Source organism: Ralstonia sp. R-29 (assembly GCF_049913345.1).
Taxonomy (GTDB): Bacteria; Pseudomonadota; Gammaproteobacteria; order Burkholderiales; family Burkholderiaceae; genus Ralstonia.
On record NZ_CP184378.1, the window covers coordinates 396,151 to 626,836 of the forward strand.

Annotated in this window: 191 protein-coding genes, 2 tRNA genes, 3 rRNA genes and 1 pseudogene (2 of these 197 running past the window's edge); 94 read left to right on the top strand and 103 right to left on the bottom strand. The window is 63.4% G+C overall.

The features are described from left to right. The 13 genes from flgC to ACN9M1_RS19065 form a co-directional block, all read left to right on the top strand. Nucleotides 1-236 carry the 3' portion of a flagellar basal body rod protein FlgC gene (gene flgC / locus ACN9M1_RS19005; RefSeq protein ID WP_426400111.1) on the top strand. 163 nt of this gene lie to the left of the window's left edge, so the window shows 236 of its 399 coding nt (coding positions 164-399); the start codon falls outside the window, past its left edge; its stop codon occupies nt 234-236. 5 nt (nt 237-241) lie between these two features. Further along, nucleotides 242-982 carry a flagellar hook capping FlgD N-terminal domain-containing protein gene (locus tag ACN9M1_RS19010; protein WP_426400112.1) on the top strand — a complete coding sequence of 247 codons (741 nt, stop codon included), beginning with the start codon at nt 242-244 and terminating at the stop codon, nt 980-982. Then, nucleotides 979-2,148 carry a flagellar hook protein FlgE gene (locus tag ACN9M1_RS19015; RefSeq protein WP_426400113.1) on the top strand — a complete coding sequence of 390 codons (1,170 nt, stop codon included), beginning with the start codon at nt 979-981 and terminating at the stop codon, nt 2,146-2,148. Before ACN9M1_RS19010 ends, ACN9M1_RS19015 begins: the two co-directional genes overlap by 4 nt. Nucleotides 2,149-2,152: 4 nt before the next feature. Then, nucleotides 2,153-2,878 carry a flagellar basal body rod protein FlgF gene (locus ACN9M1_RS19020; protein ID WP_426400114.1) on the top strand — a complete coding sequence of 242 codons (726 nt, stop codon included), beginning with the start codon at nt 2,153-2,155 and terminating at the stop codon, nt 2,876-2,878. A gap of 52 nt (nt 2,879-2,930) precedes the next feature. Further along, nucleotides 2,931-3,716, top strand: coding sequence for a flagellar basal-body rod protein FlgG (flgG, locus tag ACN9M1_RS19025; protein WP_426400115.1), 786 nt, complete (start codon nt 2,931-2,933; stop codon nt 3,714-3,716). Continuing rightward, nucleotides 3,716-4,384, top strand: a complete 669-nt coding sequence (flgH, locus tag ACN9M1_RS19030; RefSeq protein ID WP_426400116.1) for a flagellar basal body L-ring protein FlgH — start codon at nt 3,716-3,718, stop codon at nt 4,382-4,384. Before flgG ends, flgH begins: the two co-directional genes overlap by 1 nt. Nucleotides 4,385-4,394: 10 nt before the next feature. After that, nucleotides 4,395-5,528 (top strand): flagellar basal body P-ring protein FlgI, encoded by a 1,134-nt coding sequence (locus tag ACN9M1_RS19035; RefSeq protein ID WP_426400117.1) that lies wholly within the window; start codon nt 4,395-4,397, stop codon nt 5,526-5,528. 17 nt (nt 5,529-5,545) lie between these two features. After that, the gene (locus ACN9M1_RS19040; RefSeq protein ID WP_426400118.1) at nt 5,546-5,905 is read left to right on the top strand and encodes a rod-binding protein; all 360 of its coding nucleotides are present in this window, start codon (nt 5,546-5,548) and stop codon (nt 5,903-5,905) included. 38 nt (nt 5,906-5,943) lie between these two features. Further along, nucleotides 5,944-7,284, top strand: a complete 1,341-nt coding sequence (gene flgK / locus ACN9M1_RS19045) for a flagellar hook-associated protein FlgK (RefSeq protein ID WP_426400119.1) — start codon at nt 5,944-5,946, stop codon at nt 7,282-7,284. A 10-nt stretch (nt 7,285-7,294) separates the two neighbouring features. After that, nucleotides 7,295-8,209 carry a flagellar hook-associated protein FlgL gene (gene flgL / locus ACN9M1_RS19050; RefSeq protein WP_426400120.1) on the top strand — a complete coding sequence of 305 codons (915 nt, stop codon included), beginning with the start codon at nt 7,295-7,297 and terminating at the stop codon, nt 8,207-8,209. A 10-nt stretch (nt 8,210-8,219) separates the two neighbouring features. After that, complete coding sequence (locus ACN9M1_RS19055; RefSeq protein ID WP_426400121.1) at nt 8,220-9,296, top strand: hypothetical protein; 1,077 nt, start codon at nt 8,220-8,222, stop codon at nt 9,294-9,296. Nucleotides 9,297-9,423: 127 nt separating this feature from the next. Beyond that, complete coding sequence (locus tag ACN9M1_RS19060) at nt 9,424-10,659, top strand: dicarboxylate/amino acid:cation symporter (protein ID WP_426400122.1); 1,236 nt, start codon at nt 9,424-9,426, stop codon at nt 10,657-10,659. Nucleotides 10,660-10,875: 216 nt separating this feature from the next. Then, nucleotides 10,876-11,088: an EF-hand domain-containing protein gene (locus tag ACN9M1_RS19065; RefSeq protein ID WP_426400123.1), complete on the top strand. Its 213-nt coding sequence runs from the start codon at nt 10,876-10,878 to the stop codon at nt 11,086-11,088. Nucleotides 11,089-11,239: 151 nt separating this feature from the next. Here ACN9M1_RS19065 and ACN9M1_RS19070 read toward each other — a convergent pair whose 3' ends face one another. From ACN9M1_RS19070 to ACN9M1_RS19105, 8 genes are all read right to left on the bottom strand, one after another. Continuing rightward, nucleotides 11,240-13,330, bottom strand: coding sequence for a flagellar biosynthesis protein FlhA (locus tag ACN9M1_RS19070; RefSeq protein ID WP_426400124.1), 2,091 nt, complete (start codon nt 13,328-13,330; stop codon nt 11,240-11,242). Then, nucleotides 13,327-14,469, bottom strand: coding sequence for a flagellar type III secretion system protein FlhB (gene flhB, locus ACN9M1_RS19075; RefSeq protein ID WP_426400125.1), 1,143 nt, complete (start codon nt 14,467-14,469; stop codon nt 13,327-13,329). The genes ACN9M1_RS19070 and flhB overlap by 4 nt, the downstream gene beginning before the upstream one ends. A 505-nt stretch (nt 14,470-14,974) precedes the next feature. Beyond that, nucleotides 14,975-15,766, bottom strand: a complete 792-nt coding sequence (fliR, locus tag ACN9M1_RS19080; RefSeq protein ID WP_426400126.1) for a flagellar biosynthetic protein FliR — start codon at nt 15,764-15,766, stop codon at nt 14,975-14,977. Nucleotides 15,767-15,776: 10 nt separating this feature from the next. Further along, complete coding sequence (locus ACN9M1_RS19085) at nt 15,777-16,049, bottom strand: flagellar biosynthetic protein FliQ (RefSeq protein WP_104654340.1); 273 nt, start codon at nt 16,047-16,049, stop codon at nt 15,777-15,779. Nucleotides 16,050-16,065: 16 nt separating this feature from the next. Next, nucleotides 16,066-16,830, bottom strand: coding sequence for a flagellar type III secretion system pore protein FliP (gene fliP / locus ACN9M1_RS19090; protein WP_426400127.1), 765 nt, complete (start codon nt 16,828-16,830; stop codon nt 16,066-16,068). After that, complete coding sequence (gene fliN, locus ACN9M1_RS19095; protein WP_366171225.1) at nt 16,827-17,168, bottom strand: flagellar motor switch protein FliN; 342 nt, start codon at nt 17,166-17,168, stop codon at nt 16,827-16,829. The genes fliP and fliN overlap by 4 nt, the downstream gene beginning before the upstream one ends. A gap of 6 nt (nt 17,169-17,174) precedes the next feature. After that, nucleotides 17,175-18,020: a FliM/FliN family flagellar motor C-terminal domain-containing protein gene (locus ACN9M1_RS19100; RefSeq protein WP_426400128.1), complete on the bottom strand. Its 846-nt coding sequence runs from the start codon at nt 18,018-18,020 to the stop codon at nt 17,175-17,177. A 145-nt stretch (nt 18,021-18,165) separates the two neighbouring features. Continuing rightward, a complete protein-coding gene (locus ACN9M1_RS19105) occupies nt 18,166-19,026 on the bottom strand; it encodes a flagellin (protein ID WP_426400129.1) in 861 nt (286 codons plus the stop codon). Nucleotides 19,027-19,251: 225 nt separating this feature from the next. Here ACN9M1_RS19105 and ACN9M1_RS19110 point away from each other — a divergent pair, with 225 nt between their 5' ends. The 3 genes from ACN9M1_RS19110 to ACN9M1_RS19120 all read left to right on the top strand — a co-directional run bounded on the left by ACN9M1_RS19110 (nt 19,252) and on the right by ACN9M1_RS19120 (nt 23,148). Continuing rightward, a complete protein-coding gene (locus ACN9M1_RS19110) occupies nt 19,252-19,995 on the top strand; it encodes a response regulator transcription factor (protein WP_426400130.1) in 744 nt (247 codons plus the stop codon). 27 nt (nt 19,996-20,022) lie between these two features. Continuing rightward, nucleotides 20,023-22,308: an ATP-binding protein gene (locus ACN9M1_RS19115; protein WP_426400131.1), complete on the top strand. Its 2,286-nt coding sequence runs from the start codon at nt 20,023-20,025 to the stop codon at nt 22,306-22,308. Between the two features lie 72 nt (nt 22,309-22,380). After that, nucleotides 22,381-23,148, top strand: coding sequence for a Mut7-C RNAse domain-containing protein (locus ACN9M1_RS19120; RefSeq protein ID WP_426400132.1), 768 nt, complete (start codon nt 22,381-22,383; stop codon nt 23,146-23,148). Here the strand turns inward: ACN9M1_RS19120 and otsA are convergent, their stop codons facing one another. From otsA to ACN9M1_RS19140, 4 genes are all read right to left on the bottom strand, one after another. Next, a complete protein-coding gene (gene otsA, locus ACN9M1_RS19125) occupies nt 23,149-24,552 on the bottom strand; it encodes an alpha,alpha-trehalose-phosphate synthase (UDP-forming) (RefSeq protein ID WP_426400133.1) in 1,404 nt (467 codons plus the stop codon). Then, complete coding sequence (gene otsB / locus ACN9M1_RS19130; RefSeq protein WP_426400134.1) at nt 24,549-25,349, bottom strand: trehalose-phosphatase; 801 nt, start codon at nt 25,347-25,349, stop codon at nt 24,549-24,551. The genes otsA and otsB overlap by 4 nt, the downstream gene beginning before the upstream one ends. A gap of 183 nt (nt 25,350-25,532) precedes the next feature. Then, nucleotides 25,533-27,569: an FAD-dependent oxidoreductase gene (locus ACN9M1_RS19135; RefSeq protein WP_426400135.1), complete on the bottom strand. Its 2,037-nt coding sequence runs from the start codon at nt 27,567-27,569 to the stop codon at nt 25,533-25,535. A gap of 104 nt (nt 27,570-27,673) precedes the next feature. After that, a complete protein-coding gene (locus ACN9M1_RS19140; protein WP_426400136.1) occupies nt 27,674-27,850 on the bottom strand; it encodes a hypothetical protein in 177 nt (58 codons plus the stop codon). 72 nt (nt 27,851-27,922) lie between these two features. Between ACN9M1_RS19140 and ACN9M1_RS19145 the strand changes: the two genes are divergently transcribed. The 4 genes from ACN9M1_RS19145 to ACN9M1_RS19160 all read left to right on the top strand — a co-directional run bounded on the left by ACN9M1_RS19145 (nt 27,923) and on the right by ACN9M1_RS19160 (nt 33,329). After that, nucleotides 27,923-28,924 carry a tyrosine-type recombinase/integrase gene (locus ACN9M1_RS19145; protein WP_426400137.1) on the top strand — a complete coding sequence of 334 codons (1,002 nt, stop codon included), beginning with the start codon at nt 27,923-27,925 and terminating at the stop codon, nt 28,922-28,924. Between the two features lie 219 nt (nt 28,925-29,143). Further along, on the top strand, nt 29,144-30,169 hold the full coding sequence (gene galE / locus ACN9M1_RS19150) for a UDP-glucose 4-epimerase GalE (protein ID WP_426400138.1): 1,026 nt from the start codon (nt 29,144-29,146) through the stop codon (nt 30,167-30,169). Nucleotides 30,170-30,212: 43 nt separating this feature from the next. Beyond that, nucleotides 30,213-31,631 (top strand): PAS domain-containing protein, encoded by a 1,419-nt coding sequence (locus ACN9M1_RS19155; RefSeq protein ID WP_426400139.1) that lies wholly within the window; start codon nt 30,213-30,215, stop codon nt 31,629-31,631. Nucleotides 31,632-31,787: 156 nt separating this feature from the next. Next, nucleotides 31,788-33,329, top strand: a complete 1,542-nt coding sequence (locus tag ACN9M1_RS19160) for a methyl-accepting chemotaxis protein (RefSeq protein ID WP_426400140.1) — start codon at nt 31,788-31,790, stop codon at nt 33,327-33,329. 107 nt (nt 33,330-33,436) lie between these two features. On the opposite strand, the gene ACN9M1_RS19165 is transcribed toward ACN9M1_RS19160, so the two are convergent. The 5 genes from ACN9M1_RS19165 to ACN9M1_RS19185 form a co-directional block, all read right to left on the bottom strand. Then, nucleotides 33,437-33,745, bottom strand: a complete 309-nt coding sequence (locus tag ACN9M1_RS19165) for an H-NS family nucleoid-associated regulatory protein (protein ID WP_426400141.1) — start codon at nt 33,743-33,745, stop codon at nt 33,437-33,439. 399 nt (nt 33,746-34,144) lie between these two features. Further along, nucleotides 34,145-36,232, bottom strand: coding sequence for a putative bifunctional diguanylate cyclase/phosphodiesterase (locus ACN9M1_RS19170; RefSeq protein ID WP_426400142.1), 2,088 nt, complete (start codon nt 36,230-36,232; stop codon nt 34,145-34,147). 274 nt (nt 36,233-36,506) lie between these two features. Then, the gene (locus tag ACN9M1_RS19175) at nt 36,507-37,766 is read right to left on the bottom strand and encodes a helix-turn-helix transcriptional regulator (protein ID WP_426400143.1); all 1,260 of its coding nucleotides are present in this window, start codon (nt 37,764-37,766) and stop codon (nt 36,507-36,509) included. 125 nt (nt 37,767-37,891) lie between these two features. Beyond that, on the bottom strand, nt 37,892-39,565 hold the full coding sequence (locus tag ACN9M1_RS19180; RefSeq protein ID WP_426400144.1) for a ShlB/FhaC/HecB family hemolysin secretion/activation protein: 1,674 nt from the start codon (nt 39,563-39,565) through the stop codon (nt 37,892-37,894). 275 nt (nt 39,566-39,840) lie between these two features. Continuing rightward, entirely contained in the window at nt 39,841-41,202 is a 1,362-nt protein-coding gene (locus ACN9M1_RS19185; RefSeq protein WP_426400145.1) for a collagen-like triple helix repeat-containing protein, read from the bottom strand. 491 nt (nt 41,203-41,693) lie between these two features. On the opposite strand from ACN9M1_RS19185, the gene ACN9M1_RS19190 reads away from it, so the two are divergent. The 18 genes from ACN9M1_RS19190 to ACN9M1_RS19275 all read left to right on the top strand — a co-directional run bounded on the left by ACN9M1_RS19190 (nt 41,694) and on the right by ACN9M1_RS19275 (nt 61,055). Beyond that, entirely contained in the window at nt 41,694-42,776 is a 1,083-nt protein-coding gene (locus ACN9M1_RS19190; protein WP_426400146.1) for a collagen-like triple helix repeat-containing protein, read from the top strand. 358 nt (nt 42,777-43,134) lie between these two features. Continuing rightward, nucleotides 43,135-43,317 (top strand): Flp family type IVb pilin, encoded by a 183-nt coding sequence (locus ACN9M1_RS19195; protein ID WP_426400147.1) that lies wholly within the window; start codon nt 43,135-43,137, stop codon nt 43,315-43,317. 54 nt (nt 43,318-43,371) lie between these two features. After that, on the top strand, nt 43,372-43,548 hold the full coding sequence (locus ACN9M1_RS19200) for a Flp family type IVb pilin (protein ID WP_426400148.1): 177 nt from the start codon (nt 43,372-43,374) through the stop codon (nt 43,546-43,548). 96 nt (nt 43,549-43,644) lie between these two features. Next, on the top strand, nt 43,645-44,076 hold the full coding sequence (locus ACN9M1_RS19205; RefSeq protein WP_426400686.1) for an A24 family peptidase: 432 nt from the start codon (nt 43,645-43,647) through the stop codon (nt 44,074-44,076). A 133-nt stretch (nt 44,077-44,209) separates the two neighbouring features. Further along, nucleotides 44,210-44,677, top strand: coding sequence for a TadE/TadG family type IV pilus assembly protein (locus tag ACN9M1_RS19210; protein WP_426400149.1), 468 nt, complete (start codon nt 44,210-44,212; stop codon nt 44,675-44,677). A gap of 60 nt (nt 44,678-44,737) precedes the next feature. Beyond that, the gene (gene cpaB, locus ACN9M1_RS19215; protein WP_426400150.1) at nt 44,738-45,664 is read left to right on the top strand and encodes a Flp pilus assembly protein CpaB; all 927 of its coding nucleotides are present in this window, start codon (nt 44,738-44,740) and stop codon (nt 45,662-45,664) included. Continuing rightward, complete coding sequence (locus ACN9M1_RS19220) at nt 45,657-47,042, top strand: type II and III secretion system protein family protein (RefSeq protein WP_426400151.1); 1,386 nt, start codon at nt 45,657-45,659, stop codon at nt 47,040-47,042. The genes cpaB and ACN9M1_RS19220 overlap by 8 nt, the downstream gene beginning before the upstream one ends. A 9-nt stretch (nt 47,043-47,051) precedes the next feature. Next, nucleotides 47,052-48,398: a pilus assembly protein gene (locus ACN9M1_RS19225; RefSeq protein WP_426400152.1), complete on the top strand. Its 1,347-nt coding sequence runs from the start codon at nt 47,052-47,054 to the stop codon at nt 48,396-48,398. Further along, nucleotides 48,395-49,756 (top strand): CpaF family protein, encoded by a 1,362-nt coding sequence (locus ACN9M1_RS19230; RefSeq protein ID WP_426400153.1) that lies wholly within the window; start codon nt 48,395-48,397, stop codon nt 49,754-49,756. Before ACN9M1_RS19225 ends, ACN9M1_RS19230 begins: the two co-directional genes overlap by 4 nt. Then, a complete protein-coding gene (locus ACN9M1_RS19235) occupies nt 49,749-50,675 on the top strand; it encodes a type II secretion system F family protein (protein ID WP_426400154.1) in 927 nt (308 codons plus the stop codon). Before ACN9M1_RS19230 ends, ACN9M1_RS19235 begins: the two co-directional genes overlap by 8 nt. Nucleotides 50,676-50,683: 8 nt before the next feature. Further along, nucleotides 50,684-51,673, top strand: a complete 990-nt coding sequence (locus ACN9M1_RS19240; RefSeq protein ID WP_426400155.1) for a type II secretion system F family protein — start codon at nt 50,684-50,686, stop codon at nt 51,671-51,673. 22 nt (nt 51,674-51,695) lie between these two features. Further along, nucleotides 51,696-52,619, top strand: coding sequence for a hypothetical protein (locus tag ACN9M1_RS19245; RefSeq protein ID WP_426400687.1), 924 nt, complete (start codon nt 51,696-51,698; stop codon nt 52,617-52,619). Beyond that, the gene (locus tag ACN9M1_RS19250) at nt 52,616-52,948 is read left to right on the top strand and encodes a DUF3613 domain-containing protein (protein WP_426400156.1); all 333 of its coding nucleotides are present in this window, start codon (nt 52,616-52,618) and stop codon (nt 52,946-52,948) included. Before ACN9M1_RS19245 ends, ACN9M1_RS19250 begins: the two co-directional genes overlap by 4 nt. Nucleotides 52,949-52,957: 9 nt before the next feature. Continuing rightward, a complete protein-coding gene (locus ACN9M1_RS19255) occupies nt 52,958-54,751 on the top strand; it encodes a TadG family pilus assembly protein (protein WP_426400157.1) in 1,794 nt (597 codons plus the stop codon). Between the two features lie 15 nt (nt 54,752-54,766). Next, entirely contained in the window at nt 54,767-56,167 is a 1,401-nt protein-coding gene (locus ACN9M1_RS19260; RefSeq protein WP_426400158.1) for a sigma 54-interacting transcriptional regulator, read from the top strand. A gap of 235 nt (nt 56,168-56,402) precedes the next feature. Continuing rightward, on the top strand, nt 56,403-57,194 hold the full coding sequence (locus ACN9M1_RS19265) for a DUF2968 domain-containing protein (protein ID WP_426400159.1): 792 nt from the start codon (nt 56,403-56,405) through the stop codon (nt 57,192-57,194). Between the two features lie 152 nt (nt 57,195-57,346). Further along, nucleotides 57,347-60,607, top strand: a complete 3,261-nt coding sequence (locus tag ACN9M1_RS19270) for a bifunctional cytochrome P450/NADPH--P450 reductase (RefSeq protein ID WP_426400160.1) — start codon at nt 57,347-57,349, stop codon at nt 60,605-60,607. A gap of 154 nt (nt 60,608-60,761) precedes the next feature. Then, nucleotides 60,762-61,055, top strand: coding sequence for a hypothetical protein (locus ACN9M1_RS19275; protein ID WP_366171151.1), 294 nt, complete (start codon nt 60,762-60,764; stop codon nt 61,053-61,055). Between the two features lie 66 nt (nt 61,056-61,121). Here ACN9M1_RS19275 and ACN9M1_RS19280 read toward each other — a convergent pair whose 3' ends face one another. The 3 genes from ACN9M1_RS19280 to ACN9M1_RS19290 all read right to left on the bottom strand — a co-directional run bounded on the left by ACN9M1_RS19280 (nt 61,122) and on the right by ACN9M1_RS19290 (nt 63,915). After that, a complete protein-coding gene (locus tag ACN9M1_RS19280) occupies nt 61,122-62,276 on the bottom strand; it encodes a Gfo/Idh/MocA family protein (RefSeq protein WP_426400161.1) in 1,155 nt (384 codons plus the stop codon). A gap of 140 nt (nt 62,277-62,416) precedes the next feature. Further along, nucleotides 62,417-62,761 (bottom strand): antibiotic biosynthesis monooxygenase family protein, encoded by a 345-nt coding sequence (locus ACN9M1_RS19285; RefSeq protein WP_426400162.1) that lies wholly within the window; start codon nt 62,759-62,761, stop codon nt 62,417-62,419. A gap of 23 nt (nt 62,762-62,784) precedes the next feature. After that, entirely contained in the window at nt 62,785-63,915 is a 1,131-nt protein-coding gene (locus ACN9M1_RS19290; RefSeq protein WP_426400163.1) for a cytochrome P450, read from the bottom strand. A gap of 95 nt (nt 63,916-64,010) precedes the next feature. Here ACN9M1_RS19290 and ACN9M1_RS19295 point away from each other — a divergent pair, with 95 nt between their 5' ends. Continuing rightward, a complete protein-coding gene (locus tag ACN9M1_RS19295; RefSeq protein WP_426400164.1) occupies nt 64,011-64,727 on the top strand; it encodes an ArsR/SmtB family transcription factor in 717 nt (238 codons plus the stop codon). A gap of 4 nt (nt 64,728-64,731) precedes the next feature. Here the strand turns inward: ACN9M1_RS19295 and ACN9M1_RS19300 are convergent, their stop codons facing one another. Both ACN9M1_RS19300 and ACN9M1_RS19305 read right to left on the bottom strand, forming a co-directional pair. Further along, complete coding sequence (locus tag ACN9M1_RS19300) at nt 64,732-65,877, bottom strand: PepSY-associated TM helix domain-containing protein (RefSeq protein WP_426400165.1); 1,146 nt, start codon at nt 65,875-65,877, stop codon at nt 64,732-64,734. 14 nt (nt 65,878-65,891) lie between these two features. Further along, a complete protein-coding gene (locus ACN9M1_RS19305) occupies nt 65,892-68,024 on the bottom strand; it encodes a TonB-dependent receptor (protein WP_426400166.1) in 2,133 nt (710 codons plus the stop codon). 258 nt (nt 68,025-68,282) lie between these two features. Between ACN9M1_RS19305 and ACN9M1_RS19310 the strand changes: the two genes are divergently transcribed. From ACN9M1_RS19310 to ACN9M1_RS19320, 3 genes are all read left to right on the top strand, one after another. Then, nucleotides 68,283-69,395 (top strand): oxidoreductase, encoded by a 1,113-nt coding sequence (locus ACN9M1_RS19310; RefSeq protein ID WP_426400167.1) that lies wholly within the window; start codon nt 68,283-68,285, stop codon nt 69,393-69,395. Next, the gene (locus tag ACN9M1_RS19315) at nt 69,392-71,494 is read left to right on the top strand and encodes a cation:proton antiporter (RefSeq protein ID WP_426400168.1); all 2,103 of its coding nucleotides are present in this window, start codon (nt 69,392-69,394) and stop codon (nt 71,492-71,494) included. Before ACN9M1_RS19310 ends, ACN9M1_RS19315 begins: the two co-directional genes overlap by 4 nt. Nucleotides 71,495-71,570: 76 nt before the next feature. Beyond that, a complete protein-coding gene (locus tag ACN9M1_RS19320; RefSeq protein WP_426400169.1) occupies nt 71,571-72,341 on the top strand; it encodes a M15 family metallopeptidase in 771 nt (256 codons plus the stop codon). A gap of 23 nt (nt 72,342-72,364) precedes the next feature. Here ACN9M1_RS19320 and ACN9M1_RS19325 read toward each other — a convergent pair whose 3' ends face one another. From ACN9M1_RS19325 to ACN9M1_RS19340, 4 genes are all read right to left on the bottom strand, one after another. Further along, nucleotides 72,365-73,627 carry a DUF3734 domain-containing protein gene (locus ACN9M1_RS19325; RefSeq protein ID WP_426400170.1) on the bottom strand — a complete coding sequence of 421 codons (1,263 nt, stop codon included), beginning with the start codon at nt 73,625-73,627 and terminating at the stop codon, nt 72,365-72,367. 37 nt (nt 73,628-73,664) lie between these two features. Continuing rightward, on the bottom strand, nt 73,665-74,450 hold the full coding sequence (locus ACN9M1_RS19330; protein ID WP_048935923.1) for a 3-hydroxybutyrate dehydrogenase: 786 nt from the start codon (nt 74,448-74,450) through the stop codon (nt 73,665-73,667). Nucleotides 74,451-74,489: 39 nt separating this feature from the next. Beyond that, on the bottom strand, nt 74,490-75,233 hold the full coding sequence (locus tag ACN9M1_RS19335; protein WP_426400171.1) for an acetoacetate decarboxylase: 744 nt from the start codon (nt 75,231-75,233) through the stop codon (nt 74,490-74,492). Between the two features lie 205 nt (nt 75,234-75,438). Then, nucleotides 75,439-76,848 carry a PLP-dependent aminotransferase family protein gene (locus tag ACN9M1_RS19340; protein WP_426400172.1) on the bottom strand — a complete coding sequence of 470 codons (1,410 nt, stop codon included), beginning with the start codon at nt 76,846-76,848 and terminating at the stop codon, nt 75,439-75,441. Between the two features lie 156 nt (nt 76,849-77,004). On the opposite strand from ACN9M1_RS19340, the gene ACN9M1_RS19345 reads away from it, so the two are divergent. Continuing rightward, nucleotides 77,005-78,342 carry an aspartate aminotransferase family protein gene (locus tag ACN9M1_RS19345; protein ID WP_426400173.1) on the top strand — a complete coding sequence of 446 codons (1,338 nt, stop codon included), beginning with the start codon at nt 77,005-77,007 and terminating at the stop codon, nt 78,340-78,342. A gap of 1 nt (nt 78,343) precedes the next feature. Beyond that, nucleotides 78,344-79,867, top strand: coding sequence for a CoA-acylating methylmalonate-semialdehyde dehydrogenase (locus ACN9M1_RS19350; RefSeq protein WP_426400174.1), 1,524 nt, complete (start codon nt 78,344-78,346; stop codon nt 79,865-79,867). Between the two features lie 64 nt (nt 79,868-79,931). On the opposite strand, the gene ACN9M1_RS19355 is transcribed toward ACN9M1_RS19350, so the two are convergent. The 3 genes from ACN9M1_RS19355 to ACN9M1_RS19365 form a co-directional block, all read right to left on the bottom strand. Then, the gene (locus tag ACN9M1_RS19355; protein WP_426400175.1) at nt 79,932-80,135 is read right to left on the bottom strand and encodes a cold-shock protein; all 204 of its coding nucleotides are present in this window, start codon (nt 80,133-80,135) and stop codon (nt 79,932-79,934) included. A 134-nt stretch (nt 80,136-80,269) separates the two neighbouring features. Next, entirely contained in the window at nt 80,270-80,476 is a 207-nt protein-coding gene (locus ACN9M1_RS19360) for a cold-shock protein (protein WP_426400176.1), read from the bottom strand. 217 nt (nt 80,477-80,693) lie between these two features. Further along, a complete protein-coding gene (locus ACN9M1_RS19365) occupies nt 80,694-80,897 on the bottom strand; it encodes a cold-shock protein (RefSeq protein WP_366171314.1) in 204 nt (67 codons plus the stop codon). A 355-nt stretch (nt 80,898-81,252) separates the two neighbouring features. Between ACN9M1_RS19365 and ACN9M1_RS19370 the strand changes: the two genes are divergently transcribed. Next, on the top strand, nt 81,253-83,148 hold the full coding sequence (locus ACN9M1_RS19370; protein WP_426400177.1) for a potassium transporter Kup: 1,896 nt from the start codon (nt 81,253-81,255) through the stop codon (nt 83,146-83,148). A 92-nt stretch (nt 83,149-83,240) separates the two neighbouring features. Here the strand turns inward: ACN9M1_RS19370 and ACN9M1_RS19375 are convergent, their stop codons facing one another. Further along, nucleotides 83,241-83,819, bottom strand: coding sequence for a TetR/AcrR family transcriptional regulator (locus ACN9M1_RS19375; RefSeq protein ID WP_426400178.1), 579 nt, complete (start codon nt 83,817-83,819; stop codon nt 83,241-83,243). A 141-nt stretch (nt 83,820-83,960) separates the two neighbouring features. Here ACN9M1_RS19375 and ACN9M1_RS19380 point away from each other — a divergent pair, with 141 nt between their 5' ends. Together ACN9M1_RS19380 and ACN9M1_RS19385 are read left to right on the top strand one after the other, a co-directional pair. Next, nucleotides 83,961-84,362: a 4-oxalocrotonate tautomerase gene (locus ACN9M1_RS19380; RefSeq protein WP_426400179.1), complete on the top strand. Its 402-nt coding sequence runs from the start codon at nt 83,961-83,963 to the stop codon at nt 84,360-84,362. Between the two features lie 61 nt (nt 84,363-84,423). Next, nucleotides 84,424-84,861 carry a VOC family protein gene (locus tag ACN9M1_RS19385; protein ID WP_426400180.1) on the top strand — a complete coding sequence of 146 codons (438 nt, stop codon included), beginning with the start codon at nt 84,424-84,426 and terminating at the stop codon, nt 84,859-84,861. Between the two features lie 165 nt (nt 84,862-85,026). Here the strand turns inward: ACN9M1_RS19385 and fdhD are convergent, their stop codons facing one another. From fdhD to ACN9M1_RS19405, 4 genes are read right to left on the bottom strand one after another with little or no spacing between them, the layout of a single operon-like run. Then, nucleotides 85,027-85,842: a formate dehydrogenase accessory sulfurtransferase FdhD gene (gene fdhD / locus ACN9M1_RS19390; protein ID WP_426400181.1), complete on the bottom strand. Its 816-nt coding sequence runs from the start codon at nt 85,840-85,842 to the stop codon at nt 85,027-85,029. Then, the gene (locus tag ACN9M1_RS19395; protein ID WP_426400182.1) at nt 85,839-86,084 is read right to left on the bottom strand and encodes a MarR family transcriptional regulator; all 246 of its coding nucleotides are present in this window, start codon (nt 86,082-86,084) and stop codon (nt 85,839-85,841) included. The genes fdhD and ACN9M1_RS19395 overlap by 4 nt, the downstream gene beginning before the upstream one ends. After that, complete coding sequence (locus tag ACN9M1_RS19400; RefSeq protein WP_426400183.1) at nt 86,084-88,423, bottom strand: FdhF/YdeP family oxidoreductase; 2,340 nt, start codon at nt 88,421-88,423, stop codon at nt 86,084-86,086. Before ACN9M1_RS19400 ends, ACN9M1_RS19395 begins: the two co-directional genes overlap by 1 nt. A 27-nt stretch (nt 88,424-88,450) precedes the next feature. Continuing rightward, nucleotides 88,451-90,106: an OFA family MFS transporter gene (locus ACN9M1_RS19405; RefSeq protein WP_426400184.1), complete on the bottom strand. Its 1,656-nt coding sequence runs from the start codon at nt 90,104-90,106 to the stop codon at nt 88,451-88,453. A gap of 331 nt (nt 90,107-90,437) precedes the next feature. On the opposite strand from ACN9M1_RS19405, the gene ACN9M1_RS19410 reads away from it, so the two are divergent. Next, nucleotides 90,438-91,850 carry an APC family permease gene (locus ACN9M1_RS19410; protein ID WP_426400185.1) on the top strand — a complete coding sequence of 471 codons (1,413 nt, stop codon included), beginning with the start codon at nt 90,438-90,440 and terminating at the stop codon, nt 91,848-91,850. On the opposite strand, the gene ACN9M1_RS19415 is transcribed toward ACN9M1_RS19410, so the two are convergent. The 5 genes from ACN9M1_RS19415 to ACN9M1_RS19435 all read right to left on the bottom strand — a co-directional run bounded on the left by ACN9M1_RS19415 (nt 91,833) and on the right by ACN9M1_RS19435 (nt 98,597). Beyond that, complete coding sequence (locus ACN9M1_RS19415) at nt 91,833-92,258, bottom strand: Hpt domain-containing protein (RefSeq protein WP_426400186.1); 426 nt, start codon at nt 92,256-92,258, stop codon at nt 91,833-91,835. The genes ACN9M1_RS19410 and ACN9M1_RS19415 overlap by 18 nt on opposite strands. A 162-nt stretch (nt 92,259-92,420) precedes the next feature. After that, nucleotides 92,421-95,516: an efflux RND transporter permease subunit gene (locus ACN9M1_RS19420; protein WP_426400187.1), complete on the bottom strand. Its 3,096-nt coding sequence runs from the start codon at nt 95,514-95,516 to the stop codon at nt 92,421-92,423. Nucleotides 95,517-95,518: 2 nt separating this feature from the next. After that, nucleotides 95,519-96,676: an efflux RND transporter periplasmic adaptor subunit gene (locus tag ACN9M1_RS19425; protein WP_426400188.1), complete on the bottom strand. Its 1,158-nt coding sequence runs from the start codon at nt 96,674-96,676 to the stop codon at nt 95,519-95,521. A gap of 4 nt (nt 96,677-96,680) precedes the next feature. Continuing rightward, nucleotides 96,681-98,042, bottom strand: coding sequence for a TolC family protein (locus ACN9M1_RS19430; protein ID WP_426400189.1), 1,362 nt, complete (start codon nt 98,040-98,042; stop codon nt 96,681-96,683). A gap of 168 nt (nt 98,043-98,210) precedes the next feature. After that, nucleotides 98,211-98,597 carry a MerR family transcriptional regulator gene (locus tag ACN9M1_RS19435; RefSeq protein WP_426400190.1) on the bottom strand — a complete coding sequence of 129 codons (387 nt, stop codon included), beginning with the start codon at nt 98,595-98,597 and terminating at the stop codon, nt 98,211-98,213. A gap of 87 nt (nt 98,598-98,684) precedes the next feature. On the opposite strand from ACN9M1_RS19435, the gene ACN9M1_RS19440 reads away from it, so the two are divergent. After that, nucleotides 98,685-99,107 (top strand): hypothetical protein, encoded by a 423-nt coding sequence (locus tag ACN9M1_RS19440; protein ID WP_426400191.1) that lies wholly within the window; start codon nt 98,685-98,687, stop codon nt 99,105-99,107. On the opposite strand, the gene ACN9M1_RS19445 is transcribed toward ACN9M1_RS19440, so the two are convergent. The 8 genes from ACN9M1_RS19445 to ACN9M1_RS19480 all read right to left on the bottom strand — a co-directional run bounded on the left by ACN9M1_RS19445 (nt 99,104) and on the right by ACN9M1_RS19480 (nt 104,215). Beyond that, nucleotides 99,104-99,526, bottom strand: coding sequence for a BON domain-containing protein (locus ACN9M1_RS19445; RefSeq protein WP_426400192.1), 423 nt, complete (start codon nt 99,524-99,526; stop codon nt 99,104-99,106). The genes ACN9M1_RS19440 and ACN9M1_RS19445 overlap by 4 nt on opposite strands. 83 nt (nt 99,527-99,609) lie before the next feature. Next, complete coding sequence (locus ACN9M1_RS19450) at nt 99,610-100,092, bottom strand: DoxX family protein (RefSeq protein WP_426400193.1); 483 nt, start codon at nt 100,090-100,092, stop codon at nt 99,610-99,612. After that, on the bottom strand, nt 100,089-100,856 hold the full coding sequence (locus ACN9M1_RS19455; RefSeq protein WP_426400194.1) for a putative DNA-binding domain-containing protein: 768 nt from the start codon (nt 100,854-100,856) through the stop codon (nt 100,089-100,091). Before ACN9M1_RS19455 ends, ACN9M1_RS19450 begins: the two co-directional genes overlap by 4 nt. After that, nucleotides 100,843-101,712 (bottom strand): DUF692 domain-containing protein, encoded by an 870-nt coding sequence (locus ACN9M1_RS19460; RefSeq protein WP_426400195.1) that lies wholly within the window; start codon nt 101,710-101,712, stop codon nt 100,843-100,845. Before ACN9M1_RS19460 ends, ACN9M1_RS19455 begins: the two co-directional genes overlap by 14 nt. Before the next feature lie 28 nt (nt 101,713-101,740). After that, entirely contained in the window at nt 101,741-102,007 is a 267-nt protein-coding gene (locus tag ACN9M1_RS19465; protein WP_426400196.1) for a DUF2282 domain-containing protein, read from the bottom strand. A 227-nt stretch (nt 102,008-102,234) separates the two neighbouring features. Next, nucleotides 102,235-102,756, bottom strand: a complete 522-nt coding sequence (locus tag ACN9M1_RS19470) for a DNA-binding protein (protein ID WP_426400197.1) — start codon at nt 102,754-102,756, stop codon at nt 102,235-102,237. A 129-nt stretch (nt 102,757-102,885) separates the two neighbouring features. Then, nucleotides 102,886-103,074 carry an H-NS family nucleoid-associated regulatory protein gene (locus ACN9M1_RS19475; RefSeq protein WP_426400198.1) on the bottom strand — a complete coding sequence of 63 codons (189 nt, stop codon included), beginning with the start codon at nt 103,072-103,074 and terminating at the stop codon, nt 102,886-102,888. A 238-nt stretch (nt 103,075-103,312) separates the two neighbouring features. After that, nucleotides 103,313-104,215, bottom strand: a complete 903-nt coding sequence (locus ACN9M1_RS19480) for a DMT family transporter (protein WP_426400199.1) — start codon at nt 104,213-104,215, stop codon at nt 103,313-103,315. Between the two features lie 131 nt (nt 104,216-104,346). Between ACN9M1_RS19480 and ACN9M1_RS19485 the strand changes: the two genes are divergently transcribed. Together ACN9M1_RS19485 and ggt are read left to right on the top strand one after the other, a co-directional pair. Further along, nucleotides 104,347-104,799 (top strand): Lrp/AsnC family transcriptional regulator, encoded by a 453-nt coding sequence (locus ACN9M1_RS19485; protein WP_426400200.1) that lies wholly within the window; start codon nt 104,347-104,349, stop codon nt 104,797-104,799. Between the two features lie 166 nt (nt 104,800-104,965). Continuing rightward, a complete protein-coding gene (ggt, locus tag ACN9M1_RS19490) occupies nt 104,966-106,696 on the top strand; it encodes a gamma-glutamyltransferase (RefSeq protein WP_426400201.1) in 1,731 nt (576 codons plus the stop codon). Nucleotides 106,697-106,875: 179 nt separating this feature from the next. On the opposite strand, the gene ACN9M1_RS19495 is transcribed toward ggt, so the two are convergent. Further along, nucleotides 106,876-107,775, bottom strand: a complete 900-nt coding sequence (locus tag ACN9M1_RS19495; protein WP_426400202.1) for a LysR family transcriptional regulator — start codon at nt 107,773-107,775, stop codon at nt 106,876-106,878. A gap of 128 nt (nt 107,776-107,903) precedes the next feature. Between ACN9M1_RS19495 and ACN9M1_RS19500 the strand changes: the two genes are divergently transcribed. Beyond that, nucleotides 107,904-108,728: a DODA-type extradiol aromatic ring-opening family dioxygenase gene (locus ACN9M1_RS19500; protein WP_426400203.1), complete on the top strand. Its 825-nt coding sequence runs from the start codon at nt 107,904-107,906 to the stop codon at nt 108,726-108,728. Nucleotides 108,729-108,814: 86 nt separating this feature from the next. On the opposite strand, the gene ACN9M1_RS19505 is transcribed toward ACN9M1_RS19500, so the two are convergent. Then, nucleotides 108,815-109,468: a GntR family transcriptional regulator gene (locus tag ACN9M1_RS19505; RefSeq protein ID WP_426400204.1), complete on the bottom strand. Its 654-nt coding sequence runs from the start codon at nt 109,466-109,468 to the stop codon at nt 108,815-108,817. Between the two features lie 261 nt (nt 109,469-109,729). Then, the gene (locus tag ACN9M1_RS19510) at nt 109,730-111,742 is read right to left on the bottom strand and encodes a glycoside hydrolase family 28 protein (protein WP_426400205.1); all 2,013 of its coding nucleotides are present in this window, start codon (nt 111,740-111,742) and stop codon (nt 109,730-109,732) included. Nucleotides 111,743-112,491: 749 nt separating this feature from the next. Here ACN9M1_RS19510 and ACN9M1_RS19515 point away from each other — a divergent pair. From ACN9M1_RS19515 to rrf, 5 genes are all read left to right on the top strand, one after another. Beyond that, a 16S ribosomal RNA gene (locus tag ACN9M1_RS19515) occupies nt 112,492-114,029 on the top strand. Nucleotides 114,030-114,089: 60 nt separating this feature from the next. Then, nucleotides 114,090-114,166 (top strand) — tRNA-Ile (locus ACN9M1_RS19520). A gap of 34 nt (nt 114,167-114,200) precedes the next feature. Continuing rightward, nucleotides 114,201-114,276: transfer RNA gene (locus ACN9M1_RS19525), tRNA-Ala, on the top strand. Nucleotides 114,277-114,540: 264 nt separating this feature from the next. Further along, nucleotides 114,541-117,419 (top strand): 23S ribosomal RNA (locus ACN9M1_RS19530). A 116-nt stretch (nt 117,420-117,535) separates the two neighbouring features. Next, nucleotides 117,536-117,648: ribosomal RNA gene (gene rrf / locus ACN9M1_RS19535) — 5S ribosomal RNA — on the top strand. The 16S, 23S and 5S rRNA genes sit together here with 2 tRNA genes alongside, the layout of an rRNA operon. Before the next feature lie 290 nt (nt 117,649-117,938). Here rrf and ACN9M1_RS19540 read toward each other — a convergent pair. Then, nucleotides 117,939-119,639, bottom strand: coding sequence for a phage integrase family protein (locus ACN9M1_RS19540; RefSeq protein WP_426400206.1), 1,701 nt, complete (start codon nt 119,637-119,639; stop codon nt 117,939-117,941). A gap of 628 nt (nt 119,640-120,267) precedes the next feature. Between ACN9M1_RS19540 and ACN9M1_RS19545 the strand changes: the two genes are divergently transcribed. The 10 genes from ACN9M1_RS19545 to fliD all read left to right on the top strand — a co-directional run bounded on the left by ACN9M1_RS19545 (nt 120,268) and on the right by fliD (nt 137,592). Continuing rightward, a complete protein-coding gene (locus ACN9M1_RS19545) occupies nt 120,268-121,605 on the top strand; it encodes a lysine N(6)-hydroxylase/L-ornithine N(5)-oxygenase family protein (RefSeq protein ID WP_426400207.1) in 1,338 nt (445 codons plus the stop codon). Beyond that, on the top strand, nt 121,602-122,858 hold the full coding sequence (locus ACN9M1_RS19550) for an MFS transporter (RefSeq protein WP_426400208.1): 1,257 nt from the start codon (nt 121,602-121,604) through the stop codon (nt 122,856-122,858). The genes ACN9M1_RS19545 and ACN9M1_RS19550 overlap by 4 nt, the downstream gene beginning before the upstream one ends. Nucleotides 122,859-122,898: 40 nt before the next feature. Beyond that, on the top strand, nt 122,899-123,678 hold the full coding sequence (locus ACN9M1_RS19555; RefSeq protein WP_426400209.1) for a phytanoyl-CoA dioxygenase family protein: 780 nt from the start codon (nt 122,899-122,901) through the stop codon (nt 123,676-123,678). A gap of 26 nt (nt 123,679-123,704) precedes the next feature. Further along, nucleotides 123,705-124,034: a cupin domain-containing protein gene (locus ACN9M1_RS19560; protein ID WP_426400210.1), complete on the top strand. Its 330-nt coding sequence runs from the start codon at nt 123,705-123,707 to the stop codon at nt 124,032-124,034. Between the two features lie 10 nt (nt 124,035-124,044). Further along, entirely contained in the window at nt 124,045-125,634 is a 1,590-nt protein-coding gene (locus ACN9M1_RS19565) for a class I tRNA ligase family protein (protein ID WP_426400211.1), read from the top strand. Nucleotides 125,635-125,638: 4 nt separating this feature from the next. Further along, nucleotides 125,639-126,811 carry a PLP-dependent aminotransferase family protein gene (locus ACN9M1_RS19570; RefSeq protein ID WP_426400212.1) on the top strand — a complete coding sequence of 391 codons (1,173 nt, stop codon included), beginning with the start codon at nt 125,639-125,641 and terminating at the stop codon, nt 126,809-126,811. Between the two features lie 654 nt (nt 126,812-127,465). Continuing rightward, nucleotides 127,466-128,362, top strand: coding sequence for a mechanosensitive ion channel family protein (locus tag ACN9M1_RS19575; RefSeq protein ID WP_426400213.1), 897 nt, complete (start codon nt 127,466-127,468; stop codon nt 128,360-128,362). Between the two features lie 93 nt (nt 128,363-128,455). Next, nucleotides 128,456-129,340: a class II glutamine amidotransferase gene (locus ACN9M1_RS19580; RefSeq protein ID WP_426400214.1), complete on the top strand. Its 885-nt coding sequence runs from the start codon at nt 128,456-128,458 to the stop codon at nt 129,338-129,340. 218 nt (nt 129,341-129,558) lie between these two features. Continuing rightward, complete coding sequence (uvrA, locus tag ACN9M1_RS19585) at nt 129,559-135,384, top strand: excinuclease ABC subunit UvrA (protein ID WP_426400215.1); 5,826 nt, start codon at nt 129,559-129,561, stop codon at nt 135,382-135,384. Nucleotides 135,385-135,555: 171 nt separating this feature from the next. Next, nucleotides 135,556-137,592, top strand: coding sequence for a flagellar filament capping protein FliD (gene fliD, locus ACN9M1_RS19590; protein WP_426400216.1), 2,037 nt, complete (start codon nt 135,556-135,558; stop codon nt 137,590-137,592). Between the two features lie 23 nt (nt 137,593-137,615). Here the strand turns inward: fliD and ACN9M1_RS19595 are convergent, their stop codons facing one another. The 13 genes from ACN9M1_RS19595 to ACN9M1_RS19655 all read right to left on the bottom strand — a co-directional run bounded on the left by ACN9M1_RS19595 (nt 137,616) and on the right by ACN9M1_RS19655 (nt 151,303). Continuing rightward, nucleotides 137,616-138,518, bottom strand: a complete 903-nt coding sequence (locus ACN9M1_RS19595) for a hypothetical protein (protein ID WP_426400217.1) — start codon at nt 138,516-138,518, stop codon at nt 137,616-137,618. A gap of 17 nt (nt 138,519-138,535) precedes the next feature. After that, nucleotides 138,536-138,991, bottom strand: a complete 456-nt coding sequence (locus ACN9M1_RS19600; protein ID WP_426400218.1) for a hypothetical protein — start codon at nt 138,989-138,991, stop codon at nt 138,536-138,538. A 17-nt stretch (nt 138,992-139,008) separates the two neighbouring features. Further along, nucleotides 139,009-139,584 (bottom strand): hypothetical protein, encoded by a 576-nt coding sequence (locus ACN9M1_RS19605; protein WP_426400219.1) that lies wholly within the window; start codon nt 139,582-139,584, stop codon nt 139,009-139,011. Between the two features lie 88 nt (nt 139,585-139,672). Next, nucleotides 139,673-139,945, bottom strand: a complete 273-nt coding sequence (locus ACN9M1_RS19610) for a hypothetical protein (RefSeq protein ID WP_426400220.1) — start codon at nt 139,943-139,945, stop codon at nt 139,673-139,675. 54 nt (nt 139,946-139,999) lie between these two features. After that, nucleotides 140,000-140,980: a hypothetical protein gene (locus ACN9M1_RS19615; protein WP_426400221.1), complete on the bottom strand. Its 981-nt coding sequence runs from the start codon at nt 140,978-140,980 to the stop codon at nt 140,000-140,002. Between the two features lie 262 nt (nt 140,981-141,242). Then, entirely contained in the window at nt 141,243-141,689 is a 447-nt protein-coding gene (locus tag ACN9M1_RS19620; RefSeq protein ID WP_426400222.1) for a hypothetical protein, read from the bottom strand. Between the two features lie 70 nt (nt 141,690-141,759). Beyond that, complete coding sequence (locus ACN9M1_RS19625; RefSeq protein ID WP_426400223.1) at nt 141,760-143,187, bottom strand: lysozyme inhibitor LprI family protein; 1,428 nt, start codon at nt 143,185-143,187, stop codon at nt 141,760-141,762. 46 nt (nt 143,188-143,233) lie between these two features. Next, complete coding sequence (locus tag ACN9M1_RS19630; protein WP_426400224.1) at nt 143,234-143,689, bottom strand: hypothetical protein; 456 nt, start codon at nt 143,687-143,689, stop codon at nt 143,234-143,236. 314 nt (nt 143,690-144,003) lie between these two features. Further along, nucleotides 144,004-144,435: a hypothetical protein gene (locus ACN9M1_RS19635; RefSeq protein ID WP_426400225.1), complete on the bottom strand. Its 432-nt coding sequence runs from the start codon at nt 144,433-144,435 to the stop codon at nt 144,004-144,006. A 146-nt stretch (nt 144,436-144,581) separates the two neighbouring features. Then, on the bottom strand, nt 144,582-145,307 hold the full coding sequence (locus tag ACN9M1_RS19640; RefSeq protein WP_426400226.1) for a hypothetical protein: 726 nt from the start codon (nt 145,305-145,307) through the stop codon (nt 144,582-144,584). Beyond that, complete coding sequence (locus tag ACN9M1_RS19645) at nt 145,304-147,586, bottom strand: M23 family metallopeptidase (protein ID WP_426400227.1); 2,283 nt, start codon at nt 147,584-147,586, stop codon at nt 145,304-145,306. Before ACN9M1_RS19645 ends, ACN9M1_RS19640 begins: the two co-directional genes overlap by 4 nt. An 18-nt stretch (nt 147,587-147,604) precedes the next feature. Beyond that, the gene (locus ACN9M1_RS19650) at nt 147,605-150,454 is read right to left on the bottom strand and encodes a type VI secretion system Vgr family protein (protein ID WP_426400228.1); all 2,850 of its coding nucleotides are present in this window, start codon (nt 150,452-150,454) and stop codon (nt 147,605-147,607) included. Nucleotides 150,455-150,601: 147 nt separating this feature from the next. Continuing rightward, entirely contained in the window at nt 150,602-151,303 is a 702-nt protein-coding gene (locus ACN9M1_RS19655; protein WP_426400229.1) for a hypothetical protein, read from the bottom strand. A gap of 260 nt (nt 151,304-151,563) precedes the next feature. Here ACN9M1_RS19655 and ACN9M1_RS19660 point away from each other — a divergent pair, with 260 nt between their 5' ends. The 8 genes from ACN9M1_RS19660 to ACN9M1_RS19695 are packed head-to-tail and all read left to right on the top strand — an operon-like array spanning nt 151,564 to nt 162,649. Then, entirely contained in the window at nt 151,564-152,421 is an 858-nt protein-coding gene (locus tag ACN9M1_RS19660; RefSeq protein ID WP_426400230.1) for a M15 family metallopeptidase, read from the top strand. A gap of 31 nt (nt 152,422-152,452) precedes the next feature. Further along, entirely contained in the window at nt 152,453-152,722 is a 270-nt protein-coding gene (locus ACN9M1_RS19665) for a PAAR domain-containing protein (protein WP_426400231.1), read from the top strand. A gap of 10 nt (nt 152,723-152,732) precedes the next feature. Then, entirely contained in the window at nt 152,733-154,202 is a 1,470-nt protein-coding gene (locus tag ACN9M1_RS19670; protein WP_426400232.1) for a hypothetical protein, read from the top strand. 55 nt (nt 154,203-154,257) lie between these two features. Continuing rightward, nucleotides 154,258-158,205, top strand: a complete 3,948-nt coding sequence (tssM, locus tag ACN9M1_RS19675; RefSeq protein ID WP_426400233.1) for a type VI secretion system membrane subunit TssM — start codon at nt 154,258-154,260, stop codon at nt 158,203-158,205. Next, nucleotides 158,202-159,197 (top strand): type VI secretion system-associated protein TagF, encoded by a 996-nt coding sequence (tagF, locus tag ACN9M1_RS19680; protein ID WP_426400234.1) that lies wholly within the window; start codon nt 158,202-158,204, stop codon nt 159,195-159,197. Before tssM ends, tagF begins: the two co-directional genes overlap by 4 nt. A gap of 2 nt (nt 159,198-159,199) precedes the next feature. Further along, on the top strand, nt 159,200-160,018 hold the full coding sequence (locus ACN9M1_RS19685; RefSeq protein WP_426400235.1) for an OmpA family protein: 819 nt from the start codon (nt 159,200-159,202) through the stop codon (nt 160,016-160,018). Beyond that, nucleotides 160,015-161,016 (top strand): hypothetical protein, encoded by a 1,002-nt coding sequence (locus ACN9M1_RS19690; protein WP_426400236.1) that lies wholly within the window; start codon nt 160,015-160,017, stop codon nt 161,014-161,016. The genes ACN9M1_RS19685 and ACN9M1_RS19690 overlap by 4 nt, the downstream gene beginning before the upstream one ends. Further along, complete coding sequence (locus tag ACN9M1_RS19695; protein WP_426400237.1) at nt 160,967-162,649, top strand: TIGR04222 domain-containing membrane protein; 1,683 nt, start codon at nt 160,967-160,969, stop codon at nt 162,647-162,649. The genes ACN9M1_RS19690 and ACN9M1_RS19695 overlap by 50 nt, the downstream gene beginning before the upstream one ends. A gap of 12 nt (nt 162,650-162,661) precedes the next feature. On the opposite strand, the gene tssA is transcribed toward ACN9M1_RS19695, so the two are convergent. From tssA to ACN9M1_RS19715, 4 genes are all read right to left on the bottom strand, one after another. Next, nucleotides 162,662-163,741 carry a type VI secretion system protein TssA gene (tssA, locus tag ACN9M1_RS19700; protein ID WP_426400238.1) on the bottom strand — a complete coding sequence of 360 codons (1,080 nt, stop codon included), beginning with the start codon at nt 163,739-163,741 and terminating at the stop codon, nt 162,662-162,664. Nucleotides 163,742-163,776: 35 nt separating this feature from the next. After that, nucleotides 163,777-164,184 carry a hypothetical protein gene (locus tag ACN9M1_RS19705; RefSeq protein WP_426400239.1) on the bottom strand — a complete coding sequence of 136 codons (408 nt, stop codon included), beginning with the start codon at nt 164,182-164,184 and terminating at the stop codon, nt 163,777-163,779. 126 nt (nt 164,185-164,310) lie between these two features. After that, on the bottom strand, nt 164,311-164,910 hold the full coding sequence (locus ACN9M1_RS19710; RefSeq protein WP_426400240.1) for a hypothetical protein: 600 nt from the start codon (nt 164,908-164,910) through the stop codon (nt 164,311-164,313). Then, nucleotides 164,903-166,393 (bottom strand): hypothetical protein, encoded by a 1,491-nt coding sequence (locus ACN9M1_RS19715; RefSeq protein ID WP_426400241.1) that lies wholly within the window; start codon nt 166,391-166,393, stop codon nt 164,903-164,905. The genes ACN9M1_RS19710 and ACN9M1_RS19715 overlap by 8 nt, the downstream gene beginning before the upstream one ends. Before the next feature lie 465 nt (nt 166,394-166,858). On the opposite strand from ACN9M1_RS19715, the gene ACN9M1_RS19720 reads away from it, so the two are divergent. After that, complete coding sequence (locus tag ACN9M1_RS19720) at nt 166,859-167,095, top strand: hypothetical protein (RefSeq protein ID WP_426400242.1); 237 nt, start codon at nt 166,859-166,861, stop codon at nt 167,093-167,095. 93 nt (nt 167,096-167,188) lie between these two features. Here ACN9M1_RS19720 and ACN9M1_RS19725 read toward each other — a convergent pair whose 3' ends face one another. The 13 genes from ACN9M1_RS19725 to ACN9M1_RS19785 form a co-directional block, all read right to left on the bottom strand. After that, a complete protein-coding gene (locus tag ACN9M1_RS19725; protein ID WP_426400243.1) occupies nt 167,189-168,079 on the bottom strand; it encodes a DUF6708 domain-containing protein in 891 nt (296 codons plus the stop codon). Nucleotides 168,080-168,281: 202 nt separating this feature from the next. Further along, entirely contained in the window at nt 168,282-169,211 is a 930-nt protein-coding gene (locus ACN9M1_RS19730; protein WP_426400244.1) for a DUF6708 domain-containing protein, read from the bottom strand. Nucleotides 169,212-169,222: 11 nt separating this feature from the next. Continuing rightward, the gene (locus ACN9M1_RS19735; RefSeq protein ID WP_426400245.1) at nt 169,223-172,552 is read right to left on the bottom strand and encodes a T6SS effector BTH_I2691 family protein; all 3,330 of its coding nucleotides are present in this window, start codon (nt 172,550-172,552) and stop codon (nt 169,223-169,225) included. A gap of 20 nt (nt 172,553-172,572) precedes the next feature. Then, a complete protein-coding gene (locus tag ACN9M1_RS19740; RefSeq protein WP_426400246.1) occupies nt 172,573-173,499 on the bottom strand; it encodes a DUF4123 domain-containing protein in 927 nt (308 codons plus the stop codon). An 8-nt stretch (nt 173,500-173,507) separates the two neighbouring features. After that, complete coding sequence (locus tag ACN9M1_RS19745; RefSeq protein ID WP_426400247.1) at nt 173,508-176,282, bottom strand: type VI secretion system Vgr family protein; 2,775 nt, start codon at nt 176,280-176,282, stop codon at nt 173,508-173,510. 11 nt (nt 176,283-176,293) lie between these two features. Beyond that, the gene (tssH, locus tag ACN9M1_RS19750) at nt 176,294-179,017 is read right to left on the bottom strand and encodes a type VI secretion system ATPase TssH (protein ID WP_426400248.1); all 2,724 of its coding nucleotides are present in this window, start codon (nt 179,015-179,017) and stop codon (nt 176,294-176,296) included. A gap of 61 nt (nt 179,018-179,078) precedes the next feature. Next, nucleotides 179,079-180,182: a type VI secretion system baseplate subunit TssG gene (gene tssG / locus ACN9M1_RS19755; protein ID WP_426400249.1), complete on the bottom strand. Its 1,104-nt coding sequence runs from the start codon at nt 180,180-180,182 to the stop codon at nt 179,079-179,081. Then, entirely contained in the window at nt 180,146-181,996 is a 1,851-nt protein-coding gene (gene tssF / locus ACN9M1_RS19760) for a type VI secretion system baseplate subunit TssF (RefSeq protein ID WP_426400250.1), read from the bottom strand. The genes tssG and tssF overlap by 37 nt, the downstream gene beginning before the upstream one ends. 50 nt (nt 181,997-182,046) lie before the next feature. Next, nucleotides 182,047-182,520, bottom strand: coding sequence for a type VI secretion system baseplate subunit TssE (gene tssE / locus ACN9M1_RS19765; protein WP_426400251.1), 474 nt, complete (start codon nt 182,518-182,520; stop codon nt 182,047-182,049). A gap of 68 nt (nt 182,521-182,588) precedes the next feature. Then, nucleotides 182,589-183,092, bottom strand: a complete 504-nt coding sequence (locus ACN9M1_RS19770) for an Hcp family type VI secretion system effector (RefSeq protein ID WP_426400252.1) — start codon at nt 183,090-183,092, stop codon at nt 182,589-182,591. Between the two features lie 106 nt (nt 183,093-183,198). Further along, nucleotides 183,199-184,683, bottom strand: a complete 1,485-nt coding sequence (tssC, locus tag ACN9M1_RS19775) for a type VI secretion system contractile sheath large subunit (RefSeq protein WP_426400253.1) — start codon at nt 184,681-184,683, stop codon at nt 183,199-183,201. Next, a complete protein-coding gene (gene tssB / locus ACN9M1_RS19780) occupies nt 184,676-185,188 on the bottom strand; it encodes a type VI secretion system contractile sheath small subunit (RefSeq protein WP_426400254.1) in 513 nt (170 codons plus the stop codon). Before tssB ends, tssC begins: the two co-directional genes overlap by 8 nt. Nucleotides 185,189-185,223: 35 nt before the next feature. Next, nucleotides 185,224-185,871, bottom strand: a complete 648-nt coding sequence (locus ACN9M1_RS19785) for a hypothetical protein (protein WP_426400255.1) — start codon at nt 185,869-185,871, stop codon at nt 185,224-185,226. A 412-nt stretch (nt 185,872-186,283) separates the two neighbouring features. On the opposite strand from ACN9M1_RS19785, the gene tssJ reads away from it, so the two are divergent. The 10 genes from tssJ to ACN9M1_RS19835 all read left to right on the top strand — a co-directional run bounded on the left by tssJ (nt 186,284) and on the right by ACN9M1_RS19835 (nt 197,064). Continuing rightward, nucleotides 186,284-186,889, top strand: a complete 606-nt coding sequence (gene tssJ / locus ACN9M1_RS19790) for a type VI secretion system lipoprotein TssJ (protein ID WP_426400689.1) — start codon at nt 186,284-186,286, stop codon at nt 186,887-186,889. A 48-nt stretch (nt 186,890-186,937) separates the two neighbouring features. After that, a complete protein-coding gene (gene tssK, locus ACN9M1_RS19795; protein WP_426400256.1) occupies nt 186,938-188,284 on the top strand; it encodes a type VI secretion system baseplate subunit TssK in 1,347 nt (448 codons plus the stop codon). Further along, on the top strand, nt 188,281-189,072 hold the full coding sequence (icmH, locus tag ACN9M1_RS19800; protein ID WP_426400257.1) for a type IVB secretion system protein IcmH/DotU: 792 nt from the start codon (nt 188,281-188,283) through the stop codon (nt 189,070-189,072). The genes tssK and icmH overlap by 4 nt, the downstream gene beginning before the upstream one ends. A gap of 107 nt (nt 189,073-189,179) precedes the next feature. Further along, nucleotides 189,180-191,903 (top strand): type VI secretion system Vgr family protein, encoded by a 2,724-nt coding sequence (locus tag ACN9M1_RS19805; RefSeq protein ID WP_426400258.1) that lies wholly within the window; start codon nt 189,180-189,182, stop codon nt 191,901-191,903. A gap of 18 nt (nt 191,904-191,921) precedes the next feature. Then, nucleotides 191,922-193,337, top strand: coding sequence for a DUF2515 family protein (locus tag ACN9M1_RS19810; RefSeq protein ID WP_426400259.1), 1,416 nt, complete (start codon nt 191,922-191,924; stop codon nt 193,335-193,337). 88 nt (nt 193,338-193,425) lie between these two features. Next, complete coding sequence (locus ACN9M1_RS19815; RefSeq protein WP_426400260.1) at nt 193,426-194,202, top strand: hypothetical protein; 777 nt, start codon at nt 193,426-193,428, stop codon at nt 194,200-194,202. Between the two features lie 221 nt (nt 194,203-194,423). After that, entirely contained in the window at nt 194,424-195,290 is an 867-nt protein-coding gene (locus ACN9M1_RS19820) for a hypothetical protein (RefSeq protein WP_426400261.1), read from the top strand. Nucleotides 195,291-195,315: 25 nt separating this feature from the next. Beyond that, nucleotides 195,316-196,035: a hypothetical protein gene (locus tag ACN9M1_RS19825; RefSeq protein WP_426400262.1), complete on the top strand. Its 720-nt coding sequence runs from the start codon at nt 195,316-195,318 to the stop codon at nt 196,033-196,035. A gap of 23 nt (nt 196,036-196,058) precedes the next feature. Continuing rightward, nucleotides 196,059-196,832: a hypothetical protein gene (locus ACN9M1_RS19830; protein ID WP_426400263.1), complete on the top strand. Its 774-nt coding sequence runs from the start codon at nt 196,059-196,061 to the stop codon at nt 196,830-196,832. 55 nt (nt 196,833-196,887) lie between these two features. Continuing rightward, nucleotides 196,888-197,064 carry a hypothetical protein gene (locus ACN9M1_RS19835; protein WP_426400264.1) on the top strand — a complete coding sequence of 59 codons (177 nt, stop codon included), beginning with the start codon at nt 196,888-196,890 and terminating at the stop codon, nt 197,062-197,064. A gap of 23 nt (nt 197,065-197,087) precedes the next feature. On the opposite strand, the gene ACN9M1_RS19840 is transcribed toward ACN9M1_RS19835, so the two are convergent. Together ACN9M1_RS19840 and ACN9M1_RS19845 are read right to left on the bottom strand one after the other, a co-directional pair. After that, on the bottom strand, nt 197,088-199,841 hold the full coding sequence (locus ACN9M1_RS19840) for a DNA translocase FtsK 4TM domain-containing protein (RefSeq protein ID WP_426400265.1): 2,754 nt from the start codon (nt 199,839-199,841) through the stop codon (nt 197,088-197,090). 119 nt (nt 199,842-199,960) lie between these two features. Further along, a complete protein-coding gene (locus ACN9M1_RS19845) occupies nt 199,961-200,734 on the bottom strand; it encodes an MHYT domain-containing protein (protein WP_426400266.1) in 774 nt (257 codons plus the stop codon). Nucleotides 200,735-200,993: 259 nt separating this feature from the next. Here ACN9M1_RS19845 and ACN9M1_RS19850 point away from each other — a divergent pair, with 259 nt between their 5' ends. After that, nucleotides 200,994-201,575: a hypothetical protein gene (locus ACN9M1_RS19850; protein ID WP_426400267.1), complete on the top strand. Its 582-nt coding sequence runs from the start codon at nt 200,994-200,996 to the stop codon at nt 201,573-201,575. Nucleotides 201,576-201,590: 15 nt separating this feature from the next. Here the strand turns inward: ACN9M1_RS19850 and ACN9M1_RS19855 are convergent, their stop codons facing one another. The 8 genes from ACN9M1_RS19855 to kdgD all read right to left on the bottom strand — a co-directional run bounded on the left by ACN9M1_RS19855 (nt 201,591) and on the right by kdgD (nt 211,791). Beyond that, nucleotides 201,591-202,892, bottom strand: coding sequence for an MFS transporter (locus tag ACN9M1_RS19855; RefSeq protein WP_426400268.1), 1,302 nt, complete (start codon nt 202,890-202,892; stop codon nt 201,591-201,593). Nucleotides 202,893-202,962: 70 nt separating this feature from the next. Further along, the gene (locus ACN9M1_RS19860; protein WP_426400269.1) at nt 202,963-203,862 is read right to left on the bottom strand and encodes an SMP-30/gluconolactonase/LRE family protein; all 900 of its coding nucleotides are present in this window, start codon (nt 203,860-203,862) and stop codon (nt 202,963-202,965) included. Nucleotides 203,863-203,866: 4 nt separating this feature from the next. Beyond that, the gene (locus tag ACN9M1_RS19865) at nt 203,867-204,712 is read right to left on the bottom strand and encodes an NAD-dependent epimerase/dehydratase family protein (protein WP_426400270.1); all 846 of its coding nucleotides are present in this window, start codon (nt 204,710-204,712) and stop codon (nt 203,867-203,869) included. 14 nt (nt 204,713-204,726) lie between these two features. Then, nucleotides 204,727-206,325 (bottom strand): galactarate dehydratase, encoded by a 1,599-nt coding sequence (gene garD, locus ACN9M1_RS19870; RefSeq protein WP_426400271.1) that lies wholly within the window; start codon nt 206,323-206,325, stop codon nt 204,727-204,729. Between the two features lie 42 nt (nt 206,326-206,367). Beyond that, on the bottom strand, nt 206,368-207,786 hold the full coding sequence (locus tag ACN9M1_RS19875) for an enolase C-terminal domain-like protein (RefSeq protein ID WP_426400272.1): 1,419 nt from the start codon (nt 207,784-207,786) through the stop codon (nt 206,368-206,370). A 12-nt stretch (nt 207,787-207,798) separates the two neighbouring features. Further along, complete coding sequence (locus tag ACN9M1_RS19880; RefSeq protein ID WP_426400273.1) at nt 207,799-209,163, bottom strand: MFS transporter; 1,365 nt, start codon at nt 209,161-209,163, stop codon at nt 207,799-207,801. A 91-nt stretch (nt 209,164-209,254) separates the two neighbouring features. Next, nucleotides 209,255-210,826 carry an aldehyde dehydrogenase (NADP(+)) gene (locus tag ACN9M1_RS19885; protein ID WP_426400274.1) on the bottom strand — a complete coding sequence of 524 codons (1,572 nt, stop codon included), beginning with the start codon at nt 210,824-210,826 and terminating at the stop codon, nt 209,255-209,257. A gap of 26 nt (nt 210,827-210,852) precedes the next feature. Beyond that, on the bottom strand, nt 210,853-211,791 hold the full coding sequence (kdgD, locus tag ACN9M1_RS19890; RefSeq protein WP_426400275.1) for a 5-dehydro-4-deoxyglucarate dehydratase: 939 nt from the start codon (nt 211,789-211,791) through the stop codon (nt 210,853-210,855). Between the two features lie 301 nt (nt 211,792-212,092). Between kdgD and ACN9M1_RS19895 the strand changes: the two genes are divergently transcribed. Further along, nucleotides 212,093-212,992 (top strand): LysR substrate-binding domain-containing protein, encoded by a 900-nt coding sequence (locus tag ACN9M1_RS19895; protein ID WP_426400276.1) that lies wholly within the window; start codon nt 212,093-212,095, stop codon nt 212,990-212,992. A 54-nt stretch (nt 212,993-213,046) separates the two neighbouring features. Then, nucleotides 213,047-213,409: a hypothetical protein gene (locus ACN9M1_RS19900; protein ID WP_426400277.1), complete on the top strand. Its 363-nt coding sequence runs from the start codon at nt 213,047-213,049 to the stop codon at nt 213,407-213,409. Here the strand turns inward: ACN9M1_RS19900 and ACN9M1_RS19905 are convergent. Both ACN9M1_RS19905 and ACN9M1_RS19910 read right to left on the bottom strand, forming a co-directional pair. Further along, nucleotides 213,406-214,356: an ABC transporter substrate-binding protein gene (locus tag ACN9M1_RS19905; protein WP_426400278.1), complete on the bottom strand. Its 951-nt coding sequence runs from the start codon at nt 214,354-214,356 to the stop codon at nt 213,406-213,408. The genes ACN9M1_RS19900 and ACN9M1_RS19905 overlap by 4 nt on opposite strands. Before the next feature lie 13 nt (nt 214,357-214,369). After that, nucleotides 214,370-215,545 (bottom strand): c-type cytochrome, encoded by a 1,176-nt coding sequence (locus ACN9M1_RS19910; protein ID WP_426400279.1) that lies wholly within the window; start codon nt 215,543-215,545, stop codon nt 214,370-214,372. Nucleotides 215,546-215,631: 86 nt separating this feature from the next. Here ACN9M1_RS19910 and ACN9M1_RS19915 point away from each other — a divergent pair, with 86 nt between their 5' ends. Continuing rightward, entirely contained in the window at nt 215,632-215,757 is a 126-nt protein-coding gene (locus ACN9M1_RS19915) for a hypothetical protein (RefSeq protein ID WP_426400691.1), read from the top strand. Nucleotides 215,758-215,889: 132 nt separating this feature from the next. Here ACN9M1_RS19915 and ACN9M1_RS19920 read toward each other — a convergent pair. The 5 genes and pseudogenes from ACN9M1_RS19920 to ACN9M1_RS19940 form a co-directional block, all read right to left on the bottom strand. After that, nucleotides 215,890-216,369 (bottom strand): annotated as a pseudogene (locus tag ACN9M1_RS19920) (ABC transporter ATP-binding protein); the annotation flags it as partial. Further along, a complete protein-coding gene (locus tag ACN9M1_RS19925; protein WP_426400280.1) occupies nt 216,363-217,400 on the bottom strand; it encodes an ABC transporter permease in 1,038 nt (345 codons plus the stop codon). The gene ACN9M1_RS19925 and the pseudogene ACN9M1_RS19920, both read right to left, overlap by 7 nt. Before the next feature lie 46 nt (nt 217,401-217,446). Then, on the bottom strand, nt 217,447-218,454 hold the full coding sequence (locus ACN9M1_RS19930) for an ABC transporter substrate-binding protein (protein WP_426400281.1): 1,008 nt from the start codon (nt 218,452-218,454) through the stop codon (nt 217,447-217,449). A gap of 38 nt (nt 218,455-218,492) precedes the next feature. Further along, nucleotides 218,493-219,332, bottom strand: a complete 840-nt coding sequence (locus ACN9M1_RS19935) for a class II aldolase/adducin family protein (protein WP_426400282.1) — start codon at nt 219,330-219,332, stop codon at nt 218,493-218,495. 9 nt (nt 219,333-219,341) lie between these two features. Beyond that, nucleotides 219,342-220,433 (bottom strand): LLM class flavin-dependent oxidoreductase, encoded by a 1,092-nt coding sequence (locus ACN9M1_RS19940; protein WP_426400283.1) that lies wholly within the window; start codon nt 220,431-220,433, stop codon nt 219,342-219,344. 219 nt (nt 220,434-220,652) lie between these two features. Between ACN9M1_RS19940 and ACN9M1_RS19945 the strand changes: the two genes are divergently transcribed. From ACN9M1_RS19945 to ACN9M1_RS19960, 4 genes are all read left to right on the top strand, one after another. Beyond that, on the top strand, nt 220,653-221,861 hold the full coding sequence (locus ACN9M1_RS19945) for an acyl-CoA dehydrogenase family protein (protein ID WP_426400692.1): 1,209 nt from the start codon (nt 220,653-220,655) through the stop codon (nt 221,859-221,861). Between the two features lie 60 nt (nt 221,862-221,921). Further along, on the top strand, nt 221,922-222,557 hold the full coding sequence (locus ACN9M1_RS19950; RefSeq protein WP_426400284.1) for a cysteine dioxygenase: 636 nt from the start codon (nt 221,922-221,924) through the stop codon (nt 222,555-222,557). After that, nucleotides 222,554-224,203, top strand: a complete 1,650-nt coding sequence (locus ACN9M1_RS19955) for a rhodanese-related sulfurtransferase (RefSeq protein WP_426400285.1) — start codon at nt 222,554-222,556, stop codon at nt 224,201-224,203. Before ACN9M1_RS19950 ends, ACN9M1_RS19955 begins: the two co-directional genes overlap by 4 nt. A gap of 143 nt (nt 224,204-224,346) precedes the next feature. Further along, nucleotides 224,347-225,222, top strand: coding sequence for an EamA family transporter (locus ACN9M1_RS19960; RefSeq protein WP_426400286.1), 876 nt, complete (start codon nt 224,347-224,349; stop codon nt 225,220-225,222). Between the two features lie 4 nt (nt 225,223-225,226). On the opposite strand, the gene ACN9M1_RS19965 is transcribed toward ACN9M1_RS19960, so the two are convergent. The 5 genes from ACN9M1_RS19965 to ACN9M1_RS19985 form a co-directional block, all read right to left on the bottom strand. Beyond that, nucleotides 225,227-227,212 carry a putative bifunctional diguanylate cyclase/phosphodiesterase gene (locus tag ACN9M1_RS19965; RefSeq protein WP_426400287.1) on the bottom strand — a complete coding sequence of 662 codons (1,986 nt, stop codon included), beginning with the start codon at nt 227,210-227,212 and terminating at the stop codon, nt 225,227-225,229. Beyond that, complete coding sequence (locus ACN9M1_RS19970; RefSeq protein ID WP_426400288.1) at nt 227,209-227,781, bottom strand: YfiR family protein; 573 nt, start codon at nt 227,779-227,781, stop codon at nt 227,209-227,211. The genes ACN9M1_RS19965 and ACN9M1_RS19970 overlap by 4 nt, the downstream gene beginning before the upstream one ends. Continuing rightward, nucleotides 227,778-229,748: a TonB-dependent receptor plug domain-containing protein gene (locus tag ACN9M1_RS19975; RefSeq protein ID WP_426400289.1), complete on the bottom strand. Its 1,971-nt coding sequence runs from the start codon at nt 229,746-229,748 to the stop codon at nt 227,778-227,780. The genes ACN9M1_RS19970 and ACN9M1_RS19975 overlap by 4 nt, the downstream gene beginning before the upstream one ends. Nucleotides 229,749-229,984: 236 nt before the next feature. Beyond that, a complete protein-coding gene (locus tag ACN9M1_RS19980; protein ID WP_426400290.1) occupies nt 229,985-230,404 on the bottom strand; it encodes a F0F1 ATP synthase subunit epsilon in 420 nt (139 codons plus the stop codon). Between the two features lie 100 nt (nt 230,405-230,504). Continuing rightward, nucleotides 230,505-230,686, bottom strand: partial view of a TIGR03364 family FAD-dependent oxidoreductase gene (locus tag ACN9M1_RS19985; RefSeq protein ID WP_426400291.1) — the 3' portion only. 1,039 nt of this gene lie beyond the right edge of the window; only the last 182 of its 1,221 coding nucleotides appear in the window; its start codon lies beyond the right edge, outside the window; its stop codon occupies nt 230,505-230,507.

The window sequence follows — 230,686 nt, forward strand, 5'->3', positions numbered from 1 at the left end:
GCGGTGCGCGCGTGCAGGTGCTGGACGTGATCTCCACCGACGACGCACTCAGCGCGCGCCACGAACCGGGCCACCCGCTGGCCGATGAAGACGGCATGGTCTTCTACTCCAACGTGAGCGCCGTCGAAGAAATGACCGACATGATGGCTGCGTCGCGTGCCTTCTCCACCAACGCCGAGGTGCTCACGCGCATCAAAGGCATGCAGCAAGACCTGCTGCGCATGGGCGAGGCCTGAACCCGATGAACATCAACAACAACGTCAACAACAACGGTTCGGGTATCGGTGACCAGATCACCCCGCCGGGCGCCAACAACAACGATGGCGGCGGCATCTCGGACATGTTCACCAAGCTGCTGATCGCGCAGATCCAGAACCAGGATCCGCTGGCGCCCATGGAGGCCAGCCAGTTCGTGACGCAGTTCTCGCAGATGAGCCAGGTGGAAGCGCTGCACACGCTGGCCAACCTGAGCGCCGCCACCGCCGCCATGCAGGAAAGCATGCTGGTGGTCACGCTGGGCTCGCAAGTGGGCTCGCTGGTGCGTGTGCGTGCGGATGCGGTCGAGCTGGATGGCGACGTCGTCAAGGGCGGTTTCAACCTGGAGTCGTCGGCGTCTGACGTGGAAGTCATCCTGACCGGCCCCGATGGCACCGAGCACAAGATCTCGCTGGGTGCGCAGCAAGCGGGCGATGTCGATTTCGAGATCGATCCGGAAGCGCACGGTCTGCCCCCCGGCAACTACAAGGTGCGTGTGGCCACCGACACCGGCGAGAAGCCGAATGTCGAGCTGATCGGCGAGCTGCAAAGCGTGCGCCTGGGTGCCGATGGCCGCGTGATCCTGTCGATCGCCGGTATTGGCGAAGCAGACACCGGCGACATCACCCGTTTCCTGGGCCGCGCGAACGGTGGCGGCAACGGCACCACGCCTCCTGAATCCACTCCTCCCCAGATCCTTCCCATTCCGAAGAGGTACCAGTCATGAGTTTCAACATCGCACTTGCCGGCATCAACGCCATCAACGGTCAGCTCAACCAGATCAGCAACAACATCGCCAACAGCGGTACGGTGGGCTTCAAGTCGGGCCGCGCCAACTTCGCGTCGAACTACATCAACGCCATGCCTTCGGGCGTGTCGATCGGCTCGACCTCGCAGTCGATGGATATCAGCGGCAACTTCCTGGCCACCGGCCGCGGCATGGACGCCGCCATCTCGGGCAAGGGCTTCTTCGTCTCGCGTGATACGGATGGCTCGATGGTGTATTCGCGTGCCGGCGTGTTCGGCACGGACGCCAACGGTAACGTGGTGGATTTCATGGGCCGCATGGTGCAAGGCTATGGCGCGGATGGCGCGCTGGGCAGCCTGAAGGTGCCCACCGGCGCGATTCCGGCCGAGGCCAGCAGCTCGCTGGAATACGTCGGCAACATGTCCGCCGACTGGGAAGAGCCGAGCGTGACGCCGTTCGACAAGGACAACCCGCAGTCGTACAACGGCATGTCGGCCACCACCGTGATCGACTCGATGGGCCGCGAGCACACCGTGACGCAGTACTTCGTCAAAGGCGCCGGCAACGACATGCAGGTCTACTACGCCATGGATGGCGAAGACGTTGGCCTGCCCACGTTCCTGAGCTTTGATGAGAAGGGCACGATGGTGATGCCGATCGGCTCCGTGAAGCTGGACCTCGGCAAACCGGACGGTGCAGAGCCGATGTCGATCGCCATCAGCTACGCCGGCACGACCATGTTCGGCGGCGACCAGAGCACGGCCAAGAACCGCGCGGACGGCTTCAAGTCCGGCACCGTGACGGGCGTGTCGCTGGCGGAAGACGGCTCGGTCGAGGTGCAGTACAGCAACGGCAAGAAGCTGTCGGCAGGCCAACTGGCCATCGCCACGTTCCAGAACGAAAACGGCCTGACACCGGTGGATGGCTCGGCCTGGCAGGCCAGCGCCGCCACAGGTGAGCCGCTGCTGGGCACAGCAGGCACGGGTATGGCCGGCAAGCTGGCCGTGGGCGCGGTGGAGCAGTCGAACGTCGACATGACCTCCGAACTGGTGCACCTGATGGGCGCACAGCAAAACTACCAGGCCAACTCGAAGGTGCTGTCCACCGAAAACGAAATGATGCGCACGCTGATGCAGGCGCTGTAACGCGATGGACGCCTTCATCTACACCGCCATGACGGGCGCAGACCACTCGCTGCGCGCGCTCAACGTGCGAGCCAACAACCTGGCCAACGCACAGACCACGGGTTTTCGCGCCGACATGGCCAGTGTCACCAGCCAGGCCGCCAGCGGCTATGGCTACGACTCGCGCCATCACGCGGCGCTCACGTCCACCCATGTCGACCACACCCCGGGCAAGACCAGCGAAACCGGCCGCACGCTCGACGTGGCGATCGACGGCCCTGGCTACCTGGCCATTGAAACCGACAGCGGCGTGGCTTACACGCGCGCCGGCGCCATGGTGATGGATGGCGAGGGCAACCTCACGCTGGGCGGCCACTCGGTCCTCGGTGACGGCGGCCCCATCGTGCTGCCCGAGCATGACGCGCTGACGATTGGTGCAGACGGCACGATCTCTGTCGTGCTGGCCGGTGAGAAGGGCACCCAAGACGTGGGCCGCCTGCTGCTGGTGAACCCCGAGCCGGCAGACCTGATGAAGAACGAGCAGGGCCTGATCGTCTCGCGCAGCGGCGCGGACTACGCGGCCGATGGCAACGTCACCGTCAAGGGTGGGCACTTGGAGAGCAGCAACGTCTCGGCCGTCGAAGAAATGATGCACACGATGTCGCTCACGCGATCGTTCGAGATGCAGATGAAGCTCTACAAGGTGGCCGATGAAATGGCCGATGTCGGCAACCGGCTTATCCGCGGCTAAGCGGTTGCGCCAAACGTAAAGAACGCAAGGAACGCAGGAGAAAGGGGCAACCATGAATCACGCAATGTGGATCAGCAAGACGGGCATCCAGGCCCAGGACGCGAAGCTGCAGGCGATCGCCAACAACCTCGCCAACGTCAACACGGTCGGCTTCAAGCGTGACCGCGCGGTGTTTGAAGACCTGTTCTACCGCGCTGAACGCCAGCCGGGCGCACAGGTGTCGGACAACGCCACCGGCCCGGGCGTGCAGCTCGGCAACGGCACACGCATTGCCGGCACGCAAAAGGTATTCACCACCGGCGCGATGCAGAACACTGGGCAAGCGCTGGATCTGGCCATCAATGGCAACGGCTTCTTGCAAGTGGAAATGGCCAATGGCGAAACGGGTTACACCCGCGCCGGCCAGTTGCGTTTGAACGATCAGGGCCGCCTGACCAACGCGCAGGGCCTGCCGATTGCACCGGGTATCGATATTCCGCAAGACGCCACGGGCATCACGATCGGTGAGAACGGTGTGGTGTCTGTGACCACGGGTTCCAGCACGACGCCGACCGAAGTGGGTCAGCTGCAGCTCGCGCACTTCGTCAACCCGGCCGGTCTGCTGGCGCTGGGTGACAACCTGTATGGCGAAACCACGGCCAGCGGCGCTCCCACGGAAGGCGAACCCGGCCAGAACGGTCTGGGCACCATCAAGCAAGGCGCGCTGGAAGGCTCCAACGTGCTGGCCGTGGAAGAAATGGTCGAGATGATTGCCGCGCAGCGCACCTATGAGATGAACACCAAGGTGCTGTCGGCAGCCGACAACATGATGCAGTACCTCTCGCAGGCGGCACGCTGATGAGGGCCGCCCGCTTTCTCGCCGTATGCGGTGCACTGGCCTTGCTGGCCGGTTGCGCAACCGGGCCGCTCGATCGTCCGCTGCCGGACTTCGACGACAACGCCATGCCCGAGACCGCGTTTGAAGTCCGTCGCGGCACGGCGGGCGGCGTCATGGTGCCGGATCAGGCATGGTCGCTCACGTCAGACGTGCGCGCATTCCGCGCCGGCGATGTGCTGACGGTCGAGCTGGAAGAGTCTACCCAGGCCAGCAAGAAGAGCGGCACGCAGATGGGCAAGGACAGCAGCCTGAGTGCCAAGAAGCCGTCCTTGTTCGGCAGAACATTGCCCATCGATGCCGAGATCGGCCTCAAGAGCGGCTTCAACGGCTCGGGCTCCACCTCGCAGCAGAACACCCTGCGCGGCTCTGTCACGGTGGTGGTGCAGCGCGTGATGCCCAACGGCCTGCTGCAGGTGCGCGGCGAAAAGCGCCTTGTGCTGAACCAGGGCGAGGAGAACGTGCGCGTGGCGGGCTATGTGCGCGCCGCAGATATTGATTCGAACAACCGCGTGTCGTCGCAGCGTGTGGCGAATGCGCGTATCACTTACGCGGGTAGCGGCTCGCTGGCCGATGCCAACCAGCCCGGCTGGCTCGCCCGGTTCTTCAACAGCCCCTGGATGCCGTTCTAAGGATGACACCATGAAATTGAAGCTGAAGCGATTCGCCACCTTTGCCGCCACGTGCGCAGTGGTCGTTGTCGCGGCGCTGCTCGGTGCCGTGCCCGGCGCCCGTGCGCAATCCGTCGGCAGCCTGGTCGACGTGGAAGGCGTGCGCGAAAACGCGCTCGTCGGCTACGGCATCGTCGTCGGCCTGGCCGGTTCGGGCGATGGCACGCAAGCAAAATACACCACGCAATCGCTGCAGAACATGCTCAAGCAGTTCGGCACGCGCCTGCCCGAGAATGTCAACCTGCGCTCGCGCAACGCGGCGGCCGTGATGGTGAGCGCGACCTTTCCGCCGGGCTACCGTCGTGGCCAGAAGGTGGACGTGACCGTCTCGTCGCTGGGCGATGCCAAGAGCCTGCGTGGTGGCACGCTGCTGATGACGCCGCTGCGCGCGGCCGATGGCGAAACCTATGCGCTGGCGCAGGGCAACCTCGTGATCCCGGGGCTCAACGCCACGGGCCGCAGCGGATCGAGCGTCACCATCAACACGCCCACCACGGGCCGCATTCCGAAGGGCGCGACGATCGAGCAAGAGATCGTGACCGACTTTGCCAGCACGCCCACGGTGCGCCTGAACCTCAAGCGCCCGGATTTCTCCACCGCATCGCAGATTGTCGACGCCATCAACACGAAGTTTGGCAACGACGTTGCCAGCACGGCAGATGCAACGTCCGTAGACGTGCTTGCCCCCGAAGGGCCGAGCCAGCGCGTGGCGTTTGTTGCCCGCCTGAAGAGCCTGCAAGTCAAGCAGGGTAGCGAGGCGCCGCGCATCGTCTTTAACTCGCGTACCGGCACGGTCGTTATCAGTCAGGGTGTGACGGTGAAACCGGCGGTGGTTTCGCACGGCGCGCTGAAGGTCACGATTGCCGAAGGCACGATGGTCAGCCAGCCGAATGAATTTGCGAATGGTTCGACCGTGGCCGCACCCATCAGCGAGATCGGCGTCGAGCAAGCCGGTGGCAATGCTTTCCAGTGGAAGTCGGGCGCAAGCCTGCAAGCGATCGTGGACACGATCAACCGCACGGGCGCCACGCCGGACGACCTGATGGCCATCCTGCAAGCGCTGTCTGAAGCCGGTGCCCTTACGGGTGAGCTGGTGGTGATCTAAGACCAAGGAGCGCGACCATGACACTGGAACCGATGCACCTGATACAACCGATGCAAACGCCGGGCGGCGCGCCCGCCGGCGAGGCAGTCAAGCCCGCCGACCCGGCATACCGCAAACGCGTGGAAGAGGCCGCCGTGCAGTTTGAAGGCCTGTTCATCGCGCAGATGCTGAACGAGATGAAAAAGGCGACCGACCAGCTCAAGAGCGACGACAGCGGCACCGACCGCACGAGCGACGCGATGCTGGACTACGCCAACCGCGCGGTGGCCGATGCGATTGCGCATCAGCGTGCGTTTGGGATTGCCGACACGCTGGTGGCGCAGATGTTGCCGCCTGAGGCTGCATCTGCTGCCGCATCCGCACCTGCACAAGACTGACGCGTGCCACCCCATTTTTAGCCTACTGGAACCCCATCATGAGCATCTCCCGAATCGGCCTGTCTGGTTTGCTTGCCGCACAAACGAACCTCAACATGACGGCGCGCAACATCGCCAACGTGGCAACGCCCGGCTATACACGCCAGGGCGTGCTGCTGACCGCGCGCGTGGGCGGTGGCGTTGATGTTGGGGCTCTGATCCGCTTTGGCGACAACTACAAGATCCAGCAGAAGTGGCTGTCGCAAGGCCCGGTGGGGCAGCACAGCGCGGCGGAATCGTATTTCCGCCAACTGGAAGAGGTGATGGGGCTGGAAGACGGCAGCGTCAAGGCCGGGATGGACAAGTTCTTCGGCGCGCTGGATGAAGCCAGCGCCGACGTGACCAACCCCGCGCTGCGCCAGCAAGTGCTGATGGCCGCCGGTGGCTTGGCCACCAGCTTCAACAACCTGCAGCAGATGATGCGCGGCCAGCTCGATACGCTGCGCCAGCAGAGCGCAGCCACGGCCGACCAGATCAATGGTCTGTCGGAATCCATTGCCGACCTGAACCGCCGCATTGCAGATGCCGAAGCCACCGGCGGCGCGCCGTCGGAACTGATTGACCAGCGCGACATCGCCATCGACCAACTGGCCGCGTTGGCGGAAATCCGCACCGTGCGCCAGCCGGACGGCACCATCGACGTGAACCTCGCCAGCGGTACGCCGCTGGTGGCTGGCAACCAGGTCGGCAAGGTCAATGTGGAAACGAAGGCCAATGGCGAGTTCGCGCTGAACATCGAGTTTGGCGGCACGACGTACCCGATTGACGGCGCCAAGGTGGGCGGCACGCTGGGTGGTCTCTACACGTTTGCGCAAGACACGCTGCTGCCGCAAATGGAAGCCATCCGCTCGTTGGCCGGTGAGATTGCCGACAACTTCAACAAACAGCTTCAAGCGGGCTACGGCATGGATGGATCGCCGGGCAAGCCGTTGTTCACGTTCGATCCGGCAACGGGCCGCCTGACGCTCAACGATATGAAGCCCGAGGAACTGGGCTTTTCCGGGGATCCGAACACCCCAGGCAATAGCGACAACCTGCTCAAGCTGATCGAACTGCGCAATCAGCGCGTTGATCTGCCGGGCTTTGGTGAAACATCGCTGGGCGACGCTTACACGCTGCTGGTGGGCAAGCTGGGCTCGCAGAGCCAGCAGAACCAATCGGCGCTCGCCATGGCGGGTGAGATGCGCAAGCAGGCCGAAGAGGCGTGGCTGTCGTCGGCAGGCATCAACGGCGACGAAGAAGCGCTCAACCTTCAAGAGTTCGCGCAGGTCTACCAGGCCAACATGAAAGTCATTTCGGTGGCGGCCGAGCTGTTCGACGCCACGCTCAAGAGCTTCTAAGGAGAACACCATGCGCGTGACCAATCAGCAACTCAGCATGACCGTGCTCAGCACGCTGCGCAACTCGAACAACAAGACGGCCGACCTGCTGACCAAGATTGCCTCCGGCCAGCGCGTACAGCGTGCCTCCGACGACCCGATCGCCGCCGTGCGGCTTCTGATGCTGGAGCGCGACACGTCGGTGCTTGAGCGCTTTCAAAAGAACATCGACACGCTGACGGTGCGCTTGCAGAAGAACGAAGCGCATATGGACGGCATGCTCGACACTGTGATGTCTGCACACGACATGCTGCTGGCGGCAGCCGATGGCAGCCACAGCGCCGCCGACCTGAACGCCATGGCCGGCCCGCTGCGCACCATGCTCGACAACCTCAAGCAGGCCGCCAACGCCAAGGATGGCGACGGCAACTACCTGTTCTCCGGCACGCAAACCGACACCCCGCCCATTGCATACGACCCGACCGCCCCCGCAGGCAGCCGCTACAGCTTTGCCGGCAACCACGAGCAACAAGAAGTGGTGATCGGTCATGGCGTAACGCAAACCGCCAACGTGACGGTAGACCACCTGGCCGACGTGCTCAACAAGCTGGAAGTGGCCGTGGATGCCATGGCGGACCCCGCAGTGGACCCGAATGACCCGGCCGTGCGCGCGCTGCTGACCGCAGGCATCGACTCGCTCAAGAACAACGGCATCAACGCGCTGAGCGCCAAGATTTCGCACCTGGGCGGTGCGCAGAACACGCTCACCCTGATGAGCGACAACCATGCGGCGCAGCTCATCGCCAACGGCCAGGCTGCCAGCCTGGTGGGCGAGCTCGATCAAGCCGAGGCGTACGACCAACTCAGTAACTACATGGTGGCGATGAAGGGCACGTATGAGGTCTACGGCCGCATGAAGCAGATGTCCTTGTTCGACGTCATCTGAGGCCACGCTCATGGAGATGCGACTCACTGCGCCGCTGGGTAGTCAGCCGGTATCCCGGCGCGACGAGAACACCGCTACCGCGCAGACCCGACGTGGCGCCGCTGCGGAGGTCGCGCACGCGGCCCCAGCCAAGCCGGCGGTTGCGCAGCAGGCCGCAACCTCGGCAGGTGCGGCGCGCGCGCCGGGCGCCACCGCCGTCTTCACCGCGCGGCAAGCCCAACTCAACGCCGACGTGACGGGCACGCAGCGTGCCCTCGCGTTTGTGGATACGGCGGCAGTCCAGTTGCGTGGGCTGAAAGCGGCACTGAGTGCCACGCTGGGCGGCGCCGCCCGCTGCAGTGATGAGCTGACGCAACGGGTTGCCCGTTTTGACGGGCTGTGGAGCCACCGCGCAGCATCAACGGGCGGCGTGCTCGACGCACAGTTGGGCGTGCATCTGGGGGGTGATGCCACACGGACTTTCCGCGTTCGCGCGCTCGATACCGAGCAATGGCGCAGCCAGGGTGCCGAAACGTTGACCTTTCACCCGATGGGCCTCGGCAAGCAGGCGGCATCCATCACGTTCGACGGTAAGCCGCTTGAGCCGACGGCGCTTGCAAAGCGGCTAGACCGGGCGCTGGCCGCCACCGGCGTACGCGCGTCGCTGGCTGCAGATGGTCAGGTGGATTTCGCCGTGGCCGAATCGCGCTGGCCCGCCGTGCGAGACCAAATGATGGTGCAAGGCGGTGGCAAGCGCTTCCCAGGTGGGCGCCCGAGCCGCGCACAAGCGGATGCCGCAGCCGAGGCCATTGCACCAGCACGCTGGCAAGTGGGGGACCGGACCGGGCAACGTGCAACGCTGCGTGATGTGGTCCGTGCGCTCGATGGGCTCACTCAGGCGGATCGCACACTACGCGGCCACCTGGAGGCCGCCACCAGCCGCCTGCGTGGCGGCATGGGCGACGCAACCGGCCCGCAGGCTGCACGTGCTACCCGTTCGATGGCCGATACGCTGGGCGGCTCGACGGACTTCAACGTGCTGACCACCGTCACAGCCACGCTGTCGGGTCTCAGCCGTGCCCGCGTTGAGACGCTGCTCAAGCGCTAAGGCGTGAAGCGCAGCCGTCTGCGCGGATTCTGTTGAATCATCAAGAATCTGTTGAACCTTGTTCAGCGCCGCCGGAGATTCAGCGAGGCTAGGGAAGATCCACCGCTTTAAAAGGAGCCCCCAGCCGATGACGTCATCCTCCCGCCTCCCACGCTTGCGCTTTACTCCGGGCACGCAGATCTTCCTCGCCATCGTACTGGGCATTGCCGCCGGTCACTTCATTGGCGAGCCAGCCAAGCTGCTCCAACCGCTGGGCGACATCTTCATGTCGTTGATCCGGATGTGTGTGATTCCGGTCGTGTTTGTTTCTCTCGTCTGCGGCATCACCTCGCTCTCTGATTTGGCCGCGATGCGCCGCATCGCATGGAAGTCGGTTGCCATCTACATGCTGCTGATGTCTCTGACCGCCGTGCTGGCGATGATGGCCACCGGCATGTTCGATATCGGCAAGGGCTTCAACCTGCCGGCGCAGCTCGATACCTCCATGCTGGTAGAGCCGACCAGCCTGAAAGACGCACTGCTCGCGGCCATTCCGTCCAACCCGTTCAAATCGTTTTCCGAAGGCGCGCTGCTGCCGACCATCGTGTTCGCCATCTTTTTTGGGCTGGCCATCAATCTGTCTGGCCAGGCAGGTGAGCCGGTGCGCGGGTTCTTCAATAGCTTGTCGGCCGTGGTGTTCAAGCTGATCGGCATGGTGCTCAAGTTCGCGCCCGCGGGCGTGTTCGGCCTCATGGCGTATGTGACGGCGGACCATGGGTTCTCCGCACTCGGCCACCTGGGTGCGCTGGTGGGGGTGATCTATGTGGTGCTCGCGCTGGTGGTGTTTGGGCTGTGCAGTGTGCTGCTGGCCGTGTTTGGCCTGAACCCGCTGCCGTTCCTGCGCAAGATGCTGCCGGTGCAGTTGTTTGCGTACTCCTGCGCCAGCAGCGCCGCCACGCTGCCGCTGAACATGGAAACCTGTAAGGCTCGTCTTGGCGTGGATGGCCGTGTCGCGAGCTTTGTGCTGCCGCTGGGCTCCACCATCAACATGGCGGGCTTGGCGTGCTACCTCGGCGCGGTGGCCATCTTTGCCAGCAATGCGTACGGCATTGAACTGTCGATGGCGCAAATGGGGATGGTGGTGCTGACCACCACATTGGCATCGATTGGCGCGGCGGGCATTCCGGGCGTTGGGCTGGTGGTGATGAGTCTGGTGCTCTCCGCAGTGGGCCTGCCGCTGGAGGTGATTGCCGTGATTGCCGCTGTAGACCGCCTGATCGACATGGGCTGCACGTCGGCCAACGTGACGGGTGACACCGTGACCGCCGTGGTGGTGGCGCGGGCCGAAGGTGCATTGGATCTGGAGCGTTATCGCGCAGCGTAACCGCATCGCCGCACCGTCACCGTCAACGTCAATCGCCGAGCCTAGGGCTGCCACGTCCGAGGCTTGGCGATTTTTTTGAGGTCTAGGAAGTGCTTGCAGGACATGCAGCCCAGCGCGACCTAGCGCCGTGGCTAGGCCGGATTGCGCTGCCTCGCGTTCGCGCCAACGCCGTTGGCAAGCAGCGCTGGCCATTCTCTGTTACCTGTCGGGGCGCACATGGCCACCTATGCTGAGATGTTCAAGGAAGCGGAGACCGATGCAGATGGTTTCCTCTCGCTTGACCAGTTCACGACTCTATTCAAAAAGCAGAATCCCGGCGCCAGCGACAGAATCATTCCCACCATTTTTCAGGACACCGATGCTAATCGCAACGGGAAAACCAGCTTTGCTGAGTTCCAACACGCGATGACTCCCAAGGCAGAGCGCTAACGCGGCCAAAAGCGGGACAAACGTCCCAACATCCAGAGGTTCAAGGCTTCAGAAAAAATGGCGCCACGTGGCGCCATTTTGATGTTCGCGTGCTGTTCAGCGCGCCGGCCAGTGGTCAGTGAGGCCAAGCTTCGTGTCCACGCGCTGCCCTTTAGCCGAGCGTCCCCACAATGCTCACTTCCTTGTTCTCTGGAATCTCGTTGTACGACAGCACCGCCAGCCCCGGCGCAAACAGCTTGGCGTAGCGCGCCAGCATCGGTCGCACACGCGGCACGACCATCAGCACAGGCGTGGAACCCATCTGCTTCATCTGCTCGGCAACGGCGGGCATGTGGGTCTGCAATTGCGAAAGCACGTTCGGCTCCACCGGGAAGTTATCGAGCGGCGCACGCGTGCCGGATTGCTCCGCACGGCTCAGTGCGCCGAGCAGGATGTTCTCCAGCTCCACCGTCAGGCTGAAGCCCTTCAGCGCGCCCTGCGGATTGCCCAGCCCCGACACGATCTGCCGGCGCAGCGCGCAGCGCACTTCGGCCACGAGCAGCAGCGGGTCCTTGGTGGTCTCGGCGGCTTCCACCAGCGTGGAGGCCACGGTTTCGATGTCCTTGATCGATACGTTCTCGGCCAGCAGCGTACGGAACACCTTGCGCAACTGGCTGTGCGATAGGCACTTGCCCAGCGCATCGGCCAGCACGGGGGCAATGCCCGTCAGGCGTTCGATGATGGCGGTGACGTTGTCGTAGCTGAACAGCTCGGGCAGGGTCTCGCGCACCAGTTTGGCGGCATGCGTGGCGATGACGGTGGCGCAGTCGACCACCTGGTAGCCAAGCCCCAGCGCGTGGGCTTTCTGCTCGGGTTCGATCCAGGTGATAGGCATGCCGTACGCGGGGTCCACGCCTGGCGTTCCGTCCAGCTCGCCGTACACGGTGGGCGACGGAATCGCCATCAGCTTGCCGGGCTGCACTTGCGCCTGGGCGAGCGCCGTGCCGTTGAGCATGATCGCGTAACCGGCGGGCGGCAGGCTCATGTCGTCGCGCGCGCCAATGGGCGGCAGCAGAAAGCCGAGCGATTCCGACAGGCTCTGGCGCGTGCCCTGCAGACGGCGCACGAGCGGCGCGCCCTGCGCGCGGTCCACCATCTGCACCAGCTTGTAGCCCAGCGACACCGACAGCGCATCCACATACGGCAGGCTCGTCCAGTCGAGTGCCTCTTCACGCGGGGCGGCCAGCGTGGCCTCAACGGCGCGGGCGGTGTCTTCTGCATCAGCGGCTTCAGCGGGCGATGGCCGTTGCGACATGCGCCAGCCCACATAGCCAAGCACGGCTGCAAAGCAAAGGAACACCAGCGTCGGCATGCCCGGGATTAGGCCCAGCGCGGCCATCAGTGCGGCGGCGCTGAACAGCACCACCGGCGAGGCGAGCAACTGCTGGCCCACCTGTTCTTCAAAGTCGCGCGAGTCGTTGATCCGCGTGACGATGACCGCCGCGGCGGCAGAGAGCAGCAGTGCCGGAATCTGCGCGACCAGGCCGTCACCGATGGCCAGCAGCGCGTACTTGTGGAACGCCTCGCCCGTGGGCAGGCCGTGCATCATCACGCCGATCACCACGCCGCCGATCAGGTTGATGATCAGCACCAGAATGCCCGCGATGGCATCGCCGCGCACGAACTTCGATGCACCGTCCATGGCGCCGTAGAAGTCGGCTTCGGTGGTGACTTCCTTGCGGCGCTTCTGGGCTTGCTCTTGCGTGATGACGCCGGCGTTCAGGTCGGCATCGATGGCCATCTGCTTGCCGGGTAGCGCATCCAGCGTAAAGCGTGCCGACACTTCCGAGATCCGCTCCGCGCCCTTGGTGACCACCACAAAGTTGATGATCATCAGGATCACGAACACCACCAGGCCGACCACGAAGTTGCTGCCGATCACCACATTGGCGAACGACTCGATCACCTGACCGGCCGCACTCCCGCCGGTATGGCCGTTGAGCAGCACCACGCGCGTAGAGGCGACGTTCAGCGTCAGCCGCATCAGCGTGGCGGCCAGGATGATGGTCGGGAACGCCGAGAAATCCAGCGGCCGCTTCACCGTCACCGCCACCATGACCACCACGATGGAGAGCACGATGTTGAACGTGAACATCATGTCCAGCGCCATCGGCGGCAATGGCAGGATCACCATCGCCAGGATGGCGAACAGGGCGAGCGGCGCGGCAAACTTCGCGCGCTTGAGCATGGCTATCAAGTTCATGGGGATGGAGCCTTTTGTAGATGTTCAGGAATATCGAAACCCGTGGGCAATGACGGCGAGACACCACGGCCGCCGTTGCGGAATGCTTTGATCTGCAGCACGTAAGACAACACCTGCGCCACCGCGCGATACAGCGCGGCCGGAATCTGCTGGTTGACCTGGCTGGTGTGATAGATGGCGCGGGCAAGCGGCGGAATCTCCAGCACTTCCACGCCGCGCTCCTTCGCCAGATCACGAATGAACAGCGCCACCTCGTCGATGCCCTTGGCGACCACATACGGCGCTTGCGCGCGCGATTCGTCGTATTTGAGTGCGACGGCGTAGTGGGTTGGGTTCATGACCACCACGTCGGCAGTCGGCACGGTCTTGCGCATGCCATTGCGCGCCATCTGGCGCTGGATCTGGCGGATGCGGCTCTTCACCTCGGGCTTGCCCTCGGACTGCTTCATCTCGTCCTTGATGTCGCGCTTGCTCATGCGTTGTTCGCGCATGAACGTCATCCATTGGATGGGCACGTCGATCAGCGCAAACGCGGCAATCACCCCCGCCAGCGTGAGCGCGGAGGTGAGGAACAGATCAGCGCCGCCAGCCAGCGCATCCATGAGCGGTGCGCCCTGCAGGCGGATAAAGCCATCCAGGTTGATGCGGCAGACCACGTAGAGCGTGACCATCAACGTGATGGCCTTAAGCACCGTCGTGCCGAACTGGATGTAATGCTTGCGGGAGACCAGCCGCTTGAGCCCGGCGATCGGGTTCAGCTTGCTGAACTTCGGCATGAAATTCTTGCGGCTCATCACCCAGCCACCGGGCACCAACGATGCGATGACGATGCCCGCCGGCACCGCCGCCAGCGGCGCGAGCATCTTGCCGATCAGCAGCAGGGTGGCCGGAAACAGCATCGACCCGGCATTGCCAAGAGCACCATCACCATGCAGGTCGGCAAACGACAGCGCGAAGATGCGTTTGAGATCCACGGACCAACCCGGCGCGAGCACGATGATCAGCTTGAGCGCCACCAGAATCCCCACGGCGGTACCGATGTCGCGCGAGCGCGCGACCTGGCCTTCCTGCTTCGCTTTGCGCAGCTTCTGCGGGGTGGCCTTTTCGGTCTTGTCGCCGTTGTTGGATTGCTGGCTCATGGGCGAGCCACCTTGGCCAACAGGGCGGGTGCGTCAGACACGTCAAACGCAACGGGCACGGTGAACACGATCAATCGCCTCCTCGGGTGAGTTGCGGCCATTGTCGGCAAGTCGTTGCGAGGTGTTGAGAAGGTTGAACAGACCTTGAACGGCCCGCGCAACTGCGGCATTGGGCCTGCGAGGCCCGTGCATGGTGTTCAGAACCCCGGATTCGATACTTTTTCGTCCGTGAACGGACCTCCGATGCACCGTTAATGCATAAAAAAGCAGCATTAACGAGGCTCGGAGATGCGTTCACGACCCTCGGAGGCCCGTTAATGCTGCTTTTTGGAGCGTCAATGCCGCTTTTTTAAGCGTTCACGATGCTTCGAGACGCGTGAACGGACCCCAAGAGGTCCGGATTCGAAACTTTTAGTGCGGAAGTCGGAGCTTTGAGGTGCGCCGTCGGCCCCCTGAGGTCCGCCCGGGAAGCGTAGCGGTGCGCACACCGCCTGTGTCGGGCGCGTCACACCTTGCCGGGCGCGGGCGGTAGAGCCAGTTGGTCATACACCTCCAGCACGTGCTCCACCATGCGGCCGTAGTGGTCGGGCAGCGAGGGCAGCAGCAGCGTCAGCAGCAACAGCCCGAACATCGTCGTCACCGAAAAGCCCAGCGCGAACAGGTTCAACGCGGGCGCAGCGCGGTTCAGCAGGCCCAGGCCGACTTGCACGACCAGCGTGGCAAACATCACCGGCAAGGCCAGCGCCACGGCCGCCGAGAAAATCCAGCCCACCGCAAACGCCAGGTGTTTGAGTGCCGCCAGGTCAAACGCAAAGCTGCCCACTGGCCACACCGTAAAGCTGCGCGCCAGCACGTGCGTGAGGATCAGGTGCCCATCCACCGCAAAGAACAGCAGGATGAACACCACGTACATCACGCTGGTCAGCACGTCGGCCATCTGGCCGTTCATTGGGTCGTTGATCTGCGCCATCGACAGGCCCATCTGCGACGAGGCGATGGTGCCGAAAATCTGCAGCGCAGAGAGCACGAGGTGGAACATGAAGCCGAGCAGCCCGCCGATCAGTACCTGCTCGGCCATGGCCGCCACGCCTTGCAGCGAGATCGGGTCAATGGTCGGTGGTGTCGGTATGCCCGGCTGCACGACGAGTGCGAGGATGAGCGCCACCAGCAACCGAATGCGCATCGGCACCATCACCTCACCCAGGATCGGTGCTGCGGCCAGCGCAGCGGCGATCCGGCAGAACGGCCAGACGATCGCGTTGGCGAGTGGCAGTAGCTGGATGAGGACGTCTTCCATGCGTGCTTGATCAGCCGGCCAGTTGTGCGGCACGGCCGAAAATCTCAACCGTGTAGTGCATCACGCGGTCAGCTACCCATGGGCCGGCCAGCGCCAGCGCGATGAGCGTGGTGACCAGGCGCGGCAGAAAGCTCATCGTCTGTTCGTTGATCTGCGTAGCGGCCTGGAAGATGGCGACCAGCACGCCGGTAATCAGCCCCGGCGTGATGAGCACGAGGATGATGACGAGCACGAGGCGCAGCGCATCAATGGCGAGGCTGGCGGCAAGGTCTGGGGTCAGCATCAGAAGGCCCTTATGTTCACTTCACACTGGTGATGAGGGTGTTCACCGTCAACGACCAGCCATCCACCAGCACGAACAACAGCAGCTTGAGCGGCAATGAGATGACCAGCGGTGACAGCATCATCATCCCCATCGCCATCAGCACGGAGGCGACGATGATGTCGATGATCAGGAACGGGATGAACAGCATCGCGCCCACCTGGAACGCGGTCTTCAGCTCGCTGAGCACGAAGGCGGACAGCTTGACCAGGAAGGGTTGGTCTTCGGCTTTCTCGATCTTCTCGGTGCCCGAGAGCTTGGCCATTTGCGCGAGCGTGGCCTTGTTGGTTTGCGCGAGCATGAAGTTGGAGAGCGGCTTCTCTGCCGTCTGGAGCGCGACTTGCATGCTCACCTTGCCTTGGTCATACGGCACGAAGGCCTTCTGCCAGATCTCCTCGCCAATCGGGCGCATCGTCAGCATCGTGAGCACCAGCGCGACGCCGGTGACGATGCGCGCGGGCAGCCCTTGCTGCAGGCCCAGCGCCTGTTTCAGCAGCGACAGCACGACCACGTAGCGCAGGAAGCTCGTCATCGTCATCAGCAGCGCGGGCAGCAACCCGAGCAGCGTCATCAGCACGAGGATCTGCGTCTTGACGGTAAAGCCTTCACCCTTCGGGCCGCTGGAGGCGAGCGTCAGCGTGTCGGCATGCGCGAGTGCGGGCACGGCCAGCGTGGCCAGCGCCAAGCCGGCAAACACGAGCAGCCAGGTGCCGAGGCGGACGAGGAGGGCGCGGTGTTTCATGACGTGAGCGAGCTCAGGTCGTCCAGTTCAATGATGCGCAGGCCGTAGTGCTCGCCCGAGACCACGACTTCCGCCGTGCCGATGGCGGTGCCGTTGACCTTGATGACGAGCGGCTCGCCGGCCAGGCGGTTGAGTTCTACCGTGGAGCCGGCTTCGTACGACAGCAGATCGGCCAGCGGCACGGTGGCTTCGCCCACTTCCAGCGTCAGGCGCACGGGGATGCGGCGCAGCATGCGCATCGGGTCGCGCGGGGCGGCAGCTTCGGCGGTGGCCTGAGGCTCGTCGCCCAGGTCCAGGTCGTCCAGCGCGGAGAGGTCGATATCGTTGATGGCAGTCATGTCGTGTTACTCCACAAGTTCGAAAGAGGTGATCCACATGGCGCCTTGCTGCTCGGCCAGGGCCGCGCGGTAGAGGCGCACGTTGTCGACGAGCACGTCGGCGGTATCGGGCAGCCGGACGGGCAGGATGTCGCCGGGGCCCATGCGCAGCAGGTCTTCCAGGCGCATGTCCTTGGTCAGCATGCGCACCGACAGCGTGATGGGGATGCGCACATTGGCGGGCGTGCCGTCCGAGGCGGACGGCGTCGGGCGCAGACGTTGCGCATCGAGGCGGGCAAACAGGTGCGCAAGCCACGCTTCGTCCAGTGCAAATTCCAGTTCGCCGCGCAAGTGGCGGCTGCGGTCTTCAATGGTGATGCGCAGTGTGCGAGCCGTGGGCGACGGCAGCGCGTCGGCCAGGGGCGGAAAGGCTTGGGTCTGCTCGCCGATCACCGCTGTGGCGAAGGCGCTGAGCACCGTGGCGTCCAACTGGGCGGCAAAGCGGCGTTCCGTGCCGGTTTCCGGGCCGGGCGCGGCCAGCGTGGCTTCATCGAGCGGTGTGTTGTAGTGGCAAGCCAGCAGCGCCAGCAGCAGCGTGCGATTGCAGCGCACGGCAATCTGGCCGTGCTCCGATGCGTAAGTGCGCCAGTCGGCGGCGTCCCGCGGGCGGATCGCCGCAATGGCGATGTGAGAGGTGACGAAGTTCGTGCCACGGCGCAGGTTGAAGCGTTCGTGGAAGGTGTGATCAATTCTGCGCTTGATGTCTTGCAGAACTTCGTCGAGCAAGTGATACGGACGCCCCAGCGTGCACGGATCGAGCACCACTGGGGTGGCGGCTCGGGCGTTACGGGAAGGAGTGGAAAGTGCCGACACGTTTGGGGTTCCGTTTGAAGAGTTGGCGCCATTGTCGGCAGTGGACGCCACATCACGGAGAAGGTTGTACAAACCTTGAACGCATAAAAAAACCGGCCCGCTTGTGGCGGACCGGCCAGTCAATCTCAATCTAGAGCGGAATCGCTTACTGGATGAGCGACAGCACCATCTGGTTCATGCTGCTGGTTTGCTTGAGCATGGCCATGCCGGCTTGCATCAGCACTTGCTGCGAGCTCATCTTGGCGCTTTCCGTGGCCATGTCGGCGTCCATGATGCGGCCTTCAGCGTCAGCCGTGTTCATCGACATGTTGCCCAGGTTGTTGTAGACGTGGCCGAGGCGGTTTTCGCCCGCACCGATGGCCGAGCGCATTGCGCCGACGGAGGACAGTGCCGCTTCGAGCTTGCCGATCATGTCGTTGGCGCCCGTGCCAGCGGTCAGGTCGTCGCCGGTGGCACCGCCGAACGCCTTGGAGGCCGCTTTCAGGTCGGTGTGCACCTTGCCCAGTTCGGTCGACACGTTAAATTCCATCTTTTCGCTGGCGGAAGCACCGATCTGGAACGTCACGGCTGCCGCCAGCTTGCTGCCGGTTTCGCCGATCAGCTTGGCACCACCATACGACGTGTTGCCCATGATGTTGGCGAGTTCCTTGCCCAGTGCATCGTACTCAGCCTGCATGGCCTTCTTGTCTTCGTCGTTGGACGAACCGTCGGCGGCTTGCGTCGCCAGATCCTTCATGCGGTACAGCACGTTGGTGACTTCGTTGAACGCGCCGTCGGCCGTTTGCAGCATCGACGAGGCGTTCTGGGTGTTTTGCATGGCCACGCCCATGCCGCGCGTTTGTGCTTGCAGGCGAACAGCGATCTGCAGGCCAGCGGCGTCGTCCTTGGCCGAGTTGATGCGCATGCCAGTACCCAGGCGGGTCATGGTGGTGTTCAGGTTGGCACGGTTGTTACCGATGGCCTTCTGGATGTTCATCGCAGCGGCGTTGGTGTGCAGGCTCAGCATGGTACGGCTCCTTGACTCTAAGTTGGGGGGTATCTGCTGCCGCCTGTTCATCAGACGGCCACGTCTGCTCAAGACGGCACGCAAGGAGGCGGTGTTAAATCGATTCGGATATTCGTGCCCCGACAAGGCGCTCGAACGCTGGATTTAGGGGGCAAGACTGCTACCATTGACGGAATGTGACGATTAGCACGTCCCTCAAAAACGCCTCCAAGCACTCCGCACACCATGTCGACGGCCACGCCCACCGATTCCGAGAAGAAGCGCATCGCTGTCCTGGAAGACAACGTCGCGCAAGCAGAAGCCGTCCAGCGGTGGCTCCAGAAGGCGGGCTATGACGTCATCGTTGAGCACGACGGTCCTGCCTTCATGGCGCGCATCGACCAGGAAAAGGTCGACATGCTGCTGCTCGACTGGGATGTACCGGGCATGAACGGCATTGATGTGCTGATCGCCACGCGCAAGCGCATCCACTACGAGCTGCCCATCGTGCTGCTCACCCAGCACGACGACGAGCGCGACATCCTGCACGGCCTGGCCAGCGGCGCCGACGACTACCTTGTCAAGCCCGCCAGCGAGCGCATGCTCGTTGCCCGTGTCGTCGCGCAACTGCGCAAGTACTACCCCGAGACGCAGCGCAAGCAGCAGGTGGGGTTCGACGGCTACGTGCTCGACGAGACTGCGCGCACCGCAACGCTGCCCGATGGTGAGCAGATCGCGCTGCCCGAGCGCGAGTTCGCCATCGCCTTGTACCTGCTCAACCACGCGGGCCGCGTTGTGAGCCGCGATGCGCTGCTCAAGCATGTGTGGGGCGAGACGGATGCCTCGCAGGTCGGTACGCTGGCGACCTACATCACCCGGGTGCGCAACACGCTGCGCCTGCGTGCGCATGGGTTGCGGATTTCAAGCGTGTATCGGCATGGCTATCGCCTCGAGCGTCTTGTAGACGCGGCCGATAGCGATCTCGACTGACGGCCCAGAGCGCGCTCTTTTCGCCTGATGCCCTCGCTCATCCGCCGTCTGCTGTCGCTCGGCCCCTGGCGGGGCCTGTTCGTTGTCGTCATGGTGATGCTGGCTGCCGCCAGCGGGCATCCGGGAAGCGGCGTGGTATCAGGGGCGCTGGATCGCGTCCTGTTCGATGCGATGGCGCAGGTGGTGGCGCATCGCTCCACTGGGCAGGTTGTCGTCGTCAACATTGATGAGGCGACGGTGGCCGAGTTGGACCCTCGTCGCATAGCGGGGTACTCGGCGCAGTTGCTCGATGCGCTGAGCGAGGCGCGCAGTGTCGCGCTCGATTTACCACTGCTGCCGGGGCTGGATTATTCGGCGCTCCAGGCGGGCATGCGTGCCTATCCGCGTACGCTGTTGATCGTGCCGAGCGTGGCGGAAGATGCAACGGGCGGCTCCAACCTGATGCTGCCGCAATCCCTCAGTTCGCTGGCGGCTGCGCGCAGCCATCGGGTCATCACGGTGGGCCATTACGGCGTGGTGACGGGGTTCGTGCCTTATCGCGCGTCGGCGGGTTTCAACTATGGCAGCGTCTCGCTCGACGCACTGCGCGTTGCCGGCGTTGAGCCGCGATTGCCCATCGCCAAGTTCATGCAGCCGTATGCGCAGTCCATTAGCGACGAGCGCACGCAAGCCGTGATGACGATGCTGCCGAGGGCGATGAACCTTCCGCAGTATTCGTATATCGACGTGCTGCATCAGCGCGTGCCCAAAGAGACCTTTGCGGGGAAGGTGGTCTTTGTTGGCAACCAGGCGTGGCGTGGCGAGGGAACATTCCAGATCTCGTCACTCAACGCGCACGAGGTCACGCGGACGCAGCTCGATGCCCTGATTGCCGATGCGATTGCTTCGGGCAACGTGGCGCGGGAGGCGCCGATTGGGCTTGAGGTGGCGATCTATCTGGCGTTGGCGTTCGGCATCGTGCTCATCTGTGTGCTGGTGCCAGGGCGCGCCGTGCACCTGGCCGCGCTCGGCTGGGGCGTGGTGATCTTTGCCGTGCCGCTGGTCATGCTGGCCTTCCACATCTGGCTGCCGCTGGGCTTGCTGCCGGTGGTCTGTTTGCTCATCTACGGCTTCTTTGCGTGGGAGCGGCATGCGCGGATGCTGTCGATGCTGCGTAGCGAGCTGTCTGAGTGGCGTGGGATCGCCGCGTCGATCCGGCCGTTGGAACGTGCGGCCGATGCCGAGGTGGCGCCCGGCGGGGAACTGAGCAGCATCAAGGCGACCCTGCAACAGGTGCGTGGCTGGCAGAAGCTCTACGTCGACATGATCAACCAGATGCCGTACCCGGTCTTCCTTGCGATGGATGGCCGCGTTGCGGTCTGGAACGCGAAAGCGGCGGCGCTGATGGAAAGCGGCGCACAAGGCGACGGTGCTGCGCCGGCGCTGGCCCAGGTGGAGCAGCTCGTCGCGGAAAGCGTGCAACAAGGCAGCGATACCATCCGAGAAATCGATTGGGGTGGCCGTACCCACATGCTCATGTGCGATGCGCTCTCGCCCGAGGGGGAGGGCGGGGATGGACTCGCGCAAACATCGCACCTTGTTTGCCTGATCGACATCACCGAGGTGAAAGACCTCGTCTCGCACGACAAGCGCATGCTGCGCCACATCGCACACGACCTGCGTAGTCCGCTGACGGCCATCCTCTCGCTGATCGACCGCCGTGGCGGCGCGCATGGCGACGATGCGGATACGGTGTCGGACCGCACCTTTCTGAACGATCTGCGCCAGCAGGCTTCGTACTCCCTACGCATTGCCAAGGACTTCATGCAGTTAAGCCGTGCGGAGCGGCTCGACCGGGCCGAGTTTGAACCTGTGGCGTTGAGCGAAGTGGCCGAAGAGGCGGTCGACCAGAGCTGGCTTGCGGCCGAACAGAAGGGCATCGTCTTGCACGCGCCGATGTTCAACGTGGAAGACACCATCGTCAGCGGCAATGCCGACATGCTCATGCGTGCCGTCGTCAATGTGGTGGACAACGCGATCAAGTATTCGCCCGCAGGCACTGCGGTGCGGCTCACCATTGATGCCGGCGCTGAAGGTGCACTGGTGCTGAGCGTGATTGACGAGGGGATTGGCATGGACGAGGAAACCGTGCGCCGCTTGTTCGAGCCCTTCTTTCAGGCCGAGCACAAACCCGACGGCAGCGGCGGTGTGGGGCTGGGGCTGCCGTTCGTCAAGGCGGTGATCGAGCGGCACGGCGGCATGGTTGACGTTCGCAGTGCACCGGGGCGCGGCACCGTGTTTGCGCTGATCCTGCCGCGGCCATCCAACGCCTGATCCCGGGTCACTCCAAACGTTGATGCCACTGCCGATTCGCTGTTTTCCCGGCTGCGGAGTATCGTGGCAGGCATGCCGCTCGTTTCCCTCACGTTCGATGCCGACCTGACGCCGCTTCTGCCGCTGGCGCTGCGCGGGCACACCATTGCACGCGCCTGGGCCGAGGGCGCCACGCTCAAGCACGCCATCGAGGCGCTTGGCGTGCCGCATACCGAGGTCGGCCGGGTACTGGTGGACGGCGAGCCCGCCCCCGTGGAGCGCATGCTGCCGCCTAACGGTCACATTGCGGTGGCCGGTGTGGAACCTGCGTGGCCGGCGGCGCCGTTGCATTTTCTGTGCGATGCCCACCTTGGCGCGACTGCACGCCTGTTGCGCATGGCCGGCTTTGATACCGCCTACGACAACAACTACGCCGACGCGGCCATTGAAGCGCTGGCGCAGGCGGAAGACTGGATCGTTCTCTCGCGCGATCGCGAATTGCTCAAGCGGCGCGGCATTCGCCGTGGTGCGTTCATCCGTGCGCGGGAGCCGCAGGGGCAGATGCGCGAGATCGTCATGCGCTTTCGGTTGGCAGAGGGGGCTAAACCTTTCTCGCGCTGCCTGGAGTGCAACGTGCCACTGCGCATGCTGAGCGTGGAAGAGGCCGCCGCCAGCGTGCCGCCGCGCGTGCGGGAGCGGCAGCACATGTTCAGTACCTGCGATGTCTGCCGACGCGTGTACTGGCCGGGTTCGCATTGGTCGCGCATGCGCTCGGTTCTGGATGCCATGCTTGCGGCAGACGCCGATGATGGCGTCGAAGCTGGCGAGAGCATCCTGCACAGCGGCAGTGCTGGCGCGTGACTACCGCGCCGGGCTGTTACGCAGGTCTTCGATAAAACGCTCCCGCCAGACCGTGAGATTCGCCACACGCAGCCGATCCATCATGTGGGCGTAGCGCGCCTTGCGTTCTTCCAGCGGCATCGTCAACGCGCGGTTCAGCGCCTCGGCCATACCGCGCGTGTCGTACGGATTGACGATGAGCGCGGCATCGAGCTCGCGCGCCGCACCGGCAAAGCGCGAGAGCACCAGCACGCCGGGGTCTTCCGGGTCTTGCGCGGCCACGTATTCCTTGGCGACGAGGTTCATCCCATCGCGCAGCGGCGTCACGTAGCCGATCTGCGAGCTGCGGAACAGCGCCATCAGCACGCGGCGTTCGTATTGCTTGTTGATATAGCGAATGGGCGCCCAGTCCAACTCCGAATGCTTGCCGTTGATCCGGCCCGATTCCGCTTCCAGCCGCTGGCGGATCTGCTGGTAGCTCTGCACATCCTGCCGCGAGGTCGGCGCAATCTGGATGAAGGTGACGTGCCGGCGGTGCTCAGGAAAATCGTCGAGCAATTGCTCAATGGCGCGGAAGCGTTCGGGCAAGCCCTTGGAGTAGTCCAACCGGTCCACGCTCATGATGAGCTTGGGCTGGCCGCCGGGCTCGGCGCGCAGGCCAGCGTGGCGCGCAAATGGATTGCGTCGCGCCAGCGAGGACACAGCCTGCTGCGCGATCTCGTCCGGATGGACACCGATGGGGTAGACCTCCGCGCGCAGCGTGTGGCCATAGGCGTGCACGGGGCCGTTCTGCTCCTTCTGCTCGATATAGCCCCGCGCCTCGCGCTCGATGTAGTCGTAGAAGGCCACGCGGTCGGTTTCGGTCTGAAAGCCGACCAGGTCATACGCGCACAGCGCGCGCATCAGGTCTTCATGCGGCGGAATGGTCGTCAGGATTTCCGGCGACGGAAACGGTATGTGCAGGAAGAACCCGATGCGGTTGGTGAGGCCCAGCGCGCGGCACTCCGCCGCAAACGGGATCAGGTGGTAGTCGTGCACCCACAGGATGTCGTCGGGCTGCACCAGCGCCTTGAGTTGATGGGCGAACTGCGCATTGACCCGCCGATAGCCGTGATACTCCTGCCGCTGATAGCGCGACAAGTCCACCCGGTAATGAAAGGTCGGCCATAGCGTGGCGTTGGCAAAGCCACGGTAGTAGTGGTCGTAATCCTTGCGGTTCAGGCCCACCGTGGCGTAAGTGATATTGCCCTTGCTGACGATATGCGGTTCGTGCGAAACCGTGGGCGCAGTCTCGCCGCTCCAGCCGAACCAGACGCCGCCGGTCTCGCGCAGCGCGTCGAACACGCCGACTGCCAGGCCGCCGGCCGTGCCTTGGCCTTCGGTCACAGGCGCCACGCGGTTGGAGACAACGATGAGCCGGCTCATGGGGCACGCTCCGCTGCACCCGCAACGAGCCCACCCAACCATGCCCGCAATGCCGCCGGGTCTCGCACGCGCCAGCGCGCTTGGCTCGGGCCCGTGCCCACCTTGATGGACCACCCACCCAGCGCATTGATGGCGTAGAAGGCGCTCTCGTCTGTCAGGTCATCCCCCGCAAACAGCACCTGGCGGCCCATGAAGGGCGGCTCCGTCATCAGTGTGTGCACCACGTCGCCCTTGCTGGCGCCACGCGGCTTGAGTTCGACGACCATCTTGCCGGCTTGTAGCCGAACGTGGTCTGCATGGCGCCGCGCGATTCGGTCTCCCAGCGCAAGCACGGCGCTTTCTGCATCCGGGGCATGGCGGTAATGCAGCGCGAACGCGATGTCTTTGTTCTCGAGCACCACACCGGGAAATTCCGCGGCCAACTGCGTGAACTCGGTATGCAGTTCGCGTGCAAGTTCGGCCAGCGCATCGGGGTTGGTGTCGAGCCGGACGAAGCGGCCATCGGCGTAGCGCCGTTCGGCGCCGTGCACACCGGCAATCACCAGCCCGGGCAGCGCGAGTTGTGTTTCGACGTCGTGCACCGTGCGCCCGCTGATGATGGCCAGCGCACCACCACTGGCGGCATGCAGACCGGCGAGCATCTCGCGCAGCGGCGCGGACACGTGGACGGCATCGGGTTGCGGCGCGATGTCGACGAGCGTGCCGTCAAAGTCGAGCAGGAATGCCGTTCGGTTGAGATCGAGCGGGGGCAGGGGCGCCGCGCTGGCGGAAGACTGGGGTGCAGCGTGTTTGGACAAACCGGTTCATGGGGGATGTGCGTGATGCGTTGTTTCACGCAAGAACCGGGCCGGCCCCACCGCGTCTTGTCAGCGCCTTGTCATGTCGCCATTCGCGGCGGGCCGGGGCGGTGCGAGGCTTGTAAAAACGGGCGCGGGGTGCAATTCCTTCACACCGCGCGCGCTGTGGGCGTCACTGCAATCTCAAAGCGATGCGGCCAGACGTGTGCCTTGGTCGATGGCGCGTTTGGCGTCGAGTTCGCGTGCCTCGTCTGCCCCGCCGATGATGTGCACCTTGGCGCCGCCCGCTTGCAGCGGCGCGACCAGTTCACGCAACGGCTCCTGGCCGGCGCAGAGCACGATGGAGTCCACCGGCAGCCATTCTGCGTCTTCGCGTTTGTCGCCGTAGCTCACCAGCAGGCCCTCGTCGCCGATGCGCTCGTAGTTGACGCCGCCCACCATGCGCACGCCCATGTTTTTCAGGCTGGTGCGATGGATCCAGCCGGTGGTCTTGCCAAGGCCGGCGCCCAGCTTGCCGGCGCGACGCTGCAGCAGCGTGATGTCGCGTGCTGGCGCCTCGGGTTGCGGGTGGACGCCATCCACACCGCCGCGCACCTGCGTCGGGTCACCGACGCCCCATTCGGTGCGCCACGTCTGCAAATCCAGCGTGGGCGAGTGGCCATCGAGCGCGAGGAACTCCGCCACGTCAAAGCCGATACCCCCCGCACCGACAATCGCCACGCGCTTGCCCACCGGCTTGCGATGGCGCAGCACGTCGATGTACGACAGCACGCTCGGATGCTCCTGCCCCGGAATCTTCGGGTTGCGCGGCAACACGCCCGTCGCGACGATGATCTCGTCGTATTGGCCTGCCAGCAGTTGCTGCGCATCCACGCGCGTGCCCAGCCGCAGCGCTACGCCCGTCGCCTCCACGCGGCGCGTGAAGTAGCGCAGCATCTCGTGAAACTCTTCCTTGCCCGGAATCGTCTTGGCCATGTTCAACTGGCCGCCGAGTTCCGGTGTGGCGTCGTACAAGTCGACAGCATGCCCGCGCTCCGCCAGCGTGATGGCCGCTGACAAGCCCGCCGGCCCTGCGCCCACCACCGCAAAGCGTCGCTTCGCAGGGGTGGGGCGAATGACAAGCTCCGTCTCATGGCATGCACGCGGGTTGACGAGGCAACTCGCAACCTTGGCCTTGAATGCGTGGTCCAGACACGCCTGATTGCAGGCGATGCAGGTGTTGATGTCCTGCGCGCGGTTCGTGGCCGCCTTGCGCACGAACTCCGCGTCGGCCAGTAGCGGGCGCGCCATCGAAACCATATCGGCGCAACCCTCCGCCAGCACAGCCTCTGCCACTTCGGGCGTGTTGATGCGGTTTGATGTGACCAGCGGAATGCCGACCTCGCCCTTCATCTGCTTCGTTACCCACGCAAAGGCCGCGCGCGGCACGCTCGTCGCGATGGTGGGGATGCGCGCCTCGTGCCAGCCGATACCGGTGTTGATGATGGTGGCGCCCGCGCGCTCCACGGCCTTGGCGAGCTGCACGACTTCTTCCCACGAGCTGCCGTCCGGGATCAAGTCGATCATCGACAGGCGATAGATGAGGATGAAGTCTTTGCCGACCGCCTCGCGCGTGCGCTGGACGATCTCCACCGGCAGGCGCATGCGGTTGGCATAGCTGCCACCCCAGTCGTCGGTGCGCTTGTTGGTATGCGTGACGAGGAACTGGTTGATGAAGTAGCCCTCGGAACCCATGATCTCTACGCCGTCATAGCCGGCTTCGCGGGCCAGTTGGGCGCAGCGCACGAATGCGCGGATCTGCCGCTCGATGCCGCGTGCCGACAACTCGCGCGGCGTGAATGGGCTGATGGGTGAGCGTAATGCCGATGGCGCCACCGCAAACGGGTGATAGCCGTAGCGGCCGGTATGCAGAATCTGCAGCGCGATCTTGCCGCCTTCCTCATGCACGGCGTGGGTGACGGCGCGGTGGCGACGTGCCGCGCCGTGTGTAGCCAGTCGGCCGGCAAACGGCTTGGTCCACCCGGCGATGTTGGGCGCAAAACCTCCGGTCACCATCAGGCCGACATCCCCACGCGCACGCTCGGCAAAGTAGGCGGCCAGGCGATCGAAGTGATTGCCGTCTTCCAGCCCGGTATGCATCGACCCCATCAGCACGCGGTTCTTGAGCGTGGTGAAGCCGAGATCGAGGGGGCTAAGCAGGTGGGGGTAGGGGGAGGGCATATCCGGCGCATCACGTGATGTGGAAACGCGCCGGACGGTAGCACCCAAGCGCCCGTTGGAACAACAGGGCAGGGTTCTAGAGATGTGGGATGCGCGTCAGGACGTCAGGACTTTTGCGAGTCGTCTTCGGCGGGCTTGCCGAGCAGCGCCTTCAGCAGTTTGTTGTTCTTGGGGATGGCCTTGCCGCTGCCCTGGCCGGGCTTGCCGGCGCGCTGGCTGTCGCGCTTGAGGTTGTTGGCGATCTTCAGGCCCTTGAGTTTTTCGAGGTCGGTTTTCTTCACGATGGGGTCAGTTAATGGCGTGTTACGCTCGGCAGGATACGCGAAACGACATCGCCCGCCCGTTTTTCCTGCATGCCGCCAGCCTTTACGCCGCCCGCCACGCCGGTTCCCGATTTGTTCCAGCCCAGCCTGCAAGACTGGGCAGACCAGCCCGCGCAAGCCTTTGAACACTGGCTGGCGGTGCGCGGTTACCGCGAGTCGTCTGCGACGGTGTACCGCGCGATGTGGGGTAAATGGCTGCGCTGGGCCGAGTCGCGCCAGCGCGCGCTGGCCGATTGGAGCGCGGGCGACATTGCCGCCTTCCTTGACGAATCAGGCCTGACCAAGCTGCACCGCTACCGGTATGCCCGGCTGATCGAGCGTGTTTTCCACCAGATCGAGCAGTTGCGCACGGGTACACACAACCCGGCCAGCTCGGTCGTGCAGCAAAAATTGGCGGAAGGCGAAAACGACCCGACCACGTTTCTTTCCGTGGCCGAGCGGGAGGCCATCGAGGTGTCGTTGGAGGTGGGTGCCGGCGGAAATGAGGCGGCAGCCAATGCCAGCGCCTTCAAGCTGGCACGCGACCGGGCCTTGGTGGCGGTGTGCCATGGCGCGGGGTTGAAGGTGGCGCAGGTGCAGTCGCTGTTGCTCCGCCAGGTGGGGGATGCACTGGAGACCATCACCGTGGAGCCCGTGCGCGGCCCGGCGTATCAGGCGCCACTGCTGGAGGCGGCGCGCCCTGCGCTGGCGGCGTGGTTGGCGGTACGTCGACATGCTGAGGTGCAAGGCGAACGCGTGTTCGTGGCCGACGCAGGGGGGCGGGTCATGCATGCGGCCTCCATCTATCGGCGGGTAGAGGCTTGGCTTGCGGCGCTGCCCGCATTGACGCACCGCAGCGAACGGCTCTCTCCGCAGACGCTGCGCAATGGCTACGCGGCCGCGTTGTTCGATGCCGGAGCCGCCCCCGCTGAAGTGGGGTACGCGCTGGGCCTGCGTGACCAGACCTCGGCCTGGCGTTTGCGTGCTGCTTATGCTGATTGGCAGGCCGCTGCTCACCCGGACGGCCGGGTGGACCTCCGATCGGGCGACTGATCGGACCGCCCATCGGGCAATCAACGGGTTGCCAGCACAGACACCGTTTCAGCGCGCCGTTTTTCTGCACGTTTTTGCGGCAAATCGCCCGCAAATCCATGCGGTGCTTTGCTATGATCGCGCTGTTTCATCGCGCCGGTGGCTATGGTGCGGTGCAACGCGATGCCGCGTTCGAACCGGCACGATAGAACTCTCTTCCTCCTCGATACCTCGCACCCAATGACCGAAACCATTCTGCTGACCGGCGCCACCGGCTATATCGCCTCGCACACCTGGGTTGAACTGCTGGATGCGGGCTATCAGGTGATTGGGCTGGACAACCTCTGCAACAGCAGCTCGACGGTGCTGTCGCGCATTGAGCAGATCACCGCCAAGACGCCGAAGTTTGTGCAAGGCGACGTGCGTGACCGCCGCCTGCTCGACGATCTATTTGCCAGCACGCGCATCTCGGCCGTCATCCATTTTGCGGCGCTCAAGTCGGTGGGCGAGTCGGTGCAGAAGCCGCTGGCTTACTACGACAACAACATGGGCGGGCTGGTGACGCTGTGCGCCGCCATGGCCCATGCGAATGTGCGCCAGCTGGTGTTCAGCTCGTCGGCCACGGTGTACGGCAATCCACATACGGTGCCGATTACTGAATCGTTTCCGCTGTCCGCCACCAACCCGTACGGCCAGACCAAGGTGATGGGCGAGCAGGTGCTGCGCGATCTGGAGATTTCCAACGCCGCGTGGCAGATCGCCCATCTGCGCTATTTCAACCCAGTGGGCGCGCACCACAGCGGGCTGATCGGCGAAGACCCGCGCGGCATTCCCAACAACCTGATGCCGTATGTGGCGCAGGTAGCCGTGGGCAAGCGCGAGAAACTGTCCGTCTACGGCGGCGATTGGCCCACGCCAGACGGCACCGGCGTGCGCGACTACATCCACGTGGTGGACCTGGCGCGCGGGCATCTCTCCGCGCTGGATGCACTGCGCCGCGATGGCCGTGGCTTCACGGTCAACCTCGGCACGGGCCGCGGCTATTCGGTGCTGGAAGTGGTGGAAGCCTATAAGCGCGCCAGCGGCCGCCCGATTCCGTATCAGATCGTCGATCGCCGCCCTGGCGATATTGCCGCCTGCTATGCCGACCCGGCCCTCGCCGCGACGCTGCTGGGCTGGCGCGCACAGTACGGCATCGAGCGCATGTGCGAAGACTCGTGGCGCTGGCAAAGCATGAACCCCGAAGGTTTTCAGACGCGCGGCTGATGCATTGGTTTTCTGACGCATCCGACACCGGAGACCTCCTGCAGTGAACGTGGCGCTTGTCGATCATCTTGATCACTTGGTTAGTGCACTGGTTGGCGCGCTGCTGCCATTGATCGTGGCATGCGGCGCGGGCAACCTGTTGCTGCGTTTGCTGGACGGTCTGCGCAGCGCGACGGCGATGCGCTCGCGCTTGCCGCTGGTCGTGACAGCGCTGTTCTCGGCGATCGCGTTGTGGACGGTGCCGTTGCTGCCGTTAATCGGCCGCTGGCCCCTGCAAGAAGACACGGCACCCTACGTGATGGCGCTGGCCGCGTTCGCCTGGAGCCTGGCAGTGGCGGCGCTGTGGTGCGTGCTGGGCGGTCGCTCGGGGACGGTGCGCGCGCTGGTGCTAGGCGTGCTGCTCAGTATGAGCGGGCCGGTGACGGTGCTGTTGCTCGCAGGTGTGGCACGCTTTGAGTCGGTTGCATTGCAGGATGCGGGGCTGTTCGGCATCGTCATGGCGCTGTCGGCCATCGCCTGTGCTGCTGCGTTGCAGTTTGCCTTCACGGCGCGTTCGGGCGCATCGGGTGTGGCGGCGCGTCGCCCGACCGTCAGCCTGTTTGTGAGCGTGCTGCTCGGCATGGGGCTGGCGGTCGGCGCCGTGTACGCCGCATCATTGGCCAACATTGCACCAGCTTCCGCGCAGAGCGCGCCGGCATGGCTGCAAGGGCTGGTGGTATTGGGTGCGGTTGCTTCCGTGCTAGCCGGTTACCTGCTGGGCTATCGGGATCGCGCGGCGGGTGATGCTGCCACTGCTGTCACCGCACGTGAAATCCGCCGGCGCAAAGAAACCATGCAGGCGCTCAACGACCTGGAGCAAAGCTATCGCCAGCGCGAGGCTGAGCTGTCGGCGCGCCATCAGCTGTTGCTGGACGGCGCCGACGTGGGCTTGTGGGAGTTCGATCTGGTGACGCGCAGCGCGCAGTTTTCTACGCGCTTTGCCGCCATGCTGGGTTACTCGCTCAAGGAGATTGGCCCGAGCACCAGCGAATATCTGCGCCTGGTGCATCCTGACGATCTGCCAATGGTGCTCAACTGTATTCAGGCCCATGTGGATGGCAGCGCGCCAGCCTACACGGCGCAGTTCCGCATGCGGCACAAGGACGGCAGCTATCGCCAGATAGTGGCGCACGGCGTGGCGTCGCGCGATGCCGGCGGTCGTGCGGTGCGCATGGCCGGCTCGCATGTCGAGCTCGTCGCCGAAAAGACTGAAAAGGCAGAAAAGCTCCCTGGGGCGGACGTTGCCTCATCACAAGTCGCCATGGCTTCGGCTGCGCCCGAGGTCGTCCGACGCCAGGGACTGTGGGAATCGTGGTCGCCGCTGGAGCAGGAGCAACAACCAACGCCAACGCGTGTTGTGACCGAACCCGCGCCCCCCGCCGACGCGGCATTGCCCAGCATCAATCCCCACGCCTTGCGCTAAAGCTGCCAAGGCTGTCAATCGCGCGCCAGAGGCCGTCAGCCCTACGCGCATTCAAGTTTCCTTTCCATCTGCCCGATAGCGCATAGAGAGCGCGTGCAATCGCGCCGGGGAGCACCGCGCACGACGCGGACACAAAAACGCATGGAGGGAAGGAAGATGAATCGACTGACGCTTCGACAGAAGCTGTGGCTGCCGCTCGTCCTGAGCTGGGCATGTCTGCTGGTGATCGCGTTGTGGAGCGCATGGAGCGCGCGCATGGTGCGCATGGAGGAGCGGCAACGCGATCTCCAGAACGTCAGCGCAACGGCATTCAGCGTGATCAAGGAGTACGCCCAACTCGCGCAGGAGGGCAAGATGTCGGTGGACGAGGCCAAGGCACAAGCCATGGCCCGCCTCAAGGACATGCGCTACGGCACCGACGGCTACTTCTCGCTGTCGCACAGCGACACCGTCTCGGTCATGCACCCGTTCAAGCCGGAGATGGTCGGCAAGAACATGTCGGCCGTCACCGACCCTGCCGGCACGCACCTGTTCGCGGATATTGCGCGCACGGCCAAGGCCGGTGGCGGGTTCGTGCGTTATCTCTGGCCGAAGCCCGGCAGCGACAAGGCTGAACCCAAGCTGACCTACGTGGCCTACTACGAGCCGTGGGATTGGTCCATGACCACCGGTCTGTATATCGACGACGTTGAGGCAGCGTTCCACGCCTCACTGGCGCAGGCGCTCGGGTTGCTGGTCGGGGTGGGGCTGCTGATGACGCTCGTGGTGGTCACGGTCACGCGTGGTGTTCAGCGTCAATTGGGTGGCGAGCCGGCTTACGCGGCGGATATTGCCACCCGCATCGCCAAAGGCGATCTCGCCATGCACGTGCAGACGCGTACGGGCGATCAGGACAGCATGCTCTACGCCATGGCACAGATGCAGCGCGAGCTGACGGGCACGATTACCCATATCAAGACCTCGGCCGATTCCATTGCCAGTGCAACCAAGCAGATCGCTGCCGGCAATGCCGACTTGTCGCAACGTACGGAGCAGCAGGCCAGCTCGCTGGAAGAAACCGCCTCCAGCATGGAAGAGCTGACCAGCATCGTGAAGCAGAACGCCGACAACGCGCGTCAGGCCAGCACGCTGGCGGTGAACGCCTCGGACATCGCCGTCAAGGGCGGCGAGGTGGTGGGCCGTGTGGTCGAGACCATGTCGGGCATCAACGAGAGCAGCAAGAAGATCGCCGACATCATCGGCGTGATCGAGGGCATCGCGTTCCAGACCAATATCCTGGCGCTCAATGCCGCCGTGGAAGCCGCCCGTGCGGGTGAGCAGGGCCGAGGTTTTGCCGTGGTGGCAGGCGAAGTGCGCAGCCTTGCACAGCGTTCGGCCGGTGCGGCCAAGGAGATCAAGGAACTGATTGGCGATTCGGTAGGCCGTGTGCAGAACGGCTCGGCGCTGGTGCAGGAAGCGGGTGCGGTGATTGAGGAGGTGGTGACCGCGGTCAAGCGCGTGACGGACATCATGGGCGAGATTTCGGCCGCGTCGGATGAGCAGAGCTCGGGCATCGAACAGGTCAACCAGGCCGTCAATCAGATGGACGAGGTGACGCAACAGAATGCGGCGTTGGTCGAACAGGCCGCAGCGGCGGCGCTGTCATTGGAGGAGCAGGCGCAAATCCTGCGCACGGCGGTGGGGCGCTTCCAGGTATAACCGCGCGTACGCCCAAAATGCACAAGGCCGGCAAATATGCCGGCCTTGTTCTTTTGTGGTTTCCGGATGCCTCTATGGGCTGTCTCGGAGGTGCAACTTGCTGCGGTTCAGGCGACCAGAAAATCTTCCACCTTGCGGCCCGCCGACAACTCCTTGACCAACCAGCCCGGACGCTTGCCACGGCCCGTCCAGGTATTGCCGTTGTTGTCGCGATAACGCACGGGCACCTTGCGGCCAGCCTTTTTCGAAACCACGCCGGCCTTGCTGCCAAAACCGAGGTCATCGGCGGTCAGGCCGTATTCCACGATCTTCTGCTTGATTTCGGCGATCACGGCCGCCTGTTCATTTGCCCGGAGTTCATCGGCCTGGCGCTGCAGTTCAGAGATCTTCTGAACAATTTCCTTGTAAGTCGACATTATGGATTCCTCAATTTTTGCCATTGAAACATGGGCACGCTCCCCGTAGCCCACGGCATTATAACGACTTTCATGTGAGCGATGAATTCCGTTAAGACCTAATGTTTACAGTTGCATTCCATGTGAGGCGCGTGGAGCCAAAACCGTGATGGCGCTTGGCTTTGTGCCGAATGCCGATTCGTGAACAGGTGAAGATTTTTCAGCCTTTGATGCATTGCTGAGACAATGGAGACAAACTGCTGCGCCTGCACAATTCGTACACAATTTTCTTATGTGATTGCTTCATTGCCCCGGCAATGCTGGCGCTTGGCACTGTAATGTTTTCAAGCGCTGAGTTGAAAGGTTGGCGAAAGGTTTTACGCCATGCATCAAAATGGCGCATTTTCTGTACCAACGCCGTCAGGCGGCCTGTAAATTCATCCAGTCTTGAAATGCTTGGGCGGGTAGCGGACGTGCCAGCAGATAGCCTTGCACCTGATCGCAATGCAGATGGATCAGGGCTTGCATTTGCGCCTCGGTTTCCACGCCTTCGGCTACGACCGTCATTTCCAAGGAGTGCGCCATTGCACAGATGGCGCGGATGATGGCGGCGGCTTCAGGTGGGTTGTCGTCGAGCGCGCTGACAAATGCCCGATCGATTTTGATCTGCTGGGCGCGGAAGCGCTGCAGATAGCTGAGGCTGGAGTAACCGGTACCGAAATCGTCGATGGCGACTTCAAAACCGAGCGATTGAATCTGCCGGATTGTGGCAATGCTCTGGCTGGCATCGCGCATGGCGGCGGTTTCCGTAATCTCGAACATCAGCCGGTGTGCCGACACGTGATAGCGGTGCAGGATCTGCGAGAGCCGCTGCACGAGGTCGGGCTGCTGAAACTGACGTGGCGAGAGATTCACGGCGATGCGCTGCGGGGCCATGCCGGCGGCATCCCAGTGCATGATCTGGCGGCAGACTTCTTCCACCACCCAGTCGCCCAATTCAACAATGGTGCCGGTGCGCTCGGCCAGCGGGATGAACTCAGCAGGCGACACCGGGCCAAGCTCCGGGTGATTCCAGCGCAGCAGTGCCTCGGCGCCGGTCATGGCCCGCGTGCGGGTATCGAACTTGGGCTGGTAGTACACCGACAGCTGCCCGTTGAGCGCCGCGTGCGAGAGCGAACGTTGAATCTGCAGCACACGGTGCGCGGTGGTGTTCAGGCGCGGTTCAAAAAAGCGGTAGGCGTTGCCGGTGGACTGCTTGCAGTCGAACATGGCAGCGTCGGCGTGTTCGAGCAGGGCATCGGCGGTGGCGCCGTTGTACGGGTGGATCACCACGCCGATGCTGGCTGTAGCGCGCACGCGGCGGCCGTCAATTTCAACGGATTCCCGCAGCCGGAACAGCAGCTTGTCGCCGATGGTGGCGGCGGCCTCTGGCAGGGCAAGGCCCTCGACCAGGATGCCGAACTCATCGCCACCGAGGCGGGCGACGGTGTCTTCACCGCGCACGGTTTGGCGCAGGCGCTCGGCAACGATCTGCAGCACGCGGTCGCCGGCGTTGTGTCCATGCTGCTCGTTGATCTGCGCGAAGTTGTCCAGGTCCAGATAGAACAGCGCGAAAGGTCGCCCGCGTCGCGTGGCGGAAACGATGGCGCCGTCGAGCGCCTGGCGCAGCTGCAAGCGGTTCGGCAGGCCGGTGAGCGCGTCGTGATGCTGCGGAATCTGCGGCTGGCTCGCCACGCGCGCCAGCGATGCGGTCAGGTGTGCCTGCGTGGAATCGACGCGGGTTTCCAACATGATCAGCACCGCATGCAAGCCCAGCGCGAGCAGCATGCCAGCGGCGCTCAGCATGATGGTCGGGATGATGTGCGCGGTCGGTTCCTCGGCTGTCCAAGCCGTCATCGACGGCCAGATCATCAGCGAGAAAACGGCAGAGGTTGCCAGCACTGCAGCGGCGCGCGCCCGCAGGCCAACCGCTTCCCGCCGCTGTGCCGGCGGCGCATGGAACGCCATCGACATGGCCAGGCACGCGCCCGCGCCCAGTATCAGCGTGCCGCCGCCGTAACTGAGCAGCATGCGCTGCAGTGTGAGCGTTGCGCCGCAGGCCCATGGGCGCGCCAGTTGAAGCTCCAACACCATGAGGCCGATGCCGAGCGCAGCTGCGCCGATGGCGAGGCCCCATCGCTGCAATGGTTGGCTGGGCGCGCTGAACGTCGCATCTGGCAACACCACGGTGAAGGCGGCCACCGAAGCGGCCAACGCCGTAAAGAGGCTGCCCAGCAACGGTGCCCCGAGCGACGCGCCAAGCGGCCGATGCAGGCCCACCTGGGCTAGCCAAAGCCCCGACCACAAGCCAATCCCAAGGATGGCGGCGCAGGCAATGCGCCAGTTGCGGCGTGTTGCGATCGTCGAGCCCCCCGGCAGACGTGTCGCGGCGTCTAGTGCGGCAAACGTGGTCAAGCCTGTGCTCACCCACGCAAACAGCAGCAGCGCAATATGGAAATCGTTATGCATGCGAGCGCATTCGGCGCGGCCCCCCGATTAGACCGACGCCTGTCTGTGTTTTGCGGCGAGGATAGCGCAATTGCCTGGTGTTTCAGGCAGCGAAAAGGCGACCTTGTTGTGCGCTATTCACAGAATGCGTCGGGATAAACCGTCGGAGTTGCATTGCATCAAGCCTGCGTGACGGCTCCGCACCTATCCAGATGCATCGGCAAGAAATGCCGGAACGTTGACCCGGGTATACGTGAATGGCAGGCGCGGGGTGATTGCGCCTAGCCCCGACGTTTCAGGCGTGCAGCCGGCCGCGACGGCGCGAAGCTGGGGTGGCTGCGCCGGCGCGCTCCAGATCGACGCTGGGCAGCAGGTGCAGCAGGCGCACTAGCTCAGACTGGCGGTGCGTGCCGGTCTTGCGCAGGATGTCGCGGATGTGTACCCGCACGGTATGCAGCGAGAGGAATTCGCGGTCGGCAATTTCCTGCAGGGTTTCGCCGGCAGCCAAGCGGGCGGCGACGATGCATTCCTTATTGGTCAGCCCGAACAGCGAGGCCAGCACGCCAGCATCCATCACCGAGCGGGTTTCGGAGTTGCCCACGAGCACCAGCGCCAGCGGCGACGCCCAGCCCGAACGCATGGCGTCGGAAGGTGCCAGCGGCGTAGCGATAAACGGCACTGGGCGCCCATCGCGTGCCAGATACATCCACGAACCCGCTGCGCCTTGCACGCCCAGGGAGCCCGCGGCCGTTTCAATCAGCGCGCGCAGCGCACTGTCGTGCGTATGGTCACCGGAATGCAATTTGCCGCCATCCAGCGACAAACGGTCGTCTTCTGCGGCCATCGCGCGCGCCCAGGCGTTGGCGTATTTCACGCGCATGGTGCGTTCGATGACCATGACGCCAAAGTCGAGCGTATCCAGCCCCGCCATGCCGAGCGCGGCGAGTTCGTTCAGTTCCTGGTTGCGTTGCTGCATGCGCGCAGCGCGCTGCAGATGCGGCAGCACGCGTTGCAGGCGCTGTTCGCGCTCGCTGGCGCTGACTTCCGAGGCGCCGTCGCGCGTACGCAGGCGCATCGTGACGCACAGGTCGGGTGTGTCGACCAGGGTCATGGCATTGGCAGGGGCGTCGTCGGCGTCGTCTGCCGGCTGCGCGTTGAGGACTTGCGGGTCCTGGCAGAAGGCGTTGCACTGGCCCGGCTGCGGGCATTGCGCGCACCAGCCTGACGACACGCCTTGGCGCGGCGTCTCGGTGTGTTTGTCCCAAACAAAATAATGTGCGCTTTCGGCCCCGGCGTAGACCGACAGGAGGGCCAGAGCGATCGGCATCTGCGCAGGTTCGAGCACCGCTTCGTAGATGGTATCGACGAGGCGGTGGAACTCTGCGTCATCTGATAGACGTTGCAGCATGATGGCCCCCGGTGCGTATTGCGATGGCTGGGGGCTGGGGCCCTCGCCAACGTTGTGTAGCGGCGTGATGCCGCTGTCGCTGTATTGATTGTTGTTGTTCTGCGCGACTTCTGTAGTAATCGGCAACTCTTTGGAGAAACTTAACATTCCGCTTGCGATGCTCCCAAATTCCGGCGGTGCTGTATCCCCCCCTCGAGAGGGGAGTATGGCCGACTTTCAGCGCTGAAAATATAAAAAATATACAAAATAGCTTAACGTGTTCAGTGCTTGCCCTAGTTGAATTGGTAGGTGTAAGCGGCGTTGAAGCGCAGCGCACGCGAGCTGCTGTTGATGGGCTTATCGCCCATCGGGCGCGCGATGGCCAAGTCCAGCGTGTAGTACTTCCGGTCTGAAAAGCGCACGCCCAGAGCTATCGAGCCGAGCTGGTCGTGCACCAGTGTGCCCGCATTCGAATACACCTTGGCCGTGTCGTACAGCACGTAGGGCTGCACAGTCTTCAGATAGTCCATCGATACTGTAAAGGCGCGGTTGAGCTCCACCGACGCGCCCCAGCCGCGGTCGCCTGCCACCTCGCCAGCCGGGTAGGCGAGACCGAAGAAGCGCCCGCCAAAGCTGATCTGTTCCGACGACGGCAGCACCGCGCCACTGTACTGCGCGGCGCCCGATACCACCACGCCAAAACCGAAGGGCAGATCGTGCGCTTCGCTGGCGGTCATGCGTGTACGCAGGAAGCCCAGGTCGACATTATTGTTGATCGACTTGCTCGCTCCAAGACCGCTGATGCCTTGATACAGGCCTAACGAGGCGCGGCGCGTCTCGCCGGGTTTCACTTCCGTATACAAGGCCTCGGCGCCGGCTACGCGCACCTTGGCATCCAGTTCGGTCTGTGGGAGGGCGGTGTTCTGGGGCGAATAGCGTTGCGTATCGTCGTTGCCGTAGAACGTGCCGGTGAGCGTGAGGCTGCGCGCGTTCGACAGCAGCACCGGGTAGCTGAGCGACAGGCCCAACCGCTGTGTATCGGTCAGATAGCGCGACTGGTAGCCGAGCTGCTCAAGCGGCAGGTTTTCGGGCATGCCGCGATAGTGCGACCAGGAGAGCTTGGCCAGCAGCCCGTCGGTACCAATGGGTTGTGCCCACGTGGCGGAGTAGAACGTTTCATGGTCAGACCCACGCGGCTGCAGCGTGGACACGGTGATCTGCTCGCCAAACGGCGTCACGCTGTTGAGCGTGCCCGTGATGACGGCGCGCACGCCAGGCTTGCGGTATTCGATGCCGGTGCCGATGGTGTACGGCTGGCGCTTGACGTTGAGCACGAGTTCGCTCGCACCATCGGTGGTGGTGGGCGGCTGCACGGTCGCGGTGATCTGCACACCGGGCTGCTGCGCGAGCACGCCGGTCACACGCTCGAAGGTCTCGCGGCGCAAGGGCTTTTCATCCATCAGGCGTTGCGAGATTTCGCGCAGGCGGCCCTCCAGCGGCCCGGGCGTGCCCTCGACGCGCATGCGCGCAACGTAGCCTTCCACCACGGTCACGCGTACCACGCCGCCTTCAAACGTCTGTGCGGGCACGAAGGCGAACGACAGCGGATACCCGCGATCGGCATACAGCTTGGTCGCATCATTGGCCGCCTGCAGCAGTTGCGCGACGGTGATGTCATGCCCGGCCAGCGGAGCAAAGTACGCGGCGATCTCGGGAAACGGCAGCGTCTTCACGCCTTCGATCTGGAACTTGGTGGGCGTGAGGTGCGTGGCGAGCAGATTTTCCAGCGCTGGGTTCGGCCGCTGCACTTCCACTTGGATCTTCTGCTGGGGCGGACGGGACGTATCGACCTTGGGCAGCGTATCGATCGGGTTGCCTTGGGTAGGGCTGCTTTGCGCCCAGCTCAGCGCCGGGTGGGCCAGGGCAACGCCCGTGGCCAGGGCCAACCGCAGGGTGGTGGTCCGCACGCCTGTCTCCTCCGTGATGGGGTGTTCGTTTGTGGTGAAGCAAAGCCGCGCATTGATCGCCGCGCGCTGCATCAAACGATAACCGCGAGACATGGTGCTTTACAACAAATCACATAGAAGCAACGTTCACGCAGCGCAACGGCCCATGGTAGATACCGATGGCACGTAGTCCCGCGTGGCTTTGTCCAGTACGGACAAGGCTTGCCGCAGCGTGGATGCGTGTTTAAAACAAGCGGCGGACCGGCTTGGCTTGAAGCGAGTCCGCCGTTTGTCGATCAGTGGTGCGTGCCGGTGCCGCCGAGTACGCCGCCCACCGTGCCAAGCAATCCGCCCACCGCGCCAGTCACCGGTGCCAACGGTGTGGTGCTGCCGGTCGACGTCACGCTCGTACCGACTGTGCTGACGACAGCGCCAACCGGCGCAGTGACTGCACTGATCGGGCTGCTGCCGCCTGTGGCGCCGCCAAGACTACCGAGCGCACCGGTGATCGGTGCCAGAGGATTGCCACTGCCGGCCGCGCCACCGAGGCCACCCAATACGCTGGTAATCGGCGCCAGCGGACTGCTGCCACCAGTGGCGCCACCCAGCCCACCGAGCGCGCCCGTGATGGGCGACAGCGGGTTGGAGCCGCCCGTAGCGCCACCCAAGCCGCCGAGGCCACCCAACAAGCCGGTGATGGGCGCAAGCGGATTGCTCGGCGACGACGTGGGCGAATACGCTACGCCGCCCAGCGCGCCAACGGTGTTGCCGACCGCGGTGACGACGCCGCCCAGCCCGCTGACCACTGGCGCGTGCGTGTTGGTGAGCGTGGTGCCGCCATTGGCTACGGCGCCGCCCAAGGTGCCCAGCAGCGTATTGCTGGGCGAGCCCAGGCCGGTGGTGGCACCTGCGGTTTGCGTGGCACTGGTGAGCTGCGATGTGAGCGGCACGATGGCCGTACTCAACTGTTGCGTGAGTTGCTCCACTGGGCCAGTCGACAGCGCGGTGCCGAGCGTACCTCCACCATTCGCCACCGCCTGGCCAACCTGCATGACCACACCGGCGAGCGGCGTCGTCACGGGGGACAGCGGCGCCAGCGGGCCAGTCCCCAGGTTGTTGACCAGCGTGCCAGCACTGGTGACGGTGTTCCCGGCGCCCGTCACGACGTTACCGAGGCTCGATACCGTCGTGCCAACCGGGTTGGAACTGTTGGGGATGTTGCCCAGACCGCTCTGCACGCCGGTGCCCAGCGCGGACACGGTCGTGCCCAGGTTGTCGACGACGCCACCCAGACCGCTTTGCACGCCGCTGAGTTGCGACGGCAGCGGGGCGCTCTTGATGGCGGAGCCCAGTCCGCTGATGGTCGAGCCGGTGGCGGTGACCACATTGCCGGCGCTATTCAATACGGCGCCGGTCGGCGTCAGCGCCGCAGGCGAAGGTGCCGGAGAGGGCGACGGCGACGGTGAGGGAGAAGGCGAGGGGGACGGAGACGGAGACGGGCTCGGCGTGGAGCCACCGCCCGTGTTGTTGTTCGACCCGCCACCGCCGGTTGAACCGCCCAGCGAGCTACCCAGATCCCCCGAGCCCGAGCTGGCGCAACCGCCCAGCACCAGCAAGCTTGCCATGGTGGCTGCCAGGCATTTGATGTTCTTGTTCATGGTTGTTCTCCCGTTTTAAAAGTCCGCTTTTTCGAAGCTGGAAAATGGTCCCAATGTCGATTTGGGTCAGCGGACTCTGCAAACGGTGTGCCATGGCAAGATTATTTCGCCATGCGTAACGGCTTATGTTGTTTTGGCGGTTTTCATGCAGAAATACGGTCTGAATTATGAAATTCTCATAAAGATCGGATTTTCTTACCCTACCAAAGTTGGGATAAAACGTTTGCGCGCCGGGGTTATGTCGAGCGCAATGTGTTCCGTGTCACGTTACACCGTAACGTCCGGAACACGGATTTTCGGGTCGTAACAGGCGTGTTCCAGGGCTGGGTTATCCCGTAGAACCGCCTGCAAACCCTCGTCAGAATGCGGTTTCCTAAAAATTGAGTGCGCGTTCTCACGCAATTGGCATGGCAATTGCAGAAACAGGCCCGCTGTCCGCATTACCGAGCTCAGACATCAGGAACACAACCATTCCAAGAAGGGGACGGACCATGACTCACACTCGACACGCCATCCGCGTCGCGCCGTTGGCCTGCGCTGTTGCCGCACTGCTGCTTGCGGCTTGTTCTTCGGGAGGCTCCGGCTCCGGCAGTTCGCCAGACCCGAGCCCGAATGATCTGACTGGCGTGACGCCGGTCGGCAAGGTCGCCAACGGCACCGGCAATACGGTGGTGGCGACGGGCCAGGCAGTCAGCAGCCTGGGGACCACACTGCAAAACGCCAATATTCCTGGCCTGTCCGACCAAGCCAAGGCTGGCCTGGGTGGCACGGTCTCTAACACCGGCCAGGCGATTAGCGACCTAGGTCTGGGCGTGCAAAACGGCGTGGGCAAGATGGGGCAGAACCCGAATCCGATCGGCACCACGGTCGCCAGCACTGGCAATGTCGTGACTGACGTGGGGCACGCTACGGTGAGCGCCGGTTCCCTCGTTCAGGGGCTGGGGCAAGGCTCCGGCGCTCCGCTGGCTCCGATTACGCAACCGGTGGGCGGTGGTGTGCAGCAGGTTGGTCAGGCGCTGATTGGCGGCGGCACGCTGCTGGGTAGCGCGCTGTCTTCCGGCGCAGTGCAGCAGGTTACGCAGCAGGCCAGCTCGGCCATCGTGCCGGTCACCACGCAGGTCACCAACGCCACGCAAATGGCCGGCGATTCCACCGGCCTGGGCGGCCAGGGGAACACGCTGCTGGGCGCGGTGGGCAACGGCGTGGCGGGCGTCGGCTCCACCATTACCGGGACGGGCGCACCTGTGGTGTCCAGCCTGGGCCCCATCGTGACTTCGGTGGGGACAACCGTGGCGCTGGCCGGCGGCGTTGGTACGGCCGGCGGCTCCAGCGGCAGCAACCCGCTGAGCAGTTTGCTGGGTGGCGTGGGTGGCGCGGGCGGTGGCAGCAATCCGTTGGCACCCGTGACCGGCCTGCTGGGTGGCTTGGGCGGGGCGACTGGCGGCTCCAACCCGCTGGCTCCCGTTACCAGCGCGCTCGGCGGCGTGAGCGGCGCAACCGGCGGAACTTCGGGCAGCAACCCCTTGGCCCCTGTAACGAACTTGCTGGGTGGTGTAGGCAACCTGGCGCACTGAGCAGTACCTGTCTGTGCTCTTGAAGGTGCGCGGGCGCGTTCCCGTCGCTCGCGCATCCTTTTTTTGACCTGGACAGAGAATGGGGAGCGTTCAGACCGACCCGGTATTCATGGATTCCCCGCCTATATAGTGGGTTTAATCTGCTGATCATTAAGGGATTTCCATGAGATTTCAGAGGGGTGGCTGGGTTTTTCATAAAAATGAATAGAGGTATTATTCTAATTCAACATAAGTACCTCACTTGAGTTATTTCCCGTTACGGGCTGCACACCTATAAAAGCGTTACGGGGTGTTACGTGACATGCGTGACACTCCGGTAACGCCATAAAGCAAAAGCAGTTTGGGTGAGGGAGCGGGCATGAAAACGATCATCACGCGTTTTTTGCGCGAAGAGGACGGGGCGACCGCCATCGAATATGGCCTGATTGCGGGGCTGATCGCGGCGGCAATTGTCGCAAATGTGGGTGGGGTTGGAACGCAGTTGGGCAGCGTTCTCAACTACGTCAGCACCAAGCTGAGCGCCATCGTGCCATCCAGCTGATCCGGCAATCCAGAACAAATACCAACAGGGCGAGTGCACAGCAGGAGAGAGATCATGAAAAAAGCCATTCTTCAGTTCATCCGCGAAGAGCAAGGTGCCACGGCGATCGAATACGGCTTGATGGCGGGCTTGATCGCCGCAGGCATCGTGACGGCTGTGGGTGGTGTCGGCACCAACCTCACCAGCGTTTTCAACTACATCAAGGGCAAGCTGGTCACCCCGGCGACTTGATCGATGGCCCTGACTCAGCTTGCGGACATCGCAGGCTGGGCGGCGGTCGCAACCTTCGCGGTTCTTGCCATCTGGTTTGATTTGCGCGCCCGGCGGGTGCCGAACTGGCTCGTCCTGACGGGTCTGGTGCTGGCGGTTGCGCTGATGGGGCTGGGGCCGGTTCGGGCCCTGGCGCCGGATTGGCGTGACGCGCTGCTGGGCGGCGCAATCGGGTTTGCCGTGTTTCTGCCGCTGTATGCACTGCGGTGGATGGGGGCTGGCGACGTCAAGTTCTTTGCCGTCGCGGGCCTGCTGTGCGGCTGGCATGGACTGCTGCCGGTGTGGGTGGTCGGCAGCCTGCTGGCTGGGCTGCACGGGCTGCTCATTGTGGTGGCGCGGCGCATGGATGCGGCAAGCCCCGCGGCGTGGTTGCTGATGCGTGCGTGCCCGGCCGTGGTTCGGTGGGACGCGGCGCAAGCGGGCCAGCGCGGTATTCCCTATGCGGCTTATATGGCGATTGGGCTATTGGCCCTGCCATGGCTGCACTAACGGGCAGAAGGGGCTGAACCCGCCCAGCAAGGAAAAACGATGGCTGAGACGGCACTGGAGACGCCGCCGCCCATGCAGACAGGTTGAATCAGAGCCGCATCAAGCGGCCATACGCTAAGAGAGGGGATCGGCCATGCCGACAGGACAACGGGAACGGGCGTGCCAGCAGGCACGCCGGCGCGGTAGCTCGGGCGCTGTCTCCATCGAGTTTGCGGTGGTGCTGCCGGTCTTGCTCACGCTGATGCTGGGCATCACGTACTACGGCCTGATCTTTGCCATGCAGCAGGTGCTGACGCTGGCCGCCGAAGAAGGTGCCCGCGCTGCCTTGCGCTACCAGCCTTCCAACACGCAACGCGTTGCCGCCGCCTATACGGCCGCCACTGCCGCGCTGCCGTCATTCATCAGTTCGCAGGTCACCACTAACCAGAGCGGCGCGCCGCTGGTGACGTGTCCGACCATCACCAGCATGCAATGCCTGAGCGTGGTGCTCACCCTGCCGGTCACCACGGGCACGAACCCGCTCTTGCCCTCCATTCCGCTGCTGCCGGTGCCGTCAGCGCTGACGGGGTCTGCGGTGGTGCAACTCGTGCCCAGCACGTAGTGCGCCGATGCGCCGCCGCCCGCCCATCTCTTCCATCGACTGCATCGACACACCGCCCCGATGACCAGCAAACACCTCCAGATCTTTGCCGCTGCGTTGCTGCTGCTTGCCGCCATTCTGGGCGCGGTGGCCTGGCGTAGCGCCCACAAGCCGCCGCCTGCACCGGTGAGCGTGCGGGAAGACGGCAAGACGCTGTACCCGGTCGTTGTCACCACCAAGCCATTGGAGGCCGGCAAGCCCATCACAGGCGATGCGGTGGAGGTAGCGTTGCTGCCGATCAACCCGACCGATTCTTTCTCTGGCGTTGCCCAGGTGATTGGCCGTGAGCCGATTGTCGCGCTGGGTGGCGGCGTACCGCTGATTGGCTCGCAACTCTCGTCGGGGTTGGCGCTACAGGTGACGCCGGGCCAGCGCGCGGTAGCGATCACGGTGGATGAAGTCATCGGCGTGGGCAACCGCGTGGAGCCCGGCGACTACGTTGACGTGTTCTTCGTGACCCGCCGCGATGGGCAGGAGATTGACGGCAGCGTCGCCAAGCTGCTGCTGCCGCATCTGCGCGTGCTGGCGTTCGGCACGCAGGCCGTGAACGAGAGCCCGCAAAAAACGCAGGAAGGCGGCGCGATGACGCGCAAGGTGGAACCGGCCAAGACGGCCGTGCTCTCGGTGCCGGTGGAGGCCGTGAGCCGGCTGGCGATGGCGCATCAATCGGGCCGCTTGCTGCTGGCATTGCGTAACCCGGCCGATGACGCCGAGCCGACCGTCAAGCCGCAGGATGCCGCGCTGCTGGCCGCAACCAACCGCAACCCGCTGGATGTGGCGCAAGCCGGCGTGTCGATCACCAGCGTGACGGGCGAGACGCGCCGACTCCAATCTGTACAAGTCCCGCCGCTTCCGGTGGTGACCGCCGCGCGCAGCACCGTGCGCAGCCCGTCTGCCGGCGGCGTTGAAATCATCCGCGCAGGAAAACGTGAGGAGCAACATGACTGAAGCCGCCGTAAATCGGGGTTGGGCGGGCGGTTGGATGGGCGCGCTTGCGTTCGGCTGCGCGGCGTTCGTGGCGACGGCGTTTGCCGAGACGGCACCGAGTGCGCCCAGTGGACAAGCCTTGCACTTGCTGACCGGCAGCCAGCGGGAGATCCGCCTGGGCAAACCGCTGGAGCGCATCGCCATCGGCAACCCCGACGTGGCCGACGCGTTGTTGCTCAAGGGCCGGGGCGCGGCCAACAGCTTGCTGATCATCGCCAAGAAACCCGGCGCCGCCAGCGTAATGGTGTGGACGCAGGGTGGGACGGCTATCACGTACAACGTGCAGGTGGATGCCGCAGCGCCCCAGCAGGGGGACCCCGATGTCAATGCGCAGGGCGATGCCGCCGTGGTGTCTGGTCAACCGAAGAACGTGTATGCACTGGCCCGCGCGCGGCGCGCGGCGGCATCGGCCAGCGGCGCGGAAAAACCGAAGGATGGCAACATCATCGACAACACGACGCTCAACGTGCCCGGCACCGTGCAGGTGGACGTGCGTGTGGTGGAGTTCAGCAAGACCGTGCTCAAGCAGGCCGGGTTCACCTTCACACGCAACCGTGGCGGCTTCACGTTCGGCAGTTTTGCGCCGACGTCGCTCACGCAGTACAGCGTGACCAACAACAGCCTGACGACGCAGTCGACCATGCCGGTCAGCTCGGCGTTCAACCTGCTGATCTCGTCGTTCAGCAAGGGCATCTTTGCCGATCTGAGCCTGATCGAATCCAACGGCATGGCGCGCGTGCTGGCCGAACCCAGCCTGGTGGCGCTGTCAGGGCAGAGCGCCAACTTCCTGGCCGGCGGCGAGATCCCGATTCCCGTGCCGCAGGCGCTCGGTACCACCACCATCGAATACAAGCCGTTCGGGATCGGGCTGACGGTGTCGCCGACCATCCTGTCGGAAAACCGCATCGCCCTGAAAGTGGCGCCCGAGGCGAGCGACCTGGACTTCAGCCGCGGCATCACGCTCAACGGCGCCACCGTGCCGGCCATCGTGACGCGCCGTGCAGACACGATGGTGGAGCTGGGCGACGGCGAGAGCTTCGTCATCGGCGGGCTGGTGAGCCGCTCCACGCTGTCGAATCTCGACAAGGTGCCATTCCTGGGCGACGTGCCGATCATCGGGACGTTCTTCAAGCGCGTGAACTACAACCAGGAGGAGCGCGAACTGGTGATCATCGTGACGCCGCATCTGGTCAAGCCGATGGCGCGCAATGCCCCCATCGACAAGATGCTGCCGGGCCAGACCGATGGGCGGGACCGCGACCGTGCGGGCGCGCCGGTGTGGCGGCCGTTTGCCCTGGGCATTGCTGATCCGGCGACCATGCCGGGCTTCTCGCGCTAAGGGGCGGGCATGGACTACTTCCTCCTGCACGGTGGCGCGCATGGTGCGCAGGGCGATGCCCAGGCCGTAGCGGCGCACCGCTGGCTGGCCGCTGCCATCCGCGAGCTTGGCGTGCTGGTGGCCGAGAGTGCGGGCCATGACGCGTTCATCGAGCAGATCGGCGCAGTGAACCCCGAAGTGGTGTTCGTGCGCTTTGCCTCGTCCCCCACGCACATTGATGTGCCCGAGCGCGACCAGAAGCTGGCCGAGGGCGCCGATGCCATTGCGGAAGCCACGCAACTGGTGGCGGAGCTGGCTCGCTTGTTTCCCGGCTTGCCGCTGGTGGCCGTCGGCGCGGCCTCCGACGGCCGGGCCATGCTGGCTGCGCTGCGTGCCGGGGTGAAGGATTTCGTGGATGTGGAAGGCGCGCCTGCCGAGGCCGTGCGCGTGGTGCGGCGGTTGCTGGCCGAGCGCGCTTCCGCCGAGCCCACGCGCCGTGGCCGTGTGGTGGCGATCCTGGGGGCGCGCCCGGGCGTGGGCGCCACCACGTTGGCCACCAACCTGGCCACGCTCGTGCGCCGCACCTCGGCCAGCGACGTGATGCTGCTCGACTTGGGCCAGCCGCTGCGCGACGGCGCGCTCTACATGAACGTGCAAGCGAACTTCCATTTTGTCGAGGCCGTGCGCAACCTGCGCCGCTTCGACCAGGTGTTCGTGCAGACTGCACTGTCGCGCCATCCGAACGGGCTGGCGGTGCTGCCGCTGCCGATTTCGCTGGCGGAGATGCGCGACATCTCGTTCTCCGAAGCACTGGGGTTGCTCAATCGCCTGCGCACGTTCTTCGACTTGCAGGTCGTGGACCTAGGCGGCTTCAACAACATCGACTTCATCGCCCAGCTGGTCAAGGCCGCCGACGACGTGATGCTGGTGACCGAGCAGAGCGTGGGCGCCATTGTGTCGGCGGCGGAGTTGATGCAGGAGCTCAAGAAGCGCGAGATCGACCGCGACCATCTGCATCTGCTGATCTCGAAGTTCGACTCGCGCCTGTCGCTGGATGCGGAGCAGATTGCCGAGCGGCTGGAGATTCCTTCCGTGCTGACCGTGCCGAGCCGCCGCCAGTCGCTGGTGGTGGCGTCCAACCAAGGCGCTGTGCTGGCGGAAACCCATCCCACCGATGCCTACGTGCGCGCGCTGGCGCAGATCGCCCAAACGATGGGCTACGCCCAGCAGAGCGAGCGTGCCGCAGGCGTTGCCAACTGGATGACCCAGGCCCGCGTCCGTTTGGGTAATCGCCTGGGCGGACGCCTCAAACGCAAGTCGGCCGACGCTGCTGAGCTGGATGTCGGCAGCGGCACACCTGAACGGAACGCGACATGACACAGCCCATCGAGTTCTCCAATCAGAAAGATGCGGGCAACGGCGTGTTTGCCGTTTCACAAACCTTTCATGACATCAAGGAAGCGGCGCACGAGCACCTGCTCACGCGCATTGAAGAGCTGGGGGCGGAGTTCGGCCGCTGGTCGCGCACGGCCATTCAGCGCTTTGTCGATCTCGAGGTCGAGGGCTTTACGCGCATGCGCCGCATCCCCGTCAACGAGACAGAGGTGCGGCAGATTGCGGAGGCCTTGACCAAGGAGCTGGCAGGCTTTGGGCCGCTGGAAGATCTGCTGGGCGACCCGGCGGTGGAAGACATCCTCGTCAACGGCCACATGGATGTGTATGTGTCGCGGCATGGCGTGCTGGAGCGGATTCCGGTGCGCTTTTCCGATGGCAACCACCTGCTGCGTATCGTGCGCCGCATTCTGGCGCCGATCGGCCGGCGGCTGGATGAGTCCAACCCGATGGTGGATGCGCGCTTGCCCGATGGTGGGCGCATCAACGTGGTCATTCCGCCGTTGGCGCTGGAAGGGCCGGTGGTGTCGATCCGCAAGTTCCGCAAAGACCCGCTCAAGCCTGAAGACCTGCTCAGCCTCGGCACCATGAACGAGGAGATCGGCGCGTTGATCGAGGCGGCGGTACGCGCGCGCTGCAACATCCTGGTGAGCGGCGGCACCAGTTCCGGCAAGACCTCGCTGCTCAACGCGATGGCGTATCACGTTCCCGTTACCGAACGCGTGATCACCATTGAGGACACGGCCGAGCTGTCGCTCAACCATCCGCACGTGGTGCGCCTGGAGAGCCGGCCCGGTGGCTTTGAAGGCACGGGCGTGGTGACGATCCGCGACCTGCTGCGCAACAGCCTGCGCATGCGCCCGGACCGCATCATCGTGGGCGAAGTGCGCGGCGGCGAAGTGCTGGAAATGCTGCAGGCCATGAGCACTGGCCACGATGGATCGATGGGCACCATCCACGCCAGCAGCCCGCGTGAATGCCTGTATCGGCTGGAAATGCTGGCAGGCTTTGCGGGCTTTCAGGGCAGCGAGGTGAGCTTGCGTCGGCAGATCACCAACGCCATCGATTTCATCGTGCAGATCGGGCGGTTGTCCAACGGCAAGCGGCGCATCCTGTCGGTCACGGAAATTACCGGGCTGGGCGACAACATCATCTCCACACAGGAGCTGTATCGCTACGAGCCGTATGTCGGCCCCGACGGCGAAGAGGTGGACCGGTGGACGGCGCTTGGCTTGCAGCCGCACTCGCCCAAGCTGGCGCGCATGCGCAACGCAGGGATGGATGGTGGGATGGGGGGCGGCATGGCTGGTGGCTTCGGCGGTGGAGGCCGGTTCCATGTCTAACCAGGCGCTCTGGCTCGGTTGCCTTGCGTTGCTGCTGCTCGGCGGCGGGCTGATGCTCTGGGCCGAGGCCGTGCGCCGCCGCGAGCGTGAGGCATCGCGCGCATTCGTGCGCGTGCAGACCGACCAGATCAACGCGCGCTACCAAACCAACGCCGAACCTGTGCCGACCGGTGTACCCGACACGCTGCACCGCGTGTGGAACGATGCCTTGCGCCGCGCCGATATCGAGCCCAATCGCCGCTTCTATACGTTGTTGATCGCGCCGGCCGTACTGCTTGCGTTGGTGGCATGGGCGGTGGCGGGGTTGCTCTCGGCTGTGACGGCGCTGGCGCTGTATGCGGTTATCGCGGGCTTCCTGTTTTGGAACCGCACCCGCCGCATCAACGAGCGCCTGCTGATGCAGTTGCCTGGTTTTCTGGACGGCGTGGTACGGCTGATGAGCATTGGCAGTGCGGTGCCGGCAGCGTTCCAGGCGGCCAGCGCCAACACCGAGCCGCCGCTGCGCAACTGCCTAGCCTCCACCACGCAGATGCAACGCGCCGGCAAGGATCTGGATGCTGCGGTGCTGGCTGTCGGCCAGCAGTACCGCGTGAACGAACTCGTGATGTTGGCCTCGGTATTGCGGCTGTCGCTGCGCTATGGCGGACGAGCCGACATCGTGATGGAGCGCACCGCCGCCTTCATGCGCGATCGCCAGCAAGCGCAGCGCGAGCTGATGGCACTGTCGGCTGAGACGCGCCTGTCCGCCTGGGTGCTAGGGCTGCTGCCGCTGGTGGTGGGCGGGCTGATCATCATGTCCAACGCGGCGTACGTGATGTCGATGTGGCACGACCCGTTCGGGCGCACGCTGATCATGGCCGCGTTTGGGCTGGAGGTGATCGGTGCGCTGGCGTTGGCCAAGTTGGCCAAGTCGGTGTAGGGGCGCATATGGACGACGTCTTTCTCACACTCAGCCTGACCGCCGCCACCGCTGGCTTGCTGCTGTTTGGCGGCATGGCAGTGCGCGCGGTGCTGATGCGCCACCGCAGCGTGCGTAAGCTCGATACGGCGTTGTCCAACGTGCGCGCCACCGCAGCCGGCGTGGTGCCCGCGGCCACGCCCGTGCCGGCGGCGCCCCTGCAACCACGGCCGCACGGCATGCGCGAAGCGCAGCAGTTGCAGCAGCAGATTGCAAAGGTGGGCCAACGCTGGATCGACACGCCGCTGGGCCAGCGCATCGTCACCGACGAAGACCGCAAGCTGCTGGAGGAATGCGGCTTCTATGGCGAGCACGCCCGCACGCTGTTTGGCGGCATCCGGATGCTGTTGCCGCCGGCGTCTGCGGTACTGGGCTTCATTCTGGCGCCCACGGCGGGGCATGCCGTGCTGTGGGCATTCATGGGTTTTGCGGAAGGGTATCTCGCGCCCAAGTGGTATCTCGGCTATCGCTCCTCAGACCGCCGCCGTCGGGTTGATGACGAGTTGCCGGTGATGGTCGACATGCTGCGCCTGCTGCAGGGCGTGGGCCTGTCGATCGACCAGAGCCTGCAGGTCATCGCCAGCGAATTCCACGGCATGTTGCCCGTGCTGGCCGGCGAGTTCGGGCGTGCCAACCAGCAGTTCGCCTCCGGCCGCCCACGCGAGCAGACGCTGCTGCGCATTGCACGCCTGTTCGACAACGAAGATTTGAAGGGCCTGATCACGCTGCTCACGCAGGTCGATCGCTTTGGTGGCGCAGTGCAGGAACCGCTGCGCCAGTTCGGCTTGCGCTTGCAGGAGAACCGCCGCGCGCGCATGAAAGACCGCATCGGCAAGCTGACCGTCAAGATGACCATGGTGATGGTCATCACGCTGCTGCCGGCACTGCTGATCATCACGGCGGGGCCGGGCTTCATGGGTGTGATGCGCAGCCTGAAACACGTCGCAGGAGGAGGTTGAGGTGACGACAATCCAGATCGCCATGCGCGCGGGCAGCGCCCTTGCCCTGGCCACATTGACGCTGCTGACCGGCTGCGGCTCGATGGCTGGCTCTGACATGAGCCGCCGCGCCGACGTCGATATCGAAATGGCCCGTCAGCGCCAGAGCGAAGAGAAGGCCGAGATCAACAACCCGGCGACGTACCTCTCTCTGATCCGCAAGATGCAGGAGCAGGGGCTGTATTACGCATCGCTGGCGCATATCGACGCGTACGAACAGCGCTATGGGCGTGCGCCCGAGGTGCTGCTGATGCGCGCGGATGCCCAGCGCGAAACGGACCAACTTGCCGCCGCTGAAGCCGGCTACCGCGCCGTCATTGCCGCTACCTCGGCCGTGGGTGCGGGCACGCAAGGCGCGCTGCTCAATGCCGGCGCATGGCGCGGCCTGGGCATCACGGCCGGCCGGCAAGGCCACTTTGCTGAAGCCGCGCGCAGCCTGCAGGTGGCCGCCCAAGCCAACCCGACCGATGCCAACACCGTGAGCGACCTCGGCTATGCGCTGATGCGTGCTGGCGAGGTAGAGCAGGCGCGCGTGCCGCTCATGCAGGCCCAGCAGATGGCCGAAGCCAACCCGAAAATCGCCGGCAACCTCGTGATCTGGCTGACCGTGAACGACCGCAAGGACGATGCCGCATCGCTGGCTGCGCATGCGCAACTGAGCTCCGCCGCACGCAAGGCCATCGACGACGACGCTGCGCGTGTGAAGAGCGCCTGGCGTGACCGCCGTATTGCCCGTGATACGGCGCCCGCCGTGTCGGCTGTGGCGCGCGCTGTCGCTGCAACGCAAGTCACCAGTGTGGCCGCCGCGTCTGCCAAGCCTGCCGCAACCACGGCGGGCCGCCCCTCTATGAACCCGCTTGCCTTGCAGCGCGGGCGTTTGCTCGACACACTGGAGAACGCGCAATGATCCATCGGATGCTGTTGACCGCCGGCATGGCGGCATGGCTCGCAAGCGGTGCAGCGGGCGCGCAGGGTTTCTCGGGCTCGGCGCAGCCAAACGCAGAACCCTCTGCGCCCAGCGTTGGCAACCATGTCGGCGATGCCACGCGCGCGCTGCTCAAGGCTCAGCGCGAGGGCACGTACGCCGGCGAGTTCGTGCCGCTGCGTGGCGAGCAGGCAGCGCTGGCGTATCAGCGCTATCTCGATTCGTTCAATAAGCCGATGCCCGGGTTGTCGCAGTCGCAGTCCGGCACGCGGCCCTCCACGTTGAACGTGGTGCAGCAGTCGGGGCGCTGAGTTTCCGCCATGCATCGATCTGCTGCCCGCCTTCGTCACTACGCTGTCTTGCGCCGCCGCGCGCAGGGCGCCATCAGCGTGATGACCGCTGTCTTTGTGACGACCATCGGGCTGGCCGTGCTGGTGTCGGTGGATATCGGTAACCTGTTTTACTCGCAGCGGGCGTTGCAGCGGGCGGCAGATTTGGCAGCGATGGCAGCGGTGCAGCAACTGGGCGCCGCCAACAATGCCGCGCAACAGAGCGTGAATCAGAACGGTTTGAGCATCACTCCTACTGTGCAGGTGGGGTTCTGGGACAACGTTTCTGGTACCCCTCCGACCTATTTCACGCCCCAGGCGGCGATGGACGGCACCACCAACGCGGCGAAAGTCACCCTGACGGAGAACGTGCCGTATTTCTTTACCGTGGGGCAGCGCAACCTGACAGCCACGGCCATTGCTGCAAACACGTCCATTGTGTCGTTCTCATTGGGCTCTGGCCTGGCCGCCACGGACGCCAACCGTAACCAGGCGCTTGGCCTGCTGCTGGGCGGCAGCGTCAATCTGGTGTCCTATAGCGGCTTGGCCAATGCCAACATCCGGCTGGGCGACTTGGCGGTGGCGTTTGGTGCCGGCAGCGTGAAGGAATTGCTGTCGCTGAACGCAAGCGCTAAAACGCTGCAGAGCTTCATTCAGACAGTGCTGAGCCTGGCAAACATCAGCGGTGTGACGGTCGGCGTGATGCCCGCCAGCGGGTCAGCGGCGAGCAACCAGATCCTGATCAACAACGGCCTCATCAACCAGTCGGTCGATTTGGTGGCGCGTACCTCCAGCGTCGGGATACTCAACGTTCTGCAGGGCGATAGTGTTGCGCAGGCGGATTTTCTATCGCAGCCAAGCAACGAGCAAGCCGCGGCGGACACGACGGTCAATGCACTCGATCTGATCATGGCCGCTGCACAGATCGCCAACGGTAATTCCGCGGTCAATGTGCCGGCACTCGCGATCAATGCGCCCGGCGTCGGTACGGTCAATGTCAGCCTGAAGGTGATTGAACCACCGGTCATCGCCATCGGGCCGGCGGGCAAGGATGCCTCAGGCAATTGGCGGACGCAGGCGAAGACAGCCCAAGTGCGTGTTGGGCTGGGCGTCAATGTGTCAGCGGCAGGGTTGCTGTCAATGAATTTGCCGATCGGCTTGTTGGTTGCAAGCGCCCAAGCCGGCGCGAAGAAAAACACCTGCGCCGTGCCCAGGTCGCAATCCACAGCCACCATCAGCGTGTTGCCGCAGCCTGTATCGGTATGCCTTGCACAGGGCGCGGATACGGCCGTGAACAGTATGACCGCTTGCGCATCGGCGAGTCCGGCCCCTGTCGCGTCGGTGACGGTGCCACTTGTGACCACCGTGACGGTGGGTCTGAAAGCCAATGTCGTGCCGTTGTCCAACACGAGTTGGACCGATGAGACGATCGCCGTTTCGCAGATCGGGAAATCTCCGCAAACCGATGTCAATGGCAATGCCCCGCCGAGGGTGTCCACGTGTGCTGTCGGGCAGTCGGCCTGCACCAACCTGGGCGGGCTGCTCGGCGGCTTGCAGCCCAGCATTTCGACCTACCCATCGACGCCATTGACTGGGGTGGTGAATGCAGTGTTAGCCCCCGTGCTGGCGCTGTTGACGTCAACCTTGAGCCTGATCGGGCCACTTCTCGATACGGTCATCATCAACACCGTGGGGCCGCTGCTGAACGCCATCGGGCTGGACATTGGCTACGCCGATGTGGCCTTGCGCTCGCTCGACTGCGACGCAGCTGACCTCGTGTACTGACATGGACGCAACACCATGAAAACCGATCGCTGGGCGTACGAAGCGCTTGAGATCTTCGTGTGGGAAGGGCGGCACGACATTGCCGAGCGCGTGACGCGGTTCATGGCGCCGTTCGGGGCCGAGGTGATCCGCGCGGGCGGCATCGACTTCCAGCCCGCCGAGCCGCGCATGAAGCCGAGCGTGGCCATTATTAGCGCGTCGGTGGTGGAAAGCGGCGGCTTTACCGTGCTGGACTGGCAGGCCGCGCAGGGGATGCCGGTCATCTGGGTGGCCGCCGATACGCTGCAAGACTCAAGCCGCTTCCCGCCTGAATACACCCACGTGCTGGGCCCGGACTTTGGCGCGGCGGAGTTGCGCGCGCAGATCGCCAAGGTGTTGCCGTCGATGACGTCCGCGCAGGACGCATCGCCCGACCAGAGCGCCCTGGTGGCCGCATCGCCGGCCATGCATGGCTTGCTGGAGCAGGTCGACACCTTTGCCGACTGCGACAGCAACGTCATGCTCTACGGCGAAACGGGCGCGGGCAAGGAGCGTATCGCGCGTCTGCTGCACGACAAAAACAGCGTCTACGGCAAGGGCCCGTTCGTGGCGGTCAACTGCGGGGCCATTCCCGATGGCTTGTTCGAATCGCAATTCTTCGGCCACGCCAAGGGGGCATTTACCGGCGCCATGTATGCGCACCGCGGCTACTTCGAGCAGGCCAATGGCGGCACGCTGTTTCTCGATGAACTGGGCGATCTGCCGCTCTATCAGCAGGTCAAGCTGCTGCGCGTGCTGGAAGACAGCGAGTGCACGCGCTTGGGCTCCACGGTGCCTGTGAAGCTGGATTTCCGCCTGGTGGCCGCCACCAACAAGAACCTGCGCGAGATGGTGGCCACGGGCAAGTTCCGCGCCGATCTGTATTTCCGTCTGGCCGTGATCGAACTGCGCATCCCCAGCCTGGAGCAGCGCGGCGCGGAAGATAAGGTGGCGCTGCTGCTGTCGTTCCTGCGCTATCTGCTGGGCGACAAAACCTACGAGAGCTTGCCGCCGGTGCCCGAATGGGTGCGTGCATCGGTGGGGCGCGCGTACTTTGCCGGCAACGTGCGTGAGCTGCGCAACCTGGCCGAGCGCATTGGCATCACACTGCGCCAGTTTGGCCGGTGGGAGGAGGCACGCATCCTGCCGCTGTTTGCCGGCCTGCAACGCGATGCGTTTGACCGCGACGGCAGTCACGGAGGGCACAACGGCTACGGAGGCAACGGCAACGGCGATGGCGCGGAAGAGCGCCGCCGCATCCTCGCCGCGCTGGATGCCAACCACTGGCGCCGCCAGGACACCGCCGCCACGCTCGGCATCAGCCGCAAGGTGCTGTGGGAAAAGATGCGCAAATACCAGATTGCCGACGGCGAAACCGAGTTGCGCGAGCTGGAGTAAGAGCCGCTAACAAAACTGTCCTGGCTAGGCGTGCCGACGCAGACAGTGCAAGTAGCACCGAGTGTTGGTCACTGCGGGAGGCGCAACGACGCCAGGGCGGTTTTGTTAGGGGCTCTAAGGCGCTGAGCCCGATACAACACCCTCCCTCCCGACGGGGCTGCGCGTACGCCACTTGGGCAGCGGATCGCGTATAGTTTTCGGCTGCAAACACCCGCGCAGAATCCACAGGGTCGAGATGACAACTACAAAACAGTCAGGGAAGGCGTCGCAACAGGCGTTTCAGAGGGGATGGGCCATCGCGGCCGCGGTGGCCATCATGGCGGGCACGTCCGCCTGCGCGCCGGTGGTGGCGCAGAGCCCGGCCGCACCACCCACGGCCATCACACCGATTGCTGCCGCGCCCGTGCCGGCATTGACTGCCACCGTGGGGCAACCGGCCACCGCCGCCGTTAGCACGCAGGCCACCGCAGCCAGCACGGCCCGGGCGGAACGTCCGGCCCCGAGCACCAGCGCCGTGCTCGAACTGCAACAGCGCATGCAGGCCCAGGAGCTGTCGGAATTGCGCACCACCTACAACGGTGCCTATGGCGCTAGCCTCCTGTTTGCGCAGAGCGATTTGACGTATTACGTGACGCTGTTCCAGCAGAAAGACCTCTGGCGCGTCATCAAGACCCCCAACGAAGCGCAGGCCGAACGCCTGTACAGCGACTTTGCCAAGCAGACGCGGACGATGGCCGACCTGGAGCTGCAGCGCATCCGCCTGGAAGCTCAGAAGGAGCGTGCCGAGCGCCGGATTGCCGCACAGCAGGAGCATCTGCGCGGCCTGAAGACGGATCTCGACATCCAGCGCCAGCAACAGGCCCAGGCCCAGGAGCGCCAGAAGGTCGCCCGTACGGAAGCCGAGGCGCTTGATATCGAACGCCGTGCCGCCCGCGCCCGCGTGGACGAGCTGCAGCGCCAGATCCGCGAGCTGGAAGCGCAGGTCAACGCACCGTTCAACGCAACGCAGCCGCAACGTCGGCGCTGACAAGCGCATTGCCTCATTCCACAACAATCGGGCGGCCCACGGGTCGCCCGATGCACTTTTAGGGGCGGTTGTTCAAACACGGCCGGGTAGTTTGATCCGTTGCGGTGCTGCGCGTAGATTGGCTGGCACTCCACTTTCGCAGTCGATCGCGCATGCGTTCTGCTTCCGAGTTGCCCGCCAATGTCTCCGCCATGGTCGATCTGGCGGCGCAGCCCCTCCCACAGCCCATTCCGCAGCCCAAAGGGTTGCCGTGGCTCGGCAACCTGCTGCAACTGCCCAAAGACCGCGTGGCCCAGACGTTTCTGGAAATCAGCCGGCAGTTCCCCCAAGGGCTCTATCAGCTGGACTTTGCCGGCCGGCGTGTGCCGTTCGTCTATGCCGCCGATCTGGTGGCCGAGTTATGTGATGAAACGCGTTTTCGCAAGCTGATTGGGCCGCCGCTGTCGTTCCTGCGGGCGGGGGCGGGCGACGGCCTTTTTACCGCGCATCCAGACGAACCCAACTGGGGCAAGGCGCACCGCATCCTGCTGCCCGCGTTCAGTCAGCGGGCCATGAAGGGCTACTTCGACGTGATGCTCGAGGTGGCCAACGCGCTGGCCGACAAGTGGGCGCGGCAAGGCCCCGACGCCGACATCCCCGTCGCCGACGACATGACGCGGCTCACGCTCGACACCATCTCGCTGGCGGGCTTTGGCTACCGCTTCGATTCGTTCAACACGCCCGAGCTGCATCCGTTCCTGTCGGCCATGGTGGGCGTGCTGTCCGAAGCCATGGGCAAGCTCACCCGGTTGCCGATCAAAGACCGCTTCATGCGCGCGCACCATCGTCAGTTCGCGCAAGATGTGGCGGCCATGCACCAACTCGTGGACGAGGTGATCCGCGCGCGCCGCCAGGCGAAGGATGGCGCCACCGGCGCGAGCGATCTGCTGGGCCTGATGCTCAACGCGCGCGACCCCGTCACGGACGAGCCGCTGGACGACACGAACATCCGCTTCCAAGTCATCACGTTCCTGATTGCGGGGCATGAAACCACCAGCGGGCTGCTGACCTTCGCGCTGTATCTGCTGTTGCGCCACCCGGCCGTGCTGGCGCAGGCGTATGCCGAAGTCGATCGCGTCCTGCCCGGCGATACCGTGCCGCAGTACGCGCACCTCGCGCAGCTTGACGTGATCGAACGCGTGCTCAAGGAAACGCTGCGCCTGTGGCCGACCGCGCCGAGCTTTGGCGTGGCCCCGTATGAAGACACGCGCATCGGCGGGCGTTACGTCATCCGCAAGGACCAGCGCGTGGTGACGGTGTTGATGGCACTGCACCGTGACCCGGCGGTGTGGGACCGCCCCGAGGTGTTCGACATCGACCGCTTCCTGCCGGAGAACGAAGCCCGCATCCACCCGCACGCCTACAAGCCCTTCGGCAATGGCGAGCGCGCCTGCATCGGCCGCCAGTTCGCGCTGACTGAAGCCAAGCTCGCCCTGGCGATCATCCTGCAGCGTTTTGCGTTGTCCGACCCGTACGACTACGCCTTCCACATCAAGGAAACGCTGACGCTCAAGCCGGAGGGTTTCCGCCTGCGCGCACGGCGGCGCAGCGCGCGTGAGCGGTTGTCGGCGCTGACGCCATCTACGGTGGATGCGAGTGCTGCCGCCAATGCGCCCATCGCACTCGCCGGCGGTGGCGAGCCGATGCAGGTGCTGTATGGCGGCAGCCTCGGCACCTGCCAGGACATCGCCGAGCAGCTGGCGGCCACCGCGTCGCGGGCCGGTTTTGATGCCAAGGTGGCGCCGCTCGACACCATGGCTGACACGCTGCCGCAAACCGGCACGTTGATCGTGGTGGCGGCCACCTACAACGGCCGTGCGCCGGACAGCGCGCGTACGTTGGAAGCGCGGCTCGATGCCAACGATGCGCCGACACGGCAAGCGCCCGGCTTGCGCTATGCAGTCTTGGGTTGCGGCAACTCACAGTGGCCAGCGTTTCAGGCGTTTCCGAAACGGGTAGACGCGATGCTGGCAGCGTTGGGCGCGCAAGCCATCGTCCCGCGCGGCGAGGCGGACGGCAACGGCGGTTTCGACGCCGCCGTCGATGCGTGGACGCGCAGCCTGTGGAGCGCGCTCGGCGCCCGCCAGTCGACGGCCGAGGTATCGCCCGTCCGCGTGGACTATCTCGCACCCGACGCCATGCGCGCCGCCACGTTGCCCGCCAACGCGCGGGCGATGCGTGTGCTCAGCAACGAAGAACTCGTCGGCGACCCCGCTGGCCTATGGGATGTCGCTCGAGAGGCGCCACGCGGCCCCACACGGCACCTCACCGTGCAACTGCCGGAAGGTGTGACCTATGCTACGGGTGACCATCTGGCCGTGTACCCACGCAATGCGGATGACCGCGTTGATACGGCTATCGCGCGACTTGGTCTGGAAGGCGAGGCACTCGTCACGCTGACGGCACAACATGCGCATGTCCGCCACTTGCCGCTCAACCAGCCCGTGACGGTGCGGCAGTTGCTGCGCGATTTTGTGGAACTGCAAGACACCGCCACGGCGCGCGACATTGCCGCGCTGCATGCGGCCACGCGCTGCCCATTCACACGAGGCCAGCTCGCGGTGTGGATGGGCGACGACGAAGCCGCCCAGCGTTTCGACCAGGAAATCCACACCGCGCACGTGAGCGTGCTGGACTTGCTGATCCGCTTTCCCGCCATTGAGCTGACGTTGGAGGGCTTTCTCGCGCGCGTGGGCGCCATGCGGCCGCGCTTCTATTCGATTGCGTCGTCGGCACGTGTATCGCCCGGGGTTGCAGCACTGACGGTGGGTACGGTGTCGGGGCCGGCGTGGTCGGGCGTGGGCACATATCGCGGCACGGCATCGCACTACCTGATGCAGTTGCCGCCCGGCGCGGAGATCGCTGCTGCGGTGCGCACGCCCAACCCGCCGTTCGCGCCGGATGCAGACCCCGGTAAGCCGATGGTGTTGATTGGCGCCGGCACCGGCATTGCACCGTTCCGTGGCTTTCTGGAGGAGCGGGCCGCGCAGCAGGCGGCGGGTGAGACCGTGGCGGCATCGCTGCTGTGCTTCGGCTGCCGCCACCCGGAACACGATTTCCTCTACCGCGACACCTTGCGCACGTGGGAGGCGGCTGGCGTGGTGCGGATCTTCCCCGCGTATTCGTGCGTCGAGGCGCATCCGCACCGCTTTGTGCAGCACGCCTTGTGGGACGCACGAGACGCTGTCTGGGCTGCGTTCGATGCCGGTGCCACGCTGTATGTATGCGGCGATGGCCGGGCCATGGCGCCTGCCGTACGTGACACGCTCATCCGCATGCACCAGGCGCGCTATGGCAGCGACCTGGCCGCCGCATCGGCCTGGCTGACCGCGCAGATGCAGGCTGGGCGGTATCGGCAGGATGTGTTCAATTGAGTTAGGGGGTCGTCACCAAGGTTGATTTGCCACAACCCTGTAAGGCGGGGGCGGGCATGTCGCATGTTAGGATTTGCCCTCCGAGTTCCGTGCTTTTGGCCTGGTGACGCCCTGTCTGACGCGTCCGGCGCGGCACTCCCGAGGAGAAATGACAATGCGACGCCGAATCAAAGCGTCCTGGACCGCGATTCTTGTATTTGCCCTGGTGGGCGCCGGTTACTTGTGGATGTACCGGTTCGAGCCGCTGCTCTCCGGAGAGGCGGGTAGCGACGTGTTCGTGTGGGACCGCTGGACCCACCGTGTCTGCGCACTGAGCGATACCGGCGCCGCCACCGAGTGGCATTGCGACAACGCCATGGAAACCGATGGTGCTGGCGGTAACACCAACAATTCCGACGTGTCCACGCGCCTGCGCATGCGCGACGCCGTGCAGCATCTCAAGCTGTAACGCTCCCGACCCTGCTGTCTTGTTCACGCCCGCCCGCCTTCGTTGCGGGCGATTTGCGTTGTTGCGTCAGCCCTTGCTCGGCTCCGCGGCATCCACCAGCTCAGGGGCGGGCACGGCGGGCAGCTTGCGCACCTGCGCGCCCTCCATGCGCCCATGGCGCTGGAACGGGCCAAGATTCTGCGGTTGCCCCGACTCCAGCGCGCGTTCAATCGCTGCCAGTACGCGCACGTCGGCCAGACCTTCTTCGCCATTGGGCTCGGGCTCGCGGTTGTGCAGGATGCAATCGGAGAAGTACTGCAGCTCGCCGCCAAACTGGTTGGTGGCTTCAAAGGCCTGCTCGCGGCTCTTGCCGCCGAGCGTGAGCCGGTGCCGCAGGCCCACCCCAAACGTAAAGCCCGGCGACACTTCCAGATCCCCCTCCGTGCCGACGATGCGGTATTGATCCACATTGGCGCTGCTGTAGCTCACGACAAACTGGGCGACGCGGTGGCTGGCAAAACGCAGCGTCACGGCCACCGTATCGTCAAAGTTGAACGGCACCCCCGACTCGCGCACGCCGATGGCGGACACCTCCACGGGCTCTTCGCCAAACAGATTGCGTACGGCGTTGATCGGATACACCCCCATGTCGGACACGGGCCCGGCCCAATAACCGTGGCTGGCGCGGTGGTTGGATGGCGCCACGGATTGGCTGAACATCGCCGAGAACGCGCGCACCTCCCCCAGCTTGCCCGCGCGCACGAGCTCGATGGCGGCCAGCGTGGCGGGCTCGAAATGCAGTCGGTACGCGATCATCAATTTGGCGTTGCCGGACCGGGCGGCGTCGATCATGGCTTCGCAGTCAGCTTCGCTGGTGGCCATGGGCTTTTCCAGCAGCACGTGCACGCCGCGTTGCAGGGCGGGCAGGGCGTATTGCCGGTGCATGTCGTTGGGCAGGGCGAGGTAGATGGCGTCGATCTCGCCGCTGGCGAGCAGCTGCTCGTAGTCGGCATAGCCGTGGATGTGCTCGATGCCGTAGCGTGCGCCGAGCGCGTGGGCCTTGACCGCATCGCCCGTCACCAGGGCTGTGACGACGGAGTTGCCGCTTTCAGCCACGCCGGGCAAAAACGCCGCCTGCGATATCCACCCGGCACCGACCACGGCGTAGCGCACCGGCTTGCGTACGGTGCGCGCGGGTGCGGCTTGCGGCTCACGCTCAACCTCATGAAAAGCGGTAGACATGACAATTCCTTTGCAATCGTTGCGCACGGTCGCACCGGCGCCATGGTGCGGCGCGCAAAACCGTGCGGGGGTCTAGAACGATTAGCAAAGGCGGTGCCCGCGACGGGTCACACCCGCTGTATCAACCCTTCGCGACGGATTCAACGGTGCTCGGCGCGGCTGTCGCCGGGGGCTTGCTCGCGTTCGTTCAGGCCGTAGTCGCGCACGACGTGGGCAATGCGCAGGCGGTAGTCGGCGAACCCGTGTTCGCGGCCGAAATGCTGGGCGGCGCGGTGCTGTTCCAGGTTGCGCCAGGCCTTGACGGCCTCTTCATCGCGGAAAAACGAGAGGGACAGCATCTTGTCGGGGTCCGTCAGGCTCTGGAAGCGCTCGACGGAGATAAAGCCGTCGACTTGCTCCAGCAGCGGCTTCAGGCGCGCGGCCACGTTGAGGTAGGCATCGCGCTGGCCCGGGGCGGGTACGACTTCGAAGATGACGGCGATCATGGGCTGGCTCCGAGTGGGAACAATCAAACGTGAAAGACAGGAATGCGTGCGTTGGGCGACGACCGATAGGTGACCTCGCCCAGGCCGGCGAGCCAGCGAGCCACCCCAGGCAAGCTCAGCAGATGCTGCACCGTTTCGCGTGCGATGACCACGGCCAGCGTTTCAGCAGGGCAGCGGTGCACGCCGCCGCCGAAGGTCCATAGGCGCGGCTGCGCGCGGCCCGTGTCGAAGCGCAGCGGGTCGGGGTTGGCTTTGGCATCCACGTTGGCGGCGGCCAGCAGCACGAGGATCTTGTCGCCGGCGCGCATGGGTTGGCCGAGCAGCGTGATGTCTTCGGCGACGAAGCGGCGCGTGTTCTGCACGGGCGCATCCAGGCGAAGGACTTCACGCACGAAGGCCTCGATCTCGGCCGGCTGCGCGCGAAGCCGATCGGTCAACGCCGGCTGCCGCGATAGCGCGACGATGCAATTGCCCAGCAAGCCCGCACAGGCGTCGTAGGTTTGGGCCAGCAGTGCGGCGAGGTTGCTGATCTGCGCATCGTCATCGTCGGTCGCAAGGGGGGAATCGGCAAAACGCTGCTGCAGGCGGCTGACCGCGGTATCGGCGTGTTGCACGGTCGAGGCATCGGCGGCAGGGCTCAATGCCGCCAAGTACGCAGCAATGTTGGCCTGGCAAGCCGCCGTATCCGCACGATCGTCGAGCAGCGTTTGCGCGATTGTGGCCAGCGGCACGCGGAAGTGGGCGTCGGCGTGCAGTGCGGTGTCGAGCTGCGCCACGTCGGGCAGGGCGGCATCGGCTTGCCGATGCGCACGGGCGGCCAGCGCGGAAGCGTCCAGCCGGCCCAATGCGGCCATCATCCTGGTCTTGCGCACGCTGTGGTCGGGGCCGTCGATCTGGCGAACGAGGCGGCTGAAGAATGCCCCCGTGGCCGATGCGGCGACGGCTTTGGGCACCGGTTCATCGGCGGGGCGGACGCGGCATGCGGCGCTGCCCAGTACAGCGTCGACGGCATCGGCGCTAGCGGCAATCCACCAGCCCAGTGCCCCGTCGAAAAACAGCGGGCGCGTGGCGGCAAGCTCCGCGTAGTAGGGCGCGGGATCGGGGTGCACGATGGCGTGCAGCGGGTCGGCAGGCGGAGCGAGGGCGGTGTCCATGGGGCAATCGCAATTTGGGCGCAGGAGTAAGATGCCCCATTGTCTGGATGGTCCCTTCGCCTGTCACGCGCCAACAGTTTGGTCTGCACCGAACCATGACTGCATCGTCCCAAGCTACCCAACCCGCCACGCAACCGGATATCGGTCGCGTGGCCGCCACCATTGGGGACCCGACCCGCATCCGCATGTTGCTGCTGCTGATGGAAGGGCGGGCCCTGACCGCCAAGGAACTTGCCTACGGCGCGGGCGTGGAGCCCGCCACGGCCAGCGCGCACCTGCGCCGGCTCGAGGGCGATGCGCTCATCACCTCACTGGCCAGCGGGCGCTACAAGTACTTCGGGCTGCGCTCGCCGGCGGTGGCGGAGATGATCGAATCGCTGATGGTGGTGGCGCCAGAAAAACCGGCCGACCCGCGCCGTTCCACCGTGCCGGAAAACCTGCGTGCCGCGCGGCTCTGCTACGACCACCTGGCCGGGCAATTGGGCATCGAGGTGTCGGCCACGCTGCTGGCGCGCGGCTGGCTGAACCCGCAGGACGAAACTCACGCCGCATACGACGTCACGCCCGACGGCGAGCGCGCCTTCGCGGCCATCGGTATCGATGTGAACGCGTTGCAAAAAAACGGCCGGCGCCGCTTTGCCTACGGCTGCATGGATTGGAGCGAGCGCCGTCCGCATCTGGCGGGCGCGCTTGGTGCCGCGGTGGCCGAGCGCTGCATCGCGCTGGGGTGGCTGGCGCGGCAGAAACACTCGCGCGCGCTGGTGGTAACGGAGGCCGGGCAGGGGAATCTGCGCGCGTGGCTCGCGCGCTAACTGCTTAGGCCGTGCGTGCGGGCACGGTTTGCTGATGTCGCCGTTGCGGTTGCGCACGCCTGCGCCGGTCCAGATACAGCCACCACCCCGTTGCCGCAAACACCGGCAGCATCAACGCCCCAATCATCACCAACACCACGCCGATCGGGCCGAAATAGCGCCCGTTGTGCAATGGCAGCATGCCGGCCAGCAAACGCTGCATCGGTGGCTTGTCGGCAAAGGGCTCGTTGCGTAGGGCTGCACCGGTGGTGACATCCAGCGTGAGTCGATTGAATGCGCGATCGTGTGGGGCATCCGCAGGCAACCAGTTGATTTCCACCTTGCCGTTGCGGGCGTCGTCGATGCGCAGTGTGGCGGTGCCGTAGTTGGGCGCGGCCGCGACGAAATGCGTCCACACACGTTCCAGTGCGGCTTCATCCAGCGGCTTGCGTGGGCCGTCCATCGCCTTGGCCTTGACGGCCACCGGCATGCCGGCCATGCGCTGCAACCCATCGCGGTACCAGTCATACGCCCAGTACAGCCCGCTGAACGCCGCCAGCACATACAGCGGCAACACCAGCGTGCCGACGACGGTGTGCACGTCCCACCAGCGGATACGCCCGGTGCGGCTCCAGCGGATGACGAGCCAGCTTCGCCAATTGGTGATGCGTTTCGGCCACCGCAGGTACAAGCCGGACAGCGCCATCAGCACCAGGGCGATGGTGCTGGCGCCGACGATCTGCTTGCCCACCTCCTCGGCCAGCAATGTACGGTGCAGCAGCTTGGTGGTGGCAAAGAACGATTGCCCACGCGCTTCGGGCAGCAGTGTGCCGGTGGCCGGATCGATGTAGCGCAATTCACCACGGCTGCTACCGCCGCGTTGGCCGGGTGGCCAGGCATACCAGACGCGCCACGGTTCTGTCGGGTCAGCCGCCGCCGTGACGAAGGTGATGGCGCGCTCGGGGATGGCGTTGCGCGCCTGCTCGGCCACCTGCGCCAAGACAGGTGCCGGGCCAGTGCGGGCGGGCAGGCTGAGCACGCCGGGATTGAGCCAGCGCAGCAGCTGATCCTCGTATGCCATCAGCGCGCCAGTGGCGCCGACCACGGCCAGCACCACGCTGGCTGACAACCCTATCAGCCAGTGCAGGCGGAAGAGCACCCGTCGCAGCATTGCCTGTTCGCCGCTTACATCTTGTACCGCACGCCTAGCAGCGCCATGCGCGGCGCACCCGGCATGTTGTAGTTCTCGGCGCCGCCGTGGGCCGAGACGTAGTACGCGCGGTTGAACAGGTTCTGCAGGTTCAGCGTCACGTCCACATGCTTGCTGCGATAACCGGCGCCCAGGTCGACAGTCATATAACCGGGCAGCGTGGTCAGGTTGTACTGCGAAGCGTAGCGCGCGCCCTCGGCACGCACGCCGCCGGCCACGTAGAAGCCGTTCGGCAGATCGTGCTTGAGCCAGAGCGAGCCGCTATGCCGCGGCGTGAGCGACGGCTGGTTGCCGTTGACGGCCACCGTGCCGCTGCGGTCGAACGGGTTCTCCAGGCGGCCGTTCAGATAGGCATAGCTGGCCATGAGCGACCATGTCTTGACGATCTCGCCCGTGAATGACAACTCCAGCCCGCGCGTGCGCTGCGTACCGATGGGCACGCCCAGCAGCGTGACCGGGTCGGCGGCCGTCAGGTTGGTCTGCTTCATGTCGAACAGCGCGGCCGTCACGCTCGCACCGGACGAAAGGTCGTACTTGGCGCCAATCTCGTAGTTGGTGGTCCGCTGCGGGGCCAGCGCGCTGCTGTTGTTGAAGAACGTAAAGCTATCCGCTAGCGGCTGGAACGAGCGGCTGTACGACGCATACAGCGACAGCGGCTCGATCGGGTGATACACCACGCCCAGGCGCGGGCTGACCGGCTTGTCGGTGCGCGCCAGATCGGCATTGCGCGGGGTCAGGTCGTCGCGGCTCTGCTTGAGGATTTCATAGCGCAAGCCCGCGAGCACCGTCCATTGCGGCGAGAACTTGATCAGGTCCTGCACATAGGCGGCGTAGGTTTCGTTGTGCGACAGGCCGTAGTTGGTCGGCGTGGCGTTGGCAGGCACCGTGGGCAACACCGGCAGCACGCGATTGAACAGGTTGACCGAGGTCGTGCCTGCGGCCGCGGCCACGCGGTCGCTCTTGTCCTGATACCCGAGTTCGATGCCGTACAGCAGCGTGTGCTCAACGCCAAAGGTATTCGCCTTCTGCGTCAGCTCGTTCTGCCAGACGGTGCCACGGTCGCTGCGGTTACGCTGGTTCACGCCCAGGCGCGCGGTCGGCACGGCGCCATCAACGATGCTGTTGACGGTCACGTAGTTGTTGCGGCCGAGCGAATACTCGTAGTTGCGCACCACGCTGTGGAACGACCATTGCTCGTTGAAGCGGTGGTCCAGCGTGCCGGTCACGCTCTTCATGGTGGAGTCGACATTGCCGGCGCCTGCATTGGCGGAGCCGTAGCGCGTTTCGATCGGTACGTCGACCGGGCGGCCACGGTACGCCGGCACGCCCTGGTCGGCAATGCGGTTGTCGTGCAGGTAGTCAAACTGCACCGTCAGCTTGGTATCGGGCGCCAGGTTGAACAGGAACGACGGCGAGATAGCCTGGCGACGCAGGAAGTAGTCGTTGCGGAAGCCGCCCGAATCTTCCACCGCGCCGGTCAAGCGCGCGCGGATGGCGTCGTCGTTGATGGATGTGTTCAGGTCGAACTCTGCGCGCTTCTGGCCCTCGGTGCCCAGGACCACGCCCACTTCTGCCAGCGGTGTGGCCAACGGTTTCTTGGTCACGCGGTTGATGATGCCGCCCGACGAACCGCGCCCGTACAGCACCGCGGCCGGCCCCTTCAGCACCTCAATGCGGTCAATGTTCGACAGGTCGCGGAAGTAGAGCGAGTCGTCGCGCAAGCCGTCGACGTACTGGTCGTTGATCGACGAGAATCCGCGAATGGTCACCTGATCGCGCTGCGCATCCCCCAACGAGGCGGACACGCCCGGCACGTTGCGCAGCGTGTCGTTGATCGACAGCGCACCCTGATCCTGGATCACCGCACGCGGCACCACGTTGACGGATTGCGGAATCTCGCGCAGCGGCACCGGGATCTTCGTGGCGGTGTTGGCGATGGGCGTGTCGTAGCTGGTGTTGCCGCGCGTGCCGGTGACGGTAGAGGTGGGCAGCGTGCCCGCGTCGGCTGCGGCAATCGTGTCGGCCGCCATCGCGGCATTCCAGAATGGCAGCGTCCCCAGAACGGCCAGAGACAGACGCAGACCCTCTCGTCGAAATTTCGGCGGCATTGCAGTTCCCGTAAAGTAAATGGCTCCGCCCTCGCGGAGGAGGCCGCCTTGCCCATCAGAGCCGGCGCGCCTTCAGAGTTTGAAGGCGCAAATACTAATGAGAACAATTCCTATTTACAAGAGGGTTAAATAATACTTTTGACGGCGGGCAAACACTGCTGAACTCAAACGCAGCAACTTTCGTTGAACCTGCCGCCGATTGTCGGCACCAAATTGCGCGTCGCGCGTCTGAACCACGGCTTTCCGCTTCCTTTTCATATGCTTTCTTCATCACGTCTGTCGTCGGCTGTGCGCGTTGCTCTCGTGGGCTATGGGTACGCCGGCAAGCTGTTTCATGCCGCCCTGGTGGATGCCACGCCGGGCCTGCAATTGGGCGTCGTTGGCTCCAACCGGCCAGAGGCGGTCCATGCGGACCGGCCCCTTGTGCGGGTCTGCACGCCCGAGACCGCTGTCACCCATGCGGACGTCGACATCGTTGTCATCGCCGCGCCCAATGACCGTCATGCGCCCTTGGCCGAAGCGGCACTGCGGGCCGGCAAGCATGTCGTTGTCGACAAGCCGTTCACCACCACGCTGGCTGAGGCGCGGCACCTCGCGCGCGTGGCACGGGAGACGGGCCGGCTGTTGTCCGTCTTCCAGAACCGCCGGTGGGACAGCGATTTCCTGGCCGTGCAGGCCGCGCTTGCCGGTGGTGCCATCGGCGAGGCCATGCACGTGGAAGCGCATTTCGATCGCTATCGGCCCCAGGTGCGCGCGCGCTGGCGCGAGCAAGCGGGGCAGGGCACGGGCATCTGGTTTGATCTCGGCCCACATCTAATCGACCAGGCATTGCTGCTGCTCGGCCTGCCGGATGCGGTGAGCGCGTCGTTCGCCCGCCAGCGCCCCGGTGCGGAAACGCCCGACTGGGCGCACGTCGTCCTGCACGTGGGCGAGCGCCGCGCCATCCTCCACGCGAGCATGCTGGTGGCCGGCGGCGCGCCGCGCTGGATCGTGCATGGCACGCGCGGCTCCTTCATCAAGCAGCGGATGGATCAGCAGGAGGCGCAGCTGCTGGCGGGCATGACGCCTGGCGCTGCGGGCTGGGGCGAGGATGACTATGCGGGTGTCCTCATCGACGGCGCAACGTCTGCCGCCACCGACGTCGCCACCCCGGCCGGTGACCAGCTCGCCTACTACGCCGCCGTACGCGATGCGGTTCTCGGCCGCCGCGCCAACCCCGTGCCGCCTGCGCAAGCCGTTGCCGTCATGGCGGTGCTCGAAGCCGCTGTGGCCGCCGCCGAAACCGGCACGGCGGTCGTGCCCGACCTCACCGACACGGAACGCATCGACTGGCATGCCGCACGCGTCTTCACGCAAGGGGCCACGGCGTGAACGGTGTGGTCATCCTGTTGCTGGTGGCGGGTGGGCTGCTTGCCGTGGTGGCGTTGGTACAGATGTTGGCCTCGCGGTTGACGCTGCCGGAGTCGACCTTGCTCGCGCTGGCGGGCATCGGCATCGGCGGCGCGTATGTGGGCTTGCAGAACAGTGCGCCGGCGTTTGCGGCGACGTTCTTCGCGCCGCTCATCGACCCGAGCTGGCCGGCGGAAGCGTATCTGTGGTTGTTCCTGCCGCCGCTGCTGTTTCAGGCGGCGCTGTCGGTGGACGTGCGCAGCATGGCGCCGGATGCGGCACCCATCCTGATGCTGGCCATCGTGGCGGTGGTCGTGGCCACGGGCGTCATTGGGCTGGCGGCGTCAGCGGTGACGCCGTTCGGCGTCGTCACGTGCCTGTTGCTGGGCGCGATGATCGCCACGACCGACCCCTCTGCCGTGATTGCCGTGTTCCGCGACGTGGGCGCGCCTGCGCGTTTGATTCGCCTGGTGGAGGGCGAAGCGCTGCTCAACGATGCGGCTGCCATTGCCATCATGGGCGTGCTGCTGGCCATGCTGACCGGGCATGGCGGGGATGCAAGCATTGGCACTGGCGTGCGTGAGCTGGCCAAGGCGTTCGGCGGTGGCGTGGTGTTCGGGCTCGTTGCCGGGCGCATTGCCGCGTTTCTGCTGCCGGCGCTGCGTGGTATCGCCCAGGCCGAGGCGGCGTGGACGCTCGCGCTACCGTATCCGCTGTATCTGGTGGCGGAAAACATGCTGGACGTATCGGGCGTGGTGTCGGTGGTGTGCGCGGGGCTGGTGATTGGCGCGCTGGGCCGCACGCGCCTGACGCCGCGCAACTGGCATCACCTGCAATTGATTTGGGAACAGATTGCCGCACTGGCGGGCGCGGTGGTCTTCTTGCTGGCGGCGGTGCGCGTGCCGGAGTTGCTGCACGGCGTGGTGTGGAAAGACGCCGCGTGGCTGGCGGTGATTGTGGTGGCGGCGCTCGTCGCGCGCCTGGCCGTGCTGTTTGGTCTGTTGCCGGCGCTAGCGTGGTTCAAGCTGTCGGCGCCTGTCAGCCATGCCTACAAGCTGGCGATTGCGTGGGGTGGCCTGCGCGGCGCCGTCACGCTGGTGCTGGCGCTGGGCGTAGCCGAGAACCAGGCCGTGCACGCGGCGGACCGCCACTTCGTCACCATCCTCGCCACCGGTTTTGTGCTCGTGAGCGTGCTCTTCAACGGGGCGACCTTGCGCTGGGTGATGCATCAACTCGGGCTCGATCAACTCTCTGCACAGGAACAGGCGCTGCAAGGGCAGGCGCTGAACATGTCGACGGAAGAAGTGGAAGCCATCATGCGCCGCATTGGCGGGCATTTCCACTTCGCGGCCGGTGCGACGGACCAAGCCGCCGCCATGTACCGGCAGGAAGTCGCGGCCGGCGCTGCCGAGCTGAACTTGGAGGAGGCGCTGACCGAGCGAGAACGCGTGACCATCGGCCTCGTTGCGCTGGCCACGCGCGAGCGCGAGCTGATTCCCGAGTACGGCAACGGGCTGGTCTCCATTCGCAACCTCGACGCGATGATGCGCAACACGGCCGACATGATCGACGCCGCGCGCGCCGAAGGCCGTGTCGGCTACAAGCGCGTGTCGCGCCAGATTCTCGCCAAGAGCGTCGCCTATCGGCTCGCGCAGTGGCTGCATCGGGTGGTGCATATCGACGGGCCGCTCGCCAAGGCGCTGGCCGATCGCTTTGAGCTGCTGGTGTGCCGCCAGACCGTGCTGGAGCGCCTGCGCGCCTACAACCGCGTATCGCTGCAGCCCGTCCTGGGCGAGCGCATGGCGGACTTGCTCGACAGTGTGCTGGTCGCTCGCATCGAAGCCGCAGAAGGCGCGCTGGCCGAGCTGCGCGAGAAGTTTGGCGACTACAGCGCCGCGCTGGAGAAACGCTTGCTGCTGCTGTTCGCCCTGCATATCGGCCAGAGCAAGATCGACACCATGCTGGCCGAAACCGTGATCTCGAAAGAGGTCTACAAGCAGATCAGCGGGGTGATCCGCCGAGCGTGGATGGCGGCGCTGCCGCGGCCGCCGTTAGAGGTGGTGCAGAAAAACGGGCTGTGAACGGGGGCGCCGGAGCGTGCAACACCATCGCGCGCTCACTACACTGACGAGGTCAAAATCTCGAGGCGCTCCCGACATGCGAATCCAATCCGCCAAGCTGTTGTTCGCGTTGCTCCCTGTGGTGTGCGCTTCGACGCTCGCTCGAGCGGCAGAAGTCGAAACCCGACGGCCCGCTGACTTTGTGAACGTGCAGCAGGCCGTTCCGCATATTCAGGCAGATGTGCGCTATTTCACGGCTCACAATTTTGTCGGGCGGAAAATCAGCGGCTATAAGGCGCCCGCCTGCCTGTTGACCAAGCCGGCGGCGCAGGCGCTGCAATCGGTGGTGGAACGCCTGGTGCCGATGGGGCTGACGCTCAAGGTCTACGACTGCTATCGGCCGCAAACCGCCGTCAACGATTTTGCCGTGTGGGCAGAAGACCTGAAGGCGACCAAGATGCGCACCGAGTTTTATCCCACCGTGGACAAGACCCGACTGTTTGCCGATGGCTATATCGCTTATCAATCCGGGCACAGTCGGGGCAGTACGGTGGATCTGACCATCGTGCCGCTGGGCAGCCAGGTTCCCGCCTATGACCCCAAGCGCAAACAGGTCAGTTGCACGGCGCCGATGTCGCAGCGTGCGCAGGACAACAGCCTGGACTTTGGCACCGGCTACGATTGCTTCAGCCCCGTTTCGCACCCAGACGATCAAACCGTTTCTGGGCAGCAGAAGGCAAATCGCCTATTGCTGCAATCCTTGATGGAGCAGGCAGGCTTTAAGCGGCTCGACACCGAATGGTGGCATTTCACCCTGGTCAACGAGCCTTACCCGAGCACGTATTTCGATTTTCCGGTGGCCGATTGAAGGGCTCAATGCGTGGCACGGTGTCATAGCCGCTTGGCCGGCCGATCCCCTTGCAGGTGGCGATGGATGTCATGTGTGACAAAGCCAGAGTCGTTGTCCGGCATCGCCAGCCACTCGGGGTGCGAGAGCGATTGGCGGATGTCCGCCAAACCCGAGGCCCAGTGGTCACGCATGGTGGACGGCCCGAACTGGATGTCCTTGCCCGGCCCTTCATGCTCCTTGGCAGCGTAGATCAGGTGGAAGACGTTGTAGTGCTTGGTGCAGGCCAATTCTTGCGCGTGCTTGTACCACGGCGTGCGTTCGAATTCCTTCGGCGGCAGATGGTCGAGCAACTTGCGCACCAGCCTGCGCGTGGATTGCGATCGTTCCATCCAATCGGTCACGAGCCGCGTGCGGCTGGAGTACTGCAGGTCTTTCTGTCGGCTGGCCACGCCGATCATCGTATCGGGCACCGGTCCCAGCGCGCTCCACAAGTCCACCTGGAACACCAGCGTGTCCTTGCGCGGCTTGGCGCCCAACACGTACGACAGCGGCGTGTTGGACACGACACCGCCGTCCCAGTAATAGTCGCCCTCGATCAACACCGGCGGGAACCCTGGCGGCAGCGCCCCGGATGCCATGAAATGCTCGGCGCTCAGGCGGCGCTCGGTGTTGTCGAAGGCTTCGAGGTTGCCGGTGCGCACGTTGACGGCGCCCACCGACACGCGGATGCCGCCATCGTTGATGCGGTCGAAATCGCACAGGCGCTCCAGCGTGGCCTTGAGCGGCGTGGTGTCGTAATAGCTGGCATCGAGCGGGTCGACCTCGTTCGCGGGCAGCGGCGGCGGAACGCGCGGTGTGAAAAAGCCGCGTTGGCCTTCGAGGAGGGTGTCGGCCGCCTGCATGGCGGTCAGCCATTTACGCAGATGCGCGTTGCCGTCAAACCAGGCGTTCTCAAGGATGTCGGGTAGTGGCGGTGAAAAACTCGGCTGCGTGATCGTCTGCCAGAACTCGCGCAATTTCGCTTGCCGATCCTTCGGGGCGTTGCCGGCAATGATGGCGGTGTTGAGCGCCCCGATGGAGATGCCCGCAATCCAGTTCGGCACGATGCCGGCCTCGTCCAACCCTTCGAACACCCCGGCCTGATAGGCGCCGAGCGCGCCGCCACCTTGCAGCACCAGCGCGATGTTTTCGTACGCCGGCAGCACGATGCGCTGTGCCGTGGTGAGCGGTGCGTCGTCCGGGCGAGAGGATTCGGCGGGGGTGGGCCGCTTGCTTGCGGCCACGCGTAGTTTGGGTGCGGGCATGTCTCCTCGACCTCCTTGGATGTGCTGAGTGCCGTGGTTACTGCATGAACCAGCCGTGGCTCACGACGAACGATTGTCCGGTGAGTGCGGCGCTCGGGAAGGTGGCCAGGAAGCGCACCGTCTCGGCCACGTCCTCCACTGTGGTGAACACGCCATCGACGGTGTCACCTAGCATGACCTTCTTCACGACTTCTTCTTCGCTGATGCCGAGTTCCTTCGCCTGCTCGGGGATCTGCTTTTCAACCAGCGGGGTGCGTACAAAGCCCGGGCATACCACGTGCGAGCGCACGTTATGCGCCGCGCCTTCCTTGGCCAGCACCTTGTTCAGCCCCAGCAGCGCGTGCTTGGCCGCCACATAGGCCGACTTGAGCGGCGAGCCCTCGTGCGAGTGCACCGAGCCCATGTAGATCACCACGCCGCCACGGTCGTCCTTGTACATGTGGCGCAGTGCGGCACGCGTGGTCAGGAAGGCGCCATCGACGTGGATGGCCTGCATCTTCTTCCAGTCGGCAAACGAGTAGCTCACGAACGGGTTGACGATCTGGATGCCGGCGTTGGAGACGAGGATGTCGACCGAACCCAATTCTTCTGCCACGCGGTCGATGCCGCTGTCGACGGCTTGCTCGTCAGTCACGTCCATGCGCAGGCCGATGGCCTTGCCGCCTGCATCGGTGATTTCTTTGGCGACGGCCTTGGCGCCGTCTTCGTTGAGGTCAACGATGGCGATGGCGGCGCCCGAGTTGGCCAATGTGAGCGCGATCTGCTTGCCGATGCCGCTGGCTGCACCCGTGACGACGGCGACTTTGCCTTTCAAATCAGACATGCTGTGTGCTCCTTGAGGGGGAATGAGGAGGGATGGGCCTTACTTGGCGAGGTAGTCGAACACGACCTCGCCCATGCCAAGGGTCAGGTCGGCAATGATGTGCCGAGCTTCGACAATCTCCAGTACCGGCAGTTCGGCCACCGGCGCCAGTGCGTGATGTGCCAGCTCCAGCGACGCAGGCCCGGTCCAGGCGCCTTTCATCTCGACATCGATCATGAAGTTGCGCGACAGCTCGCAGATGCGCGCGGTCTTGCCATCCACGTGCGGGATGATCTTGAGCAGATAGTTGGGTAGTTCCAGTCGGCGCTTCTGTTCTGACAGATCCAGCTCGCGGTACTTGTAGCCCATGGTGCCGGTGGCTACGCGCACCGGGCCGTAGTCCAGCGTGCCGATCAGGGTGTCTTTGTCGGTTTCCAGCTTCGGCGCGGCGAGCTTTTTCGGGAAGCCCCACATCTCGCGGCCGCCGGCCAGTGGCGGATGGTCATCCAGATACATCGCCAGTGTGTAGGTGCCGGGCTTGCCTTCGTAGGTGACCGGAATCACCTGGCCGCTCTCGGTGTAATCACCAAAGCCGGTGGAGTCCGCCATGCGGATGAACTCATAAGACACCAGCGGTTCAGGTACTTCCAGCGGCTCGGGCACCATGGCGCGCAATTTGGCCGGGTCGGTGCGGTACGTGATGATGAAGAACTCGCGGTTGATGAAGCGGTACGGGCCGGGCGGATAAGCCGGGCTCGTGAGCGGCATCGCGAAGGCGGTCTCGCGGACGGTTTTGATGTCCATTGGCACTCCTTGTGCATTGAGATTCAGAGGCGAACGAAAAGAACGTTAGGCGATAGACCATCCTGCCGGGGCTTGATGACAGGGTGATCGTCCCGGCCTCTGAAAATAATTGAACAGGCAACCATCCTACTGCGGCGTCGAGTGTTATTGATAAATAAGAAACAGTAGTTAACTCGATAAACGCACTGTTTCTTATTTTGATGTCTTAAGCGTGAGCGCTTGAGAGGAACGCCCACAACGCAGGGTCAGCGGAGTACGCGACGTTGAATCGCAGCCAGGGGCTGGCCTCGTCGTGTGGGCGGAAGTATTGGCCGGGCGCCAACCAGATGTTGCGGTGGATGGCCTGATCGGCCAGTGCGGACGCATCTGCATGGCGTGGCAAGCGCGCCCACAGAAACAGGCCGCGTCCCGGCGCATCAAACAGCTCGGCACCATGCTCGCGCATGATGGCGGCAACACCGGTGTGGGCGTCGCTGAGCCGCGCACTCAACCGCGCAACGTGCTCCGCATAGCCGGGCCGCGTGACGAAGGCGTGCACGATGCGCTCGGTGATCTCCGACGAAGTCAGCGCCACGGCCATCTTGGTGCGCGCCAGTTCGCGCGTGATGGCAGCATCGGCCACCACGTAGCCCGCCCGCAGTGACGGCGAGATCGTCTTGGAGAAGCCGCTGACGTACAGCGTGCGGCGCAAACCGTCGAGGGCGGCCAGCATCGGCGCGGCCGGGTCGGCGAGTTCACGGTGGAGGTCGTCTTCGACGATCCACAGGCCGTGCTGCTCGGCCAGTTGCAACACGCGGTAGGCGTTCTGCGCGGACATGGACGAGCCGGTCGGGTTTTGCAGCACGGAGCTGGTGAAGAGGGCGCGTGGGCGGTCGGGCCCGTCGGCGCGCAGGATGGCTTCCAGCACCGCCGTGTCGAGGCCATCCGGCGTGCGCGGCACGCCCACCACGCGCAGCCCGGCGAGCTTGAGCACTTGCAGGACATTGCAATAGCCGGGGTCGTCCACGGCCACCACGTCGCCGGGTTTGAACAGCGTGCGCACGATCAGGTCGAGCGCCTGGGTAGCGCCGCTGGTCAGCAGCACTTGCGAGCGTTCGACCGGGAGCCCCCGCAATGCGAGCGATTGCGCCACGTGTTCACCCAGCGGCGCATAGCCCCAGGGGTGTCCGTAGCCCGCCACGCGCAGCGCGGAAACGCGGCTCACGGCGCGCATGGCCTCTTGCACGCCGCGTTCGTCCAGCCAATCGTTGGGCAGCCAACCGCAGCCGGGTTTGATGGCGATGGAGCGATCGGCAAACACATCCGACAGCAGCCAGGCGGCATTGAGCTTGGGCGGCTCCCAGTGCGGTGCCACCGTCGCGGGCTGGGCCGGCGCGCGCGCAGCCACCAGATAGCCCGAGCGCGGCCGCGCCACGATCGCGCCCAGCGCCGCCAGGCGTGTATAGGCTTCCGCCACCGTAAAGGTGCTGATGTCGTGTGCCTGGGCCAGTTTGCGCACCGACGGCAGCCGTGTGCCGGGCAGCAGGCTATGGTCGTCCACGGCCGTACGAATTCCTTGGACGATCTGATCGACCAACGTACGCTGAGGATGATGAGGATCGAGTTGGAGTTGCATGTTGCGATGCGGCATGAGGCGCGTGACTGGCACCTATACAGTTTCTTATAGAACGGCCATCTGTGCATGTCCGCGTGGCAGGTGACTCTGTACAGTTTGCTCCAACCGCTGGCTTGCCAGTCCCACCCGCTTTCCGCTGTTTTTTCGGAGTTGCCGATGAAACCCGCCCCGCACCCGCTGGAAACCACCGATCTGTCCTACTTCTGGATGCCCTTCACGGCCAACCGCCAGTACAAGGCCGCGCCGCGCCTGCTCGTGTCCGCACAGGGCATGTACTACCGCGACGCCGACGGCCGCGAAGTGCTGGACGGCACGGCTGGCCTCTGGTGCGTGAATGCCGGCCACAGTCGCAAGGAAATCGTCGACGCCATCACCACGCAGGCCAGCACGCTGGATTACGCACCGACCTTCCAGATGGGCCATCCGCTGGCCTTCCGCGCCGCCGAGAAGGTCGCCGAGATCATGCCGGAAGGGCTGAACCGTATCTTCTTCGCCAACTCCGGTTCGGAAGCGGTGGATACGGCGCTGAAGATTGCGCTGGCGTACCACCGTGCGCGTGGCGAAGGGCAGCGCACGCGCCTGATCGGCCGCGAGCGTGGGTACCACGGCGTCGGCTTCGGCGGTATTTCGGTGGGTGGCATTTCGCCGAACCGCAAGGCGTTTTCGGGCAACCTGATCCCGGGTGTGGACCATCTGCCGCACACGCATGCGCCGGAGCACAACGCGTTCTCTAAGGGCCAACCGGCCTGGGGCGAGCATCTGGCGGATGAGCTGGAGCGCCTCGTCACGCTGCACGATGCGTCGACCATTGCCGCTGTCATCGTTGAGCCGCTGGCCGGCTCCACGGGCGTGCTGGTGCCGCCCAAGGGGTATCTACAACGCCTGCGCGCGCTGTGCGACAAGCACGGCATCCTGCTGATTTTCGACGAGGTCATCACCGGTTTTGGCCGCCTGGGCGCGGCCACCGCGGCGGAGTTCTTCGGCGTCACGCCCGACCTGCTGACGATGGCCAAGGGCATCAACAACGCTGCCGTGCCGATGGGTGCCGTGGCGGCGCGTCAATCGGTGCACGACACCATCATCGAAGCCGGTGCGCAGGGCGCGATCGAGCTGTTCCACGGCTATACGTATTCCGCGCATCCGCTGGCCGCTGCTGCGGCGGTCGCTGCCATCGATCTGTATCGCAATGAAGGGCTGTTCGAACGCGCACGTGCACTGTCGCCGGTGTTTGAGGCGGCGGCGCATTCGGTCAAGGGCGCGCCGCATGTGAAGGACATCCGCAATCTGGGGCTGGTGGCCGGCATTGAGCTGGAATCGCGCCCCGGTGCGGTTGGCGCACGTGCCTACGAAGTCTTCCTGAAGTGCCTGGAGCGCGGTGTGCTGGTGCGCTACACCGGCGACATCCTGGCGTTTTCGCCGCCGCTCATCATCGAAGAGGCGCAGATCGCGCGCATCTTTGAAACCGTCCGTACCGTTCTGCAAGAGGTAGCCTGAGATGAACCGACCGATTGATCCTGCCGTGACCGCGTCTGTGGTCAGCCACTACATCGGCGGCCAACGCCATGCCGGTACCGGCACGCACAGCGCCGATGTGTTCAACCCCGCCACGGGCGCCGTCAGCGCGCAGGTGCTGCTGGGTGGTCAGGCCGAGGTAGAGGCCGCTGTGGCTGCCGCACGTGCCGCCGCCGCGGACTGGGCGGAGACCTCGCCGCTCAAGCGCGCGCGCATCCTGTTCAACTTCAAGGCGCTGCTCGACCAGAACCACGATGCGCTGGCCGCGTGCATTACGCGCGAGCACGGCAAGGTGTTCTCCGATGCCAAGGGCGAAGTCACGCGCGGCATCGAGGTGGTGGAATTTGCCTGCGGCATCCCGAACCTGCTCAAGACGGATTTCACCGACAACATCGGTGGCGGCATCGACAACTGGAACCTGCGCCAGCCGCTGGGCGTGGTGGCCGGCATTACACCGTTCAACTTCCCGTTCATGGTGCCGATGTGGATGGCGCCCGTGGCCCTGGCGTGCGGCAACACGTTCATCCTCAAGCCGAGCGAGCGTGACCCGAGCGCCAGCCTGATGATCGCCGACCTGCTCAAGCAAGCTGGCCTGCCCGATGGCGTGTTCAACGTTGTACAAGGTGGTAAGGATGCGGTGGATGCGCTGATCGCCCACCCGGACGTGCAGGCGCTGTCCTTCGTCGGCAGCACGCCGATTGCCGAATACATCTACGCCGAGGGCACCAAGCGCGGCAAGCGCGTGCAGGCCCTGGGCGGCGCCAAGAACCACCTGGTGGTCATGCCCGATGCCGACCTCGACCAAGCCGTCGATGCGCTCATCGGTGCCGCGTATGGTTCGGCCGGCGAGCGCTGCATGGCGATCTCCGTGGCCGTGGCCGTGGGTGATGTGGCTGACAAGCTTGTGCCGCGCCTGGCCGAGCGTGCCAAGACGCTCAAGATCGGCAACGGCATGGAAGCCGCCAGTGAGATGGGCCCGCTCGTGACGGCCGCGCACAAGGCGAAAGTCGAAGGCTATATCGCCAAGGGCGTGGAAGAGGGTGCCAAGCTCGTGGTGGATGGTCGCGGCCACACCGTCGAGGGCCATGCCGAGGGCTTCTTCACGGGCGGCACGCTGTTCGATCACGTCAAGCCTGAGATGACGATCTACAAGGAAGAGATCTTCGGCCCGGTGCTGTCGGTGGTGCGCGTGCACGACTTTGCGCAAGCGGTCGACCTCATCAACGCGCATGAATTTGGCAACGGCGTGTCGTGCTACACCAGCGACGGCGGTGTGGCGCGCGCATTTGCGCGGCAGATCCAAGTGGGCATGGTCGGCATCAACGTGCCGATTCCGGTGCCGATGGCGTGGCACAGCTTTGGCGGCTGGAAACGATCGCTGTTTGGCGACCACCACGCCTATGGCGAAGAAGGTGTGCGTTTTTACACACGCTACAAGAGCGTCATGCAACGCTGGCCGGATTCGATTGCCAAGGGCGCGGAATTCGTCATGCCGACGGCCAAGTAATCGGGCCAAGCGCAAATGAGAAAGGGAGGCATGGCCTCCCTTTTTCTGTATTCGGCGATATGAGTCAGATCACCCGGATGTTTTGAGCCTGTGGACCTTTTGCACCCTGTCCCACATCAAACTCAACGTGCTGGCCTTCACTCAACTCTCGGAGGCCATTCCCGTCGATCTGGGAATAGTGGGCAAATACATCTGGGCCACCGCCATCCTGTGCAATAAAGCCGAAACCCTTTTCGCTGTTGAACCATTTAACAACGCCTGTAACCATAGCGCCAACTCCTGAAGTTGAGAAATCGGTTCGCCGTTAACGCGCTGACTCGGTTGGGGCGGCCGCTTCGTCAGGGTAGGTTTGGCCGCACCCTCCGTCAAGAATGGTCCGCAGTGACTTTGCGGACCCCGGGTTCATATGGGTTTGATGTTGACCGCGATGGGCTCCCCATCCGGCCCGATCTCCACATCGAAGCTGACGCGCTGACCCTCGCGGAATCTCTGCAAGCGTGAAAACTGGATTTCCGAATCCCGAATAAAACTCGGGGCAGCATGCATTTCTGCAGCTGCCCCGGCGGGCGGATCATATTGAACGGCGTTTTCTTCAATTCGGCTGGCCATTGCATTCTCCCGAGAGAGGATTCTTCAAAGCCGAGTGCCGCCCTTTTTAGAGGCGCCAGCCCGGCCGCTGGATGGCAAACACGTACTGAACAACCAACAACCCTTGCAACCTGATTCCTTGGGGCCCTTCGACCGGCGCACACCCTGCCCGAAAGTGTGTGCGCCGTCCTGCAATCGCGTGAGCGATCTTGGCGCTGCCTACGCCCCGGCCTACAGATTAAGCGGCCTGAATATTCGAGGCTTGCTTACCCTTCGGGCCTTGCGTGACCTCAAACGACACCTTCTGACCTTCCTTCAGGGTTTTGAAACCAGCCATGTTGATGGCGGAGAAATGTGCGAAAAGGTCCTCGCCGCCATCATCCGGAGTAATGAAGCCGAAACCCTTTGCGTCGTTGAACCACTTGACGGTACCAGTAGCCATGATCTTGAGTCGTAAAGTTGAGAAATCGATCGACTGCCAGCCGAGAAACACAGACAGCAGGCAGAACCGGCCAAAGCAGCCAAAACGATCGTTTGCTGAATATATGCTTGGCGCGTCTCCCCGTCAAAGCCTGTTTTTTTAACATCTGGCGTTAGATCAAGCATATGCGATGCCAACGGGGTGCATCAGGCTCCGTGCGCAGCCGCCATTGGTGCAAACACCCGCGCAAACCGTGGCGTTTTCACCTAAGCTTTGGTGGCGTCTGCCGCACTCCGTCGTTCTGCGCCGGGCCGCTTTGCGGGTGATGGCGCACGGAAATTGCGTGCGTCTCCCGTCGTTCCAGTCGTAGCCAACCATGTCGACAGCCGCAGCCAGCACAAGCACAAGAAAACCCGCGTTGATGGCCACCATGGTGGGCGCGATCGGCGTGGTCTTCGGGGACATCGGCACCAGCCCCCTGTATGCACTGAAAGAGTGCTTCAACCCGGAACATGGTGTTCCGTTTTCAGACCAGACGGTGTTTGGCATCCTGTCGATGCTGTTCTGGGCGATGACGCTGGTGGTGTCCATCAAGTACGTGGTGTTCGTCATGCGCGCCGACAACAACGGCGAAGGCGGCATCCTGGCGTTGACTGCGCTGGCCATGCGCGCCAGCGGCGCCGGGGCCCGCTTCAAGCGCACGCTCATGCTGCTCGGTCTGCTGGGCGCCGCCATGTTCTATGGCGATGCCGTCATCACGCCGGCCATCTCCGTCCTTTCCGCCATTGAGGGCATGGAGATCATGGCCCCCACGTTGCAGAAATGGGTGTTGCCGCTGTCCTTGGTTGTGCTGATCGGCTTGTTCTTGCTGCAGAAGCAGGGCACGCACGTGGTGGGGCGCCTGTTCGGACCGATCATGGTGATCTGGTTCGTCCTGCTGGGCGGGATCGGGCTGGTGTCGGTGATGAAGTCGCCGCAGATTCTGGTGGCGCTGAACCCCGTCTATGCGCTTGAGTTTGCCTTCCGGCACACCATCCTGGCGTTCATTGTCTTTGGCTCGGTGTTTCTCGCGCTGACCGGCGCAGAGGCGCTGTATGCCGACATGGGCCACTTTGGCGCGCGGCCGATCCGCTTTGCGTGGTTCTACATCGCCATGCCGTGTCTGCTGCTCAACTATTTTGGCCAGGGCGCGTTGCTGCTGCGCGAGCCGGCGGCTGTGCAGAACCCGTTCTTCCTGCTGATGCCGAACTGGGCCGTGGGCCCGATGGTGGTGTTGGCCACGGCAGCCACGGTGATCGCGTCGCAGGCAGTCATCTCGGGCGCGTTTTCCATGACGGCGCAGGCGGTGCATCTGGGCTATGCGCCACGCATGAAGATCCTTTACACGTCGGATGTGGAAATCGGCCAGATCTACGTGCCGGTCGTGAACTACGTGCTGTTGCTGCTGGTGGTGGCGGTGGTACTGGCGTTTGGTAAATCTGACAACCTGGCCGCCGCCTACGGCATTGCCGTGACGACGACCATGGTGCTCACGACAGGCCTGGTCACGGTGGTCATGCGCAATGCATGGAAGTGGAGCTTGCCGCTGGTGGTCTGCGTGGGTGCGGTATTTCTGGCGGCGGACTTGTCGTTCTTCGCCGCCAACCTGCTCAAGATCGCGGCCGGAGGGTGGTTCCCGCTGTTGCTGGGCGGCCTGATCTTCTTCCTGATGGTGACGTGGCACAGCGGCACGCAACTGCTGAAGGCGCGCAATGTGGAGGGCGGCATTCCGCTGGAGCCGTTCATGGAGGGCCTGCTGCGTCATCCCCCGTACCGCGTGGATGGCACGGCCGTGTATCTGACGCCGAGCATCGAGTTCGTGCCGCTGGCGTTGCTGCACAACCTCAAGCACAACCACGTGTTGCACAAGCGTGTGCTGTTCGTGCATTTCCGCACGCTGGCCGTGCCTTATGTGGAGCCGGCCAAGCGGCTGGTGCTCAAGACCATTGGCGAAGACATCTACACGGCAGTGGTGGATTTCGGCTTCAAGGAAACCCCTGCGGTCGACGAGATCGTCAAATCCGTTGGCGAGCGCCTGGGCGTGGTGTTTGAAGACATGGAAACCTCGTTCTTCATCACCCGCGCGACGGTGGTGCCATCACCACTGCCGGGCATGGCGATGTGGCGTGAGTCGCTGTTCGCCTGGATGCAGCACAACAGCGCCAAGCCGTCGGATTTCTTCCGGATCCCCGCCAACCGGTTGGTGGAACTGGGGAGCAAGGTGGAGATCTAGCGCGGTTGCTGCGCAACGCAGCCGGTTCTGCGCCGGCACCAGCAGTTGGCCAACGGTGGGCCGCCTCGGGAGGCTGCTTCCTAGAGGCGAGGCTATTTTGATCGACGTGGCCCCAGCAGAGCCAATTCAGTTGCGCCGGCGATCTGCTCTGCCAGGGTCGCGCTTCCCACTGCTCGCGCGAGGGTGACTGCACCCACCAGTGAAGCGAGGGCCGCGCAAGCCGTGTCAACGTCCTTCGGCACGTGCGGAGATGCAGGGCCATCAACCACAGCTTGTGCAACTTCGCGCAACGCGGTTTCGAATGCCATGCGCGACTCCAGATCGGAGCGTGCCACTTCGGTCGGCATCGTCTGCAACGTGCAGCCTTCTGACAGGTCGCAGGTTCGCTTTACGCTGAGATAGAACCGCACGAACTCGGGCCACCAGTCGCGTCCATGCTGTTCTTGAAAGTAGAGGATTCCCCCGCGGAGATGGTCCATTCCGAGTCTGAGCGACTCGCGGAAGGCATCCCCTTTGGAGCCGAAATGAACGTAGAAGGCGCCAGACGTGACGCCCGCCTCTTTGGCTAGGGCGTCGACTCCCGTTCCTGCGTACCCGCCTTTGCGAAATGCACGTCCGGATCCCTCAAGAATGCGCTGACGCGTCTGCGCCTTTTGCTCAGCTCGTGACATTGAAACCTCTGGGTCATCAAGGCGACATTATAGTTGACCGAATAACGGTCGTTATCTATGATCGCATCACGATCGTTATTCGAATGACGATCGGCGGTGAATCTTCTGGAGCACCGCAACCCATCTGATTTGAGAGATCTCATGCCACTTACCCTCACGCTCACCGAAGGCGTTCTTCCCAAAGGCCAAGAAACGCTAGCCTTCGCCCGGCTCTCCGACGCCATGATCAAGTGGCACGGACTCACCGGAAACGCCGCCATCACGCCGAATATCGTTGGTTCGATCAACGTTGTGCCAAAGGAGCACACGTTCTCCGGGTCGAAGGAGGCGTCGGTTGTCTTCGTCGAGTGGAAAGTCCCGGCCTTTGCATTCAACAGTCGGGAGATTCAGTCGGGTTACATCGCAGAGGCCACCGACATCATTCATTCGATGTCAGGTAAAAAGCAGCCCAAGGAACGCATCTGGGTCAACGTGGTTCACGCAGTGGACGGTGCTTGGGGAATTGGTGGCGTGGCGTTGACCAATGCGCAACTCGTCGGCTAAGCCGCGTTCCTAGCTGAAACTTTGGAGGGCGCGTCCTGCGACCTCCTACCAGGGGCTCTCGATGCTGCTTTCGAACTACTTGTTCTTTACTGATACCTGTGAGGAAGCACTGCGCTTCTATGAGGCATGCGGCCTCGGCCGAATTGTCGAGATGCTGCGGTACGGCGTGGACGGGATGCCCGCGAAAAGCGAGGCAATGCGCGGGAAAGTCATGCACGCCAGGTTCGAAGGAGAGGGTGTCGCTTTCTACGCCTCAGACAACGATGACGCGGAACCGATGCGAGGGTCCGCGCACCATCTGGCGATGGACGACAGGCAATCGACAGATCGGTTGTTCAGTGCGCTGGGATCAGGGGGGCAGGTGACGACTGCGCTCGGCCTACAGCCGTGGGGTGACTACTACGGGAAGCTGACCGATCGGTTCGGCGTCCAATGGATGCTGAACTGCCATGTGCCGTCTCAAGAGTTATCAGAATCGAGCGGATTTACTGATAGCTGACGGCTCAGTGCGCCAAGCCGCCGAACGAGGACGTGCTGACCAGAAACACGCATGGGCTGGGCCTCAGGAGAAGAGGCACCCATCGAACGAAAAGTACGGTTAGCCGAGTGCTGTTCGCGTCGGCATATCTAGCCAGGACCGCTATGCTGGGTTTTGCTAACGGCGCTAAGCAAACCGCGTCACGCTATCGCCCCGGCAAAAGGCCAGCAGCGCCAATTGCCCGGCCTTGGCGTGGTTGATGGCCAGGGATGAGGGCGCGGAGATTGTCGCCAGCAGCGGCACACCCACGTGCACGCATTTGCGCGCCAGTTCGAAGCTCGCGCGGCTTGTCATGACGACGAAGCCGTCAGCGGCGCGAATGTCCAGTCGGGCCAGCCGGCCGATCAGCTTGTCCAGCGCATTGTGGCGGCCCACGTCTTCCAGCACATGTAGCGGTGCGTTGCCGTTTGCTGGCACCCAGCCGGCAGCATGCAAGCCGCCCGTGCGTGCGTTGGCGGGCTGATGCGCGGTCATCGCCTGCATGGCGTCCAGCACTTGTGCGTCGGTCAATGACGTCATCCACGCAGGCGGCACAAGCGGTATCGGTGCGTCTTCAAAGGTTTGCAGGCTTTCAATGCCGCACAGGCCGCAGCCGGTGGGTCCGGCCAGCGCGCGCCGGCGCTCCTTCAGGCGGGCGAAGCAGTGCGAGGCAATCTCGGCGTGAACCTCGATGCCGTGCGGGTGCGTTGCCACCTCGGCGCCACGCCAATCGGCGCGACTGTCGATGATGCCTTCGGACAGCGCAAAGCCCAGCGCAAAATCTTCCAGATCTGCTGGCGACGCCATCATCACCGCATGCGCGATGCCGTTGAAGACAAGCGCGACCGGGGCCTCGTCGGCGACGGCGGTGGTGGCGTCGTCTTGCGTACCGTCCCGCGTGCGTCGCGTCGCCGAGGTGGAGACGACAGGCAGGTCGGCGGGGTGATGGTTTAGGGCTGTCATGCAGTGAGTTTCGGTGCGGCGCGGCCGGCATCGAGCAGCACGACGAGCCAGCGGGCGTCATCCATGGTGACGCGCAGCAGGCCGGTATCGGCAAGCGGGTGCAGCGCGCGCAGCACGGTGCTGGCGCTCTCGCCTACCCGCTTGGTCAGCCAGGGGAGCGACACCGGCTTGCCGGCGTCCGTTTCGCGCAATGCTGCCAGCAGCGCCAGTTGCAGCGCGGACCACGCTGCCTCGCTGGGCATCAGGCGTCGGCCGTGGTGGCCGCTGTGGTATCCGTCGTGCGCTGCACTTGGCTCGGCACCAGCATCACCGGAATCGACTTGGACGTTGGCGTACGTGCCTCATCGGCCACGGAAGACAGCGGCACCAGCGGATTGGTTTCCGGGTAATACGCCGCCAGGCAGCCACGCGGAATGTCGTACGCCACCAAGCGGAAGCCGTCGGCGCGGCGCGTGGTGCCGTCTTCGGACAGCGTCACCATGTCCACCCACTCGCCGTCTTTCATGCGGATCGTGTGCAGGTCTTCCTTGTTGATGAAGACCACGCGGCGCTGGCCGAACACGCCACGGTAGCGGTCGTCCATGCCGTAGATGGTGGTGTTGTACTGGTCGTGCGAGCGCACCGTGGCCAGCGTGAAGACCGTGGCATCGGCATGGCGCTCGCGTGCGCGGTGGACCGGTGTGTCGGTCGGCACAACGTGCGCGTGAAATTCCGCCTTGCCCGACGGCGTGTTCCACACCCGTTCCGACGCGGTATTGCGCAGCCGGAAGCCGCCCGGCACGCGAATCTTCTCGTTGAAGCCTGCAAAGTCGTCGAACACGGCTTCGATGCGCTCGCGGATGCGGTCGTAATCTTCCACCAGCCAGCGCCAGGGGATGGTGCTCTCGGGCAGCGTCGCTTCGGCCAGCCGCGCCACGATGGCCGGCTCCGACAGCAAATGCGGCGAGGCCGGCGGATTGATGCCCGCCGACATGTGCACCATGCTCATCGAATCTTCCACTGTTACGCCTTGCGTGCCGCCGGCTTGCTGGTCGACTTCGGTGCGGCCCAGGCAGGGCAGGATTAGGGCAGCCCTACCGTGCACGATGTGGCTGCGGTTCAGCTTGGTGGTCACGTGCACGGTCAGGTCGCACTGGCGCAGGCCGGCCCACGTGGCCGCCGTGTCAGGCGTGGCTGCCGCGAAGTTGCCGCCCATCGCAAAGAACACACGCCCTGCGCCGTTGCGCATCGCTTCAATGGCGCCAACGGTGTCGTAGCCATGTTCGCGCGGCGCGTTGAAGCCAAACACCTGTTCCAGCCGATCCAGGAACGCCGGTGCGGGCTTCTCGTAGATGCCCATCGTGCGGTCGCCCTGCACGTTGCTATGGCCGCGCACCGGGCACGCGCCTGCACCCGGGCGGCCGATGTTGCCGCGCATCAGCAGCAGGTTGACGATCATCTGGATGGTCGCCACGGAATGCTTGTGCTGCGTGATCCCCATGCCCCAGCAGGCGATCACGCTGCCGGCCTTGATGTACGTGTCGCCGGCCTGGCGGATTTCCGCTTCAGGCAAGCCTGATTCAGCCTCGATGGTGGCCCACGATTCAGCGCGCACGTCAGCGGCAAAGGCGTCGTAGCCGCCCGTATGCTGGGCGATGAACGCGTGGTCGATGATGGCGGGCTCACCGCGGCTGCGCGCCACGTCATCGCGCTCGATCACGTGTTTGATGAGGCCCTTGATGGTCGCCAGGTCTCCGCCGATGCGCACCTGATGGTACTCCGTGCTGATGCGCGTGGAGCCCATCGTCAGCATCTCGATCTTGCTTTGCGGATCGGCAAAGCGTTCCAGGCCGCGCTCGCGCAGCGGGTTGAACGAGACGATCGCCGCGCCGCGCTTGGATGCCTCGCGCAACTCGCCGAGCATGCGCGGGTGGTTCGTCCCCGGGTTCTGGCCGAAGATGAAGATGGCGTCGGCCTTGGTGAAATCGTCGAGTGTGACGGTGCCCTTGCCAACGCCGATGCTGCTCCGCATGCCGGTGCCGGAGGGCTCGTGGCACATGTTGGAGCAGTCGGGGAAGTTGTTCGTGCCGTATGCACGCACGAACAACTGGTAGAGGAAGGCCGCCTCATTGCTGGTGCGGCCGGAGGTATAGAAGATCGCCTGGTTCGGATCGGGCAGCGCGCGCAGGTGCTGCGCGATCAGACCGAAGGCGGCGTCCCACTCGATCGGGACGTACTTGTCGATGGCGGCGTTGTAGACCATCGGGTGCGTCAGGCGCCCCTGGTCTTCCAGCGCGTAGTCGGACCACTCGGCCAGTTCGCGCACGGTGTGCTGTGCGAAGAACTCCGGCGTGGTGCGACGAGATGTCGCTTCTGCGGCCACGGCTTTGACGCCGTTTTCGCAAAACTCAAACGTGGAGGCGTGATCGCGATCGGGCCAGGCACAGCCCGGGCAGTCGAAGCCGTCCGGCTGGTTGGCCGACAGCATCGTCTTGGCGCCCTTGGCCGCGATGCCCTGCGACAGCAGTTGATGCGCAACGCTCTTGAGCGCGCCCCAGCCACCGGCCGGATGACGGTAAAACTCGATTTTCTGGTGCTTCATGGTGGCGGGGCGGCTTGAATCCGGGCGTTAGGAGAATAGAACAGCAGCTTTTTGGAGTGTAATCCAAACCCCCCAGCCCAGCGGCAGGCCCACGGCGGCCCAAGCCACCACGACGGCCACGGCAGAGCCCGGATGCGCCTTCCATTCCAGCGACGTTTCCGGCGCGGCCACCGACGGCGTCGGGCTCTTCACAGCTGCAGCGTGGCGTTGCTCTTCAAGTTGTGCTTCGGTCATGAAGTGCTTTGCGTTGACCGGGCGTACCAGCAGGTTGCAGATGAAGCCCAGAATCAGCAGGCCGGCCAAGATCATCATCGTGATGTCGTACACGGCAGCGCGTTCCACGCCGTGGGCGATCTGGTATTCGCGCAGGTAGTTCACCAGCACGGGGCCCAGGATGCCGGCCGTCGACCAGGCGGTCAGCAGGCGGCCGTGGATGGCGCCCACCATCTGCGTGCCGAACATGTCAGCCAGATACGCCGGCACAGTGGCAAAACCGCCGCCGTACATCGACAGGATCACGCAGAAGGCCAGCGCGAACAAGGCGATATTGCCAGTGTGCGACGTCCACGGAATCGACGCGTACAGCACGAAGCCCAGCACGAAGAACACCGCGTAGGTCATCTTGCGGCCCAGCTTGTCCGACAGCGATGCCCAGAAGAAACGGCCGCCGATATTGAACAGGCTCAGCAGACCCGTAAAGCCAGCGGCGATGGCCGCGATCTGGCCCTTCTGCGCAGCGGAGAGGTCCATGAACGCCGTCGTCACGCCCAGCAGCTTGCCGCCAAACACTTCCTGCAGCAGCGGCGAAGCCATGCCCAGCACGCCAATGCCCGCCGATACGTTCAGGCACAGCACAGCCCAGATCAGCCAGAACTGCGGCGTCTTCAGGGCTTCATTCACGTGGACGTGGCGCTGCGTGACCATGGTGTTGTTCGCCTTGGCGGGCGAGGGCGTCCAGCCGGCCGGTTTCCAGCCCGTGGGCGGCACGCGGTAGCCCAGCGCACCGGCCATCATGAACACGAAGTAGATGCCAGCCAGCACGATAAACGTTTGCGATACGCCCACCGATTCAGGCGTGGCAAACAGCTTCATCAGACGGTCCGCCAGCGGGGCACCGATCATCGCGCCGCCGCCAAAACCCATGATGGCCATGCCGGTCGCCATGCCGCGCTTGTCCGGAAACCATTTAATGAGCGTCGACACCGGCGAGATATAGCCCAGCCCCAAGCCGATACCGCCGATCACGCCCGAGCCCACCCACAGCAGCCACAACTGGTGCATCTGGATGCCGAGCGCCGAGATCAGCAACCCGCCGCACCAGCACACAGCGGCGACCACACCGGCCTTGCGCGGACCGACACGTTCCAGCCAACCGCCCCACATGGCAGCGGAGGCGCCCAGGAACACGAAGAACAGCGTGAACATCCAGCCCAGGCTGGACACGCGCCAGTCACAGGTGGTGGTGAAGAGCTCGGCGATGAGCGAGACATCGGCGCCGCAGGTCAGCGGCTTGCTGATGCCCAGTGCGCGGCCAAGCGGCAGCCAAAAGACGGAGAAGCCATACGCCATGCCAATGCACAGATGGATGGCCAGCGCGGCAGGCGGAACCAGCCAGCGGTTGAAACCCACCGCGGCGATGGTGCGCTCGCGCGAAAAAAATGGATGCAGGACTGCTTCGGACATCGAAATCCCCCCGGATGAGTGATGTGCCTGGTTGCTACAAGGGAAGTGGTGCGGCCGCACAGGGTCATGGCCCGCGCGTGCCAGTCGGCTGCAGTTGCAGTGCGCCGACGTTGCCCGCGGAAGATAGTGGGGTAGCCTGTTTTACATCAATAGTTGTAAGACTCCGTTGTATTGCGGATCACGCAACGTACAGCCTAATTATTTAATTTATGTGATGAAAAACATAAATAAACGACTCGGGGATCGTCGTAGTTGGTGTTCTGCGCCGCACCGCCAATACTGAAAGCGAAAGCGAAAGCGCGGCAGGCATGGCCGAACGGCGGAGGTAGGGATGGCAACCGACACGCAGGCAAAAGGGCAGGCAGCAGGGCAAGCACAGCTCGAAGCCCATGCGCTGGGCCTGAGCGAATCCATCGTCATGGGGGTGGCCGGCACGGCGCCGGCCTTCAGCATTGCCGCGACCACGGCCACGCTCATCGCGGCGGTGGGCGGGTTGACGCCGGCCAGCCTGTTGTACTGCGGTCTGATCATGTTTGGCGTGACCTTTGCGTACCTGCATCTGAACCGCATCAATCCGCACGCAGGGGCGGCCTACGCCTGGGTGGGCGCCATCTTCAACCGCACGTTGGGGTTCTTTGCCGGCTGGGCGTTGCTGGTGGCATCGGGCGTGTTCATGGTGTCGGGCACGATTCCGGCAGCCACGGCCACGCTCACGCTGGTGGCCCCGTCGTTGGCCGGGCAGCCGGCCGTGGTGGCGTTTGTGGCGGCGGCATGGCTGCTGGTGGTCAGCGCCATCATCATCAAGGGCATCAAGCTGACGAGCTATTCGCAGATCGCCATGACCGTCACCGAGACCGCCATCCTGGTCGCGCTGATGGTGCTGGCCGTGGTGAAGTTCGGCTCGCACCCGGCGCATGCGTTGTCGCGGGCGTGGCTATCGCCGGGGGCGTTTACGCCGCAGTTGTTTGCGACGGGCGCGCTCACGGCGCTGTTCTTCTTCTGGGGCTGGGACGTGACCGTCAACCTCACCGAGGAAACCCGGGACGCCAGCCGCGCACCCGGCTACGGCGCGCTCTGGGCCATGCTGATCGTGCTGGCATTGTTCATGGGGTTCTCGGCCGTGATCCTGCTCGTGCTGAGCGACGCGGAGATCGAACAATCCAGCACCAACGTCATCTTTGCCGTGGCCGACAAGCTGCTGCCGCGCCCGTGGAGCTATGTGGCCGTAGTGGCCGTGATGTTGAGCACGGTGGGCACGCTGGAGACTTCCATCTTGCAATTCACGCGCACGCTGTATGCCAAGGGGCGCGACGGCATGCTGCACGCGCGTTACGCGATGCTGCACCAGACGTGGCGCACGCCCTGGGTGGCCACGGCGGTGATCACCGGGATTGGATTGGTGCTGCTGTTTGGCGCGTCGTTTTTTCCGACCATCAACGCCATCATCAAGGACTCGGTTAACGCGATCGGCTTTCAGGTGGCGTTCTACTATGGCCTGGCGGGATTTGCGTGTGCCTGGCACTACCGGCGGGAGGCGCTGCGCTCGGTGTTCAACGCGGTGTTTCTGGTGGTGTGGCCGCTGGGTAGCGCGCTGTTCCTCTGGGGCATTGCGGCGTACAGCGTGCCAACCTTCGACTGGACGACCAACTTCGTTGGTCTCGGCGGTATTGCTGTAGGGGTGGCACCGCTGCTGCTGAATCGGCGGCTGGCGGTGCGAGACGGCGCCTTAGCCCGCGACCGATGAATCCGGCCATGCGCAACGGGTGACTTGCTGCTGGAACGTCTGCGCCAGCGTGCGCAAATGGGAGAGGGCGGCTTGCATCTCGGCTACGCGCTCCCCGTAGGGGCCAGCGGTTTGCGCCGTACGTTCAATGACGCGGGCGGTATCGCCTATCTGCAGATGCCCTAGCATGCGGGCGGAGCCGACGATGCGGTGTGCGGCTTCTACGATCTGCGCATCCTCGCCGGTGCAGATGGCCTTGTCGAGATTGGCTAGATCCTGCTCCACGGTTTCGGAGAACAAATCCACGATAAAGCGCCATTGCGAGAGGTCATTCCCGAACAGTTCGGTCAGCGTGGTGACCACTTGCGGTGGGAATTGCGTGGCGATGTCGGTAGCGGCTGCGTCGTACGTGCTCGGGAGGGTCGGCATGGCGGTGGCGTGCAATCAAGATGGATGGGATTGATACGCACTGTGCGCGCGGCGCGCCCGGCCAGCCATGGGATTGGTCCGATTCTGGCGGGCCAGCAAAGAAACGGGCGCACCGTGGGTCAGACGGTGCGCCCGTTGCATATGTGGAAAAGCGCCAGCCGATCAGGGCAGCATGGCCGCCGTGGGCGTGACGTCCGGTTCGCGCGGCGGCATGCCGCGATGCCGGTGCGCCCACGTGAACACCACCGGCAGCACCAGCAGCGTGAGGATCGTCGTGGTCACCATGCCGCCGACGATCACCAGCGCGAGCGGCCGTTGCGCCTCCGAGCCAATGCTGTGCGATAGCGCCGCCGGCAGCAGCCCCAGGCCCGCCAGCATGGCCGTCATGATCACCGGGCGCAGGCGCAGCGCGGCGCCTTCCACTGTGGCTTCTCGCAGGTTCTCGGATTGCGCCAGCCGGTTGACGTACGAGATCAGGATCACGCCGTCCTGAATCGCAATGCCGAACAGCGACAGGAAGCCGATGCCCGCCGAGATCGACAGCGTCTCGTTGGCGATGTGGAGCGCCAGCAGCCCGCCAATGGCCGCGAACGGCACGTTCAGCACCACCATCAGCGCGTCCTTGAAGTTGCCGAACGTGCTGTACAGCAGCAGGAAGATGACGAGGATGGTCAGCGGCACGATCACCATCAGCTTGCCTTGCGCGACCTTCATTTCGTTGAACTGGCCGTCCCACTTCACGGTGTAGCCCTCGGGCAGCTTGACGTTGTTGCCCACCACGCGCTGCGCCTCGTCCACCGCGCTGCCCAGGTCACGCCCGCGTACGCCAAACTTGATGGCGATGTAACGCTTGCCTTCCTCCCGGTAGATGAAGAACGGGCCATCGGTCATCTCGACCTTGGCGATCATCGAGAGCGGAATGTGCTGGCCGTCGGGCGTATCGATCAGCAACTCGCGGATGGCGTCGTACGAGGCGCGTGCCTGCTGATTCAGGCGCACCGCCAGCCCGAACGATTTCTCGCCCTCCAGGATCTGCGTGACCGGCGCGCCACCAATGGCGTACTGCACGAGGTTCTGCACGTCGCTCACGTTGATGTTGAAGCGCGCGGCGGCCTGGCGGTCGATCGACACGTTCAGCGTCGGCTGGCCCAGCTCGCGGAAGATGCCTACGTCCACCAGCCCCTGCACCTTCTTGAGCTGCGCCTGGATTTCATTGGCCTTGGCTTCGAGCATATTCAGGTCGTTGCCGAACAGCTTGACCGAGTTCTCGCCCTTTACGCCCGAGAGCGCCTCATCCACGTTGTCCTGGATGTACTGCGAGAAGTTGAATTCGATGCCGGGAATCTTCTCCAGATGCTTCGACAGACGCTCGACCAGCTTGCCCTTCGTCATGCCGGCCTCCCACTTGTCGGGCGGCGCGAAGTACAGGCCGTATTCCTGATTGAACACGCCGGTGGAGTCGGTGCCGTCGTCCGGGCGGCCAATCTGCACGGAGACCTGCTTGATTTCCGGCTGCTTGACGAAGTACGCGCGCAAGTCGTTTGCCACCGACGCGGAGTAATCCAGATCCACCGTATTGGGCAGCGTAATGCGCAGCCACAGGTTGTTTTCTTCCAGCGTGGGCAGGAACTCCGTGCCGAGGAAGCTCGCGCTATACAGCGTCAAACCCAGCGCGGCGAGGGACACGGCAAACACCGTCTTGGGGCGGTGGATCAGCTTGCGCAGCACCGGCTTGTACCAACGCAAAATGGCGGTGATGAACGCTGGCGAATGCGGGTGCAGCGACTTGCCGAACACGAACGACGTGGTGGCCGGCACAAACGTGAGGCTCAGCACGATCGAGGCCAGCAGTGCAAAGCCCATCGTGAAGGCCATCGGCTTGAAGATGATGCCTTCCACGCCGCCGATGAAGAACAGCGGCGAGTACGCCACGATGATGATGCCCGTGGAGAAGATCATCGCGCGCTGCACTTCGCTGGTGGCCTTGACGATGGCGTCGTCCAGCTTTTCGGCGCCTTCCTCCAGGTGCCGCATGATGTTTTCCATCACGATCACGGCCGCGTCGACGATCACGCCAAAGTCGATCGCCCCGAGCGAGATCAAGTTGGCCGGCACATGGAAGTGCTCCATGCTGATGAACGACACGCACAGCGCCAGCGGAATCACCGCCGCCACCACGGCCGCGGCGCGCAGGTTGCCCAGGAAGACGAACAGCACCGCTAGCACCAGCGCAATGCCCACCACCAGCGTGTGTTCCACCGTGCCCATGGTGATGTCGAGCAGCACCTGGCGGTCGTAGAACGGCTTGATCTGAACCGACTTGGGCAGGACGCCGTTGTTCAGCTCCGCCACCTTTTCGCGCACCTTGGCCAGCACTTCGCTGGCGTTGGCATCGCGCTTGAGCAGGACGATGCCTTCCACCACGTCGGGCTGGTCGTTGTATTGCACCTGGCCCAGGCGCTGCACGTTGCCGACTTCCACCTCGGCAATGTCGCGCACGCGCACCGGCACGCCGTTGTTGGTGTTGACCACTACATTGCGGATGTCGTCCACCGTCTGCAGCAGGCCCACGCCGCGCACGACGAACTGCTGCTCGCCATCGCGCAGCAGGTTGCCGCCGGTGTTGTTGTTGGCGTTGCCGATGGCGGTGATGAGCTGCGACAGCGTGATGCCGTACGACTGCAGCTTCGCCGGCGACGGCACGATGTGGTACTCCTTCACCTTGCCGCCGAAGGAACTCACATCGGCCACGCCCTGCACGTGCTTGAGCCCCTTGGAGATGTCGTAGTCCTGGTAGCTCTTGAGCGTGGTGAGGTCGACGCCATCGCCCACGAGGCGAAAGCGCATGATCTCGCCCGTGGCGTCCGAGTCGGGGCTCAAGGCGGGCTGCACACCCGTCGGCAGGGTGGCGCTCGCCAGATACTGCGAAAAATTCTGCCGCGCCTTGAAGCTATCGGTGCCTTCCTTGAACTTGAGCGTCACCACCGACAGCCCGAATAGCGACACCGACCGGAACGACTGCACATCCGGCACGCCGGCCAGCGCGTTTTCAATCGGGATGGTGATCTGCTGCTCGACTTCGGTCGTGCTGCGCCCTGGCCACTGCGTAATGGCCTGTACCGACAGCGGTGCCACGCCCGGATACGCCTGCAGCGGCAGTTCCTTGAACGACAGCACGCCCGCTACCAGCAGCGCGATCGCCAGGAAAACGATCAACAGCCGGCGCTTGAGAATGCCCGCGATGGGGTTGAAGCCCATGCTCACGCCCCCGCCTTGACGATCATCTCGTTGAGCAGCGCGGCGCCGCGCATCACGACTTTCGACGAAGCTTCAAGCCCTGCGGTGACAGCGAAGTTGCCGTCGGTACCTGTGTCCTTGCCTTGTACCTGGACGCGCTTGAAGTGCTTGGCGTCACTCTGCACGATCACGTAGTAGCTGCCGTGATCCTTCACCAGCGCGGACTTGGGCACCACCGTGGCTTGCCCGCTGCCGGTCTGGATGCGCGCCGTGGCGTACATCTCGGGGCGCAGCAGGCCGTCCGGGTTGGGCACGTCGCAGCGCACCGTCAACGTATGCGTGGCCGGGTCGATGTTCGGTGCGATAAAGCTCACGCGGCCCGTGAACTCGCGATCCGGATACGCCGAGGTGTGCAGCGAGATCGGCTGCCCGATGCGCACGCTCGCAATGTCGTTCTCATACACGTTGCCGGTGAACCACAGCACGCGTGTATCGACGATGCTCATGAACGAATCGCCCACGTTCAGGAAGGCGCCCGGGTCCATGTTGCGCTTGACGATGGTGCCTGAGATGGGCGCGCGCAGCGTCAGGTGCTCAGCCGGCGTGCCGCGCTTGGCAATTTGCGCGACATCGGCATCGGACATGCCCAGCACGTGCAGGCGGCCGGCGGCGGATTGCACGGTGGCGTCCGCATCGTCCTGCAGGTCCTTCATGTTGGAACTCTTGAGCTGGCGGGCGGTGTTCAGCGCCAGCAGGTATTCCTTCTGTGCGGAGATGAAATCCGGCGCGTACAACTGGGCAATCGGCTGGCCTTCACGCACCAGCGCCCCTTCGAAGAGAAGAATCTGGTCCAGCCGGCCGGCCACGCGCGCCGATGCCAGCTTGGTGCGCTCGGCGTTATAGGCGAGCTTGCCGGGCGTGGACAGCTCCACCGGCACCGCAAGCTGGCTGACCTGCGCGACCTGCACCTGTTGCGGGTCGAAGCCGCCATCTGGAATTTCAACAGAGTCGGGCTTCGGGCCTTTGGCGGCGGCCAAAGGTTGTTCAGAGCCAGAGGTGGCGCTGCTGGTGGGCTTGGCCACTTCAGCAGAGGTGGTGGGCCACTTGCGACCCACCACCACGCCAACAGCAAGGGCCGCGGCCAAGGCAATCACAGCAACGACGGGAGAGAACTTCTTCATGATCTTATTGAGCTTGAACCGGCGAGCGGCCCGTGGCCGCCATCAGCGCGTGATAGGCCTGCAAGGCCGTGGCCTGCGCCTGCGCGACCGACAGTTCAGCGTTCTTGAGCGCGCCCTGGGCGGTGAGCAGGTCGTTGAAATCGGCGTTGTTGCTGGCGTAGTTGGTCATCGTCACGCGATACGCCGCCAGCGCCTGCGGCAGTTGCCGCTGCTTGTTGAAGTCGAGCTGCGCGAGCGTCTGGCGCAGCGTGTTGTAGGCGGTATCGACGGCCAACAACGTTTGCTGGCGCACGGATACATCGTTGGCCTCGGTGGCGATCTGGCTCTCCACCGCCTGGTTCACGCCGTAATTCTCTTTGGTGAAGAACCAGAACGGGATGATCACGTCCAGCTCGATCTGGTAGCTGTTCGGGCGCACGCCGTAGGGCGGGTTGTCTGTGGTGACGGTGGCGATGACCTGGAAGTCGGGCAGATAGGCCTTGCGCGCCAGCGTCACGCTCTTGCGCGCGGCGTCCATCAACTCGGCGGATGCCTTGATCGACGGGTGCTCGCGCAGCGCCTGGTTTTCCAGCTCGGGCAGCGGCTCGTCGGGCAGGCGCACGGCGTCGTCGTCGGCGCGCAGCACGAGCGGAAAGCTCGGTTCCTTGCCGATGAGGGTGTTGAGCGTCTGCAGCGTGTTGTCGTACTGGCGTTGTGTGGCAAACAGGTCGTTCTGCGCGCTGCTCTGCATGACCTGGGCGTTGAGGAAGTCGGCGTACGCGGCAGCGTTGTTGGCGTAGCGCACGCGCGTGATCTGCTTGACCTGCTCGAGCCGCGTGATGGTCAGCTTCTGTACGTCGATCTGCTTCTGCAGCGCGATCGCCTGGTAGTACGTGGTGGAGAGCTGCGCGTAGAGCTGCAGATACAGCGCATCGGTCTGCGCGTTCAGCGATTCGGCCTGGCGGTCGGCAATTTCGGCCGCCAAGGCTTTCTTGCCCGGAAACGGAATCTGCTGCGTCAGGTTGTATTGGCTACCACCCGCGCGGTTGACGGCCAGCGGGAACCCCTTGGGAATGCTGTTCCAGATGTAGCCGACCTGGGGGTTGTTGGGCGCGGCAAGCTGCGGCGGGATGGACTTGGCCGACAGATAGGCGTGACGCCCCTGGATGAGCTGCGGGTTGTTGCTCTTGAGTTCTTGCAGAAGCTCGACGAGGTTGAAGCCCGGGCCGGTAACGCCCGGTACCGACGGCTTGACCGGCGGCATGGTGGCCACCGGCATGCTGGCCGCGGCCGGCGCGGAGCCAGCAGCCCAAGCGGCAGGCGGCAGGCAGGCGAACGCGCACAGCACAGCCCACGCCCGCGGATGAAAGGCACCCCAATGTTTCACTGCAACAGACTCCCCTTGAGACCGGAGCGTTTTTACCGAGGCGATCTTTCAAGCGCCTTTCACGGCTGAGCAAAGCCTGCAGCCGCATGACGACGCCAAAAACCGCGCGAAAAAGCCGCTCCACCACGGCAGTCTGCGTCAGTTATATGACAAGACATATCGACCGTCTCAGGCCGGTGCAAGCGGACACGGCATTCCAAGGCGCGCGGCAAGCGCATCGCGCGTGGCTTGCAGGCTGGCGATGCGGGCATCGATGGCGGACAGCTTGTCGCGCAGGAGGGCGGTCACGGCGGCATCCGTGTCGGGTTGCTGCCACACCTGCGCCATGCCGTCGCCAATTTCGGCGAGCGTGAAGCCCAGCTGCTGGGCAGTGCGGATATAGCGCACCAGCTCGACCGCCTCGGGCGGATAGGCGCGATAGCCATTGCTGCGTCGGCGGGCGCGGAGCAGGCCGCGTGCTTCGTAAAACCGCAGGCCATCGCGCGAAACGCCGGTGGCGGCAGCCAAGTCGCCGATGGCGAGATCAGCAGGTTGAGCGGGCAAGGTTGCTGGCATGGCGGACAGGTCCAAAGGCGGGCTTGACCTTGGAGCGTACACCAAGCTTTAAGGTGGCGGCTTGTTCACATATGGAGAGCCGCCATCATGGTGTCTGAATCAACTTTTGTACGTATCGTCCGGGCCAGCGCCTGGTACGACCTGATCGTGAGCGCCCCGTTTGCAACGCCCTGGACATTCGCCTGGCTGCATCAGGCGTTGAGCGCTGTGGCGCTGGCGCTGGGCATCGGCGGGTTGCCAGCGTTTGAGCCTACGCATGTGCTGATGGCCAATCTGATGGGATCGGTGGTGTGCGTATGGTCTGTATTGCGGATTCGGCAGACGAGCGTGGCGCTGGGGCGCTATGACGGGGTGGCCCGGTGGCTCTTTGCGACGTGGCAGACGGTGGCGCTGGCGTCTGGGGCGTCGCTGCTGATCGTGCCGTTTCTGGTGATAGAGGTCAGCTTCGGGCTGTTGCAGTCGTTGCCGGTAGGGCGCGTGCCCGGGCAGGTGGGCACGCGCGTGACTTAACGGGCCGCGGGCGCGCTGGCCGGCGCTTGCGGCAGGCCCGGCGGGATCAACGGACCGCCGCCCAGCACTTGCATGCGTGACAGGATGCGAAGCTGGTTGTCGAACTTGGCCGGGTCGACGAAGCGCTTGACGTCCTCGCCGGCGCGGCGGGCCATTTCGGGAGTATCGACCCAGCCCGTCAGCGTGACCTTGCCTTCGGGCGTGGTGTGAATGCGGATCTGGCGTGGGTTGAGGGCGGTGTCCTGGTCCAGTGCCGCCTTGACCTGATACGACAGCAGCGAGTCATCCGTCATGCGGGCGCCGGTGCTGTTCGGGCTATCGCCCAGCGCGCATGCAGTGAGCAGCGCCGCCGCACCCACCGCGGCCAACGTACTCACCGAGGCAGCCGGGGCCATGAAAGACAACTGAGGGAAGCGCATCGAAGCTCCTGAAGGAATGACGACGGGTTCACATGATAAGCCCGCCGCCCCGGTGCATGAACGCTAGGCCAGTGCGTATGTCGTCAAACTGCGTGAAGTGGTGTACTGGTGCGGCGTTGCCACAGCGTCTGCACCGCCAGCCAGCCCGGTCCCACCGTCGCCACGATGGCAATCAGCACGCCCCACACGAAATGGAATTCGATGGCGGATGCTGACAAGTTGGCCCAGTACGACAGCGCCGCCACCACGTTGACGAAGAACAGCCCCACCGCAGCCAGGCGCGGCACGATGCCGATCAGCATGAGCGACGGAAACACCAGCTCGCCAAACGTGCCCAGCGCGGCCGCCAGCATGGGCGGCAACAGCGGCACTTTGTATTCCTCGGTGAAGAGCAACACGGTGGTGTCCCAATCGTGCAGCTTGGTCAAGCCTGAGCGGAAGAACACATAGAAGAGGTAGGCACGCGCAATCAGCAGCACGAGTGCGTACAGGCCGCCTTGCGAGCCGGTGATACGGTCGAACACGGAGCGGATACGTGCGAGTGGGGCGAGGGTGACGGTGTTCATGGTGTGTCTCCGGAGGAAGTCGTTGCGGCTGCGGACAGCGCGAGCAGCCCGTTGTGATAGAGGTGCGACAGGCAGGCCGTGAGGTCAAAGTCCGCGCAATCGCGCAGCGTTTGTGCGAGGGCGTCTTGCAGTGAGGGTGTGGCATCGCAAGCGGCCAGGAAGGTGGCGGTGCCGGCATCGATGTCGAGCACGGCCACGCGCTGCTCGCGCACGGTGACGATGGCGGCTTCCCTCTGGCCCAGGTCAATGTCGGCCAAGGCAATGGCGGATTCAGGCTGGTGCGCGCGCCAGATCGAAGCGACCGGCCAGGCGGAAGCGATCCACCGCGCGCCTTCAATCAGCCGAGCGCGGATCTTCTCCGGCGGCTGTGTGAGCAACGATCCCAGCGTGGTGGCATCCAGTACCTCGACGTGCGCATCGGGTGCGTAGTGCGCCCAGTGCACGTGCCATTCCAGCCGGGCAACATCGGCTAGATAGGGCACGCTGCTAGCCAATGGCGAATGCGCGACCACATCGGGCAGCGCATCGCCGTAACGATGCAGGTTTGGCGACGTGGAACGCTGCACGGCCAGCGTGTCGCGCACAATGGCATCGAAGCAGTCCTCGCCGACCAACGCCCGGCACACCGGGTACGCGCCCGCCAACGCATTGCGCAGGATGACCAGCCGCGCATTGCGGTACACCGCCACGCCGCGCGATGTCTCGCTCGCGGGCGCTGTGGTGAGTGTGCCGATCAGGTCGGCTTGCCAATCACGTAAGCGCATGGTGGGCCTCTGCGACGTGCGATGGCGTATGGAGATCAAGAATGGTCTGCGCGCGTTCCACTTCCTGCAGCAGCACGCGCACCGGCGGAAGATCGGCATCCCATTCGATGAGCGTTGGGCGTGCGCCATGTGCCGCAACCCAGGCTTCGTAAATCGCCCAGACTGGCGCGTGCACGGGCGCGCTGTGCGTGTCGATCAGCATGCCGTCTTCCTCGCTGAAGCCCGCAAGGTGGATTTCGCCCACCAGTGCGGCGTCGATATCGGCGAGTACCGATTCAACGCGCACGCCATGGTTGACGCTGTTCACGTACAGGTTGTTCAGATCGAGCAGGATGCCGCAGCCGGTGCGGCGCGCGAGCAGGGTGAGGAAGGCGCCTTCCGTGATGGCCTCGTCGGCGTTGACGAGGGCGCGGCAGTCGATGTACGCCGCGATGTTTTCGATGAGCAGCGGCCGCTTGAGGATGTCCTGTGCGCGCATGACGTTGGCGCACACGATGTCGAGCGACTCGTGGGAATAGGGCAGGGGCAGCAGATCGTTGACGACCTGTGCGCCGCTGCGGTTGAAGCACAGGTGCTCGGAAATGGCGGCCGGGGCAACAGCATCGGCCAGCGTGGCGATGGCGCGCACGTGGTCGATGTCGAGGCCATCGGCGTTGCCGAGGCCCATGCCCACGCCATGCAGGCTGACGGGCTGGCACGCCCGTGCGGCTAGCAGCGCGGCGCGGGCGGGGCCGCCATACAGATAGTTCTCGCTGTGCACTTCCACCCAGGGGAAGCGGGCTTCCCCGTGCAGCAGGGCGGGGAAATGCGGGGCGCGCAGGCCGGCGCCGGCGCACGTGGGTAGGGTTGTCTGCATGGCGGTCACCCGATGTGGCGCGTGGCGCTTACTTGGACATCGGCTGCATCGTGCCGCCCATCTGCGCGCAGGTGCCGGCCGGCACGTACTTCCACGACGTCGGATCCTTGTCGATCTTCGATTGGCCGGCGCAGGCGTGGGCGCTGCCGGGGCTGGCGCAGTCGTTCTGACCGGCCTTGGCCACGCCGTAGCACTTTTCCTTGCCGGCGGCATCGGCAGCGTGCACCGGGGTGGACAGGGCGCCCAGCGCGAGCAGGCTACCCAGGGCGGCGGCGATCATGGCGTGTTGTTTCATTTGCGTTCTCCTTGATTGAGCAGGTGTCGTTAAACGGCAGACCGGGGGAAATTCCTTGCCGTACGGTGCACTGCGACATCGCGCAGATGTGTTCCGTGCAACTTGGTCGACGCTTGCGTGCGTTCCTGACACGGAGAACGAAAACTTTTTTGTAGCGCGTCACCGCCAACAAAAAAGGCGACCCAACGGGCCGCCTTCCAGGCGAAACAAGGTGAAACAGGAAAGATTTACTTGGCGTGGTTTGCCGCGCGTGTGCGGGCTGCCTTCTTGGCCGCAGCGGACCGGCCTGCCGCGCCCTTGGTGGCAGCGCCCTTCTTGGCCGCTGCCGAACGCTCGCTGGAGGACCGTTTGGAAGCCGCGCTATGCGCCTGCTTGGAGAGCGACGACTTGGATGCTGCCGCGTGGCCTTCCTTCTTCAGCGTGCGGGTGGTGGTCTTGCTGCGCTTGCTCGTGGATTCCTTACTGGCGCTGGCGTGGCTGCCCTTCTTGGTGCCGGCCTTCACGTCGCGCTCAGCCTTCTTGCGCGTGGCCGCCGAAGCCTTACCTTCGCCTGGTGGCTTGACAGCAACGCCTGAGCGGCGGGCCTTGGACAGCCCGATCGCGATGGCCTGCTTGGTGTTCTTGGCACCGTGCTTGCCCTCGCGGATGTGATCCATTTCTTCCTTGACGAAGTTGCCTGCCTGTGTCGAGGCGGCCTTGCCGTGGCGCTTGTCGGCGCGCGCACGTTCTACGGTTTTGCGTTCCGGCATGATGACGTCCTCCGTTGAGTTGGAGCGCCAGCCGGGCCGTGCCATGGTGAAGGTGGATTGGTGCGTCAAACCGGCGGCGCTAGTGCACACAACCACGCAACCTGCGTACCTGCACCTTCGCAAACGCGCTTAGCCGATACGGAAATGCTCGATGCTCTGTCCAGCGTTGACCGCGCGTTGCAGCCAGTCCGGCATGTCGCCGTTGCCGTCCCAGTGCTGGCCGTCGGCGCTCATATACGTCGGGCCGGCGGGCGGAGGCGGTGCATCGAAGCAACCGTGCGCCTGCAAGTCTTCGACAGACAGGCCGTAGGTTTCCATTTGTTCCCGGATCCAGGCGACCGCATTTTCGCGGTCCGGCAGTGGCGGGTGACCTTCCTTCATCTTGTGCGTATGTTTTGGGTTTTTTCTGTCCGCCGGGCGCTGTGGCGCCTTGAGGGAGAGAGCGGCAGGCGCAGGGCGCGCCTTGCATCGGCGGAAAACACACAAGAATAACAGCAGTTTGCCCGCCGATTCATGTTCTGAATGCGGCGGCATATTGCGTGATTTAATCGCAGTGCTATTTAACGGCGACCGAATTATTTCGCGAACGCAGCCAGCGGTAGGGCGACCACCCCAAATTCATCCCTGCCGCCGCCAGCAGAATGGCGCCCGCCCCGAGGAACTGCGCCACCTGCAACCGGTGTCCAAACGCGACGATGTCGACCACGATGGCCACGATCGGGTAGATAAACGACAGCGAGCCCGTCAGGTGCGTGGGCAACCGCTGGATGGCGCCGTAGAGCAGGATGTACATCAGCCCCGTGTGCACCACGCCCACGGTCACCAGCATCCCCCACGTGCGCGCATCGGCCGGTGCGTGCGACAGGTTGGCCAGCGGCGCCAGCATCAGCACGCCCACACACACCTGGATCAGCGCGATCAGGTGCGGCGGCGTGCCGGCCAGCTTCTTGGTGATGATGGCCGCCACTGCATACGCAAACGCCGCCCCGAGGGCCAGCGCAATCCCCATCAGATAATCCGTGCCTGCGCTGGCGGCCGGCCCCACCTGCACAATCAGCACCACGCCGATGAAGGCGATGGCCAGCCATGTCAGCTTGGCGGCGGTCAGTTTTTCCGACAGGAAGAGCGCGCCAAGGCCAACGAGCATGAACGGCTGCGTGTTGTAGACCGCCGTCGCAATCGAAATGGACGCCCGCGGATACGCCGCAAACAGCAGCAGCCAGTTGATGACGATGGCCACCCCGCCCAGCGCAGCAATGCCCGCGCGCCGCCACGTAATCGCGCCGCGCAGTAACCCGAGGCCCGCGCACACAGCCAGCAACGTGATCGCCCCGAATACACAGCGCCAGAACACCACGTCCATAACGGGCTGCCCCGAGCGCACCACGAACCAGCCGATCGTTCCGGAAATCGTCATGGCGGCGGTCATTTCGACCGTGCCCCGCGTCTTGTCTTGCATGACAGTTGCCCCTTCGTTTTTAGCTTGATGCGAGAAGGATCGCATGCGGAGGGCGCGTTCTCCATGGGTTTTCTAAGGCAAAATGAACCTCTTTCTTCATGAAATAAGGCGAAATGCCAATGGGAGGCGCAATGAGCACGATTGATGCGTTGGACCAGCGGATTCTCGATGTTCTGCTGACCGATTCCCGTATCTCGCTCAAGCAGTTGGCCGAGCAGGTGGGGCTGTCGTCGCCCAGCGTGTCGGAGCGCTTGCGGCGGTTGGAAGAGCGCGGGGTGATCCGCCAGTACACGGTCGATCTGGACCCTGCGGCGCTGGGGTATCCGCTACAGGCCATCGTGCGGGTGCGGCCCATGCCGGGCAAGCTGCATCTCGTGCAGAAGCTGATCGAAGCCATTCCGCAGATCAGCGAGTGCGACAAGGTCACGGGCGAGGATTGCTTTATCGCCCGGCTGTATGTGCAATCGATCGACCAGCTCGACCAGATTCTCGACCGCGTGGCCGATCACGCGGAAACCAACACCGCCATCGTCAAGGCGCAGCCGGTGCGCCGGCGTGCGCCGCCGTTTGCATTGGCGGGCTGAGGGGGGATTGATGGGCTGATCGGCAAGGGGCTCTGGCGCACCGCGCGCGCCCTGCGTCAATACGGGGATGAGGCTATAGTGCCCTGGCGCACGGCCTGATAACGTTCGCGCCGATAACACGTACGCCGGCACGACCGGCGTCAACGAGGGTACCAAAGGAGCTCCTATGCAGAATCCAAGAACAGGGATGCGGTGGGTCGTCGCCGCAATCGCGTCGATCAGCATTACAACGGTCGCGCACGCGGCGTCGGTTGCGCCGGTCGCCGCGGAGAATGGGATGGTGGTGTCCGCACAGCACCTGGCCAGCAAGGTGGGTGTGGACGTGCTCAAGCGTGGCGGCAACGCTGTCGATGCTGCTGTGGCCGTGGGTTACGCGCTGGCCGTGGTCTATCCGGCCGCCGGCAACCTGGGCGGCGGCGGTTTCATGACCATTCAGCTGGCCGATGGGCGCAAGACCTTCCTCGACTTCCGTGAAGTCGCCCCGAAGGCCGCTACCGCCAATATGTATCTGGACAAGGACGGTAACGTCATCAAGGGCGCCTCCACCAAGGGTCATTTGGCCGTGGGCGTGCCGGGCACAGTGTCCGGCATGGAATACGCCCGCGAGAAGTACGGCACCATGCAGCGCGCGGCACTGCTCGCGCCGTCCATCGCGCTGGCCGAGAAGGGCTTCACCCTCGACCAGGGCGACGTCGACATGCTGCTCACCTCTACCAAGGACTTCCAGGAAGACGCTGCCTCGGGCGCGATCTTCCTGAACAAGGGCCAGCCGTTCCAGGTGGGCGAAAAGCTGGTGCAGCACGATCTGGCCAAGACGCTGCGCGAGATCAGCAACAAGGGCACCGACGGCTTCTACAAGGGCTGGGTCGGGGAGGCCATTGCTGCATCAAGCAAAGCGGGCGGCGGTCTGATCACGACCGCAGACCTGACGAGCTACAAGACGCGCGAACTGGCACCGGTCGAATGCGACTACCGCGGCTATCACGTGGTCTCAGCACCGCCCCCGAGTTCGGGCGGCGTGATCATCTGCGAGATGCTCAACATTCTGGAAGGCTATCCGCTCAAGGACCTGGGCTGGCATTCCGCGCAGGCCACGCACTACCAGATCGAAGCCATGCGCCACGCCTATGTGGACCGCAACAGCTACCTGGGCGACCCGGACTTCGTGAAGAACCCGCTGGACCGTCTGCTGAGCAAGGACTACGCGGCCAAGATCCGCGCCGTGATCGACCCGAAGAAGGCCGCTGTGTCGAAGGACATCAAGCCGGGCGTTGAGCCGCATGAGGGCAGCAACACGACGCACTACTCGATTGCGGACAAGTACGGCAACGCGGTGTCCGTCACATACACACTCAACGACTGGTTTGGCGCGAAGGTCACGGCCGCCAAGACGGGCGTGATCCTGAACGACGAGATGGACGACTTCACCGCCAAGGTCGGCGTGCCGAACCTGTACGGCCTGGTGCAGGGTCAAGCCAACTCGATCGCCCCGGGCAAGCGTCCGCTGTCGTCGATGAGCCCGACCATCGTCACCAAGGACGGCAAGCCCGTCATGGTGGTGGGCACGCCGGGTGGCAGCCGCATCATCACGGCCGTCATGCTGACCATGATCAATGCCATCGACTACGCCATGAATGTGCAGGAAGCCGTCGATATGCCGCGCTTCCACCAGCAATGGCTGCCGGACGTGACCAACGTCGAGCCGTACGCGCTGTCGCCGGATACGCGCAAGGTGCTGACCGACATGGGCCACAACCTGGGCGCGCCACAGCCGGCCAACCATCTGGCGGCGATCATCGTCGGGGCGCCGTCGCTGGGCGGCAAGCCGGTCGGCAACAACAAGTTCTATGGCGCGAACGATCCGCGTCGCAACACGGGGTTGGCTGCCGGTTATTGACCAGCGCTGCGCCACGAAAAACCCGCCGGAGTATCGGCGGGTTTTTTATTGCTTGGCGCCAGCGTCAAGGGCAATGGCTCGGCTGATCTGAGCTTGTAGTTGCGCCTGCCACGGTCAGCGACGTGTCGTTCTTCACATCTCCAGCGTGTTCAGGTCGTCCAGCACGATGTCGCGGTCGCCTACAGTGGGCGCGCAGCATCCTGTGCCGCCAGAAAATCAATGAACGTACGCACCTTGGCCGACAGATATTTCCGGCTCGGATACACGGCATGCAGCGTTGTCTTGAAGTTGAGCGCATCCGGCAGCACCGCTGTCAGCCGGCCCTGTGCAATGTCGGTCTGCACCATCCAGGTGGGCAGAAAGACGACGCCCATGCCTTCCAGGGCGGCCAGATGCAGCACCGTTTCGTTCTCGCTTTGCATGATGGTGCGGAAGATGACGGTCTGCGGGCCTTCGGGGCTGTCCAGGGTCAAACTGTTGCCGGAGCCCATGCCGCTGTAGCGCAGCAGCGCGTGGCCATTGAGGTCTGATACGGCCCGAGGGTGGCCTGTGCGTTCCAGATAGGCGGGCGATGCCATCAGGCCAAACTCGATCTGCATCAACGGACGGGCCACCAGCCCGGGGTCAAGCCGGTCTGGCCTGGTGGCGCGTAGTGCCAAGTCGAAGCCTTCATCCACCAGGTTTACGATTCGGCCGCTCAGGTCCATATCCAGGCACACATCGGGGTAGCGGCGGTGATAGTCGGCCAGTAAGCCGGTAAAGCGCGGGCTGGCCACCCACACCGGCGCACTGAGCTTGAGCGTGCCGCGAGGCGTGACGGTGACATTGCTGATGGCAGCCTCCACCTCGTCCAACCCTTCCAGCGTGGCTCTGGCCTGGCTGAAGTACAGCGCGCCGGCCTCGGTCAGGCTGACGTGGCGGCTCGTCCGGTTGAGCAGGCGATTGCCCAGGCGGCTTTCCAGGTGCATCACGTGTTTGCTTGCCATGGCGGGCGAGAGGTCCAGTCGCTTGGCGGCAGCGGCAAAGCTGCGCAGCTCCGCCACCATGCAGAACACGCGCAGGCTGGTCAGGGTGTCCATCAGATCATCAACAAATAGGAAAGGATCCGGTAACTTTACGCCAATTGATTGCCCATTAGAAAACCACGATGCTACGCAAACGCGTGATCCGACCTAGCGGCGTCGCGACTTTGCATAGAGAGCCCATCGTGAATACACCCCGACTCCCCACGTACTTCATCAGCCACGGCGGCGGCCCCTGGCCGTACATGACGGGCGACTTCCGTCACAACTTTGATCAGCTCGAGCGTTCTCTGGTGGAAATGCGCGCCGAGTTGGGCAGCGTGCCCAAGGCCGTGTTGATGATCTCAGGCCATTGGGAGGAAGCCGGTTTCGCCGTCTCTTCGGGCAGCCGCCCCGGCATGGTGTACGACTACTACGGCTTCCCCGAGTATTTCTATCAGATCCAGTACCGTGCGCCGGGCTCGCCCGAACTGGCGCAGCGCGTGCGCGATCTGCTGCTGGGGAGTGACCTTGATGCGCGGCTCGACCCGACGCGGGGTTTTGACCACGGCACCTTCAGCGTGATGAAGCCGTTGTGGCCCGATGAAGACATCCCCGTCGTGCAGTTGTCGCTGGATGCAGGCCTCGATCCCGCGCTGCATCTGAAGGTCGGCAAGGCCCTCGCGCCGTTGCGCGATGAGGGTGTGCTCATCATCGGCAGCGGTTTGAGTTACCACAACCTACGCGCCATGCGCGGCACCAGCGGGCATGAGCCGTCCCGGCAGTTTGACGCGTGGCTGCAGCAGACGCTGGTGGAGGCTTCGCCCGTTGAACGCGCTGCGCGGCTGATCGGTTGGGAGCGTGCCCCCAGCGCGCGCGATGCGCACCCGCGTGAAGACCACCTGCTTCCGTTGATGGTGGCCGTTGGCGCAGCGTGGGATGAGCCCGGCACCACCACCTATCACCAGACCGATCTTTTCGGTGGGCTGACCGCATCGAGCTTCCGATTCGGCAACACGCTTGCGCAATAACTTCCCATCCTGGCCACCGAGCCATTCTGGAAAGTCACCATGAAAGCAGCGCCTTTGAAGTCCTCTGGTGGCGCCTGGATGCCTGCTTACACCTCGAAGTATTCCGGGCGCAGCCGGCGCGTGATTTCCAGCACGGGCAGCACCTGGTCGAGGTGCTCCCGCATGGCCCGGATGGCTTCCTTCGGTTTGCCGGAGGCGAGCGCGTCGACGACGGCGCGGTGCTCGGCCAGCACTTCGGTCATGCGGCCTTCCAGGGGGAGGGTCAGCAGCCGATAGCGGTCGATCTGCGTTTTGACGTCCAGAATGATCTGCCACACGCCGGGGTAGCCCGACAGCTCGGCCAGCGTGGCATGAAAGGCTTCGTCTGTGCGGAAGAACCCGCGGCGGTTGCTGTCGCGCACGCATTGCGCCTGGCGCTCCAGCACGGCATTGAGCTTCTTGATGCCTTCCGGCGTCATGCGCTCAGCCGCCTTCTCAATGATGGCGACTTCCAGCGCGCTGCGCACCAGCATGGCTTCTTCCAGCGTATTGAGCGGAATGCGCGACACGAACGTGCCAACACGCGGCTGCACGTCGATCAGGCCTTCTTCCGCCAGCCGCTGCACAGCCTCGTGAACGGGGGTGCGGCTGGTGCCGAATTCATCCGCGAGCTCTTTTTCAACGATGCGCGTGCCGGGCAGGAGTTCCATCTCGAGGATGCGCTCGCGCAGGCTGAGGTAGACGCGTCGGGACGCGGTCATCGTGACCTCGTCATGCGACGGCGAGGAAGCGGGGCGCGAAGTCATACAGCTCGCAACAAGATCGGGTGGTAGTGGAAGGGATTGCAATGCGCTGCCTGAGTATGTCGATGCGGTCCAAGACCAATGAGCGATGGGCGGCGCGGGCATCATGATAGCGGCAAAGCCCACGCACTTGAACTGCTGCCAAACCGAGCCCGACCTCCATACGGAGGGGTTCTAAGAGCCGGGCCGTCCATCGCTTTTTTGAAGGAGGCGGGTTGTTCAGCGAGCGTCGGTCACGGTGGTATTGAAGGTCTGCCCACCGATCACTACGTTCTGCAGCGTGATGTCGTGCACGTTGTAGGTGTAGATCGGCCCCGGCACGGTGGCGCTCGCAGGGCCAGTCGCCGTGGGTGTGCCAAAGTTGCAGTTGGAGATCGTCACGCCAGAAATGGGTGGCACGGTGGGCGCGGGCAGCGGCCCGTTGTAGTCAAACGCCACAGGGCCCTGCGCCACGATGGCCTGGAAGCACGACCCTGTCAGGCCGCCCACCGTGACATTGCCAGCCACCACGTTCGAGATGTTGATGTTCTGCACCAGCGCCGGCCGTGTGCGGATGGCATCCGCGGCGGGTTGGTAGTCGCAGTCGAACGTGATCAGCCCGCCCTGCGATGCAGACGGATTTGCCGCTGTAGACGTCACCACGCCGAGCGGCACCGTGCTGTTGATCGGACTGCCCGTCAGCATCTTGCTGCCGTAGCCGGCACCCGCCAGGTTGACCCCATTGGGCAGGCTGACGTTAGTCACATAGAAGTTCTTCACGAACCCGCCACGGTTCATGTTCGTCTTGATGCGGATGGCGATGTTCAGCGAGTTGGTCGCCCAGAACTGGTTGAGCATCGCCAGATTGCGCGCGTAGATGTTCTGCACGCCGCCGCCCATTTCGCTGGCCAGGGTGATGCCGCCGTGACCGCTGTTCATCGTGCAGTTCTGGATGACGTGGTCCTGCGCGGGGCCGTAGCCGGTATCCAGATTCTTGCCCGACTTGATGGCGATGCAGTCGTCACCCGTGTTGAAGGTCACGTTCTCACACAGCACGTTGCTGCAGGCATCTGGGTCGAAGCCGTCATTGTTCGGGCCGATGCTGTCCACCGTAACGCCACGGATGACCACGTTCGTGCAATGCACCGGATGGTGCTGCCAGAACGGCGTGTTGATGGTGCGGTAGTTCTCCATCAGCACACTGGTGCAGCCGATGAGCTCCACCATGCACGGCCGCAGGTAGTGGCCCAGACCGAAGATGCGCTTTTCCACCGGCACGCCAGCTTCGGACAGGGCCGGCAGGTAATTCTGATCCTGCTGCCAGGGCGTAGCAGGATTGGTCAGCAGCGTATACAGCGCGCTCGAGATGCCCGGCACCGCCGTCTGCAAGTCGACGTTGTTCGGGTTGCTATAGGCCTGTGAAGGTGTGCTCGAGCTAGCGCAGCCGTAGGCGCCGTTGGTGCCCTTGAAGGTCCACCAGCATGTGCTGGTGTTGCCCGTGCCCGCAAATGGCGTCATGGCCTGCCCATTGAGCACCGACGTCGAGCCCTCGCCCGTCAGCGCGATGTTGTTGGCGTTGCGCGCGTAGATCGGGGAGCCGTAGTTCAGACAGTCGTCCGCTTGCCAGCGGCTGTAATAGAGCCTGCCGTTGGCGCCGCAATCGACCGGGCCATCCTTGGCGTAGTCAGCCGGGTTGGCGCTGAAGTAAATCGTGCAATTCGCACTCAGGTGGAAGTTGACGTTGCTCAGCAGCACGATCGGCCCCGCGCAATACCACGTGCCCGAGGGCACCACCACGCGACCACCGCCTGCGGCGTTGCACGCGGCAATCGCGGCCAGGAATGCCGGTCGCGAATCGAAAGAACCCGGTGCCTGTGTTGCCCCGGCACCTGAACTGACAGGGGATTTGGTCGGATCGGTATATGGACTCGTCTGCGCAACCACGGCGCACGGCTGCGCACCAAACGCTTCCACCTGGAAATCCATGGCGGGAAACGCGCTCTGCGCAACGCCCTGCAGCGACGAGATGATGGTGGTGGCGGCGCCGTTCGCACCCCAGATCGGATCGGCCTGTATGGGGGCGGTCGGCGTGCTGGTAACCGGTGCCGCCGCGTCGGAGTCCCCGCCACAGGCACTCACTAGCGCACCACCGACCGCAGCACCGCCGTAGCTCAGAAACGCGCGTCGAGCGGGATTCAGTGGGGCGTGGGCGCGGCGCGCGAGTTGCCGCAGGATGCGAGTGGCGGATGCCATGGCTCTCCCTCCGTGGGTTGTTCTTAGGTGTGCTGTTCGAACCACTGCAAGTAAATATATCAGTGTTTGTGTGTTGATATATTAGTGATCCGAGCCGAGTTTCCCTTGTCGTTGTTCCCAGGGCTGAGTCAGCGAAGGTGTGGATCAGCCGTCGCTGACCGGCATCAGCGGGGTAATTCGATAAGGACTGATGGTGTCGTAATCAGCTAATTTTCGCTCGCAATCCCAGGCCCCGCCGGGGCCCCGACGGCATTCTTCATGGCTGTGTCATTGGGGAGTCATGAAAAAGGTGTTGCCAAGTTCGCCAAAGATGCCTATAGTTCGCCCCTCGCTGCAAACGACAGCGCCGAAACGAAAGCGACGGCGGGGTGGTTAAGGCGGTGGAGAAGTAGAAGTGGTGCGGGTTTGCGGGTTGTTGAGTGGTTGGCGATGGCTCGAAGTTGCAGTGAAGTTAGCGACGCGTTGAACGATAAAAATTCTTCAGCAAGTTGTTGACAGCGGCGAAAAAGCTCTGCATAATCTCATTTCTCTGCTGCAGCAAACGCAGCGACGCGGTGAACAAAGTTGATCGCGCAGTTCTTTAACAAGCAAACAGCCGATAAGTGTGGGCGCTTAATACTGGGTGCGACGAGATTCGTCTCGTTAGCTAACAAGTAATGAAGTGCTCGCACAGAAGTAAGGTTTGAACGAAAGTTCAAGTCAGATTCTGAGAGTGAGCGACCGCTCGTAAAGAGCGAAAACAGCAGATTGAACTGAAGAGTTTGATCCTGGCTCAGATTGAACGCTGGCGGCATGCCTTACACATGCAAGTCGAACGGCAGCATGATCTAGCTTGCTAGATTGATGGCGAGTGGCGAACGGGTGAGTAATACATCGGAACGTGCCCTGTAGTGGGGGATAACTAGTCGAAAGATTAGCTAATACCGCATACGACCTGAGGGTGAAAGTGGGGGACCGCAAGGCCTCATGCTATAGGAGCGGCCGATGTCTGATTAGCTAGTTGGTGAGGTAAAGGCTCACCAAGGCGACGATCAGTAGCTGGTCTGAGAGGACGATCAGCCACACTGGGACTGAGACACGGCCCAGACTCCTACGGGAGGCAGCAGTGGGGAATTTTGGACAATGGGCGAAAGCCTGATCCAGCAATGCCGCGTGTGTGAAGAAGGCCTTCGGGTTGTAAAGCACTTTTGTCCGGAAAGAAATGGCTCTGGTTAATACCTGGGGTCGATGACGGTACCGGAAGAATAAGGACCGGCTAACTACGTGCCAGCAGCCGCGGTAATACGTAGGGTCCAAGCGTTAATCGGAATTACTGGGCGTAAAGCGTGCGCAGGCGGTTGTGCAAGACCGATGTGAAATCCCCGGGCTTAACCTGGGAATTGCATTGGTGACTGCACGGCTAGAGTGTGTCAGAGGGGGGTAGAATTCCACGTGTAGCAGTGAAATGCGTAGAGATGTGGAGGAATACCGATGGCGAAGGCAGCCCCCTGGGATAACACTGACGCTCATGCACGAAAGCGTGGGGAGCAAACAGGATTAGATACCCTGGTAGTCCACGCCCTAAACGATGTCAACTAGTTGTTGGGGATTCATTTCCTTAGTAACGTAGCTAACGCGTGAAGTTGACCGCCTGGGGAGTACGGTCGCAAGATTAAAACTCAAAGGAATTGACGGGGACCCGCACAAGCGGTGGATGATGTGGATTAATTCGATGCAACGCGAAAAACCTTACCTACCCTTGACATGCCACTAACGAAGCAGAGATGCATTAGGTGCTCGAAAGAGAAAGTGGACACAGGTGCTGCATGGCTGTCGTCAGCTCGTGTCGTGAGATGTTGGGTTAAGTCCCGCAACGAGCGCAACCCTTGTCTCTAGTTGCTACGAAAGGGCACTCTAGAGAGACTGCCGGTGACAAACCGGAGGAAGGTGGGGATGACGTCAAGTCCTCATGGCCCTTATGGGTAGGGCTTCACACGTCATACAATGGTGCATACAGAGGGTTGCCAAGCCGCGAGGTGGAGCTAATCCCAGAAAATGCATCGTAGTCCGGATCGTAGTCTGCAACTCGACTACGTGAAGCTGGAATCGCTAGTAATCGCGGATCAGCATGCCGCGGTGAATACGTTCCCGGGTCTTGTACACACCGCCCGTCACACCATGGGAGTGGGCTTTACCAGAAGTAGTTAGCCTAACCGCAAGGAGGGCGATTACCACGGTAGGGTTCATGACTGGGGTGAAGTCGTAACAAGGTAGCCGTATCGGAAGGTGCGGCTGGATCACCTCCTTTAAGAGCGTGCATCCGACGTTAGGCGTCCACACTTATCGGTTTGTTTGATGTTACAGCCAAGGGTCTGTAGCTCAGGTGGTTAGAGCACCGTCTTGATAAGGCGGGGGTCGTAGGTTCAAGTCCTACCAGACCCACCAAGTTACGGACGGTGGAAGTATCTCTGCCGTGACTGGGGGATTAGCTCAGCTGGGAGAGCACCTGCTTTGCAAGCAGGGGGTCGTCGGTTCGATCCCGTCATCCTCCACCAATACCTTTTGGTTACCAAACGCAAGCATCGACGCGGTGTCGATGGTGTTTGCGTTTGGCCTAGCCAAGACGAGCGTAAAAGTTCGGCTGTTCTTTAACAATATGGAATGTAGTAAAGGTGTCGCGGTGCGTTGATGAGACGCACATTCAAACGCGACACTGGGTTGTGATTGTATCAACCAGTATTACCAGAGCAATCGAAAGATTGTCTTGGAATACGGCACAACGCGAGAACTCAGCCTATAGCGAGACATACTCGTTATAGGGTCAAGCGAATAAGTGCATGTGGTGGATGCCTTGGCGATTACAGGCGATGAAGGACGTAGTAGCCTGCGAAAAGCTGCGGGGAGCTGGCAAACAAGCTTTGATCCGCAGATGTCCGAATGGGGAAACCCGGCCCGCATGGGTCATCCCTGACTGAATACATAGGTCAGGGAAGCGAACGCAGTGAACTGAAACATCTAAGTAGCTGCAGGAACAGAAATCAACCGAGATTCCCAAAGTAGTGGCGAGCGAAATGGGATCAGCCTTGTACTCTTTAGCAGTATTGCTAGCAGAACGGAATGGAAAGTCCGGCCATAGTGGGTGATAGCCCCGTATGCGAAAGCAGTATTGTGGAACTAGGTGTACGACAAGTAGGGCGGGACACGTGAAATCCTGTCTGAAGATGGGGGGACCATCCTCCAAGGCTAAATACTCGTAATCGACCGATAGTGAACCAGTACCGTGAGGGAAAGGCGAAAAGAACCCCGGGAGGGGAGTGAAATAGATCCTGAAACCGCATGCATACAAACAGTCGGAGCCTGGAAACGGGTGACGGCGTACCTTTTGTATAATGGGTCAGCGACTTACATTCAGTGGCAAGCTTAACCGATTAGGGAAGGCGTAGCGAAAGCGAGTCCGAATAGGGCGTTCAGTCGCTGGGTGTAGACCCGAAACCAAGTGATCTATCCATGGCCAGGTTGAAGGTGCGGTAACACGTACTGGAGGACCGAACCCACTAACGTTGAAAAGTTAGGGGATGAGCTGTGGATAGGGGTGAAAGGCTAAACAAACTTGGAAATAGCTGGTTCTCTCCGAAAACTATTTAGGTAGTGCCTCGTGTCTCACCTTCGGGGGTAGAGCACTGTCATGGTTGGGGGGTCTATTGCTGATTACCCCGCCATAGCAAACTCCGAATACCGAAGAGTGCAATCACGGGAGACAGACATCGGGTGCTAACGTCCGGTGTCAAGAGGGAAACAACCCAGACCGCCAGCTAAGGTCCCTAAATATGGCTAAGTGGGAAACGAAGTGGGAAGGCTAAAACAGTCAGGAGGTTGGCTTAGAAGCAGCCACCCTTTAAAGAAAGCGTAATAGCTCACTGATCGAGTCGTCCTGCGCGGAAGATGTAACGGGGCTAAGCCATATACCGAAGCTGCGGATGCACGTAAGTGCATGGTAGGAGAGCGTTCTGTAAGCCTGTGAAGGTGTCTTGTAAAGGATGCTGGAGGTATCAGAAGTGCGAATGCTGACATGAGTAGCGATAAAGGGGGTGAAAGGCCCCCTCGCCGTAAGCCCAAGGTTTCCTACGCAACGTTCATCGGCGTAGGGTGAGTCGGCCCCTAAGGCGAGGCAGAGATGCGTAGCTGATGGGAAGCAGGTTAATATTCCTGCACCGTCGTATGATGCGATGGGGGGACGGATCGCGGAAGGTTGTCCGGGTGTTGGATGTCCCGGTCCCTGCATTGGAGATGGCACTTAGGCAAATCCGGGTGCGTGATTCAAGGGTGTGGGGCGAGCGACTTTAGGTCGCGAAGCAATTGGAAGTGGTTCCAAGAAAAGCCTCTAAGCTTCAGTCATACGAGACCGTACCGCAAACCGACACAGGTGGGCGAGATGAGTATTCTAAGGCGCTTGAGAGAACTCGGGAGAAGGAACTCGGCAAATTGGTACCGTAACTTCGGGATAAGGTACGCCCTTGTAGTTTGACTGGCTCGCGCCAGAAGGACGAAGGGGTTGCAATAAAATGGTGGCTGCGACTGTTTAATAAAAACACAGCACTCTGCAAACACGAAAGTGGACGTATAGGGTGTGACGCCTGCCCGGTGCCGGAAGATTAAATGATGGGGTGCAAGCTCTTGATTGAAGTCCCGGTAAACGGCGGCCGTAACTATAACGGTCCTAAGGTAGCGAAATTCCTTGTCGGGTAAGTTCCGACCTGCACGAATGGCGTAACGATGGCCACACTGTCTCCTCCCGAGACTCAGCGAAGTTGAAGTGTTTGTGATGATGCAATCTCCCCGCGGCTAGACGGAAAGACCCCATGAACCTTTACTGTAGCTTTGCATTGGACTTTGAACCGATCTGTGTAGGATAGGTGGGAGGCTTTGAAACCGGGACGCTAGTTTCGGTGGAGCCGACCTTGAAATACCACCCTGGTTTGTTTGAGGTTCTAACCTTGGCCCGTGAATCCGGGTCGGGGACAGTGCATGGTAGGCAGTTTGACTGGGGCGGTCTCCTCCCAAAGTGTAACGGAGGAGTTCGAAGGTACGCTTGGTACGGTCGGACATCGTACCTAAAGTGCAATGGCAAAAGCGTGCTTAACTGCGAGACCGACAAGTCGAGCAGGTGCGAAAGCAGGACATAGTGATCCGGTGGTTCTGTATGGAAGGGCCATCGCTCAACGGATAAAAGGTACTCTGGGGATAACAGGCTGATACCGCCCAAGAGTTCATATCGACGGCGGTGTTTGGCACCTCGATGTCGGCTCATCTCATCCTGGGGCTGTAGCCGGTCCCAAGGGTATGGCTGTTCGCCATTTAAAGAGGTACGTGAGCTGGGTTTAAAACGTCGTGAGACAGTTTGGTCCCTATCTGCCGTGGGCGTTGGAATCTTGACGGGGGCTGCTCCTAGTACGAGAGGACCGGAGTGGACGTACCGCTGGTGTACCTGTTGTCTCGCCAGAGGCATCGCAGGGTAGCTATGTACGGAAGAGATAACCGCTGAAAGCATCTAAGCGGGAAACTTGCCTGAAGATGAGGATTCCCTGGAGACTTGATCTCCCTGAAGGGTCGTTCGAGACCAGGACGTTGATAGGCTGGGTGTGGAAGCGCAGTAATGCGTTCAGCTAACCAGTACTAATTGCCCGTGCGGCTTGATCCTATAACCGGTATGTTTCCGGCTGGGTCTGCCTTGTGCCTGATACATAAGTCACAACCTAAACTACATTCCCATATTGGCGACGTTGCCCACAAACGCAACGACGCGACAAGTCATAGCCTGGTGACCATAGCGAGTCGGTACCACCCCTTCCCATCCCGAACAGGACCGTGAAACGACTCCGCGCCGATGATAGTGCGGATTCCCGTGTGAAAGTAGGTCATCGCCAGGCTCTCCCATAAAACACCCCAGCTCCACACCGAGCTGGGGTGTTTGCTTTTAGGCGGCTGCAAACACTATCGGGAGAATATTTTACATAATCCTAATTATGGGACAGGATGGCATCTTTACGGGTGTTGCGTGTTCTTGAGATTGTTGATGCACTTGGACGCAACGCTTGGGATGGTCAATGGTACAAACGCCGCTCCAACGTGAACATCCGTCTTGGATAGATCACGGGATGCCGGCCGACAGCAACGTAGCTCACACCGGCCGGCAATTGGAAGAGAGTTCTCCCAACGATCATTTGGTCGCAAAAGCATTGGCAATTTGCGTCGCTCGTTTCATGTCGTCCCCATGTAGATAGATCGAGGTCGTCGAGATGGACGCATGCCGTAGATTGTCGCGCACGGTGGTCAGTTCGGCGCCGCGCGCCAGGGCGTGGGTGGCATGGGTATGCCGCATCCAGTGCGGACTGGCTTTGCGTAGCTTCTCTGCCAGCACTGCGTGATCGTTTTCGATGACATCGGCAGCCGTCTCAAAAAACCGTCTAACCACGCTCCACAGTCGCGTCCCCGTGATGCCTCCAGCGGCGCCGATCTCCAGCCCACCAATCAGCGGTGTCTTCGGAGTCCAGCGCGCCCGCGTGACCGGTAGCCCGCGCTCCACGAGGTAGCGGTCGAGCGCCGCTCGCGCCAGTGGTGGCAGCGCAACCTTGCCAGCGCGACTCCCCTTCCCCACCAGGTTGAGCCAGTGATCGCCCTGTTGGTCCGTTTCGATGTCGCCAAGCTTTGCGGAAACGAGTTCGCTGGCACGCAGGCCAGTCGCATAGCCAAAATCCAGCACGAAGCGCAGCCGCTGCGCGGCGGGTGCCTCCCAGCCATACGACCACTCCAGTCCATCGGCGATGGTGCGGATCAGCGTCCATTCGCCTTCCGTAAAAGCGTGCGAGGCGTCCAGCGCGGCAGTCCGCCCGCCACCACGTACTTTGATGCCTGCAAACGGGTTGGCCAGCACGTAGCGCTGCTGAATCAACCAACGGAACATCGCGCCCAACACGGACAACGCGTAGGCGATCGAGCGGGCCGAGAGCCCGTCAGTGAATGGCCGCCATTCGACGGAGGTGCGTGGGCGTGCCGGGCCGACCCAACGTTCGCGCAGTGTCGGTCGGCGCAGGAAGCTCCGGTAGGCAATCGCGTCCTCGGTGGTGAGCGACGACAGCGGCCGGCCGCGTTCGACGATGGCCCACAAGATCAGGCGCTCCGCCTCTTTGCGGTACGAACGTTGGGTCGCCGGCGACTCGTGCAGGGACAGCCACGCTTGAATGGCCTCGTAATCGTTGTCAGCAGTGAGTACGCAGGTCTCGCGCGGCGCACGGAATTGCCCCTGCGAGCCGTCAACCTCCTGGGGCAGGCGCAATTGCTCCCACGGCACGACTATGCCGCGGACCCGCTCGGCGATTAGCGCGCGGGCACGCTCGGTCAGTTGGGGGTGCTCGGCAAAGAACGCCTCGATACGCCGCGCACTGGCCTGCCCCAAGCCGGGAATGACGGCCCACCAGCGGCGTCGGCGCGGCACGCGGACGGTCAGGTCGGCCAGGGTGTCGATGCCGGCGGCGCGTAGCGCGGCGACAGTCCGAGCATCCAACCACAATCCGACGTCATCGCTGATGAGCGGGGCGGGAAGCGGCAGCGTGCGGAGCAGCTCGATCGCCTGGTCGGCGGCCCTACCCTGTTTGGCACGGTCGGCTGCCGGCATCTCGAATAGCACTGCCAGGTCTTCGCGTTGACGCCGGCGTGCAAACGCGGCGAGCTGGCGCCGAATGTGTCCAAGCACGCCGCGCGAGGACTGCCCGGGGTCCAGGCGCTCGCCCAGATAGCGTTCAACGGCCTCGCGGGTCGACAAGCCGGCATGCCAAGCACGCAGCACGGCCAGCTCGGCGGCGTCGGGGAAATCAGGTGGAGTGCCGACGGAGGGATCGACGGGGAACAGGCGCGTTTTCATGGAAGGCAGTTTAGTGCTTCCATGCGGCTATTGCGATAAGAATAGTTATCGCAATAGCGCTATATCTTCGAAGAGGGACACAAGTGATCCTCGGGAACTTGTCGTTTGGCCGCTGAGCTTGCTCGTCTTCACGGCATGTCTTCCACTTCAAATCGTCAAGTTCAGGCCGGATTCTCCACGTCTCAGCGGCATTGTCTCTTGGTGCAGAGTCACATCACAGGCGCACCTTGTCCGTCCTGTTTAGATCAAACAATGGAGCTGCGCATCATTTTTCTCTGCTGAAAAAAATCTTCATCGTGCCGTTGTCTTGCGGACGGCTTACGAGTTTTCTACTTTTGCGGCAGTCCATACAAAAAGCGATGCGCAAGGACAGCGCACACGGCCAGGGGGATTGGCTATCAAGCAGCGCACCCGACAGGTGAATATCCGCATGAAGTCCTTGACCCCCTTCAGCAGCGCCGTGCATTCAGCGCGGACCGATTCAGCGGCCATCATGGCCCACCTGCCACCGCATAGCGGCCAAAGTGCTCGGGCATAAATGCTCGACACACCGTCACCGCACCGCGCATCTCGTCTTTCGCCCGCCGTCGCCGGCGTCGCTCATCACCAGACCTGCAGGAAGCCCCACATGGACATGTTGGACGTCATTGGTATCGGGATCGGCCCGTTCAACCTCAGCCTGGCAGCGCTGATTGCACCCACACCGCTGCGGGCACTGTTTCTGGAAAAGCGCAGCGCATTCTGCTGGCACCCCGGACTCATGCTGCCGAACGGTCGGCTACAAGTGTCGCCGCTCAAGGACTGCGTTACGCTGGTCGACCCGACCAGCCCCTACTCGTTCCTTAACTACTTGGCGGTGCACCGGCGGCTCTACAGCTTCGTCAACAAGCGCAGCACTTCCACCTCTCGGCGAGAGTTCACCGATTATTACCAGTGGGTTGCGCAGCAGCTCGATACGCTGCGCTTTGGTGAGGAGGTGATCGACATCGTGCCCGTGGCTGGTGGCTACCGCGTGAGCACGCGCGCTGGCACCTACCATGCGCGAGCCATTGTGATGGGCGTGGGCGTGGAGCCGAAGATCCCGGCCAGCGCCCGCTCATGGCTTGGCGAGACCGTCTATCACGTCGCCAACTACCTCGATCGCCCACCATTACGCGCGGGCGAGGAGGTGCTGGTGGTGGGCGGGGGCCAAAGCGGCGCCGAGGTAGTCGAACACATGCTCGAGCACGCGCCGACGGCGCGCATCACATGGGTCACCTCACGGGCGAACCTGTTTGCTATGGACGACAACGCCTTCGTCAATGAAGCGTACATGCCGGGCTACAACCGGCGCTTCCACGCCCTGCCGATCCGCCAGCGCCGCGCCATTGTTGAAGCCGAGAAACTCACCAGTGACGGCATCTCGGCCGAGCTGTGCAACCGCTTGTATGATGTGCTGTACGAGCGAAGCGTGGCCGGTACGCTAGCCGGCAGCTTTCGCTTGCTGCCCGGCGTGGCGATGGAAGACATCACCCGTCGCGACGAACGCTGGCAAGTGGGGCTAGCCGCGCTCACCACGCCACACCGCTGCCGCATCCAGGCCGAACGCATCGTGCTGGCAACGGGCTTCCAGCCGTGCATGCCGCCCTTCCTCCAAACGTTGCTGGCCGGTGCCTGCCTGGAAGACGGCCTGCCTGACCTCGGCCACGATTACGCCGTGCGCTTCGCGCAGGGCATGCCTGGCCCGGTCTATCTGCAAAACCAGGGCCGCGTGCAGCACGGCCTGCAAAGCGTGAACCTCTCGTTGGTGGCCTATCGCAACAGTCGCATCATCAACAGCCTGCTCGGGCATGCGTTCTATCCGGACGTGCCAGACCAGCAGTTGCTCGGCGAGCTCGACCAGGCCGAGGACGCCGCTGAGGAGGTTGATCTTCGCCCCGGCTTTGATGCCATCACGCACCTGCGCCGCCACGCTGCCATCGCATGACCGCTGCTTCCCTTTCTGCCGCCGGCAACCGGTCAGGCAGCACGCCGTCTCCACATGCTGACCTGCTGCCTGACACGCTGGAGCTGCGCGCCTTCGTGCCATTTCTGGTCGCATCGATCGTGATTGCGGCGGCCTATGGCACCAGTTTCCTGTTACCGGATTACCTAAAGGCGCATGGCATGAACAGCGCCGCTGCGGGTGCAGTCATCTCCAGCGGAATGGTCGCCACCATCGTGTGCTGCTGCTTGGCGGGGTGGGTAGCCCAGCGCATCGGCGTGATGCCGACCATCGCGGGTGCCTCGTTGGCTATGGCGCTGGCCATGCTCGGCTTTGCGGGAGTGGCGATCGATGCGCGTGCGGCGTACCTGGGCGGCATGCTGGTGGGCGTGGGCTGGTCGGTGTTCTTTATCCTGGCGCCACTGCAGATCATTCATCACTTGCGGCCGGCCGCGCGCATCCAGTACCTGACCATCGTGTCGGGCGCGCAGATGGCGGGCCTTGGGCTGGCCACGCCGCTCAGCCGCTTGCTGGCGCGATACACCGGCTCAGTCGCGGTCGTCTACGTGATGTTTGCGGCGGCCTGCGTGGTCGCGGCGATATGCGTGGAGGCCGCGCGGCGTGCAATGGTCCAGGCGCCCGGCCTGCCGATGACGCGTGTGGCCATCACCGTGCGCGAGACCCTGGCGCTACTGAGCGAGCGCACCGTTGCGCCCATCACCATGATCGTGTTTGCCGCGTGCATCTTCGCGGGTCTGTCGACCTATCAAAGCGTGTATGCCGAATCGCGCCATCTGCGGCCCGATTTGTTCTTCTTGGCCTTCACGGCAACCAGCGTGGCACTGCGCTTTTCGCTGGCGCGCGTGATGGGGCGCATGCCGGTGCAGCGGCTGGCCCTGGTGCTGTTCGTGGCGACGGCCGCATCGCTGGCGCTGTTCATCGCCAACACAGGCAGCACGCTGCTGTATGTGGCGGCCACGGTGGTCTTCGCCACGGGCTACGGGCTGAGCTACTCCACGCTCAACGGTATGGCGGTCAACCTTGCTGGTGAACAGGGCGTATCGGTGCCCGTCACCTCGCAGATCTTCACGTTGGCGTACTTCATCGGGCTGTTCGGGTTTCCGTTCATCGGCGGTCACCTGATCCGAAGCTCGGGTCCCAACGCCATGCTGCTCGCGCTATTGGCAGCGGTGGCTATCAATGTCGTGCTGCTGGCCGCGCTGCGTGTGCGGGTGGCCGCACCAGCCGTGCGCTGAGGCGCGGTCTTCGTCTGTATTCTCAAGGAGGATGTTTCGTATGCTGACTGAAGCGCAACAAGAAAAGTGGCACCAGGACGGGTATCTCAGGCTGGAAGGCTTCTTCGACGCGAGCGCGCGAGAGCGCATCTCCAACTTGGTGGATGATGTCGGCCGCTGGAACGTGAGCGACGACAAATGGATGATGTGGTTTGAGAAGACCAACGAGGGCAGCAAGATCATCTCCAAGGTCGAAAATTTTCTCGACTACAACGATGCCCTGCGCGAAGCCCTGCTGGCCGATGGCCGCATCCGCAGCGCCGTCGAAACGCTGCTTGATGAAGACACGCGCATGCTCAAGGAGCTGCTGATCTTCAAGTATCCGGACAGCGGCGGCTACCGTCCGCACCAGGACATCTACCATATCCCGCACAAGATTCCGGACCGCATGGTGCACGCAGTCGTCGCCATCGGCATCGACGATTCCGACCCGAACAACGGTGGCTTGTTCTTCACGCCGGGCCGTCACAAGGAAGGCGTGTTTCCGATGAACGCTGGCGGGGTCATCCACCCCGAGGTGGCCGACACCTTCACGTGGGAACCGACGCCCTGGAAGGCCGGCGACATCTTCATCTTCGACGACTACGCGCCGCATTATTCGCAGCCCAACAAAAGCGATCGCTCACGCCGCACGCTGTATCTGGTGTTTCAACGCGCCTCCACCGGCGGCCCAACGCGTGCCGAATACAACCGCATGAAGCGCGCCTACAACCCGCCCGAGGGCAGGGTGGCGGACATGGACAACCTGAAGGTGTCCAACGGCATCTTCTACCGCGACTGAGCGGCCACCACCGGGGGAGTGCACACGTGTACACGAAGCAAATCGACCGCACGATGATGCGGCCCGAGTACGGCGTGCTGGTTTGCCGCCTGCTGGAGCACCTGCCGCAGGGCTTGCAGACGCAGTTCGGCACGTCGGTAGTGGAGGTGGTGGCGGGCGGCGCGGTCGATCTGCACGCACACCACGAGCACGAACTGTGGGTGCTCATCTCGGGGCGCGGCGAGTTCGAGGCCGACGGCCAGATCCGCCTGGTGGGGGAGTCGACGCTGTTCTACATGCCACCGCACCAGAAGCATGCCATCCGCAATACCGATCCGAATGCCAGCCTCAAATTCCTCTCCATCTGGTGGGACTGACCTGACCGATATGCGTACCTATTTCGTTTGCCCCGCTCCGCCCTGCCCCAATGGCAAGCTGCACCTTGGCCATATCGGCGGCGTCTACCTCCTGACTGACGTCTTCGTGCGCTTCCAACGCATGGCCGGCCACCGGGCGTACCACATCACTGGCGCTGACGAGCACGGCACCTACACCCTCGTGAAGGCCCGCAAGCTCGGTCGCCCAGTCGACGAGGTCGCGCAGATGCACATCGATGAAATTCTGCAGTGCATGCGCGCGCTGCAGATCACACCCGACGTGTTCGTGCGGACGTCCAGTGCGGCCCACAAGAACAACGCCCTGGCGATCTTCCGCCAGCTGCAGGATGCCGGTTACGTAGAGGTGCGCGACGGGGTGCAGCTCTACTGCTCGCACTGCGACGAGTTCATTGCTGACTCATTGGCGGCCGGCAACTGCCCGGCTTGCGGCGCCTCCACCGACAGCAACCTGTGTGAGAACTGCGGCTTGGCGGTGCAACATGCCACGTTGCAGAACGCGCGGCACACGACGTGCGGCAACGCCCTCACGTTGCGGCCGATTCGCCAAGCGGTCCTCAACGTGCCGCAGTTGGCGCAGGCGCTGGACGAAGCCATCGCGCAGAGCGCATGGCCAGAGGTGATCCGCGAAAAGGAGCGCGGCTGGCTGGCGGGCGATGCCCATGCACTGCCGATGTCGCGCCACTTCAGTCGCGGCGTCGTGCTGGACCAGCCGGAAGCCGTGGCCGGTCAGACGCTGCTCACCTGGTTCGAAGGTCTGTGGTGTTACGACACCGGCATCCGCGAACAATGCGCCCGCGACGGCTTGGACGCCGAAACCGTGCTGCACGACCCCGACACGCGCCTGCTGTTCTTCATGGGCCAGGACAACCGCTTCTACTACACGGTGGGCGTGAGCGGCGCCCTACTTGTGCGCGGCTACCCCATTCCTGATAACCATTCGATCCAGGATTTCTACAAGCTCGAAGGCGAGAAGTTCTCCACCAGCCGCAACCACGCGCTCTGGGCTGACGAGGTGGCGCGCGAGCTGGAGCCCAGCGTCCTGCGCTACGCACTGGCGCGCGTGGCCAAACCGTTTGGCGGCAACGACAACGATTTCCAGATCGACGGGCTCATTGCCGCCGCCACGCATCTGCGCACCTGGGAAGATGCGCTGCGCCGCTATGCCGAGGGCGCCCGCACGCCGGATGCCAGTGATCTGTCTCCCGCGCTTCGTGACATCACGCAGCGCTACGCTCGTGCCATCGAAGACGTGCGCTTCTGGGACGCACTGGACGCCATCGATGCGTACTTCGAAGCGTCGGAGTTAGCACGTGAGCGTACAGGCGCATGGAAGCCGGAAGTCGTGTCGGTGTTCCTTAGCCTGCTGTATCCAGTGGTGCCGGCGCTAGCGATCCGCTACGGTCAACACTTCTTTGGCGCAGCGTGGCGGCCCTCACTCGAGGCGTCCACCGTGCGGCCTGCCCTGCCCGAAGCCACGGTTGACTTCCCTTACTTCAGTACGCCGGTGCCCGACAGTTTCATCGCAGCCTACAACGAGCGCTTTCGCCCTGACCACGCCGCTATGGCAATGCCTGCCTGACCCCATGAACCTGATCCCCTCGCACCGCAGCCGCCTGTCGCAAGACTTTGCCGCGTTCGACTACTCGGGCGGCAAGCATGCCATCAACTTCGCCTACGGCTTGCCGGACCCGGCCCTGTTCGCAGAACTTACCTGGCCGGATGCCTTCGACATTGCCACCGGCGTAGCGGCAGGTGACCTCCCTCAGTACACCGATGCGCAAGGCCTTCCGGAACTGCGTGCGCAGGTCGCGCTGCGCCACGGCGTGCGGCAGGACCAGGTGATTCTGACCAACGGGGCCTCGCAGGCGGTGCAGTTGCTGGCTGACCTGTACCTCGATCCCGGTGACGTCGTGCTGACCGAAGACCCGTCGTACCTGGGCGCGCTACGCACGTTTTCGCTGGCAGGGGCGACGATTGTGCAGCTCGGCATGGGGTCAGACGGTGTCGATCTGGATGCGCTGGAAGCCGCCCTGCGTCACACGCAGCGCGTGAAGCTGTACTACACCACGCCTGCCTTCCACAATCCAACCGGCCGCCATATGCCACGCGCGCACATGGCCCGCGTGGCGGCGCTGCTGGCGCAGCACGGCGTGCCGCTGGTGCAGGATCTGGTCTACGCGGAACTGCCCTACGATGGCCCTGCCGAGTGGCTTTCGCCGGGTGGCAACGTGATCAATGTGCACAGCATCTCTAAGGTGGCAGGGCCGGGTCTGCGCGTCGGCTGGGTACTCGCGGAACCCGACATCATCGGCCAACTCGCGCGGCTCAAGTGTGATGGCGGCGTGAGCCCGATCGTAAGCAACGTGGTGCTTGGACTGATGCAATCGGACGGGCTCGATACACACATCGCGCGGCTGCGTCAGCATTACCGCGCAAAGCGCGATGCTGTGCACAGGCAGCTTCAAGGCAGCCGCTTCTGCGAGTCCGACTACACCCTGCCGCACGGTGGATTCTCGTTTTGGGTTCGGCTTGCGGCGGGCACCGATGCGCAAGCCTTCATCGACGCAGCGCGCCGCGAGCACGACGTTCGTTTGGTGCACGGCCAGCACTACGGCCCCGCCAGCGCCAACCACGTCCGGCTGTGCTTCAGCTATCTGCCGATGTCCTTAATCGAACAAGGACTGGCACATCTGGACGCGTTGCATACTCAGCTCTATAGACTGCGGCAAATCGCCGTTGGGACAGTAGCGGCCTGAGCGAGTGTTGTGTCCGAGAAATAACTTTGACTGTTAGGCCGCATCAGCACTGAGTCTCCTTGATAGATACGCAAGCGGCGCCAAGCTAACGGCGACCGGGCGCGGCCTTTACGAAGCACGGCAAAACAAGACTTGCTTCGGCGAGCTTGAGGTAAATGGTGAGCCATCGTAGTTGCCAAATCGCTCCACGACGTCGAGCCCGTTGAGCCCGTTGAGCCTGCAAAGCGCCTGCAGCTCTTCGGGAAAGAAGCATCGCATGCTCACTTTCTTCGTCCTGATGAGGCGGCCATCACGCATGTAATAGAGCGCGAACCTCAGAATCTGTCTGCTGTGCCAGGGCAAGCTTAGAAACATAACGTCACTTATCGGGTGTTGCTCAGTTTGCAGGTGCAGGACGGACGCAGCGATGCGATCGGAAACTGCAACGCAACAGAGCGGGGCAGATAACTCGCCCTGTAGGTCATGCAAGGCGGGGAATGGCTGCGCGACAATCCCCCGGCATACCAACGCTGAGACTTGTATCGCGGGGCAAGTTGTTACTTTCCGTCCCATGTTCCAGCCAAACGCATCCGCCGCTGGTCGATACATCCATGGCCCCATCACGCCGGGCGCAAACCTATACTCGCGACCTCAACCGCCAGAAGACATTCGACTATGGAAAGCTTTCTTTCGCACCTTCATCCCGAGCGCCTAAATTTCCTTTGGGACGCGTTCAGCCGCTTCGCTGTCAGCTTGTGCGCAGCGCTGTTGATTCTTGTCGTGGGCTGGTGGGTCTCGAAGCGCATTGGTCGCTGGCTCAACCGCATGATGACCAATCAGTCGCGGGTTGACGCCACGCTGACGCCGATCCTGTGCGACATCGCTGTCTGGGGGATTCGCATTTTGGCCGTGGTCGGAGCGCTGTCGCGGCTTGGCATTGAAACGGCGAGCATCATTGCCGTGCTGGGCGCCGCAGGCTTGGCCATCGGTTTGGCGCTGCAAGGCACGCTCCAAAACATCGCCGCCGGCATCATGCTGCTGGCGCTGCGCCCGTTTCGTGTAGGCGACTACATTGACGGCGGCGGTGGCGATGTGGCCGGTACCGTTGAGGAAGTTGGCCTGTTTATGACGCGGCTGGCCAAACCCGATGGCATCTGCGAATACGTGCCGAACAGTGCGCTTTGGAGCCATACGGTGCGCAATTACACCCGCAATCCGACCCGCCGCCTGGATCTGGAGACCGAAGTCTCGCTGCACGACGACATCCCCCGCGCCATCGAGGCGCTCAAGGCACTGGCAGCGAGCGAGGCGCTGGTGCTGCCCGATCCTGCGCCGATGGCCATGGTGATGCGCTTTGACGATAGCGTGGCCGTGTTGAATCTGCGCGTGTGGGCCAAGACGGAGGATTTCTGGCAGATGCGCTGGAACCTCGCCCAGCAGGTTCGCGCGACATTGCTGGCTGCCCGTTGCACCCTGCCCGCCCGGGTGCGCGAGCTGCATATCGTGCAAGGCGCCGGGCAAGAGTCCGGTGAAGCGCGCAGCGCTCGCGCCAGCGAAGCGTTGCTGGGCTGAGACACGGCGCGAATCCGCCGGATTTTTCCGTGCATTCCCAGTCGCATTGCCTAGACTCGTTTTTCAAGCATCTCTTCCTATAGGCAACGCATCATGTGTCGCTGGCTGGCGTATTCGGGCAATCCCATTCAGATGGAGACGGTGCTGTTCCGTCCGACACATTCGCTGATCGACCAGAGCCTGCGATCGCGCTTGGGCCACACGACCACCAACGGGGACGGATTCGGCATCGGCTGGTATGGCAGCCATTCCGAGGTGCCGTTCCGGTATCGCTGCCTGCACCCGGCCTGGAACGACACCAATCTGCGGGAAGCTGCCCGGGCCATCCGGTCTCCCCTGTTTGTGGCGCATGTTCGAGCGGCCACCGATACGCCCACGCAGGAAACCAACTGCCACCCGTTCCGGTACGGCCGCTGGCTGTTCGTGCACAACGGGTTGATCCGTGATTACCCGACGCTGCGGCGCGACCTGATGATGGAGGTGGCGCCCGAGCTGTTCCGCTGGATCGAGGGTTCGACGGACTCCGAGGTGATGTTTTTCCTGGCGCTCACGTTCGGGCTCCAGCGCGACCCGCAGGCCGCCCTAGAGCAAATGGTGGGGCTGATCGAGCACGTCGGCCATCGGCACGGCGTCGAGCACCCGTTGAACATGACCGTGTGCGCTACCGATGGCGAACAGATCATCGCAGCGCGCTATTCGAGCGAGCGGGATTCGCGCTCGCTGTTTCACAGCACGTCGTTCCGGCATCTGCGCGAGCTGTATCCGGAGAATTCCCGGATCAAAGATGCCGGGGACGAGGCGTTTCTTGTGCTGTCGGAGCCGCTCGTCGACCTGCCCGACGCCTGGGACGAGATCCCCGAAGAGACACTTGTCATTGTCAAAGGCGGTGCCGTCGAGCATCGTCGCTTTGTGCCCCGGCTGCCCGTGGTCGAGGTGTCTGCAAGGCAACAGTCTGCCTACGGCCGCGCTGCCGGTTGACCGGCTCCCCGTCTTTTTCCCCGCCGCCCCTCCCCGCTGAAGGCTCCTGACAAAACGCTGTCAGGAGCCTTGCGCTACCCTCGCGCTCGCGACTTGTGCCGTAGATGAACTGGATCTCAAGAATCCGCTACAGTTTACGGTTCGAATTCCGATTGCCGGCGCGGCTGAAAAGTGATGCTCCGCACCGGCATGCCTCTTACCTCCAAGGAACGCCCTCCATGTCCTCCGGTGTCATTCGCCTGCGCGGAGCCCGTCAGCACAATCTCAAGAACCTCGATCTGGATCTGCGCACGGGCGAAATGACCGTCGTGACCGGCCCATCGGGGTCCGGCAAGTCCAGCCTCGTTTTCGACACCCTCTACGCCGAAGGCCAGCGCCGCTACGTCGAGACCTTCAGTGCCTACGCGCGCCAGTTCCTGGATCGCATGGACCGGCCGCAGGTCGAGCACGTCGAAGGGGTGCCGCCCGCCATCGCCATCGACCAGACCAACCCGGTGCGCAGTTCGCGCTCCACAGTCGGCACGATGACAGAGCTGAACGACCATCTGAAGCTGCTGTTTGCGCGTGCCGCGCAGCTGTTCGACCGTGACACCGCGCTGCCGGTCCGGCACGACACGCCCGAGACCATCTACGACGAGCTGATGGCGCGCACGCGCGAAGCCGATCCGCGCCTAGTGGTGACATTTCCCGTCGAGCTGCCGGCCAATACGAGCGCCGACGAAGTCGCGCAATGGCTGTCGGTGAGCGGCTATACGCGTGTGCAAGCCGAGCGGGTCGTCGGCGAGCGCAAGCTGCTGGACGTAGTGGCCGACCGCTTCCGCCTGCAGGGCACCGAGCGCGTTCGTGCGCTGGAAGCGATTGAATCGTCTCTCAAACGCGGCGGCGGGCGCGTCAGCGTCTATGTGCTGCCGGCCGATGAAGGCGCTGCGCCGGAAATCTGGCGTTTCTCCACCGGCCTGCACTGCCCCGAAAGCGACCTGCGCTACGCCGATCCGCAGCCCGCGCTCTTCTCGTTCAATTCCGCTTACGGCGCGTGCGATGCCTGCCGCGGTTTCGGCCGCGTCATCGGCGTCGATCTTGGGCTGGTGATTCCGGACGAGCGCAAGACCTTGCGCGACGGCGCGATCAAGCCGATGCAAACGCCAGCCTGGAAGGAATGTCAGGATGATCTGATGCGCTATGCCGCTGCGGCCGACATCCCGCGCGGTACGCCGTGGGCTGAACTCACACAGGCGCAGAAAGATTGGGTCATCAACGGAGACCCGACCTTCAAGCGCGGTGGCTGGAACAAGCAGTGGTACGGCGTGCGTCGCTTCTTCGACTACCTGGAGTCGAAGGCGTACAAGATGCACATCCGTGTGCTGCTCTCCAAGTACCGCAGCTATACGACGTGCGAAACCTGTGGCGGCGCGCGCCTGAAAACCGAATCGATGCAATGGCGCCTGGGCACCAAGGAAAACGCCGATGCCGTGCTGGCGCCCGAACATCGCTTCATGCCGCGCGGTGTGAAATGGAGCCGCGCCCAGCTCGAAGCCTTGCCCGGCCTGACCGTGCACGACGTGATGCTGCTGCCCATCGAGCGCATCCGCCGCTTCTTTGACGAACTAACGCTGCCATCTTCGCTGCTCGACGATGCGCTCAAGCTGCTATTGGACGAGGTGCGCACGCGCCTGGCGTATCTGTGCGATGTCGGCATCGGCTACCTGACGCTGGACCGCCAGAGCCGCACGCTCTCGGGCGGCGAAGTGCAGCGGATCAACCTGACCACGGCGCTGGGCACGTCGCTCGTCAATACGCTGTTTGTGCTGGATGAGCCGAGCATCGGTCTGCATCCGCGCGACCTGGATCGCATTGTCGAAGCCATGCAGCGCCTGCGCGATGCGGGCAACACGCTGGTAGTGGTGGAGCACGACCCGTCCGTCATGCTCGCGGCCGACCGCCTGATCGACATGGGCCCCGGCCCCGGCGAGCGCGGCGGCACCATCGTCTTTGATGGCACGCCGGCCGCTATTCGCAAGGCCGATACGCTCACCGGTGCCTATCTGTCCGGCCAGCGCCGCGTGGCAGACACGGACTGGCAAGCCCGTCCAGTCGACAGCGCCACGCCACGGCTCGTGCTCGAAGGCGCCAGCGAACACAACCTGCGCGACGTCACGGTTGAAATTCCGCTGCAGCGCCTGGTGTGCGTGACGGGCGTGTCCGGTTCGGGCAAATCGACGCTGATCCAGGACGTGCTCCACCCTGCCCTGGCGCGCCATTTCGGCAAGGCGACGGAATCGCCGGGTGCGTTTCGCGCGCTGCGTGGAGCAGATCAGATCAGCGACGTGGTCTTCGTCGATCAATCGCCGATCGGCAAGACTGCGCGCTCGAACCCCGCCAGCTACGTGGGCGCATTCGATGAAATCCGCAAGCTGTTCGCAAAGGCGCCGATGGCGCTGCAGCGCGGCTACACCGCCGGCACGTTCAGCTTCAACTCGGGCGACGGCCGCTGCCCGACCTGCGGCGGCTCGGGCTTCGAGCATGTGGAGATGCAGTTCCTCTCAGACATCTACCTGCGTTGCCCGGATTGCGATGGCACGCGCTACCGCGCCGAGATTCTTGAGGTGAAGATTCCGCGCGCAGGCCGCACGCTGTCGGTGGCCGATGTGCTGGAGCTGACGGTGAGCGAAGCCGCCACCGTGTTCGCTGAGGATGCCGACGTGCTGCGCGTGCTGCAGCCGATCGTCGACGTGGGTTTGGAATACGTGAAGTTGGGCCAGCCGGTGCCGACGCTCTCCGGCGGTGAAGCGCAGCGCCTGAAGCTGGCTGGCTTCCTGGCCGAAGCGGCACAGGCGGCGCAGGCCGCCGCCCGCAAGCGGGTGAAGCAGGATGTGCCCGCCAACGCCGGCCGCCTGTTCATGTTCGACGAGCCGACCACTGGCCTGCACTTCGACGACATCGCCAAGCTGATGCGCGCGTTCGGCAAGCTGCTCGATGCGGGCCATTCGCTGATCGTGATCGAGCACAACCTCGACGTGGTACGTGCGGCGGATTGGATCATCGACCTCGGCCCCGAAGGCGGCGATGCCGGTGGCCTGCTGGTGTGCGCCGGATCGCCTGCGCAAGTGAAAGCCTGTGCCGCCTCGCACACGGGTGTAGCGCTCAAACAATACGAAGCCAGCATTGGCCAGCCGCAAGCGACGGAAGGCGTGCCGCTGCAAACCGCACTGGCCGATCGCCGCGCCAAGCGTGCGGCATTAGCAGAGGTTCAGGGCGAGAACGTCGTGCGCATCGTCCATGCGCGCGAGCACAACCTCAAAGGCCTGAACGTCGATATTCCGCACGGCAAGTTCAACGTGGTGACAGGCGTGTCGGGTTCGGGCAAGTCGACGCTGGCGTTCGACATCCTGTTCCATGAGGGCCAGCGCCGGTATCTCGAATCGCTCAATGCCTATGCGCGTTCGATCGTGCAGCCGGCGGGCCGGCCCGAAGTCGATGCGGTATATGGCATTCCGCCCACGGTGGCCATCGAGCAGCGCCTGTCGCGCGGCGGTCGCAAGAGCACGGTGGCGACGACGTCCGAGGTGTGGCACTTCCTGCGGCTGCTGTACGTCAAGCTGGGCGTGCAGCACTGCATTCACGACGGCACGCCGGTGTCGGCGCAAAGCCCCGAGGCGATCTTTGCCCAGCTCATGCGCGACCATCGTGGCCAGCACATTGGCCTGCTCGCCCCGCTGGTGGTGAACCGCAAGGGCGTGTACACCGACCTCGCAAAGTGGGCCAAGGCGCGGGGCTATACGCACCTGCGCGTCGATGGTGAATTCCTGACCGTCGACCCGTGGCCGCGGTTGGATCGCTTCCGCGAGCACACGCTGGAACTGCCCGTGGGCGATATTGTTGTCGCGCCGGAAAACGAAGCCGCGCTGCGTGCGTTGATGGAGCAGGCGCTGGAATACGGCAAGGGCATCATGCATGTGCTCGCGCCGCTGGATGGTCTGCAGCACGCCATGCACAACGGCGGCACGGCGCACGTGGGCAACGTGAAGGTGTTCTCCACCAAGCGCGCGTGCTCCACCTGCGGCACCAGCTACCCCGAGCTGGACCCGCGCATGTTCTCGTACAACAGCAAGCATGGCTGGTGTCCGAGCTGCGTCGGTACGGGCCTGGCGCTGACACGCGAGCAGCGTGCCGCATTTGACGACACCGTGCTCGGCGGTGACGACCGCGGCCGCGAGCAGACGTTGCCTTCGGAAGAGGTCGATCCGGACGGCATGACCGACCTGCCCTGCCCCGACTGCCACGGCACGCGCCTGAACCCGACCGCGCGCGCGGTGACGTTCGCCGCCAAACCCATCGTCGACATTGCACAGTGGACGGTCAGCCAAACCCGCCGCTGGGTCGAAGGCTTGAACTTGGTTGGCCGCGATGCCGACATCGCACGTGACGTGGTGGCTGAAATCCACAGCCGCCTGTCGTTCCTGGAAGAAGTCGGCCTGGGCTACCTGAGCCTGGACCGTGCTGCGCCCAGCCTATCCGGCGGTGAGGCGCAGCGCATCCGCCTGGCCGCGCAGCTCGGCAGCAACCTGCAGGGCGTGTGCTACGTGCTGGACGAGCCGACCATCGGCCTGCATCCGCGTGACAACCAGATCCTGCTCGACGCGCTGCGCAAGCTGGGCGACAAGGGCAACACGCTGGTGGTGGTCGAACACGATGAAGACACCATTCGGCGCGCGGACCACATCATCGACATCGGCCCCGGCGCGGGCAAGCGCGGCGGCACGCTGGTCGCGCAAGGCGGTGTGGCCGACTTGGCAGCACAACCGGATTCGCTGACTGGTCGCTTCCTCTCGCAGCCGATCGAGCACCCGCTGCAGCCGCGCCGCGAGGTGGTGGCGCCACGCGCAGGCACACAGGCGGTGCCCGAGCAATGGCTGACGGTGCATGGCGCCAAGCTGCACAACCTGCGCAACGTCACGGCGACGATGCCGCTGTCGCGGCTGGTGGCGATTACGGGCGTGTCCGGTTCCGGCAAGTCGACGCTGGCGCGCGATGTGTTGATGACGAACCTGCTCGATGCGGTCGGCCGTTCGGTACTGTCTTCGCCGGCCACGCGCCGCGCCCGCAAAGCCGCGCAGGCTGAGGTGCCCGATGCCAAGATGCCGAGCAAGCTCGACGTCAAACACGACTGGCACGGCTGTGACGGCGTCACCGGCTGGGAAGCCATCGACCGCGTGCTGGAAGTTGACCAAACCCCGATCGGCAAGACGCCGCGCTCGTGCCCGGCCACGTACATCGGCGTGTGGGACACCATTCGGAAGCTCTTTGCAGACACCCTGGAAGCCCGCGCACGCGGCTACACCGCCTCGCGGTTCTCGTTCAATACGGGCGACGGCCGCTGCCCCGCCTGCGAAGGCCAGGGCGTGCGCACCATCGCCATGAGCTTCCTGCCCGACGTGAAGGTCGGCTGCGACGTGTGCCACGGGCAGCGCTTCAACCCCGAGACGCTGGCCGTCACCTGGCGCGGCAAGAATATCGGTGACGTGCTGACCATGGAGATCGACGAAGCGGTGGAGTTTTTCGGTGCTATGAACAGCATCGCCCACCCGCTGCAGTTGATGAAGGACGTGGGCCTGGGTTACCTGACGTTGGGCCAGCCCTCGCCCACGCTGTCCGGTGGCGAGGCGCAGCGCATCAAGCTCGTCACCGAATTGTCGAAGGTGCGTGATGACGTGACACGCCGCGGCCAGAAGGCGCCGCACACGCTGTACGTGCTGGATGAGCCGACCGTGGGCCTGCACATGGCCGACGTGGCCAAGCTGATCCGCGTGCTGCACCGGCTGGCGGACGGCGGCCATAGCGTGATCGTGATCGAGCACGACCTGGACGTGATTGCCGAGGCGGACTGGATTCTTGATCTGGGCCCCGAAGGCGGTGATGAGGGCGGCACGATTGTGGCGGCTTGCGGTCCGGATGCGTTGACGCGCGTTAAAACCAGCCATACCGGCGCGGCCCTGGTGCCGGTGCTGTCGCGTGGCAACGTCTTGGAGCAACGCCGCGCAAGCTAGGCTCGCTCCCACGCAAACGGGCACGCCAGACGACATGGTCCGGCGTGCCCGTTTTCTTTCGCTTTCCTGAGGAAGCACCGAGAATTCGCCCTGAGAAGCCGGGTTGCCCCTAAAGAACTGCGCAGCGCCGCCGTCACATTGTGAAGAAAAATCGTTTGCGCGCGTCCGACCATGGCCACCTCGTCCACGAGCAACACTTACGTTCCGCCGATTTCCCTGCCCGGCATCGGCACGAGCATCGACGTCAATGGCTTGGTCACCAAGCTGATCCAGGCGGAAAGCAAGGGCATGACGCTGCGCCAGACGCAGCAGAAGACCTTTCAGACGCAGCTGTCTGCCGTGGGCTCCATCAAAAGCGCGCTGTCGACCTTCCAGACGGCAATGGCGAGCCTCAACAATGTCGGCACGTTCAGCGGCATGAAGGCGACCGGGCATGACACATCGGTGCTCAATGCGGCGGTGTCCAGTTCCGCATCGGCAGGTACGTATCGCGTGAATGTCACGCAGCTCGCGCAATCGCAGGTGCTGACCGCGTCGGGGCAGGCGTCCGCCAAGTCGCCCATTGGCAGCGGGGCAGCCACCACCCTCACCTTTTCGTTTGGCACTGTGTCTGGCGGTAGCTTTGCCGACGGCAGATACACCGGAGCGTCGTTCACGCAGAACGGCAATCTGGCGGGCGGCTCGGTCGCCATTGACGCCTCCAACAACACGCTCTCCGGCATCCGGGATGCCATCAACGCGGCCAACGTGGGCGTGTCGGCCAGCATCGTCAACGACGGCAGTGGCAATCCGTATCGGCTTGTGTTGACGTCCTCGGCTGGCGGCGCCAGCTCGGAGATGAAGATTGCCGTGTCGGGCGATAGCGCACTGCAATCGCTGCTGGCACATGATCCGGCCGGCACGCAGAACATGACCGAGGTCACCACGGGCCAGAATGCCCTCGCCACGGTCAACGGCATTGCGGTGCAAAGCCCCACCAACACGTTGTCGGAGGTGGTGGATGGCACGTCGTTCACGCTCGCAAAAACCGGCAGCACGACGGTCAACGTCAGCAGCGACGCAGGCCAAGGCAGCACTGCGGTGCTCAATTTCGTGAAGGCCTACAACGCGCTGCGCATTCAGCTCAACGCGTTGACCAAGATCGACACGGCCAACCCCGCCAACAGCGGTGCACTGGCTGGCGATGTCAGCACCCGGGCGCTGATCAACCAAGTGACCGACGTGCTGGGCCACGGGATCGGCAACGGCGCATACCAGTCACTACGCAGTGTTGGCGTGACGATGGACCCGGACGGTACGCTGTCGATTGACGACAGCAAGCTCAACGCCGCCCTTAGTCACTCACCCGGCCAGGTGGCAGGGCTGTTTGCCGGTACCGGCACGGCGACGGATGCCTTGATCAAGGTGCCGACGTTCTCCTCGGCCACGCAGTCCGGCAGCTACGCCGTCAACATCACGCAGCTGGCGACGCAGGGTTTGCTCCAGGGCTCGGCGGCGGCTAACACCACCATCCAGAGCGGCGTGAACGATAGCCTGGCGTTCACCGTAAGCGGCATGGCGGCCAACATCACCGTGCCTGCAGGCAGCTACACGCCGCAAGGCTTGGCTGCGCAGATCCAGAGCCAGATCAACGCGACCCCCGCGCTGCAGCGGGCCAAGGTGGAGGTCTCGGTAGCGGCCGATGCCAATGGCGTGTTGAGCATCACCGACAAGCAGTACGGCTCGATCTCCGCCGTCTCTGTGTCGGGCAACGGGGCCGCGTCCTTGCTGGGCGGCAGCCCGACCGCCATTGCCGGCCGCGATGTGCAAGGCACCATCAATGGCGTTGCGGGCAACGGTTCGGGCCAGAACCTGTACGGCGCCACCGGCTCGGCTGTTGATGGGCTGACGGTGCAGATTACGGGCGGAGCGGTAGGAAACCGAGGCACCGTTACCGTGCAACGCGGTTACGCGGCGCAACTCCATACCGTGTCGGGCAATCTGCTATCGAGCAACGGCATGGTGCAGAACGCAACGGATGCGCTCAACAACTCCATCACATCACTCGCCAGCCAGATCAACCGGATGCAGCAGCAGCTGGATGCTAAGCAGGCGCTGTATTACGCGCAGTTCAACGCGCTGTCGAAAGTGGTGTCGAGCATGACGAACACCAGCAGTTACCTGACGACGCAGTTGGCGATCTTGCAGAAGCAGCGGACGGGAGAGTAACTGCGCAACGCCGTGGTTGTGAGCTATCGGCAGATCACGCGGCTGAGTTGCCGATCTTGGGCGATGGCTAGGCCATTGCCGTTATCGTCGGCACCAACGTCCATCGCGGTATAGGCATACACAGGTTGGTACCGCTTGCCGTCATAGCGGTAGTAGGTCAGGTAATGCTCGGCCATACTGACGCGCGCGGCAGTCATGAGATCCGGCATGCCATTGCATGAGGTCTTTAAAGCGCCCACGGGCCCATCATCGACGGCGAGCAAGGGCTCCGGTTTAGCCTTCTTGATGCGATACAGCCATTCCGGACCGTTCACCTGGTTGCCGCTCATCGTGCATGACGCGAAGACAAATTGACCGCCTGGCACCGAGCAGGTCTGCATAGACAGCGACTCCGAGGCGCACGTATCGGTCAGTACCTTCTGCGCCTTCGTACCGATCAATGCCCGCGCTTTACTTGGCGTTACCTCGACGGTTTTTGAGGTGCATAGGCCTACGCCCCTGGGCCACTCCGGGCGCGCATGCAGGTACACCGGTGATAGCTCGGTAATGACGGCATTCAACTCGCGCTCCAGGCATTGTGCATCCTTGCATTGCGCGATGGCCGCATTCTGTGCCGTGATCTTCGCATCCAGATTCCATGGGTCATGCACGGCGGTAATCGATGCGTATTGTAGAAACCGCGCCGTGGTGAGCTTTTCCACCAATGCGGGCTGGCTGCAAGCGTCGGGCGGCAGCCCACGTCGTGCATCTTCGAACTGTTTCACGACGTCGTCGCTCGGATCGTCTGACCACTCATGGATATCCATGCAGGGCTTGAGCAGCAGTGTCGTACTGAGATAGCTGGCGGACAGTTGCGCGCTCGTAGGGAGCGTTCGAGGCCCTTCTGCCAGCGCGGAAGTCGCGGCGGTCAACGCATACGCGATCAAAGCGTATCGAAGCAGCTTCAATCGGAGAGCAGCCGTGTTGTGCATGACTTGGGAATGTTGTTTTCGAAGAATGTGCTGATCAGCTGTTTGCGTCGTACATCCAGTCTGAGATTGAGAAAAACATCGCCGCAGCGGGGATAGCGCTCCACGAAGTCATTCCGTTTTTGGGAAAAGATGAAGATGCGGTAGAGCTTGTAGGTGCCCTGCCCTTCGTCGATCGACCAAAAGGCGAAGCCTTGTCGTCCGCTGAAGTCGTAATCGCGAACTTCCAGGTGGACGGGTTTCTCGGTTTGCGTGGCGATGCGCTCGGTGCGCGTGCCTGCCCGGCCGCGTAGCTCGTAATGAACGTAGTCGCCCTGCACTTCGATGGTGGCTTGGGTGGCGTGGTCAACGGGGAATGTAATGGTGTCTGCTGCCCATGCCGGGTGCAGTACGGCAGATGGCAGGACCAGCGCAGCCAGCGTGCGGCGCATGAAGACTTTACTGATGCTTAATCGAAAACCGTTTCGCAATCCACCTGGGTTGCCTTCTCTCCCGATAAGCGTTCGCACGCATAGGGATACTGACCGTAGGTTCCGGTCTTCTTGTCGAAACGGTAGACCACAGCAGAAGAGATCGAACCACCGGCTGACAACGCCATTGGCGACGTGGTGGACCGCACAAACTGTGGCAACTGCCCGCGAGGGCCGAGCTTGAAGTCGTGTCCATCATCAAATGGCATGAAGAGAATCGCGCATGCCGTGTCTCGCACGACTTTGTAGAGCGTGCGAGTCGGATTGCGGGAAGGTGCGTCATCCCAAATCCAGACATAGGACTTGCCAACGCTGGACCAGGATATTTCCTTTGCAAGCCGAAGATCGGGGTTCTCTGCCTGCCTCGCACGCGTGGCCCTGGCGAAGTGACGGATGCAGGTTCCGACGGGAGTGTCGGCCCATGGTGACATGCTGCCTACTGATTGGACTTCAGGCGCCGCCGATGAGCGCACTCCGCTTGCCGTAGTGTCTTCCGCCGCAGCATATGCCGTGGCTGCGCATAAACACGACACCGCAACGGCAATCGTGCTCAAGCATCTCCGGATTTTCATTGTGTTTGGAAGGCGCGACATGAGGGCGCGCGGCCTCCCCTCACAGCGTTTGCCCTGCATCACGGTACGCCTACTGCTGCGGCTTGCCGCTCCACAACGGGTTCTTGGTATCCGAGCCCAACACCTGCGCCAGGACTTCCGCATCGCCGTCGCGTGCGCCTGCGTTGTTCTTGCCCGAGCGCGCCACCTTGGATTTCTTGCCTTGCTTCTTAGCGTGTACGGCTTTCTTTGCTCCGCCCTGCGAGGCATTGCTCGATGCCGTGGACGCGTGCTGCGCGCAGATACCGGCGCTCATCCATGCGGTAGTCAGGAGAGCTGCGGCGAGTTTGTATTGCGTTTTCATTTGAGAGAGTTGGTCGTTTTTAAGGAGGGATCAGTACACAACAACATGAATCGTTTAACTGGAAAACGGGTCAATGCTGGTTCGTTCATGGGCGTCACAAGTCTCGTTCTGCCGGGCGCCTGCCGGTACACCGGTGGTCACGGTTCTTTGTTCGCCCCCAAGCGAGGTCAGTGTCTGCAATTGTTCGGCTGCCAGCACGTCGTTATCCAGAAAGTACAGGCGGACGTTGCGTACCGATGCCTGCATGGCTCGCGACGTCGCCCCTTGAAACGCTGGCACGCTCACACGCGCTTCATGCCAGCGAGCCGGATCGTCCAACGTCTGCCAGCGGACCTCGAGCGGCTTGTCGATGCTCAGCAACGCGCTGCCCGCAAAGCTCGTACTCCGATCGCACGGCGCCTCTGAGATGCGTTCGCTGTCCGTACCAATCGCCAGGGTTTGGCCGTTGATTTCCAGCCTTGCCAAGCCGCGCGGGTACTGGCTCGACAGATGGAACGACACCACATTGCCCAGACGCGCTTGCAGCGCTGCCAATTCCGATGAATCGAGCCGTGCTAGTCCCGGCGCGACTTCTACATGATCGTAGTAATGAAAGTACTGATGCACCAGCAACTTGCTTTCGCGGATATCCGAGGGCAGCCACCCCAGATCCGGGTATGGCCTTGCCATCAGCGGCCGCGGGCGTACCTCAACAGGTCGCCCACTGTCGTCTTTCTCTGCGTAAGCGTAGGAATGCGCCTTCTCGCGCAGGCGGCTGCCGACGTAGGGAAACCGGTTCTCGTTGATCTCGGCTTCCTGCGGAAGACGGGTGAAGGCAACAAATTTGGCTTCATTTCCTGCCTGCACCGGCATCTGAGGCCAACCACCCGCCTCCGTCTGTGCGCTACCGAGTGCCAGCCACAAGGGCCGACCGCTGAAGTTGACATGCAACTCGCGGATATCCGGATGCGCATCGTTGAACCATCTTTGCGCGGTGTCTTGCATGGCGGACCCAATCGGAAGAACGCTCAACGCGATGAGCGTGGGCACGAACATGGCGGCGTTCAGCTTCGCAGGCAATGGCGCGGGTGCGCGACGCCGATACGTGAACCACGTGGCCAGCAATGCAAAGCACAGCGGAATTCCCACCACGATCGCCAACAAGATGAGCATTACCACGCCGTATTCGAGATTCGGAGTGAGCAGCGCGGTCAGGCTCAGCGCGACCAGCAGGGTCGACAGCGCTGCGCTGAGAGTGATACCGAGCGGGTAGTGCTTCAGGGGTAAAGCGGGCTGCTGCCCGGGGTGAGTGCGTTGATCAGGCTCCATTGGGGATGCCGGTCACGAAGACCACAAGGAGAAAAAGTAACCCGACCGGGATGCAGCTGCACAGTGCTAACACACCCATCAAGCGGACTGCATTGATGAGGTCTACATAGCGCGCCAGGTATGGGCCGTTCAGCCAATGCACGCGCCTGGTCGCCCATGGAGTCAGCGTTAGAGCGATGCCGGATGCGATGACCGCAGGCAAAGAGTAGGCCGCCAGCGCCAGTGAACTGCAGGTGAACAGCAGTCCACCGAGCACATACATGCCGAGCTTCAGTGGCGCTGCGAAACGCTTTCCCGTAGGTCCAACTAGCCAGCCTGCATCCTTGAACGCTGCGGCTGCAAGCAATAGCGCGGTGCCAGCTATGCCTAGGATGATCGGATGCAGGATAAAAAAAGCGGGGATCATTCTTTCTATGTTGGGTTGCGTGGTGGGCAAACATCAGCCCGTCTTGAAGGTTGACGCGAAGCAAAGGACCTTGGTCATGATCTGGAGCTCGCATTCATTGCTACATCCCAACATCGCCTGCGACTGAGGCGATAGAGGCGTCCACCCGGATCGCCGTTCGACGTCCATACACCAAGTATGTTTTCTGCTGATCAACATCACCAGGCTTGCGCATCCAGAGTTGTGCAAAAAGCCCGTCTTTGGCGCTGTATTGGCCAAACCAGTTAATCAATTGCCCCACGTGGCATTGCGATTTAACCCAAATCGGTATATTTCCGACGATCTCATAACTGTAGTGGCCAGGACCGAAACCATAGTAACTCTGAACATCCGTCACACCATCCGGAGCGGGGCATAACGGCTCTTGCGCCGGGCCGCTATCCCTGGCCTTTTCCTTGTCCACATTACCAAGCGCCTTTGTCAACGCTGCAACCAGTGACTTATCCAGCGTTGTTGCCTGCTTCTCGCCCACTGTTTTTTGCACCTGTGGCATCGTCATCCGGTAGCGGTAGTGAATCGTCAGTTTTGGGCCGCTCCCGACAACTGATAGCGGCCGCAGCAGATAAATGTTGTCCTCTCCGTAGCGGCTGTTTCGATACGCTGCATACACACGTCCGCGCAAGCTGATCCACTCCGCTGACTGGTTTCTGCCGCGCAAATTTTCAAAATAGAGATATTCCTGAGCGTATGTCGAACTCGCTTCGTCACCGACGACGACGGGGCTTTCCTCTGCTAATGGAGACGTGTATGCGCCTTCAAATCTTTCGCCACGCCGACGCAGTACACTTGTATACGTGAACAAGCCAGTCCCACCAACGTAGGAATGAATCGCGAGGTCACGCTGCTCCTTGCCGTCGATATGAAGCAAGGTATAGGAAGCCGAGCCGTTCTCCCCACCGCCGTCGATGTGGGACGCCTGCAGCGCACGCCACTCATCCTTCGTCACGCCTGCCGGCCGCTTTCGAGGAAAGCGCAGGAGGCTGTCGCCCTCGACACGCATATTTGAGAATTTCGTGATTCCCGTCTTGACCCTGAACTGATCGAGTGCCTTTTCCAACGGAAATTCCGGGTCGATCTTGCGCATCGCTTCCACTGCTTGGCGCAGATCGTCAAGTGCCTGCCGATCGGTGCTGTCTGGCTGGTACGCGGCGGCATCATGCAGACGGGTTTGCAGCCCGTTTATGCGATCCTGATACTGAGTGGTGAGGCAATTCTCGTCGGCATTGCACTGATCCCGGGTTTTGAGCCAATCCAACTGATCCTGACGTAGGGCACTACGCTGTCCGGGCTGCATGTGGACCAATTTGCCGTAGACCGATGACAGCTGGCCATCCAGCCGGCGTAGTTCATCGCTATTGCAGATCGCCGTTTGCGTATTGCCCTCTACACGGCTGCAATCTAGCCCAGCCGCAAAGGCTTGCTGTACCGCTACAGTCTGCAGGGCTAGCAGCGCGAGGCGGAGTCGGTGCGGGCTGTTGTTGCGTTTCACGATGACAAGCTCTTTCTTGCTTTTCTTATGTTCGAATATTCTGCATTTATTTCTCAGAAAGGCGCAGCGATTTAATCATGTCCATAAAAATGTCGTAGCTAAATCCATTTTCCAAACTAAATTCTCGCTTTCTTAGCAGGCAGACGCCTGCGAGCTGGGCCGTCATCGCATTATTGCCTACCATAGCATGGACGCATCGATACTTCTTGGTGAACTCTTTTTCAGACCGGCAGCCCTTTTGCACTTTCCCAAATTTCTCTTCCGCAATCCAGCCGTGCCAGTTATTCCCACTAATTTGCTTGATTTGCACGTGAGTTGCTGGCCCACAATTTGACTCACCAAACGCCGCAGCACTCCGCAACTTTGGTGTGCCAGATTCACTGTCTACGGAAAATATCGCGTCGCCAACAGAGCTCATCTTCTTCTCGATACCAATGCCCTCAATGACAAAACTAATGTGCGCCCCACCGCTATTTTGGTTTGGGTCATATTGGATGTTCATATCCAAGATCGCTTGGCCGCCGTCCTTATACGAGCCCGTGCATCCAAAGCCAATCGGTTGGTCGTATACGTACTTGAGATCGGGGACGCGTATTGACATTCCGCATTGTTGCTCGATATCCGGCCTCATGGAGTTGCTTGCAATGATTTTTATTTTCTCCGAATCAATGGAAGACTGTGCATTTGCTCAAAAAACAATGGGAAGTAGAAGCAATAATATGGCGGAGCGAATCACTAGATATCCTTAGGTCGCGGTAAAGCCTGAAATGGCAACCTCCCGTGTCACAACTCTCGAAGATTGGCTCTTCAATTGGTTCATTGCTTCGCGTACTGCCATTTGCAGCTGCCGTCTTCGATCATATCGGCATTGAGCAGGAATCCTTTTTTTCCCCCTTCTTTTCTACTTGTGTAGGTCATAGAGACTACGCTGGTACCTTGGGAAGTCATTTCATATTCTCCGGTCACCTGCCCGCCAAATACTTCCAGCCATGTTGTTGTCGCCTCGTCCGGTGTATCTTTGCTGAGCGTTTCGGTTGTCGAGTCAGCAAACACCAGCGGTATCATGTCCTTAGAGTTCTGGTATTTAATAAATCCAGACGAGAAATTAACAGACGCATTGTAATACGTGTGCATCTCGAAATTTGTCGGCTTGGCTCCACCGGAAGTAAAACAGAAGGCCTCACTCGACACATCTGCATGTGCAGCTATGGGTAAGGCAAGGAATACGATTAAAAGATATTTCTTCACAAAGCTTGGAATTAAGGAACGTGCCGTTCACGGTTTGGCAAGAGCGCACCGGTGACGATGGGTGTAATCCCTAGCATCATTCTATCCCTATCCTGGATTAATCATTTCTCTGTGACTGCTGACTCAGTGTGCCGGAGTTCGATATTTCACTTGGAAAACTTGATTGTGGATAGTGATCTGCCCAACTCATCGAAAAAGTGGATCGGCAAAGCTAATGGGCGATCATCGTCCTCTGTCGCACCTACCAAAACATGATTTTCATTGATCATGCAAAACCTAACGGACGTCAATTCTCTTCGCTCCTTCGAAGCCCTGTAACCTATCAGGAACCCTGTCCACCCATCTCCGGAAATAGCGCTGAAAATATAATCTTCGCCTTTTTTTAATATAGGGCGAGGAGTCCATTTCCCAGCTTCTAATGTCGCTGGACATTTCATATCATTGCTTTGGCGGATGTCATCCAAGGCGGGCGAACGATCTTCCTTTGATATCTCGTTCGTCACAGTGATTTTTGAGAAATCCTCCATGTTTTCGCACATCACGCCGACCCATTTGTCACGTCGAGAGCCTTTTTTCTTAAATGACCACGCGTAGCCAAAATTTGTCTCGGCTTGCGATAAATAAGCCATTTGATCTTGGCGCGTCTTGGAGTAATACAAAACAAGATCGGGGCCATTAAAAACGGCGCGCTGGCCAGCTTGAATGTCGATGGAAAATTTGCACTGTCCAACGCTCACGATTGGTGAGCCAGGGCCCGTAAAATTCTGCATCTCCCCCGGCGCATCGCCAACCGTGGGGATGGGTTGGGCGAAACAGAAGCCATGGAAAAGTATCCCGGCGATCATCGCCACATAAATTTTCTTTTCTCTCATTCAACCTCCCTGCGCTCGAAGCTTTGCGGAACTTCGCGCGTCACGCCATCCGAGTGTTCAAAAGCTGTTGTATCCAATAGCACTACTTGGGCATTGGCGAAGGCCAGAAAGCGCGCCTCGACTCCCCAAATGGAAGAATATGAACTTGACGGCGACCCGGTGTTAACAGTCCCCGCCACGCTGCCAAAAGCTTGATTTTCGTAGTAATACTTTACACCATGGTCTGTATTGCGCTGCCGCCTTGTGCTTTGCGGGTGCAGCAGGAACGCATCAGCGGATCTTGATGCGGAAGACCACATCCAGTATGCGCCCGCGCTGTTAGCCGCATCTGACGCCTCCGCAACAGAATTTCTCTTGTTGATCACCTCTTGAGGGATGTGGGTGTTTGCGTCGCTCAATGAGTTTGTCGGATCGGTCATTAGTTTTTTTCCATTTACGACCGGCCGGTTATTGTTGGCCGTTTGCGTTGCGACCTCCAGTGCAGCCTCAATTTGCGACGAAATTGGCTGCCCTTTAAATTTCCAATATTTGCAGTAGTTTGTAACATGGGTCAACTGCAAGAAACCTCGACCATCCCATGGCTTGTACCAGTAAGGGCTTCCCTCGTGAAACTTCTGATACCACTGCGTCTCTTGGGTGGCATTTCCGAAAAAACAAGCCTTGCGAATGGGTGTTGTGATGCAATACTTGTTTAGTGATTTGTTTAATGCCAGCCTTCTTGATGCGGCTGCGGAGGCGTTGCCGAGAACCGCAGATGCATCAGGCAATTTAACCTCCTCCCACAACCATGCACCATGCTTTCGCAAGGAATATGTTGGAAGAAGTTGTATAAGCTCATTTTTGTGAAGCCAGCCACATCGCCTGAAATGATAGACAAACTGCAGGGGGTGAAAATGCCACACTGATCGATCCAGCCCACCGGTTCGATTCCAGAATGCCAGCTTTTGAACGTGTGCCTCAAACGACTGCCAGCTATCGTCCGATTCAAGGGGTTCTCCTTGCTGTCGGAGTTTTGAGTATCGAGTAGCTAGGTCCGAAGCATCCCATTCACTGGGATGCTTGACAATCAGATGTCGTAGCTTTTGCTGGCCAGCACCGATCGTGTCGTTGAGCATGGCCAACGCGTGCGGATCGTCCACAAACGCATCGGCAGGACTTGCAAGTTGCCCTTCCTGGAACTTCTCCCACCCTTTCCAGTATGGGAAATCCGCATCGGAAAGTTTAATGACATCGGTTGCTGCGAGGTCTATGTAGCCGACCTCAGCATCGCTATAACGCACCAACTGCCAATTTTCGTTGGTGGTTGTTGTTTCGTCGGAAAGAATCCGACCAAAACGCAGCCACTCGAAACCAGCACTCGGACAATCCCGATACAGCACAGAAGCTAACCTAAAGAGCTCGTATTCATAGTCAGTTTGCTCAACAGGGTTACCAACTTGCTGGCAGGCGCCATTTTGCATTGCGTATGTTGTCGCAATGCGGCGCCCTCTATCCAGCCGCACGGTCACAAAAAGCTGTTCCAAGACGGTACCCGCCTGGCCAACCTCCAACGGGAAATCATGCTGTGCATCGAAGATTATGCGATGCGGCTGACTCGCGCGTGGATGCCGGTCAGTAAAGCTCTTACCTGCGGGGATAATGAAATGTGCGTCGCCATAGAAATCGGCGCTGGCTGTCTGGTTTGTCGCAGTGCTGCTGTCTTTCCAGAATCGGTTTAGATGCTCCTCCGTGGTAAAGACCTCGAAGTGCACTCGTCGATCGGTCTGTCCGTACTGCAAGCCCGGATAGCCGAGGATGTCCTTGCGATAGACCCTAGCTTGTTTGCGTTGTGCCGCCGTGGAAATTGGTGGTGACTTGGCGTCTGGCCCCATCGCCGCTGCTTGTTGGAACAGCGCTGGAAGACTGCCGATCTGGTCAGGGGTCAGCGCATCGCGGCTCGCAAGGTGCATATACAACGAGTAGAACACGACCGGTGTGTTCTCCCCGCTCTCTGTCTCGTGCTTGATGAGCACGAAACTAGTGTCATACGGTTGGTTCTGGTACTGCTCGCTTGTCTGTGCCTGCCGATAGGCGACGATCATCCCGTCGGCGATCGCACGAATTGGCGTAGCGTTTGTTGCGTCCAAATGCAGGCCACCGTGCCAAACCTTGTACTGTCCGATGGTGTTTGCTGGGTACTGTCCAGCGGGGCTAGTGGCGCGCGCCAGCATCCGCTCCAGCAACGTTTCCTCAGTATCGTTCGCCTGCGGTGTTTCCAGAATGGGATAGCTAATCAGCATGAAAGCAGAACCAGAGAATCAGGAGAATGGGAACGCGCCCTTGAGGTTGAACGGTGACTGCGGGAAGTTCGGCAGGTCATAGCTCGTACCCTGTGGCCCCTCAAACTTCCGCTGCGCCGCCTTATACGTAATCGGCCCGGCACACTCGACGGTGATATTCCCCCCCTCCAGCGTGATCGACGCCCCACCGGCGGTGGCGATGCGGATGCGCTTGGCCGCCGCAAAGTCCACGTTCATATTGGCCGACACCAGCTTCAAGTCCTGTTTGGCCATCAGCTTGAGCACGTCGTGCTGGGCTTGCAAGTCGATGTTGTCTTGCCCGGCGGTGACCTGCAGGCCGATGTTGTTGTCGCCTGCCTTGGACAGCCCGGCTGCGACGCCGATGGCTTGACCGGCGTGCATGCGCGCTTGCTTGCCGATGGCGAGGTTGGTGTCCTGGCCGCTGCCCAGGGCGATGCTTTCGCCGTTGGCGAGTTGCAGGTCTTGGCCGGCCACCATCACGAGGCCTGCGCGGCCGGCCAGGTGCGCGATGGCTTCGCCTTGGTGCGGCACTTTGCCTTGCGTGGCGGTGTTGTCGGCGCTGGCGTCTTGTTTGGCGGCGTCGAGCGCCTTGCCGTCGACCATGCCGGCTGCGGCTTTGGCTTGCTTGGCCAGTGGGGCATCGTCGTTCTTGGCGGTGGCCAGCGCGGCGGTCTGGTGCGTGACGGCGCCTTGGCCGAGGGATTCCGTGAGCGACTTGGCTTGCTTGATCAGCGCGATGCCGGCGGCGTTGTCGCCGGTGGGCACGGCTTTGCCGATGGCTGCATCACGGTACGTGGTCAGCAGCAGACCCGCCTGGCCGCGCACGGCGGCGTGACCGTCGGTGCGCAGCTCGAAGCCTTGGCCGCGGAAGCTGCCGCGCCGGTTGTCTTGCTGATGGACGAGGTGGCCGAGGTTGAGCTGGCTATGCTGCTGCGTGGTGGCGAGTTGCGTGCGCAACTGGCCGTCGCTGTCGTCAAAGACGAGTTGGTTGTAGCCGCTGCCGCCGTGTTCTGCGCTCTTGAAGCCGGTGTGCGCAGCGGCATTGCGGTGGCCTTCCAACTCTGTGCCCATGCCGTGCCAGGCGGGGCTGTGGCCGCCGGCCAGATTGCCTTGCGCGCTGGCGGCGCTGTCGCTGCCCTGCTTGTAGAGTGCGGTGCCATCGCTCTGGCCGGAGGCGCCCTGCCCGCCTGGGGTGGGCGCGATGCCGGCTTCGCCTTGGCCGTTGTAGAGCGCGCCGATCACGACGGGCTGGTCGATGTCGTCTTCGCTGAACTTGACGAGCACCTCTTGCCCGATACGTGGCAGCCATTGCCAGCCCATGCCGGAGCCCGCCTGCCGTTGCGCCACGCGCACCCAGCGGGTGCTGCGATCGTCTGCGCGCTCGCCCTGCTGCCAGGGGAAGCGCACGCGGATTTCGCCTGCGGGGCTGGCGTGGTGTTCGCCGTCGCCACCGGCTTGCGTCTGCCCATCGGGGCCGACAACGATGGCGCTGTGCACGCCCTGCGCGGTGGGGGCTGAGTACAGGCGGCCGGTGTCGGGTTCCACCACGGCGGTGCGCCATGGGCGGCGTGCATCGCTTGCGCGGAACAGGCCGGCATAGCCATGCGCGCGTGCGGCCTTGACCAAGTCGGCGTTGGGCGTGGCGCGTTCGACGGCGCCTTCCGCTTCTTGGAAGCCGAACACGCCAGGGCCGGATTCCGGCGCGCTGGGCGGCGTGTCAAACGCCAGTGCGGCATCGAGCCCGCCCAGGCGCTGGCTGAGAGCGTTGTGCGTATCGATGGTCAGGTTGTTGATGCCGCAGTGCTCGACCAGGTCCATCAGCAGCGGATACGCGCCGTCCACGTCTTGCGGCAGGTGCGGGCAGTCCACCACCTGCAGACGCGTGCCGCTGCGCAGCGTGCGCACCGTGCCACGCCCCGAGAACAGCAGCGCACGCGCCTCCAGGCTTTCCATGACCTGTTCGGCGATGCGCTGCGCGTTGGCGGAATCGGGTGCCAGCGACGGGCTGATCGACAGATACGCGTCGGGGCTGCCCGCGCTGGTGGCGAAGCGCGCGGGCGCATGGGCGCGAGCGTTCTGCTTGCCTTCCGGGTCCCACGCTGCCACGGCCACGCCGCCGACAGTTGTGCGGCTATGGCAGGCGAGTTGCTGGATGGCGTCGCGTTCTTCCAGGCTGTGTGCGCGGTGGAAACGGATGCCGCCGGCCGCAGCCGACTCCGTGTCTTCCGGCAACTGGGTGCTGTCGGCAAAGATCACCAGTGTGTGGCCGCCATGGGCCTGGTCGTCTTCGACCGTGGTGAAGCCAAGCCCCGCCTCCGCCAGCAGGCGCGTGACGAAGTGGTAGTCCGTCTCGCGAAACTGTGCGATGTGGGCACGCGTGCCGAACTCGCTCATGCGTGCTTCCGCGCCGGCGGCGTAGCGCCAAGATGCATACGGCGCGTACGGCGAGAGCATCTGTTCAACGATGTCCGCCAGCGGCCGGTTCTGGAACACCTGGCTGTGACGCTGCTGCGTGGTCAGCCAGAACCAGGGCACCACCGTCAGGCGATAGCGCGTGAGGCTGCCGTCTGCGCCGAGCTTCTCGGCCAGACGGATGAGCCCCGTGCGCTTGGCTTGCGTGCCGTCGGCCAGCGTGGTGACCAGCGTCACGCGCTGGCCCAGCAGCGATTTGAGCGCAATGCGTGCGTTGGCGCTCGCGGCCACCACGCGCCACTCAAACAGCTCGGACAGCGCCTCGCGGCCAAGCCACGCTTCCACCGCCAGGTCTGCGAGCGGCCCTTCGCCTTCCAGTGTGTACAGGCGGCGCGCGGGGGAAAAGAGGTTCTGGAGAAGGGTTGTGGCGTCCATTCGCTGTCAGATGCTGCAGCGGCGGGCGGTCACGAACACCATTTCGTGAAACCGGCACGCATGCATTGGTGGGGCCGCGCAATGCCAAGCACTGCGCCGGCCTCCGCAGATGCCTTGGTTGGTGAAGGCAACCGGGCACTCGGGCGGCTATTGCCCCTTCGGTTGATTGGCGGGCTTAGTTGCGTTTTGCGGCGACAACAATGCCGCCAGCAGGTCGGCATCCGGATCGTCGGCTGCCAATCCGCCTTTACGGGGCTTGCCGGGTTTTGCGGCCGATTGGGGCTTGGCCTTTGTCTGCACCGGTTTGACGGACGTATCGGTCGATTTTGCAACCAGCTTGGCGGTTTCCGCCTTCGCCGCGTCGGTATTGCCGGATTGGATCGTCACGACTTGCTCGTTCTTGTCGAGCGTGCTGGCGACGGATTTTTCATGCGCCACGTCCTTGCCGGCCTTATCCGCTGCGTGCTCTTCAGGTGGCGCAACGTTGACGATCGTGGCGGCCTGCGGGGGCTCTGCCGGCGTGGTCGGTGTGGTCGTCGAGGTGGCCGGTGCCGCAGCGGTGGGTGCGGTGGCGGGCGTTTGCTTCACTGGCGCCGCGTGTTCAGCCACCGGCAATGCAGTTTCGCCGTCATGGTTCAGCGCAATCCAGGTGCCCGCGCCCGCCAGCAACAGCACGACGGCTGCGGCCACGCCATAGCGGCGCCGTGACTTTTTCGGGGCCTTGCCGTTGGCGCCGACCCGCCCTTCCAGGCTCGCCAGAATGCGCGTGTGGCCGGCCTCGTCGGTCTCGGGCTGGGAATGGAAGAGCGTTGGTGGCCCTTCTTGTTTCAAATCGCCGTTATTACTCATCACGGGTCCAGAATTGAAATAGAATGCGCGGCGAACGTTTGAAATGCAAACAGCGCCGATTCCGGTGGTGGCTGCTGATTCTAAGTCTGGCCTTGCTGAAAGACAAATGATTGGCGCTGTTGATGCTTTTTTCTTTATGGTTTCTTAATATTGCCGTGCCGGGGCGTTCGATTATTACCGTTTATTAATCTTCTCGCGATCTAAATACAGATATAAATCTGGGTGAATTGACGTAGACGCCCACGCTCCTGCAGGTCGGTATGGTTTTTGTCGCTCTCGTTCTCTACTTCGTTGCCATGGTGGTGGTGGCGGCTGTAGTGCTGCTGCCTTCGGTGCGGCAGCGCTGTGCGGCCGTCCTGCGCGCGCAGTGGCACCGCCTGAGCACGGGGGCGGCCGTGGTGGGCGCGCGTTCGGCGGGCTCCCTGCGGGATTCGGTGGACAGCGCAACGTCGGGCGCGTCGGCGTTCAAGCAGTTTGTGGTGCGGCGCAAGTTCCTGCTGCTGGGTGGGCTGGGGGTGCTGTCGGTGCCGCCCCTGCTGGCGTTGGCGCTGCGCGAGCAGCAATCGTTCGAGTTTGACGATGATCAGGTGCGCGAGCCGGACCCGCACATCTCGGCGCTGCTCAACGGCGAGCGGTTGATTCCGCCGCCGCCGCTGCCGCCCGAGGTGTTCACCACGCGTGAGGTGGAGCAGATCCGCCCGGCCATCCGCGATGCGAGCCGCGACTGGAACCTGCTCGATGCCGATTTCCGCCAGCGCCTGCTGCTCGTCTACAAGATCATGCGCGACGAACACGGTTACGAGATGGCGCTGCTGGAAGGCTTCCGCAGCCCAGAGCGGCAAAGCAAGCTGGCGGCGATGGGTAGCAACGTCACGCAGGCCGGGGCGTTCCAGAGCTATCACCAGTACGGCCTGGCGGCGGACAGCGCGTTCTTCCGCGAGGGCAAGCTGGTCATCAGCGAGAAAGACCCGTGGGCCATGCGCGGCTACCAGCTGTACGGCCAGGCGGCGGAATCGGCCGGCCTCGTGTGGGGCGGCCGTTGGAAGATGATGGATCTCGGTCACGTCGAGCTGCGCCGCAAGGGCGTGCTCGGCACACAGCCGACAGCAAGGCAATGACGATCGCAATCGGACACATGGGGAACATGCAATGACACGGCCCTTCATCCTGCTGGGTGACAAGACGGACCACGGCGGCGTGGTGATCACCGCGTCGGGCAACACCAGCACCGGCGGCAAGGGCATCGCCTGTGTGGGCGACAAGGTGACGTGCCCCCAGAACGGCCACGGCGGCACGACCGTCATCGTGACGGGCGACCCGAACGTCATCATCGACGGCCGCCAGGCAGCGCGCCATGGCGACAAGACGGCCTGCGGCGCGACCCTGCTCGCGAGTCAGAGCAACACCGGCAGCATCTGACGCAGACGACATGGTTGCAAGACTCTTTCGGTCCGGGCTGACGCTGCTCGCTGTCTTTGTGGTGGTGTGGATTGCCGTCATCGTGTGGTGGCAGTCGGCCAACCGCATGCCGACCACGGCGGACATCTTTACCTACCTGCTGTTGCTGCCGCTGGGCATGCTCGTCGGCTATTGGGTGATCAAGCGTGCGGTGGATGGCATTCGCTCCAACGTGGCTGCGGGGCGCGAGCTCTCGGCGGCCGCTCCCGCAACCGCAAGCGCGGACGGCAAGGCCGCTGATCCGCAAGACGCCACCCGCCAATGGCGCGCCGTGCTGCTGGCCAGCGCGCTGCGCGCACCGGCTGGCAGCGATGCGGCATCCGTCGTCGAGGCCGTGCAGGCCAATACGCAGCCTGGGCTGACCGACGTGCAAGGCTTCGGCCAGCCGGTCTTTGCCGCGCCGGTGGATGGCGTTGACATCGAAGACCTGCGCGCCGAGTTGACGGAGCGCCATCCCGACGTGGATTGGCTGGATGAACGACTGCGCGCCCTGTCACTGGCCGCCCAAGTAGCAGAAGAACTGGCGGCACACGCGGTTGCGCAAGTGCCTGAAACCAGCGTGCCGGAAGCCACGCGGCTGATCATCACCGCCCTGCTCCCGCGCGACTGGACGCCGCAACACCAGGCCGCTGCCGATGGGTGGCTGCGCCAGCGCATCGCGTTGATCTGGCCGGCAGACCGGCTCACGCTGGAACCCATTACCGCCAAGGGCGATGCCGATGCGCTGCTGCTGCTCGATCGCGCCACGCAAGGCGTGAACCGCGCCAATGACGAGCGCGTGCTGCGCATGGTGGTCGTGGCGGATTCACTGGTGGGCCCGAGCGCCGTCGAGCAGTTGATGCAGCACGAGCAACTGTTCGAGCCGACGCGCTCGCACGGCCGCGTGCCGGGCGAAGCGGCGGCCGGTGTGCTGCTGTGTGCGCCAGCGGTGGCGCAAAGTTTGGCGCTCCTCCCTACTGCTGACGATGACGCCGCGCTGCCGTTCACCATCACCCGCGCGGGCGTGGCTCGGCTCGAGTCGCCCACCGCCGATCGTGGTCAGCCGCAATTGCAGGCGCTCGGCGATGCCGTGGGCCATGTGCTCGACACGCTGGCTGCCGCACCGGTCAAGCCCCAGCCGGATGCATCGGCCGAGAAAGCCGAGGACGCCGCCCCCGCCGAGCTCATCACCGTGGCCGGCGTTGTGTCGGACACCGGCATGCACCCGGTGCGCACCGTGGAGGTGGCCCGCGTGTTCTCCGAACGTTTTCCTGCGCTGGATTTGGCTGCGGACCTGCTGCCCATTGGCACGCCCTGCGGCTATGTGGGTGCGGCGGGCCCGCTGTTGTCCGTGGTGGTGGCGCACCAGTTGAGCCAGCAGACCGGCAAGCCGGTGCTGGCCATTACCGCCAACGACATCCAGCAGCGCGGCGCCATTGCGGTGGTGCCTAGCTTGTCCTGACCCCGCTGCTCCCGATTCCGATACCGATTTCGTCTGCTCACGAGCCGAAGGCAACATGCAACGCTTCCTGAAATTCCTGACCAACACACGCACGCTATCGATTCTTGGCGTGATCGTGCTGACCATCTTTCTTCTGTTGATGGCGCAGACCTTTGAGATTGGCCTGGTCTGGGCCGGCGTCGCGCTGGGCGTGCTGCTTGCGCTGTGGCTGCTGACGTATCTGTGGAAGCGTTGGCGCGCCCGCCAGGCCAGCAACAAGCTCGAAGGCGTGCTGGAGCAAGCCGCCGCCGACAAGACCGCCACCCCCGACAAACGCGAGGAAGTGGAAGCCCTGCGCGTGCGCCTGGCGGAGGCCGTCAAGACGATCAAGACGTCCAAGCTCGGCCAGCTGTCTGGCAGCGCCGCCCTGTACGAGCTGCCCTGGTACATCGTGATCGGCAACCCGGCGGCGGGCAAAAGCACGGCGGTATTGAACTCGGGTTTGCAGTTTCCGTTTGCCGACAAGGGCGGCGCGGTCATTCAGGGCATTGGTGGCACGCGTAACTGCGACTGGTTCTTCACCACCGAAGGCATTCTGCTCGACACCGCCGGCCGCTACTCGGTGCATGAAGAAGACCGCCGCGAATGGCTCGGCTTCCTGGACTTGCTCAAGCGCTATCGGCCCAAGGCGCCCATCAACGGCATCGTGGTGACGGTGAGCGTGTCGGAGCTCACGCAGAACCGCCCCGAGTTCGCCATCAACCTGGCCAAGAACCTGCGCCAACGCGTGCAGGAGCTGACCGAGCGCCTGGAAGTGTTTGCGCCGGTGTATGTGATGTTCACCAAGGCCGACCTGATCACCGGCTTTACGGAATTCTTTGGCGACAGCGAAAAGCACGAGCGCGACCGCGTGTGGGGCGCCACCCTGCCCTTCGAGCCGGATGCGAAGCCCGACGTGGCGGCCGTGTTCGACCAGCGCTTTGACGAGCTGTGCGACGGGCTGAAGGAGATCAGCGTGGCGCAGATCGCGCTGCACCAGAAGAACAAGCTGTCGCCGGGGCTGCTGAGCTTCCCGCTGGAATTTGCGTCGATCAAGCCAACGCTGCGCGCGTTCCTGATGACGCTGTTTGATGAAAACCCGTTCCAGTACAAGCCGGTGTTCCGTGGCTTCTACTTCACCAGCGCGCTGCAGGAAGGCGCGACCAACAGCGTGTCGGCCGAGCGCATTGCGCGCCGGTTCGGGCTGTCGACAGACGGTGCAGCGCACGCGCGCGAGGTGTTCTCCAAGAACGGTTTCTTCCTGCGCGACCTGTTCTCCAAGGTGATCTTTGCCGACCGGCAGACGGTGCGGCAGTTCGCTAGCCCGGCCAAGACGCGTCTGCGCATCGCCACGTTCTTTGCGTTGGTGCTGGCGTTGGGTGTGATGCTGGGCGGCTGGACGTGGTCGTACATGGGCAACCGTACGCTCACGGCCAACGTGCAGGCCGATCTGGACAAGATCGTGAAGATGCAGCAGAACCGGGTGGACCTGCAGGCCCGCCTGGAAGCGCTGGACACACTGCAAGACCGCATCGAACAGCTGGAGCGCTATCGCAACGACCACCCGCTCGCGCTGTCGTTGGGCCTGTACCAGGGCGACACGCTGCAGCACAAGCTGCTCGACGAGTACTACAACGGCCTGCGCCAAGTGATGCTCAAGCCGGTGGGCGGCGCCATCGAGACCTTCCTGGGTGAAGTCAACGCGCACCCGGACCAGTTGGCGCCGATGGTACGTCCGCCGGAAACCGGCGCTGTGATGACCACGTCCGTCACCACGGCCACTGCCACGGTAGGCGGCGCCTCGGCAGCCTCGGGTGCAGCGGCCAACGCGCCGGCTTCGCCTAACCAAGCCACGGCATCGACCGGTGCCAAGCGGTACACCGATGCTTCCCCCACCAACGTGGAAGACGGCTACAACGCCCTCAAGACGTATCTGATGCTGTCGGACAAGCGCCATGTGGAAGTCGCGCACCTGACCGACCAGATCACGCGCTTCTGGCGCGGCTGGCTGGAAGACAACCGGGGCAACATGCCGCGCGAGCAGATGATCCGCTCGGCGGAACGCAACCTGTCGTTCTTCCTTGCCCGCGTGAACGACGACAACTGGCCGCTGCTGGAGGGCAACCTCTCGCTGGTCGACCAGACGCGCGAAAACCTGCGTCGGGTGGTGCGAGGCATGCCGGCCCGCGAGCGTGCGTATGCCGAAATCAAGGCCCGCGCCTCCACCCGCTACGCCCCGATGACGGTCGCGCGCATCGTTGGCGAAACCGGTGCGGGCGTGATGGCCGGCAGCTACGCCGTGCCCGGCACCTTTACCAAGGAAGCCTGGGTCGGCTATGTGCAGCCCGCCATCAAGGAAGCCGCCAACAAGGAACTGCAGACCAAGGACTGGGTGTTGAACGTGGCCGCGCGTGACGACCTCACGCTGGAAGGCAGCCCCGAGCAGATCCAGAAGGCGCTGGTCACGATGTACAAGACCGAATACGCGCGCGAATGGCAGCGTTTCATGCAGGGCGTCGCGATTCAGGATTTCACCAGCTTCGACCAGGCCGTCACGGGCATGAACCTGCTGGGCGATCCGACCAATTCGCCGATCCGCAAGGTGCTGGACACCGCGTATGACCAGACCTCGTGGGACAACCCGTCGATGTTCAACGCCGGTCTGAAGCAGGCCAAGACGGGTGTGCTGGGCTGGTTCAAGCAGCTCTTTGCGCGCCAGACACCGTCGCAAGTGAACGTGAACCTGGAAGTGGGTGGTAACGCCGACGCCGGCGCGATCCCAATGGGCCCCGTGGGCAAGGAGTTCTCTGGCCTCGCGCGCGTGGTCGTTATGCACGACGAGAAGTCGCTGCTGCGCGGCTATATGGATTCGCTCTCCAAGGTGCGCACGCGCTTCAACCAGATCAAGAACCAGGGCGACCCCGGCCCCGGCGCACGCCAGCTGATGCAACAGACGCTGGACGGCAACGGCTCGGAACTGGCTGACACGCTCAAGTATGTAGACGAGCAGATGCTGACCGGTATGACCGACAGCGAGCGCGCCACGCTGCGCCCGCTGCTGGTGCGTCCGCTGCTGCAGTCGTATGCGGTGGCCATTCGCCCGGCCACGGTGGAAGTCAACAAGGTGTGGAACGCGCAGGTGTATCAGCCGTTCGCCACCACGCTGGCCGACAAGTATCCGTTTGCGCCCAACGCCAAGATCGAGGCTAGCGCCGCCGAGATCGGCCAGGTGTTCGGCCCCGAAGGCGCCATCGCCAAGTTCGCCAACACGACCATCGGCCCGCTGTCGGTGCGCCGTGGCGACATGATTGCGTCCCGTACCTGGGGCGATTTGGGGATCGCATTCGTGCCGGAGTTCACGACGGGCTTCACGCGCTGGATTGCGCCGCTCACGGGCGGTGCGGCCGGCGGTGGTGCGGGTGGTGCAGCAGCGGCAGCGCCGCAGACGGTGTTCCAGATTCTGCCGGTGCCGTCGCAAGGTGCCACGGAATACACCATCGAGATCGATGGCCAGCAACTGCGCTATCGCAACACGCCGCCGCAGTGGACCAACTTTGTGTGGCCCAACCCGCAAGGCGCGCCGGGCGCGAAGGTGACGGCCACCACGTTCGACGGCCGCACGGTTGAGCTGCTGAACGAGCCGGGCCGCTTCGGCCTGGAGCGCCTGATTGCCACGGCACAGCGCAAGCGTCGTCCGGATGGCGCGTTCGACCTGACGTGGACGAAGGACAGCCTGACCGTGTCGATCAGCCTGCGCATCATCAGCAGCCCGCAGACCGGCGGCACCACGGCGTCCGACTCGCCGCAAGGCCAGGGCCTGCGCGGCCTGCGTCTGCCGACGTCGATTGCCGATGCCAGCGCTGCACAGAACACGTTGACACCGCCGGCCCCTGCGGGCACCCCGCCTGCAGGGCAAGCACCGGCCTCCACCCAAGCTGCGCGCCGCGGCACCGTTACGGAAGAGCAAGGGGGGACGGCGCAATGAGCCAGACCCAGTTGCAGCTTTCGTACTTCGGCAAACTCCCCTCGCGCGGTGATTTCGTCAAAAGCGCCAACAACGTCCAACTGCTCGACACGTTGGACCGCTGGCTCGCGCAAGGCATGGAACTGCTGGCCGAGGCACCGGACTGGAAGACAACGTACGACAGCTGGAAGCCCGTGCAGTTTGCGTTTCTGGGCTCGCAGAGCAAGCTGGCGATTGCCGGCACGCTGATGGCCAGCAGTGATCTGTCATCGCGCCGCTTTCCGTTTCTGACAGCGGCAGCAATGCAGGTGGAGCAGCCGATCAGCTTTATCGCGCGCAGCCCGATTGCCCTGGCCCGCCTGTGGACGCGCGCCGGCCAGCAGATGCTGTCGCTGTGCCACGCCGACGACGCCACCGAGGGCTTGCGCCTGCTGGCCGAAGGTCAGCATGGTGTGGAAACGGGTGCTGGCGGCACCACCACGCAATCGCACGACGCGAGCTTCTCCGATTTCATCGACTTCCAGACCGTGGCGGGCCTGGAGCAGATGCTGCGCTCAGAGGGCCACAACATCCGCCTGCGCCGCACGCTGCTGGCGCTCGGCACGCTGCTGCAGCCGGTGATGGCGAGTGGCTCGCCGCGACTGGAAAAAGGCCTCACGCTGCCCCTGCCGGCAGACCCGCTGTACCGCAGCCTGGTGGCGAGCTTCTGGTTGGAGCTGGTATCGCGTTTCCTGCAGCGTGCGGACTTTGAACTCTCGCTCTTCCTGGGCGAGATCAACGGCACCGAACGCCTCGTCATCGGCTTCAACGGCGCTTCGTCGCGCACGCTGCACAGCGTGATATCCCCCCGGGTGTATGCCGAACAGAACATCAACATCGATGACCCGGAATGGGTCGACCAGCACGTCAGTGGAGAGTACGGCTTGGCGAAACTCGTGAGTTACCTGGACGAACCGCAGCTCTCGTTGCGCATGGCGGTCGATACCTTCCGCGAAGTCTTCATCGGAGAATGAACATGGGTCTGGATGCAATCAAGCGCGGCTTCCGGCCTGCAACCCTGTTGGCCAACGCCGCCCTGCTGGCGTGCCTGGGCAGCACCCTGCCCGCCTATGCGGCGCCCGGCGATGCAGCGCCGGTGGCCGGCCAGGTTGTCGCCGGCGGCATGGTGCCGGACGAAGCCACCAAGGCCGCTGTGCTGAGCAAGCTGCGCGAGCTGTACGGCAGCGCCAACGTGGTGGACCAGATTGAGGTGGGCAACGTGGTATCGCCGCCCAACTGGTCGACCAACGTGCAGAAGATCCTGTCGCCGGCCATCAAGCAGGTCAACCGTGGCCAGCTCAACATTGACGGCACGCAGATCGCCCTGCACGGCGACGTGGGCAACGAAGCGCAGCGCCAGCAGCTCACCAGCGACATGGCCACGACGCTGGGCCAGAGCTACACCATCAAGAACGGCCTGCGCGTGGCTGCCGTGTCCGAGCAAGGGCTGCTGGACCAGACGCTGGCCAACCGGATCATCGAGTTTGAAACCGGCAGCGCCACACTCACGCCCAAGGGCCGCGCCATTCTGGACGAAATGGCCGCCGTGCTGCCACGCCTGAACGGCCGCAAGATCGAAGTCGTCGGCCACACCGACAACTCCGGCAGCCGCGCCATGAACCTCAACCTGAGCCAGGCGCGCGCAGAGACGGTGAAGAGCTATCTGATCTCCAAGGGCGCCGAACAAGGCACGCTCACCGCGATTGGTGTCGGGCCCGATCAGCCCGTCGCGCCCAATACCACCGATGAAGGCCGATCGCGCAATCGGCGGATTGAGTTTCGGGCGAGTAAGTGACGCAGCAGAATGCGCGCCGGCGGGCGCGTTTGCGTGAGCCGTCGCCTGCTGCCCCGTTACAGCCGGGGGACGAACGGCGCGGCTCGCCCAAGATTCGGCTGGATTACGACGACCCCACGAGGACGCTATCCGTGCCAATTGCGGAGTTTTCTCCGCTGAAAGAGCGCGTCTGGTGGCTGTGGTGTCATCTGGCATGGGCTTGGCAGCAGCTTGAGCATTGGCTTGCCAGTCGACGGCAGGGTGCGCCTGTGGCGATCGTCAGCGGCATCATTCGCTCCGTACAGGTGGATAACGCCGCCTTCAATGCCTATGAGGCGATGGGCTGGAGCGTCGATGCGAATGCGCGGCGTGCGCATGACTACCCCGACGATCGCTCGCGAGACACCTACTACCGCGTGACCCCTGTCGTCATCACACTGACGGACGATCGCGTCATCCACTTCTGCGAATACCAAGTCACGAGCCGTCGGGTTTCGTCGAATGCGCCGTATTTTGCAAGCCTGAACGGCATGCGGGTGCTGGCTGCCGGCTGGTGGTGCGACGACGTTTTTTCGGCGTGGGGCATGCGCTTAACAGGCCGTCGCGCGCCGCAGACTGTCTATGTTGCAAAGCGGCCGCGAAACTTGCCCGAGCCGCTGGAGACCATCCTGTCGAGCAGGAAGCAGGGCTTTAGTGAGGTGATCTGCGTTTTCGGCTGGTTCAGCGCGCTGATGATCGTGGTGATGCTTTTTGCGATCGGCGGTGAGTTTGGTTTCGAAGAGGCCTTCTCCGTCACGGGGATGGTGATGGGGGCGTTCACCCTGGCGCCGCTGTTGCTTGTGGTTATTTGGCAAACACTGATACGGCTGATGGCCGGGCCGCTGCGCTCTATCCCAGAAATGATGGCGGCTGGAGAATACGGCGAACGCCATCTGCGCCTGCGAACTTTCGACTTCGGCCGCTGCGAGCGTGCGGTGTTTCTCGCGCTGGAGCAGCCGCAGCAGGATTCGTCTTCGTGATCCGCCCGGGCTGTCGCCCAGCAGCAAGTCATCCAGGCACCGACGGCTGACAACAACAGAGATGACATTGCCCACCCAATCGACCTCCCCCGATTCCGCACCCCAGGCCGCTGCGACCGAAGCGGATCGAGCAGCCTGCCTGCTTCGGCTGAACCAGTATTCGCCCGATGCGCCGGATGCCCCGATGCCCTACAGCAAACGTCTGGCAGAAGCCGAGGGGTGGTCGAGTCTGCATACGCTGACCGTCATCGAGGAGTACAAGCGTTTCGCGTATCTGGCGGTGTTTGCCGGACATCCGGTCACACCGTCGGAGGCGATCGATGCCGCGTGGCACTTGCATTTGCAATATTCCGAAGAGTATTGGACGGTGTTCTGCGGCGAGGTATTGCGAGCGCCGCTGCATCATGCGCCGGGGGTCGGTACGCCGGACGAAGACGACGCCTACGCGCAGCAGTACCAACAGACGCTCGACAGCTACCGAAGCCTGTTCGGGATGGAGCCGCCTCCCGACGTCTGGCCGCAACCGGCGCCCGCACAGGCAAACAGTGCGCCGGACGATCAGGGTTTCGTCGCACAGCGCCCGCACAGGGCTGTCACGCCGACGCCTGTCTCGACCACACGCCGGATCATGCGATTCGCATGGCCGGTGCTCGGTGTCAGCCTCATCGCCTTCACCACGCATGCGGCCTCGGATTTCCGTGTCCTGGACTATTCTGGGCCCCGCTTTCTCGCGTTCTATCTGGGCGTGTGCGTACTTGCGTGCCTATCGATCAAGGCGCTGCATCGGTTCGCATACGCGCGGCGGCCGCAGGGAGAAGCCGGTGGTGGCACGCCAAGCCCACTGGAGCCCGACGAGGCCGCGCTGATGACGAGCGGTACGTTGCGAATGGCGCAGGTTGCGACACTGTCGCTGCTCGATGCAGGCGCAATCCGTATCGTTCATCCATCGAAATCGAAGCGAAAGCGCGACCGCAACACCTACGTGGTCGCAAATGCACAGCCAACGCCTGAGCGCCACGTGAACGCATGGACGTGGTTGACCCAGCAGAAACAGCACTGCTCGCGCTGGCCGGACTTTCAAAACCGACTCGTCGACGAAGCGTCCGGCATGACGGATCGGCTGCGAGATGCAGGATGGTTGTGGACGTCCGGATCAATGGACGGAACGACACTGGCGGCGTGGGCAATCGCGCTGCTGGTGCTGTGGCTCGGTGCGGTGAAGGTCTTCGTCGGCGTGGGCCGAGAGCACCCGGTGATGTGGTTGCTGGTCGAAATGGCGGTATTCGCGATCGTCTATTGGCGCGTGACCGCGCGGCTGATCGGCATCGGTTGTGCCGGACCCACCGCGGCAGCCGACGCCGCACTTGATGTGCAGCGTCAGCGCGGCCAGCAAGGCGGCGGTTTGTCGGCAGCCGATCTGCTATGGATGACGGCGTTTGCCGGTACCAGCGTGCTCGCCAACACGGCCTGGGCCGGATACCGCGGCATGCTGGGCGACACCGGCATGGCCGTCAGCTCGGGCGGAGGGACTGACACATCAAGTAGCTGCAGTTCAGGCAGCCATGGATCGAGCAGTTGCGGATCCAGTGGCTGCGGATCTAGCGGTTGCGGCGGTTGTTCGAGCAGCACGTAAGCGCTGGTTAGATCAGCCCGCGTTCTCGGCAGGTGGATCGCCCAACCCGAGCAACTCTTCAATCTGCGACAGCGTCGCATCATCCTTGACCACCGTGCGCAGCCACGCGTGCAACGGCATGTCGCCCCACTTGGCGGCCCGTGCGGCAAGGTAGGCAACCGGGCTGTGCGGCTCGGTCTGGCGGAAGAACTCGGCCACGTCGCGCAACTGGTTCAGCGCCTGCGCGCGCGAGCGGATCGGGCCAGCCACCACCACCGTTTCGACCGCGCCCTCTGCGGTGGATTGCGCGGCCGGCTGCTGCGCGCCCTTGGTTTCCACTGCGGTGGGCTTGGGTTCCGGCTTGCCGCCGAAACGCTCCACCAGCGCGCGGACTGCCTGCAACGACTCACGTGCGGCGCGGAAGCTGGGTGCGTGATCGCCGGCACGCCCATCGAGCACGGATTGCAAACGCAGCAACGCAGCACCACAGCCCACTACATCATCGTGCAGCGTCTTGTAGAACGCCGCCGGTGTTGCGCGGCGCGCGGATTCAAACTGCTCCTGCGTGACCTTGCCGCGCGCGAGTTCGTCGGCCTGATCCGGGTCGCGGCGGATGGCCTCGACCAGGCTGGTCGCCACTTCCCAATCGACCGTGTTGTAGCCGCCCTTGGCCGGGTCGACGAGCGGCACCTCGCGAATCAGTTGGCTAGAACGCGTGGCAAGCCATGCCATGCTGCCCATGCGGGCTTCCGGGTCGTCGGCTTCGGGCAGCGGATACAGGTGCTCCCAGAACTGCTCGCACAGGCCGGCAATCAGCTCGTACCCCTCACGCAGGCCGGCAAAGCCACGGTCCTTTGACAGTGCTTCCGTCAGCCACGCGGCGAGGCGCAGATCCTTCGTGCGCTTCTGCAGCAGCGACGTGCTCTCGTTGATGACGGCACGCCAGTCGGCCTCCTTGATCTCGGTCACCCAGTCGCCCTGGTCGAGCGATGGGTCATCGAAGCGGCGCGCTTCTTGAATGGTGTCGAATTCTGCGGAGAAGAGCATGTCTTCGCCGCAGGGTTGGGCGCCGGGCAGCGGCGTGAGTAGTTGTTCGAACGGAAGAGAAGCCATGGTCTGAAGCAAGAAGCCGGAGAGTGATATGAACGTCAGGGTTTGGCGACGCGGCAATCCGCCAGCGCCAGCGTGAGCCCTACGAACTGGCGGTTCAGGCAGTCCAGCGTGATGTCTTTGCTGGGTTTGTACGCGGCCAGCTTGTGGTCGGCAAACAGTGCCTTGAGCGCCTCACGCTGATCGTCCTGAAACGGTGCGCCCACCTTCAGGTCTTCGGTCATGGCCAGCGTATTCAGGCTGTCGTCGGACAGCGGGTAGACCTGGCCCTTGAAGACGAGGCGACGGCCGTCGTATTTCTTGGAGGCGGTCGGGGCGTCCTTGAAGTACTCGGTCAGCACCTGGCGGTACGACACCTGCAGCGGCGCGTCATCCTGCGCAAAGGCAGGCGCACCAAGCAGCGCGGCCAGAGCCGACACGGCAGTGAGGCGGAACAGTGCGTTCATATCAGCGGGCGTGAAATGGGATGTCCGCGCGCACGGGGCGGACGGTAGAGATGCTACGCAGGCTTGGGGCGCTTGGGGGGATTGTTTCTAAATCTTCATGTGGCGGCGCGTCTTTGGGATACGGCTCTATTGGTCGTACACACCCAACACCGATGTCCCCATCCAACTCGTTTTTATCGAGAGCAAAGCCGGTCTGCCGTCATCAGCCTTGGACCCCAACTCAGTCGTGCCGCTCGCGCTGAACGAAAGGGTCTCACCTTTTAGCGTTCCTTCCAGAACTTCGTATCTAACCTCAGTGCGCTCTAAGCTTCGATTGCTTTTCGGAGTGATGAATGTACTTACGCGCTTTGCTTTCACAACTGCGCCTTTACCATACGAGGCGTTGTACAGATTCATGACGGTACTGCCACCGGCGGTCACGGCGACCAGCCCTGTCGCAAAGAGAAGGGCGTTCATCCCCGTCGTTGCCTTCTCAAACTGCTTTGCAAAATCTGCATCCTCGATTCGGATGGCAATGATGGCTTGAAAAAACGCAAACACCATCAGGGCGGCGAAAACGAGCGGATACCGTAGCCACCACCATCGTGCGCTCTGAAAACCTTGCCATGAATATGGGTCGGCAAGGCCAAAGGTGATCAGCAAGGTCACCGGGATAGCGATCAGGAGCGTCAGTACGAGGCAAAAAATACCGAGATCGTCAGATGGGCTCTCTTGCGCGTCAGGCATCCTGTTTCGCGCCCGACTGCTGGGCCGGCAGCCGATAGAGCTCCACCTGCTTTCGCCCAGAGTTCTGCGGATCGTTCCGCAAGACCAGGAGGCCTTGGCGCCGCGTATCCCATCCAATCACTTGGATCATGTAGTCATCTTCGCCGGGTGAGCGCGGCAGAACAAATGGCACCCAGGAATGGCCCTTGTCCCGGCTATAGAAATAGGCATTAGCCGATGAGTAGCCACAGTTGCGCGTATGGGAGAAATAAGGCGGCATGTAGCAAGCAACGATGTTCCATGCGGTATCGCCCCTAGCGTGCACAACCCATCCGTCACTGCCGAGCCAAACCTTGTCGACCCAAGGGGCGGCGCCCCGAATGTCTGGGATGGCGCTCGTTGTCCAATTCCCGGTTGTCGGGTCGAAATAGCGTAAACGGCCATCTGGCTGCGCGAACAAGGCGTCTCTGGAATCCGATTGCAGGACACGGTAGCTCTGCTCGTGCGCTGGGCCCGCATCTGGTGTCGCCGTGACATTGCGCACGGCCACTGGCGAGCTAGAGAAATCCAGTTCAAAACGGCGGGCCTCGACCAACTGCTGGCTTTTTTCTTCCCCATGATCATCCACGGTGATCAGCGACATCGTCGACCAGCCGACTGCCTTGTCGCCTGGCGCAGACAACAAAGCCCACTTCGTATCGCGTATTTGGTGCTCGCGTTCCGAAATGTCCGACCATACGGTCTTGCTCAAATCGATGTTCTGCCAGGAGCGGCCGCCATCAAACGTTGTCCACACCTGACGATCATGATCAAAGGCATAGGCGCGGGTTTCTGATACATAGCCGTGAAATTCGGTGCTGGATGGCACCGTGGTCTTCGGATCGAATTTCCAAGTGCGTCCGCCATCATTACTGATAAACGCGGTGTAGAAACTCGGGCCCTTGTTCGCCTCGCGTTCGGGGAATTCCCCTGAGCCAAACACGATCCGCTTGCCGCCGGGTGACGTCACAAAGTCGAGAGACAGGTTGTTTTCGATGCTGGCTACGATGTCAATCTTGCCGTCGTCTGTCATGCGGGCAATGAATTGCCGCTTTTGTCCGCGGCTCAAGCTGCCCATCAGGACCTGTGCGGCTAAATCTTGATGACCTGCCGCCGCCATCCTGACCGCAGATTCCGCCGCCATCCGGTTGCCCAACTCCCTTAGCCGCTCTGCCCTGGACGGCACTTGAGTGTCCAGGATTGCGCCAGGAAGCGGCGTTGTGTCGCCGTCCTGTCTCAAGTCCACCACCGTGCCGGTCAGAAGCTGAACGCCATTGGCGTCGACCCACTCGACGTCCGTGATGTCAAACGGAAGCTTTGCGTCCGTCTTGAAGACAATCTCCGGTGGGGCAAGCGGTTGGCCCAGCGGCCGCAGTTGACGCTGGTCAATCACCGTAACGGTCACGAGCATGCCAACAAACGCGATGGCTGCTACAGAAAGTGCGATTTTGATTTTGGGTTTCATTCTTTGGGACGCAGACGCCTGCGCGTCATCAACGTCGAAGGCGGGTTGCCTCTCGGATCAGGTCAATTGCGGAATAGACGTCGATAGCCGTGAGTGCGAAGACGATATGGAGACCGACGAAGGTCGTAAGGTGGTGATGCTACGCAGCCTTGGTGCGGGCGGTGTTTCTAAATCTTCATCTGGCTGTCGTCGGCGATGGCCGTGCGAAGCACAACCAGCGGTGGGCATCGGCAAAATCTGATTTATAGTTCCGCCCTTGCTTGAAGGAAGTCGTGGTCGCTACACTTGCGGCCATCATTTCCGGTGCCATAGCGGAAGTGGTCGAGGGTCTTCAAAGGGCGAGCCAGGCTTGGACGGCTTCGGCCGTGCCGACTGCCATGCATCGGTGTTCCAACCTTGCCTGTGCTCGCCCGCCCCCTTCCTAGGGCGTGGCGCGGTTCCATTCATTCATGAACAGGACACCCGATGACCCGCTCGATTCCCCAATCCCTCGACCCCAATCGTGTTGAAGCGCATGCGGAGTTGTTCGACAAGCTGTCGAAACTACGCACGTTGCTAGGCATGTTGCATTCCAATGGCTTTGAACACTTCCGCAGCCTGGACGAGCACCGCCAAGCGGATTACCTGTGGACGTGTATGGAATACGCGAACGGTGCCTATGACGCGATGCTGGTTTCGGATGGGGTGATGGGCGGGGTCTGAGGCTGCGGGTGCCGAAGCCAGCGCGAAGAACCCCGTTCCCGGCACCATGTGCTCCGCTTTCGGCGCGTACAGATGGAAAGGGGTATGTCGGAGCTATCTGCCAAGCACCAGCTGTTCGACTTCTTGTTCACTCAAGGCAGGGCCACCAGCAGCGGCGATGATCTCGGGCGAGAACGCAGGCACCTTGCCGACCCCCGAACGGCGTAGCTTTTCTCCTGGCTGAATCGGCGCACCACCCTCTTCCATGTAGCGACGGATGTGCTCATAGAGCCGCCATAGAACCGCGTCTTCCCACCATCCTGCATAGCCGATGTTCACGATCTCTTTACACAGATTGGGTTTATCTGCCTCGCCCCAAAGGAGGGTTAGGAAATACGTCTGTCTAGCTGCAGCCCCGGTGAATTGAGTCATCTTGTAGCTGCGTGCTTTGACGTCATCCCATGAGTACGTGCGAGGTTCTGCGACGCGTTGTACTTTCCAGAACCGGAAGAAGACGAATGGTCGAAGTTGGATGAAGCTGACTTGTCGTGTTTTCCTGTTAAAGAGCACAGGCAAATCCCGTGGCAAGAAAAACACAATCTTGAAACAAGCCACGGCAGCAAGAAACGCGATGACGGAACAAAAAATCATTAGCGCAGACATGCCTATGAGCATGAGTTCACTCGGATCCCATATTGCACCCCCCGCATACGCAAACATGACCATGAAAACTGTCATGCTGACGAAAAATAGTGTTCCAAAAATAGTCTTGCCCTCTGATCCCAGCGGGGAGCCAACCTCTATAGCTTCCGGATAGACGTTCAATAGCGATTCGCATGTGCTTCCAACCAAATGCACAGGCCGATGTTTGTTGTCCGGAGCAACACGCCACGGGTTTCGTTGAGCCTGCAATGTGCGTTTCTTCGCTTTCGGAAACTCGAAATATGGTTCGGGCTGATTCCACTCCGGTAGCAGCACACGAAAATCAGGATTGCCCTGGGACATCTTGGAAGATCTAACTGTATTCTGGTAAAGGGATTCGCAACGCCAAGATCACGCACCCGAAGCCAGTCTTGCTGGTAGGTTCGTCGGGTGTCTCGGTCTTGTCCACCATGGCATATCGCAACGGGTTTCTTTGCTAAGCTGAATCAATGCAGGGGCGAGGAGGCTGGATGGCTGGCATTCAGTTTAGCCATGAAGCCAAACCTCAAGCCGACGCGTCGACTTGCTCTTCCTGTCGAACGCCCGCCATCCGCTCCACTTCTACCTCGCTCAAAGCCGGGCCGCCAGCCGCTGCAATCACCTCTGGGGGGAAATCCATTGGCTTGCGCTTGCTGGCAGGCTTGCGTAGTCGCTCACCCGGCTGAATAGGCGGTCCACCTTCCTCCATGTAGCGACGGATGTGCTCCCAGACTTGGAACAGTCGTTCGTCTTCAAAGTAGCCTTCGTAGCCGATTGGAACGCAATCCTTGACGACGTTGCGGCCGTGTTCGTCTTTCATCCCCCAAAGCAGCACCATCCAATACGAATCATGAAACGATTTGCCCGCATTGGACACGAGGAGCTTGTAGCTGCGTACCTTGACTTCGTCCCAAGGGTAGGTGCACACACCAGAATTTGTGAACTCCCAAAACCTGAAAAATTTCGGGCGAGTGGGGCGAACAAATGAAATTGTTCTCTTGGCTCTGTTGAAAATGATTGGCCAATCTGAAGGCATCCGAACGGAAAAATTGAAGAACCAAGCTCCAATCAAGGAAAATATAATGGAAAAAACCACGCAAAATGCCAAACCAAAAACATCGACCTCCTCCGAAAAGAAGGCAATATCTATCGCATTCCATAGGAATAAGAGTCCAGCCGTTGCTGCGATGATCACCGCGAACCATCCCAGCCCTTTTCTATTTCTCCCGTAGGGAGACCCCATGGCAATAGCGTCGGGGTACACGCTCACGAGACAATCTCGCGTTCCCGCAAGCTGATGTACCTGCACGTGTTTGTCGTCAGGCACAACTCGCCAAGGATTCTTGTCCGGAGGAAGGATCGGTTTCAGCTTCTCCAAAATCAAAAAATCCGGCTCCTTTTTGTCCCATACCGGCAACAACACTGCCTTCTGTTGGACTTCATCGCCGGTGTGCATCACATCCCTAGTCAATCTTGCATCTCCTCATCAACAATCAGCGAGCGCCCCCCTGAGGTCGCGTTATCCCCCCCGGAGAGTGTGAAAACTTGCACTGTTGCTCGTGCCTTGCGGAATACCGACATGTCCACGGTGGAGGACAGTATCAAAGTGGTGACGCCATTGTCCGATTTCTCTGAAAATTTCGGCGTAATTTCCCCTACAGATGACGGCAGGCTGGATGCAATGGAGCTTGAGCCAGCGTAGGACGCTGTTCCAATTAGTACTTCACCTTTTGCCCCTGAGCCGTAGATGCGCATCTCCCAGCCCAATCGGCTGCGCAAGGTCTGCGGAAGCATGAACCGTAGCCACGCCTCTCGTGTGTAGGGCTGTTCGCCACCCAATAGCCCAGCGCCGTCCGCCGCCATGGCCGACGTAGCCAAATTTTCAATAACATTCCATCGGAATGAAAAATCGATCTGCGCACATAAGAGAACCTTGTTCGCTTCACGTTCTTCGGCCTCAATATTGGCCCAGCGATCCGAAGCCTGTCCCCAGATAGTCTTCGCAGCCCAAGTCTCGGGAGGGCGATCCTTAACCAGCAGTATTACAAAACCAACAATGACTCCAATCGCGACAAGAACTAAGCCAATACCAGTCAACGCGGCCACACTGAGACCAACTGCACCACCGGCTGCTGCCCCCACACCCGCCAAAGCTGCTAGCGCAAAGATTGCACTCTGGAGCCAAAAACCATATTTGGCGACATTATCCCCATCATTTCCCGCCTTTTTTCCGTTTACATATGCCTGTGCGGCATCTACGGCAGTGGACCCCGCAGCCAGGTATCCAGCGATGCGCTTGATCCCCTCCACTGCCGCGGTTCTGCCCACATGCTCAAGATATTGCGCCCGCAATTCATGAAGCGCCGCAGTCAGCCCGAGCCCAGCCGATAGCAACCCAAATCGAGCTGCGGTGCGTTCCTGATCGCTGCCATTGGCATAGTCACCACATGCCTTGTGAATCAAGAGCACTTGCAAGAAGCCCGAACCTGCGGACATCACGCCGCTTGCGCTCATGGCCAACTTCATATGCCCTTTGGCCAGTTCCGATGTCTTCACGGCGTCAATGAATTGCGTGGCTGCGCGAGCGGCCTTGGCACCATAGATCTCAGCAGGTGCCACAAGATAGCGAGCACTTCTTGTTGCGGTCTTGCTGACTTTGCTGAGCGTTGCCTCTGGATTGCTCACCATCAGGTATACGTCAACCATACCCATCGCCGTCTTCGGTGCACCATTCATTTCCATGGTGACAGCCGAGTTGAGCAGCAGACTTTCGACCTTGTTCTTGCCATCCTTCACGGTTTGCCTGATGGCTTCGGCTACGTCGCCACGCATGACGTTCCAGACTCGAACAGCATCCGAGAGCGGCATCTGCACACGCATAAGCTTGAGCAGGGGATCCGCTTCGCTGCGGGTCATCACCATCATGGTGATGAGCTTCAACTGGTACCGTAGCTTTTCAGAGATCTGGCCGGCCTGCAGATCCAGCTTTGTGATGACGGCTGTGGTCGTTCCCAGCAAGGCCTGCGCCGCACACCGAGCGTCGTCCAGCAAAGGCTCCGCGCGAGCGCCAACGGCCTTTTTGAGGGGTTCCAAATCCATGAGGGCTTTGCCTGTATCCCACTCCTTGGAAACTTGGTCCTTATCCGTCAGCCAGTCGATGAACTCCTTCTGATTGCCTAGCAAAGCCCGCGTGAGCAGCGCTTCCTTATCATCAAACTTGGACGTCAGAAAAGGCTTGAACCACTTCGCCCCTTCGTCGGACATGGGGCCGCCAAGCGTCAGGTTGGCAACGCATTTGGCGTAGTAGACCCCGTCGATATGGGTTGCATCGTCAAAATCGTGGGAGGTCAGAAGTTTGCGAGCGTCGCTCTGCAACCACGCTTTGTAGTCCTTCTCGACTTCAGCCAGATGCTTTTGGTCGGCTGCCGCCTTATCCCGATATCGCTGCAGATACTGGGCATACGAACCACTGGGGCCATTGGGCGCAGGTAGGTTTCTCAGCTTGCCGAGTAGGCGCGTCCGCGCATCCTTGGTGTCCTTGTCAATCTCACCAGCACCGGGGATACGGACGGTTCCGTTGCTAGGATCCGGATGCCAAAACCTGGGATTCATCCCCGGCTTGACCAGGTTCGGCGTGAATTCAGCATCCGGGGGCAGCCGACCATCCCTCTTCATCGCATCGAACTGCGTGCGCGTAACCTTCATGCCCTGCAGCTTGGAGAATTCAGCGTTGCGATCCTTATGCTGCTGACCATTCTGCTCAATCAATTTGAGCATGCCCTCGATCTGCAAGGCGGATTGGAACTTGCGGGCCTCTTCCTTAGTTGCGACAGACTCTGCCGCTGAATTGCACAAGGTGATCCGGCGCTGTGCAGCTTCCGTCGTGATGCCTTCCGCATCAGGCACGCACACCATCATCAGCTTTGCGTCGGTATACGCCTTATCCGACAGCTTCTCGACCATCGTGTGGGCCTGCTTCCACAGCAACTGCGCGTCGTCCGGGCGTACTTTCTGCTTAGGGTTGCTGAAGAGTGGCGAGGGTTGCTTTTCGTCCTGAGCATCCGGCGACGGGGCTGCCGCAGCGCCGTTCGTCTGACCTGCCTTGGCGGGGATCAAGCGTGGGAACGGATTCCCACGCAATACGTCAGGCTTGAGAGCGCCATCGTAGTCAGGCATGCAGCGGGCGACGTTCTCAGGAGTCAGCACGATTGACGCGTCGCTTGTGCTTGCGGGCGCGTTGATGCAGGCCATCCGCTTGTCACGGAGATCGAGCTGGCGTCCATATTTCCTCAAGGTCGCCGCACTCCATGGCGACGTGCTGAAGCCGACCCACACTCGCTTTGTTAGCTTCGGTTGCGGAATCACAAAAAGCATCGCCGTAGCGTAGCTTTCACTGCGTTTGCACGAGAAGGCTTCCCCGTCTTTGCCCGCCATGGCCAGAGGGATCGGGGTCAGATAACCACCGTGATCAACGCGGAACACGTGCCACCCATGCTGCTTGACGAGTTCTGGCGTGTGCGCTTTTTCGTAGTATGCATATAGATACCCGGCTCGCAGCGTTCGTAGGACGTAGCCCGATGCCACCAGATTAGGAGCCTGCTGCTTCTTGACTACTGGCGCTAGAATGCTGGCTCTCGCGCTCGCGTAGCCTTTCTCCGCCAGCCCCAGGCGGGTCAGCAGTACAGGCAAGCCAGCCTTCACGCAGGATGGGCATCCCTGCGCGCCGCACGCGGGCTTGGCAGATGCTGCAGCAACTTGCGCGTTCCGTGAGTAGCTGACGGATTGACCTTCGGCCATGATTCGATTCCAGTGAGTGTCTAAATGATTTCGGGCGCACTACCCGCCATCAATTCATGTCGAATGCGGTCCCACCCCTCGGGATCCGGAATTTCTGCCAGCGCATCGAGCAGCGGCATATCGGTGCCTTGCGCCTTGCGTACCAGTTCGACCACGCGCGGATGCTCGCAAAGGCCGGGGTGAATCTGCAACTGATAGGCGCTCATCAGCACAATGTCGGAGGGTTCAGTCACGCCCAACAACCGGACTGATTTCAACGCTTTCTCGATCTGGCGCAAGTAATCGGTCGGCAGCGATTCAGCAAAACTGATCCAACCGCGCAGCATCTGCTGTGCAAGCTCGCAGTCGTGCAAGCGTGCCCATTGCGCTGGTGTGAGCGGCTCCGGCGCCTGACTCGTGTTGGTTTGCTCAGCTCGCGCCTTTTCTTGTGCGACCAGTTCACCGCGTCGGTCCAGTCGCCACCATTGCGAGATTGGTCCCAGCCACTTTTGCCGCTGTAGCTCAGAAAGGACGGGCCAGAGCCACTCCATCACGCGGCGATCAGCCAAGCGCAGATACCGCCAGCCGACGCGTGGCTCGAAGGGACGTATCAAGGTTTGCAGATGCCGCGCTAAGGCGCGGGGCTCTGCGGCGGATCGCAACCAGCCCCCAATGGCAAAGCCCTCACGGCTCTCCAGCTCGGGGCTGCTCTGCTCTGACAGGGCCAGGCTGACGCTTGCCGACAGCACTTCGACCGCGCTCGGCTTGAGTTTGATGAGTCTGGGCCACTGATCTTTCCGCAATTGAGGCAAATTGATCGGAATGGGACAGACTTCGCAACCGCTAGCCGCCAAGTCGATATCAGCGAGCGGTTCATGCAGCATCGGGTCTACCAGTAGATAGCCATACTGACCATCGTCTGCTTGCAAATGCTCACCCAGCACCCGTACTAGCGTTTCAAGTTGCATAGGATGTATTAGATGAGTGCTGCGCCACCGGCAGCCGCGCCCTCATCTTTGGTAGGACACGCCTTCAGGTCGCCTTTCTTCAATTCGGTGTTGCCGGTTGCCCCACCCGGCCCCACCATCCGATGCCCCGCCCCCTTAAACGTCACCATCCCCGGCGCATGCAGTTCAATCGTGCCGTTCGTCACCTTGATCTGCGCGCCGGCCGCATTGACGATCACATGCTGCTTTGCCTCGGCGGTGACGTTGCCCTGCGTGGATGCCACGGTCACGGCTTTCTCGGCCACCAGGTGGCTCTCGCCCTTGAGGCTGGACAGGCCGACCTTGCCGCTGGCCGCGTGCATGGCGATACCTGGGGTGGCATCGCTGGTTTGCCCGACGGCCTTGCCGTGCGCGTACAGGCTCAGCCCGTCGGCCACAGCAACGGAGAGATTGCCGCCCGCCGCAACGTTCGTATCCTGCTTGGCGGTCAACGTGACTTGCGTGCCCGCCACCAACACGGCATCGGCGGGCGTTGTCGCCAGCACACCTTTGGGTGCGGACACCTGCAGATGCGGTTCGCTGTAGGCGACGGCCTCGGCGCCCTGGCCTGCGCTTTCCGTGTGGCGCAGCACCTCGGTGGTGTGGCGCAGTTGCTTGAGCGCGGGCAGTTCCTTCGCATCAGGTTCGTCGGGCAAGCCGGCTTTCTGCTTCTTTGCCGCATCGGCCAGTGATTCGGCCAGGTCGCTCATCGCTTCGATCTGGCTGGCGGCGGCTTCGCTGTCTTGCAGCGGGGCGCTGGTGCCGGCGCTGTGCGCGGTGAGCAGCAGGCCGGCGCCGGCGCGCACGCTGCCGCTGTCGTCGGTGGCGAGTGCGGCGCCGTGGCCGAGGTCGGCCTGGCGCGCGCTGTCGATCTGTTCCTTGTGATGGCCGAGCACGAGGCCGGTGGCGGCCTGTGTGGTGCTGAGCTGCGTGCGGCCCTGGCCTTCGGTGTCGTCAAAGACGAGCTGGTTGTAGCCCGACGAGCCCGTTTGGCTGCCAGCCAGCGCCTGCGTCTTGATGCCGGACAGCACCGCATTGTGGGCGTATGCGCCTTGGCTCTTGGCGTCGCCGGCAAACCAGGCGGGGGCGTTGCCGGTGGCGCCAGCAGCGCCGGCCTGGTTCTGGTTGTACTGCGCATCCGTCTGACCGCGGCCGTTGTAGGCGGCGCCCACCACCACGGGCCGGTCGATGTCGCCTTGCAGGAATTCCACCAGCACTTCCTGACCGACGCGCGGCAGTGCTACGCCGCCCCAGTTGGGGCCGGCCACCGGGGCGGTCACACGCACCCATGCGCCCAGGCCGGCGCTGGCGCGTGCGTTGTCATCACCCGCCGGATGCGATTGGCGGCTGGACGAACGCGCCCCACGCTGCCAATGGAATTGCACCTTGATGCGGTGGTCCCGGTCGGTATGCACCGGCCCTTCGGCACCGACGACGAGCGCCGTCTGGCTGCCGTTGACGGTCGGGCGCGGGTGCAGCGCGCGGCCCTGGGCATCGCTCTGCTGCGGGCGCACGGGCACGTTGTCGCGCACCACGGTGAAGTGGTTGCGGTAGAACGGCGCATCGTCACCGTTGGCTTGGTTGCTGCCGGCGGCCAGTACGTCGCTGCGGCCAAGCGAACCGAGCGTGCCGAGCGTTTCCGTCAGCACCTGGCCAAAGCGGTCGTTGAAGTTATTGCGCGCCTGGTGCGTGACGGCCAGCACAGCAAAACGCTGTTCGCCGTCGTCGTGGTCGAAGTGGTCTTGCAGTTGGAAGCGCGTGCCGGTGGCCAAGGTGCGCACGCTGCCTTCGCCGTCGAACTGCTTGTCGCGCAGTTCCAGCGCTTCCATCATCAGCCGGGCGACACGCTGCGCCTGGTTGTTGTCTTCAAACCAGTACTGGCCGGGGTAGTCGGTGTCTTGCAGCGTGAGTTGCGGGCCGTCGCTGCCTTGCTGTTGCGCGTTGCCCTGGGCACCCACTTGCGCTGTGCGTTTGGCATTGGCGCGGTAGTCCCAACTGGCGATGGATACGGCGTTGGTCTGCCAGCGGCGCGCGCCCTGCCAGCGATCGATCACGTCTTCGGTGGCGGTGGCGTCGGCGCGGCCGAAACGGATGCTCGCCTGCGCGTTGTCGACAAACACGTCGTTGGCATCGGCGATGACCATGCGATGCGCGCCCAGCGCTTCGCCGTCCTTGGCTTCGTGCTCGAAGAAGTAGAACAGCCCTTCTTCTGCCAGCAGGCGCGTGACGAAATCGAAATCGCTTTCTTCGTATTGCGTGATGACGCTGCGGCGCGTGTAGACCGAACTGTCGCGCAAGGCCCAGCGCCATGCGGGCACGAGTCGGCCTTGCCCCTGGTAGTCGCCAAACAGGCTGTCGATCACCTCGATGACCGACATGTCCTGAAACAGGAAGCTGTCTTGCCGATGACGCAGGAAGGCCAGCCAGGGCTCGATGACGAGCCGGTAGCGCACCAGCCCGCCGTTGGCGCCAATCTGCTCAAACCGCGTGACGTGGCCGTGGAACGGGCGCAGCGTGCTGCGGCTCTGCTGCGTCAGCAAATCCAGCCGCACGGGTTGCCCGAGCAGCTTGGCCGAGTCGATGCCGGCGTTGTCGGACAGCGCCGTGAGTTCCAGGCGGAAGCCGCCCGCGTCGATGTGCTCGGCGGCATCGAGTTGCTCGGGCAGCAGCGCGTTGGGCCCCAGCGGGGTTTCCAGCCGCAGCAGGCGGTCAGCCTGGGTGAAGGCTGCACGCAGCAGGTTGGCCAGTTCGGTCGGAGAGACCATGGTGTGCTCGCTTATTGAATGCGGTACTTGAAGTCGCCGTCTTTACCCACGCTCACCTTGATCTTCTCAATGCTGCCGCCTTCGGCCATGCGGGTGAGCACCGATTCGGCAATCTGAGGCAGCAACGTGCCGTTGAGGATGTGGTCGACCGCGCGGGCGCCGGCGTCGACCTCCGTGCAGCGTGCGAGCACCGATTCAATGAGCGCGTTGTCCCACTGGAACGTCGCCTTGTGGTTGACGGCCACACGGTCGCGGATGCGGCCCAGCTTGAGCGTGATGATCTCGGTCAGCACGTCGTCGGAAATCGGGTAGTACGGCACCACCTTCATGCGGCCCAGGAATGCCGGCTTGAACGCCTTGTAAAGCGTCGGGCGCAGCAGTTCGGCCAGCGCATCGGCATCAGGCAATTCCTCAGCGGCCTTGTTCAGGCACGCTTGCATGATGTTCGACGAGCCCACGTTCGACGTGAGGATGATGATGGTGTTGCGGAAGTCGATCGGGCGGCCTTCGGCATCGTCCATCTCGCCCTTGTCGAACACCTGGAAGAACATCTCCAGCACGTCGGGGTGGGCCTTCTCCACTTCGTCCAGCAGCACCACGCTATACGGGTTGCGGCGCACGGCTTCGGTCAGCACGCCACCTTCGCCATAGCCGACATAGCCCGGCGGCGAGCCCTTGAGGCCCGACACGCTGTGCGCTTCCTGGTACTCGCTCATGTTGATGGTGATGAGCTTGCGTTCGCCACCGTAGAGGATGTCGGCCAGCGCCAGCGCGGTTTCCGTTTTGCCCACGCCCGAGGGGCCGGCAAACATGAAGACGCCGCGCGGCTTGTTCGGGTCTTCCAGATTGGCGGTGGCGGTGCGCACGCGCTGCGCGATGGCATCCAGCGCATGGTCCTGGCCGATCACGCGGGCGGTCAGCAGCGGCTTGAGGTTCAGCACCGTGCGCAGTTCGTCCTTGACCATGCGGCCCAGCGGAATGCCCGTCCATGCCGAGACGATTTCCGACACCACATGGCCGTCCACCTGCAGCGGCACCATGGGCGATTCGCCTTGCAGGGCGCGCAGTTCGGCGATCAGCTTGGCGAGTTCGTCCTGCTCATCTGCCTTGTCTGCACCACGCTTGCGCTTGGAGATGGAGACGACATCGCTGTTGGCGGCCACGGGCAGTGCACTGTCTTCGCTGGCTTGCGCGTTGCCGCTTTCGCGGGCCTCGCGCAGCGCCTGGATGCGGGCGACGAGCTCGCGTTCCTTCGCCAGGCGTTCCGTGTTTTGCGCGACGCGCTGTTCCAGTTCGGTGCGTTGCTCGTTCAGCGCTTTCAGGCGCGCGTCGTGCTCGGCGCCGGCGCTTTGCTCGCGCTCCAGCGCGTCGATCTCGCCTTGCAGGCGTTCCAGCGTTTTCTCGTCGTCTTCAATGGCGCCAGGCGTGGCGCTTTGGCCGAGTGCCACCTTGGCGCACGCCGTGTCCAGCACGCTGACGGCCTTGTCCGGCAGTTGGCGGCCGCTGATATAGCGATGCGACAGCCGCACCGCCTCGGTAATCGCCTCGTCCAGCACGCGCACGCCAAAGTGGCGCTCCATCAGCCCCGCCATGCCGCGCAGCATGGAGGCTGCCAGCGGCTCGCTCGGCTCTTCCACCTTCACGACCTGGAAGCGGCGGGCCAATGCGGCGTCTTTCTCGAAGTACTTCTTGTATTCGCTCCACGTGGTGGCGGCAATCGTGCGCAGCTCACCGCGTGCGAGCGCAGGCTTGAGCAGGTTGGCGGCGTCGTTCTGGCCTGCCTGACCGCCCGCACCGATGATGGTGTGCGCCTCATCGATGAACAGGATGATCGGCTTGGGGCTCTTCTTCACCTCGTCGATCACGTTCTTGAGGCGGTTCTCAAACTCGCCCTTCACGCTGGCGCCGGCTTGCAAGAGGCCCATGTCCAGCGTGCGCAGCGTCACGCCCTGCAGCGGCGGCGGCACGTCGTTGGCGGCCACGCGCAATGCCAGCCCTTCCACCACGGCGGTCTTGCCCACGCCTGCCTCGCCGGTGAGGATCGGGTTGTTCTGGCGACGGCGCATCAGGATGTCGATCACCTGGCGGATCTCGGCATCGCGGCCGATCACAGGGTCGATGCGGCCGTCGCGGGCCGATTGCGTCAGGTCGACGGTGAACTGATCCAGCGCTGGTGTCGCCGTCAGGGCGGCAGCGGGCTTGCCAGCTTCGCCTTGCGATGCGTCTGCGCTGTCGTCGGCAATGTCCACGGCCTGCTCTTGCTCGTCCGAACCCGAAGTCAGACGATCGAAATCGTGCTTGAGACGGTCGGCGTCAATCTGGGCGAAGAGGCGCGAACCGCGTTGCGCGAGGGCCGACAGGCTAGGCTCCGTCAGCAACGCCAGCAGCAGATGGCCGGAGCGGATGCGCGTGATTTGCGAATCGAGCGATGCGATCAGCCAGCCGTGCTCGAACAGCTTCGGCAGATAGGGCGAGAACGCCGGCGTGCGCGTGTTACCGGTTTGGAAGCGGCCGATCTCGGCTTCCAGGTCACGCTGCAGTGCGGCCAGGTCGATGCCACTGGCGCGGGCGGCCACGGCAAAGTCGCTGCGGCGGTTTTCCAGCAGCGCCAGGAACAGGTGTTCGAGATCCACCTCGTAGTTGCCGCGCGCCATGCAGATGGAAGCCGCGCGCTCGGCGGCTTGCCGGCTGGTCGCGTTCAGCTTGGCGATCAGGGTTTTGAGTGGGATGGCCATGGCAGCTGCGCTCCGAAGATTCGATGAAAGAGTCGAGAAACGTCGATGAAGATGTGGGTGTTCAATGCAGCGGTGCGAGCGTGTATTCCGCGTCGCTGCGGTCTTGCTGCGCGGGGCGGGAACACAGGAAGGTGTCCCAGCCCAATCGGCCAGCATTCTGCCCATCGTTGCTGTTGTCCAGCGTGCTGCCCGTCACGTCTTGCTGGCGCAGGATCAGCTTGATCTCGAACTCCAGCGTGGTGCCGCACAGGATGGTCAGCATCTTGCGCAGCGCCAGCGAGCCCGACGCGCCGGGCAGAAAATTGCGGTATTGCTCGCGCTTGAGCGGCCCCATCCACAGGCGCACACGCAAGTCGCGTTGCCACACACGGGCACCGGCCAGCGCGGTGGCGCCCAGCACATTGCTGGTACTGCCCAGCCGCGTGTATTGCGATGCCGGCACGCGATACCACCCGCCCACAAACTGCTCCACGCGCACCGGCGCCTGAAAGTAGTCCGACAGCACGCGCTGCAGATACGCCGCAGACACCGGGCGATGCCGGATCGCCGTGGCATAGCCGGCCAGCGCTTCATCAAGGATGGGGCCGGGCGTGGTGGACAGATCCGCGCGCAGCGATTTGTCTGCGGCGCCCGCCAGCGACAGCAGCAGCGGCAGGTAGTGCTTGTTGCTGTCGACTTCGTACTGAAACGGCAGGCGGTACTTCTTCCACGCCAGGTAGAACAGTGCCGTGGCGCGGTTCGAGAAGATGTCGAAGAACGCCCGCGCGGCGCGATCGCGCCAGACGGATTCGCGCTCGGCGACGATCTCGGTATAGCGCAGCGGCAAGGCGCCCTGCCCACCCAGCATGCCGAAGAACGTGGGCGTGATGGCCAGCGTGTCGAGCGCGCCCTCTTCCAGCGCGGCGATGAACGCGGTGTCGGTTTCGAGCATCTCGGCGGTTACGCCGTGTGCCTCGATGCCCTGCAACTCGCTGGGCGGAAACGACAGCGACAGCGTGTTGCGAAAGCTCACGCGCGTGGCCAGCGCCTGCTCGGGCGCCATGCCACCTTCGCGCGCAAAGAGCTGTTCCAGCAGCCGAACGGCCTGGAAGAACTGGTACCGGTACGGCTGCTTGAGCAGCCGCCGGATCACACCAGGATCGATTCGCCGCTGCGAGGTGCGCATTTGACCAATTCCTTGCCGCTGCGGCGGGATACCGCAATCAACTGCACAAAGCTGTTCATGTGGACGTACAGGCCGAAGAAGTGGTCCAGCACGCGGATAAACCGGTGCAGCCCGGTGCCGACAAAGGCGTCTTCATCCAGCGTGAGGCGCACTTCCAGGCCGCGCACGAAGGTGGCGAACGGCTTGCCCGCCAGCCATTGCGTTGCCGGCTGGTAGTCCAACCCGACAATGCCTTCGATCTGCCGAGCGGAAATCGCGTTGCGCGGCAAGTCGTGCAGACGCAGCATCTCTTTCAAGGTCGGCAAGCCGTTCTGCACCAGCGACAGATGGTTCAGCGCCAGCAGCGAGATCAAGCGCCACTGCGCCGCGCGCCCGCCGCCAAACCGCATGGAAGGCGTCGGCTTGCGCAGGAAGATGATGTTGCGGGCAATGGAGCTGCCTTCCATCGACAGATCACCATCCGGCTGGCCAAACGCCAGGGTGGACGGCAAATCGCGGTTCGTGCAGGTGACGGTCAGGCTCAGCGTATCGGTCTGCGGGCTGGCGGGGTCGAACTGCGTATCGACGATGGAGATTTCTGTCTCGAAACCCGGGCTGCGCTGCGCAATCAGTTCATTGCGACGCGCCAGCCAGTAGTGGCCCGCGCGGCCGGGTTCCTCACCATGGTGCAGCGAGTAGAACGGGCGGAACTCCGTCACCTTTTCGTGCGCGGCGGTTTCACGCACCAGTTGCACGTTGTCGATGGAATAGATGTCAAAGCCGTGCGCGCGCCGGCTGTCGGCCACCACCGGGTAGGCGCTGGCTGTGTGTTCAATGCGGATCGGGTCGGCCTTCTGCTGGAACAGGTTGACCACCGGCGTGCAGTGCAGGCGCAGGTGCTCGGCTTGCAGGTTCTCCAGCAGGCGTGCCGCGTGCGAATCGCTGCGCAATTCCTTGAGCACCAGGTGCAGCGTCAGGCGACGCACCGGAACACCCGGTGTCATGCCACGGCGCACTGCGGCAAGGTCGATGTCGAAGAAGTTGAACTTCTCCGCAAAGCTGAAGTGCTCGGTCAGCAACCGATAGGCCGGATGCGAACGCGCGGGGCAATCGATCAGCGCTTCGTTCTCGGCAAAGCCGACTTCGTGCAGCGGCACACCCGACAGGCGCTTCCATACGCCGCTGCGCTCGGCTTCCATGTAGGCCGCAGCGGTGTGGAGGAACAGCGCATCGCCCAGAGCCGCCACGAACGACGGTTCGCCGTCCATGTAGATACGCAGCTTGTCCAGCGCGAGCGATTCAAAGCCGCCGCGCTCGCCCATGTATTCCAACGTGATGGCGATGGCGCCCGTCGCCCCCTTGGGCAATTGCACGGCAGTGGGGGCCGAGACAGCGCGCTCGAAGGTCGCGCCAACCACGCGCACCGGCGCGAAGGTGACGTCGTATGCGGTGCGGAAGCGGCATTCCACCTTGCGCACCACGCGTGTGGTGAGGAAGGTGCCGCGCGCAATGGTGACGGGGGCGCTCAACTGCGCGGCCACGCCACGCACATCGAAATGCGCCACCGAGCACGATGGAAACGGCCGCAGGTAGTGCGGGTACAGCACCTCCAGCAGCGCTTCCGTAAATTCGGGGTAGTCGTCGTCGAGCTTCTTGTTGACGCGTGCCGTCAGGAAGGCAAATGACTCGATCATCCGCTCGACGTGCGGATCGTCGCAGCCGTCGCCGGACATCGCCAGCCGACCGGCCACCTTCGGATACCGCTCGGCAAAGTCGCGCGAGTACCGGCGCAGGAAGGCCAGTTCTCGTTCGTAGTAAGGGAGCAGCTCTTCCATGCTTCGTGGCGATCCGGTGGTTGGTGTTCTTGCGCGGTTCTCCCGCAGCTTCAGCCGCGTCCGCGCGCGACGGAGTAGCGCAGCGTTGACGGTTGCAGCGTCGCGTCGAACGTCACCGGCTCACGTGCGGGCCCGACCAGCAGCACGGCACTGATCCCAAAGCACAGGGCATTGGTGGCGCGCTCGTTGATCTCCAGCGACACATTCACATGCTGCAGACGCGGCTCGTGCCGCTCGATCGCCTTGGTGAGCGATTGGCAGATGTAGTTGCGGTCGTAGAAACTGGCCAGGCTCAGGCCGGCAAAATCGTTCAGGCCGTAGGTGAGCAACGACCGCTTGCACTCCGGCAAGCCGTGCAGGTCTTCTTCCTCAAACACGATGCGCGTGTTGAGCAAGGATTCAATGTCGCGTGCCACGTTGCCCTTGAGTTCTTCCAGCGAGAGCTGGCGCAATGCCGTGGGCATGGGCGCATGGGGCTCGTCGTCGAAGAGCTTGTCGAGCAGGCTGGGTTCGAAGCCTTTCATATGCAGCTATAAAACAAGATGCCGCAGCACGGTGGCTGCGGCTCTTGTTATCAGAACAACACCAAACGTTAGACCGAGTAGGTCTTGTCGTTCTTGGTGAGGCTCCAGGCGCCTTGCGAGTTACCGCCCTGGCCGCCAGCGCCCTTCTGCTGCGTGTACTTCCACTGCACAGCGGCGTAGCGCAGGCTGAACGTGTCGGTCGGGATGCCTTGTGCAACCACTTGCGAATCCACTTCGCTCAGGATGGCGTTCTTCAGCTTGACTTCGAGGTACTTCACGCGGTTGCCTTCGCCGTCCGCGCGGAAGAATTCGATGGTGACTTCACCGAAGGTCGTGCCGCCCGAAGCGTGCTGATACAGCAGCGGGCTGACAACGTCCAGGTCCTTCGAGAAGACCATGTCGCGGTGCTCGCAACGCTCAGCCGTGTGGCCGCCGGCGGTCGAAGCCGTGGCCGAACGCGGTTGGCTGATGGCTTGCGACCAGCTGTTGATTTCGATCCAGTCCTTGTGATCCTTGTCTTGCGACTCGCCCTTGATTGCCGGGCTGTCGAACTTGACGTAGATATCCTTCATACAGAGACCCTCTTCGATAGATTGGTTGTTGGTACTGCTACGGGTAACGAGCGTAACGGGGGTGTTATGCCCGAACATTCCCCCCCGGGGAGAGTCCGGTCAGGAATTACGAGTTGGCTGGCTTTGGCAGATCCGCCACGAGGCGCAGCGAGATCGAAAGTTCGTCCAACTGGAAGTGCGGCCGCAGGAACGCCACCGAGCGGTAGGTGCCCGGCTTGCCAGGTACTTCCTTGACTTCAATCGACGCTTCACGCAGCGGGAATTGCGCTTTCTGCTCTTGCGTCGCGTTGTCGTCCAGCAGCACGTATTGCGAGATCCAGCGGTTCAGGAACGTTTCCACGTTCTTGGCCGAAGCAAAGCTGCCGATCTTGTCGCGCATCATCGCCTTCAGGTAGTGCGCCACGCGCGAGACCGAGAAGATGTACTGCAGCTGCGCAGACAGCACCGAGTTCGCATTCGCACTGTCGGTGTCGTACTTCTTGGCCTTCTGCACCGATTGCGCTGCGAAGAACGCGGCGTAGTCGGAGTTCTTGCAATGCACGAGCGGGATGAAACCGAGGTCGCTCAGCTCCTTCTCGCGGCGGTCGGTAATGGCGATTTCGGTCGGGCACTTGAGTGCGATCTCGCCATCGTCGGTCTTGAAGGTGTGCGTCGGCAGGTCTTCCACCAGGCCGCCACCTTCCACGCCACGGATAGCAGCGCACCAGCCGAAGTCGTCAAACGCTGCCGTCAGGCGCGCGCCAAAGGCCCAGGCAGCGTTGCACCACAGGTACTTGCTGTGGTCGGTGCCGTCCACGTCTTCAACAAAGTTGAAGCTCTCGACCACGGTGCCGTCCTTCGGGTTGTACGGCAGGCGACCCAGGAAGCGCGGCATGGTCAGGCCAACGTAGCGCGAGTCTTCCGAATCACGGAACGACTTCCACTTGGCGTACTCCACCGTGTCGAACACCTTGGCCAGGTCGCGCGGCTTGCCCAGATCGGCAAACGATTCCAGACCCAGCAGCTCAGGCGACGACGACGCGATAAACGGTGCATGCGCGGCAGCCGCCACGTGCGCCATCTGCTCGATGAAGTACATGTCTTCGGGCTGGCGCGTGACTTCGTAGTCGCCGATCAGCGCGCCGAACGGTGCACCACCAAACGTGCCGAATTCTTCTTCGTAGACCTTCTTGAACAGCGCGCTCTGATCAAACTCGATGGCCGTCTTGAAGTCCTTCACCAGGTCGCGCTTGGTGGCGTTGAGCGCCTTGATCTTGATCGTCTGGCCGGTGTTCGTTTCCTTGACCAGATAGTTCAACCCACGCCAGGTGGATTCCAGCTTCTGGAATTCCGGCGCGTGCATGACCGCGCTCAACTGCTGCGAGATCAAGCGGTCCAGCTCGGCCACACGCGCATCCAGCGTGGCCGACAGGTTGTCGGACACCACCACGGTGCCGTTGAGCACCTGGCTGGCCAGCTCGCCAATGATGTCCTTGGCGCGTGCACGCTCGGAGTCGGATTTGGCAACACGGCTTTGCTCGACGATGCTGTCGAGCAAGCTGAGTTCTTCGGCAACCGCGGCGCCTTGTGCGGCGGATTGGTTCTCAAGCATCTTCGCCTCCGGTGTTCTTGGCGCCGAGCTTCTTCGCGTTTTCGGTGTTCTTCAGCACTTCGGCCAGCAGGTCTTCCAGCTTGTCGTTGCCAGCCATCTTGTTGCGCAGGTCGGCCAGCTTGGAGCGGGCTTCCAGCAGCTTGCGCAGCGGCTCAACCTGCTCAACCACGGCTTCCGGGCTGAAGTCTTCAATCGAGCGGAACTTCAGGTCGACGCCAAAGCGGCCACCCTCTTCCGTCAGCGTGTTGGGCACTTGGAATGCCGCACGCGGCTCCACGCCCTTCATCACATCGTCAAAGTTGTCGCGGTCGATGTTGACGAACTTGCGGTCGCGCAGTTTGGGCTGTTCCACTTCGGATTGCCCCGACAGATCCGCCACCACGCCCACCACGAACGGCAGTTCCTTTTGCTCGATTGCATCGCCGATCTCGACGTCGTATGTCAGTTGGACGCGCGGCGGGCGCACCTTCTGCAGACGCTTCTGCACACTTTCTTTTTTAGCCATGACTTTCCTCCACAGGCGTGAAATTGGCGCAGGGCTTAGCGCAGCGAGCTGAACGGGTCGGCGCTACCGCTGCTGGCGCCCGCAGCTGCGGCCGGCGCAGCGGTGGAAGCACCATGGTTGGCAGCCTCGGCGGCCGGCGCAGCAGCAGGCCCCGTACGGCGTACGACGCGGCGGCGCACCGGTTGGGTCTTCTGCTCAGCCGGGAACAGGACTTGTTCGCCCAGCGTGTCACGCAGCATGCGGGCCAGCACCTGTGCGTCGGTCTTGACGTCGCCAGCCAGCGCGCTGTCGGCACGCAGTTCCTGCAGCGAGCGGCGCGCCACGCGCAGGCCGCTCACGGCCAGGATGCTCTTGGCCTGGCGGTCAGCGTTGTCACGTTGCAGCGCCTCTTCCGCCGCCAGGATGGCTTGCGGATATTTGTCTGCGGCGAACTGCAGTTGGGCGATGCGCACCCACGGCTCGTCGCGCGTCGGGTTCTGCTTGGCGATCTGTTGATACAGGTCGATGGCCTTGTCTTGCTGGCCACCCTTGGCGGCGGTTTCCGCCTCCGACATGCTTTGTTTGAATGCCTCGTCGGTCTGCGGGCCTGGGTTGGAGGTCGCGCAACCCGTGATCAGGGCGGCGGCACCAGCGAGCACGATGAGGGAACGGAGAACGCGGGAAATAGGCAGGGATTTGGCCACGGCGAGACTCTTCAAGGTTTCAAAGCGGTGTGTCGAAATCCAAGCATCCAATCAAATTCGCCGGAATTGGCGCGTTAAATGTTGGTCTCGACTGGCGCGAAATAGTACACTCCGCTCGTCGCCGTTGACAACCAAAAACGGATTATTACGAAACCGAAACATCCTTTTGATTCAACCGCTTACAGCAAGGTTTGGCCACAAACCGCGATTATTAAGAAACCGAAACATTCGAGCCAATTCCGTTTATTAAGAAATCGAAACATTAGCCGCTTTCGCCCGATTTGACGGGCGGCGGCACGGGTCAAATCAAGAGAATTAAATAATCCAGAAATCAGGCATGAAGACGATGAAATTCGACACGGCATGGAGGCAGCCGGGCTGCGACGGCCTCCCACGGCGCCGAGTCGCGACGATGTTCAAGCTGATGCTGGCGGGTGCCAGCGTGGTGGCCCTGGGGGCCTGCTCGACCGGCGCCAGCGTGCTGGCCGGCGCGGCCAACGGTGCGCTGGAAGCGATCGGGCTGAAATCGTCGAACGTGCCCGACTCGCAAAAGCCGCCGCGCGAGGTGCCGCTCAAGCTGACGGCCGGCAACAACCTGAACGCCGCGAATGATCGGCGCCCGGTTGCGGTGGTGGTCCGCCTGTATTCGCTGAAGGACCCGACCAGCTTCCTGCAGGCGCCGTACGACACCTTCATCGACCCGGCGCGCGAGAAGCAGACCTTGGGCGCGGACCTTGTACAGGTGCGCGAGATGACGCTGATCCCCGGTCAACGCTATGACTTTACAGAGAAGGTCTCGCGCGAGGCGACGACGCTTGGCGTGGTGGCGCTGTTCCGCAGCCCCGCCGCCCAGCGCTGGAAGTTCGCCTTCAACACGGAGAAGAACGAGAAGTCCGGCATCGTGATCGGGCTGCACGCCTGCGCCATGACGCTGGCCAGCGGTACGCCGACGACGCCTGCTGGCAGCACGCCGCTGACCGACCTCAATCTGCTGTCGGCCGCACCCTGCGGTAGCTGAGCCCGCGCACTGATGCACCAGCACTAAAGACGAGACGAGAAGGTCAACGTGAGCTATTCCGCAAAGATTCTTTGGGGCGAGGGGTTGTTCCTGCGCCCGCAGCACTTCCAGCGCCAGGACGCGTACCACGAGTCCCGCCTGCACGCGACGGCGCAAGCCATTCAGCCCTACGGTTGGGGCGTGCGCCATGCGCGCTTTGATACCGACGCGCTGGCCAGCGGCGTGCTGCGCGTGATCGAGCTGTCGCTGTTCTTTCCGGACGGCGAGCTGTATTTCGCCCCGCAAGCCGATACCCTGCCGCCGCCGCTGGTGCTCGATGCCGTTCCGGCCGGCACCTCGGAGCTGACGTTCCACATCGCGCTGTATCCACTGCAAGACAACGGCGGCAACTACCGCGAGCCGCTGGAAGGCGCCACCGTGTCGCGCTTTGTCGGCACCGAAGAAGAGACGGCCGACCTGTATACCGAAGCCGAACCCGCCGCGATTACGTATCTGAAGAAGTCGGTCAAGCTGGTGGCCGAGACGGAGCCGCGCGACCAGTTCATCTCGCTGCCCGTGGTGCGCGTGCGCCGCACCGGCACCGGCGGCTTTGAGCTGGACGAAAGCTTTGTCGCGCCAAGCCTGGCGATCAATGCTTCAGCCGTGCTGTATCAGCGCCTGCGCCGGCTGCTCGACGCGCTGCAGGCCAAGGTGAATGCGCTGTACGGTTTCCACCGCGAGCCGACCAAGAACATCATCGAATTCCGCTCTGGCGACATTGCTTCGTTCTGGCTGCTGCATACGGCCAACGCGGCGTTTGCAGCGCTGTCACACCTGTATCACCACCCGGATCTGCACCCCGAGCGCCTGTTCCAGGAGATGCTGCGCTTGGCCGGCGCGCTGATGACGTTCACCAAGAGCTACACCCTGGCCGACCTGCCCGCGTACGACCACGACAACCCGGGCCCGGTGTTTGCCAAGCTCGACACCATCGTGCGCGAGCTGCTCGATACCGTCATCTCCACGCGCTACTTTGCGATTGCGCTGGAAGAAACGCGCCCGTCGTTCCATCTGGGCCGGATCGACTCCGGGAAGATCGACGAAGACACCAGTTTCTACCTGTCGGTGTCGGCGGATATGCCTGCGGCGGAACTGGTGGAAGCCATTCCCGCGCGCTTCAAGGTCGGTGCACCGGATGACGTGGAAAAGCTCGTGCTGTCGTCCATGCCTGGCGTGCCGCTGACTTATACGCCGCAGGTGCCGCCGGCCATACCGGTGCGCCCGGGCGCGTGCTACTTCGCAGTGGAAGCGCGCGGCATGCTGTACGAACGCATGCTGCAGGCGCAGACCCTCACCATCTATGCCCCGGCCGGCATCCGGGAACTCAAACTTGAACTCATCGCGGTGACTTCATGAGCGCTACCACCACCCCTTCCCTGTTTGGCGGTTCGGCACCCGTACCGGGCAATGCAACAGCCGATGCGCGCGAGTCGAGCACGCACGCGCGCACGCTGCTGGATTTGCTGTACGACGGTTTCTTCATGCTGTTCCAGTTGCGTAATGGCCAGCAGCCGGCCAGCGCGGAGGATTTCCTCTCGCGCGTGCGTGCGTTTCTGGAAGATTTCGACCGTGGCGCCAAGCGCCTGAACGTGTCCGCCGAAGACGTCTTCGACGCCAAGTACGCCTTCTGCGCCGCGGTGGACGAGACCATCCTGTCGTCCAACTTCGCCATCCGCACCGCGTGGGAGCGCCGCCCGCTGCAGCTCGTGCTGTTTGGCGAGCAACTCGCCGGTGAGACCTTCTTCGTCAAGCTGGAAGAGTTGCGCGCGCACGGTGCGCCGCGCCTGCAAGCGCTGGAGGTGTTCCACATGTGCCTGCTGCTGGGTTTTCGCGGCAAGTACATCCTGGAAGGGCCAGAGAAGCTTGCGTACCTCACCGCGCGCCTGGGCGACGAGATTTCCGCCATCAAGGGCAAGCGCGCCGCCTTTGCGCCGCAATGGCCGCTGCCCGACAAGGTGGCCCACACGCTCAAGCGCGAAACACCGCTGTGGATCTTCGGCGCCGTATTCGCGCTGATCGGCTTGCTGGCCTACATTGGCCTGTCGCACACGCTGCGCACCAAGACCAATGAAACGCTGGAAGGCTATTCGCAGGTCATTAAGCTCGGGCCGCGTTTTTCGCACCTGACGATTTCGTTGCCTTGATTTCGCCAACTTAAGCGCACGCATTGCGGCAGCGGCTTTGATGGCCGCATGCCGCACACCCCGCCTACCGCTGCCCCGCAACCCGAACCCTGCGCGATGCTGTTCCGATGAAGCCTTTGTTCAACCTGCCGGCCGCCGTGCCGCAAGCCGTCCTGGGCGCGTTGCTCGGGCAGCAGACCCGCCAGATCACGCTGGAAACGGCGCTCGCCTCTGACAACCTTGTCGTCGAGCGCTTCACCGCCACCGAGGCAGTATCGGCCTCGTTCGTGCTGCACATCGATTGCCTGAGCCCATCAGCGCACCTAGATACGGCCAAGCTGGCCGCGCAAGAGGTGACGCTGCGCTTGCAGCAAGCCGACGGCAAACGACGCGCATGGCACGGCTACGTGGCCGATTGCGCATCACTGGGCGGCGATGGCGGCCTGGCGCGCTATCGCCTGCGTGTGGTGCCGTGGCTCGACCGCCTGCGTACCCGCAGCGATTGCTTCGTCTACCAGAACAAGACCGCGCTCGAGATCATCGAAGAGGTCTTTGCGGAGTACCCGACCGCGCACTACAAGATTGACGCCTCGCAGCTGTGCGCCAAGCGCTCGATCTGCTGCCAGTACCGCGAAAGCGACTATGCCTTCGTGATGCGCCTGCTGGCCGAAGAGGGCCTGTCGTTCCGCATCGAGCATGACCAGAGCGACGAACAGCAGAGCAACGCGCAGTCGCGCCACACGGTCGTCATCTTCGACAACGACGCGCAGCGGCCCACCTGCCCGCAGCCCGAGATCCGCTTCCACCGCGTGGACGCCACGGAGCGCGAAGACGCCATCGAACGCCTCTCGCACGCGCACAGCGTCGGCACCAATGCCGTGACCGTCGCGTCATGGGACTACAAAGCCCTGGCCGCCACCGCAGCCCAAGCCAGCGCCAGCGAGCCCGGCGGAGAGCTGCCGACGCTGGAACGCTTTGAAGCCTCCGGCCCCTACCAATTTGCAGATACACAAGGCGCCAGCCGCGCCGCGCAACTGCGCATGCAAGCGCATGAAGGCGCCTATCTGCGCTACGAGGGCCAAGGCAGCGTACGGCAGCTTGGCGCGGGCCAGCGCTTCACGCTCACGCAGCATTTCGACAGCAAGCACAGCGAATTCGTCACGCTGCAGGTCGAGCACGAGGCCGCCAACAACCTGGGCGCAGACATCGCACGGCTGCTCTCCACCACCGAGATCGAATCGGGCAGCTACCGCAATCGGTTCATTGCCGTGCCGGCCGATGCGCCCATCGTGCCGCCGTATCGACGTCGCCCGACCGCACCGGAAGGCCAGGCCGCCTTGGTCATCGCCGACGACGGCGCCCCGCTCACCACCGACCGCGACCACCGGGTGCGCATCCGCTTCCCCTGGCTGCGCGCGCCCGAGACGAACGCCTTCTCCGACCCATCCAGCAATGACCGCACGCAAGTCACCGCCTGGGTGCGCGTGGCCACCGCCAGCGCTGGGCCGAATTGGGGTGGCAACCACCTGCCGCGCGCCGGCACGCAGGTGCTGCTCACCTTCATCGACGGCGACATCGACCGGCCGCTGGTCGCCATGCAGCTGCACAACACGCAAGACGCCCTGCCCTGGCCCGCTGCGGATGCGCCGCTTGGGCAAGTGTTGTCCGGCTGGCACTCGCAGGGCCTCGGCGGTGATGGCTACAACCAATGGGTGGTCGACGATCACCCCGGCCAGCTGCGCATGCGCGTGGCCAGCTCCACCGCCAACAGCCAGCTCAACCTCGGCTATGTGACCTCGCATGGCGCCACCGGCGGCGATCGTGGCGAATGGCGTGGCACCGGCGCTGAGCTGCGCACCGACGCGTGGGCCGTGGTGCGCGCGGGCGCTGGCCTGTTGCTGTCCACTACCGCGCGAGCCCAAGCCGGCGGCATGCTACTCGACGCACACGAAGCGCGCGGCCAACTCACCGCCGCGCAGAAGACGGCGCAGCGCTTGTCCGACGCAGCTGCCAGCCAGCAAGCCCTACCGCTGGCCGCCAACGAAGCATTCGAGCCCATCGACAAAGCGCTGGACCCCGCGCAAGACGGCAAGTACCCCAGCAACGTCAACGGGCAAGACACCCAGCAGCCGGTCGACAAGTTTGGCCAGCCGCTGCTGGTGGCGGAATCGCCCTCAAGCATCGCCCTCGCCTCGCAGGCCACCACCACGGTCTACGCAAGCCGGCATCTGCATGGCACGGCGCAGGCGGATTGGCATCTGGCCGCCGGCAATGTCATCGCGGCTGCGGCCGCCAAGGGTGTGAGCCTGTTTGCGCAGCGCAATGGCGTTCGCGTGATTGCCGAAGGCGGGCCGGTCTCTATTCAGGCGCATACCGATGCGCTGGCTGTGCTGGCGGATAAGGCCGTGACCGTGACCTCATCGGCAGACTCAGTCGAGATCCTCGCGCAGCAGAACATCGTGCTGCATGGTGGGGATTCGCTGATCCGGCTGGAGGGGAACGCGGTGACGTTTGAGACGTCGGGGCTGCTGTCGGTGAAGGGGGCTGGGCATCCGATGATTGGACCGGGTGGGCAGGCGGCGGAGTTGCCATCCCTCCCCTTCGGCACTCTAATGCCTGAGCCGGCGGAACATTCGCTGTTTCAGAAATTCGATGAGCAGGTGCTATTCAAGGATGCTAATCAGAAGGTGGTCGAAGGCCGGCTCCGTTTCCGCGTGCGCAACCAGGCGCAGCCGGAACAGACCTTGCGCGGCGATGCCCCGCAGGGTGGTGAAACGGAGCGGATCCAGACGCCAACAGAGCAACCACTTGAGCATGCCCTGCGTTACGCCCGTTTCAAGTTCGACCGATAAGAGAAGAAGGTTTACACAATGCCGCATGACGACGACGGCTACGACATTGAAGTCCTTGGCCAGTGCCGGACGAATCCGCGACAAGGCTCTCAGCACACGCAGAACGTCGATGCCAAATATCTGTGGTCCTACGCTCAGGAAGAGGCTCTGGTCGCGCTGAGCGAGCAAGGTGACAACAAGTGCTGGCACCTGATTACCGATCCGGAACGGCGGGCCAAGCGTATCGCAGCGCGCTATGCTGATCTGTACTTTGCCAGCGCCGAGAAGTCGGCCGGCAAGCTTCAGATGTTCTGGCCGGCTCTGGCCGCTTTTGTGGTCAAGGACATCGTGGAGGCCTATCGCTATTCGCGCGAGGACGTCCTCAACGGAGGCTGGGGTAATGCGATGCGCACCTCGAGTATCCCTACGCTGGCATCTGAGGCGATGTCTGAAGCGTCACCCTACGAACATTCACTGCGAGTGTATGCGGCACTTGCCAAGGGCAACTTGTGGCTCTTCATGGACATCTACCCCTGGCTTTGGTACGTGCTGGAGTACGGCCTTAACCGGGACGGCAGCCTCAATGCAGAGCGGTTACGAGCGGATGTGGAAAAGCGCGACGCCGACACGCTACAGCAGCAGTCCAAAGACGCAGTCAAGGAACTGCCGTTTGGCGCTAACTGGATGAAACGGCTGCAGGGACGTATCGCGGGTGACCCGGTGTACGCACAGGCGCGCAGCTACTTTCAGACGCCACCGGTATGGGGCGGAATGGATGGCGGCTATGGGCAGTTCCAAGCCAGCGCTGGTCAGGCACACCGCTACGTGAAAGCGAACGTGAAGAGCTACGATCGAGGCTATCGGATGCCGGGCTCGCAGTACTGGGGAGGTTTCCGCGAGGCGTTCTACGTCATGGACGAAGAACGCAGGGAATTGAGCCGGGTTGCAGGCGACGCGACGGCCATTGAGAAGCTGCAGAAGGTGGCGCAGTTCAAGGTAACGGATGATATGCGGAAGACCTATGCGCTATTCATCAAAGAGTACGGCTCCAGTGAGACCCAGATGGCGAAACTGCAGCGCGACGAGGTAAATACCATCGCTCACCAAGAGCAAATCAATGTGTTGCAACCGCTAATCTACGAAGATAAAAAGCTCATTGGAACGATGGATATCAACCACCTGATCAGCCGTGCGTCGCTGGGTGCGCTATCTCCTAGATATACCTTGTACTTCAGCGCAGCCCCCAGGAACGGCGATCCCGATTTGCAGGCAACTTTTGATGAACCCAAAGGCACTTGGGACTACATCACTGGACGAAAGAAGAGCTTACCGAACAAAGATGACCGGATGGCTTACGTAGCAGATATCGCGAAAAAATTCGACAAGCTGATGACCACTAAGCGCACATATATGGACGGTGAGCTGCAGAAGATTCGAGGCTGGCTCAATGCTTAGTAGACGCGCACTATTGCTATGGCTTGCGGGTTCGTCTGTGGCGGGGCTCAGTGGGCTCGCCGGTTGCGGTAAGTTAGGAGGCCAGAAGGTGGCGGAAATCAAGTTCGATCTCGGGAAAAACATCGTTGACACTGCAAAGGCGTCCGGCGTGCCGAGCTTTCAGGTTAGTGAAACAGCGGGGCTCATTGACTACAGCATCAACGGCATCCCGAAGGACGTGGTTGCCTACTACACGCGTCCAGGCTATGAGATCAACTGGCGGCCGATCTTTGCGTTCACGATGTACGCCGATCGGGATATCTCGCCAAATCTTTCCGTGGAAACCGCCACGCTGCAATTCGACAATAGGACTGTAAAAACCCATGCCGAAGCGCAAGCTCTGATAGAGCAGACGATTGCGCAGTTTCAGCGCGGCAAATGGCAGCGCTACTCCGACCCTGAATGGGATGTGTTGCTCACTGGTCGCTCCAGCATGCTCGATGAACATGGGCACATCGGAGGAGAGTTGAACACGATTGATCCTGCCTACAAAATTCCCGCGGAGGATTGGCCATTGGTTGCGGACGAAAGCCCGACGTGGCGCTGGGTTGGTGACGGTGTTCTGGCAAGCTTGCATGTTCTCGGCTACAAGAGTTCTAGCGGTCTCGACTACACCATCACTCTTGACTTCGACCTCTTGGACGTGAAGCTCAAGCGCGACGCGGAGAATCTAGCGCAGAAACACAAGGCGGGCGACGCCAAAGGCTGGAACAGCACAGCTCAGTACGAAGCAGATAAGAAAAACCGCGCAGCCCTGAACAAGCGCCTGATCGAGAATGCCATCAAGCGTGGGGATGCAGTCGTCAGTCCAAGCCCGTTGAAGTGACGTTTAGTCAGGGTGGCGGCGCCTACGTAGTTCTTTTGATATGACGCTCGTTTTGAACTGCGGTTCAAGACGCATCGCCCTGTATCCGGCATCAACAGCAAAGCATCATGAGTTCGCTAGAGGGGCTGCGTGGACGCAAGGCCAGCGATGGCACCCTCCCCTGAAGGTGGAGGGTGCCGCCTTCAACGGCATCACCACGATCCTCCAAAGCTGCGGGTCCGATGGTTAAAAGACGCACGCTATTACTGTGGCTCGCTGGCTCATCGATAAGCGGTCTCAACTGCCTTGCTGGCTGCGGCAAATTTGGAACTCAGAAAACGGTAGAGATCAAATTCGATCTTGGCCGGAACATCGTTGATACGGCACGCGCCTCTGGCGTTCCGACATTCACGACCGACAACATCGATGGCTACATCAGCTATAGCGTTTCGCAGGTGCCGGATGCCGTGATTGCGCACTACACGCGCGAGGGGTTTGAGATTCGGTGGCAGCCGATCTTCTCACTGGCCATGCGGGCTGATGAGAAGAGATTTCCGGATCGCCGAGTTCAATCTGTTTCACTTCTTCTCAGTGATAAGGTCATCAAAACCCATGCCGACGCGCAAGCACTGATAGAACAAACGATCGCCCAGTTCCAGCGTGGCAAATGGCAGCGCTACTACGATCCTGAATGGGAGGTATTGCTCACAGGGCGTTCCAGCTTGCTTGATGAGAACGGACAGTTCCGGCGTCTTCCGCGAACGATCGACCCTGCATACAAGATCCCAGCAGCGGATTGGGCCGCGGTGGTGAAGCAGGGGCCGATCTGGCGCTGGGTGGGGGATGGGGTCCTGGCGGCCTTGAGCGTTAAGGGAGATGTCGGCTCTGGGGGATTAACCTACGATGTTTGCCTTGGCTTCGATTTACTGGATGTGGCACTCAAGCGCGACGCGGAGAATTTGGCGGAGAAACTCAAGGAGGGCGATGCCAAGGGCTGGAACAGTACTGCAGAGTACGAAGCAGACAAGGTAAAACGCGCGGCCCTGAACAAGCGCCTGATCGAAAACGCCATCAAGCGTGGCGACACGGCCGTCGCCCAAGCCCTTTAAAGTAACCGTATTCACAGAAGAACCCATGCGTTTTCTAAAAAAGCTGTTCGGCCGCAACGCCAACGACAGCGCCCGCAACGCGCCTCAGCTACCCAAGGATGAGAGCGATGCTTCCCGCGACATCGCCCCAGAACTCGCTCCCGCGCTAGAGGCTTACCAGCAAGGCCAGCACGAAGCCGCCATCGCCGCCGCCGCACCCTACGCGGATCGCCACGCCGACGCCAACCGCTTATGCGCCCTCGCCTATTCGGGCATGTTGCGATACCCGGAAGCCTTCCCCTACTGGCTTGCACTCTTCGAACAGGAACCCAGCGCACACAACGCGCTGCAACTGGCCACGAGCTCGGTGATGTGCGACGAGCTGGACCGCAGCGAAGCCTGGCTGATGAAGTTCGACGAGATCAACGAGCAGAGGCACGAGATGTCCAGCGTCACCGCGCGCACGCAGTTCATCTCTGCGCTCAAGCAGAGCGGGCGCATGGCCGAGGCGATGCCGTACCTGGTTTGGCTGCGCGATGTCTACGCGCATGTCCGCATCACCGATTCGCATTTTCTTTATATGCGCGGCATCCCGTTCTTCCCGAGCTTTCTGGAGAACAGCTTGCCCATTCTCAAGGCCAACCTGTCGGACGAGGCGATCGTCGAATGGTATGGCGCGCTGTCGGGCCAACTCGATGAGGATGGCGAGGCGCAGCTTGGGCAGTGGCTGCAATCTTTTTCGGTCTCGGCCACAGCGTCGCGTTGATACGCGGAAGGTAGCGGCCCATTGTGTTCTGGCTTCTCTTTCTGGCCCTGCCCGTGTACGCAGGCGCGAAGGCTGCAACGCTCGTCGGTCCTCAGCACGGCTTCCTCGCGGGCCTTGGTGTTATGGTCGCGGTCATGGTTGCGGTGCTGATTCCGCAGACAGCACTGGTGTACTGGTTGGGTGGTATCGCTGAGCGCTGGAAAAAGGCGCGTGGAGACGCGCTTCCCTCCACTGTAGAGACCGCGCAGCCCATCGCCCAGTTACCTGAGCGCATTGGGGGCCGCGCACGTTTCAGGCCATTGGCGCTCTATGCCGTGGACGACGCACGCCAGGACGGAACACGACTTGTCTACGGCCTGCTGAAAGACATGGTTGCCAGGCATGTCAGCGTGGAGGTCGAGCACGATGATTCCGACGCTGCCATCCCGATGGTGTCGACAAGCGAGCTGGCCGAAGCGCTGGAGGGCTCGGGGCTTCCCCCGGAAGATGCCCTCGTGGTTTTCCGCTCGCATGACTTGGGATGGGTCGGATTCCGATGCGGCAACGACAGCTTTCGCTTCCGGCATCGCGCTGTCACGGAAGTGACGTGTTCCGTGGTCCATCCCGCAAAGGGCTCCGGCGGGTTCGGCCTCGCGTTTCGGTTCGGCGATGCGCCCCGCGCGTATGGAAGCATCGCCTACTACGAGCTGCCGTTCGGCTATCACACTCGGCACGAGGGCGTATTCACATCCGCTGTCACCGAGATCGCACACATGCTGGAAGCCAAGCTGATGTCCGAAACGTACGCAGACGCTTAAGCCAACAGCAATAGCCTTTCGCTACTCCGTCAGCAGTCCGGTTCCGGAAGCATTTGTGCGTGCATGGCTTACGGAACCCGAGAAAGATGCATTGCGCCGCACCGCCACTGAAGGCGGCATGGCCTACAACATCAGTTCGATGACGACGCGATCGACCCAGCGCGCCATTGCCATCCCCGTGCGGGCCGACGAGTGGGTGCTGTATATCGAGTACGTCGCACCGTCGGCGTGACACCCACTAGGCGAAAACGCCTGTTACTCGGCGCCACCGGGCGCCAGCACCTCACGCTGCCCGTTGCGCCCCATCGGCGACACCAGCCCCGCCGCTTCCATCTGCTCAATCAACCGGGCCGCGCGGTTATAGCCAATGCGCAATTGCCGCTGCACGGACGAGATCGACGCCCGCCGTGTGTTGAGCACAAACGCAGCGGCTTCGTCGTAAAGCGGGTCCGCTTCCGTATCACCGCCCTCGCCACCGAACAAGTCGCTACCGGCAGCTGCTTCAGCCGGATCGCCGGCAAGGATGGCCTCGTCGTACTCCGGTTCGCCAAACTGCTTCCAGTGCTCCACCACGCGGTGCACCTCTTCATCGGCGACGAACGCGCCGTGCACGCGTTGCGGATACCCCGTACCCGGCGGCAGGAACAGCATGTCACCCTGCCCCAGCAGCGATTCCGCGCCCATCTGGTCGAGAATCGTGCGGGAGTCGATCTTGGAGGACACCTGGAACGCCACACGCGTCGGAATGTTGGCCTTGATCAGCCCGGTGATGACGTCCACCGACGGCCGCTGCGTCGCCAGGATCAAGTGGATACCGGCTGCACGCGCTTTCTGCGCCAGGCGCGCGATCAGCTCTTCGATCTTCTTGCCGGCGACCATCATCAGATCAGCCAGCTCGTCGATGACGACGACAATCAGCGGCAGCGTGGAGAGCGGCTCCGGTGCGTCAGGCGTGAGCGAGAACGGGTTCGGTACCTTGCGGCCCGCCTGCTCCGCCGCGCGGATCTTCTGGTTGTAGCCGGCCAGATTGCGCACGCCCAAAGTGGACATCAAGCGGTAGCGTTTTTCCATTTCACCAACGCACCAGTTGAGCGCGTGCGCGGCCTGCTTCATGTCGGTCACGACCGGCGCCAGCAGATGCGGAATGCCCTCGTACACCGAAAGCTCCAGCATCTTCGGGTCGATCATGATCATGCGCACATCGTCGGGCGTGGCCTTGTACAGCATCGACAGGATCATCGCGTTGACGGCCACCGACTTGCCCGAACCCGTCGTGCCGGCCACCAGCAGGTGCGGCGCGCGCGCGAGGTCCGTCACCACCGGATGGCCAGTGATGTCCTTGCCCATCGCCAGCACCAAATGCGAGGCATGCGATTGGAAATCTGCCGCGTTCACCACCTCCGACAAGCGGATCATTTCGCGCTTGGCGTTGGGCAGTTCCAGGCCCATGCACGTTTTACCGGGGATGGTCTCGACCACGCGGATGGACGTCACGCCCAGTGCGCGCGCCAGATCCTTCACCAGGCCAACGACCTGTGCACCGCGTACGCCGACAGCGGGGTCCACCTCGAAGCGAGTGATGACGGGGCCGGCCGAGGCGCCCACCACCGTCACAGGCACCTTGAACTCGGCCAGGCGTTGGGCGATCAGGTTGCTGGTTTCGTCCAGGTGTTCGGCGGAGACGGCTTCTGCGCTGGTCGATGCGGCGGTCAGCAGCGCGGGGCTGGGCAGGCGATAGTCCACGTAACGCGGTATCGCTGGAGCGGGAGCCGGCGCGGGTGTGGTGACGCTTGGCACCGGCGGCGCAGCGCGGGAGACAACTGCGCCCACCACGGCAGGCAAGACGATACGCGGTTTGGTCGCAGGGGGCGCTTCCGGCGCGGCCTCGCCCGGCGCAGGTGCAGGCGCGGCTTCGTCTGCCGGTGCTTCTTCAGCCTCCACTGAGGGCGCGTTGAATGTGGGCACGACCGCTTCGATCACGGGCTCATTGTCTGGCTCTGACACGGGCTCTGGCTCAGACACCGATGCGGCAGGCACCATCAAGCTGCGCAGTTCCGCCAGCAAGGCTTCGGCCTCCTGGCGCACGGCCTCCAGATCGACGGCAGGCACCGTCGTGGCAACGTCGGGAGCGGCGGCGTCGACCATCTCAGCCTGCGCGGGCTCCGCGATGGGCAGGTCGACCACCTCGGGCACGGGCGCCGCTTCTGCCGGCTGCATTACCGGTGTGGGAGGTGTGCGCTCGCGCAGCCCCAGCTGCGGTTGATGGAACGGGCTACTGACGATCGTGGCGCGCGGTTTTGGGCGCGCTTGTGCAGGTTCCTGTGCCGGTGTGGGAACGGGTGCCGGCGTTGCCTTGGCGCCAGCGGGCGTTTCCGCAGGCGCCGCTTTCTGCGCATCGATCAACGGCCAGATTTCGCCGGGCTGCGGCGGCGATGGGCGCGTGCGCGGCGGCGGCTGCCAAGCCGGCTGACGGCGTGCGGACACGGCTTCGATACCGCGATGGCGCATCGTCGGCTGCGCTGGGCCCGTGTTGCCGGTCCAACGTGGCTCACCGGCGCCACCCAGGCCGAGTGCGGTGGGCTTCAGGCCGTCATCCGCCGGCTCGCTTGGCTGGAGCGACGGTTCGTCGTGCGAGGCGTCTTCTACGATGGGTATGCGCTTGAGCACTTGCTGCCAGGTGCGGCCGAACACCATCGGCGCCACCCAGATGAGCACGCCGAGCATCAACAGAAACGCCCCGGTCCAGCCCAGCATGTGCAAGAACAGCGACGACAACGCATGCCCCGCCGCGCCGCCCGCCTTGTCTTGCGGGTCGCCGCCGGCAGTCAGTGCCTCAAGGGTACTGCTGGCGCACAGCGCAACCAGCGTCACCAGCCAAAGCCGGACGGTGCCCCGTCCTTGCAGGAGACCACGTTCCCCTGCCAGCGCACGCATTGCGTATCGCCACACCAGCGGCAACAGCCACACGGTAGAAATGCCAAACCAGCCAAGCCCCATTTCAAGCGCCATCAACGAATTCCAGCCCGCGATTGTAGCGGGGCGCGCCACCGCAAAGAGAAACGCCCGACCGAAAAATACATCGGCCGGGCGTTTAGATGTCAACAGACCCTAGGGCTGCGGAATCGGGCTTAACGTGCGGCCACGCGCTTGCCGCTTGTCGTATGCGTGGCTTCGATCAGCAGAATGATCATCAGGATGGTGCCGGCCAGCGCAAACACCGCATAGCCGATATTGCTGCCTTCGATGGCGAACAGCGACGGCGAATAGCTTTGCCCCGTGCAGATCATCGTCCCGGCCGTCATGCCTGTGTAGTGCATGCCGCAAACGGCCACGCCCATCACCAACGCTGCGCCGATCTGCTGGTTGCGCGTTTTGACAGTGGTCGCCAGCCACAGCGCAACGATGGAGACCACGATCGCAATCAGCGCCGACACCGCCATGATGGAGATGTCCCACTCGAACGTGCTGTTGGTGTGCACCGCGGCCATGCCGGTGTAGTGCATCACCGCCACGCCCAGGCCGGTCAAAACGCCGCCTTCCGCGATGTTCTTCATGCGATTGCCCGTGCGGCGCGATGCCAGCACGAGCCCCGCCCCAGCAAACACCATGACCACCAGTAGCGATATCACGGTCATGAACAGGTCGAACTCCAGCCGCACCGGGGTGCGATAGGCGGCCATGCCGATGAAATGCATCGACCACACTGCCCCGCCGCCTAACGCCACGCTGGCGCAGATCAGCCGGTCTGTGTCGATGCTGCCATTCTGGTTGCGGATGCGTCTTGACCATCGCAAGCCCACATACGCGCCTGACACCGAGATGAGATACGACAGCCCTACCAGCAGCCAATCGTATGCATAAGGCACGATCGCGCCCGGCACTGCGGAAAAGCCGTTGAACATGGCACACCCTCCCGTTTCAACACCACAAGGCTGCCCAGTTGCCGGGCAGCATCGGCTGGCCGCCCTGTTCGGGGTGGCCGTAACTGCGTTGTCTTTGTATTGGATTTGGGGCTCGCGTGGCCTCGATCAGGCCGTGCAGCGCAGTATGGCGACGGACACTTGCCCAGCCAATCACCTGATCTAGGTAACTTTGGGTCGACTTTTCGCCCTGGCCCCGCGTTTGCGTGCGCAATGGGAAATGCGTTTCTCAGGAGGCCCCATGTCGCTGATCGTCGCGGCCCGTTTCGATACGTTCGAGCGCGCGCAAATCGCCGCGCGCGCGTTGTTCTTTCACGGATTTTCCGAAGACGATGTGAACGTCTTCTTCGTCAATCCTTCAGGGCAGCATGCCGCGTTTCCCATCGGCGGAGACCAGAATGCCGACCCTGGGGCCTCTCGGGCGCATGCCGGTGCGGGCAAGGGGATGGCCTTGGGGGCGGCGATTGGCGCCGTGGCGGGCGTGTTCGTGCTGATGTCGTTGCACGTTGCCGTGCTGTTTTCGGTGGTGGCGGCTGGCGTGGGGGCCTATATCGGCTCGCTGGCCGGTGCAATGTTTGCCACCCGCGACGAACCGCAACCGGAACAGCCACCCGATGCGACATTGCGTACGCGCCATTCCGGCGTACTTCTGGCCACGCGCGTGACGCCCGACAAGGAGGCCGAAGCGGCGCGCGTGCTGGCGGAGGCCGGCGGTATGGATGTGGAAGAAGCCGCCGGCCGCTGGCGCAACGGCGAGTGGGTCGATTTCAACCCACTCCGCCCCGCCAAGCTCAATCCGAAGATCACTCAGCAGGCTGCGTAATACCCCTACGCAAACTCAGGTAGCGGTGCTAGGCGCCGTGCTGCCGGGCTGCATCGGCACGGCATGGACCTGCTTGTCGTTCAGCATGGTCCACACCACGATGGCCGCCACGATGTCGAATACGGCCAGCGCCACGAACAGCGGGTTGTAGCCGATGGTCGCCGCCAGCGAGCCGACCGCCAGCGAGAACAGCATCCCACCCATATAGCCCGACATGCCTGCCAGGCCCACCGCCGTGCCGACCTCGTGCTTACCGAACATGTCGGACGTAAGTGTGTACAGCGCGCCCGACAGCGTCTGGTGTGCAAAGCCGCCCACGCAGAACAGCGCAATCGCCGTGTAGGGGCTCGTTGCCAGCCCAATGCAGGCCGGGCCGACCATGCACAGACACCCCGTCAGCATCACCAGCTTGCGCGACGTCACCAGCGAGACCTTGAAACGCTTCTGGAACCACGGCGCCAGATAGCCGCCCAGCACGCACCCCACGTCGGCCGCCAGGAACGGCAGCCACGCAAACAGCGCGATCTCCTTCAGGTTCATATGGCGCTCGGTGGCCATGTACAGCGGGATCCAGTAGTTGAACGTCTGCCAGGCCGGCTCCGACAGAAAGCGCGGGATGGCAATGCCCCAGAACCGCTTGCTGCTGACGATCTTGCCCCATGAAGGCTTGGGCGCGTCGGCATTGTCTTCGTGCACTTCCTGGCCGGCGCGGATATAGGCGTGTTCCTCTTCGGACAGGCGCGGGTGCTTGGTCGGCACGCGGTACAGCACGAACCAGAGCACGCTCCACACCAGCCCCATCACGCCGATCACCCCAAAGGCCAGCCGCCAATCGCCGTGCAGGATGCACCAGACCACCAGCGGCGGCGCCACCACCGCCCCCACGGACGAACCGATGTTGAACCACCCCGTTGCAATGGAGCGCTCCTTGGCCGGAAACCACTCCGCCGTTGCGCGCAAGGCGGAGGGGAAACCGGCTGCCTCCGTCATCCCCAGCATGGCGCGGAACGCCGCCAGTGACAGCCACCCGCTCGCCGTGCTGTGCAACAGGCAGACCACCGACCACGCCCCCGCAAACAACGCAAAACCCAGCTTGGTGCCGAGCACGTCCAGCACGTAGCCCGCCACGGGCTGCATCACCATGTAGGCAGCCTGAAACGCCGCCACGATATAGCCGTATTGCTGCGTGCTGATGCTCAGCACCTTGTTGACTTCAGGCGCCGCCACGGCCAGCGCATTGCGCGCCAGGTAGTTCATGATCAGGCCGCTCAAGACGAGCCCGATGATCCACCAGCGCAAGCCTTTGATGGGTTTCATGTTGTCTCCTTAAAGCCCCCCCGGTTTTGTTCTGGTGTGGGGCGTACTGCGTTCAGATCAGTCCAATCATTCAAATGGGCAAAGCGGCTTCCGGTAATCCAGTCACCCCGGGGCGCAACGCAAACATGGCGCCCGAGAGCGGGTCGCCGTCGATCAGGATCGACGTGACGAACAACGTATCCAGCCCCGGCCCGCCAAAGGCACACATGGCGGGCTTGGGCGTGGGTACGGCAATGCTGCGGTCCAGGCGTCCATCCGGTGTGAACCGGTGCAGCAAGCCCGCATCGTTGCCGCAGATCCAGTAGCAACCTTCGGCATCCACGGCGGCGCCGTCCGGGCGGCCGGGGTAGGCATTCATGTCGATGAACACGCGGCGGTTGTGCGGCGTGCCGCTATCGATGTCGTAATCGAAGGCCCAGACGATTTGCCGGCTCGCGTGCGAATCCGACAGATACATCGTGCGGCCATCAGGGCTGAAGGCCAGGCCGTTGGGCACGATCAGATCATCGATGACGGCATCCAGACGCGCCTCGCTACCGGATGCATCAAAGCGATAAAGCTTGCCGAGCGGCGCCCCCTCCGACGTATCAAACACCATCGTGCCGGACCAGAAGCGGCCTTGCCGGTCACAGCGGCCATCGTTGAAGCGCATGTCGGGGCGCGGGTGCGCCACCGTGGCCAGCCGCTCCACCGGTGCCAGCGCGACGCCCGCCTTTGGCTGCGGCGCATGAAAAATGCCCGTCTCCATCGCCAGCGCCCAGCCACTCGATGTCATGCCGATGCAGCCGGCCGTTTCCGGCAACGCCCACGCATCGCACTGATCGGTCGACGCAGTCCAGCGCCACAGCGTGCGGCGCGGAATGTCCGTCCAATACAAGGCCTGTTGGCCGACGTGCCAGACCGGGCTTTCACCGACGCCGCATTGCATGGTGCCCACCCGCTCCACGGTCGGTTCTACATTCACGTGCATCGGGTCAGTCTCCAAACGGGCCGGCTTTGACGAAGGCACCGCCCTGGTACTGCGCCGCAGGGTCGTCAGCGGGCAGCGGCGGCTGCGCTTCGACCTTCTCGCGGAAGATCTCGCTCGTCTCGGTGGGCACGTAGCCGAGGTGCGCCGCGTGGCGGTTGTCCCACCAATGGTCGCGGTTGTTCGACATGCCATAGACCACCGTAAAGCCGACCTTCGGCACGAACAGCGCGCGGTGGATGAGCTGTTCCAGATCGTCGTAGCCCAGCCACGTGATGAGCATGCGGCGGTCTTTCGGTTCGGGAAACGACGAGCCGATGCGGATGGCCACCGTCTCGATGCCGTAGCGATCGAAATAGAAGCTGGCGAGTTGCTCACCGAAGACCTTGCTCAAGCCGTAGTAACCATCGGGCTTGGTCGGCACGGTGCTGTCGATCACCTCGCCCTGCTTGTAGAAGCCGATGGTGTGGTTCGAGCTGGCAAACACGATGCGGCGCACGCCATGACGACGCGCGGCTTCATACAGGTTGTACGTCCCTTGGATGTTGGCCGGCAGAATTTCTTCAAACGGCCGCTCGACCGACACACCGCCCAGGTGGACGATCGCATCCGTGCCTGCGACAAGCGCATCGACAGCCTGCGCATCAGCCAGGTTGCACGGCACGATCTCTTCGCCGGCGCGCGCACCGCTGAGATTTGATATATCAGACAGGCGCAAAAAATCGGCGTACTTGGGCAGACGCTCGCGCAGCACCTTGCCGAGGTTGCCGCCTGCGCCCGTCAGTAGCAGACGATGGCAACGCGGGGTGACGCCAGCGAGCGGGTCGGTTTGATGAGTCACTTCAGAGGTCATATCAGATCAGGAAATCAGGTTACCGGGGCGGGATTGAACAGAGCCAAGGCATTATGCAGGCCCAGCTTGTCGGCGCAAACCTGCTTGCGGCCGCTCGCCACGTCAAGAATCAGGTGGAACAGTTCCCAGCCGATGTCGGCAATGCTGGCTTCGCCGGTGGCGATGCGGCCCGCGTCGAGGTCGATCAGGTCGTGCCAGCGCTCGGACAGCGCCTTGCGTGTCGACACCTTGATGACTGGCGCCATGGCCAAGCCATACGGTGTGCCGCGTCCGGTGGTGAACACCTGCAGGTTCATGCCCGACGCCAGTTGCAGCGTGCCGCACACAAAATCGCTGGCCGGCGTGGCCGCGAAGATCAAGCCCTTGCGGCGCACCTTCTCGCCCGGACCGAGCACATCGACGATGGGCGTGCTGCCCGACTTGACGATCGAGCCCAGCGCCTTTTCCACCACGTTGGACAGACCGCCCTTTTTGTTGCCCGGCGACGGGTTGGCGCTGCGGTCGGTCTGGCCGCCGCTGAGGTAGTTGTCGTACCAGGCCATTTCGCGCAGCAGTGCGCGGCCGACGTCTTCATCGATGGCACGCGGCGTAAGCAGATGAATGGCGTCGCGTACCTCGGTCACTTCCGAGAACATCACGGTGCCGCCGGCACGCACGATCAGGTCGGCCGCAAAACCAACCGCCGGGTTGGCGGTGACGCCAGAGAACGCATCGCTGCCGCCGCACTGCACGCCGACGATGAGGTCAGAAGCCGGGCAGGTTTCGCGGTGGCGCTTGTTCAGGTGTTCCAGGCGGCGCTCGGCCATCTCCATGATGGCGTCCGTCATACCGATAAAGCCGTCGAACGCTTCGTCCTGAAGACGCAGTACCGGCGAATCGGCCGTGCCAGCCACTTCAATGGGAATGCGGCCACCCGGCGCGAGCTTTTCCGGCACCAGGCGTTCGGGCACGAGCTTTTCACAGCCCAGGCCGATCACCATGATCTCGCCGCCAAAGTTCGGGTTGAGCGCGAGGTTCTGCAGCGTGCGAATCGGCACGATGGCGGCCGGCGCGTTGATGGCGACGCCGCAGCCATACACGTGGTTCAGCGCAACCACATCGTCGACATTCGGGAAGCGCGGCAGCAACTCGCGCTTGATGCGGCCGACCACGTAGTCGGTCACACCCGCCACGCATTGCACGCTGGTCATGATGCCGAGCACATTCTTCGTACCGACGGTGCCGTCGGCGTTGCGATAGCCCTCGAAGGTGTAGCCCTCGAGCTTGGCGAGCTTGGGGTCGGGGCGTGTGGCAAGCGGCAGCTCGTCCAGCGCCGGCGCAGACGGCAGCTTTACAGCATGCTCGTTGACCCAGCTACCGCGCGGCAGCGGCTTCACGGCATAGCCGATCACCTCGTTGTAGCGGACGATGGCATCGCCTTCGGCCAGATCGACCAGCGCCACCTTGTGACCCTGCGGCACGCCTTCGACCAGCACCGTGCCATCGGCCAGCGCCGTGCCCGCTGGCAGGCCACGCGCGTTGACGACGATGGCGACGTTGTCACCGTCATGGACGCGGATCGTCAGCGCCTTCTCTTCATTGCCGGCTGTAGAGGCCAGCGTGGTTTCAGACATCACAGACTCCGTGATTGATTCAAGTGATGAGGCGGTGTTCGTTCAACGCCCCAGGCTCGGGCGCTTCGGATCGTATGTCCAGCCTGGCACGAGGTATTGCATGGCCATGGCGTCATCGCGCGCGCCCGGGCCGAGGGTTTTGTACAGCGCATGGGCCGCCATGACGTGCTCCATGTCGATTTCGATGCCGAGCCCCGGACGATCCGGTACGGACACATGGCCACCTTCAATGCGCAACGGCTCGCGCGTCAGGCGCTCCTCGGCTTCCTGCCAGATCCAGTGGGTATCGATGGCGGTGATGTTGCCGGGCGCTGCCGCCGCGACGTGCGTGAACATCGCCAGCGACACGTCGAAGTGATTGTTGGAGTGCGAGCCCCAGGTCAGCCCCCATTCGTCGCACAACTGCGCGACCCGCACCGAGCCCTGCATCGTCCAGAAATGCGGATCGGCCAGCGGAATATCGACAGCGTGTAGTTGGACCGCATGGCCCATCTGGCGCCAGTCGGTGGCGATCATGTTGGTGGCTGTCGGGATGCCGGTGGCGCGCTTGAACTCGGCCATGACCTCGCGGCCCGAATAGCTAGCCTCGGGGCCGCACGGGTCTTCGGCATAGGCCAGCAGATGGCCCTGGCCTTTGCACAGCGCAATCGCCTCGTTGAGCGACCAGGCGCCGTTCGGGTCCAGCGTGACGCGGGCCTGCGGGAAGCGTGCCTTGATGGCGGCAATCGCTTCCATTTCTTCGGCGCCGCGCATCACGCCGCCCTTGAGCTTGAAATCGGCAAAGCCGTAGCGCTCGGTGGCGGCTTCGGCCAGCCGCGCGATGGCGTCGGGCGTCATGGCCGCTTCGTGGCGTAGGCGCAGCCAGTCGTCGGCAGCTTTAGCGCCGTCGAGGTACGGCAGATCGGTCTTGCGGCGATCGCCCACGTAGAACAGGTAGGCAAGCATCGGTGCGCGATCGCGCTGCTGGCCCGCGCCCAGCAACTCGGCCACCGGCACGTCGAGAAACTGGCCAAGCAGATCCAGCAGCGCCGCTTCCACTGCTGTGATGACGTTGTCCATGCGCAGGTTGATCTCGTGCGGCTGGCGCAGCACGGCGGCTTCTGAAGCGGAGGTCACCTGGTGCACCGTCGCCTGATGCGCGGCAGCACCGCCACCGGCCAACGCACGACGGATGCTGTTCAGCACGCCATTGGTACGGCCAATCGATTGGCCGACCACCAGCGGAATCACGCGCTCCAGCGCCTGGCGGATGCCCTCGCCGCCCGGCACCTCGCCCACGCCGGTACGCCCGGCGCTGTCCTTCAGGATGACGAGGTTGCGCGTAAAGAACGGAGCATGCGCACCGCACAGGTTCAGCAGCATGCTGTCGCGCCCCGCGACGGGGATCACCTGCATCTCCGTCACACGCGGCGTCTGCGATGCCGCCGTACGTGCGCTGGATTCGATCGATTGCAAGGTCACGTCGGCTCCTGCTTACAGCGGCTTCAATTCCACACGCTTGATCTCGCCCACCATGAACAGGTAGCAGACGATGGCCACCGCGGCATGGATGCCCACGTACACCAGCGCACCGTTGAACGAGCCCGTGGTGTTGACGATGTAGCCGATGGCGATGGGCGTGGTGATGCTCGATAGATTGCCGAACGTATTCATCAGCGCGCCCGACAGGCCGGCGATCTGCTTGGGTGCCGTATCCGAGTTGACCGCCCAGCCCAGCGCGCCCAGCCCCTTGCCGAAGAACGACAGCGCCATCACAGCCACCACGATGGACTGTGCGTCCACGTAATTGCAGATCACCATGGTCATGGAGAGCAGCATGCCCAGCACGATCGGCACCTTGCGCGCCACCGACAGCGAAGCGCCACGACGCAGCAGCGCATCGGAAAGGACGCCACCCAGAATGCCGCCCAGGAAGCCGCACACCGCCGGAATCGACGCCACGAAGCCCGCCTTCAAAATCGACATGCCGCGCGCCTGTACCAGGTACACCGGGAACCACGTGATGAAGAAATACGTGAGCGCGTTGATGCAGTACTGCGCGATGTACACGCCCATCAGCATGCGGTTGCTCAGCAGCTGTTTGACGTAGCCGAGCTTCGGGCCTTCGGTCTTGGCCACGCCTGCGCGATCCATGTTGACCAAGCCGCCGCCGGCTTCGATGTAGTCGATTTCGGCGCGGTTCACTCGCGGGTGGTCCTTCGGCTCATGCACGAAGGCCTTCCATACGAACGCCATGGCGATGCCGATCACGCCCATCACGATAAAGACGTGGTGCCAGCCGAACTCGTGCACCAGCCACGCCATCAGCGGCGCAAACACCACTGTGGCCGCGTACTGGGCAGAATTGAAAATGGCCGCCGCCGTACCGCGTTCATTGGCTGGGAACCACGCCGCAACGATGCGGCTGTTGGCAGGGAAGGACGGTGCCTCCGCTGCGCCCACCAGAAAACGCAGGCAGAACACCATGATGATGGCGCTCAGACCCGTAAAGAAGCCGATCGCACCCTGTGCCAGCGTGAACACCGACCACAGCAGAATGCTGAACGTGTACACGCGCTTGGAGCCAAAGCGATCGAGCAGCCAGCCGCCCGGAATCTGCGCAATCACATAGGCCCAGCCAAACGCCGAGAAGATATAGCCGAGCGAAACGGCATCGATGCCGAGCTCTTTCTGCATGGCCGAGCCGGCAATGGAGATGGTGGCGCGGTCGGCATAGTTGATGGTCGTCACGACAAACAGCATCGTGAGGATCAGAAAACGCACGCGACTCATGCGTTCGGTGCGGGGCACGCTTTGCGCGCCCACCTGATTGCCTACAGTCTGGGCTTTGATGTCCATCGTCTCCTCCATCAACCGGCGTCGCATGCGCCGGGGGGCAAGCTGCCGGGTCCTGTGCGGCCCGGCTTGTTATTGGCTTGCTACGTCAGGGTTACTGCCACTGTCCGTCGACCAGGCGACGCAGCTTCAGCGGGTTGGCGTCTTGCAGGGCCTGCGGCAACAGTGCTGCCGGCAAGTCCTGGTAGCACACCGGGCGCAGGAAGCGCTCGATGGCCGCCGTGCCGACCGAAGTCGTGCGCGTGTCGGTCGTTGCCGGCCACGGGCCGCCATGCACCATGGCTTGGCAGACTTCCACGCCGGTCGGCCAGCCATTGGCCAGGATGCGGCCAGCCTTGCGCTCCAGAATCGGCAACAACGAGCGCGCGAGCTCCGTGTCGCCGGCATCCAGATGCAGCGTGGCCGTCAACTGCCCTTCCAGCGATTCCGCCAGCGCACGCAGTTCTTCAGCATCGCGGCAGCGCACGACCAAGCCGGTGGCGCCGAAGACTTCGTCATGCAGCGTCGGCTGTGCCTGGAAGCTCTTGGCATCTGTGACGTAGAAGCCGGCCTGCCCACGGTTGGGCTGGTCGCTACCCTGCCCGCGTGCAACGCAGCGCACGTTGGCTTCACCCGCCAGCTTGTCGACACCGCGTGCATAGGCGGCGTGAATGCCGGCCGTCAGCATCGGCTGTGCGGCCACATCGCCCATGGCGGTGGCAGCAGCAGCTTCGAAGGCATCCAGTTCCGGCCCGTCAATGGCGAGCAGCAGGCCCGGGTTGGTACAGAATTGGCCCGCACCCATCGTGAGCGACGCAACGTACTGTTGGCCCAATGCCGCAGCGCGCTTGGCCAGCGCATCCGGCAACAGGAAGACGGGGTTGATGGCGCTCAGCTCGCCATATACGGGAATCGGCTGCGGACGTGCCTGCGCAATGCGCAGCAACGCCTGGCCGCCCGCGCGCGAGCCCGTGAAACCCACGGCCTGAATGTGCGGATCGGCCACCAGGGCACCCGCCACATCGTTGTCTGCCTGAATGAGCGAGAACACGCCTTCCGGCAGCCCGCACTGCGCAACCGCAGCCTGAATGGCGCGGCCCACCAGTTCAGACGTACCCGGATGTGCCGGGTGCGCCTTCACGACCACCGGACAACCCGCAGCCAGCGCCGACGCGGTGTCACCACCCGCCACGGAGAACGCCAGTGGGAAGTTGCTCGCGCCGAACACGGCGACGGGGCCCAGCGCGATACGGCGCAGGCGCAGGTCCGAACGCGGCAGCGGCTTGCGCTCGGGCAGCGCCGAATCCAGACGCGCACCCACCGCATCGCCGGCGCGCACGACGCTCGCAAACAGGCGGAGCTGATTGCACGTGCGGCCACGCTCGCCCTCCAGGCGCGGGCGCGGCAGTGCGGATTCCGCCATGGCGCGCTCGATCAGCGCATCGCCCAGCGCTTCAATCTGGCTGGCGATGGCTTCCAGGAAGGCGGCGCGCGTTTCCGGCGCGGTCTCGCGGTAAACGTCAAAAGCCGCTGCGGCCAGTTCAGCGGCACGCGCGGCCTGGGCCTTGGTGGCCAGGGTGAATTGTGGTTCGAGCCATTCCCCGGTGGCGGGGTTCATGGCGCGAACCGCGCCGGCACCGCCCGCAACGCGGGTCGCGCCCAGCAACAGTTCGCCGCTCAATGTCATGTTGATTCCTCGTGTTTGGATTGCGCTCAGGCTGCCAGTTTTTCCACTTCAGCAATGCGCGACACCAGGGCCGACAGCTCAGCCAGTTCAGCGTCGGTCAGGTCGGTCAGCGGAGCACGCACGGGGCCAGCGCTGCGGCCAACGACTTTCATGCCGGCCTTGACGATGGACACCGCATAGCCACGCTTGCGATTGCGAAGGGCAATATACGGCAGCACGAAGTCGTTCAGCATTTTGTAGACCTTGGCGTTGTCGTATGCGCGCACAGCGGCGTAGAACTCCAGGGCGAACTTGGGCACGAAGTTGAAGATGGCCGACGAGTACGTCGTCACGCCCATCGTCAGGTACGGCAGCGCGAACGTCTCGGCGGTCGGCAGGCCGCCGATGTAGGTGAAGCGGTCACCCAGGCGGGCGTAGATGCGCGTCATCAGTTCCAGATCGCCCACGCCATCCTTGAACCCGACGAGGTTCGGGCAGCGGTCTGCCAGGCGCTCCAGGTGGTCAGCGTCCAGCACTTGGTTGGCGCGGTTGTAGATGATCACGCCCAGCTTGGTCGACTTGCAGACCTGCTCAACGTGCGCGGCTACGCCATCAGCGGAGGCTTCGGTCAGGTACGGCGGCAGCAGCAGGATGCCGTCGGCGCCGGCGGCTTCTGCGGCCTTGCAGTATTCAATCGATTCGGCGGTGCCGCGGCCAGCCGGGGCGATCACAGGAATCTTGCCGCCGGTTTCCGCCACGGCTGCGCGCACGACGCGGTCGGTCTCAGCCGCGGTCAGCGAGAAGAATTCACCCGTGCCGCCTGCAGCAAACAGGCCAGCGGCGTCGTGACTGAACAGCCAAGCCAGGTTCTTGCGGTAGGCCTCTTCGTCAAACGACAGATCAGACGCCTTGAAGTGCGTGATCGGGAACGACAGCAGGCCGGTGCCGATCTGGTGGGCGAATTCCTTGGGGGTATATCGGGACATGTCTCGCTCTACGAATGCGTGTTGTTGGTGAACGGATTCTTGCATCGCCATCGATTCAAGTCCAAGCCAACTACTAACTCGATTAATATAGAATTTGTATTGATACAGGGTATCCCCTAACCCGCGATGCCAATGCTGCGGCCGCACGTGGTGCATTCACCGCTCGTCCGGCCGCAGGACGACATTCCCCCTTCGTCCGTCGCATACAGCGCGAACAAAGGCGCGCGAATGGACCGCCTTGCACCGCTGATCTTTCCGCCTCAAGATAAGCGCCGACTCAATCCATACCGTTTTTGAATCGATGTTCGAGCTGAGCCAACTCCGTTGCTTTGTCGCCGTGGCCGAAGAACTGCACTTCGGGCGTGCGGCCGAACGCCTGCACATGACGCAGCCGCCGCTGTCACGCCAAGTGCGTTTGTTGGAGCATCAGGTCGGCACAGAACTGCTGGAGCGCAATAGCCGCTCGGTCAAGCTGACGGCGGCGGGGCGGAGTTTTCTGCCTGATGCCTCGCGCATCCTGCGGCTTGCAGACGAGGCTGCTGCCACGGCACGGCAGATCGCCACCGGTGCGGCGGGCGCGCTGGCGGTGGGCTTCACGGCATCGGTGGGGTACGGAAAGCTGCCATCACTGGTGAGTGCCGTGCGGGCCGCGTCGCCCGGCGTACGCTTGACGCTGAAGGAGATGGTGAGCGGCGCGCAACTCTCGGCGCTGGACGCACGTGAGATCGACGTGGGCTTGCTGCGCCCGCCGGTGGAGCACGGTGAGCTGGTGGCCGTGCCGTGCTCGCAGGAATCGATGGTGCTTGCGCTGCCCGAAGCGGCGGCGGACCAGTGGCCGCAGCGCCCTTCCCTGCGCGATTGCGAAGGCAAGCCGCTGTTGATGTATTCGCCGTACGAGGCGCGCTACTTCCACCAGATGGTGAGCGGCCTGCTTGAGCGCGCCGAGGTGCTGCCCGACATCGTCGAATACGTCAGCCAGATCCACTCGATGCTGGCGCTGGTGCGCGCGGGAATTGGCGTGGCGTTGATCCCGGCGGCAGCGTCGATGCTGCATTTCGAGGGCGTGGTCTACCGCCCGGTGCGCACCACGCCCGCCAAGCCGGTTGAGTTGTGGATGGCCTATCGCAAGGACAACGACAACCCGGTGTTCAACCTGCTGAAAGACACGCTGCGGCAATCGCTGACAGACGAGCGGCGCTGAACTCACGCGGCACCGCGCTTGCTGAGCCATGGCGATGCCACTCCGGAGATCGCCATGTCACCTCCCCGCATCAACGTTGGACGCGTCGCCTGGCCCCTGGCACTTGCAATCGGCTTGGTAATCGCGGCGCTACCCCGCCCTGCCCATGGCAAGCTGCCACCGCCCACGCCCGCTGAACAAGCCGCTGCAGCCCAGCAGGCCGAGACCGAGCGCACGCAAAAAGCCCAGGAGCAAGCCCAACTGACCGAGGTGCAAGACCGTCTGGCAGCACGCTTTGGCAAAGGCGGCAACAACGCTCCGGACACCGCAACCTCGCAGACCAATCTGCCCAAGAACGTTGCGGAAGCGCCAGGCTCCACCGGCCCGCACGGCGGCTCTCGACCGAGCGCAGAGTCGCACTCGGGCAACGCGCGCTAGGCCGTCAGCGGAAATCCCGTGTCAAAAGTGGAAGCAACCTCGAGCCGCTGCTTGAGCAGACCGACCTTCACGTAGAAATCAGCCGTGCGCTGCTGCTCGGCCACGATCTGCGCATCAATCGGCCGCCACACCGTTTGCCGACGCGCAAACTGCAGCCGCGCGGCCTCCGGGGCAATGCCGATGATGCGTGCCAGCGTGGCCGAATAGCTGTCGACGTGCTGGTACGACCACACCTGCGCACGCACCACGCGTTGCAGAAAATCCCGCAGCGCATCCCGCTTGGCAGCCAGCGCGGCATCGGTGGCGGCTAGGTAGCTCAGGCCCGACCACAGCCCGCGGCCGCTCACCAGTACACGTGCGTGCTTGGCGGTTTCGGCCATCGCCGTATAGGGCTCCCAGGTTGACCATGCATCAATCGACCCATTGACCAGCGCGAGCTTGGCGTCCGCCGGCGGCAGGAAGCGAAAGTTGGCGTCGTCCGGCCCAAGCCCTGCAGATTCCAACGCCTTGAGCGCAACGAAATGCCCGATCGAACCCCGGTTGGTGCCGATGGATTTGCCCTTCAGGTCTGCCGCCGTCTTCAACGGAGAATCGGGCCGCACCAGCACCGCCGTGCCATACGGGTCGGAACGATTGGCGCCGATCAGCTTGATGCGCGTGCCCGCCGCCAGCGCAAAGATGGCTGGCGCATCGCCAATCGGGCCGAGGTCCACCGCGCCAGCATTGAGCGCTTCGGCCAACGGCGCGGCAGCAGGAAACTCCGTCCACTGGATGTCGTAGGGCACGCCCTTGAGTGCATCTGCCGCTTCGAGCAGCGCACGCAGGCCGCCCTTCTGGTCACCGGCCTTGAGTACGATGCGTAACGGCGGCGATTGCGCGAAGGACAGCGCGGGCACGGTCGCCACGGCCAGACCGGATTGCAGGAAATGTCGTCGAGAAATCGGCATAGGAAATGTCGCGTCAATGAATGAAGCCGCCCTTCACGTAGCGCACCGGTTCGGCGTCCATGCGGGCGATCAGGGCATCGAGGCCGCCGGCTGTGATGGCGGTGGCCTGGCGCGCTGCGGAGGTACACAGAAAGTCGGCATCGGACCAAGCGGTGCCGGGTTCGCCGCGCGCACGCAGCCAGCCGTTGCGATCGGCCAGCAATTGCGTGCCGGCGAATGTCTGCGGCCGTTCGCCCGCGATGGTGGCGAACACGGCCCATGCGTCGGGGCTGGCGGCCACGCAGCGGGCCTGGAACGAACGCGTCGGCGGCGGTAGCGTGCCGTCCGGCGTGATGAGCAGGGTCTGGAAGCGCGGGTCTTCCAATGGAATGCGGCTTGCAGATGCGGCATCGCCCTCGACGGCAACCACGCGCACGCGTTGCCCATTGCGCCAGGCAGCCAATGGCTTGGGCGACGCGTCACCGCAGCGGACGGACAGCGCGGGCACAGCGATTGGCACCGGCCAGCCGCCCGCACGTACGCCGCCATTCGCAGCCAGCACCTTCATGTAATCGAGTGCGCCCCAGATGTCGGTGTCGCTCAGGCCATTGCCAAACGCAGGCATGGTGGCCGCGCCGTGTTCGTCGCGCATGCCGTTGGCGATGTGCCAGAACAGCTCGCCATCGGCCCGGCGGCCGAGCAGCGGGCCGACTACGGTGGGTGGCCAGCGCGTGAGCGTGGCGGCCAACGGGCCCTCACCTCGGCCATCCGCGCCATGGCAGTTTGCGCAGGCGGTGTTGTAGATGCGCCCGCCCTGCGTGATGGACGCCAGCGAAAACGCCGTCGGGCTTGTATGGAAGCTCGTCGGCACGGCGGGTGACAGCACCACCGCCGACGGCCACGGCGCCACCACCAACAAGCCAGCCGCCACACCGAACAACACCGGCCGCCAGCGGCGCACCACCGTCGCGAGTAGTAATGCGAGCAGCGCCAATGCCATCGCAATCAGCGTCAGCCCGAGTTGGCGTGCTTGGCCGAGATCAATGCGCAGCGTCTCTGCGGCGATGCGCACATCCCACGGCCAGGCGGCTTGCCCATGCACGTCGCCAGTGAGGCCGAGCGCGTGCCAGAGTGTCAGCACGCCGTGCTGCCCCCACTGCAGAACGCTGAGCAACGCGTTGAGCCAGACCGTGGCGTCCGGCCCGCTCATGATGATCGGGACATCTACCAGGTCTCGCCCAGGCCGAGATGGCCGAGTGCCTCATGCCGGAGCGCGCTCAGGCGCGGGTCGCCACGATGACGCGGATACGGCAGATCCACCGTCAACTCCGCCGTGATGCGCGCCGGGCGCGGGCTGAAGATAATCACGCGCTGCGCCAGGAACAGCGCCTCTTCCACGTCATGCGTGACCAGCACGGTTGAGAAGCGCGCACGCTGCCAGAGCGTCACCAGCTCGCTCTGCATGGCCAGCCGCGTGAGCGAATCGAGCTTGCCCAGCGGCTCATCCAGCACCAGCAATTGCGGATCGTTGACCAGCGCACGCGCCAGCGCCACACGCTGCGCCATGCCGCCCGACAACTCATGCGGAAACGCGCGATGAAAGCCGCCCAGGCCAACGCGTTCCAGCGCATCGTCCACGCGGTCGCGCTCGGCCTTGAGCACGCCGCGCGCCTGCAGACCGAGGGCGACGTTGTCCCACACGCGCCGCCATGGGTAGAGCGTCGGGTCTTGAAACACCACAATGCGCGACGGGTCGGGCTGGGTGATGGGCGTGTCGTCCTGCAGGATGCGGCCGCGCGTGGGGGCTTCCAATCCTGCAATCAGCCGCAACAGCGTGGATTTTCCGCAGCCACTTGGGCCCAGCAGCGCGACGAATTCGCCGGGCTGCACGGTTAGGTCAACGTTGTCGAGCACCTGCAGCGGGTTGGCGCGACCGCCGAACCAGTGGCTCACACCCTGCACGTCGATGCGCGCGCCGGAAGTGGCGCGGGGCGAGGTCTGAGCAGGTGCCTCGCGTTCGAGCACGGCTACCATTTCAGCGTCCCCTTCTGCCAGACCAGCGCGCGGTCACGCACCTTGAACAGCAGCGTGATGATGCTGGAGAACAGCACCGCCATCACGATCAGCGCGGCATACATGTTCACGTACGAGGCCCAGCCCTGCGCCCACGTCAGGTACCAGCCGAGGCCCGACTTCACGCCCATCATCTCGGCCACCACCAGCACCGTAAACGACGCGCCCAGCCCCATGAACAACCCGACGAACACCTGCGGCAACGCAGCCGGAATCGCCACGCGCAGCACCAGGAAGGCATTGGAGGCACCCAGCGTGCGCGCAACGTCGTAGTAGCTCTTGTTGACGCCGGCCACGCCGGACCACGTGAGCACTGCCACCGGAAACCCCGACGCCAGCGCGATCAGAAACACCGCGGCGGAATAGCTCGACGGAAAGAAGTAGAACGTGAGCGGCAACAGCGCCGTGGGCGGCAGCGGGCCAATCAACCGCAGCACGGGATGCACCCAGTAGCCCACCGCCCGCGACCAGCCGATCGACACGCCCACCAGAAAGCCCGTGAACGCGCCCAGGGCGTAGCCGAGCCCCAGCAGCTTGAGCGTGTTGACGACGCTGCTGCCCAGGCGCTGCCAATCCTCGGTGTACACGTCGATCAACGCCTGCGGCGGGGCAAAGAATGGCGTGGGCAAGATGCCAGACTTGGCTGTCAGGGCTTCCCACGCAGCCAGCGCAATGGGCACAGCAATCAGCCATGGCCCGAGGGGCAGGAGCGTTTCCAGCACAGCCCGCAGCGGTGCCACGTACGCACCGGCCAACGCCAGCACGAGCAGCGCAACGCCCACCAGTAACGTGGCGATACCGAGTTCTGCGGTGAAGGCCCAGTCGCTGAAGCCGATCACATGGTTGGGCCAGCGCCACGTCAGCAACCCGAAGGCGGCCCATGCCAGCGCAGCCACCGTGCCGGTGCGCCACACGCGTGCGTTGGCAATCGCCTCGCCAAAGGGGTTAGACAGTGCGGCCGACGCCTCCAGCGTTTGAGGGGCGGTAGTCATGTCGATGCTCTCCTCATGTTGCTCGTGTTGTTCATGCGGCGCTGCCCTACGCCAGCACGTTGACGTACACGTGCTGCGCCAGGCGCTGCGGGTCGGTGGTCTTTTTGATGACGCCGATGCGGCGGAAGTCCTCCGCGTAGAAGGCGATCTCGTCGCGCAAGTCAACGCCCGTGGGGTGATGCGTGTAAGTGAGTGTGGCGTACAGCTTGCGCAAATCTTCCAGCGGCACCTTGGGCGAGTACTTGGCGAAGACCTTGGCCGCTTCGTTCGGGTTTTCGTTGGCGAAGTCGGTGGCTTGCACGATGGAGCGGGCCAGAGCAGATGCGGTCGGCCGGTCATTGCGCACCAGCTCGCCGCGCGCGCCGATCACGCAGCAGACCTTGCGCGCGTATTCGCCGGTCAGATTGGTGGCCAGCTCCACGTACGCACCCTGGGTGCGTTTTTCCAGCAGGTAGAGGTTCGGGTCACCATCAGCAATGGCCTGGATCTCGCCCTTGTCCACCGCGACGCCCAGCAGGTCGGCCGGGTACTGGCGCCAGGTGACATCCTTGTCCGGGTCGATGCCGTTCTTGGCCAGCAGGATGGTGAAGAAATGCTTGCCCGGCGCTGCAAGATCGCTCACGCCCACGGTCTTGCCCTTGAGCGCCTGCAGGCTGGTCACGCCCGCCGCTTTGGCGCCCACCAGCCGTACGCAACCGCCATGCGAGCTGCCGATGATCTTCACGTCAAAGCCCGCCTCCAGCGGCTTGAGCCAGCGGTGGATCATTCCCACCGCCGCATCGGCCTTGCCGGTGGCGATGGATTCCAGCAACTGATCAGTCGAGCCGCTGTAGTTGATCAGGTCAACCTGCAGGCCGTTCTTCTCGAAAAAGCCGCGCTCCTGCGCCACCACAATCGGTGTCAGGCAGAACGCATTCTGGTTCCACGCGAACGTCAGCTTGCGCGGCTGCGAGTACGCCTTGCGACCGAGGATCAAGGCTGGTGCGGCCAGCGCCGTGGCGGCAGCCGCATGCAGGACCTGGCGGCGTGAAATGCCCGCTTTTTCTTCGCTCATTGAATGCTCCCCGTGATGTTGTGTTCGATGTGTTCTGCTTAGTCCAGCAAGTCTGGCTCGGCAGCAACGAGGCCTGCGTAGAGGCTCTCAAAGGCGTGCAGCGCGCCCTCCTGCCCGCCGACCTGGCCATGGGTGTGCCGCGCCGTGTCGGCGTCAATGGGCTGCGGTGTGCCAGCGGCTTCGGCCAGCAATTGCGTGTGCGCAGCGTTGTCCAGCGCGATATACCACCACGCTGCAGCTTCCACGGTCGGCCCGGCGGCGAGGATGCCGTGGTTCTTCAGGATCACGCCCTTGTGCGTGCCGCCGTCTGGCTTGGTGAGTGCGTGTGCAATACGGTCGCCCTCGCTGGCGTCGACCACCATGCCGGTGAAGTCGTCGAACAGCGCGTGGTCTTCGTAGAACGAGCACGCATCCTGCGTGAGCGGATCCAGCGGCCGGCCCAGCGTGGACCACGCTTTGCCGTACGTCGAATGCGTATGCGCTGCCGCCACGACGTGCGGATGCGCTTCGTGAATCGCCGCATGGATTGCAAACGCCGCCTTGTTGAGCGGCCGATTGCCGATCACCGTCTCGCCACGCGCATTGACGAGCAGCAGGTCCGACACCTTGATGCGTGAAAAATGCACGCCAAGCGGGTTGACCCAAAAGTGGTCCGTCAACTCCGGATCGCGTGCGGTGATATGGCCTGCCAGCCCCAGGTCAAAGCCATGCCGCGCGAAGATGCGAAAGGCGCCGGCCAGCCGCTCTTGCCGATGGCGCCGCTCCGCCTCGATCGTGGGCCGCGCAGCGGGCGGATCAAACCAGAACTTCTGCTGCGGCGTCGGGTTCAGTTTGAGCGTGCCCGATACAGGGCGCTCGATGGAAAGCACTGCGCTCATGCCTATGCCTCACGCAGCTTTGCGTTGCGCGTCACGCTGCGCAACCAACTCGCGCACACGCGGGATGAGCGTGCGGCCGTAGTCCACCACATCCTCCAGCGGATCAAAGCCGCGGATCAAGAAGGTGGTGACGCCCAGGTCGTAGTAATCGAGCAGGGCATCGGCCACCTGGTCGGGCGTGCCGACCAGGGCGGTGGAGTTGGAGCGGCCGCCGGTTTCCTTGGCGATGGCCGTCCACAAACGCTTGTCGACGCGCTCGCCCTGCTCTGCGGCAGCCAATAGCCGACGCGCGCCTTCGCTCTGCTGCGGGCCACCTCGGCTATAGCCCTGCTGTACGCGCAGCGCGCGGGTTCGCTCAAGAATGCTATCTGCGCGCGCCCACGCAGCCTCTTCCGTCTCTGCAAGGATGGGCCGGAACGACACCGAGAAGCGGATGCTGCGCCCATGCTTGGCGGCTTCGGCACGCACGCGCGTGGTCAAGTCGCGCACCTGATCGAGCGATTCGCCCCACAGCGCATACACATCGGCATGCTTGCCTGCCACCTCGATGGCCACATCGGATGCGCCACCAAAGTAGATCGGCACATGCGGCTTCTGCGCGGGTTTCACTTCCGAGAAGCCTTGCTCGAAGCGATAGAACGCGCCTTCATGGTCGAACGGTTTCGGCTCCGTCCAGATGCGACGCAGGATGCTGAGGTACTCATCGGTGCGCGCGTAGCGTTGGTCATGGTCGAGATAATCACCATCGCGACGCTGCTCGCTGTCAGAGCCGCCCGAGATGAAGTGCACACCTAGACGCCCGCCGGTGAACTGATCCAGCGTGGCGATCTGGCGCGCGGCCAGCGTCGGGTTGGTAAAGCCCGGCCGATGCGCCAGCATGAAGTGGATGCGTTCCGTCAGCGCCGCTGCGTACGAAATCGTGAGCGTGGCAGATGGCCCCGTCGAATGGTGCGGAACAAGGATGCGATCAAAGCCGGCCTGCTCGTGCGCCTGCGCAAAGGCACGCACATAGTCGCGGTCGATTACCGGCCCATTGGGATCGGGCGGATGGATTTCCGACTGTTTCTGGCTCTGGATCATGCCGATGAAATCGACGCTCATAGCACTCGCTCCGCATAACGTTAGAAGGCCGGCGAGATTGGCAAATGCTGCGCTGCACCTCGCCACGAATGCGATTGAAGTTACGTCACCGCCAGCCTTGCACTAACGAATAATTTCAACGCTGCATATTCGGCATAGGTCGTTCGCCGTGCGTGGCAAGGCAGATACGCTGTACGGCAATGTCACTTGCCTCGTGCATCCACTGTCATGTCCGCTGTGATGTCCTCTATGCCCTTGCATCGCTTGCCGACCCCGCCCGAACGGCTTGCGGAGGCGCTGGCTGAAATCACCCCGCAACTCGCAGCCTCCGCCGCTGCGCATGATCTGCATGGCACGTTCCCGCATGAGAACTTCGCGCTGCTGCACGCGTCCGGCCTGATCGCGCAAGTCATTCCGCAGGCCCATGGCGGTGGTGGTGCTGACTTGAAGACCGCACGGCAGATCATTTCCGCCATCGCCCATGCTGAGCCCGCCACCGCGCTCGTGCTGACGATGACGTACCTACAGCACCGCGCCATCGGCCGGGTTGACACGCGCTGGTCCCCGCACGTGCGCCAGCAAGTCTTTGCGACAGCGTTGAACGAAGGTGCGTTGATCAACGCGCTGCGCGTCGAGCCCGACCTCGGCACGCCAGCACGCGGCGGCCTGCCCGCCACGGTTGCCACGCGCGTAGGTAACACCTGGCGCATCCGTGGTCGCAAGCTCTACAGCACCGGCAGCCCTGCGCTGCGCTGGCTGTCGGTATGGGGGCGCACTGACGAAGCCGAACCGCGTGTCGGCATCTTCCTCGTGCCGCGCCCGTTGCCGGAGACGCCCGGCATCCGCATTGAAGAGACGTGGAACCACCTCGGCCTGCGCGCTTCCGGCAGCCACGATGTGGTGCTGGAAGACGTAGAGATTCCGCTGGACCACGCCGTCGACATTCGCCCGCCCGCAGACTGGGCTGCCCATGGCGCCACGCAGGCCGATACCGGCGTGCACCTCGATCAACAAGCGTGGATGAATGTGCTGCTCGGCAGCCTGTATGACGCCGTGGCCCAAGCCGCGCGCGACTGGCTCACGCAGTTCCTGAACACGCGTGCGCCGGCCAACCTCGGCGGTCCGCTGGCGACGCTGCCGCGCATGCAGGAAGCGGCCGGCGAGATTGCCGCCGCCCTGCGCACCAACCGCGTGCTGCTCGACCACGCAGCTGAAGTGGCTGATGCCGGCGCGCCGCTCTCCCTGGCCGACAGCGGCTTGCTCAAATACACCGTCACCACCAACGCCATCCGCGCGGTGGAGCTCGCCTTGCAGCTGTCGGGCAACCACGGCCTGTCGCGCCACAACCCGTTGGAACGGCATTACCGTGACGTGCTCTGCAGCCGCATCCACACGCCACAGAACGATTCCATCCTGCTGGCCGCTGGCCGTACCGCGCTTGGGGTTTAGCTAGACGCCCCTGCACAACCGTCGCATCATGAAGCCGCACCCCACCCCAGGAACCCGTCGATGAGCACGCCAGCCCTCGCCACTGCACCCGTGCAAACGCAGTCCATTGCGCCGCTGCGTGATTTCGTGATCGCGCTATCGCGCCTGCTGGATCAGCAGCCGACGGAAGCCGAGATCCTCTCGCGCGCCGGTGCCCTGCTCGGCGCACTGGTCGCGCGTGATGACTGGCTGCCCACCGAGTACGCCCAGCCGCACCCCGAGCACTTCCAGCAATACCTGCTGCATGCCGACTCTGGCGAGCGTTTCTCCATCGTCAGCTTCGTCTGGGGCCCAGGACAACACACCCCCATCCACGACCACACCACCTGGGGCTTGATCGGCATGCTGCGCGGCGCAGAGTACTCGCAGCCGTATAAGCTCGATGCACAGGGCCGCGCCGTGCACGACGGTGCAGCCGTCCGCCTGGAGCCCGGCAATGTGGAACGCGTCTCCCCACGCGTGGGTGACATCCACCGCGTGCACAACGCGTTTGACGATCGCACCTCGATCAGCATCCACGTGTACGGCGGCAACATCGGCGGCATTCACCGCTCGGTCTATACGGAAGACGGCGAGCGCAAGCCGTTTGTCTCCGGCTATTCGAATACCCATCTGCCCAATCTCTGGGACCGCTCCAAGGACACGCCCGCATCATGAGCACCGCAACCGACACACTCGAAGCCACGCAATCGCCAGTGGCCGCGCCGCTGGCCGAAACGCACGTGCCCACGCTGTCGTATGCCGACGTGCGCGCCGCGCTGCTCGCACGCAAGGAGATCGCGCTGGTCGACGTGCGTGAAGAAGACCCGTACGCACAATCGCATCCGCTGTGGGCGGCGAACTTGCCGCTCTCGCGGCTGGAATTGGAAGCGTGGTCGCGCATTCCACGCCGCGATACGTTGATCGTGCTGTACGGCGTGCACGATGGCGTGGACCTCGCCCCGCGCGCAGCCGCCAAGCTGGCGGAACTCGGTTACACGCGCGTGTACCTGCTCGAAGGCGGCCTCGATGGCTGGCGCGCAGCGGGTGGCGAGGTGTTCCAAGACGTGAACGTGCCCAGCAAAGCCTTCGGCGAATACGTCGAGGCGCAGCGCCACACGCCATCGTTTAGCGCGCAAGAAGTCAAGGCGCTGCTGGATGCCAAGCGCGACGTGGTCATCGTCGATGCCCGGCGGTATGACGAGTTCCAGACCATGAGCATCCCCACCGCGACGAGCGTGCCGGGGGCCGAGCTGGTGTTGCGCATCCGAGAGCTGGCGCCGGACCCGAGCACGCAGGTCATCGTCAATTGCGCGGGCCGTACGCGCAGCATCATCGGCACGCAATCGCTGGTGAATGCCGGTATACCCAACCCGGTGGCGGCGCTGCGCAACGGCACCATCGGCTGGCTGCTGGCCGATCAGACGCTGGACCACGGCGCCAGCCGCCAGCATCCGCACACGGTCTCTGCCGACACGCGCGCCAAGGCCCAGGCCGATGCGCGCGCCGTCGCCGAGCGCGCCAACGTGCCGCGCATTGCGCTGGCGGACGTCGCCAAGCTGCAGGTGCCGGACCGCACGCTCTACAAGCTCGACGTGCGCACACCGGAGGAATACGCCGCCGGCCACTTGCCCGGCTTTGCCAGCGCACCGGGCGGCCAGCTTGTGCAAGAGACGGATCACACAGCCGCTGTGCGTGGTGCCCGCATCGTATTGGCCGATGACGACGGCGTGCGCGCCGACATGACGGCCTCATGGCTCGCTCAGATGGGTTGGGAGGTCTACGTGGTCGACCCCGTCGACGCCAGCGAGCGCAGCGTCACTGGCGCGTGGCAAGCACCCGCCGCAGCGTCCCCCGCCGTTCGCACGGTGGATGCGCGTGCGCTGGCCGGCTGGCTGGAAACGGGTGACACCGCCGTCATCGACGTTACGCGCAGCGCCAATTACGTGGCGCGACACGTTCCCGGCGCGTGGTTTGCTGTGCGCTCCGACTTGCCTGCCGCGATCAAACGCATCCCGCCTGCGCGCCGCTACGTGCTCACCTGCGGCAGCAGCCAGCTTGCCCGTTTTGCGGCGAGCGACTTGGCCAAGCTGACGCAGGCCGAGGTGTGGGTGCTCGACGGCGGCAACGCCGCGTGGGTGGCCGCCGGCCTGCCGGTTGAGACCGGTGAAACGCACCTAGCCTCGGAGCGCATCGACCGCTACCGCCGCCCCTATGAGGGCACCACCGCGCCGCGCGCTGCCATGCAGGCGTATCTCGACTGGGAATTCGGCTTGGTGGAGCAGCTCGGGCGCGACGGCACGCACGGCTTCCGCGTGATCTGATTCTGCCGGACGGCCGTGGCGCTATCCGGCCCACTTCCGGCTCACTTGCTTGCTAACGCCCCTCACAACGAGCGATAACAAAACTCGTTTTGCGCATAAGGCCGCGTTGAGTAGCATCGGGACTTCCTCGCCGAGGTCCCGCCATGTCCCCCTTTATCGCCCTGTGTCTGCTCATCACCTACGTGGTGTGGGGCACGACGTATCTCGCCATTCGCTTTGCGCTGACCGATCTGCCGCCCTTTCTGATGATGGGCTCGCGCTTTCTGGCAGCTGCCCTGCTGCTGGCGCCGGTCGTCATCCTGCGCAAGGGCGAACGCCCAACGTGGCGGCAGGTCCGCAACTGCGCGCTGATCGGCGGGTTCATGCTGGTGGGCGGCATGGGCATGACGGCGGTGGCCGAGCAAACAATCTCCTCCGGCGCCACCACGGTGATGATCGCCTCGATGCCGGTGTTCGCCACGCTGTGGACGCTGCTGGCGGGCGGCCGCCTGCGCGGGTATGAAGTCGGCGCCATTGTGCTGGGGAGCCTTGGCGTTGCGGTGTTGATCCACGGCGCGGAGTTTCAGGCCAGCACCGTCGGCGTGCTGGCGTTGACCACCGCCATTGCTTCGTGGTCGTTCGGCTCGCAGCTCTCCAAGCGTATCGACATGCCGCGCGGCATGACCGCCTTCGTGCTGGAAATGGCGTTTGGCGGCGTGGCCCTCATGCTGCTCAGCCTGATCGTCGGCGAAGCCTGGCCGACGCACCTCGGCCTGCAATCCGCGCTCGCGTGGGGTTACCTGGTGGTGTTTGGCTCGGCGATTGCCTTTACCGCCTACATGGCGCTGGTGGAACGCGTGTCCACCGTCATGGCGACTAGCTATGTGTACGTCAATCCGCCCATCGCCCTGTTGATGGGCGCATGGCTGGCCGACGAAGTGGTGGCACCGCAAACGGTGGGCGCTACCGGGATCATCCTGGCAGCCGTGGTTGTGCTCACACTGGGGGCAACGCGCGCCGCGCGGCGGGCGAGCGCCTAAACCGTCATCCCGCCAGCGACGCAGCGTTGTCACCCGCATCAGCCGCCGCGTCGCTGTCGCCTCCGCCCAGCCGCCTTACCCAGGCCATCAGCGGCTCGGCCTGCAACGGCCGTGCAAAGAGGTAGCCCTGCCCCAGGTCGCAGCCTGCCTTGCGCAGCAGCGCCAGTTGTTCGGTGTCTTCCACACCTTCCGCCACCACCTCCATGTTCAGGCTGTGGGCCATGGCGATGACCGCGCCGGCAATGGCCTCGCCGTCGCCGGGCATGCGCTGTACAAAGCTGCGGTCGATCTTGAGTTTCTGGATCGGGAAGCGCTGCAGATACGCCAGCGACGAATAGCCGGTACCGAAGTCGTCGATCGACAGGCTGATGCCCGCCGCGTGCAGCGACTCGAGCAGCGCGATGTTGGCTTCGAGGTCTTCCATCAGCACGCTTTCGGTAATTTCGAGCTCCAGCAGGTGCGGCGGCAGGCCGGTCTCGTCCAGCACGTCCAGCACGCTCTTGACCAGCCCCGGATCGCGTGCCTGCCGCCCAGACAGGTTGACGGACACGCGCAACGGGGTTTCGCTCTCACGCATCCAGCGGGCAGCTTGCTGGCAGGCGGTCCGTAGCACCCATAGCCCCAGCGGCACGATCAAGCCGGTTTCTTCCGCAACGGCAATAAATTCCCCCGGGCCGATCAGGCCGATCTCCGGATGGCGCCAGCGCACCAGCGCTTCTACGCCGTGCAGATGCGACGCGGACAACGCGGCGCCGTCCGCTTCCAACGCCTGCAGGCGCACCTGGGGCTGATAGGTCAGCAGCAACTCATCCCGATCAAGCGCGCGGCGCAGGTCGGCCTCCACACGCAGGCGGCGGCGCGCTTGCTGGTCCATCTCCGACGTAAAGCTGGCGCACGCGTTCTTGCCGTTGTTCTTGGCGTGGTACATCGCCGTATCGGCATTGCGCGTGAGGGCCTGCACGTCGCGCGCATCGTGCGGATACAGGCTCAATCCCACACTGGCGGTGACGTAGATCTGATGCAGATCCAGCGCAAACGGCGCAGCCAGTGCCGCCAGAATCCGCTTGGCGAGGCCATCGGCAAGGCCTGCTGCCTCATCTTCGGCAATCTGCGCGCGCCCCGACAACTCGGTGATGATCGCAAACTCGTCTCCGCCGATTCGGCACAGCACGGCACGCAGGTTGGCTTGCTCGATCACGTCGTTCAGGCGCCGCGCCACCTGGCGTAGCAGGCGATCCCCATTGTTGTGGCCCAGCGTGTCGTTGACGACCTTGAAGTTGTCCAAGTCCAGCAGCAACAGGCCGACTGCACCGGCGTGTCCGGCACGCTTGAGCGACATGTGCAGGCGCTCGTTGAACGCGTGGCGATTCGGCAGTTCCGTTACGGAATCGATGTGGGCGAGGTAGTCGAGATGGGCCTCCGCCTGCAGCACCGCGCGGCGCATGCGAGCGATGACCAGATACGCGAGCCCCATGGCGCCAATGCCCACCGACACCGTCAGCACGGCATAGCCGAGCAGCTGCATGTAGAGTTCGCGCAGGCTCGAGCGGACGACCACGTAGCCGATCACGCGGCGTTCGGATTCCACCGGTTCCACGGCTTCAAGCGTGGTCAGTGTCGAGGTGTGTTCCTCGCGCAGCATCATGGCATCCGGGGCTTGCACCGGGGCCGTGTCGCCATGCTGGTAGAGCGCCAGCGGTTTGCGCAGCGCCGTAAACACGCCGGCCGCGCGCAGCGAGGGCGATGCTTCCAGCGCGGCCAGCGTTTCTTCGGCCGCGCGCCGATCATTGAAGAGCAGCGCGGCCACGCTGTTGGCCCCGATGATGCGCGCCTGCACGTGCACGTCGCGCACCAAGGCGGCATGCAGCGCAATGAACTGAAACACGATGAGCAGGAAGCCGGCAATCGTGAGCGCGGCGCCGGCACCGGCCATGTTGGCCCGCACCACAGAATGGCCCAGTTGGGGCCGATGCATGAGCGGCGGCGTCATTGCACGCTCCTTGCCAGGCGCATTAGCTGCGAGCTGAGCTGCAGGCGGGCTTGCCGCGCAGCTGCAGCATCAATGTCAAACACCACGCGGTTGTCTTGCAGCGCCAGGGCAATCATGCTCGTCGGGCCGTGCGCGGCCTTCGGGGTGGCGGATACCGTCAGGATAGGTGCGGCCGGATCAACGCGCATGTTGCCGGAGCCGTGCCCGTCCGACACCAGCACGTGGCAGCCCGCCACGCCGCTGTCGTTGATCTTTCGGATTTCGAGCCGATGTCCGCGCACGGGTTTTCCTGTCAGTTTCTCCAAGGCTGCCTGCAGCGCGGGCTCGGCAGCCACACACAGCACCATGGGTGCATCGGCGCCGATCGCGTCGGCGGGCCATGTGGTGAACAGCGCAAAGTTGTAGACGAAAGCCGCTTCGACCTGCACCTCGCTGGCCTGCATCTGGGCAAACGTCACGCTTGCGCACAATACGCCCGCCACGACGGCGCCCAGCACCGCACACAGCCGGCGCGGGCGCAGCCGTCGGGCGCGTAGGGTGCATCGGGCAAGGACGTCAAGCGCGCTCATCGGAACGTATAGGTGAACTTCAGGCGGAAGCTGCGGCCATCTTGCTCGATGGCAGTCGGCACCAGTTCCGGCCCCGCTGGCGAAGCGTAGCGACGATCAAACAGGTTGTAAAAGCTGAGCGCCATGTCCAGGTTGGGCGCCAAGCGTGTTGCGAGCAAAGTCAGGTTGGCGATCCAGTAGCCGCCCACCGCGCCCGATGTGGTCAACCGGTTGCTGATGTATTGCGCTTCCACACCCGCACGCACGCTGTCGCGCCACAGCGGGGTGGTTGCATTGAGCTTGAGCATGTGCCGTGGCGAATTGCTCAGCGCCTGGTCAGTGTCGATGTCTTCGGAGTGCTGGAAGCTGTAGCTCGTGCGCAGGCGCGTGCCGCCGGGCCAGCGCTGTTCATAGCCCAACTCTACGCCGCGCGTGCGCACGCGTGCCAGGTTGCTGAAAAACAGCAGCGCTGTATTCGGGTCTGTGCTCTGGCTGATGAGATTGGTCACGTTGCTCTGGAAGAGCGACAGCGTGGCCTTGCCGCCCGCACTCACCTGCTGTTCCAGCACGGCTTCGTACGTGCGGATGCGCTCGGCGGAGAGCTTCTTGTCGAGTTGCTGGCCGCCGGGTGCGCTGGTCTGGTAGTACAGCTCGTAATCGTTGGGCGCGCGATACGCCATGCCGTAGATCGCCTTGAGCGTGGTCGTGGGGGCGGCATGCCACACCAGGCCCACGCGCGGGCTCAGGATGCCCGGCGTAAAACTGGTGTGGTCATAGCGCAGGCCGGTGTCCAGCGCCCAATCCTGATGCAGCATGAATTGATCCTGCACATAGATACCGACACGGTTGTTGCTGCGGTGATCATCCAGATAGCTCACATAGGGTGCAACGTCGAAATTCCGCATTGAATCTCGGTAGTCGCGCTGCAGCTCCGTGCCCACCACGATGGTGTGGCGGTCAATGGCGCGCGTGACGAGCTTCACTTCCGTGCCATACCAGGCGGAATCAAAGTTGTCCCGGTTTTCCGTAACCGGCGGATAGTCGTAGATATACCGCCCCACCCCGGTATAGCGGCCCCAGAACAGGCGCGCCGTCACGTCGGTCGACTCGCTCAATGCGTGCTGCCATACCCCATTCACGAACTGGCGTGTGTCAATGGTGCGGGAGCGCGGGTCCCCAAAGAGCTGAGAGTACGACGCCGTCGGCACCCCTTTTGTGCGATCGGCATAGCCGAACATCAGGGAGAACTCGCCAAAGCTGCCCTTGGCGAACATGCGTTTGGCGCGGTCGAAATCCATGCCGCGCGCGACGCCATCGCTCACGCCGGGCTGGTTGAACTCGGGCAACGACACATCGCGCCCCGGCGCATCCATCACGCTGGCCGAAAGCAGCCATTCGGCGCCATTCTCGGCCCGGTTGCCCCAGGTCACCCGCCCATCGCGCGCGCTGGCGCTGCCAGTGGAGCCGCTCACCTGCGCGCCGCCGATGTCGCGCCCGCGCTTGGTGATGATGTTGATTACGCCGAACAGCGCATTGGAGCCATACACGGCAGAGCCCGCGCCCGGGATGTATTCCACGCGGTCGATCAGGTCGACGTTGATCTGCGCTTCCGTGCCGACGGACGCCTGGTCAAAGACCGAATCGTTGGTGCGGTAGCCGTCGATCAGCAACAGCAGGCGGGTGTCGTAGTCGCCCGGGCGCAGATAGCCGCGTGCGCCGAGCGTCGTGTAGTTGCGGTCGTAGCTGGTATAGAGGCCAGGCAGGCTGCCAAGAATGTCGGCCAGCGTGCGCCAGCCGTAGGCCTTGATGTCTTCCGCGGTGATGACGTGGACGTTGGCGGGGGCTTCGCTGGCGGCCTGGGCGTACTTCGACGCCGCCGTGACCACCTGCACCTGCATGAGCTGCTCGATGGGAAGTTGGGTCAGATCGGCCAGATCGGTTTCCGCGCGGGCGGTGGCGCAGGCCAGCAGACCTGCCAGCGCAAACATTTGCGTTGCGCACTTTCGCGCCAAAACGCGGCGCGACCGGCATGGCCACACACGGGTGGCGGGCAACAGCACACAAGCAATGACAGCAGAGGGCAGCATCGGCGAGACCAGCGGAACCGATCACGTCTATCGAGACGTACAACGGGGATTTCGATCGTTCCGCACTTAAACGGAGCGCCGGCGCCGTTCTGAACCCCTCAGTGGGCGGGGCGGTGCAATGTTGTGCTGTGCGTCGCCTATCGACGGCGTTTGCGCAAGCGCTCGATGGCGGCTAGTTGGGCCACGGCCTCGGCCAGTTCTGCCTGGGCGCGCGCATAGTCGATCTTGCTGTGGCTGTTCTGCATGTGCTCTTCAGCCGCCTTGCGGGCTTGCTGGGCCTTGGCCTCGTCCAGGTCGTGTGCGCGCACGGCGGTATCGGCCAGCACGATCACCTGGGCGGGTTGCACGTCGACAAAGCCGCCGGCGACGAAAAGCAGCACCTCTTCGTCGTTCTCCTGGGTCACGCGCACGGTGCCGGGCCGCATGCGCGTGAGCAAATGGTCATGGCCGGGCAGGATGCCCAACTCGCCTTCCACACCCGGAATGACCACAAACTTGGCACTGCCTTCATACAGCCGCTCTTCTGCCGTGACGACATCGACCTTCAGCACCGGCATGGTGTCTCCTGTGTTGCGCGCATAGGCTCACAAGGTAGCACGATGTGCGCCCGGCGCCCTCCCCGCCGGCCATGAATGCAGCGCGGTCGGGCAGGTCACGTCACACAGCAAGCGGAGCAGCTCGGCTTGCCGGCGGCGACCACTGCGGCAGTTCCGTGCCATCGACCAGCGCATCCACATGCCGATGTGCCAGTGCCGGCCCCACACTCATGCCGATACCGCTGTGCATGAGCGCCACGGTGGTGCGGTCATCCACGCGTGTGATCGAGAACGCGCCGCTGC

Excerpts from the sequence above, each read along its gene's own strand:
- ACN9M1_RS19010 (WP_426400112.1), top strand. The coding sequence starts at position 242 with ATGAACATCAACAACAACGTCAACAACAACGGTTCGGGTATCGGTGAC.
- ACN9M1_RS19015 (WP_426400113.1), top strand. The coding sequence starts at position 979 with ATGAGTTTCAACATCGCACTTGCCGGCATCAACGCCATCAACGGTCAG.
- ACN9M1_RS19020 (WP_426400114.1), top strand. The coding sequence starts at position 2,153 with ATGGACGCCTTCATCTACACCGCCATGACGGGCGCAGACCACTCGCTG.
- flgG (WP_426400115.1), top strand. The coding sequence starts at position 2,931 with ATGAATCACGCAATGTGGATCAGCAAGACGGGCATCCAGGCCCAGGAC.
- flgH (WP_426400116.1), top strand. The coding sequence starts at position 3,716 with ATGAGGGCCGCCCGCTTTCTCGCCGTATGCGGTGCACTGGCCTTGCTG.
- ACN9M1_RS19035 (WP_426400117.1), top strand. The coding sequence starts at position 4,395 with ATGAAATTGAAGCTGAAGCGATTCGCCACCTTTGCCGCCACGTGCGCA.
- ACN9M1_RS19040 (WP_426400118.1), top strand. The coding sequence starts at position 5,546 with ATGACACTGGAACCGATGCACCTGATACAACCGATGCAAACGCCGGGC.
- flgK (WP_426400119.1), top strand. The coding sequence starts at position 5,944 with ATGAGCATCTCCCGAATCGGCCTGTCTGGTTTGCTTGCCGCACAAACG.
- flgL (WP_426400120.1), top strand. The coding sequence starts at position 7,295 with ATGCGCGTGACCAATCAGCAACTCAGCATGACCGTGCTCAGCACGCTG.
- ACN9M1_RS19055 (WP_426400121.1), top strand. The coding sequence starts at position 8,220 with ATGGAGATGCGACTCACTGCGCCGCTGGGTAGTCAGCCGGTATCCCGG.
- ACN9M1_RS19060 (WP_426400122.1), top strand. The coding sequence starts at position 9,424 with ATGACGTCATCCTCCCGCCTCCCACGCTTGCGCTTTACTCCGGGCACG.
- ACN9M1_RS19065 (WP_426400123.1), top strand. The coding sequence starts at position 10,876 with ATGGCCACCTATGCTGAGATGTTCAAGGAAGCGGAGACCGATGCAGAT.
- ACN9M1_RS19070 (WP_426400124.1), bottom strand. The coding sequence starts at position 13,330 with ATGAACTTGATAGCCATGCTCAAGCGCGCGAAGTTTGCCGCGCCGCTC.
- flhB (WP_426400125.1), bottom strand. The coding sequence starts at position 14,469 with ATGAGCCAGCAATCCAACAACGGCGACAAGACCGAAAAGGCCACCCCG.
- fliR (WP_426400126.1), bottom strand. The coding sequence starts at position 15,766 with ATGGAAGACGTCCTCATCCAGCTACTGCCACTCGCCAACGCGATCGTC.
- ACN9M1_RS19085 (WP_104654340.1), bottom strand. The coding sequence starts at position 16,049 with ATGCTGACCCCAGACCTTGCCGCCAGCCTCGCCATTGATGCGCTGCGC.
- fliP (WP_426400127.1), bottom strand. The coding sequence starts at position 16,830 with ATGAAACACCGCGCCCTCCTCGTCCGCCTCGGCACCTGGCTGCTCGTG.
- fliN (WP_366171225.1), bottom strand. The coding sequence starts at position 17,168 with ATGACTGCCATCAACGATATCGACCTCTCCGCGCTGGACGACCTGGAC.
- ACN9M1_RS19105 (WP_426400129.1), bottom strand. The coding sequence starts at position 19,026 with ATGCTGAGCCTGCACACCAACGCCGCTGCGATGAACATCCAGAAGGCC.
- ACN9M1_RS19110 (WP_426400130.1), top strand. The coding sequence starts at position 19,252 with ATGTCGACGGCCACGCCCACCGATTCCGAGAAGAAGCGCATCGCTGTC.
- ACN9M1_RS19115 (WP_426400131.1), top strand. The coding sequence starts at position 20,023 with ATGCCCTCGCTCATCCGCCGTCTGCTGTCGCTCGGCCCCTGGCGGGGC.
- ACN9M1_RS19120 (WP_426400132.1), top strand. The coding sequence starts at position 22,381 with ATGCCGCTCGTTTCCCTCACGTTCGATGCCGACCTGACGCCGCTTCTG.
- otsA (WP_426400133.1), bottom strand. The coding sequence starts at position 24,552 with ATGAGCCGGCTCATCGTTGTCTCCAACCGCGTGGCGCCTGTGACCGAA.
- ACN9M1_RS19135 (WP_426400135.1), bottom strand. The coding sequence starts at position 27,569 with ATGCCCTCCCCCTACCCCCACCTGCTTAGCCCCCTCGATCTCGGCTTC.
- ACN9M1_RS19145 (WP_426400137.1), top strand. The coding sequence starts at position 27,923 with ATGCCGCCAGCCTTTACGCCGCCCGCCACGCCGGTTCCCGATTTGTTC.
- galE (WP_426400138.1), top strand. The coding sequence starts at position 29,144 with ATGACCGAAACCATTCTGCTGACCGGCGCCACCGGCTATATCGCCTCG.
- ACN9M1_RS19160 (WP_426400140.1), top strand. The coding sequence starts at position 31,788 with ATGAATCGACTGACGCTTCGACAGAAGCTGTGGCTGCCGCTCGTCCTG.
- ACN9M1_RS19165 (WP_426400141.1), bottom strand. The coding sequence starts at position 33,745 with ATGTCGACTTACAAGGAAATTGTTCAGAAGATCTCTGAACTGCAGCGC.
- ACN9M1_RS19170 (WP_426400142.1), bottom strand. The coding sequence starts at position 36,232 with ATGCATAACGATTTCCATATTGCGCTGCTGCTGTTTGCGTGGGTGAGC.
- ACN9M1_RS19175 (WP_426400143.1), bottom strand. The coding sequence starts at position 37,766 with ATGTTAAGTTTCTCCAAAGAGTTGCCGATTACTACAGAAGTCGCGCAG.
- ACN9M1_RS19185 (WP_426400145.1), bottom strand. The coding sequence starts at position 41,202 with ATGAACAAGAACATCAAATGCCTGGCAGCCACCATGGCAAGCTTGCTG.
- ACN9M1_RS19190 (WP_426400146.1), top strand. The coding sequence starts at position 41,694 with ATGACTCACACTCGACACGCCATCCGCGTCGCGCCGTTGGCCTGCGCT.
- ACN9M1_RS19195 (WP_426400147.1), top strand. The coding sequence starts at position 43,135 with ATGAAAACGATCATCACGCGTTTTTTGCGCGAAGAGGACGGGGCGACC.
- ACN9M1_RS19200 (WP_426400148.1), top strand. The coding sequence starts at position 43,372 with ATGAAAAAAGCCATTCTTCAGTTCATCCGCGAAGAGCAAGGTGCCACG.
- ACN9M1_RS19210 (WP_426400149.1), top strand. The coding sequence starts at position 44,210 with ATGCCGACAGGACAACGGGAACGGGCGTGCCAGCAGGCACGCCGGCGC.
- cpaB (WP_426400150.1), top strand. The coding sequence starts at position 44,738 with ATGACCAGCAAACACCTCCAGATCTTTGCCGCTGCGTTGCTGCTGCTT.
- ACN9M1_RS19220 (WP_426400151.1), top strand. The coding sequence starts at position 45,657 with ATGACTGAAGCCGCCGTAAATCGGGGTTGGGCGGGCGGTTGGATGGGC.
- ACN9M1_RS19225 (WP_426400152.1), top strand. The coding sequence starts at position 47,052 with ATGGACTACTTCCTCCTGCACGGTGGCGCGCATGGTGCGCAGGGCGAT.
- ACN9M1_RS19230 (WP_426400153.1), top strand. The coding sequence starts at position 48,395 with ATGACACAGCCCATCGAGTTCTCCAATCAGAAAGATGCGGGCAACGGC.
- ACN9M1_RS19235 (WP_426400154.1), top strand. The coding sequence starts at position 49,749 with ATGTCTAACCAGGCGCTCTGGCTCGGTTGCCTTGCGTTGCTGCTGCTC.
- ACN9M1_RS19240 (WP_426400155.1), top strand. The coding sequence starts at position 50,684 with ATGGACGACGTCTTTCTCACACTCAGCCTGACCGCCGCCACCGCTGGC.
- ACN9M1_RS19245 (WP_426400687.1), top strand. The coding sequence starts at position 51,696 with ATGCGCGCGGGCAGCGCCCTTGCCCTGGCCACATTGACGCTGCTGACC.
- ACN9M1_RS19250 (WP_426400156.1), top strand. The coding sequence starts at position 52,616 with ATGATCCATCGGATGCTGTTGACCGCCGGCATGGCGGCATGGCTCGCA.
- ACN9M1_RS19255 (WP_426400157.1), top strand. The coding sequence starts at position 52,958 with ATGCATCGATCTGCTGCCCGCCTTCGTCACTACGCTGTCTTGCGCCGC.
- ACN9M1_RS19260 (WP_426400158.1), top strand. The coding sequence starts at position 54,767 with ATGAAAACCGATCGCTGGGCGTACGAAGCGCTTGAGATCTTCGTGTGG.
- ACN9M1_RS19265 (WP_426400159.1), top strand. The coding sequence starts at position 56,403 with ATGACAACTACAAAACAGTCAGGGAAGGCGTCGCAACAGGCGTTTCAG.
- ACN9M1_RS19270 (WP_426400160.1), top strand. The coding sequence starts at position 57,347 with ATGCGTTCTGCTTCCGAGTTGCCCGCCAATGTCTCCGCCATGGTCGAT.
- ACN9M1_RS19275 (WP_366171151.1), top strand. The coding sequence starts at position 60,762 with ATGCGACGCCGAATCAAAGCGTCCTGGACCGCGATTCTTGTATTTGCC.
- ACN9M1_RS19280 (WP_426400161.1), bottom strand. The coding sequence starts at position 62,276 with ATGTCTACCGCTTTTCATGAGGTTGAGCGTGAGCCGCAAGCCGCACCC.
- ACN9M1_RS19285 (WP_426400162.1), bottom strand. The coding sequence starts at position 62,761 with ATGATCGCCGTCATCTTCGAAGTCGTACCCGCCCCGGGCCAGCGCGAT.
- ACN9M1_RS19290 (WP_426400163.1), bottom strand. The coding sequence starts at position 63,915 with ATGGACACCGCCCTCGCTCCGCCTGCCGACCCGCTGCACGCCATCGTG.
- ACN9M1_RS19295 (WP_426400164.1), top strand. The coding sequence starts at position 64,011 with ATGACTGCATCGTCCCAAGCTACCCAACCCGCCACGCAACCGGATATC.
- ACN9M1_RS19300 (WP_426400165.1), bottom strand. The coding sequence starts at position 65,877 with ATGCTGCGACGGGTGCTCTTCCGCCTGCACTGGCTGATAGGGTTGTCA.
- ACN9M1_RS19305 (WP_426400166.1), bottom strand. The coding sequence starts at position 68,024 with ATGCCGCCGAAATTTCGACGAGAGGGTCTGCGTCTGTCTCTGGCCGTT.
- ACN9M1_RS19310 (WP_426400167.1), top strand. The coding sequence starts at position 68,283 with ATGCTTTCTTCATCACGTCTGTCGTCGGCTGTGCGCGTTGCTCTCGTG.
- ACN9M1_RS19320 (WP_426400169.1), top strand. The coding sequence starts at position 71,571 with ATGCGAATCCAATCCGCCAAGCTGTTGTTCGCGTTGCTCCCTGTGGTG.
- ACN9M1_RS19325 (WP_426400170.1), bottom strand. The coding sequence starts at position 73,627 with ATGCCCGCACCCAAACTACGCGTGGCCGCAAGCAAGCGGCCCACCCCC.
- ACN9M1_RS19330 (WP_048935923.1), bottom strand. The coding sequence starts at position 74,450 with ATGTCTGATTTGAAAGGCAAAGTCGCCGTCGTCACGGGTGCAGCCAGC.
- ACN9M1_RS19335 (WP_426400171.1), bottom strand. The coding sequence starts at position 75,233 with ATGGACATCAAAACCGTCCGCGAGACCGCCTTCGCGATGCCGCTCACG.
- ACN9M1_RS19340 (WP_426400172.1), bottom strand. The coding sequence starts at position 76,848 with ATGCAACTCCAACTCGATCCTCATCATCCTCAGCGTACGTTGGTCGAT.
- ACN9M1_RS19345 (WP_426400173.1), top strand. The coding sequence starts at position 77,005 with ATGAAACCCGCCCCGCACCCGCTGGAAACCACCGATCTGTCCTACTTC.
- ACN9M1_RS19350 (WP_426400174.1), top strand. The coding sequence starts at position 78,344 with ATGAACCGACCGATTGATCCTGCCGTGACCGCGTCTGTGGTCAGCCAC.
- ACN9M1_RS19355 (WP_426400175.1), bottom strand. The coding sequence starts at position 80,135 with ATGGTTACAGGCGTTGTTAAATGGTTCAACAGCGAAAAGGGTTTCGGC.
- ACN9M1_RS19360 (WP_426400176.1), bottom strand. The coding sequence starts at position 80,476 with ATGGCCAGCCGAATTGAAGAAAACGCCGTTCAATATGATCCGCCCGCC.
- ACN9M1_RS19365 (WP_366171314.1), bottom strand. The coding sequence starts at position 80,897 with ATGGCTACTGGTACCGTCAAGTGGTTCAACGACGCAAAGGGTTTCGGC.
- ACN9M1_RS19370 (WP_426400177.1), top strand. The coding sequence starts at position 81,253 with ATGTCGACAGCCGCAGCCAGCACAAGCACAAGAAAACCCGCGTTGATG.
- ACN9M1_RS19375 (WP_426400178.1), bottom strand. The coding sequence starts at position 83,819 with ATGTCACGAGCTGAGCAAAAGGCGCAGACGCGTCAGCGCATTCTTGAG.
- ACN9M1_RS19380 (WP_426400179.1), top strand. The coding sequence starts at position 83,961 with ATGCCACTTACCCTCACGCTCACCGAAGGCGTTCTTCCCAAAGGCCAA.
- ACN9M1_RS19385 (WP_426400180.1), top strand. The coding sequence starts at position 84,424 with ATGCTGCTTTCGAACTACTTGTTCTTTACTGATACCTGTGAGGAAGCA.
- fdhD (WP_426400181.1), bottom strand. The coding sequence starts at position 85,842 with ATGACAGCCCTAAACCATCACCCCGCCGACCTGCCTGTCGTCTCCACC.
- ACN9M1_RS19395 (WP_426400182.1), bottom strand. The coding sequence starts at position 86,084 with ATGCCCAGCGAGGCAGCGTGGTCCGCGCTGCAACTGGCGCTGCTGGCA.
- ACN9M1_RS19400 (WP_426400183.1), bottom strand. The coding sequence starts at position 88,423 with ATGAAGCACCAGAAAATCGAGTTTTACCGTCATCCGGCCGGTGGCTGG.
- ACN9M1_RS19405 (WP_426400184.1), bottom strand. The coding sequence starts at position 90,106 with ATGTCCGAAGCAGTCCTGCATCCATTTTTTTCGCGCGAGCGCACCATC.
- ACN9M1_RS19410 (WP_426400185.1), top strand. The coding sequence starts at position 90,438 with ATGGCAACCGACACGCAGGCAAAAGGGCAGGCAGCAGGGCAAGCACAG.
- ACN9M1_RS19415 (WP_426400186.1), bottom strand. The coding sequence starts at position 92,258 with ATGCCGACCCTCCCGAGCACGTACGACGCAGCCGCTACCGACATCGCC.
- ACN9M1_RS19420 (WP_426400187.1), bottom strand. The coding sequence starts at position 95,516 with ATGGGCTTCAACCCCATCGCGGGCATTCTCAAGCGCCGGCTGTTGATC.
- ACN9M1_RS19425 (WP_426400188.1), bottom strand. The coding sequence starts at position 96,676 with ATGAAGAAGTTCTCTCCCGTCGTTGCTGTGATTGCCTTGGCCGCGGCC.
- ACN9M1_RS19435 (WP_426400190.1), bottom strand. The coding sequence starts at position 98,597 with ATGCCAGCAACCTTGCCCGCTCAACCTGCTGATCTCGCCATCGGCGAC.
- ACN9M1_RS19440 (WP_426400191.1), top strand. The coding sequence starts at position 98,685 with ATGGTGTCTGAATCAACTTTTGTACGTATCGTCCGGGCCAGCGCCTGG.
- ACN9M1_RS19445 (WP_426400192.1), bottom strand. The coding sequence starts at position 99,526 with ATGCGCTTCCCTCAGTTGTCTTTCATGGCCCCGGCTGCCTCGGTGAGT.
- ACN9M1_RS19450 (WP_426400193.1), bottom strand. The coding sequence starts at position 100,092 with ATGAACACCGTCACCCTCGCCCCACTCGCACGTATCCGCTCCGTGTTC.
- ACN9M1_RS19455 (WP_426400194.1), bottom strand. The coding sequence starts at position 100,856 with ATGCGCTTACGTGATTGGCAAGCCGACCTGATCGGCACACTCACCACA.
- ACN9M1_RS19460 (WP_426400195.1), bottom strand. The coding sequence starts at position 101,712 with ATGCAGACAACCCTACCCACGTGCGCCGGCGCCGGCCTGCGCGCCCCG.
- ACN9M1_RS19465 (WP_426400196.1), bottom strand. The coding sequence starts at position 102,007 with ATGAAACAACACGCCATGATCGCCGCCGCCCTGGGTAGCCTGCTCGCG.
- ACN9M1_RS19470 (WP_426400197.1), bottom strand. The coding sequence starts at position 102,756 with ATGCCGGAACGCAAAACCGTAGAACGTGCGCGCGCCGACAAGCGCCAC.
- ACN9M1_RS19475 (WP_426400198.1), bottom strand. The coding sequence starts at position 103,074 with ATGGAAACCTACGGCCTGTCTGTCGAAGACTTGCAGGCGCACGGTTGC.
- ACN9M1_RS19480 (WP_426400199.1), bottom strand. The coding sequence starts at position 104,215 with ATGCAAGACAAGACGCGGGGCACGGTCGAAATGACCGCCGCCATGACG.
- ACN9M1_RS19485 (WP_426400200.1), top strand. The coding sequence starts at position 104,347 with ATGAGCACGATTGATGCGTTGGACCAGCGGATTCTCGATGTTCTGCTG.
- ggt (WP_426400201.1), top strand. The coding sequence starts at position 104,966 with ATGCAGAATCCAAGAACAGGGATGCGGTGGGTCGTCGCCGCAATCGCG.
- ACN9M1_RS19495 (WP_426400202.1), bottom strand. The coding sequence starts at position 107,775 with ATGGACACCCTGACCAGCCTGCGCGTGTTCTGCATGGTGGCGGAGCTG.
- ACN9M1_RS19505 (WP_426400204.1), bottom strand. The coding sequence starts at position 109,468 with ATGACCGCGTCCCGACGCGTCTACCTCAGCCTGCGCGAGCGCATCCTC.
- ACN9M1_RS19510 (WP_426400205.1), bottom strand. The coding sequence starts at position 111,742 with ATGGCATCCGCCACTCGCATCCTGCGGCAACTCGCGCGCCGCGCCCAC.
- ACN9M1_RS19540 (WP_426400206.1), bottom strand. The coding sequence starts at position 119,639 with ATGAAAACGCGCCTGTTCCCCGTCGATCCCTCCGTCGGCACTCCACCT.
- ACN9M1_RS19545 (WP_426400207.1), top strand. The coding sequence starts at position 120,268 with ATGGACATGTTGGACGTCATTGGTATCGGGATCGGCCCGTTCAACCTC.
- ACN9M1_RS19550 (WP_426400208.1), top strand. The coding sequence starts at position 121,602 with ATGACCGCTGCTTCCCTTTCTGCCGCCGGCAACCGGTCAGGCAGCACG.
- ACN9M1_RS19555 (WP_426400209.1), top strand. The coding sequence starts at position 122,899 with ATGCTGACTGAAGCGCAACAAGAAAAGTGGCACCAGGACGGGTATCTC.
- ACN9M1_RS19565 (WP_426400211.1), top strand. The coding sequence starts at position 124,045 with ATGCGTACCTATTTCGTTTGCCCCGCTCCGCCCTGCCCCAATGGCAAG.
- ACN9M1_RS19570 (WP_426400212.1), top strand. The coding sequence starts at position 125,639 with ATGAACCTGATCCCCTCGCACCGCAGCCGCCTGTCGCAAGACTTTGCC.
- ACN9M1_RS19575 (WP_426400213.1), top strand. The coding sequence starts at position 127,466 with ATGGAAAGCTTTCTTTCGCACCTTCATCCCGAGCGCCTAAATTTCCTT.
- ACN9M1_RS19580 (WP_426400214.1), top strand. The coding sequence starts at position 128,456 with ATGTGTCGCTGGCTGGCGTATTCGGGCAATCCCATTCAGATGGAGACG.
- uvrA (WP_426400215.1), top strand. The coding sequence starts at position 129,559 with ATGTCCTCCGGTGTCATTCGCCTGCGCGGAGCCCGTCAGCACAATCTC.
- fliD (WP_426400216.1), top strand. The coding sequence starts at position 135,556 with ATGGCCACCTCGTCCACGAGCAACACTTACGTTCCGCCGATTTCCCTG.
- ACN9M1_RS19600 (WP_426400218.1), bottom strand. The coding sequence starts at position 138,991 with ATGCGCCGCACGCTGGCTGCGCTGGTCCTGCCATCTGCCGTACTGCAC.
- ACN9M1_RS19610 (WP_426400220.1), bottom strand. The coding sequence starts at position 139,945 with ATGAAAACGCAATACAAACTCGCCGCAGCTCTCCTGACTACCGCATGG.
- ACN9M1_RS19615 (WP_426400221.1), bottom strand. The coding sequence starts at position 140,980 with ATGTTCGTGCCCACGCTCATCGCGTTGAGCGTTCTTCCGATTGGGTCC.
- ACN9M1_RS19630 (WP_426400224.1), bottom strand. The coding sequence starts at position 143,689 with ATGAACATCCAATATGACCCAAACCAAAATAGCGGTGGGGCGCACATT.
- ACN9M1_RS19640 (WP_426400226.1), bottom strand. The coding sequence starts at position 145,307 with ATGAGAGAAAAGAAAATTTATGTGGCGATGATCGCCGGGATACTTTTC.
- ACN9M1_RS19645 (WP_426400227.1), bottom strand. The coding sequence starts at position 147,586 with ATGCTGATTAGCTATCCCATTCTGGAAACACCGCAGGCGAACGATACT.
- ACN9M1_RS19650 (WP_426400228.1), bottom strand. The coding sequence starts at position 150,454 with ATGGACGCCACAACCCTTCTCCAGAACCTCTTTTCCCCCGCGCGCCGC.
- ACN9M1_RS19655 (WP_426400229.1), bottom strand. The coding sequence starts at position 151,303 with ATGAGTAATAACGGCGATTTGAAACAAGAAGGGCCACCAACGCTCTTC.
- ACN9M1_RS19660 (WP_426400230.1), top strand. The coding sequence starts at position 151,564 with ATGGTTTTTGTCGCTCTCGTTCTCTACTTCGTTGCCATGGTGGTGGTG.
- ACN9M1_RS19665 (WP_426400231.1), top strand. The coding sequence starts at position 152,453 with ATGACACGGCCCTTCATCCTGCTGGGTGACAAGACGGACCACGGCGGC.
- ACN9M1_RS19670 (WP_426400232.1), top strand. The coding sequence starts at position 152,733 with ATGGTTGCAAGACTCTTTCGGTCCGGGCTGACGCTGCTCGCTGTCTTT.
- tssM (WP_426400233.1), top strand. The coding sequence starts at position 154,258 with ATGCAACGCTTCCTGAAATTCCTGACCAACACACGCACGCTATCGATT.
- tagF (WP_426400234.1), top strand. The coding sequence starts at position 158,202 with ATGAGCCAGACCCAGTTGCAGCTTTCGTACTTCGGCAAACTCCCCTCG.
- ACN9M1_RS19685 (WP_426400235.1), top strand. The coding sequence starts at position 159,200 with ATGGGTCTGGATGCAATCAAGCGCGGCTTCCGGCCTGCAACCCTGTTG.
- tssA (WP_426400238.1), bottom strand. The coding sequence starts at position 163,741 with ATGGCTTCTCTTCCGTTCGAACAACTACTCACGCCGCTGCCCGGCGCC.
- ACN9M1_RS19705 (WP_426400239.1), bottom strand. The coding sequence starts at position 164,184 with ATGAACGCACTGTTCCGCCTCACTGCCGTGTCGGCTCTGGCCGCGCTG.
- ACN9M1_RS19710 (WP_426400240.1), bottom strand. The coding sequence starts at position 164,910 with ATGCCTGACGCGCAAGAGAGCCCATCTGACGATCTCGGTATTTTTTGC.
- ACN9M1_RS19715 (WP_426400241.1), bottom strand. The coding sequence starts at position 166,393 with ATGAAACCCAAAATCAAAATCGCACTTTCTGTAGCAGCCATCGCGTTT.
- ACN9M1_RS19720 (WP_426400242.1), top strand. The coding sequence starts at position 166,859 with ATGACCCGCTCGATTCCCCAATCCCTCGACCCCAATCGTGTTGAAGCG.
- ACN9M1_RS19725 (WP_426400243.1), bottom strand. The coding sequence starts at position 168,079 with ATGTCCCAGGGCAATCCTGATTTTCGTGTGCTGCTACCGGAGTGGAAT.
- ACN9M1_RS19730 (WP_426400244.1), bottom strand. The coding sequence starts at position 169,211 with ATGCACACCGGCGATGAAGTCCAACAGAAGGCAGTGTTGTTGCCGGTA.
- ACN9M1_RS19735 (WP_426400245.1), bottom strand. The coding sequence starts at position 172,552 with ATGGCCGAAGGTCAATCCGTCAGCTACTCACGGAACGCGCAAGTTGCT.
- ACN9M1_RS19740 (WP_426400246.1), bottom strand. The coding sequence starts at position 173,499 with ATGCAACTTGAAACGCTAGTACGGGTGCTGGGTGAGCATTTGCAAGCA.
- ACN9M1_RS19745 (WP_426400247.1), bottom strand. The coding sequence starts at position 176,282 with ATGGTCTCTCCGACCGAACTGGCCAACCTGCTGCGTGCAGCCTTCACC.
- tssH (WP_426400248.1), bottom strand. The coding sequence starts at position 179,017 with ATGGCCATCCCACTCAAAACCCTGATCGCCAAGCTGAACGCGACCAGC.
- tssG (WP_426400249.1), bottom strand. The coding sequence starts at position 180,182 with ATGCGCACCTCGCAGCGGCGAATCGATCCTGGTGTGATCCGGCGGCTG.
- tssF (WP_426400250.1), bottom strand. The coding sequence starts at position 181,996 with ATGGAAGAGCTGCTCCCTTACTACGAACGAGAACTGGCCTTCCTGCGC.
- tssE (WP_426400251.1), bottom strand. The coding sequence starts at position 182,520 with ATGAAAGGCTTCGAACCCAGCCTGCTCGACAAGCTCTTCGACGACGAG.
- ACN9M1_RS19770 (WP_426400252.1), bottom strand. The coding sequence starts at position 183,092 with ATGAAGGATATCTACGTCAAGTTCGACAGCCCGGCAATCAAGGGCGAG.
- tssC (WP_426400253.1), bottom strand. The coding sequence starts at position 184,683 with ATGCTTGAGAACCAATCCGCCGCACAAGGCGCCGCGGTTGCCGAAGAA.
- tssB (WP_426400254.1), bottom strand. The coding sequence starts at position 185,188 with ATGGCTAAAAAAGAAAGTGTGCAGAAGCGTCTGCAGAAGGTGCGCCCG.
- tssJ (WP_426400689.1), top strand. The coding sequence starts at position 186,284 with ATGTTCAAGCTGATGCTGGCGGGTGCCAGCGTGGTGGCCCTGGGGGCC.
- icmH (WP_426400257.1), top strand. The coding sequence starts at position 188,281 with ATGAGCGCTACCACCACCCCTTCCCTGTTTGGCGGTTCGGCACCCGTA.
- ACN9M1_RS19805 (WP_426400258.1), top strand. The coding sequence starts at position 189,180 with ATGAAGCCTTTGTTCAACCTGCCGGCCGCCGTGCCGCAAGCCGTCCTG.
- ACN9M1_RS19810 (WP_426400259.1), top strand. The coding sequence starts at position 191,922 with ATGCCGCATGACGACGACGGCTACGACATTGAAGTCCTTGGCCAGTGC.
- ACN9M1_RS19820 (WP_426400261.1), top strand. The coding sequence starts at position 194,424 with ATGGTTAAAAGACGCACGCTATTACTGTGGCTCGCTGGCTCATCGATA.
- ACN9M1_RS19825 (WP_426400262.1), top strand. The coding sequence starts at position 195,316 with ATGCGTTTTCTAAAAAAGCTGTTCGGCCGCAACGCCAACGACAGCGCC.
- ACN9M1_RS19840 (WP_426400265.1), bottom strand. The coding sequence starts at position 199,841 with ATGGCGCTTGAAATGGGGCTTGGCTGGTTTGGCATTTCTACCGTGTGG.
- ACN9M1_RS19845 (WP_426400266.1), bottom strand. The coding sequence starts at position 200,734 with ATGTTCAACGGCTTTTCCGCAGTGCCGGGCGCGATCGTGCCTTATGCA.
- ACN9M1_RS19850 (WP_426400267.1), top strand. The coding sequence starts at position 200,994 with ATGTCGCTGATCGTCGCGGCCCGTTTCGATACGTTCGAGCGCGCGCAA.
- ACN9M1_RS19855 (WP_426400268.1), bottom strand. The coding sequence starts at position 202,892 with ATGAAACCCATCAAAGGCTTGCGCTGGTGGATCATCGGGCTCGTCTTG.
- ACN9M1_RS19860 (WP_426400269.1), bottom strand. The coding sequence starts at position 203,862 with ATGCACGTGAATGTAGAACCGACCGTGGAGCGGGTGGGCACCATGCAA.
- ACN9M1_RS19865 (WP_426400270.1), bottom strand. The coding sequence starts at position 204,712 with ATGACCTCTGAAGTGACTCATCAAACCGACCCGCTCGCTGGCGTCACC.
- garD (WP_426400271.1), bottom strand. The coding sequence starts at position 206,325 with ATGTCTGAAACCACGCTGGCCTCTACAGCCGGCAATGAAGAGAAGGCG.
- ACN9M1_RS19880 (WP_426400273.1), bottom strand. The coding sequence starts at position 209,163 with ATGGACATCAAAGCCCAGACTGTAGGCAATCAGGTGGGCGCGCAAAGC.
- ACN9M1_RS19885 (WP_426400274.1), bottom strand. The coding sequence starts at position 210,826 with ATGACATTGAGCGGCGAACTGTTGCTGGGCGCGACCCGCGTTGCGGGC.
- kdgD (WP_426400275.1), bottom strand. The coding sequence starts at position 211,791 with ATGTCCCGATATACCCCCAAGGAATTCGCCCACCAGATCGGCACCGGC.
- ACN9M1_RS19895 (WP_426400276.1), top strand. The coding sequence starts at position 212,093 with ATGTTCGAGCTGAGCCAACTCCGTTGCTTTGTCGCCGTGGCCGAAGAA.
- ACN9M1_RS19900 (WP_426400277.1), top strand. The coding sequence starts at position 213,047 with ATGTCACCTCCCCGCATCAACGTTGGACGCGTCGCCTGGCCCCTGGCA.
- ACN9M1_RS19905 (WP_426400278.1), bottom strand. The coding sequence starts at position 214,356 with ATGCCGATTTCTCGACGACATTTCCTGCAATCCGGTCTGGCCGTGGCG.
- ACN9M1_RS19910 (WP_426400279.1), bottom strand. The coding sequence starts at position 215,545 with ATGAGCGGGCCGGACGCCACGGTCTGGCTCAACGCGTTGCTCAGCGTT.
- ACN9M1_RS19915 (WP_426400691.1), top strand. The coding sequence starts at position 215,632 with ATGACGCGGATACGGCAGATCCACCGTCAACTCCGCCGTGATGCGCGC.
- ACN9M1_RS19925 (WP_426400280.1), bottom strand. The coding sequence starts at position 217,400 with ATGACTACCGCCCCTCAAACGCTGGAGGCGTCGGCCGCACTGTCTAAC.
- ACN9M1_RS19930 (WP_426400281.1), bottom strand. The coding sequence starts at position 218,454 with ATGAGCGAAGAAAAAGCGGGCATTTCACGCCGCCAGGTCCTGCATGCG.
- ACN9M1_RS19935 (WP_426400282.1), bottom strand. The coding sequence starts at position 219,332 with ATGAGCGCAGTGCTTTCCATCGAGCGCCCTGTATCGGGCACGCTCAAA.
- ACN9M1_RS19940 (WP_426400283.1), bottom strand. The coding sequence starts at position 220,433 with ATGAGCGTCGATTTCATCGGCATGATCCAGAGCCAGAAACAGTCGGAA.
- ACN9M1_RS19945 (WP_426400692.1), top strand. The coding sequence starts at position 220,653 with ATGTCCTCTATGCCCTTGCATCGCTTGCCGACCCCGCCCGAACGGCTT.
- ACN9M1_RS19950 (WP_426400284.1), top strand. The coding sequence starts at position 221,922 with ATGAGCACGCCAGCCCTCGCCACTGCACCCGTGCAAACGCAGTCCATT.
- ACN9M1_RS19955 (WP_426400285.1), top strand. The coding sequence starts at position 222,554 with ATGAGCACCGCAACCGACACACTCGAAGCCACGCAATCGCCAGTGGCC.
- ACN9M1_RS19960 (WP_426400286.1), top strand. The coding sequence starts at position 224,347 with ATGTCCCCCTTTATCGCCCTGTGTCTGCTCATCACCTACGTGGTGTGG.
- ACN9M1_RS19965 (WP_426400287.1), bottom strand. The coding sequence starts at position 227,212 with ATGACGCCGCCGCTCATGCATCGGCCCCAACTGGGCCATTCTGTGGTG.
- ACN9M1_RS19970 (WP_426400288.1), bottom strand. The coding sequence starts at position 227,781 with ATGAGCGCGCTTGACGTCCTTGCCCGATGCACCCTACGCGCCCGACGG.
- ACN9M1_RS19975 (WP_426400289.1), bottom strand. The coding sequence starts at position 229,748 with ATGTTTGCGCTGGCAGGTCTGCTGGCCTGCGCCACCGCCCGCGCGGAA.
- ACN9M1_RS19980 (WP_426400290.1), bottom strand. The coding sequence starts at position 230,404 with ATGCCGGTGCTGAAGGTCGATGTCGTCACGGCAGAAGAGCGGCTGTAT.